Consider the following 230,686-nt stretch of genomic DNA (forward strand, 5'->3'; position numbering starts at 1 on the left):
AATAACAAAGCCCGGGCTTGAGAAAGTCTGGGCTTTGCGCATAAAAAAAGGCTGTGTCAGCGTTTTGACACAACCTCCACATCCAAAAGAAATATCATCTAGTTGTTCACCAATACAACACCTCCCTGTGGAAGGATTTCCAGTTGCACTTTTCCGCTTTCTTTTACTTTCAACGTCACAAGTTGAGGTTCTCCTTTTTTATCATCCTTATACAGAGAAACGGTTTTTCCGGCAAACATATCTAAATCCAGTTTCAACTTTACGATTTCTTTCCCGGCATTCACAGCAGCCAGATACCAGGTGTCACCGTGGCGACGTGCCAAGACCACATATTTTCCCGGATATCCGTCAATGAAACGTGTTTCATCCCACGTGGTAGGAACCGTTTTCATATAGTCCACACAAACAGGGGAAACATCTTTCAGGTTGTTGGGAGCAAGCGCAAAATTCTGTACCGGATTCTGGAATAATACGGTAGTGGCTAATTGAAATATATCAGTAGTACGGCGGGTAGTTCCTCCGTCATTGTTGCGATTCAGCCGTTTGTTCAGGAAACAACCACCGAATTCCATGCAACCCACCGCGTTGCGGATAAACGGATGCAGACAGGCATTGAAAGCCTCTTCATCACAGAAGTGCTGGCCGAAAACCATATTTTCGGAGGCCAGTACAGCCTCGCTGCCTACATAGTTCGGGTACATACGTTCCCATCCGCGAGGGATGGTGCAACCGTGGAAGATTACCATCAGACCGTGGTCGTCAGCATCACTCAAAATATCTTCATACAGGCGCATCGTTTCCTGCTTGTCGCCACCAAAGAAATCAACTTTGATTCCTTTCACTCCAAGACTTTGCAACCATTTCATTTCACGTTTGCGGATAATAGCATTGTCCATGTGATTCACCGGCCCCTGCTCAATATCATTCCAATAGCCGGAAGAGCTATACCATAAGAAGAGTTCAACTCCTTTGCTTCGTGCGTATTCTATCAAAGATTTCATGCGGTCACGGCCGATGTTCGTATCCCACCAGTTATCGATCAAGGCATACTCATACCCCATTGCAGCTGCAAAATCAATATAGCGCACCTGATCGTCATAGTTAATACTACCATCCTGCCAGAGAATCCAGCTCCATGTGCCGCGTCCGAAACGGTAGTCATGCTTCGTTTCATAAAGAGGACGTACGACATCCCAGATAACGGTTGTTTCCACAATCGGTTTCAAGGTTTCGCCAACAGTTATGGTACGCCAGGGAGTAGCACCGGGAAGGGCAAACGCCGGAGCAGAAGTTCCGTTACCGTTATTTTCTGCTGCCATCGGGAAAGCAACCGTATACAGATTACCTTCGCTTACATCGCTCAAACGAGAACCGCAATAACGACTGTCTACACCTGTTTCGCTGACTAATACCCAACCATCGTCACCGATACGGAACAGACAAGGGAACGTGTAGCCATGCCCGTACTGCGAACGGTCACTCATGGGAGCATCTGCCTTATACTCTTCCTCATAACTGGGTTTGGTACGCTTCCAACCTATCATGGCATCGCTTTGCGGACATAAGAAAGTAGTTGTTTGTTGCGGAAAGCGAAAGCCGGTTTCTTCGGCAGTTACCGTTACACTTCCTTTTCCATCCTGACGCGGAAGAGTATAGCGAAAAGCTACATCGTGATTGCTGACACGAAAGACTACATCTATTTTCTGCCCTTTCGAATTCTCAAAATTACAAATCAGTTCGTTTGCCTGATAATGCACTTTGGAGGTTTTAATACGATCCTGATGATAGACAGTGTCAATCGGAGTAACAGCGTGTCCTGTCAGTTTCATTCCTTTTACAAAGTCACCGATATTCGTATTCATACCCAAAGGAGATTTCTCCAACATTGTCTTTCCATTGTAGGTAATCGAATAACTTGGCTTTTCGGCTGGAGAAGCAGATACAACCAATTGCAGTTTTTCATCCGGCCCTTTCACTACCACTTCCTGTGCTATCAGAGAAGTCAGACAGCAACTAGCCAGCAGGGTACTTATTATCTTCTTCATATTATTTATGTCGTTATTATCTTCACTTTTTTCTGTTATTTCTCATTTGCCTTCTTTATGCGGATCACCGTAAAAGAATAGGCAGGTAATTGATAGTCAAACTTTTCTGCTACTTCCATTGTGTCTTCAACAGGTAGCGGGGTATCGGCCGGTTTGCCGGTCAGTACGGTTCTTTTTGCAGAAGACTGTATAGCACCGATTCCGGAAAGGTCGACATTCGTATTCACCTCTACGGGAAGTAAATTGACCAGCTTCACAATCACGTCGCCACTTGCCGAGTCACGGACAATAGAAGCGGCAATGCGTTTCCGCACTTGATCGTCTCTATTATCAAGAGTGATCTTTGACGGCAAATATTCGTTTCCGGCATTCTGTCCGTAGAGTTTCTGAACATAGTAGCCGGTGGTAGGTTTCACTTCCCGGTTATTGAAGTAAATCAAATCCGGATTCCACTGAGTATGTCCTTCTTTAGCGAGAAGAGGGGCATAGGAAGTCATGTGTACAACATCTCCATTACGTTCCAAGGCAGCAAGATAAAGAGCTTCTGTCAGTGCTGTTTCGATATTCGCCTTTCGTCCCGGTATGTGAGTTGCATATTCGCCCAAGTATACTTTTGTCTTTTTCGAACGATCGTATTTGTCGTAGAAATCCTGGTTGTTCAGGAACCATCCCGGAGTCTGGTAATAATGTTCGTCGACCATCGGAATACCCAGTTTGTCCGCCAGCTTCCATCCTTCCACGTAGTCTGTACCCTCATTGAACGGTCCCACTGTACCGACAACAATCGTTTCAGGATATTTTTCTTTGATGGCATTGAAGATCATTGTGAAGCGTTCTTCGAAGATATCAGTGATAAGATCTTCATTTCCGATACCGATGTATTTCAGATTGAAAGGTTTCGGATGCCCGGCTTCGGCACGTACCTTTCCCCATTTGGTCTTCTTAGCGTCACCGTTTGCCCATTCTATCAGATCAAGAATATCCTGAATATAAGCTCCCATTTCGCTCATCGGGATACCACCTTGTTGTCCTCCTCTCAAGTCGCCGTGACAGGCAGAGTTCTGGCAAGGAACACCGGCCGCCAGCACTGGAAGCGGTTCCGCACCAATATCTTCGCAAAACTGGAAATATTCAAAATAACCCAATCCCATGCTTTGATGGTATCCCCAAAGGTTACGCTGTGCTTTTCTTGCTTCCAACGGACCTACTGTATTTTTCCATTGATAAATGTTTTTCAAGCCATCACCATGAGCCACACAGCCACCGGGGAAACGGATGAAACGGGGATGAATATCAGCCAACACTTGAGCCAGATCTTTGCGAAGCCCGTTCTTACGTCCTTTAAATGTATTCTGCGGGAATAGGGAAATCATGTCCAGATTCAATTCACCAACAGATTGAGGGATGATTTCGAGATGAGTGTCCGCAGTAGCTTTAGCAGTTATCACCGCTTTATATGTTTTCCATTGACGGGAAGACACTGTTAGAGAAGTCTCTCCACACACATTTCCTTTTCCATCTACCAGACGAACCTGCAATTTATTTGATTTACCCTGCGGAACCCGGGCGAAGATGGAAAAATCATATTTCTCTCCGGTGTTCAGTGCGATTCCATCAAAACCTGTATTTTCTAATGCAGCTCCCGGTTGTTCTACATTCAGCACGGCATAATGTGGGTTATTGATATGAATAGGGTCGGTAGTATCAATAGTGAAAGTCGTTTTCTCTCCTTTCAGTGCCCAGGAATGAGTGCTGTTCCAGTTCTTATCTCCTTCCCTGTCCGAAGGGTCGTACTCGAAGTCGCGATTTTGGATAAGTTCTGCATAGAGTCCTCCGTCTGCCGAATAATTGATGTCTTCAAAAAAAGCGCCCAGCAATACATCACTAATGGCTTTTGCGCCTTCCGGTTGTACAGTGACCGTTGCTTTTACAGGCTTCAAACCGGCAAAACGTTCTCCATCCTGTACCGGACGTTCTCCATGTAATGAGTTCCGATATTGATTCCAGCCATAATTTTTATCCAATCCATCCACCAAGGTCCAAGCTACCCGGTTGATATTTCCTTTCTGCTCTTCTCCGGCAACAATAGCTTTCACTCTCACTCCGTCAAAATCCGGCGTAGTACGGGGATATTTCTGACTGGTCCAGTTGATTAAATCCTTGGAAGTAGCCTGGCCGTATCCATCATGGTCATTCAGTTTCCAGGTACAAATCCATTCGCCATCGGGCGATTGTTTCAAATAAGGATCGAGCATTTTCTTCTGTGATCCCCAGCGGCTATAATCGCACCGGAGATATCCGTAGTTCCGGCCAATTTCAAACCAGTTTTCTTTATCTGTACTCCAGGCAAAACGGAGTCCGCTGCGTCCGTCGTCTCCGGAAGTTGCAAAAGAAAACAGATAAACCGAATCGGGTGTACTCGTCATTTCTTTGATTGCAGCTAAAGTGAGCTGCTGGAACGACAAAAACAAGACAACTAAAAAGAGGAATAATTTTCTCATGGTATATATTGCATTAAGATTATCAATCGCAAAGTTAAGATTTTCATCATTCTAACAAGCGTGTTTCATATAATAATTGGTAATTATACACTTAAAAATATATAAGAAACAAGTAAACAAGGGTAGAATATACACTTTTCCCCATATCGTATACTGTTTTCCTGGATTACAACTAGTTGAATCCATCTTATCAGAATAACTCAAAAGAAAACAAAAGGATGGGAATACTCACTGGGAAGCGAAGATTACCCGCCTGAAAAACAATTGGTTTAACAAATCAGGGACAGGTATTTTTCTCCTGTCCCACGAGATATTTTAGTTCAGAAACCTTCGGGTTTACCATAGACCTTGAAGAGGCGTTTCAACTCTTTTGGGGTAATCGGTATGACAGTGCCATGGCGCGGATGGAAATCCATACTGATAGCATGGTCAATCACTTTGAAATGTTCCAGATCGGAACTTTCGGTAAACTGGTATTTACCTTTCGTATATACATCATACATCAAAATATACTTATCGGAACCAACCAGCGGGAAAATACCCGAACCTTCTACCGGATCCTTCGTCTGCTGTTTATAGTCATCCGATTCTGTCCATTGGCCGGAGGTTAGAGAGGAGGTAGTGGCCTTTTTAATTCCATTTCCATTCCCTTCCGTTTTGTAGAACAAATGATAGAGTCCATCTTTGTAAATAATGTCGCCGTCAATACATGATTTTTTATTTTCCGGAAGAAACAGTGGCTTCGGTTCTCCTTCTATATCGGTAAAATCTTTGTTGGCATAAGCATAATAAATGATATCGGGACCATTGCCATGTTGCATGGACCAGTAAACCATGTACTTTCCTGCTTCCCTATCATAAATAGTTTGTGGAGCCCACACACGTTTCAGATCCTCCTGATTGGGATATTTTTTCTGGATATTCACGATATTGGAAGTCCAGTGTACAAGGTCTTTTGATTTCAATAATATCATGGCACGGTTAGAACTCCATCCATTGCCGGACACCATATCTGTCACCACCATATAAAATGTCTTCCCATCTTCACAGCGCAAGATATGGGGATCACGTACTCCACCTGTTGAACTAATCACACGGGAATCAAGTACCGGCTGATTTCCATTCAAGGCTTTATAATTATATCCATCGAGGCTAACAGCCATCCGGACGGCTTCTTCACTCATGCGATTGCCGGTGAAGTAAACAAACAGGTAAGCAGATTGCTGGCAATACCCAGTCAACACTCCCACAAATAGGAATGCGAAAAGAATTATATTTTTCTTCATATTCATCATCATTTCAATGCTTTTTCATCCATTGTTTTATTCTTGTTCATTCACTGTTTAGTAGTTGAAATCAGCAGGTTTCACATATACACGATATTCCTTAATCATACCCGGATACCCTTTTTCGGCACGAGGCAGATAGCGGAAACCGGTCACATTTTCCACTTTGCTCAAGTCAATTACCAATTGATGAGGATAAGGAACATTGTCCACTGTCATCCAGAAAGTGGATTCCTGCAAGTCGAATATCTTGTCGGCTGTACGGTTGCCACTACGCGTTTCTTCACTATCGGCATAACGAATCTTCCAATGTTCGCGGGATACCGGTTTACCATCAGCTCCCAGGACATCAAACTCTGCTATCGCTGCGATGTTATCATTTGCTTGTGGAGAAAGTGCTTCCAGACAGAAATAACGTCCTTTCACCGGAGTGGCAAATCGCACTTCCTGCCAGCCGTTACCCGGAGTGAAAGCTCCTTCATGGCCCACTTTCTCACCCGTCAGTTTCAGTTTTTCTCCATCCTTGCGGTGTGTTTCGGGAGCTTTTTCACGAAGCACATCGAGAATTGGTTTCTTCAAACCTTTGATGGAAGCCCGGGTAGGACCTTTCAAATCCAGAACGAGGATTTCATTCTCTCCTTCTTTCAGCCAGCACCCCGGCATAAAGAGAGTCTGCTGCGGACCGATTTCCCAGAAACGCCCCATTGCATGACCGTTCACCCAGACCATACCTTTTCCCCATGTACTCATATCCAGGAAAGTATCTCCTACTTTATCCAGTGTAAAGGTGCTCTTATAATAGGCAGGCATAGTCGGTAATATCTTTGTATCGCTATATTTCTTATCTTTTATAAAGGAATAATCTACCGGGAAGTTATATACAGTCCAGTTTTTCAATTCCTTAGTCTGGTTACCCGAAATAAGTTCCACTTTTTCAGTGATTCCTTTGCGGTCGTGGATGGATTTGTCAAAGTTAACACGTCCCATTGCTTCCACAAGAATATCCAGTTGTATGCCTTTTTTCAGCGCGGGCAGGGTCGTTGTAAATTCTCCCTTACGACGGTCCAAGCGTGCCAGCAGTTTACCGTCGGCATATATCTGCGCCCAGTCGTGCACTTCCGTAATTTTCAAAGTGGTGCCTGCAAGAGTCGTTTCGGGCAATGTGGTACGATACAGAATCGTTCCCCATCCCTGGTTGAATTGTTCCATCGGTTGAATATCCACCGTTTGTTTTGCCTCCGGCAGATTTGAGAAAAGCGGAGCCACTTTATGGAAGTGAAACTCGGGGATTTCAATAACAGGCAGAGCTGCGGGCACTGCGGGCAACGTCTCACCTGCCGGAAGATAGTTTTTCAACAAGTCACGAAGCAAGAAAAACTTATCGGTCGTCCATCCGGGTTCGCTAATCGGAGCATCATAATCGTATGAGCTGCACATGGCGGAATAAGCCGGGTTGTTTGCACCTCCCCAATGTCCGAAAGTCGTTCCTCCGTGAGTCATATACAGACTGAAAGAGATGTTCCGGTCGAGCATATCCTTGATGCCCTGTACCATATCTTTTGCAGGACGTGTCTCATGTTTGCGTCCCCAGTGGTCGAACCATCCGCTCCAGAACTCGCTACACATCAACGGAGTTTCAGGACGAAGTTCTTTGAGTTTTTTAAATTGCTGGTCGATATTGGCACCTGTTCCAAAGTTCACCGTCCAAATCAGGTCATCGAGCGCGTTATTGGTGAAGTTACTGCTCCAGTCACATTGAAACAGAGGTACATCGGTAAAACCGGATTCACGAACCAGGTCGCGCACGGCAGAGACATAAGGTTTGTCGATTCCATAAGAACCGTATTCATTCTCTACCTGTACCATGATGATATTTCCCCCTTTATTCACTTGCAGCGGAGCCAGTTGCTTACCGACCTCTTTCATAAAGATGCCTACCCGTTCCATATAATAGGGATCGAGCGTACGCAAGGCTATATCTTTTTTCTTCAACAGCCACCAGGGAAGTCCCCCCATCTCCCACTCCGCACATACATACGGACCAGGACGGACAATGACATACATACCGTGTTTCTGTGCCGCACGGCAGAAAGCTGCAATATCATTCTGACCGGAAAAATCGAACTTTCCTTCTTCCTGTTCATGGATATTCCAGAAAATATAAATACAAATAGTATTCATGCCTAATGCCTTGCACATCTCAATGCGATGCTCCCAATAAGCTTGCGGGATGCGGGTGTAATGCAACTCGGCAGCCTTCACCACAAACGGTTTTCCATCCAGCAAGAATGTGTTCTTGCCTGCCTCAAACTTCCGTGCAGTAGTTTGCGCCTGTGCAGTACTAAAGAAAATAACTGTAAAAAGTACCAGTAAAGCAATCAATCTGTTTTTCATGGTTTATTCAAAAATAGAATTTTAATAGTATACGGCAAAGGTAGGCGATTCACCTAAAAAGGAGGGCATAATTATCATTCAAAAAGGGTTGGAAATAAAGCAAAATAGCGCCAAATAGCAGATAAAACAACAATGGTCGGAAGATGAGAGGCATTTTACCATGCTCATCTTCCGACCATTTGTCCGGTATGTGATTACAATAAAATCAGTTTTCTTTTGTCAATAGACTTTCCAGTTCTTCCGCATTCAGGCGGAGGTAGAATTGTCCGCGATAGGCTACGGAGATAGCGCCCGTTTCCTCTGAAACAATAATGGCATGTGCGTCCGACTGTTGAGAGATTCCCATCGCTGCGCGATGCCGCAAGCCAAGTTCCTTCGGTATATTCAAATCATGGGAAACAGGAAGGATACATCCCGCCGCCTTGATACGTTTTTTGCTGATTACCATTGCGCCATCGTGCAACGGGCTATTCTTGAAAAAGATATTCTCGATTAAACGCTGATTGATTGCCGCATCAATCAATTCGCCCGTACGAACGACCTCATCTAAAGGAGTATTATGCTCAATGACAATCAATGCGCCAACTTTTTGTTTCCCCATGCTTAAACAAGCCATTACCACGGGCATGATATCATCGTGCTTCAACGATTCTTTCTTCGATCCGCTAAAGAGACGGGCCAATGCACTGACATGCCGATGAGATCCCAAAGTCAAAAGAAAACGGCGTATCTCATCCTGAAAAAGCACAATCAACGCTATTACACCCACATTCATCAATGTGTCGAAAATAGAACCCAACAGTTTCATCTCCAGCACTTGTGTCACCACCAGCCAAATCAGAATAAAAACCAAAATTCCGGTGAATACCTTGATGGAGCCGGAAGCTTTCATCAGTTTGTAGGTATAGTACAAAACAAAAGCTACCAGCAGGATATCGATAAAATCTTTTATACCAAACTCAAAAAACATGCACCCTCCTCTTATTTGTCATATCCACTCTCTATTTTTAATTTCTCTGTGATCCGGACAGCTTCCACCGCCTCACGCACATCATGTACACGCAGGATGTGCGCTCCTTTCATTAACGCAACAGTGTCCAATACGGTTGTCCCGTTTAATGAATCTTGCGGGGTTCCTCCCAATAATTTATAAATCATTGATTTCCGCGAAACTCCCACTAAAACGGGAAGTTCGAATATGTGGAATTCTTCCAGATGCGCCATCAGTTCATAATTATGCTCCAATGTTTTTCCGAATCCGAATCCCGGATCGAGAATGATATCTTTCACTCCCAAGTCGCGAAGTTGCTGCACTTTACGAGCGAAATACAGGAAAACGTCTTTAATCAGGTTATCATAAGACGGTTCTTTCTGCATACTTTGGGGGGTTCCCTTCATATGCATCATAATATAGGGTACTCCCAAGTCGGCTACTGTCTGAAACATCCGGTGATCCATTTCACCGGCAGCTATGTCATTAATAATAGCCACTCCATATTCTTTCACACATTCTTCCGCCACATCAGCCCGGAAAGTATCAACGGAAATAATGGCTTCGGGATGATTACGGTTCAGAATCTCCAAACCGGTGCGCAGTCTTCGCATCTCTTCTTCAGCAGAAATATGTTCGGCATTCGCCCGTGAAGAATAGGCTCCTATATCAATTATTGAAGCACCTTCATCAAGTATCTGCCGGGCCCGGGCAGCAATGTCTTCTTCAGTCTGCATCCGGCTGCCGGAATAAAAAGAATCGGGAGTAACATTTAAAATTCCCATCACCTGCGGAGTAGCAAGATCGAGCAACCGCCCTTTTACATTTATATAAATAGGAGATATAGGTTTCATCATTGACAACATTCCTTTTAGATCGCCTACAAATGTAGATAAAAAAAGCAAGTATTCGTACTAAAAAGAAGAAATAAACGTATATTTGCAAACTATAGAAGAACCCGAAAAATTCATACCATGAGCCGATTAACCCTATTTCGCGTAGGATTTCTTTTCCTCATTTTGTTCTTTACCACTACTGCTAAAGCTCAAAAAGAGGCTGAAACCTTCAATGTTGACTCTACTCTCTATGAATATTATCAACATTGTCAAGAATACTTGTTAGAGCCTGTTGTACTTAATATGTCCGACACTTTATTCCGAATGGCTGGCGAACGGCAGGACGAACGAATGCAGGCAGTAGCCATAGCCACTCAACTGGATTATTATTATTTCCAGGGAACCAATGAAGACAGCGTAATCCACTATACCAACAAAGTAAAAGAATTCGCCAAGGCCACTCATCAGCCTAAATACTATTACTTCGCATGGGCGAACAGATTAATCACCTATTACCTAAAAACAAGCAGAACAAACATAGCACTTTATGAAGTGCAAAACATGTTAAAAGAAGCTCAAGAAGAGGATGATAAGACCGGCCTCTCCCGTTGCTATAACATCATGTCGCAAATCTACACCATCAAAAGATTCGATTCAATGGCGTTCGAGTGGCGATTGAAAGAAATCGAACTGACTGAAAAATACAAGATCGAAAACTACAACATCTCCCAGACCTATGCCCAGATAGCCAACTATTACATCAACCAGAAAAAGCAAAAAGAAGCATTAGCTGCTGTGGAAAAAGCCATTGCGACTGCCAATTCCTCTACGCAACAAATATCTGCCAAGTTGGAATTTGTAAACTACTACAGCAAGTTCGGCGACTTTCAAGCTGCCGAAAAATTACTGAAGGAGTGTCAGGCGGCATTTGAACAGGACAAAAGACTGGAGTCTATCAAAAAGAGACTGTATAATATAGAATGTTTATACTACCAGCAGACCAAACAATATCAGAAAGCGCTGGAAGCCGCAAAGATGCAGGAAAAAGAAGAACGTCGTTTAAGCGAAAGCATACTTAGCAGCATCCATTACCGCACACAGGGAGAAATCTACCAAAAGATGGGAAATATGAACCTGGCGGTCAAATATCTGCAAATGTACATCAACACGGATGACTCTTTGAAAATAGCCAATGAACAAGTGTCCAGCAGCGAATTCGCCACCTTATTAAATGTAGAAAAGCTCAATGCCGAAAAGAAAGAACTCATGCTTCAAGCACAAGAGAAGGAGTTGCATAATAAAACAACCTTGATTATTTCATTGATTATTTTATTAGGTATCTTATTCATATTCCTTTATAGAGAAAATTTCCTGAAACGCAAACTGAAAGTTTCAGAGGCCGAACTTAAAACAAGGAATGAAGAACTTATGGTATCGAGGGAAGAATTGCGTAAAGCCAAAGATATAGCGGAGGCAAGCAGCCGGATGAAAACGACGTTTATCCAAAGCATGACGCACGAAATCCGTACGCCGCTCAACTCTATCGTAGGCTTCTCGCAAGTATTAAGCGACCATTACAGCAATAGTCCGGAAACACAGGAGTTTGTCAATATCATCAAAAGCAACAGTAACGACTTGCTTCGACTGGTGACTGATGTGCTCACGCTGTCCGAACTGGATCAATATGAACAACTGCCCACTGACGCCGAAACAGACCTTCATGCGATCTGTCAACTTGCATCTGAAGTTGCCAAAGATAACACGCAGAAAGATGTGGAGGTTTTATTCGAACCTGAAAGAGAAAGCCTGCTCATACGCAGTAATTCGGAACGTATATCACAAGTATTGAACAACCTGGCACATAATGCCGCTAAATTTACGACTCATGGCAGTATTCGCATCGTTTATTCCGTATTGGAAGCTGAAAAGAAAATTGAAATCAGTGTGACCGATACAGGAACAGGCATCCCGAAAGACCAACAGGAAGCAGTATTTGAACGTTTCTACAAAATGAACTCTTTCACGCAGGGCACCGGGCTCGGACTTCCGATATGCCGGAGTATTGCCGAAAAGTTAGGAGGCAGCCTCCGAATCGACACTTCTTACACAGAAGGATGCCGGATGATCCTGACTCTTCCTTTGATATATGCCTAAACAAAAAACTGCCCGAACTCCCATCAAATCCGAAAGAATAGCCTATCTTTGCAACGTTTTAAATAAAAGATCAGGTTATGAAACTTTCTGCTCTTTACCAGATTTTTCTGGATTGCCAATCAGTAACTACTGATAGCCGGAACTGTCCGGACGGTTCTTTGTTTATCGCCTTGAAAGGTGAGTCGTTCAACGGTAATGCATTTGCCAAATTAGCACTGGACTCCGGATGCGCGTTTGCCATTATCGATGAAATACAGTATGCCGTAGAAGGCGATCAACGATATATACTTGTAGACGACTGCCTGCAAACCATGCAGCAGCTTGCCAACTATCATCGCCGCCAACTCGGAACGCGAGTGATCGGCATTACGGGCACTAATGGGAAGACAACCACCAAAGAGTTAATTTCCAGCGTTCTCTGCCAAGCCCACAATGTACTCTATACTTTAGGTAATCTCAACAACCACATCGGCGTACCGACTACCCTGCTACGGTTAAAACCGGAACATGACCTTGCCGTCATTGAGATGGGCGCCAACCATCCGGGGGAAATCAAGTTTCTTTGCGAAATAGCCGAACCGGATTATGGTATTATCACTAACGTAGGCAAAGCTCATCTGGAGGGATTCGGTTCTTTCGAAGGAGTTATCAAGACCAAAGGAGAGCTTTATGATTTCCTCCGCAAGAAAGATGCCACCACCTTTATCCATCACGATAACCCCTATTTGATGAATATCTCACAGGGATTGAACCTGATTTCTTATGGAACAGAAGATGATCTCTATGTCAACGGCCGGATTACCGGCAATTCGCCTTATCTTGCTTTCGAATGGAAAGCCGGTAAAGACGGTGAACTCCATCAAGTCTGTACACAATTGATCGGAGAATATAATTTCCCCAATGCCCTGGCTGCAATCACTATCGGACGTTTCTTCGGAGTGGAAGCAAAGAAGATCGATAAAGCTCTGGCAGAGTATACGCCACAGAACAACCGTTCCCAACTTAAAAAGACAGAAGATAACACGCTTATCATCGACGCATATAACGCAAACCCAACCAGCATGATGGCTGCCTTGCAAAACTTCCGGAATATGACAGTTCCCCACAAGATGCTCATATTAGGAGATATGCGCGAACTGGGTGCTGATAGCCCGGCCGAACACCAGAAAATCGTTGACTACATCAAAGAAAGTAATTTTGAGAAAGTATGGCTCGTGGGAGAACAGTTTGCCGCAAGTGAACATTCTTTTAAAACTTATGCAAATGTGCAGGAAGTTATAAAGGATTTGCAAGAAGATAAACCCAAAGGATATACTATTCTCATTAAAGGTTCCAATGGAATCAAACTTAGTTCAACGGTAGAATTTCTATAAAGCCGGAATGATAAACGGTGAACGGTAAACGGTGAATAATGGATATGATATAGTCAACCATTATTCACCGTTCACCGTTTATTATTCACCGTTCACCGTTTATCATTCACCGTTGTTGTTCATAGGTTGCCTTTTACTGCTTATTTATTTTCATCCTCGGTCGTACGACATAATAGGCCACTAAACTAGCCAGAACCGCCCCTGTTGTATTGGCCGCAAAATCCAACCAGTCTCCACCCCGGTAAGTAGTACAATATTCCTGCAACAATTCCACACAACCACTAAAAAGTATAGGGCAAAGGAATGCGCCTACCCATGCATGCCATATCGGAGCATTGTCCCTGCGATGTGCACGCAAAAATTCCAGCCACAACATTCCCGACATACCAAAATACATACAAACATGAACCAGTTTGTCGAGGTTGGGAATTTCATCTAAATCCGTCTTAGGCGGTTTAAAGAACGACAGATAAATCACTGTCAGAATGATAAAAAGCGAGATCGGATATTTCTTAATATAAGATAGCATATCTAAATAATATTACAATTTTCGTGCAAATATAAGTATCATTTTCTATATTTGTGCTCTAATACGTATATTTTATAACGATTTGTAAGATAAAACAAGATTTATGGCAAAAAATGATAGAGCAAACTTCGGCAGTAAATTAGGAGTCATACTCGCTTCTGCCGGCTCTGCAGTCGGATTGGGTAATATATGGAGGTTTCCCTATGAAACAGGAAACCATGGAGGCGCTGCTTTTATATTGATCTATTTAGGCTGCATTCTTCTTCTGGGATTGCCTATTATGATTGCCGAGTTCCTGATAGGACGCCGTTCGAGAGCTAACACAGCTAGAGCATATCAGAAATTAGCACCTGGAACACATTGGCGTTGGGTAGGACGCATAGGAGTATTGGCAGGCTTCCTGATACTTAGTTATTATGCTGTAGTAGCAGGATGGACACTCGAATATATTTTTGAAGCTGCTACTAATGGCTTTGCCGGAAAAACCTCCGGAGAGTTCATATCCTCTTTTCAACAATTCTCCAGCAGCCCATGGAGACCGGTTGTATGGTTGGTGGCATTCTTGTTGATTACTCATTTCATCATTGTGAAAGGGGTAGAAAAAGGAATCGAAAAGTCCTCCAAGATCATGATGCCTACCCTGTTTATCATTATCCTCATACTGGTTGTTTGCTCGGTCACTCTGCCGGGAGCCGGTGCAGGTATCGAATTCCTGCTCAAGCCCGACTTTAGCAAAGTGGACGGAAATGTATTTTTGAGTGCCATGGGACAGGCGTTCTTCTCATTGAGTTTGGGAATGGGATGCCTTTGTACGTACGCCTCCTATTTCAGCAAAGAAACCAACCTGACTAAAACAGCTTTCAGCGTAGGAATCATTGATACCTTTGTGGCGATACTAGCCGGATTTATCATCTTCCCGGCAGCTTTTTCCGTAGGCATACAACCTGATTCTGGTCCGAGTCTGATCTTTATCACCCTGCCTAATGTATTCCAACAGGCATTTAGCGGAGTTCCCATACTGGCATATATATTCTCTGTCATGTTCTACGCGTTGTTGGCAATGGCTGCTTTAACTTCTACTATTTCCTTGCACGAAGTAGTAACCGCTTATTTACATGAGGAGTTCAACCTCTCCCGTGGAAAAGCAGCAAGGTTAGTCACCGGCGGTTGTGTCTTCCTCGGAATATTCTGTTCATTATCACTGGGAGTCATGAAAGGATTTACCGTTTTCGGACTGGGCATGTTCGACCTCTTCGACTTTGTAACAGCTAAAATCATGTTACCACTGGGCGGATTGTGCATCTCCCTCTTTACCGGATGGTATCTGGACAAGAAGATTGTATGGTCAGAGATTACCAATGACGGTTCATTAAAGGTACCGGTATACAAACTCATTATCTTTATATTAAAATATATCGCACCAATCGCCATCTCACTGATATTTATCAATGAACTGGGATTAATCAAGCTATAATGTGGAAAGACTTCCTTTATTATACTAAAACAGAACGACAAGGCATTATCGTCCTTGTCGTTCTTATTTTAGGCGTATATGCCGCCCCTAAACTCTTCTCCTTTTTCACACACGCTGAAGATACCGACTGCAGAGAGAACGAGAAGTTCGATAAGGAATACAACGACTTTATTTCCTCCCTCCGGGAAACCCAACCTCACCAAAAGTCCGGTCATTCTTTTCAATCATCCCCTCAAAGGGAAATCAAACTTGCGGTGTTCGATCCGAACATCGCAGACTCTACTACTTTTCTTTCGCTTGGGTTACCATCCTGGATGATAAAGAATATCCTGCACTATCGCTATAAACAAGGTAAATTCCGCCACCCGGAAGATTTCCGAAAGATATATGGACTCACGGAAGAACAATACCAGACTCTTCGTCCTTATATACAAATTACAGAAGATTTCAGTTCGACAAATAAAGACACGGTACGATTGTTAACCACACCAAGCATACAACGGGACACCCTTGTGAAATATCTCCCGGGAACTATCATCAGCCTCAACTCCGCAGATACCACCGAACTGAAGAAGATTCCGGGAATCGGAAGCAGCATTGCCCGGATGATTGTGAATTACCGCGAACGGCTGGGAGGCTTTTTCCGAATAGAGCAGTTACAGGAGATTCATCTAAAGGCAGAGAAACTCCGTTCGTGGTTTTCCATTGACACCCATCAGACACGCCGCATCAATGTAAATAAAGCCGGTATGGAACGAATGATGCATCATCCATACATAAACTACTACCAAGCAAAGGTTATCATAGAATATCGGAAAAAGAAAGGATTCTTAAAAAGTCTGAAGCAATTATCTCTCTATGAGGAGTTCACTCCTATTGATCTTGAACGGCTAGAGCCCTACATTTGTTATAATTAATAAAAAAAAGATGCATTCCTATCACACCAGACAAGAATGCATCACACACAAACAAAACAAACACTCTACTATCATCTTCACAGACTTCCGTAGAGAAGCGACTATAAATATATAGCTAAAAGATAGAACACTTGCAAGGCTCTACCTTTTTGGTATACATTTTTAGAAATTAGGTTCTCTAATTAATCTTTTTTAATCATACCATCCACCATATGAACGGTCCGGTCCGTAATTTTGGCAAGCCCCTCGTCATGCGTCACAATGACAAAAGTCTGCCCCAGCCGGTCTCTCAAATCGAAGAACAGTTGATGTAAATCTTCTTTATTATGTGTATCCAGACTACCGGATGGTTCGTCTGCCAGAATAACTGCCGGATCGTTGATTAAAGCCCTCGCTACCGCTACCCGTTGTTTCTCGCCTCCCGACAATTCATTCGGTTTATGAGAAGCCCTGTCAACCAGTCCCATAAAATCCAGAATCTTCATTGCGCGTTCGTGCGCCTCCTTCGAAGATACCCCGGCGATTAGAGCGGGAATCATCACATTTTCCAAGGCCGTGAACTCCGGCAGTAGTTGGTGAAACTGGAAAACAAAACCAATATTCTTATTACGAAATGCAGATAGTTCTTTCTCTTTCATCCGACTCACCACTGTTCCGTCAATCTGTACCACACCTCCGTCCGGTTCATCTAAAGTGCCCATTATCTGCAATAACGTAGTTTTACCCGCACCGCTCGGGCCTACAATACTAACAATCTCTCCTTTGTTGATTTCCAGATCAATGCCTTTCAACACCTGTAATGAGCCGAAACTCTTCGTAATCCCTTCTAGTTTTATCATAATAGCCTTATAATCGTTTAATGACATATTCAGCCAGATAGCACCCAAACACGGCCGGCATATAACTAACTGTTCCACATGTCGATTTCTTATTCTGTTCATCCTCCGTCAGCAATACCGCTTTCGGATCGGCTTGCTCCGTACTGAATACCACCGGAAGTTTCCGTTTCATTCCCATCTTCTGCAAACGCTTTCGCACAGCCTTACTCAAACCGCAATGATACGTCTCCCAAAGATCGGCAAAACGAACCTGAGTAATGTCACTCTTCGCCCCTGCTCCCATACTGGAAACTATCTTTATACGACGTTTCATCGCTTCATAAATCAGAAAGCATTTCGGACTGATCGTATCAATAGCATCTACTATAAAATCATATTTATCGGCATCCAGCAGTTCCGGTATATTTTCATCCTTCAGGTAAACAGGAAGGACAGTCAGCTCAATCGCCGGATTTATATCTTTATAACGGGCTGCCAACACTTCCGCTTTCGTCCTACCCAGCGTGGAATGCATGGCCGGCAACTGACGATTCATATTAGTAGGCTGCACTGTATCGGCATCTACAATCGTCATCCGCCCGACACCTGCACGGCAAATCATCTCGGCGGCATAAGCACCTACTCCACCCAGTCCCACGACCAATACGTGCGCGTTCCGGATGCGTTCCATCTTTTCCTCCCCTAACAGGAGTTCCGTTCTCTGTTGCCAGTCGTATCTTTCCATTAGTTTTTCTTTAACCATTTATAGAACCATTTGCCGACCTTCTCATAATGTTGAGACTCATTATGTCCACGAGGATCGGAGAATGACACAATTTCCTGCGGTTCGCCAAACTGGTCGGGATACAGGATTATCAAACTATTATTAGAGAAATATTTTCCTAATTGTGCCGGGAGACGTTCAAAAGAGGGATCATAAGAGATAGATCCGCGACGGGCAGAAATAACTACCAATAAATGGTCATAATTCACCTGCCCTGTCAACAGCAAGAGATCCTCCCACTTCTCCAATATGGAGAATTCCGTCGGAGTACCTGCATGTCGCTTTTTCACAAGTTGCTGAACACGCATCAATGTACGCTCATTGGCAAAAAAATGCACCCGACAGCCCAGGATACTTCCCATACGGCAGAAGTGTTCCACCCATTTAGAGAATCCCGATTCATATTCAGCCTTTGGCGGAACGGCAATATTGATTCGACGCAGGGTATTAACAGGCATCAGGAATTTGGCAATCATCACTTCACGATGCGTACCTTTCAACAGACTTTCGGCCAGATGTCCGAAGAAAGAGTCGACAATATTTGCTTTCCGGTGCAGACCGATCACAATATCCGTAGCTTCATACTCCTTGATTGTATGGATAATCCCCGAAGCAATATTCAAGTCATAGCGACTCACCATCGTAACAGGCACATCAGCGGCAGCGGCAATCATAGCCGCCTTCTCCAGATTACGTTTACCCTGCTGCTCTTTCTTCTCCGAACTATTATTGTCATTGATAACGTTCAATGCCACCAATGCATTTTTCTGCTTAGCATCCTTTATTACTAAAGCCAGATTAATCAAATCTTCAATCGTCTCCGGGTTAGCCACCGGAATCAAGATTTGTTCCGTATTTACTTTCTTAGCTTCTTCTTCCGCCTGCACATTTTCATCCAGAGCAAAACGACGTGCCGAACGTTCGGTTACCAAAGAACTGATGACACAAGTGAAAAGTATCATCACTACCGTACCGTTCAATACATCATCATTCAGCAACCGTTCTCCATTCTCCATAATGATTTCATGACCGATCAACACTGCTGCCAGTGTAGCTGCGGCCTGCGCATTACTTAAACCGAATATCATGCTCCGTTCATTCGACTGCATCCGATAGATCTTTTGTGTGATCCAGGCAGCCAGCCATTTACTAAAGGTTGCCACCACTGTCATCACAATAGCCACTTTCAATGCTTCACCTCCGGTAAACAGGCTTCTTACATCAATAATCATTCCGACACCAATCAGAAAATAGGGAATAAACAGTGCATTTCCCACAAATTCCAACCGGTTCATCAAAGGAGATACATGAGGAATCAGGCGATTCAATACCAAGCCCGCCAGGAAAGCTCCTAAGATTCCTTCCATTCCTACAAATTCCATCAATCCTCCTCCGAGGAAAACCATCGCCAGCACAAATACAAACTGCATCACGCTGTCATCGTACTTCCGGAAGAACCAGCGTCCGATACGGGGGAAAAAGAACACAATCAGAAATCCGAGGAAAGCCACTTTTGCCACAAGAAATACCCAGAACCAGCCATCGACAGTTCCCTTAAACATGCCTCCTATGACAGCAAGAATAATCAAAGCAAGGGTGACGGTGACAGCAGTACCACCAATGGTGATATTGACACAGCGCAAACGAGACAGTCCGTAACGACTAATAATAGGATAAGCAATTAAGGTGTGAGAAGCATACATACTTGCCAACAATACCGCCGTGAGAAAACCATATCCCAGCATACTCATACTACTCCATATTCCCAACACCATAGGAATCAGAAAGGTAAGCCAGCCGAACACGAAACTTTTCGTCCGGTTCTTCTTAAAGTCCTCCATATCCATCTCAAGACCGGCAAGGAACATGATATAATAGAGCCCTACTTTGCCGAACAGTTCGAAACTACTGTCTCGGTCGAGTACATGAAAGCCGTGTTCGCCAATCAAGACACCCGCCAGAATCATGCCTATAATATGAGGTATATGGAGACGCCCCAAAATCATCGGAGCAAAAAGAATGATAATTAGTACCAAAAAGAACACCCAGGTCGGATCAGAAATCGGCAGCGTTAAATTGAGATCAAACAGGTTCATAGGCTGTGTTTTTTAGGAATTTTCTGCAAAGGAACAAAAAAGTTTGCAGAATCCAATGAATGTCTAATGGTCATTTCACTCCAATAACCACGTCCAACTATACGGAAGCATGAGTAATCCGCCGAAAAACTGAAATATTTCTCTCAAAATCGATGTTTATATGCTAAATTGTTATAATTTTGCAGCCAAATCTTTTCTATTCGACAGGATAAGAAGAGAAATTCAATATTCACAATTTAACAAAAGAAAAAGATGAAAGTAGCTATTGTTGGCGTAAGCGGAGCCGTAGGACAAGAGTTCCTGCGCGTGCTCGATGAGAGAAACTTCCCGATGGACGAGTTAGTTTTGTTCGGTTCTAAACGTAGTGCCGGAACAACATATACTTTCCGCGGTAAACAGATCGAGGTGAAACTCTTACAACACAACGATGACTTTAAAGGGGTAGACATTGCTTTCACTTCTGCCGGTGCAGGAACATCTAAGGAGTTCGAGAAAACAATTACCAAGTATGGTGCTGTGATGATCGACAACTCCAGCGCTTTCCGTATGGATGCCGATGTGCCTTTGGTGGTGCCTGAAGTAAATGCAGAGGATGCATTGGAACGTCCGCGCGGCGTTATCGCCAACCCGAATTGTACGACTATCCAGATGGTAGTTGCACTGAAAGCCATCGAAAAGCTTTCTCATATAAAAACCGTGCACGTGTCTACCTATCAGGCAGCAAGTGGTGCGGGTGCCGCTGCCATGGACGAATTGTACGAACAATATCGTCAAGTATTGGCAAACGAACCTGTGACTGTAGAGAAGTTTGCCTATCAGTTGGCTTTCAACCTGATTCCGCAGATTGACGTATTTACAGAGAACGGTTATACGAAAGAAGAGATGAAAATGTATAATGAAACACGCAAGATCATGCATTCTGACGTAAAAGTTAGCGCAACTTGCGTACGTGTTCCTGCATTACGTGCTCACTCTGAAAGTATTTGGGTAGAAACTGAACGTCCGATTTCCGTAGAAGAAGCTCGTGAAGCGTTCGCTAACGGTGAAGGTCTGGTGCTGCAGGACAATCCGGCTGAAAAAGAATATCCGATGCCGTTGTTCCTGGCAGGTAAAGATCCGGTATACGTAGGCCGTATCCGCAAAGACCTGACAAACGAAAACGGATTGACTTTCTGGATTGTAGGTGACCAGATTAAGAAAGGGGCTGCCCTGAATGCTGTTCAGATTGCCGAATATTTGATTAAAGTAAAAAATATCTAATATAACAGACTGGATATAATATCCGGACAACTATAGATAAGCCCAATAAATCAGCCGGTTTGCAATGTGATAGTGATCACAATGCAAGCCGGTTTTTTATTCTCCAAGCCGTAATTAGAGAGAAAATACCTATTCGTAGGTAAGAAGTCACTAGTTATAGGTATCAGCATTTACCAAAATAACTATTTATAGTGATTGATAGAAAGTCACTTTTTATCGAATTTTGCGCAAAACTTATCTATGAAATATTGTCTTTTTAATATAGCATTCTGGGGGCTACTATTTTTCAATTTATTTGAGGCCGCAGCTAATTTAAACATCTATACAATCTCGGGACGTGTGACCGAGGCAAAAACGAATTCCCCTTTGCCTGGTGCTTCTATTCTCATTAAAGGTACCTATTTGTGGGCCGTATCCAATCAGAAAGGAGAATTTACGATACAAGGAGTACAGGAGGGAAAATATAATCTGGAGGTTTCTTTTCTTGGTTATGTACCGGCAACAATTCCCGTAAATGTACGCAGCAATATCAATAACCTTCCTATCATACTCAAAGAAAATACACTTGCACTGGATGATGTAGTCGTCACTGCACAAGCACCCAAAAATGAATTAAACACGACGCTCACTATCGGAAATCATGCATTGGAACACCTACAGGTGTCCAACGTGAGCGATATCTCCGCTCTCCTTCCGGGAGGAAAAACTAAAGTGCCGGATCTTACCACCAATAATATCTTCTCATTACGCGACGGAGGGTCAACAGCTGGTAATGCCACATTTGGAACAGCCGTAGAAGTGGATGGGGTTCGTATTGGAAACAATGGTTCGTTTGGCAATATGAGCGGAGTGGATACCCGGAATATCACTGTTGCAGATATTGAATCGGTGGAAGTCATCACCGGAGTGCCTTCGGCAGAATATGGAGACTTGAATAGTGGTATGGTCAAGATTCACACCCGGAAAGGGAAAACACCCTGGAACATATTGCTGTCTATCAATCCTCGCACCGAACAGGTTTCATTTGCTAAAGGATTGGATTTAGGAAACGATAAAGGAGTCATCAACATAAACGGTGAGTGGACCAAGGCTACTCAAAAGTTGGTATCTCCCTATTCTTCTTATACAAGAAGGGGATTCTCTGCCGGATATAGCAACACGTTCCGCAACGTATTAAGATTCGACATCGGTGTTACAGGCAATATCGGAGGAATGAATACCAAAGATGATCCTGATGCCTATTCGGGAGAATACAACAAAGTGAGAGACAACGTATTCCGGGCAAACACTTCACTGGCCTGGCTGCTCAACAAATCGTGGATAACCAACCTCAAGTTCGACGCATCGATATATTACAATGATAATAACTCCCACGCGCATACGTTCTACTCGTATGCATCGGAGCAACCGGCTGTTCATGCCACGGAGGAAGGATATTTTATGGCAAACAAACTGCCATATACTTACTTTGCCGACCAAATCATCGACTCCAAAGAACTGGATTATGCCGCATCGTTAAAATATGAATGGAACAGACGGTTTAAGACTGTAAACAGCAACCTGAAAGCGGGTGTTCAATGGAAAGCAACAGGCAATGTGGGTGAAGGAGAATATTACAAAGACCCGTCATTGGCTCCGAACGGTTATCGTCCCCGTCCTTACACTACTTATCCATATATGCATAATGTTTCGCTTTATGCAGAAGAAAGTCTGTCATTTCCTGTGGGAAATACCATGCTTAGACTGATGGCAGGGGTACGTTGGGAACATTTGTTTATCAAGGGAACGAAATATAAGAACCTGAATACTCTTTCACCACGTTTCAATGCCAGATGGCAGTTGAACGAACATATCGCTATCCGTGGCGGTTGGGGAATTACCGAAAAACTTCCCTCTTTCTATATCTTGTATCCCAAACAGGAATATCGGGACATACAGACCTTCGGCTTTTCCTATAATAAGATTGAATCATCTTATATATATTATAGTCAGCCCTACACGTTATTGCACAATGAAAACCTACGCTGGCAACGGAATCAGAACGCAGAAATCGGTCTGGACGTCAACATTGCCCGTACCCGGATTTCATTAGTCGGTTATTTCAACCGTACCAAGCTGCCGTATAAATACGCAAGTACTTATACTCCGTTCTCCTATGATGTGCTCCAATTGCCGGATGGATTCACTATGCCGACTAACCCGCAAATCAATGTAGATAACCAGACAGGGATGGTTTACATACGCGACAATGCATCCAGTTACTGGACTCCTATGGATGTCAAAGTGACCGACCAGACTTTTGTAAAGTCAACTTCTCCCGACAATGGAATGGACGTGATTCGTCGCGGAGCGGAAATGATTGTTGATTTCCCGGAAATTACTCCGATTCGCACGCAATTCCGGGTAGATGCCGCTTATACTTATACGAAATACATCGACAACTCTTTATCGTATTATTATCAGAATGGATGGTCGCACACCAGTTTTGCCAATCGTTCTTACCAATATGTAGGTATCTACGCCAACGGCGACAACTTATCGACTACTGCCAACGGCAAGCGTACCCACTCGCTGGATGCCAATATCACAGCCATCACCCGTATTCCGAAAGCCAGACTGATTATCTCGTGCCGACTGGAAGCTTCGCTTGTGAAGCGTTCGCAGAACATCTCCGAGTATCAAGGAAAAGAATATGCTTTCAATGTGAGCGAAAGCAGTAATACCCAAACCGGGGGAAGTATCTATGACGGTAACTCTTATACCGCTATCTGGCCGGTAGCATACCTCGACCTGAATAATGAGATGCATCCTTTCACATCAGCGGAAGCCGCGAATCCGGAATTCTCCTACCTGATACGCAAATCGGGCAATGCCTATACATTTGCAGCAGACGGATATGATCCTTATTTTTCTGCCAATATCAATATCACCAAAGAGATTGGAGACTATGTATCTCTTTCTCTCAATGCGATTAATTTCACCAACTCACGGCCTTATGTAAAATCTCATGCAACGGGTGTAAGCGCTCTCTTCACCCCGGATTTCTATTATGGACTTACTTGCCGTATCAAATTCTAACTATATGAAACAATTCATCTACATATTATTACTAACAGTGACTGGCATCTTTGCGGGATGCACAGATATCGATAAAGAGAATCCGTATGACAACCAGTTGCACAGCCTGCAGGTTACTGCCGTATATCCGGACGGATACACGGATCATCTCCGGGAAGGAGTGACCGTAAAGATTGAAGATGTCGACCGTGGAAATTCTTACAAGGCTAAAACCGACAAGAATGGAGTGGCGCAATTCTCTTTGACCAAAGGTATATACCGCGTACAAGTCAGCGACAAAGGCGGAAAGGATATTTTCAACGGATTAGCTGATAATGTCAAACTAACCAGCGGAGACATATCTCTTAATCTCCCGCTCATTCATTCCAAGGCCGGGACGATCATTATTAAAGAGATTTACTGCGGAGGATGCACAAAGTTACCGCTGGAAGGAAATTATCAATCCGACAAGTACATTATCCTGCATAATAACGACTCGGAAGTGCAATATCTGGATAGTTTATGCTTCGGAGCACTCGACCCTTACAATTCACAAGCCACTAATGTATGGGTGACACAGGATGAAGCAACCGGAGCAACTATCTTCAAGGACTTTGCTCCCATCGTTCAGTGTATCTGGCAATTTGGCGGTACCGGTAAAACGTTCCCGCTTCAGCCGGGAGAAGATGCAGTGATTGCCATCAACGGAGCGGTTGACCATGCGGCACAATATCCGCAATCTGTCAACCTGAACAAACCCGGATATTTTGTATGCTATAATAATGTTTATTTTCCGAACACACAGTATCATCCGGCTCCGGGCGACCAGATCACACCGGATCATTACCTGAACGTAGTGTTGAAGACTGGCCAGGCGAACGCCTATTCATTCTCGATATTTTCTCCTGCCGCGGTTATTTTTAAAGCCAAGGATACCACGATACAGGACTTTGTTCTTAAAGAGGGAAGTATCATACAAAAACCGGGAAGTACTACGGATCAGGTGATAGCGGTACCACTCGATTGGGTGATTGATGGCACGGAAGTATATTATGGCGGTTCCTCCAACAATAAAAAGCGTATTTCTCCATCCATCGATGCGGGATATGTCACTCAAAGTGCCACATACAACGGACGCAGTTTATACCGTCATGTGGATGAAGAAGCGACACAGGAAGCGGGTTACGAAGTACTGGTAGATACAAACAACTCTTCTACCGATTTTTATGAACGGGAAAAACAATCTTTGCATGAGTGAGATGAAGAAAATATATATAACAGGTCTTTGGATTCTATGTCTGACATCCGGAGTTTCGGCACAGACTTATGACATCATCGAACGGCGTAACTCCTGGAATGCCGGGGCAAATGTCACAGGTATCATGATGGACAGTATTTCTGCTTCCTATGCCGAACTGTACGGAAAGAATAACCACGGTGATTTCCGCAACTATTACGAAGCAAAAGAAGCATGGAGTGCCGGAGCGGTAGCAAAGTCCATCACTCATCTGAAAGGTTATTCACTGACGGGTTCGTTCTCATTCGATCATACTTCAGGCAAGGATATGAGCGGTTCGATGTTTATCCACCCAGGATTTTATCCCGTAGACCTCCTGGAGTTCACACCCGGACGTAAAGACTTGCAAACTTACGCTTTCATGGGTGGTATTGCAACTGATATTTCACCCAACTGGCGATTAGGAGGAAAGATTGACTTTGCCGCCTCCAACTATTCCAAACGAAAGGACTTGCGGCATACCAATTACCGACTGGATTTGAAAATAGCCCCCAGCATCATGTATCATTCGGGAGATATGGCGATCGGCTTTTCCTATATTCTCGGCAAAAATAGCGAATCAGTAAAAGCAGAAGTCATCGGTACAGCCGAAAACTCTTACAATGCTTTTCTGGATAAAGGACTTATGTATGGAGCTTACGAGGCATGGGACGGGAGTGGAATCCATCTTAGTGAATCGGGTGTCAACGGTTTCCCCATCAAAGAATTGTCGAACGGGGGAGCCTTGCAACTTCAATGGAAAGGATTTTACGGAGATGCTGAATACACGTATTCTTCAGGTTCTGCCGGTGAAAGAGATGCTATCTGGTTTAAATTTCCAACCCACTGGATTACCTCCCATTTGAGTTATCATTTCAAACAGGGAAAGAAAGAGCATTTTCTGCGACTGAACTTGCAATGGTCACATCTGGTCAACAACGAAAATGTGATAACCAAAGAAACTGTGAACGGGATAACGAACACTCACGTACACGGTTCCAATCGTATTTTTGAGCAGGATGTTTTCTCCGTCCATCCCGAATATGAATTGATTAGTCCCCGCACGGAACTTCGCCTGGGAACGAATATATCAACATTCAGACGACTGACCACACAGATGTATCCTTATGTGGTTTCGGAAAAGATGATTTGTAGCCAGACTTATATCTCCAGCGTATTTCATCTAGGGAAACTCGACCTGAAAGCGGCTGCATCCTTTGCCATAGGAAACTTTACCGAGAAAAACAGGACTACGGCAACAGATACGGAACCGGGTGATCCGCCTTATCGGCTGACTGATTATTACAATCTGAAAAATGAATATGCAACCGCCCCACAAGCGACATTTCATCTCGGATTGCGCTATTATTTCAACCATGGAATTTATGCGGAAGTACAGGGTAGTTATACGCACGGTTTCAACCTGCAATATATAGATGGTTCGAACCGTTGGAACGAGACTATCAAATTAGGATATACTTTTTGAAAACAATGAATATATATAAACTAAATTATTAAGCAATGAAAAAGAGTTTGACATTTATCTTCGCAGCAGCGCTTTTGGTATCTTGCCAACAGGAAGAGAACGAAGCTACGACTCCTGCAAACAGTCGCATTACTATCTCTCCTATTATTACACGTGCTACGGAAGTTAACTTTGAGACCGGAGATAAAATCGGTGTTACAATCACCCAAAACGGTGACTTCGTATATGCAGAGAATAAACAGATGACATACAATGACGGAGTATTTGCAGGCGATTTACTCTGGTACCCGGAAGGAAATGACAAATCGCAAATAGTAGCCTATTATCCCTATAAAGAGGGTAATACTCCGGCTTCATTTACTGTTGAAACCGATCAGACTAGTGGATATGGAGCGTCAGATTTTATGGCAGCAAAGAAATCGGATGTACTTCCGACTACCAACGTTATAAGCATGAACTTCAAACACATGTTTACTAAATTAGTGATTAATGTAACAAAGGAAGTAGAAGCTAACATCTCGTCTATCGCATTGAAAGGTTCCATCCCGACTGCAACTCTTGATTTGAGTGCTCTCACAGTGACTGCTGATGCAAACGCCTCCGCAACAAGCATTGTTGCACAAGCCGTTAAAGCGAATGAGACATACCGCGCCATTATCGTTCCCCAAACAGTAGCCTTGACGCTTGAAGTAGCAACATCTGACGGCAAGACCTTGTCACAGAAGCTCACATCTACCACTTTGGCACAAGGAGGACAATACAGTGTGAACATTCGCGTGTTACCTGACGATATAGAAGTCAAACTTAGTGGTGACATTGAAAACTGGACAGATGAGGGTGAAATTGGAGCTGATAATGAGATTCCTTTCGAGGAACATCTCGATCAGAACTATTTCCTGTATGATAATGTAAAATATAAGACTGTAACTCTCTCAAACGGTACGACATGGATGGCTGAACCGCTTATTTATTTACCGAAAGGGTATACTCCTTCAAGTGATCCAACTGCTGATAGCCATGTTTGGTATCCGTATGAAATCACAGCCGACGGTGCAACCGTAGCTACAACAAAAGAAAGTGCCATAAAAGAATTAGGTTATCTATATGATTTCCAGGCTGCACTGGGTGGTAAAGAAATTACTGATAGTAATCTGACCTCCTTTGAAGGAGCACAAGGAATCTGCCCGAAAGGATGGCACATACCGACACGTCTGGAGTACTTTAATCTGGTAGGAAAAACAACGAATGATGCCGACGGCAAGGTACCGGCTGATGGTGATAAAGCTCTTTTTTATGATACAGCTTATGATGGAGCCAAAATATCATCACTGATGGATGCAGGATTCAATTACCAATTCTCCGGTGTTCGTATGGCAACAAGTCTTACAGGCGCCGGCAGCTACCAAAAAACTGCAATAGCAGATGACGCCAAGATTCAAGCTGCGTGGCATGGAAAACCGGCAATGAATTATCTCATGACTTCGACCGCCTACAAACCCATATACAATAGTACCAGCGGCCTACTAACCAATATACAGTTCTTTGGATTAATGAGTACAATCAATGCAACCAAGTATCCGGAAGGCAGATTATCATTATCTTATGTTAGCATTAAAGCCGGTATGCAAGTTCGTTGCATAAGGGATCAAGCCGGCAACTAAAAGACTAATATTTGTTTCATGCCTTGAAACCTTTAGTTTCTCGGTGAGAAACCAACAGTTTCAAGGTTTGAAACTACCAGTTTCACACTGGGAAACTAAAAGTTTCAAGTAAGGCTACTCCCCTCGCCCGTAAGGCGAACTACGATAAGCTATAAACAAACGAAAAACAGATTACAAACTATATAAAAACGAAGCAATAACAATGAAAACAAAAAAGCTAACAATCGCAATTGCCATCGTGGCAATGACTTTTATCGGAACTTCATGTGGTAACAAACAACAGAAAAGCGCATCAGAAGCGACTACAGAACAGTCTGCATCTTCCGCCTTGGAAATTGATTCTCTTCTTGCCAATGCCGAAAGCCTTGCAGGACAAGAAGTGACCATTGAAGGCGTCTGCACACATACCTGCAAACATGGCGCAAAGAAAATCTTCCTGATGGGTAGCGACGATACCCATGTGATCCGTGTAGAAGCGGGCACTTTGGGAGCATTCGATCCTAAATGCGTGAACTCCATCGTTCGTGTTACCGGAACACTGAAAGAACAACGCATTGACGAAGCCTACCTCCAGAACTGGGAAGCGCAACTCAAAGCACAGGCTGCCGAGAAACACGGAACCGGTGAAGCCGGATGCGACTCTGAAAAGAAAGCACGTGGTGAAACAGCCAACAGCCCTGAAGCCCGCATTGCAGATTTCCGTGCAAAAATAGCCGACCGCAAGGCAGAAACAGGAAAAGAGTATTTATCTTTCTATTTCATGGAAGCTGACTCGTATGAAGTGGAGTAGTAACATCCGTAAGTGGAGTCGGCTCATACACCGTGACTTATCATTTTTCTTTTCCGGAATGGTATTGATATATGCCATTTCCGGAATTGTAATGAATCACCGTGACACTATTAATCCGAACTTCTCCATCACACGGAAAGAGTATAAGATAGCAGAAAAGCTACCGGATAAAGCAGGAATGAATAAGGAGAAAGTGCTCACTCTCCTGGAACCATTGGGAGAAAGCGGCAACTATACCAAATATTACTTCCCGAAAACGGACGTAATGAAAGTATTCCTGAAAGGTGGCTCCAACCTTCTAGTAAACGTAAAGACAGGGGAAGCGATATATGAATCCGTCACCCGCCGCCCGCTTATCGGAGCAATGTCCCGTTTACATTACAACCCGGGACAATGGTGGACTTACTTCGCGGATATTTTCGCCATCGCTCTTATTATCATTACTCTCTCCGGCATCATCATGCTGAAAGGGAATAAGGGCATTATCGGCAGAGGAGGGATCGAAGTCATTGTCGGAATCTTGATTCCCATTCTTTTCCTTTTCTTCTTTTGAATAGAATAACAGATAAAATCAAATGGAACATATTATCGAATGTAACAATCTGACGCACTATTACGGCAAACGGTTGATTTACGAAAATCTTAGTTTCACAGTACCCAAAGGACGCATCTTGGGACTGTTGGGAAAGAACGGTACAGGCAAGACCACCACTATCAATATCTTGAGCGGTTATCTGAAACCCCGTTCAGGGGAATGTCGCATCTTCGGACAGGAGATTCAGACAATGGCACCGGCTCTGCGTCGCAATATCGGACTGCTCATCGAAGGTCATGTGCAATATCAATTCATGACCATCACCGAGATAGAGAAATTCTACGCAGCTTTCTACCCCGGTCAATGGAAAAAGGAAGCGTACTATGAACTGATGAATAAGTTGAAAGTCGCTCCCGGACAACGTATCTCGCGTATGTCCTGCGGACAACGTTCACAAGTAGCCCTCGGACTGATTCTCGCACAGAACCCGGAACTTCTCGTGCTGGATGATTTCTCCCTCGGACTCGATCCCGGCTATCGTCGCCTGTTTGTCGACTACCTCCGCGACTATGCCCGTTCAGAAGGAAAAACCGTCTTTCTGACCTCGCATATCATTCAGGACATGGAGCGGCTTGTTGACGACTGCATCATCATGGACTACGGAAAGATACTGATTCAGAAACCAATTGCCGAACTACTAGAAAAAGGACGTCGCTATACCTTCACTATTCCCGAAGGCTACGAACTTCCCGCATCTGATGATTTCTATCATCCTTCTGTCATGCGGAACCAGTTGGAGACTTTCTCTTTCCTTCAACCGGCAGAAACTGAAGCAAAACTGAAATCCATGTCAGTGCCCTACACTAATTTTCATAGTGAACAGGTGAATCTGGAAGATGCATTTATCGGCCTGACAGGCAAATACTAGAATCGTTGATAATTGATAAAAACAATGTACGCTATATTTTATAAAGAATGGATAAAGACACGGTGGTATTTTCTACTTGCCGTGCTCGCCACACTTGGTTTTACAGGCTACTGTATGCTCCGCATCAACCGGGTGGTAGAAATGAAAGGGGCTGCTCATGTGTGGGAAGTGATGCTGCAACGAGATGTCATCTTCATTGATATGTTGCAATATATCCCTCTGATTGCGGGAATTTTGATGGCTATTGTGCAGTTTGTTCCCGAAATGCAGCGCAAATGCCTGAAACTGACTCTCCATCTGCCTTATCCGGAGTTGAAGATGACAGGTAATATGCTACTTTCGGGATTAGTGTTGCTACTTGTCTGCTTCGCTTCCAATTTTCTGTTGATGGAAGTATACCTGAATGGAATACTTGCCCATGAACTGAAGAACCACATATTGCTCACCGCTTTAACGTGGTATCTTGCCGGGATTTCCGGCTATCTGCTTGTGGCCTGGATCTGCCTTGAACCGGCATGGAAACGTCGTATTCTGAATCTCATTATCGCAGTATTATTACTCCGAATCTTCTTTCTGTCGCCCACACCGGAAGCATATAACAAGTTCCTCCCTTATTTAGTGGTTTATACATTGTTGACAGCTTCTTTCTCGTGGCTTTCTATCGTACGATTCAAGGCCGGAAAGCAGGACTAGGAGCAATTAAAAATTAAAGACTAAAAATTAAAAGATTGAGTAATGAGACGTTTCAGTACTATATTATTATATGTAACCATCGCTTTTCTGCTTCTCTGGCAGTTGCCCTGGTGTTACAATTTCTTTGTCGTAAAGCCGGAGAAAACTCCCTTTACCCTGTACAGTTTCGTAATTGGCGATTTCGCACAGATGGGACAGGAAGAGGGAAAAGGAAGCGTGCGTCGCGACCTGGCAGGTAATATTTATTCGGAAGCAGCTTTCGACAGTATCCTGCCTATGTTTTATTTTCGTCAGTTGATGTCCGATGAGCGTTTTCCGGATACCATTAAAGGGATAGCAGTAACTCCTAAAATGGTACAGACGGAGAATTTCAACTTCCGCAGTGTACCTTCGGATATCAATGCGCCTTCCATCGGACTTTATCCTCTGATGGAATCCATGTCAGGACGTGTAGACCTGAAAATGCCGGATGACGTATTCCGCATCACCTCCAAAGGAATCGAGTTTATCGACATGGCCTCCAACAGCGTAAAGGAAGACAAGAGTCTTCAGTTTACCGAAGCTATGACTAAAAAGGAGTTTCGTTTCCCGGCAACAGAGATCGTAGGAAATCCAACGGTGAAAAAGGAGTATGACGAAGGTTATCTTCTATTGGATGCCGACCGCCGTCTGTTTCATCTGAAACAGGTGAAAGGGCGTCCGTATGTTCGTGCCATCACCTTGCCTGAAGGACTGACACTGGAACATCTGTATCTGACAGAGTTCAGAAATAAGAAAACACTTGCGTTCATGACCGATGTCAACAATGCTTTCTATGTACTGCAGAGCCGGACATACGAAGTAGTGAAAACAGGAATTCCTGTATTCAATCCCGAAACGGATGCATTAACCATCATCGGTAATATGTTCGATTGGACGGTACGTGTGACTACTCCGACCTCTGATAATTATTACGCATTGAATGCCGACGATTATTCATTGATTAAAAAATTAGAGAACGCATCGTCTACTCATTCCATGCCCGGTATTACTTTCACATCTTATACTGATAAATATGTAATACCACGTTTCGAATAGTATTCCCATATTGAATGTAACAGTTGTAAGGGACTATCAAAAGTCAATCTATTAAATATGACTTAGGGTAGTCCCTTACAGTTTTCTTCCCATGCGTGTATAGGAAACAAAAAGAATTACAATCTTTTCTTCTGTAAGTATGGGCTTTTTCCGGCAAGAAAGTTTATCTTTGCCGACTCATTCAAATATTCAGACCGCAATTGCTTCTGCATTATACACAAACAAATACGGTAAAACGAAAAAACTCAAATTAAAAACCGTATGAAAGTTTACAAAGCATTTGCTTTCCTAAGTATCTTCATCATATTGTTCTATAATTGTTCGCTCCCTGCTAATGACGAAGAAAAAGGAGATTCAGAGGGAGAGGATACAGTTACCTCCGAACTTCCCTGGGAAGGAGAGATGGACAAATTCACCATCAATTCTAAAGAAGGAATCCATCTGAATGATCCATACGAAGACGCCGGAACAGCTTATGTCACCATTCCTTCCACCTCTGTAAAAAATACCCGTTGGGAATTTGGAGTTCACCTCACCTTTAATCCTTCCGCTAACAATTATGCACGATTTTATCTGACTTCTTCCTCAAACATTCTTTCCGGTAATTTAAACGGTTATTATATTCAGATAGGAGGAGCCAAAGATAATGTAACTCTTTATCGTCAAAACGGAGACCAATCTAAACTACTGGCTTCGGGAAGAGAGTTGATGAAAGGAGACTCTTCACCGAAACTATATATAAAAGTAGAACGTGACAATAATGGTTACTGGACTTTTTGGACACGACGTGAATCCGAGAATGAATACGTAAAAGAAAAACAAATAAAAGATACCGATATACAAACTTCCCGCTACTGCGGTATATACTGCATTTACACCAAAACCCGCTGTAAAGGATTTACATTTCATCACATACAGCTATCTAATAACGTAGAAACGGACACTACACCTGATGAAACACCCGATCATCCCGGAACAGACATTCCAGATAATCCGAACACCCCCGAATTACCGAAAGATGTGAGAGGTATGCTTCTTTTCAATGAAATCATGTATAACAATGCTACTGATGGTGCAGAATATATAGAAATCTACAATCCGACTGAACAGGCTATCATTTTACCGGCACTTTATCTATATAAGATGTATAAAGACGGGGCAATATACAATACTACCATCCTTCAAAATGAAAGTCCTTCTACTCCCCTAACCATTCCTGCCAAAGCATATCTTTGCTTCACGAAATACTTCAACAGAGTTGTTCAGAAACATAAAGTCGGTGGAGAAAATATAATAATTATACCGAACTTCCCGGCACTGAACAATAATGGCGGGTATCTGGCACTTTCAAGTAGTAAAGAGACTGCACCAGGACATACTTTTGACACTTGTTGTTTTAGAGATGAAATGCACACCATTGATAAAATAACCGGCGTTTCGCTTGAAAAGAAATCTCCGGAGTTGTCCTCGCTCAACAAAAACTGGCGTTCCTCCAAACATGCCACCGGAGGCACACCCGGAATAAAAAATATGTAAGAGTATGTATATCTATGATAAATTCCCTACATTTGTAGGCAAAGTAAACAAGTTCCGGATATTCATCCTCAAACGAATTTAAACAGCAGATATGAGTCCAGCCGTTATATCTATTACTACTGTGGCATACTTTATCATCCTGTTCACTATCTCTTATATAGCAGGACGCAAAGCCGACAATGAAGGATTCTTTGTAGGAAACCGTAAATCAGCCTGGTATATCGTTGCCTTTGCCATGATCGGTTCCACCATTTCCGGAGTCACCTTCGTTTCCGTTCCGGGTATGGTACAGGCAAGTCGCTTTTCTTACCTGCAGATGGTGCTGGGATTCATAGTAGGACAAATTATCATTGCATTTGTACTTGTTCCCCTCTTTTATCGCATGAATCTGGTTTCCATTTATGAATATCTGGAGAACAGGTTCGGAAGCTCTTCCTACAAGACGGGAGCCTGGTTCTTTTTTATTTCAAAGATGCTAGGGGCAGCCGTCCGGCTCTTTCTCGTATGCCTGACATTGCAGTTTCTTATCTTCGATCCTTTCCATCTCCCATTCCTGTTGAACGTGATCCTTACGGTATTTATCGTATGGCTTTACACTTTCCGCGGTGGAGTGAAATCATTGATATGGACGGATGTTCTAAAAACATTCTGCCTGGTAGTGTCGGTTGTACTTTGCATCTATTATATTGCTTCCAGCCTGCATCTGAGTTTCAGCGGTCTGGTTAGTACGATTTCAGATAGTGACTTTTCCAAGACATTCTTTTTTGACGATGTCAACGACAAACGATATTTCTTCAAACAATTCCTGGCAGGTGTATTCACCGTTATTGCCATGAACGGGCTCGACCAGGATATGATGCAGCGCAATCTTAGCTGCAAGAACTTCCGGGACTCGCAGAAAAATATGATTACCAGTGGAATCTCACAGTTCTTTGTCATTCTGCTTTTTCTGATGCTAGGAGTACTGTTATATACGTTTACAGCACAGCAAGGCATTGGGAATCCGGAAAAAAGCGACGAGTTGTTTCCGATGATTGCTACCGGAAATTATTTTCCCGGCATAGTCGGAATATTATTCATTATCGGACTGATAGCCTCCGCCTATTCTGCAGCCGGTTCTGCCTTGACGGCACTGACCACTTCCTTTACCGTAGATATTTTACATGCACAGATAAAAGGAGAGGCGGCACTTAGCAAGATACGCAAACAGGTACATATCGGTATGGCAATTGTGATGGGGGCAGTCATTTTTGTATTCAATTTGCTGAACAACACCAGTGTGATTGATGCGATTTACACATTGGCCAGTTATACGTATGGTCCTATCTTAGGGTTGTTCGCTTTCGGCATCTTCACCAAGAAACAAGTTTATGATAAATATATTCCGTTGGTAGCTATCGCTTCTCCTATTCTTTGCTATATCCTGCAACGAAATTCGGAAGCATGGTTCAACGGTTACCAAATTAGTTACGAGCTGCTATTATTTAACGCTGCATTTACTTTCATCGGACTTTGCTTCCTCATTCGAAAGAAATCAACGATGGACAATACGACAGTTCTTTAATATTAAGATGAAGATGAAGAAGAAAATTAATTGCTTCATACCTTTCGGCACTCCGGAAGATACCATGCAGACAGTAAAGGAACTACAAGTGTCAGAGCTAGTAAATAAGATCTATTTATTAGGTTCGGAGCCCGGTAAGAAAGCTCTTCCGGGTTGTGAATATCTCTCTGTTAAAGGGTTCTATTCCACAGACACAATGAAAACAATTGCAGCCAATGCCAATACGGAATATACTCTGTTCTACTTGAAACAAACTCCATTAAAACTGGGACTGTATGCCTTGGAACGCATGGTGCAAATCATAGAGAACGATAAAAAGAATGGAATAGTTTATGCCGACCACTATCAGCTGATTAACGGAGAACTTAAACAAGCACCTGTCATTGACTACCAATTAGGAAGCGTCCGGGATGATTTCGATTTCGGTTCCATGCTTCTATTCAGTTCTTCTGCCTTCACTAAAATAGCAGATGCTTTGCGTGAAGAGTACAAATACGCAGGACTATATGCTATGCGTCTATTCATCTCTTACAAATATTCAATTGTGCACATCAATGAATATCTATACACCGAAATTGAAACAGATACCAGAAAAAGCGGAGAGAAACAATTCGACTATGTAAACCCCAAAAATCGGGAAGTACAAATTGAAATGGAAGCTGCCTGTACCGAATACCTGAAATGTATTGATGCTTATTTCATGCCTACTTCTTCACGGCCTGTAAATCTTCACAGCGAAAACTTTGAATTCGAGGCATCTGTCATCATCCCTGTACGCAATCGTGCTCATACAATCCGCGATGCTGTCAATTCGGCTTTAAACCAACGGACCACTTTCTCTTTTAACATTATTGTTATCGACAATCATTCCACCGATGGAACGACGGAAATTCTCCAAGAACTAAGTAGCGATAAAAGATTGATCCATATCATCCCCCAAGAACATGATTTAGGTATAGGAGGGTGCTGGAACAAGGGTATATGTCACGAAAAATGCGGAAAGTTCGCTATACAGTTAGATAGTGACGATTTATATAAAGATGAATCCACTTTACAAAAAATCGTAGACACCTTTTATAAGGAAAGCTGCGCAATGGTCATAGGTACCTATCTAATGACCGACTTCCAACTGAACGAAATACCCCCCGGTATCATTGACCACAAAGAGTGGACACCGGAAAATGGAAAGAACAACGCTCTACGTATCAATGGTTTGGGTGCTCCACGAGCTTTCTACACTCCTATTCTTCGTAATATCAAATTGCCGAATACCAGCTATGGTGAAGATTACGCCATAGGATTACGAATCTCACGGGAGTATAAGATCGGACGTATCTATGATGTAATATACCTCTGTCGCCGTTGGGAAGGTAACTCTGACGCCGCATTAAGCACAGAAAAAGTCAATCGGAACAACTTCTACAAAGACCGAATCCGCACATGGGAAATTAAGGGCAGAATCCAGATGCATACTATTGATGAAGAGTTTCAGGAACTTGTAGAGGAAATGATAGAAAACCAAAAAGAAAACTGGGAACTTGCGAAAAGGAACTATGAAGCGTTGGAAGAAAATCTGGAAAAGAAAAAAGTCTTGAAACTGAAGGAAGAAGATAGAGAGATGAAAGTTAGAATTTTCCCGAATCCTCAACGCATCCTCTCGACCATGGCAAAAACAGATAGTCGTTCTATCCAGGAAAGGCCTTGTTTCTTATGCGGGAAAAACCGCCCCGCAGAGCAAACATATCTACCATTCGGACATTATGAGGTATGCCTCAACCCCTACCCCATTTTTCAGCGTCACTTGACAATAATCGACAAGGAACACACTCCACAAAGCATGAAAGGACGTTTTGAAGATATGCTTCACTTAGCTGAAAACCTGGACGAGTTCTATATACTCTATAACGGACCGGAGTGCGGTGCTTCCGCCCCTGACCACATGCATTTCCAGGCAGCAGGAAAAGAAGAAGAACTGACTAACCCTTTTGCGCTGAATTTCTTGAAGAGTATATTAGAAAATGAAAACGGCGTAACAACTTATGTAGACAATGTATTCACAACTTGCATAGGTATGACATCAGGTCTGAAAGTTGACTTAATGCAACAATTTGAAAAGGTCTACCAAAATCTTTCCATCATTTATTCGGATAAGGAACCTTTAATCAACATGATAACCTGGTATGGTCTCGATAAAATAAGCCATTTCGGAGGTGACGAAATAGAAGTATGGAATTGCATCATTTTCCTACGCTCAAAACATCGTCCCGATTGCTATTATACCCCAAAAGAAAAAGGGCTATTAATAAGTCCGGCTGTTGCAGAAATGGGTGGCATATTCCCGATTGTCAGAGAAGAAGACATGGATAAATTAAACGCCAAAAAACTCACAGAGATTTACAAGGAGATAAGTTTATCTCCCCAACAATTAAATACTCTATGCGATCAATTATTCAAAAAGAAATAGTAATAAAGTAATATGCGAGTCCCCTTAATAAGTGTTGGTATTCTTTCCGGGAAAGAGATTGAATTTTCTTTCCCTATAAAATTTATCTCTTCCGACGAAACAGAAAGCTCCGGTATGCAAAAGGCTATTTACCGGGATGGGAAGATTCATTGGCAAGGGAAAGAATATAATGAATTATCTTTCACTCCCCAACAAGGTGCACCTGCTTTCTTTGAACTGAAAGATGTGACCATCGGAATCAATTTCCATTGGGAACGCAAAGAAGTCCAGAAATTCAAAGGGGAGTTAAAGATCATCGTCGAAGGGGAACAACTTACTGCTATCAATATTATTTCCATCGAAGAATATCTCATCAGTGTGATTTCATCAGAAATGAGTGCTACTGCTTCTTTAGAACTACTAAAGGCACATGCTGTTATTTCCCGAAGTTGGCTGTTGAATAAGTGGAAGACAGAGAGTAGAAAACAGGAAATGAAGAACGAGAAAACAGGAAAGTCTATACAGAAGGATAGCGCAACCTGTTCTCCATCTTTCGTTTCGGATTCTCAATTTATCAAATGGTATGACCACGAAGCGCACAAAAACTTTGACGTATGCGCAGACGATCACTGCCAACGGTATCAAGGAATCACACGTGCCTCAACACCACAAGCTATCGAAGCAGTCACTGCTACCCGGGGCGAAGTATTGATGTATGCAGGAACGATTTGTGATGCCCGTTTCTCTAAATGTTGCGGCGGGGCTTTTGAAGAGTTCCAGAATTGTTGGGAAAACGTAAAGCACCCCTATCTCATCGGTCAACGGGATTGTAAGATCGAAGACCAACTACCCGATTTGACAATAGAGACGGAGGCTGATAAATGGATTCGTACTTCTCCTGTCGCATTCTGCCACACGCAGGACAAAAAGATCCTAAGCCAGGTTTTAAACAACTATGACCAGGAAACGACAGACTTCTATCGTTGGAAAGTCTGCTACTCCCAACAAGAACTTTCAACCCTGATTCATCAACGTTCGGGGATTGATTTCGGGCAAATTCTGGACTTAATTCCTATAGAACGGGGAACGTCGGGACGCCTTGTCCGATTGAAGATTGTAGGAACCTTGCGGACACTTATTATCGGAAAAGAGCTGGAAATACGTCGTACCCTATCTACTTCCCATCTTTATAGTTCTGCCTTCGTAATAGACAAGGAATATAAAGAAAAGGGACATAAAAAAGATAAAAATCCTTCACGATTCATCCTTATCGGAGCCGGATGGGGACATGGAGTAGGACTTTGTCAGATTGGTGCTGCCGTAATGGGAGAGCAAGGTTATAAGTATGAAGAAATACTGTCTCACTATTACCCCGGCAGTACGCTCGAAAAACAATATCAATGAAAAAAAGAACAATGCCATGACAACACCCACTATAAAAAGAAATCCCTGGAGCTGGATACCAACCCTCTACTTCGCAGAAGGGCTGCCCTATGTAGCGGTAATGACGATTGCTGTTATCATGTACAAGCGTTTGGGATTATCCAATACGGAAATAGCTTTATACACTTCCTGGCTCTATCTTCCCTGGACTATCAAACCTCTATGGAGTCCATTCGTCGATCTGGTGGAAACAAAACGGGCTTGGATTATTGCCATGCAAGGTTTCATCGCCGCCGGATTTGCAGGGATAGCCTTCTTTATCCCAACTGCACATTATGTACAGTTGACTCTTGCTTTTTTCTGGTTGCTAGCCTTCAGCTCCGCTACACATGACATCGCTGCAGATGGTTTCTATATGCTCGGACTCAATAATAAGGAACAATCTTTCTTTGTCGGTATCCGGAATACCTTCTATCGGCTTGCCAACATTTTCGGGCAGGGAATTCTTGTCATGCTGGCAGGATGGTTGGAAACATCACAAAACAATATTCCCTTGGCATGGAGTATTACATTCTACCTTCTTGCAGGATTGTTTCTTGCTCTTACTATCTATCATCGTCTGATTCTCCCCCATCCTGATTCGGACATTAAACGTCCCGGACTCACACCGGGTAAATTGTTGGGAGATTTTCTTCTGACCTTTGTCACCTTCTTCAAGAAAAAGAACCTGGGTCTCATGTTCTTTTTCCTTCTCACTTACCGGTTGGGAGAATCACAGTTAGCCAAAATAGCTTCTCCTTTCCTGCTCGATGCTACCGATAAAGGTGGGCTAGCTTTATCTACCGCAACTGTCGGAATGATCTATGGAACTATAGGCGTCATAGCTTTATTAGTTGGCGGAATCATCAGTGGTTTCCTCGTTTCCCGCGACGGATTCAGAAAATGGATATTACCTATGGCGTTAGCTATCAACCTTCCTGATCTATTATATGTATGGATGGCTGCCGCCACTCCGGATAATCCTATATTTATAGCCATTTGCGTAGCTATCGAACAACTGGGCTATGGTTTCGGCTTTACCGCTTATATGCTATATCTGATTTATATTGCGGAAGGCGAACACAAAACGGCGCACTATGCTATCGGAACCGGGTTTATGGCACTTGGTATGATGCTTCCGGGGATGCCTGCAGGATGGATACAGGAGCATCTCGGATACACCAACTTCTTTATTTGGGTTTGTATTTGTACCCTACCCGGTATCGTCGCCTCATTAATGATCCGCAACCGACTGGAAGATTCTTTCGGAAAGAAACAATAAACTTACTTATTAACTTAACACATTAAAAAGTGACAGTCATGAATACAACAAGTAACAAACGCCTTTTGGCACTCGATGTAATGCGAGGCATTACTATCGCAGGAATGATTCTGGTTAATAATCCGGGCTCTTGGGGACATGCATACGCTCCCCTAAAACATGCCCAATGGAACGGTCTTACCCCCACAGACCTGGTTTTCCCTTTCTTCATGTTTATCATGGGAATCTCCACCTACATCTCACTTAAAAAGTATAACTTTACATTCAGTACTCCGGCTGCCCTGAAAATAATCAAAAGAACCATTGTTATTTTCCTTATCGGAATAGCCCTCAACTGGTTTGCCTTACTGTGTTACACCCACAATCCTCTCCCATTTGAGCAAATTCGCATCTTGGGAGTCATGCAGCGTCTTGCGCTCTGCTATGGTGCTTCAGCACTTATTGCCTTGCTATTGAAACACAAGTATATACCTTATCTGATTGTGGTATTATTAGTAGGTTATTTCATTATTCTCATTACCGGTAATGGTTTTGCCTACAACGAAACGAATATTCTTTCCATCGTCGACCGCAGCATCTTGGGAGACGCTCATATGTATCAAGACAACCACATCGACCCGGAAGGACTTCTTAGCACTATTCCTTCTATCGCACACGTATTGATCGGATTTTGCGTCGGCAAACTACTCATGGAAGTAAAAGATATACATGAAAAATTGGAACGGCTTTTCCTTATCGGTACTATCCTGACTTTTGCAGGTTTCCTATTTAGCTATAGTTGCCCATTCAACAAAAAGATATGGTCGCCCACCTTTGTGCTGGTCACTTGCGGATTAGGCTCCAGCCTATTAGCTTTACTCGTCTGGATTATCGATATCAAAGGATGTAAAAAATGGAGCCGTTTCTTTGAATCTTTCGGAGTGAATCCTCTCTTTATTTATGTAATGGCAGGTGTCATCGCCGTTTTGGTAGGTGCTATCACCGTCACTTATCAGGGAGAAAGTGTCTCCATCCAACAAGTCGTCTACAGATGTGCCCTCCAACCTGTTTTCGGGGATGAAGGAGGTTCTCTTGCCTATGCTATCCTCTTTGTCTTACTTAACTGGTCAATAGGCTATATATTATACAAAAAGAAAATATACATTAAGATATGATACTCATTGCAGATAGTGGTTCTACCAAAACCGACTGGTGCATCGTTTTCAACGACACCCCAATCAAACGAATTGGAACGAAAGGAATCAATCCCTTCTTCCAATCAGAAGAAGAGATTCAACAAGAGCTGACACATTCCCTTTTGCCACAACTACCGGAAGGAACGATCAACTCCGTCTTTTTTTATGGTGCAGGATGCACTCCCGAAAGAGCTCCCGTTCTCCGACGAGCCATTGCCGACAGCCTACCCGTGATCGGAAATATCAAAACCAACTCGGATATGCTTGCCGCTGCCCGCGGACTATGCGGACATGAAGCTGGGATTGCCTGCATCCTCGGCACAGGTTCCAACTCCTGTTTCTACAACGGTGAAGAGATTGTCAACAACATCTCCCCTCTCGGATTCATCCTGGGAGATGAAGGAAGCGGCGCTGTCCTTGGCAAATTACTGGTAGGAGACATCCTGAAGAACCAGCTTCCACCCGCCATCAAAGAAGCTTTCTTAAAACAGTTCGACCTGACGGCTCCCGAAATCATTGACCGGGTGTATCGCCAACCCTTCCCGAATCGTTTTCTGGCAAGTCTCTCCCCCTTTATAGCGCAACATCTGGAAGAGCCGGGGATACGACAATTAGTGCTTGATAGTTTTATTGCTTTCTTCCGAAGAAACGTAATGCAATATGATTACACGCAGTACCCTGTACATTTTATCGGATCAGTGGCTCACTGCTACAGGGAGATATTACAAGAAGCTGCACAAGAGACAGGAATCAGAATCGGAAAGATTCTGCAAAGTCCGATGGAGGGGCTAATTTTATATCATACCGCTTCATCTCAATCCTTGTAATTTGTATTTTTAGTCAATTGCCATTATCAATATGCAGATAACTGAACAACCGTCGCTCTACGACAATCTGGAAAAGAAGTCCGTACGAGAAATATTAGAAGACATTAACCGGGAAGACCAAAAGGTAGCGTTAGCCGTACAAAAAGCCATTCCACAAATCGAACAGCTCGTCAACCAAATTGTACCCCGCATGAAACAGGGTGGACGTATCTTTTACATGGGTGCAGGTACCAGTGGGCGCTTGGGAGTGCTGGACGCTTCCGAAATTCCTCCTACTTTCGGAATGCCCCCAACCTGGATTATCGGATTGATAGCCGGGGGGGATACAGCCCTGCGCAATCCGGTAGAAGGTGCCGAGGACGATATGAGCCGAGGATGGGAAGAACTTACGGAATATCATATCAATCAAAAAGATACAGTGATTGGCATTGCCGCTTCGGGCACTACTCCTTATGTAATCGGTGCCTTACGGGAGGCCCGCAAGCATGGCATCCTGACAGGTTGCATCACCAGCAATCCGAATTCTCCGATGGCGGCAGAAGCAGATGTCGCCATCGAAATGATTGTCGGTCCGGAATATGTCACAGGAAGTTCGAGAATGAAATCAGGCACCGGACAGAAAATGATTCTGAACATGATTAGCACGTCGGTGATGATTCAACTCGGACGGGTAAAAGGAAATAAGATGGTAAACATGCAACTTAGTAATCATAAACTGGTAGAAAGAGGAACCAGGATGATTATGGAGGAACTGGGATTAGATCATGACCATGCACAAAAATTATTGTTGTTACACGGTTCTGTAAAAAAAGCGATTGACGCTTACCGATATTCTCAAGATCATTAAAATCTCTACTTACTCTTGTTTAATCAAGAGTATATTATACGCATCACATACCAATCTTATTAATACGGAATATAACACATTAACCATTATTATTCATCCGACAGTCTCATAGATACAATACAAAAAGATTTTGAAACAAAATCAAAAACATTTATTGAACAAACCGGTTTGTTCACACTTCTTCATTTTATCCCCAAAGAAAAAAACTTCAAGAAATAGTAGATTAGTATCAACAGAATAAATAATTGAAACATACCCAAAGCCCGTTCTTATCAATACCAACTATCTTTGCATCGTGTCACAGTACAGACGAAAAATAAACCATTTCTGGAATTTAAGACACAAAGAAGATAATCTCGCTAAATATAATATTTATGAAGAAGAACATTTGCATCATTTTGAGCCTGTTGTTATATACAATAGGAATGCAGGCAGAAGTAAGACTTCCCGGAATCTTTTCCGACAAGATGGTTTTACAACGTGACACCCCTATCCCATTATGGGGTTTTGCAGATCCTAAAGAAACTGTTGTTATTGAATTCAACGGAAAGCAATACAAAACCCGGGCTTCCCAAACAGGAGAATGGGCGGTCAACCTGCAGAAGCACAAGGCCGGAGGTCCCTACGAATTGAGAGTCAACCAGAAAATAATACAAGATGTATACATCGGCGACGTGTATCTATGCAGCGGACAATCGAATATGGAACTTACCGTAAAGCGCGTCATGGATAAATACAGGGATGAAATCATGTCGTATGAAAACAATCTGATCCGTTATACCAAAACGTCGTACGCTTACAACTTTATCGAGCCTCAACAAGATAGCAATAATGAATGGAAAATCTGTACCCGGGAGAATACGTTGGACTTCGCAGCCCTATGTTATTTCTTTGCAAAAGAAATGCAGGCAGAAAAAGGAGTTGCAATTGGCATTATCAATAGTAGCTGGGGAGGGACAAACATAGCATCATGGTCTACCCGCCAGTCACTCGAGAAATATGCCAGATTCCGGGAAAAGCTCCAGTCCCCACAGTACTTCCATCCTGATTATCCGGATTCTGTGAAGAACGCCCAAAAAGAACAAGTGAATCAATGGCATCGACAGCAATCGGCAAATGACCTTGGGAACAAAGAAAAATGGACAAGTGACGGTTTCGACGCTTCAGATTGGAAAAAAGTGGATGTATTCAACTCCAATTGGGGAGGTAGCTGGAACACTCCTCTCAATGGAGTCCATTACTTCCGCCAGCGAATTAACATACCCGAATCATTAGCCGGACAACAAGCTGTTTTACGCGTGGGAACACTAAAAGACTCGGATGCTACCTATATAAACGGTATCTGTGTAGGAAGAACAAGTTATCAATATCCTCCGCGTATTTACCAAGTCCCGACAGACTTACTCCGTGCCGGTGAAAACGAGATTGTCATCCGCCTTGTCAGCAGTGCCGGACGTCCGGAATTTGTAAAAGGGAAGCCTTACCAATTGGAAATAGCCGGTCAGACAATTCCACTGACCGCTATGTGGCAGCATAAAATAGGCTGTACAATGAAGCGTATTCCTTCCACTATCGGATTCCAAAATGAACCCACCGGACTATATAATAGTATGATTCATCCGCTACGCAACTACGGAATACGAGGCATAATCTGGTATCAGGGAGAGTCGGATACGGGTCCTGAAGGTAGCAAACATTATGAAAGACATCTGATTGATCTTGTAAACGACTGGCGTACCCAATGGAACAATAAAAACCTGCCTTTCGTCATTGTGCAACTTGCGAATTACCAACAAAGAAGCAAAGTGCCTGTAGAAAGTGGCAACGCACAAGTACGTGAAGCACAACGCAAGGCAAGTCTCCAGTTAAAGAATGTCGGACTGGCCACTGCCATTGATTTAGGTGAAAGTAATGATATTCATCCACTCAACAAAAAAGACTTGGCACACCGTTGTGTGCTTCAAATGAACAAACTTTCTTTCGGTGAGAAGAATATCGTAGCGGAAGGGCCTATGGCTGAAGCTGCCGAATTAAAAGAAAACGGTCGGATCGTTATCTCTTTCAGGCAAGGAACAGGCTCTTTAAAGCAAGCTAAATCATTAGAAGGCATTGCCATTGCTGCCAATGATGGAAAATATAAATTTGTAGAGGCCTATACCGAAGGGGATAAAGTAATTGCTTTATGGAACGGAAAAGGAATACCGGCAAGCATCCGCTATGCATGGGAAAACAATCCACCCTCTTCCATCTATAATACAGAAGGACTTCCTGCATCCAGTTTCCAATTACCAATTATCAACAAATAGAATATCCGGTTACTGTGAAACATAAGATCAATGATTAACAACAAATTACTAAATATTGAAACCATGAAAAAGTTATTTCTATTCTTCTACCTCTCTGTTGTGAGTATAGCGGCATTTGCCGCTGAACAATTTGTAATATTCACACCGGCCGGTAATCATTTTCCGTTGGTTGCCAACGGAGTTCCTTGTCCGATATACATAGATTCTTCCGAAGACAAAGGGGTAATGATTGCTGCCGGCAATCTTCAACAAGACATACTGCAGGTATGCGGAAAAAAGCCCGAACTCTTAACAAGCACAAGTTCGAAACGGTGTATCATTGCAGGTACTTATGGCACTCCTTTTATAAAGAAGCTGATGTCAGCAGGCAAAATAGACAAAAAGGAATTGGATGGAAAAAATGAAAAATACATCCTGCAAGTCATCGCCAATCCTTGCGAGGGAATAGATGAAGCGGTAGTTATCATCGGCAGCGACAGACGCGGCACTATTTATGGTATCTACGAGCTTTCTGAACAGATGGGAGTATCTCCCTGGTATTGGTGGGCAGATGTTCCCGTCATGAAACAAGCAAATGTATATATTAAACCCGGACAATACTCGGACGGAGAGCCGGCCGTAACCTATCGCGGTATCTTTCTGAATGATGAAGCACCGTGTCTTACCCGATGGGTAAAACACACATACGGCACCAACTACGGCGACCATCGTTTTTATGCACGGGTGTGTGAACTGATACTACGCCTGAAAGGTAATTTCCTTTGGCCGGCCATGTGGAGCTGGGCTTTCTATGCTGACGACCCGCAGAATAGTAAAACAGCAAGTGAAATGGGAGTCATTATCGGCACGTCCCACCACGAACCGATGGCACGCAACCATCAGGAATGGTCACGCAAGCGCAAAGAATATGGTGCATGGGATTATACAACTAACCAAAAAGTGATCGATCAGTTTTTCCGTGAAGGCATCGAACGGATGCAGGGTACAGAAGATATCGTAACCATCGGTATGCGCGGAGACGGTGACGCAGCCATGAGTAAAAGCACCAATGTGAAACTTCTGGAGAATGTAGTCAAGAATCAGCGCAAGATTATTGAAGAAGTCACCAAACGTCCGGCCAAAGAGACTCCGCAAGTATGGGCGTTGTATAAAGAAGTATTGGATTATTACGATAAAGGTATGCGTGTGCCCGATGATGTTATCATGCTATTGTGTGATGATAATTGGGGCAATGTATGCCGCCTGCCAAATGCCAAAGAACGCAAGCATCCGGGCGGTTGGGGCATGTATTACCATGTAGACTACGTAGGTGCTCCGAGAAACTCTAAATGGCTGAACGTAACCCCTATACAAAATATGTGGGAGCAACTTCAACTCACATACGATTACGGAGTAGAAAAGCTGTGGATATTGAATGTAGGCGATTTAAAGCCAATGGAATATCCGATCACGCTCTTCATGGATATGGCATGGAATCCCAAGCAATTCAACGTCTCCAACTTGCTGGAGCATCCCCGTCGTTTCTGCGCACAGCAGTTTGGCGAAGACCAGGCGGATGAAGCCATGCGAATCTTAAACCTGTACAGCAAATACAACGGCCGCGTGACGGGAGAAATGCTCGACCGGAATACTTATAACCTGGAGACCGGCGAATGGAAACAAGTATCTGATGAATATCTGAAACTGGAAGCGGAAGCTTTGAGACAATACATATCACTGAAACCGGAATATAAAGATGCCTACAAGCAATTAATCCTCTTCCCCGTTCAAGCCATGGCAAACCTGTACGAAATGTATTATGCACAAGCCATGAACCATAAATTGTACAAAGAAAACAATCCGCAAGCTAACGAATGGGCAGATAAAGTGGAACAGGCTTTTGCACGGGATAAAGCGTTGAGTGACGATTATAACAACATTATGTCCGGCGGCAAATGGAAGAATATGATGATTCAGAAACATATCGGTTATACCTCATGGAATGATAACTTCCCCGCTGATACACTGCCTAAAATCTACCGAATCGAAAATCCGGAAAAGGCTGTCGGCGGATACGTATTCACCGGACAAGACGGATATATAGCCATAGAAGCCGAACATTACTACAGCGCTAAAGCAGCGCCTGATACGGAATGGACAGTGATTCCCTATATGGGGCGTACCCTTAGTGGCATGGCTCTGATGCCTTACACACAACCAACTGACGGAGCTTCTATCTCCTACAAGATAAAGTTGCCTAAAGGAATTGACAAGGTGACTGTCCATGTGATAGTCAAATCAACTCTTGCTTTCCACGATCGCAAAGGACATGAGTATAGTATCGGATTTGAAGGAGGAAAGGATCAGACGATCAATTTCAATCATAACTTAAACGAGCTTCCTGAAAATGTATACAGCATATACTATCCGACAGTCGCACGACGCATCGTTGAGAAAAAAGCAAAACTGAATGTACCGAATACATCAGACGGTATGCAAACAATCACTTTCAAACCTCTTGATCCGGGCATCGTGCTGGAAAAGTTAGTCGTAGACTACGGAGGCTATAAGAAATCTTATCTGTTTATGAACGAATCGAAAAGTAAGAGAGAAAGTAGATAAAAAAGCTCAATCCAATCAATGCAGAGATGAGTTAATAACTACATCACTGATTGTATTTACATATAAATTTTGCAGTTCTTATTGTCAGCCGTCATTCCTATTCATTAGATAAATGATTTTCAATCCTTTAGATGCTGACAATAAGCCCTGACAATAGGCTGACAATAACATTTTATAAGTTTTATTGTCAGCCTATTATTTTATGATTTTGCTCTCCCATATCTCCTATCCTTCCAGCTTTACTTACCTTTCAAGAAAAGCCGCCATTAAACATCCGTCATACAACCGGCATACTTATATCATTCAATAACTATTGTTCGATCAGGATACCGGTATACTTAATTCTTCACGGCCGTGGTAGCTTCTTCCCACAGCCGTGACGAGTTCCTACCACGGCCGTGGGAAGATCTTGTCACGGCCGTGGGAAATTAATGATACCGGTACTTTAATGGAACAATACCGGTATCCCAACGCAACTATACCTGCTTCCCTTCTTATACCTCCTTACTTAATCAGCTTGCAAACAAGCTACTTGACAAGAAAGCAAGGCTGATAATAAAAAAAACACCAATCACGATGTATTACCTGAACACAAGATAGATTATACACAGAAACAGCCCTCGCGCGGAGAATAACTCCGTAGCGAGGGCTGTTTTTTTCAACAAATAAATACTTAATCTATTTCATCTGTCAGCACAAACTTGACAATCTTGGTTATACCTACCTTTGATTTAGCTATGTAAATCGCCTGCACCTTATCTATATGTTCAAGTTCACAAACGGCTTTCGTTTTTCCGGCATCTATTCCCCCTATACAAGTACTCTTTTCAACCCCTTCATAAAGTACATAGATTTCCACACGAGAGTCTGTAGCCTCTATCTCTAAAACAATATGATTATAAACGGAAAGATCCACATTTTTTGTATTTTTCCAGCCGTACTGTCCGTAAGCATGGTCATAAGTAATCGTCTGTGTTTCGCTGTCTCCTCTGGAGAAATACCCATACGTCCGAGGGAAAAGTTGAATAGGCTCTTCTTTTGCGTTCGCCGCTATTGCGGCGAACAGACAAAACATAAGTAAGAAACTTTTCATTCGTATTCTCATATTATCCTTTTTATTATAATTCTATTGGCACTAGCGGAACCAAACGCATATTGGCAAGTCCCATTTCAAAGTCTGTAATATTCACACAATTCCATTGAGGATCTGCAGTCTGACCATTTTTATACATGAAATTACCATTAGAGAAAGTAAACAATGACGTATAAGTTATAGCATATTTGCTCAACCAGGCTCCCAGTGTCATTGTTTCCGATTCACCTGCCGTATCCAATATGAAGTCTGTGAATCTATAAGTAAAGGTATGCCATTCTCCATTAAAGTCAAATGGTTTGTCCACTCTCCACGGAGCAATATTAATATTACGGGTTCCATTCAATCCACCTCCGTCTTTATTCACACGCCAGGCCAACATTCCGCTTATCCATGGGGTAGGCATATACATATCGACCTGCATTGCAATATCTTTAATCAGAGTTTCTCTGGTTATCTCAATATCCGTTTTCTCCAATAGCTTTTCCAATTGACTCCTTGTCGAGAATCTCAAGTAAGCCCCATGGTTACTGGTACTTACCGGAACAGAACTACTCTTAAAGTAAATAAAGTAATCGGGATTCACCGGATGAGTATCATTTGCCGGACGGTTATCTGGGCTATACAATGCTGATTTATTATACGCCATAGGACTCCCTGACGGACTACCCAGTTTCAACTCTTCATCCGTGAACTCCTGCAAGAACACTCCCTGTTTGTAGAACATGACAATTCCTTTCACCTCAACATCAGCACCTTCGCTCTCTATACGAATATATCCTGCCTTATCTCCCACACCTTCCGGCACAAGTACATCCATGGAAGTCGCATCCGATGAGGCACTCTGAACGAGACTTTCCTTTTCACCTGTGGAAGAAGGGAAAAAGACTTTCGCCTTATCGTACAGATTGACACCTGTAAGCCGGATCACATTACCGGGTTTAGGCATCGTATATGAAATTTCCGTCACACTAGGGACAAAACCTAAAAGAGTAAATTCCCGGCTAACACCAATTTCATCATACGCATTGACAACAGTCAGTTCTCCGTCGCCCACTGTAAAATCTTCCGTATCTACCGGTACAGTGAAAGTGATACGATTGCTTTCTATCGTTGTCGGCTCTATTTCCTGGTTGTTAAAAGACAGTTTTTGAAAAGTGGCAAAGTATTTTCCTTCAATGACCACCACCGAGTTGCGCCCGGCTTCCGTAATGGCATTACCATTTGCGTCCGTAATTCGGTTGATTTCTACCTGCTTGCCCGCAATAACACAATCCAGCGTGCGATCATCATAAGCCGTCACAAGGCGCATTTTATTCCGGCTGTCCGGATTCTCGACAGCATTCCCGAAAGGCAAAGTTTCCGGAATAGTCACAACCAGGAAGGCATCGTTCTTTTCTTCGGCAGGAATACCGGCCAAATCAACAGAAGTACCATTAATATACAGTTCATTGGCTGTTTTCAGTCCGTTACCCTCAATACGTATCTTACCACCTATCGGCAGTTCTTGCACGGCTTCCCACGTTCTTCCGTCATTTTCTGTCAGCGAAAAACCGGTCACAGTAATTTGCCTGCCAAAGAATTGAAAATCGTTGGCCGTACAAGTAGCGGCTCCCGCTTTATTCACTACCCGGATCAAGTTGACGTTCACCTCTTTAATCTCTCCCTCATCTACAGGAATGTCCGGAATAACAAGCTCTATCGCATTGTCCTCTGCATGAAAAGCAGAAATGAGCCCACCATTGATATAGACGGCAATCGTCTGCGCCATGTTAGTACCCTCAATACGCAAAGGGGTACCAATCCGAATTTTACTTTCTGCTCCAGGAATAATCCATTCTTCAATGTCTTCATCCCAAACACATACTTTTACAATGGTAGGAGGCAGCAAATTATCTACCGTTTCATTGTCATCGCTGCAAGAAAATAATCCCATTATAAAGGTTATTATCAGGCAAGCAATTATTCCCGATTGTATAGATTTAAAAGTTTTCATATCTAATCTGTTTCATGTTTATATTTTATTCTTCCGGAGTCACATAGGGAACCAAACGCAAGTTAGTGATGAACATACGGAAATCCGCTCCCTCTTTCATGGTCAATCCGGCCGACAGGACATCGAAGTTGAGGATAGTGAACAGTGAGTGCACACCGCTCGCACTCCAAGCATCAATCGCCTCGCCCAAGTTGGCATACTTGGTATGTATCTCGAAAGTAAGCGTCTTCCAACTGCCGTTAAATGCGTATGGCTTATTGTTAGTCCACGAAGCCACATTCCATGCACTTTCACCATTACCCTTTCCTCCATTCTTGTTCATGCGCCAGCCTACCACGCCGGTGCTCCAATCATGATTCATATAGATGTCCGCCTGCAAAGCTGCCTTGCGGGCATCCGTTTCTCTGGCCCATTCTCCGTCGCTGTTGTCTATCAGATACTGTAATTGCATTCCTGTATTGAAACGGAAATAACCGAAAGGCGAATTATTATCGCTCACCACCGGAAGAGTGGCCGGAGCAGTTTCGGGTATACTGAAGATATAGGCTCTGGCACCTGCGGGTACTTGCGGCGCATCTGCCGCGTTGATTGAGTAATAGGCGCATTTCTGCGGAGAGATGACACTTCCGGACACACCATAGTTCAAAGCTGTGGTTCCTTCATGATCGTGCACAAACATTGCTTTGTCGTAGAACATATAATTGGGAGTGTAATAGTTCTCACCCAATTCTGCCATCTCCACCCGGAGGGAACCACTCCGTTCGCCCACTCCATCAGGCACCTTGACAGTTATCCGCGTTCCATCTTCGGACACTACCATATCTCCGGTGCCATCGATATAGGGAACCTGCACTTCATTGCCGTCATTGCCTGGAAAGTAAACGGCTGATGCACCATTGAGGTACTTCCCTATAAGGGTGATGTGATCGCCCGGATGGGGCAACGTGTATGACACGTCTGTAATGCCGGGCATCTTGTTCACATCTTTAAAGATGAAACGGTATACTCCTTCACCGTGGAAAGTCACCACCCTGAGGGTATTTTTGACTGATTCATCTTCTATCTCATGTGCCATCGGAACACTGGAGGGTACTTTAAACGTGAGATGGGAGTCACTCATGTAAGTAGAGTTGTATTCCGTCACCTGCAAACCGTTGCAATAAATAGCTTGCAAACCACTAAAGCCACTACCGTCCACCCGAATCCAGGTTCCGGTATAAACAGAGGTTATCTGTCTGGCTTCTTCACCAAGCATATTGCTCCACACACTGTATATGCGGACATCATCGTCGTCGTCAGAACAAGAAAATACGCTAAACAACGAGAACAGCAATAAAGTGCTCAAACACAAATTCGTTAATATCTTATCTGTTATCTTCATAGTAGTCATCTTATTTGTTAAAATCATAAGCAACAGGTGCTGTATTTAATAACGGGTCACGGGTACTTTCCACTTCCGGATAAGAAAATGCCCATACATTATCATCAGAGGTATTCGAATGTACGTAATCTCCTTCCGCCAACGGAGTATGAGTAGCTCGTACCGCCAGTTTGGCTCCGTCGGACTGGCGGGGACTGTCAGAACTGAATGCCGCCTGAAGAGTGTTCTTGTTTATCGTATAATAGTAAGCATACCATCTGTTGCTGTCCCATTCGTCACTGCGCACCTGTTCTCCTTCATCACCTTCGGTCATAATAACCAACTCGTTATTGATAAAGTCGGTCACCCACTTTGTGTCGTAAAGCGAACGGCGTACCAGCGTAGGCCACCAAAGGCCTTCCATAAAGAACTCTACACGAAACTCTCTCAACAAATCATTACGGGTGAGATAGTTGGTGTCATAGTAGGTCAGTTCGCCACTCTCTATCTCCATCTTGTAGCCGCGTTTCCGGACATCGTCGTAATATTTCAAGGCATCCCGGTCGGTCAGCTCATCACTGGTGCCCATGCAAGCCTCCACATACAACAAGTACACTTCTGCAAGGCGCAACATCGGTGTGCAGAAACCGGAGTTCCCGGCAATAGCGATATTATTCGTGTCTTCAGCACTACCCACTACCTGTTTCTTGAAGGCAACTTTTCTGTTCGTTTCTAATCCGGCAGCTTTCTGTCCGCCTTTATATCCGGCAGCCCAACCACCATCCACCAAATGTGTACCGATATAGTCATAGAACTCTCCCGGACAAAGCACATTACCACGCAGACGGGAACGTCCGCCGGAATTAATCAGCATACGCAGGCAGTCGTAAGATACATAAGAGGAGTTATAGGCACTCAAACCGTTCAGCAATTCTGTGTAAGAGCACAAACCGCTTCCGTTGCTGTTACCCATTCCGTAGGAGTCGACACCTTGCAGCGGTTGCAAAGCAAACAATACCTCTTTGCAATTATTGTTCTGTACCCGGAAGATTTCTTCATATTCTTCCATCAATCCATATCTGTTCTGAGCAAGAATCACTTCTCCGGCAGCCTCCTTGGCCAAATCATAAAGAATGTCAGCCAAGTCGTGAGAACCGCTGGCTTCATAATAATCCATAGTAGCCTGTGTACAGTGTCCGCCACGCGCATACGCTGCCAGCGTTACATAATAGCGTGCCAGTAGTCCCAAAGCCGAATAGCGAGTCACACGACCGTCCGCGTCGGCAAGCGGCAACCACTCCGCAGCGTACTCCAAGTCGCGGATACCGTAGCGAATCACATCCTCGAAGCGTGTGGGAGCCATATTGAAAGCTTCCGTATGAGCAATTGGATTCTCCATAATGGGCACATCGTGCCAGTAGGAAGCCAAATAGTAATAAGCCGCCGCCCGCATGAAACGTGCTTCTCCCTCGCAAGCATTCGCTTGTGCTTCACTGAAATGTTGGCGTCCCTGTGGTGCATAATCGTTAATGATGTAGTCTGCCTGCGTAACAACAATGTAAAGTGAATTCCACGCATCGGCAAGTCCGGGTGTATTGGGTTTGTCGGTAAAGAGGCAATAAGGAGCATAACCTGTCTCGTTGTTGTTGTCACCATAGATATTGTTTCCGCGTGCATCTCCCATCGCAAACAGACGGGTACTGTGAAAACCAAACCAAGGTTTCATATAAAGATAAGCTGTTGCCAAACGCAGCTCGTCATAAGTAGTAAAGGATTTGTCCATTTCTTTTTGGTTGGTGGCACTTACTTGCAAGAAGTCATTGCAGGAAGTGAGGCTTGCCATCGCAACCATTCCACAAACCACTGATAATATAATATTCTTTTTCATGGAAGTTTTCTATTTAAAAGGTTAAATCAATACCAAATGTATAAATACGGGGAGAAGGACAACGTCCCGTATCCACTCCGTACATCAGCATACTCTGACCGGAATAAGAATATTGCGCCTGTGTAGAGCCAATCTCCGGATCGTAACCGTCATAGCCTGTGAATGTATATACATTTTTAATATTCGCATAAATGCGCGCATTCTCTATCTTCAGTTTTTTCAACCAATTCTTCGGTAACGTATATCCCAAAGCGATATTCTGTATACGCAAGAAAGAAGCATCCTCCACATAACGGCTACTGATGCGGTCGTTATCATTGGCATCATTAACAGACATACGGCACAAACCGTTAGAGCCGGGCAATATATACATATTCCAGACATCGGTATTATCCGAATTTCCATCAAGGTATCCCAAACGGGCATGGTTGGCAACGGACGCGTGTACATTACCACTCGAATTGGGGTTAGTAATACGACGGGACAAATAGTTCATCGCTTTGTTTCCATACGAACCATATAAGAATATAGTCAAATCGAAATTCTTATAATTAAAGGTATTATTAATGCCATAGGTAAATTTAGGCAACGGACTTCCCAAGAATGTCTGATCTTTTTCGTCAATCACTCCGTCATTATTCAGATCCTCAAAAATATAATCGCCAATATAAATTTGTTTGATAAGGCTACCTTTATCCGTACCCGAGTTAACCACCTGTTCACCTACCCGCAATACTGGAGTAGCAATCTTTACCGTGCTAGTTCCATCACCATTATCTATCAAATAATCGGAAGCGCTATTGATGCGGCCGATTGCCTTATAGCCATAGAACTGGCTGACAGGCTTTCCGACTGCAGTGCGGGTAATCACTTCCGTCTGACCACTATTTTGATAAGTCTTGTCGATAAAGGCATTCTCTGTATTCATACTTGCTACCTTGTTACGGTTCAAACTGAATGTAACATTTGTACGCCACTGAAAATCCCTATTGGATATATTTACCGTGTTCAATGTAAATTCAAAACCTTTATTCTCCATGGAGCCTATATTCGCCCATTGAGCTGTTGCAGCACCATTGCCCGTAGTTCCCATATATCCCGGATAATCTTGTTGCAACAAGAGGTTTCTTGTCTTTTTGATATATGCATCCAGAATAAACTCGACGCGGTTATTAAAAAAGTTCAGGTCGATACCTGCATTCCAGGAACGGGTACTCTCCCATGTCAAATCGGAATTAGCAATATTGGCGGTCTGCAAACTCGTCCCCCAGATAGACTGCACATACGTTCCCATCCGTTGGTAAGCAAATGCACTGACATTGGAATTACCGACTTCACCATAACTCAAACGCAACTTGAAGTTATTAACCACATCTTTCAGCGGACGCCAGAATGACTCTTCGGAAAGACGCCATGCCACAGCTACTGATGGGAATGTCCCCCACTGATTTCCTTTGGCAAAACGGGATGTTCCGTCGCGCCGTACCGTAGCCGTTAACTGGTAACGGTTGTCGTAACTATAAAACAGACGACTGAAATAAGAGAGGTATGTTGTCTTGCTTGCCCTTCCACTATTGGTGGCATACGCAGCATCACCCGCATCCAAGTCTGTCAGCAGATTATCACCATGTGTACGTTTTCCCTGAAGATAATCTGAACTTCTGGAAGTCATCTCATGTCCTAACATCAAACTCGTCTTGTGCTTACGTTTGAACGTCTTCTCCATCGTCACTACATTCTTCCATCCCCAGTAAAGCCCGTAGTTTTTGGAGTGTTCATTAGTAGGATAAGGATTCTTTGAGTATCCCAATTCATATTGGGGAAGGAAATATTGATAATTATCGATATTGCCATCTGCCGTAAAATCAGTACGGTAAGTCAGCCATTTCCATGGATTGATTTTCATGAAAAGATTGGCACGAGCACCTCCCTTTTCATTATTACGCTGTGTTAATGCCGCCAACGCCACCGGATTACTGTAATTGCTTAAATTCTGCTGGTCGTCCTCTTCCGGTCCGGAAAAGTTACCATTCTTATCACGTACGGGAACATCCGGTGCCTGATAAAGTGCATTGGGAATGATAGACCAGCTAGCCATGCCTGTACCTTGCTTGGTATAAGAAACATTCACCGTACCTCCGAAACGAACCTTAGGAGTAACCTGTATCTCTGTTCCCATACGGAAGGTGTAACGCTCAAAATCCGAACCGATGCAAATACCGTCCTGCCCCAAATATCCGCCGGACAGATTATAGCTGACCGTTTTTGTACCGCCACGAATTGACAGGTTATAGTTCTGCAACAGAGCATTGCGGAATATCTCATCCTGCCAGTTAGTACCGTCACCTAAAGTTTCAGGATGACTAAACGCATCTTTCACCCTGCTGGCATTTATAAGAGCATATAGTTCATTATAGTGACGGGCATAGTCACGCAAATTCATCATGTCGATTGTTTTCGGTATTTCCTGATTTCCCACAGAGGCTTGGAAGTTAATTCGAGGCTTGCCTGTTACACCAGCTTTCATCGTAATCAATATGACCCCATTAGCCGCCTGTGCACCATAAATGGCAGTAGCCGAAGCATCTTTCAAGATCTCAATGCTTTCAATATCAGCTGGATTAATACCTGCCATAGCATTACTTGTATTCGAGCCTGTTTCACCGGAGATAATAACTCCGTCTACTACATAAATAGGTTCATTGGTACTGTTTAATGAATTCACACCACGAATCTGAATAGATGTACCTCCACCCGGAACACCGGAATTCTGCGTCATCTGCAATCCTGCCGCACGTCCTTGCAACGCCTGGTCAATGGTAGAAGCCATTGATTCTTCTATGGACTTGGCATTGATGGAAACGACCGATCCTGTCAAGTCCGAACGTTTCATAGAGCCGTATCCTACAGCTACCACCTCGTCCAACATATTCTCATCATTCTCCATCGTGATATCCAGCTTACCGCCTTTCGTCACTTTCCGTTGAATGGTCTTCATTCCGATATATGAGAATACAAGGGTAGAACCTGATGCTATATTTAGTGTATAAATACCATTCACATCAGTAGTAGCACCTTTACTAGTACCTTTCACTTGAATACTAACACCTATCAAAGGTTCTCCGGCATCATCAACCACTTTACCGGTAACAGTAATGTCTCCTTCAGAGACAGCATGTGGAAGAGGAGAAAATGCACCTCCGGTCGCATAAACAGGAGTGACTGCAAAAACCATAATAACCGAACATAATCCGGCTAGCAGCACACATCTTGAAAAATAATTGTTCTTCATATATATTACATTTATAAAATATTGCTTTATAATTTCACACCCATATTTAGCAAATGTCCGACACAAAAGTATGAACTTACATTCTACTACACTATTTGAAATGTAACATCAAGTTACACATACGTTTATTCGCTTTTTAAATACGTTTCAATTTGTTTTGAATTTGAAATAAACAGTGGTAACACTCATTTTTGGTAATACTAATTCGACAAATGGATCAGTGTTTTTCAGCTCCTGATACCAACTTTCTTTTTGAGTATCAGTCTGTATTACTTTCCTTATGGAGGATACCTCCTTACTGCCAATATTCTTCAACCTGACCGTTTTCTCCTCCTGTTCGGAGTAATTGACTAAAACGACAGCTATCTGATATTCATCAGGGTCTTGAAAAGCAACTACCTCCACCTCTTTTAGTTCATAATCCACTCCGATCCGCCGCCAACCCGGCTTGACGTACTTTGTAAAGTGCTTAAGCCCATAGAACTCACTCCTTACCACATAGCCTTTTTCCGTCGTCCAGCGAGAACTACTCCAAGGCCACTCGACAGCGATGCAACCGTCACCCCCCTTTTTTAATTCATCAGCATCTGCATATCCCCATAATAGTGCCCAGTGCAAATAAACAGTGGCATTTGCATAACGGAAGGAGTTTGATATAAAATGTGCAATATTCACAGCATCTTCGGGAACAGCAGGATGATAAGAACAGTTCTCCGTCATCATAATTGATTTGTTGCCAACTTGCCGGGCTATGTTTTGAAATTCAGTTTTAAAAGCATGGGCGGAAGAATAACGGTCGTTATCTTTATAATCGGAAGTCTTACCACCATGATAACAATGGAAAGCAGCAGCATCCAATAGGTCAGGATTCAAGTCTCTGTAATAGTTACTAAAAGTACCATAGCCAATTCCAAGCACTTCCGGGCCGATTAACTTGGGACGGTCAGACACCTCTTTGAATGCTTCATAAGTGGCGTCCAATGCTTTCCCGTAATTCGCTTTTTGGGAGTCGTCGATACCGTAGCCTAAGCGGATTTTGGTTCCTGCACTGTTATCCCCATCCGGCTCATTCATCATGCTCAAGTAATCCGGTGACATATCTGCTTCCTGATAAGCTTTTAATGTCATGCGACACCATTCACCAAATTCTTTATACATGTACTTCCCTTCATTATTTCTTTTAAGTGTCGCTCCCTTTTCTTTCGGCCTATCTATCAAATCGGGTGCTACCAGCCAATTAGACATCATTACAGAGAAATTGCTACGCCCCAGTCTTTGAGTTGCTGCATCCATTATCTCTTTTTGCTGTTTAAGAATATCGGGATTCTCACCCGATATCTTCTTTTCGTACCAGTTTCCTATACGAATCATGGAAATCTCCAAATCTTTGAAAATCAGATCAAACAATTCTTTTTTATTGGGGTGTTGACAATACCAATTCTCATAATTGGCTATCCCGCCGCCAATCCCTTCCACTGTCTGATATTGATCGGAAGAATTTAATTGAATAACCGTTGCATTATCAGCATGATCCCCATCTTGGATCGTACCAGATTCCGTATTTTCCTCTGACGATGAACTCTCTTCCGAGCATCCAGATAAACCGATTACCAATAAAGTAATCCATAAAAGCCTGTTCATACAACTTTGTGTTTTCATGCATTCATTATTAAAATATAGGAAAAGGAGTCAAGAGTAAAATACAAGATTGTACTTTTGCATCTGTCGATTCTTTAGATTGCCCTCAACCAGCACAAAATTACAATCTTGTATTTCAAAACGTTTGGTAAAATGTAACGTAAAGTTAGTTATATGTATAACGCAGTTTTAAATTTGTATCATTCGCCTTTATTTCTGATAGACGCAGCATATTCCGAAGGAGATACTCCATAGAACTTCTTAAAAACAGTCGCAAAATTAGCCTGACTATCAAAGCCTACCGCATCCGCTATTTCTGAAATATTCAGCTTCCCTTCCTGAAGTAGTGCTGCCGCTTTCTTCATCCGTAGATTCCGGATAAAGACAGATGTTGAAACTCCTGTAATATCTTTCATTTTACGATGAAGCTGTACACGACTCAATCCGACTTCCCTGGCAAGCATTTCTACATTGAATTCCGAATCATCCAGAAACTTATTCATCACATTCATAACCCGTTCCATCAATCGTTCATCTCCGGATTTATTTTCAGCAATTTCAATCTTTCCCACCTGATCCCTGACACCAGAGAACTTTCCTTTCAATAACAATCTTGTCTCAATCAGATTCTTGATATGTACTCTCAACTCTTCAACGACAAACGGTTTTCCTAAATATGCATCCGCACCTTTACTTAATCCTTCAATACGGTCTTTATATTCCGCTTTTGAAGTCAACAGGATAAACGGTATATGACTCACATTCGGATTGTTGCGAATCGTTTTCAAAAGTGAGATACCATCCATTTCAGGCATCACGACATCAGAAATTATAAGATCCGGTTGTTGTTTCAGAATGGTTTGCAAACCCTCTTTCCCGTTACGGCAAATGTATACCTTGTATTGCAAGCTCAATTCCGCCTCCAGGAAACGAAGAATCTCGTCGTCGTCATCTACGATCACAATCCTATAATTCGCTTTATGGTTTCTTGTCTTAGCCGTTTCTTCTTCACTTTCTTGAGAAAGCCCCAAGACAGAAGGGACTCTTGAGGTAGTTTTGTTTTCCGCATCCACCCATTCGGATTTCTTCAAATGATCTTTCCCATAAGGAATATGAATAATGAAACGACTTCCTTGTGCATCTTGCCGGTTACAAGCATTGATAGTGCCGTGATGCAATTTAACTATCATCCGGCACAGATTCAGTCCTATACCAAAACCGATACTTCCATTGAAACCATTGGAAGGTGCCTGATAAAAACGTTCGAATATCTTTTCCAGTTTATTGGCGTCAATGCCGGATCCGCTGTCAATCACTTCAATCTCAATAAAATGCTGCAAATCTCCAACAGTAAGTTCATTCACCTTCTCGCGCAGGCTGATTTTTATTTCACCTCCATCCGGCGTATATTTAAAAGCATTCGACAGCAGGTTTACCAATACTTTATCAAAATTATTAGGATCAATCCACGCCGGAAGCTCCTCCTGTTCATAATCAAAACACAAGTTTATGTTCCTTTTCTCCGCCTGATAAGTAAATAAAGAGATTAATTCTTTGATATAATCCACCATGTCCGTTTCAACGCAATGAATATTCAATTGCCCTTTTTCAATTTTACGCATATCAAGCAACTGATTCATCAGATTAATAATACGATTCGCATTCTTCTGCATCAGACGCAGCATCTTCATCGTATCGGCATCATAGTCTCTCTTTAACAAATTCTCCAACGGACTCACAATCAAAGTCATTGGAGAGCGAATCTCATGCGAGAGATTGATAAAAAGTTTGATTCTCTCTTCATTCATTTCTTTCTGGTGCCGGCGACGAACACTCAAATAAATCTGGAATGCAACAGCAAGCAATATCAACGCATAGCAGACATAAGCCAGAGACGAACGCCACCACGGTGCCGCAATATCAATCCGTATCACCTTCACAGGGGTATACTGCCCGTTCTCACAGGCACGTATTTCAAATGTATACTTACCGGAATTTAAATGATTGTATGTAATCTGATTGATTCCCAATTGAGTAGAGGTCCAGTTCTTTTCATACTCTCTGATACGATATTCATAGAAAATATTTCCAGAATTACGATAATCCAATGTGGAAAACTCAAGCGTAAACGTGTTGTCTTCATAAGCCAGGCTGATTTTGTCGGCACGTGTTACAAAAGTGTCCAAAATGGGTTTTCCACCGGATTTACTTTTAGCGGTCACTGCTTCTCCTCCCAAATAAAGATTGGATAATATCACAGTCGACTTCCCTTTTTGCGCAGTGACGCTATCCGGATGAAAAGTCGTTATTCCCTTCACACCTCCCAAATAGATAAGGCCATTCATTGACTGGTAGCTGGCACCAATAGTATACTCATTATCCACCAATCCACGTTCGGAATAATAGGAAGCAATCTTATTCTCTGCGACTTTTATCAGGTTAATGCCTTTCAGGGTACTACACCAGATATTCCCCCTCTCATCTTCTGCCAACCCATATACAAAATTATTAGAAAGTCCGTCTTCTTCATCATAGTAATGAAATTCTTTTGTTCCGGGATGATAGCACATAAGTCCCTTATTCGTTCCCGCCCAAATATTTCCACGTACGTCTTCCAATAATGAGTAAGTGATGAAATTACCCAACGATTGACTCAATACAGGGGTAAATTTTTCCGTTACAGGATCGAAATAATCCACTCCATTACAGTGGCCTATCCACAATCTTTCCCGGGAATCAAGAAGTAGAGTATAAATCCAATTGTTCCTTAACCCACCGGAGGAACTTTGATATTCCGTGACTGTTTGAGTGGGCAGGTGATATCGTATGAATCCGGAACCGAATAAAGAAAGATATAGGTTCCCTTTATCATCACCTGTGATCTTCTTTATATCCTTCAATTTAATTTCCGGTAACATAAAACGTACGTTCCCTTTGGCATCCTGCATATAAAGCCCGGAATAATAGCCTCCAAACCACAAATTACCACTATAATCCTTATAGATGGATGAAACCGTTTTACCTGAAAACAAATGATCGGTTATATTTCCTTCCGAAGTAATTTTAAACACTCCTTCGCCTTCCACACCGCTAACGATATGTCCATCATCATCTTTATACAAGGCAGTTATCACACCAGCCTGCGGATATTCACGGGTAGGAACACTCCAAAAATGGAAAGGTGTAGATTCTTTAGACACCATAACCATTCCTCTATGATAACATCCTATCCATAAGTTTTGGTTATGATCTTCATAAATAGCACGTATTTTAGCATTATTGACATCAATAAAAGGGAGAGTGATCACCTCGGAACGGAGTTCTTTCAAATCGGGTTGAATAACCTTCAGTCCTTTGCCAAAGGTTGCCAAATAACGTGTCCCTTTTTGACTTACGAGTATGGAACGTGCCGGCAGCCACGATTCATTATGTTCTATTTTGGTAAAGCGGTCATTCTCTCTATCATAATAATAAGCAGTAGTACCCGTGGAAAGGAGAAAATTTCCCGAATGGTCCTCGGCCATTCCGGAAATTGTAGAACCGCCATCTAAAACTGCCCGTGTGTATATCTTACTCGTTCGTGTAGAAGGATCATATCGAAGTAAACCGGTACCGTTTACTCCAATCCAGATGCTCCCATGACGGTCTTCATATATGACTCCATAATGAGCATGTTCGGATACATCAGGAATATCTGTCATTTGCTCACCTGTTCCTGTATCTTTCCGAATACGGAATATTCCTCTTCCGGAAGATCCAACCCATATTTCGCCCGAACGCAATTGAGTGATACACATGATATGGAAAGATGAGCTTTCTTCAAACTTAATTGTCCGAAATGCATTTTCTTCCGGAACATAATATTGTAATCCGCCAATACCTCCCACCCATAACGTGCCTTCATTATCGAGCATCAAGGCTTTTACAGAGTTATCGGATAACGAGGTGCTATCCTTGGGATTATTATAATAATGAGTAAATTGTATGCCATTGAATTTATTAAGGCCATAATCTGTCCCGATCCAGATAAACCCATCTTTATCCTGGCAAATGGAAGTAATCAGATCGCAAGTTAATTGTTTGGAATCATAGAACAATGTATTCTCGGCGACCACCTGTACAATTCCCCCAAAAAATACAATCATCAACAGTAATAGTCTTTTCATAGCAAACAGTCCTTTCTTTATGCAAAGAAAGTAATTCTTTTCAAAATCAGACTATTTAATTCGTTTCATTTGTTTTTAAATTTAGTCCCCTTTGCACCAAAAGAAGAATGAAACATATACAAAAACTATTGAAACACAGATTTTTTATCTCTCCGAAAAGATATCCTAACTTTGCCAATAGAAAATAAATCAGCTATTAACCTCTAAAAGAAAATAACATGAAAAAGTATTTAGTAGCAGCATTAGTTGCATGTCTGGGAATCTTAAGTGTCAATGCACAAGTAGACAAGACTATCGAAGTCAGTCAATGCGAAGCCAATAATAAACTGACAGTAGAAGGGCAGACCTTAATTTCCACCGGTTATGGAAACTTGGTATTTCCTGAAAATGATTACACTAATTACACCGGAATAAACTTTGAAGCGACCAACTTCGAAAAATTAGATGAAAATGCCACAAATGCCATCTGTTCATTAAAAATAGAATATACCCAAGATGGTGAAACGGTAAAAGTTTCTATGGGATTTTATACCCAAGGCAAGAAGAAGGTGCAATTCAGTGCTTTTAAAGATGAAAAAGCCGGTAAAATTGCAATTGATCCAAGTTCTATTACCAAAGTTTCCATTGGGATGGGAAAAAACAAAAAAGTAGATATCAATAATATAGTTTTAGTTGCTAAAAAGTAACATAGATCAGTATATCTGCTAGTTGCTTAAATAATAACTGCCGGTGCTTGTAAAAAGAAGCCGGCAGTTATTATTTTATCCTGTGGAACATACACCATATATATTAGTAACATTAATATGGAAAGAAGTTACTTCCAAGGTAGATTTCAGAAACAGTTTTTTGCCTTTTGTATTGGGAAATGAGCTACCTTTGCTACAAATCCATATAATATGAACAGAAACACTTTTTTTGTATTATTCCTATTAATAAGCAACCTTGTTTCAGGACAGGACCTGAAACTGTGGTATAGTCAACCTGCACAAAATTGGTCGGAAGCTCTCCCTATTGGTAACTCCCGTCTTGGAGCCATGGTATATGGCGGAATCGAACGCGAAGAATTACAACTCAACGAAGAAACATTTTGGGCAGGTTCTCCATACAATAATAATAACCCGAATGCCGTACATGTGCTACCGGTTGTACGCAAACTGATTTTTGAAGGGAGAAACAAGGAAGCGCAAAGACTCATTGACGCCAACTTCTTAACCCAGCAACACGGAATGAGCTATCTGACATTAGGTAGTCTTTACCTGGAATTTCCGGAACACCAAAACGGATCCGGCTTTTACCGCGATCTGAATCTGGAGAATGCAACGACAACTACCCGTTATCAAGTGGATGACGTCACTTATACCCGCACCACTTTTGCTTCATTTACTGATAATGTCATTATTATGCATATCAAAGCAAGTAAAGCAAACGCACTGAACTTTACTATTGCATATAACTGTCCTCTAGTACATAAGGTGAATGTTCAGAACGATCAGCTGACCGTCACCTGTCAAGGGAAAGAGCAGGAAGGTTTGAAAGCCGCACTACGGGCAGAATGTCAAATCCAGGTAAAAACGAATGGCACTCTCCGCCCGGCAGGAAATACGCTCCAAATAAATGAAGGAACAGAAGCCACCCTTTATATATCGGCAGCAACCAACTACGTAAACTACCAGGATGTCAGCGCCGATGAATCCCACCGAACCAGCGAATATCTGAAAAGAGCAATGCAAATACCTTACGAAAAAGCTCTCAAAAGCCATATCGCTTATTATAAAAAACAATTTGACCGTGTACGCCTTACATTACCGGCAGGCAAAGCTTCCCAACTGGAGACTCCCAAACGAATTGAAAACTTCGGAAATGGGGAAGACATGGCAATGGCAGCTCTACTTTTCCATTATGGACGTTATCTGCTGATTTCTTCTTCGCAACCGGGTGGGCAACCGGCTAATCTGCAAGGTATATGGAATAACAGTACTCATGCACCCTGGGATAGCAAATACACCATCAATATCAATACAGAAATGAACTATTGGCCGGCAGAAGTCACTAATTTAAGTGAAACACATAGTCCGTTATTCTCTATGTTGAAAGATTTATCCGTCACAGGAGCAGAAACAGCCCGAACCATGTATGATTGTCGGGGATGGGTGGCACATCATAACACTGACTTATGGAGAATCTGTGGTGTAGTCGATTTTGCAGCAGCCGGCATGTGGCCTAGCGGCGGCGCATGGTTAGCTCAACATATCTGGCAACATTACCTCTTTACAGGAAATAAAGAGTTCCTGAAAGAGTATTATCCCATCCTGAAAGGAACAGCGCAGTTCTACATGGATTTCTTGGTAGAACATCCAGTGTATAAATGGTTGGTAGTGTCGCCTTCTGTGTCGCCGGAACACGGTCCCATCACGGCCGGTTGCACAATGGACAATCAGATTGCCTTTGATGCACTGCATAATACCTTATTGGCTTCATACATCGCAGGTGAAGCCCCCTCTTTCCAAGACTCCCTCAAACAAACACTAGAGAAGTTGCCACCTATGCAAATAGGAAAACATAACCAACTACAAGAATGGCTTGAAGATGTTGACAATCCCAAAGACGAGCACCGTCATATTTCACATTTGTACGGGCTATATCCGAGTAATCAAATTTCTCCATACTCAAATCCCGAGTTATTCCAGGCAGCAAGAAACACATTGCTTCAACGCGGTGATAAAGCTACCGGTTGGAGTATCGGCTGGAAAGTCAATTTCTGGGCACGTATGCTGGATGGAAACCATGCCTTCCAAATCATTAAAAATATGATTCAACTATTGCCCAACGAAAACTTGGCTAAAGAATATCCGAACGGGCGTACCTATCCCAATATGCTGGATGCCCATCCGCCTTTCCAGATTGACGGTAATTTCGGTTATACAGCCGGAGTAGCGGAAATGTTGCTCCAAAGTCATGACGGTGCCGTACATTTATTGCCGGCATTGCCTGATGCATGGGAAGAAGGAAGTGTGAAGGGGCTGGTGGCACGTGGAAACTTTACTGTTGATATGGACTGGAAAAACAATGTGTTAAATAAAGCGATCATCCGGTCGAATATAGGCGGTACGCTCCGCATCCGGTCTTATGTTCCCCTGAAAGGGAAAGGCTTAAAACAAGTAAACGGGAAAGAGTGCTCAAATAGATTATTCGCCACCACTCCTATCAAGCAACCTCTTGTAGCCAAAGGAGTAAGTGCGCAGTCTCCCAAACTGCAGAAGGTTTACGAATATGACATCGAAACAAAAGCCGGTAAAAGCTATATTGTAAATACAATGAAAGGAAAACAATAATACATAAGGAGAGGTTAATCTTTTCTCATGTTACATTTTTCACAAACGATGTTACAACATCCGATTGTACTCCCGGAGCCTAATGAAAATATTCATTTTTTATTAGGTTATATTTAGGTTTTTAGTTTTCTTTGTACAACAAACAACGATCTATAACTATGAAAAATGTATTCACTTTTCTATTATTATTGTTTTCTTTGTTATGCAACGGGCAATCTCCTAAGTTATTCACTACTGACAAAGAACTCTCCAGTAGTCTGATTAATCAAATATATCAAGACCGGAACGGTTTCATTTGGATTGCAACAGAAGATGGTCTGAACCGTTATGACGGTGCTAAATTTACCATATACAAACATGAGCCCAATAATGAACATTCGTTAGCCCACAATTTTGTTCGTACTGTTTTTGAGGACAGCAAAGGTCATTTGTTTATCGGTACATATATGGGAATTCAAATGTATGATCCGGCTACAGACAATTTTACCCCACTTGCAATAAGGGAAGACAATGGAGAAATATTTGAAAGCAATATTGTTTCCTTTATCGAAAGGAGAAATGGAGAAATATGGGTATCCGGAAATATGTTGTGCAGGTTGAATATCAAAGATTACCTGTTGACTGTTCAAAAAATTGATATCCCCATGACATCAACAGGATTTATGATTGAAGACAAGAAACAGAATGTCTGGATAGCAAAAGACGAAGAAGGAGTATATCGTCTTGATTCTAATAACCAACTTACTTTATATTTATCTAAAGACAACGGATATGTCAAAAGTATATGTGAAGATTCACGTGGGAATATTTATGTAGGAAGTATGAGAAAAGGACTATTCGTCTATAACAAAAGACAAGACTCCTTTATACCTATTGATTTTAAAGAAAAGAGAGAACTTCCTATCTGTTTCCTCTATTCCGGACCGCAAAATGAATTATATATCGGAACTGATGGTAAAGGTATGAGTGTCTACAATAACCAAACTCATGAAATCTCCGAATACAATTTTGACAACAACTATTTTGATTCAAAAAATTCAAAAATACATTCTATCCTAAAAGACAATTCCGGTAACTTATGGTTGGCTGTTTATCAGAAAGGAGTCATGCAGATACCTGCCCGAACAAACAGTTTCAAGTATATAGGACATAAATCCATGGATAAAAACATGATCGGTTCCAGTTGTATAACCTCATTCTGCAAAGACAACAACGGTATGTTATGGGTTGGAACAGACAATGACGGAATTTATGCCCTGACAGAAAAGTTAGAACCGGCTAAACATTTCTCGCATACTAATCACCCTAATTCTGTGCCTTCAACAGTTATAAAACTATATGAAGATTCCGAGTACAACATTTGGGTCGGCTCCTTTATCAACGGTATGGGAAAATTGAACAAACAGACAGGATCATGCGATTACCAATACAAACTGGTAGATAAGAACAACAACTATATACAACGTGTATATGATTTCGTAGAAGATAAAAACAAGCGTCTTTGGATTGCGACAATGGGATTCGGTTTGTTCTACTATGACCTGAAAACGAAAGAATTTACATCCGTACAATCTCAGACATCTCTAATCAACGAATGGATAGGTTGCCTGCACTATTCCGATGATAATAAACTGTATGTCGGAACTTATGACGGCGTCAACTGTATAGACCTTGACAGTCCTGATTTTCAAAGTCATAAGATACTCTCACAAAATGTTATTTATTCAATCTTTGAAGATGCCGACGGAGTTGTCTGGTTGGGCAGTTCCGAAGGATTATCCGGTTGGAATAAAAAAACGAAAGAACTAACCACTTATACTACTGCAGACGGATTGCCCAGTAATACAATATATGCCATACAAGGAGATGGAAAAGATTTTCTTTGGATAAGCACCAATGCCGGAATTTCCCAATTCCAAAAGAAAAACAACAAATTTATCAATTATTATGTCAGCGACGGATTACAGGGAAATGAGTTCTACAAGAATGCCTCCTTCAAAGATAAACAAGGTATTATCTGGTTTGGCGGAATGAATGGCATCACCTATTTCAATCCGCAAGACATTATCAATCCGGCAAAAACATGGAATATCCGGATTACCGACTTTTTCCTGCATAACAATCCGGTTAGAAAAGGAATGAAATCCGGTATTCACAATATTATCAACTGCCCTGTATTCAACGCAAAAGAGTTTTATCTATCCCATAAAGACAATGTGTTCAGTATCGAGTTTGCCACTCTGGAATTAAATGCCCCCGAACACATCAACTACCTTTATTCTATCAACGATGAAAAATGGATTAGTTTGCCCAAAGGTGTAAACCGTATCTCATTCAGCAATCTGAAACCCGGTACCTATAACTTTAAAATCAGAGCAAAAGACAACACCGTGTATTCAAATATAAAAGAAATTACCATCTTTATATCTCCTGCATGGTATGCTTCATGGTGGGCCAAAGTTATCTACTCCTTATTATTACTGACCATTATATTTATCATTATTCTTCAGATCAGACATCGGTACAGAATGCATCAGGAAATGCTGCAACATATCCATGCCGAACAAATCAATGAAGCAAAATTGCAGTTCTTTATCAACATCTCTCATGAGATACGCACTCCGATGTCTCTAATCATCAGCCCTCTACAGAAACTGATTAAGAATGAGGAGAACAATGAACGCCTGAAAATATATCATATTATCTACAGAAATGCGGAACGTATTCTGAATCTTGTTAATCAACTAATGGATATTCGGAAAATTGATAAAGGGCAAATGTTCCTGATGTTCCGGGAGACCAATATTATTCCTTTTATAGAGGATTTATGTACAACGTTCGGTCAACAGGCAAATACAAAAAATATCCGGCTACAACTTCACAGTACGCTCCGGGAACTGAATGTATGGGTAGACACAGGTAATTTTGATAAGATTATCCTGAATATTCTGTCTAATGCCTTCAAGTTTACTCCTGAAAAAGGAAACATAGATATTACCATCCGTACGGGAGAAGACAATACACTGCCCGATCCCTTGAAACAATATGCCGAAATAATTATCGCGGATACCGGAACAGGCATCGATGAACAGGAAAAAGAACATATCTTCGAACGTTTCTATCAGATCCGTAACAGCCAACAGAATCCGAAAGGCGGAACAGGAATAGGATTACATCTTACTCGTTCATTAGTGGAATTACATCATGGAATTATCTATGTAGAAAATAATAAAGAACAACTGGGTTGCCGTTTTATTATCCGATTACCGTTGGGTAACAAGCATCTACGACCTGAAGAAGTTGACAACAATGAGCAAAAGGTAACAGTAGCCGTACCAACTGTTCCTGTCATCTCTCCCATTATAGAAAATGAGGAAGAAAAGAAAGTCAGGGTAAAAACTAAATATCGCGTATTAATTGTAGAAGACGACGAAGAAATCCGAAATTATATAGCGAAGGAGTTTGGGGACAAATTTCATATCATGGAAAGCCGTAATGGTAAAGAAGCATTAGAGCAAATATTTAAAAAGACTCCGGATTTAGTCATTAGTGACATCATGATGCCCGAAATGGACGGACTTACCTTATGCCGGAAGATCAAGCAGAATGTAAACCTCAACCATATCCCAGTCATTTTGCTTACTGCGAAAACGAGGGAAGAAGACAACCTTGAAGGTCTGAATACAGGAGCCGACGCCTATATCATGAAGCCATTCAATATCGAAATTCTACAAAAGACGGTAGAAAATCTGATTAATACACGGCAGCAGTTACGCAAAGTATTTACAGGCCAGCAAAATCTGGAGAACAAGGTTCAGAAACTGGAAGTGAAATCACCCGATGAGAAATTGATGGAACGTATTATGAAAGTGATCAATGAAAACATCGGTAACCCTAACTTGACAATAGAGACAATCACCACCGAAGTAGGTATCAGCCGCGTACATCTTCACAGGAAACTCAAGGAGCTCACCAACCAGACAACCCGTGACTTTATACGTAATATACGTTTAAAAGAAGCCGCTCGTTTATTGTCCGAAAAACAGCATACCATATCCGAGATAGCCATGTTAACAGGATTCACTGATCCTAATAATTTCTCGACAACATTCAAAGAATTGTATGGAATGCCGCCTTCAATGTATATGAAAGAGCAGTTGAGCAAAAAAGAAGAGTAACCCAACTGCTCTCTAGCATGTTTATCTGTTAAACTTGTACCAATCAAAGTTAAACAGTTTGCAGCCTTTACGTCCTTTGAATACAAAATAAATATCTTGTATTCCTGTGACCGGTTTTACAATATCAGCCTGCAATGTTTTCCAGCATTCCCAACCTCCCGTTGAAGGAATAGTCAGTTCCGCAATTAATGGTCCGCTTATACTGTCTGTACGTACTTCAAGTGTCCCGCCACGAAGGGCACTGGCAACGGTAGCAGTGAACCGTTTGGGGGATTTATTGCCGAAATCCACTTCACGTACCTTTATATAATCTCCATTATGAATTTCAGATATATATATACCGGTTTTCACATTTGGTTCGGACTTCACACCTTCAGAAAAAGCGATTGTTTCAGCTTCCACCCTTTCGTAAGGATTGAGCGTACCTACTGGTGACACCCCTTCCCGGGTAGCATTAATAATCGGGAAAGTGCTGTCAGCGTTATACTTAAATTGCTCCACCGCCGCACTTCGCCCGAAGCCTCCACCACCCGGCAACTTACCCGTATGATAGAAGAAATAAGAATTGCCTTTATAGTCTATCACTCCACAATGGTTAGTAAACGAGCCCGTATCTTGTAAAGGCATGATTTCTCCCATATACTTCCACGGGCCAAGAGGTCCGTCACTCATGGAATAGGCAATATGTTCGGGTACACCTCCGGCAGCATAAAGAAGATAGTATTTTCCTTCCCGTTTATGAAGCCATGGACCTTCTGTATAAGTATCTTTATACTTAACACCTTTGACACGCTTTTCCGGATTGGGTGCACCAAAGCTCTCAACAGTCTGTTCCAGTTTGCCCACTTCACCTTTCAAAGAAATCATATCTTCATTCAATTCTGCATAATAGATATTCGGATTTCCCCAATACAGATAAGCACGACCGTCATCATCTATATATACGGTAGGATCTATATAATCCCAGCTCCCGTCATGAAGGGGTTTACCGATGGCATCCTTAAAAGGACCGACAGGCGTATCACCGACTGCCACACCAATCGCCATGGTATTGGTCAGTTTAGAGTGCAAACAGACATACCAATAAAATTTGCCATTACGCTCGATGCACTGTGCCGCCCAGGCACGGTCGTCCGCCCAAGCAAATGATTCAATAGCAAGAGGAGAACCATGGTCAGTCCAGTTCACCATATCTTTGGTAGAATACACGCGCCATTCCTGCATCCAGAAAAAATCAGCCTTATCTTCATCATGTCCCGTATAGACATACAATGTGCCATCATGCACCATAGGGGCAGGATCTGAAGTATAGCAAGTTTGTACAATCGGATTTTGCGCAGATAAATGATATGGCAATATCCCTAAAAACAGCAATACTGCCGCAGCTTGTTTAAGTTTCATATTCATATTATTTAATGTTTAAACAGGTTTGGAAGAAACTCTTTCAGGCAACGTCTCCAAGTCAACCATTCATGTCCCGTACCTTTTGATTCATAATAATCGACTTTGATTCCCAATTCGCAGAGTGATTCTACCATTTTCTTTGTTCCCATTTGTTCTTCCGTACCACAACCAAGAAAGAAATAATTCACTCTTTTATTGAACCCGTCCGCATCGGAAAATACTCCGTTAAAACAAGTTTTCATATCCAATCCGAAAATTGCTCCGCTAAAACTCCCTATATAAGAGAACTTGTCAAGGTGGGGCAGTGTAGTATTGAAAGTCTGGTGTCCTCCCCACGACAATCCTGCCATTGCACGATGTTCGCGGTCGGTCTTGGTGCGGAACGTACGATCTATCATAGGTATCAAGTCTTTCAGGATAACATCATAAAAAGTTGCGCCATACAGAGCCCGCTCTTCATTTATATCCTTTCCGAGACGCGGCCGGAACGGAGCTTCCACATCTCCGCTATCCATCACTACCAACATCGGCACGCACTTGCCGGATGCAATCAAATTATCCATAATATGATTCATACGTCCTTGTGTACTCCAGCCGGTTTCATCTTCTCCCATACCATGCTGCAAATATAGTACCGGATAACGCTTCTTCGGATAAGTTTCATACTCTGCCGGCGTATATACCATACACCGACGAAACTCTTTTTGTGTTTCCGAATAATACGTACAGGAACGAACTTGCCCGTGAGGTACTTGTTGAGGACGATAATAATTCCCCTCTTCACCTTCAGGGATTTCAATACCACTTGCCACACGGCAACAACCGAAGAACGTGTAGCTGGAAGGATCTGTTACCGACACTCCGTCTGCTATCAGGAAATAATAATGGAATCCTACAGGTAAAGGGTCGGTCGTTGCCGTCCAGAGTCCTCCGGCATCTTTCCACATATCATACTTCTTTCCGCAACAATCCACTTGTAGCTTGCTAGCCTGCGGAGCATAAAAACGAAAATGAGCACGCCCCTCTTTATCCACCCGGGGATAGTCATATCCCGGAATATTAGTGGATGCCGGTTCGGTAGTAATTCCGGAGTTTGGTTCTTTCTCCAACAAAAAGAGTCGTTTCTCGGCATACCGCACTCCCAATTTTCTGTATCCTTCTGCCGTGAAATGCAAATTATCTTCTGCGGCAGGACAGCCCGAAGAAGGAATCACGTACGCAGTCGGAATCGCTTGCGGCAGCGTATTGATTATCTCATTCATGCTTGCACATCTGCCATTCTGGTCGGCATGCACCACTTCTCCCGCCAGTAAGGGAACATCCTTTGCCTGAAGATTCAAATCCCTCAACAGATTCTCATAGACTCTCTTTACTTTTTGAGGCCACTCTTTATCACCGGTATTAGACTCGCCTTGATGCAAGAGGATACCTTTAATCACACCGACTTTCTGTGCTTCTACAGCCAATTCTTTTAGTCTACGGTAAGGATTATTACTATACGCTTTCGCGGTATTTTTCAGCCATTCCGGTTGAGAGGCAATATGCTCTTCGCAATTCTCCTCATCAAACAGTTCAATCCTGCAACCACCTACAGCTACATTGATGACACCTACCTTAATATTATCAGGCAGCCTTTCCACTAACGTACGTCCGAAATAATCGGCCGGTGTTAACCCTGTATGGCAACGTACCAACGGAGGAACAGCCTTATACCACTGTCCTTTGACGCGTCCCAAAGACGGACAATCAACAGCTGCCATCATCAGAAAACGTTCATTGACATTGCACGTATCCTGGGCCTCGATCTTTGCATTCCCTTCCATATTGGATTGTCCCAGACAAAGATAAATATGGAAATTCGGGTCTTGTGCAAAGGCAAATATGCCTGCACATAATAAACAACATAAGACAATAATCTTCTTCATTTGCGTATCTATATCATAAATATTAATTAATGCGTAACCTTGCGATAAGGACTTTCCTGAAGATTCAATCGACTGACTTCATCACTACCACAATCAATTATAATTTTATGCAATACAATAGCAGGGCTTAACGGACGAATAATTAATGCATGTATTCCTTCTTTCAGATTAACATTGGAAAAATCCACCACCGACTCTATCAACCGCGCAGCACCGGCGGGATACATCTTCGTATAACAATTAGCCCAAGTCATCTCTGAATTGTAATTTACTATTTGTTCTTTACCACCATCCAAACTGATAGCATAACTATGCCCTCCTTTTATAAAAGGCAAAGTACTATCCAAGATTAATCTTACACGTATATTTTTCATCTCTGAATTAAGCTTCATGCGATATGTCAATGAAGCTCCTGTTACAGGTTGCGTATAGGGCATCAACGACAAACCAGAAAGAGTACGTCCCAAGTCAGGAATAACTGTCCACTCCGTCTTATTCCCTTGTGTACATTCTGCAAAACGTTCCGCTTCCATTACTACCACCCCGCCTTTCTCCTTATACTCATATCCTCCCGGCTTATATGCAGAGACATCCACTCTTATGATTTCGGGCATTATATTTCCTCCTTTAGGCTCATCCCAGCTTGTATAACCGATGTGCGTCTGATCCATTAAATGATTCCATTTACCATCAGCTATATTGTTATTATAGTCATAGCAAAGTTCCGCATCATACCTGAAACAATACTCCACTCTATCTGCCCATTCATTGGCACGTGGATCGCCCGCAGATGCTAACTTATGATTCATAGCAACCGCATAATACATCTCATAAAGGTTTGCCATGGCCTGAACAGGAAAAAGAATGAGTTCTTTATATGTATCCTTCAATTCTTCCGGTAAAGTCATAAACTGACGATAGGCATGCGCCTCCAAAGCAAGAAATTCATCTGTTACAGCCTTAAATTCTCCACTGGAAAGATTATAAGTTTGGCTATCCAACATTTCTGCAGTTACGCGAGCAGCATATTTACAATACAGATTTAAGATGCGAGCGGCTTCTACTGCATAGTTATCCCCAAACTGTTGTTTACAGAAACTACAAGTATATTCCTGTAAATTATCAGCCGTAAGGTGTCCAGGATTCCATGCCATATTCAAGAAAAAATCAACAGGAAATTCATTCGGTTTCAAGTCACCCACATTTAGAATCCACATTTTATCCACACCATAAGAATAAGTCAAATATAATTGTTCCCACATATGCTGGATCTGTGTCATATTCAGCCATTGATAGGCACGTGGTGCTCCATGTAAATCTACATGATAATACATACCATATCCACCAGGATGCCGTTTATCCTTTAAATCTGGTAAACGACGTACATTCCCCCAATTATCATCACAAAGCAAAATCATGACATCATCAGGTATTTTCATTCCCTTATCATAATATTCCAGCACTTCACTATAAAGTGCCCACAATTGTGGAGTCTTACAAGCAGGTTTACCTGTTACATCTGCTATTATTTTACGCTGTCCTTTTACGATTTCCTCCAATAGATGCGTATCTGTATCGGGTCCCATCGGAGCATCACCGTCACCACGCATAGCGATAGTAATTACTTCTTCCTTTCCATTCATTCGCTTGATACCCTCACGGAAAAAACGTTCTACTCCCTCTTTATTCCTCTGATAGTTCCACTCACCATACAACTTACGATTACGGGCATATTCCTGATGATTACGTGCCATCGGTTCGTGATGGGAAGTCCCGATTATAATCCCCATTTCATCAGCTAAAGGACTATTCATCGGATCATCTGCATAAAATGCTGCACTCCACATGGCCGGCCATAGAAAATTAGCTTTCAAACGGAGGAGAAGTTCGTAGACATGCACATACATCTTACTGTTAAATCCTCCGAACTTTTCAGTTGTCCAACCTCCCATACAAGGCCATTCATCATTAATGAAAATGCCACGGTATTTTACAGCCGGTTCACCATCAGTATAAACACCTTCTTTAATATAAACAGCCTGATGCCTTACCGGCGGAACATCAAGCCACCAGTACCAAGGAGAAATACCTATTTGTTTTGACAATTCATAAATACCATAAATCGTTCCACGCTTATCACTTCCAGCAATCAGCAACACATCTCCCTGTAAACCTTCCAAAGGAGCATGAAGAGTGGTGATTATATATTTTTCATTCTTACCTCTCAATTCTTTACCATCCAGTTTTCCTGTTTTTACTAATTGACGTATAAGTGGGCTTTTGTCAAACGAACCTATGATAATACGCACTTCTTTTCCCGCAATATTCGATAATTCGGGTTTTACAGTAGTCACTTTTTCAAAATCCGTTTGTAAATTACGCACCGCTAACAGCACCCCACGATGTTCTGCATCATCACACCAAATAGAGAACGATCTGTTTTGTGGTGTAACCAAAGGTAACTTGGCATCCGCTGATATAAAAGTGACAAATGGTTCCGCAGCATTCAAAACAGATACACATAAGAATAGAAATATAATTATTATCCGACTCAAAAACATGTTCTTCATTATTTTCTAGTTACATACTGTCCTAAAAACAATTATCCGCAAGATACTACTTGTAAAATGCGGATAATCGAATTTAAGAGAATTCTTATTTTCTTTCGATAACAATGTTGTCGAGATACAAGTCACCGGCACCTGATGAATTGGCTTTCAATTCAAACGTATTTGCCCCTTTTCGTAAGGAAACCGACATTAAGGCTGTATTCCATACAGTATTGTCATTATCAGTTTGTGCAAACTCCGGGGTACCTACTTTGGTATTGTTTATATACATATCTACGGTATTGACTGTAGCCGACGGAGCACGATAGCGAATACGGATTGTATATACACCATCTTCCAGTGCAGTAACAGCATCACGTACGGCAGCTGCAGAACTAGTACCGAAGTTTATATATCCCTGTGCTGTGTAGTTACGTATCGGCTCCGAATCTCCTTTTGTCACTCTCTTAGTCACATTCTTAAAATCAAAGCATTCAGCCTCATACTGATAAGCGCCCTGATAAATTTGTGGAGAAGCGGGAATCTGGATAGATGCTGCAGTAGATACAGTTAAACGATCGGTGGCTTTTCCTGAGCAATTGACCGTCAAATCCAATGGTCCGTTATGAGTGACAGTCAGCGTATATACATCTTCTTTCCAATTCTCGGAAACTTGTGCAGTACCATTGGCTCTGGAAGACACAGAATGAGTTGGTTTGGATGTACATCCATATATCTTGATTACCTCCGTCTTGCTCGAACCACTAGGGTCATAGTTATTCATGTAGAAGGTGAGCTTATTGGCATATTCTTTTATAACACTTACAGTATATTTGGAGTAAGCCAATTCCATCTTGTCACATGTATTGTATTTAAACGGAATTGCAGCATTCCGTATTCCGGCAAGTCCGTTATAAACCACCCAACCATTTTCTATACGTCCTGCATAAAGTTCTCCCGTATACTCTTGCGGGAACCAACGGTTGAATTTTCCAACTTTAGTATTTACATCGCTCCAAGATCCTTCGAAAGTTGATTGGTTGATTTTATACTGGAATGAATTAGCTACATCGTCACACAATTCGAACGCAACAGGAATCGTAGGATAACGGCCCGTTTTCTTAAAGTAACAATGATTATCCCAAAGATTACCATCATCATCGCGAAGGTAAAGCCCTTCATGCAAATTCTTCGGGCTGCTGTATTTAGCATTATCATCACCGGAATAGACATCTTGAAGAATCACCACTTTCGTGCGGTCAATAACTTCTTTCCGGGAAGGAATACGAATTGTTTTATCAATAATCTTACGGAACATATCTATATTGATATTGACAAATTGCGGAAAACATTCCCAATTACGGCTCTGATAACCATCACCTACACTGACTGCATTCGTCTCCTTAAAACATTGCTGCCATATAAGTTCAGGTCCGTCAATAACAGTCTGACCTGTCAGCATCACATGCTCTATAATAGGCAGCGCACCGGCAGCCGGCGGGAAATCCTTATCGCCATTCTGTCCTTTCTCCTCTGTCCAGCCGCATTGGTCGAAACGGATGCCGTACTGACCTGCAAAACCGGAGAGCCACGTGCCTAAACAAATTCCTTCGACATTGAAGAAGCCACTTTGCGTGGTGTATTTTTCACACATAATGAAATTTTCAGAGTACAACTTGGCAGTTTGGGCAAAATCAGAATTACGCTTCACAAGAGCAATAGGATTAATATTAGCCGACCAAGTATTACCACAGAAACTAACTACCAAATATCCTCCATATTTATGAGTAAGTTTCAAAAGTTGATTCCAGTGAGCCACTCGTTGTAACCACGATACAGAGAACTGGTCATCATACCCCCAAAACTGCTCGCAATAATTGAAACCAAGAAAGTTGGGATATTCTCTGAAAAACTCATCATATACCCGAACCTTATCGTCACTTTCAAATTGACTATATAAGCTGACATCCTTAAAATGACTAAAACCGCCGCTTGAAGGCTGCACCATCGCCCACACATTATTTTCAGCACACGTCCTCAACCACGACTTTGCTATCTCATAACCATACTCGCTTACATTATAGATCCCAGTAGCCTCATCATGACTTACAGACAACGAGATGTTAAAAATGGTAAACGGACGAATATCAGCAGGGATAAGATCTATGATTTTCTGAGGATCGGCATAATTCCATGAATCGATATGAACAAACCATGCCGGTTGTTCAGGAGAAATAGGACGGCGTAACGCCCCCGTTACCGGGGGAATTTCGGGATTGTCTCCTTTAAAAAGATTCAGTTCGATGACAGGTGTCCGGTCGGTAAAAGTGAAACTGACAGATTCGTCACCAATAGTACTCACTTGTTTAAACTGACTGGTAAGTTTGCCGCTCACCGCCTTGTCAAGGGTACGAGACTTAGCTCCGTATTTTACAATCCAATAGCCGTCAGTGTTGATATCCACTATCGGTGCAACTGTATTGTTTTCATCCAACACCTTGACTTTTTCATCATTCTCAAACGTTAGCCAGGCATCATCAAGAGTCCAATAATATTCATCATGTTCTACTTTGGCACCTACTTTTGGAGAATAAACTACATCCTCTCCTCCGCCTTCCAATGCTGCTATCTGAGCATACATACTGAAGCTTGTACCATCCGACAACTCAATCGTATAACTCGCACCATTATTCACCGGATTGTATGTCTTTACAGCCAGGTCCTGTTGTTTGGCCTCAATAAGCTTACGTAATGCCTTGACATTAGTATTAATATTCTCGACAGCCGTACCGGGTTTCGGTACGGAAGGAGCGTCAGGATCAATGACATCGTCATCTTTACAGGAACCAAGAATACATGCACAGCATACTATTCCGAGAAAAAGTAGGTATGATAGCTTACTTTTCGTATTTAACAAATTCATCATATTCCAACTAGTTATTATTATCATTAAAATGTCAATCTGACTGAAGTTATACTGTTAGCAGATAACAACACCGTTATACCTTCAGCAGATTCCATCAAACCAGTATCGATCACTTCCATATTTTTTGTTTCGTTCGTTTCAACGGCACTTGCTTTTTTTATTCCTGCTAATGGTATTTCCAGCCATTGAGAAGCACCATTCAGATTCAATAATACGATAGTCACTTCACCGGTCTTTTCATCCAAATAAGCAGTAGCACAGACTTCTTCATTATTTGTAACTACCTTAATACGAGTTGTTTCTGTTGCATATTGAGCATAATGGGCCATAATATAACCATTCTTTGTGATTTCTCCTTCACTCGTCGGACTCCGTTTGTCCGTATCGCCCATCAAACCATAAAAGCGCTTCAAATACCAATATATATAAGCACTGCAATACCCCTCCATACACATGTGAATCTCTTTACCAAGATGATTGAGACTGTATTGCCATTTCAGGAATTCCCATTTCGAAGAATCATCAGAATTCTCACCGTCATTAAAAAGATGTTCTGTCATCCACCATGTCTTTCCTTGAATACGTGAATACACACCACAGATGTAATCGTGGCGGTTCTTAACATATCCGCTACTCAAATCTGTAAACCCTTGATAGAGATGTCCGGCTAGAATATCCGTTTGAGCAAATGCTTCGGCGTTGTTGATAATAAGATCAGTATATTCAGGCTGCATACCACAGGCTTCCGGTGACATCAGTTTCACTCCTGTTTCCCGTATCCTTGCTCCGTATTGTTTTACAAAATCCACTACTTCAGAAGGAGTCCAGTACGTAAATTCCATATCCGGTTCGTTCTGGACAGAAATCGCATAGAGGTTCACCCCTTTTTCCTTCATAAATGTAACATAACGGATAAGATGGTTTGCATACGCTTCATAGTTCTCTTTTTTAAGGTGTTTCATTTCCTTTCCATTCACCGTGATTTTATCTGCAAGCGCATCTGTACAATCCCATGGACATGCAAAGATAATTGCTCCGTTAGCTTGTGCTGCCTTTGCAGCTTCTACATCTGCACTCCAATCTGATTCGTTGGGATAAATCATCAAGCGAAGGATAGAATATCCCAATCCGCCGGCACCATACATTTTGTCTAATTGTGGTGCAGAAATAAGATTGTCACCACACCAGATCTTCGGATTGTACATGCCGCCAAATCCTACAACCGGCTGATACTTCACCATAGGATCAACAGTTAGTGTAACCGACTTGAATGGCGGTTCTTGTTCTACCAACAAATCAACAGTTGTTTCATTAGTTTTATCGAACAAGTGAATGGTTTGCGTACGCTTTTTCATCGTACTGTTTGCCCCACAAGATACACGAACCTTCGTGTACTGTTTTTCCCCACTACTATTCCCACCTGATGTAGGAGTAACGCTTTTTACGATCTCTCCTTCACCGATAGTTATCTCCCAAGAAGTCTTCGCCCATTCCACCACAACATCCGTCTGACTTTCCCCAGTACTCACAGTAATGGATTTTTTAAGAAAGAACGCATACGCGCCCTTTCCTTCATCCATTTCTTTTTTTTCATCTTCCCCTCCCGAACAAGCCCCCAAGAGAATATTCGCAAGAAAGAGACAAAATAATAATGTAATATTCTTCATATATAAATAGTCCTTTTAATCCAGAGGAGAGGATTATTTCAATCCGTCCACTATACCTTCATACATTTCATTACGGTTATAGTCCGATGTCCAAGGACACAGTTTATAACCAGTATTGGTCTCTGTAATACCCGATATAGAGATTCCGTATTGCTTGTCCGCAGGAATAAGTCTTCGATACTCCTGCATGATAAAAGCCATATAAGAAGCAGCGGCAGCTCTATCTTCTTCTGTTAATTTATTAATCGCAATAAAGTTGCCATCCAGTTCTTCAACCATCATGCTAAGATCGGATACCCGTATCAGTTTACCAGTCTTACCTAATTTATCAAACAGATTGGTGATCATCGTTTTATTGCCTTCCTGGAAAACAACATCTTTGGAATAAATTGCATTAAGAAGAATATTGTACCCGTCAATTTTGGTAACGTTGTCTGCTTCCCAAGCATCAACTAAAGATATGAGTTCATCAGCCATATTCCCCATTTCATCATATTGACCAAATGTGTTGCTGACAAAAAGCTCAAGATCTACATTGGCATTCTTCACTGTATCACGGGCAATCTTCACGGCGGTACGTGCATAGTCTACTTCACCCAAATATTCACCCCAGTTAAATGTATTATCATTAACAGTCTTATCCAAAGGATTACCAATTATATTCCAAGCTTTTACACTCTTCGTTTCATTCACACCTGCATACACCATACCACCAATCCATTTTTCCATTTCTTTAGTGAAGATTTCCTTTTTCTCTTCTGGAGTCTTTTCGATATGTTGTGGCTTGGCTTCCCATGTAAAAATCAAATTATCGATGTATGCTGTCCAGTTGCCAGAACTGGAACCGATCGCAAATGTTATTTCATTGAGGTCTTTCATTACATTGGGTATCTCAATTGTAGTAGCTGGAACCGCTTCACCCAAAGCAGTGTAAGTACCTTCCTTCACAAAGGTCACAAATACACCATCACGTTTCCAAGTATCATTCTCTGCGTAACCGTAAGCAGCTGCATTTTGATGAAGATTTAATAACTGACCATTAATTTTCACGTACATTCCATAACCATACATCCCCTTTAAAAGGCGCATATCCATTGACATGCCGGTATAATCTCCAAGGGTCTTGCCTTCAGCTAACTTAACTGTAAATTCCGGGAAGTAATGCGAAGCCTGATCTATGTAAAGTACATGACCAGTCTCTCTTTCTGGATCTTCTACTACAGTAGCTGTACCGCTATTGGGAGCACCAGCTCCAGCAACCATAGGATACACTGTATTCAGATTATCCCCTTCAAAATTGATAACCGTAGTACCTTTTCCGGATACTTCATAGTCCATAGAAATATTATCCAGATAAAATTGTGCACTAGTGGATGCAGAACCTATCGCTAAATCAAATTCTGTCAGACTTCCAAAACTTTCAGGTACTACCAATCCGGGAGCAGTAGCATCTTTCAGATTAATTGTTCCTTCACGTTTCCATTTGTCACCTGCACCACAGAAAGTAGCTCCATTCGTTCCTAAATTAAATTCCTGTCCCTGAATGAAAACTCGCAAACCTGTTCCATAAATTCCGTGATCTTTTACAAAACGCAAATCTATATTCAATCTGACATAGTCACCAAGCTTTCTACCTCCAGGTAAAACTACGTGAAACTTAGGATAAGAATAAGCTGCTTTTACATCATCTGTTCCCACATGCAAAACATGTCCACTTTCACCAGTAGGATCCTCTTCGACTACAGCCGAACTATTGCCAGTCATAGGATAACTTGTACCAATTTCATCATTTTCGAAATTAAACAATTTAGTCGTTCCTTTTTGTACTTCCACCGGAATATCTATCGGCTCGATAAGCTTATTATAATATGCGGCACGCTGTCCTTGGTTTGAACAAAGTACCCCTCCATAAAGAGTCACGCCAGCCTCCGCTGCTACATCGGCAGCCGTTTGCATGCCACCAAAATTGTAAGTACCGTCCTCCTTTAGTGTATTTAGCGGATCATAAGAACCGTTCATATCCACTGCATCAAAATTGGTAAACACTGTACTGAATGCAATTTCTTTCTTTACAAATTCGCTTCCCGGTACATTTACAGCTAACTGAAAAGGTGTGCCACTACGGTCAATATACGACTTCAGCAGGTCAAATTGAGCTAAATATTCGTTGATAGCTGCATTCTGTGGTTTCTCTACTTGAAGCTGGCAATTATATTCGTCTGTACACGACATTATCGACGCAGCGATCAGTGTAAAAGCAATTATCTTGTTATTGATGTATTTCATATACTCTTGATTTTAACGTTCATATCAAAACATCATTTTCTCACTACTTCGAGTGACTTGCCACCATACACATTACGTGTACGTAACACCAAAGTGTCTTTTGTTGCAAGCTGAATGTTATTGTCTGTCAAATTGACTGTATAGTCAAGATAAATGGCATTCCTGTCTTTTCCGCCAAGACTATTTTTCTCACCTTTGCTGACAAACTTGCCACTACCGCTTACCACTACATTCTGCGAACCAGAGTGTACAGTGCACGAACCATCTTCTGCAAATGACAAACGAACAGTATAGCTAATATCCTTACCACTTTCATCCTTGGTTTTCAATGTCAAAAGATTGTCTTTCATACTTTTAGTAGAAATATTCACAACTTCATCATTTTCCACAAACTGTTCATGGCGAATAATATCTTTTGATGTACCTGCTACAGTAGCATGATCAATACCACGACGCAAGTACTCTCCGTGCCAAGGATTCACATACTTCACTGCATACAAGACAAAATTCTGCGGCAATATGCTCCAATCACCGGCATTAGTTAACACCGGATTTTCAACAACTGGCTTCCCTTGCAAAATAGAGTCCGCCCCCTGAACATTAGTCATCAACAAAGGAATGACATAATTCTCACTGATCGATTTTTCATCAGCAAAAAAATCATCCGTCAACTGCACTTCTACTCCCGCCATTATTTGCCCTTTAGGAATCGCAATTCGATCGGAAGCCAACGTGTAATAAGAAGCCGGCATAGGGACAAGAGGCTGATCTGTATCTTTAAAATAAAGATTGTCACACAAGGACTCATCCACTTTAAAGTTTATCACCACATTGTTTCTATTAGTATATCCTCCACCCCAAGCAGCTTTTATTATCATTTTATGCTGATTGTCAAGAGTATTATCCACAAATTCACTCTCACCAAGCTCTATGGTACGAAGTCCGTATTGGTTGGCAAAATATACTGTCTGGTAATCGAAATCAGGAAATTCATTGTCACTACTTTCGCATGACGTCCAAGTAAGGATCAATAAAACCAGTCCGATATATGCTAAGTTCTTTTTCATAACGTACTTTTAATTAAATATAATTCTATAATTATTTCCACCCTCTATTTTGTACAAGGTTGCTGAACTTGAGTATTTCAGAATTTGGAATCGGGCAATAATACATGTAATCTTCATAATTACGTTCTTCGACAACGAATTCATTAAAAGAATGTCCATCTCTGTCCCAGTCGATACCACGTACCGGCTCGTTCAAGTTTTCTTTCCAACGACGTATATCCCAGAAACGGAAACCTTCAAAACAGAGTTCCAGACGACGTTCATTACGGATAAGATTAGCCATTTTGTCTCTATCGCCCGCACATTGTTCCAGATAAGGATCAGAAGTACCGCCTATACCGGCACGCTTACGAATAGCCTTGATTACATCATAAGCCGAATAACCATTTCCATTATCTCCTTTAGGTCCCCACGCTTCATTAGCCGCTTCAGCATAAGCCAAATACATCTCTGTATAACGAATACGTGGAATATAATGCTGCTGATTCGTAACCGATCCGAGCGCACGATTTACATCCATACGCAGTCTTTTCTTCATATAATAACCGGTACGTGTAGATCTCTGCTCTTTCACATCTATACCGTCATCAGTGCCCGATTTGCGCCCTGTATATATAGGTACATCGCCTACTCCAGCTATACTTCCGTTATAGATAATATATTTTGCCAAACGAGGATCACGTCCATTATAAGGATTATTCTTATTATAGTTACTGTTAGCAATGTCCGAGATAGGATACCCATTAGCCATAGGGAACGCATCAACAAGGTTTTGTGACGGATTCATATTGCCACTACCATTCAAAGAAGGCGGAAAGTTATTTGCCTCCTGTGAATTGGCAGCCTCACTATTACTAACATTTTCACGCCAAATAATCTCTTTAGGATTAATGCCTTTTTGCAAGTTCTCTACTACCTCTTTTGAATAATATTCCACTCCTTTATCATCCAATCCGCCCAATCCTCCATTGTAGTTGAGTACAGCGGCAGCCGCATTAGCAGCATCGGCCCATGAAGCAGGATTAGAGGCATCCTGAAAAGCCGGACTAGCAGCCAAAAGAGCTGTACGAACACGATAAGCACGTGCAATCAGACCATTGAATAATTGACGGGACTTCTCTCCCATTACAGTATTATATTTACCTTTATCCTGAGTAATACTCTGAAAATCGGCAGGTACCTCATTCACATCATTATACTCCCAAGGAAGTAATTCTTCGGCTTTTTCCAAGTCACTATATATCTGCTGTACACAATCAGCAAACGAAGCACGAGGTAAATTAAGGTCCGAGTTTATAGTAAGATACTCTGTCAAACGAGGTACACCGAGCAATTCTCCGTTTTCTCCAAATCCAGCATGTGCACGAAGCAAATAGTATAAAAACATACCGCGAAGTCCATAAGCTTCCCCCTTGGTACGACGAGCAAACAATTGTGCTTTCTCTGCATCATCCGACCACCTTACCTTATCCACATTTTCTAGGAAAAGATTGATATACTGGATAGAACTGAACGAATTGGTCCATTGATTGATAGGCGTCCATAACCGGGAAGTCCAACCACCGGTAGCCATCGTGAGAAATGCATTGTTCTTCTGATTAATGACAGCATCATCTGTTGCATATTCACTATTATCATAGTATCCCGGAACGCAACGGTACACATTCACCAGGAAGCCTTGTGCATATTGAGCATCGTCGTACATCTGTTCCACATCCTTGAAGTTCTCAATGGCCGGCTCGAAAAGGTCATCGCAACTATTCAGCATCAAGGCAGCAGCTACCAAAAATATTATTTTCTTTTTCATATTATGTACTATCTTTTTTAGTTAGATTTAGAATGCGGCCTTAAAGCCTAGATAGAAATTCCGGTATTGGGGAGCCCCCAAACTCATCTCCATATACTCACGTTCTTTTGCTATTGTAAGTAAGTTGCTTCCACCACAATACAAGCTAAGTCCACGTATGAAAGTTCCGTTGAAAGTATCTGTAGGAAAATCATAAGTAAGCTGCACATTACTCAAACGGAAAACATTATTCTTGTACATCCAGAAAGTAGAATTACGGAAGTTATTATCACCATTGCTGGTAGAAAGACGAGGATAAGTAGCTGTTTCTTTCGTTTCTTCAGTCCAACGTCCCATAACGATTTCTGAGAACTTGCTCGTACCTCTGTTCCAGTAATAAGAATTATTTTTAAAAGCCACCGCACCGGTTTGTCCCGATCCCATTGCAAAAAGAGTAAAGTTCTTGTATTTCAATGTCAAATTCAAACCAAAAGTAAATGGTGATGTAGACCACCCGCCTGCACCCAGATCAATCTGGTCATCACTATTGATTACACCATCACCATTGATATCCTTATACTTCAGGTCACCGGGACGAACTGTGCCGAATGTCTGCTTGGCATGTTTCTCGATATCAGCCTGATCTTGAAAGAAACCTTCGCAAACATATCCATAAGTTGCATCAAGTGCACGCCCCTGGCGCAACAAATAAGACTCATTCGCCACTTCATCACGAATAGAAGCTTTTGAAGAAAATACCATTCCATTAAACCCGAGAGTCACGTCGAAATCACCTATCTTTTTATTTGCACTTAGTGAAAAATCAAAACCAGTACGTTTGTCTTCATTATAATTGATCCAAGGTAAAAATGAAAGATCTGTACCTAAATCGAAAAACGAAGGATAAATAGTAGAAGCACCTTGAGTTAGAAGTCCACTAGTCTTCTGAGTAAAATAGTTCGCATTAATTCTCAACAGTCTATTGAATAAAGTGGCGTCTATACCTGCACGAACTTCCTCACGAGTGATAAAGTCAAGATTCGGATTGTCACCTCGTTTTGAACCGGTCGTATTACCACCCACCGTTCCGTCATACCATTGAAACCAACCGCCTTTGTCAGAAAAATAGCCCTTATACATATAGTAATCAGAAATATCAAGATCCTGATGCAACTTGGCATAAGAAGCCGTAATCTTCAGATCGTCCACAAAGCCTACACTTTCCATAAACTTCTCTTTACTAAGTCTCCATCCCAAAGTGACCGATGGAGAAAAAGCGTTGCGATTTCCTTCCGGCAACTTGGCTGAATGTACCAAAGCACCACTAAAGTCTGCATAATATTTATGATCGTAATTATAAGAAGCACGCAATCCCAGATTTACGTTGCTGGTACGATGATAATCACTACTCTCATGACCTTCATCAGCCGAACTTTGTGTCTGATATCCCCATCCCAACAAGGTCGCAGATACATTATGGAATGTCTTAAATGTACGGTTATAATCAAACTGTGCACTGAAAGTCATGGTCTGGTCGTAAGTCGATTTACCTACATATTCGTTAGTTGATTTTGTATCATCATTGAATTTGGTAAGTCCGATAATCATATCCTTACCATTCACATTAGACCATTTAGGCTCATAAATAGCATACTTTTCAGCATAAGCTTCTGAATAATAAGAAGTGTAATCTACGCTATAAGCAGTTTTGAAAGATAAGCCCTTTAACAAGCCTCCAAGATCCGCCATCACAGCCACATCAAACATAAATCTACGTGCTTTTTCCTTCGTATATCCAGCAGCAAGCAATTCGGAAAACGGGTTTGTCGTGTCTGCCGAAGTACCTCCTAACAGATACTTACCGTCTATAAGATGATTGCTGTTAGTTATATATTCCTGTATATATGCAACATTAGGATCCATCATATCAATGGGTAATAATGGTGCAAACCAGTTGGGGCGCAATGTAGAAGCCGCTCCCCAAAAGTCACCACGGCCTTGATAACTATTGTCAAAGAGAATAGCAGCATTAGTAGTTGCTTTAAGCCATGAAGCCAGTGCCATATCCACATTACCACGTACATTAAAACTCATATCATAAGCTTTCTTTGACTCACCGTATTTCAACAGGCTATTAGCATAATTCATACCGAAGTTCAAGTAATAATGAGTCTTTTCATTACCTCCATACACTTCACCCGTAACATCAGAATTAGTATAGAACTTTCTTAAATAATCTGAACTATAAAAGTCTATGTCCGGATAACGATAAGGATTAGTACCCATTGCTGTGTTATAAATAGTACCGGCATCATACCTTTCTGCTATACCGTCATTACGACAAGCTTCATTGTACATGGTCATATAACAATCTGCATCCAAGTACTTAGGATAAGCCTTCGGGACATTCACCCCTACATTGGCACGAACATCGATATGCATGGGTGAATCTTTGCCTCGCTTGGTAGTGATAAGAATTACTCCTTTCGCGGCACGGCTACCATAGAGTACCACAGCTGCCGCATCTTTCAGCATAGATATACTTTCCACTTCCGAAGCCTTTACACTTGATGCACTACGAGGCACACCGTCTACCAGTACCAACGGTCCTTGTCCCCAAAGGGATGATCCATTGTAACCACCGACAAAACTTTCAAGGCCCACAAGGCTATTATTGTTAGCAGTCTTCTTTGTCAGCTCTGACGTGTTGACAGTAGAAATGGCATGAGTCAAATCTTCCTGAGCAACTTTGCCGAAAGCCACATTCACTAAGCTGTCCTTGCTTTCCTCCTGTGCCTGCACACCTGTCATGCTAAGCAATGACATGGCAAAAACAGTACAGCCGATATATATAAACTTTCTATTCATATTTCGCGTCATTATTAGTTAATACGTCATGATTACCATCCCGGATTCTGGCCAAAGCCTTCATACAAGTAAACATCTGCTTTGGGTAATGGCAGCCAATAGTGTCTGTCGGTATACTTTCTCTCCACCAGTACCACTTCTTTCAAGTTCATGATTTCATTCTCCTCCGGATGCTCTTTGTTATAGCTTGCGGTAGGGACACGGTCAAACTCAATCTTTGTCTTCAAGGTATAAGGACTCTTATCAAGAAGCATCCAACGACGGAGATCCATAAAGCGAAAGCCCTCAAAAGCAAGTTCTACGGCACGCTCGCGGCGAATCTCACCAAGAAAGTCTGTCGTATTTCCAGTAAATCGATCAAGTACGTGAGCCACACCGGCACGATCACGAATCTCATTGATAGCATCTTCAGCCGTCATATAGAAGCTAGAAGCTTTACTTTGCGGAGAGCCATAACCTACAGCCGTTGCCTCCGAGTACATCAGATAAACATCCGCTAAACGCATCAAACTTAAAACAGCGTAGTGAGCACCTCTGACGTTAGCATTATTCACTATTTTTAGACAGAGCTTACTATTCATATAACCTGTAAAACACCCTTTCTGTGGATCTTTCTCTTCACTGTCCGCTCCATTCGTATACAACTGGCAATATTGTCCGTTTCCAGTTTCTCCACACCATTCACCGTCAAATATGATGTCTTTATAAAAACGCGGATCACGATTTTTCCAAGGATACTTAGGATCATATCCTGATTCTGCATCGGCTTTTGTCATATCTTTGATCGGATAGCCATTAGCCATACCAAAATAATTTACATAATTAGCAGTCGGATAACATTTAATACCAGCATTGATATGAGAACGCGGACGAAAATCCGTATTCATGTTATAGTTCCAACGACCATCATACTGCACTAAATTTTCGCGGAAGATAGCTTCTTTCACCCCGTTAAGTTTACCGCCGGAATTGTATACGACAAACAGGTCGTTATAATTTTCCATATCTGCTAATTCATAGCGTTTAGTATCCTCAACAATCTTCAAAGCTTCGCCAAAAGCTTCAGCTGCACGCTTACAACGTCCCGCATCATACTCTTTGTCACCTCCGGAAGCCCAGTTCATTAGCGGACTACCCGCCCAAAGCAATGTCTTCCCTTTATAGGCCAAGGCCATAATTTTATTAATACGAGTATCATTCAAACCAAGAGTAGCTCTACCAGCAGTTGTTTGATCCCAGTCAACGGGAAGCAAAGGAATAGCATGGTCAAAATCAGCCACACATTTTTCAGCACACTCTTGCCAGGTAAGCCTGGATAATGCAGGAGCAACATCCGGCGGTAATACTTGGTCAACATAAGGCATTCCACCCCACCATTCCATCAACATAAAATGAAACCATCCACGGAAAAAATAAAGTTGTCCTTCAATAAGATTACGTTCTTCTTCTGTAGCACTTACCAAATTACCAAGATTAGCTATACCAATGTTAGCCTTACGGATACCATACCAGCAAAGTTTCCACAGATTACCCTTATCACTGCGTTCCTGTGAATTAGCCTTTCCACCACGTATAGAAGAAGGATAAGAATAATAACAGGTAGTCCATCCCCAGAAATCACCATAGTCAATATTACGGGCAAAGAGGCGAAGCTCCTGTGGCTCCCAATAATCTTCCTCACCAAAATTAAAACTAGTATGATACTCACTGTTTGATACAACAGGTATACAGTTATAGAGTTCCTCGGTAAATCCCTGGAAATTCTTGAAATTCTTATATGGATCATTCTCTTCAATGTCACTATATGGAGATTTGTCCAAATAGTCAGTACAAGAAGTAGCTCCCAACATACCGGCCAAAGTGATGACCGACGTAAGGAATATTTTATTAATATACTTATTCATAGTCTTTACTTAGTATTTATAAAGTAATGTCGATACCAAGATTGAAACGGCGCATTGTCGGATAAGCACCATCAGAAGAACTATATCCGGTATTAGATTCGCGATCATCCGGCATTTTAGTCCACATATAAAGATTATCACCGTTCAGATATATACGGCAGTTTTTGATCCCCATCTTCTTCAACCAGTTTGATTTTTGGAAAGTATAGGACAATTCAACGTTTTTCAAACGCAAATAAGAACCATCGTACCAATATCTAGTGCCTGATGCTGCTTGATCAATAGTGGTCCCCCAACGCGGTGCGGGCAGAGTAGCACTCCCATCGGGAGTCCAATAATCACCTTCAGCATAAGCTACATGAGCAGTGCTACGGAACGTCGGGAAATTGACTTCACGAGTCACATTGTTTACTCCATAGAACTGTGCAAAAATGCTAAATCCCTTCCATTCTGCTCCGATTGAAGCATTGTAAGTATTCTGAGGCATCGTAGAATACTGATAGGGAGCACGGTCATCAGCATCAATTACACCGTCGCCATTAAAATCGACAATGTTATAATCCCCAGGGAGTTTTGCATCATTACCCGTTGTCCAAACCGGACTTCCAATCACGTCATCCCATGTAGCAAGATTACCATGATCAATATAAGAATATACCTGATTAATGGCATGTCCCGCCCCTTTCTGGTAATCAGGTTTCAAAGGTGCATCATCACGGAATTTCACTTTGTTGACAGCATGAGTCATGCTAGTATTGAGCCAAGCACGAATACCATTATTAAAAGTATGGTTCAATCTCAACTCCAACTCATAACCATGACTGCTCACTTTACCGAGATTAGCATAAGGAGCATCAGTTCCAAAATAAGAAGCTATCGCTCTATCGCTTCCCTTCACTAAAATATCAGTACGAGTGTCATTGAATATATCCACCGAACCGGCAACCGCCCCTCCTAAAAAAGCATAATCAATACCTAAATTTCTCTTTTCTACAGTTTCCCATGAGATATTAGGATTCCCCAGTCGACTGATTGTATAGTAAGTATAAGGAGTATTGGCAGGCTTAATATTACCCATTAGTGTGTTACCTCCATAATCCAACTGATTTTTATATAAGAAACGACCATCTGTAAATCTTTGCCAAGGCTGAACCACCGCATCATCTCCCACTCTACCCCAAGAAGCTCGTAACTTCAACATATCGAGAAATTTCAGGTTGTTCTTAACAATTTTTTCCTCGCTAATCATCCATCCTAATGAAAAAGAAGGGAAAAAAGCAAAACGGTAATCAGGACCGAACTTCTCTGAACCATTATAGGCACCATTAGTTTCGAAGAAGTAGCGCATAGCATAATTATAAGTTAAACGAAACACCCAATCTTCACGATAAATAGGGAACACACTGCCCGACGCTTCTTTCAAACGACTGAAAAGAGCAAGAGCAGTCACTTCATGTTTACCGAAATTTCGTGCATAATCCATTTGCATGGAATAATAAAGCTTACGATAAGTAGCACCAGTATTCACGCTACCAGCCTGATGTTCCCAATAGATAGGATTGATAATAGCATCCAAACCGGTACCAAGCTCCGGTTGTTCCAAAATAATTTCTCCAGTATCAGGTCTAACCCACATACGCTGAGAATTATGATACATATCATTGACGCCACGCTTATTCTCAACGAATGTATAGTCCATTGAGAAATTAGCTTTGAATTTCAGCCCTTTGGTAAGCATATGCAAATCTTGCTCAAGGATAAAATCTGAAGTCATCTTTGTAGTCGTACGTTTCTCCGACCCTGCTACAGCCAGTTTGTATACGGAGTTAGGCACATCGGCATCACGAGGTTGATACCATCCCCACATACCGTTAGAATAAATCGGACGCATGGCATCAGGAGCACTTTTATAGGCTGCTGCCCAAAAAGTTGCATCTTGGTCATTATAGTCCCATGGTACGGTACGCTGAGCATTCGATCCAAATAGATTGGTAGAAAACTTTGTAGTTTTAGTCAATTGGAAATCCAAATTACTACGCACATTAATACGATTATAGCCAAAACCATAATCATAGCCACGACGGTTATCATATACTTTAAACAAGTCACCCTCACTTACAAAATCAGCCGCTGCAAAATAACTGACAATTTTTGTACCTCCGGAAACATTGACACTGGTATTGTAAGACATGGCTGTACTATTAAACAGTGCTTTTTCCCAATCAGTATTAGGATAACGATCCCATTCTTCCGCATTGGCAGGATGACGATACTTATCAATAATGGAAGTCGGAGTATAGTCATTCCAGCCATTAGGATTAAGACAAGCCTCGCGTTCAATAGAGTTATTCAACAGATAAAAAGTATCGTATGCATCATACTTCTCCGGTAGTTTGGATGCCACCTTTGCTGTTACATTAGCTTTGATTTGCACACTAGCTTTTCCTTCCTTACCACGTTTGGTAGTTATAAGAATTACACCATTGGCACCCTTCACACCATAAACAGCCGTAGCAGAGGCGTCTTTTAGCACTGAAATATTCTCTACAGACGAGATATCTACCGAACTCATCTCACGTTCAATACCATCCACCAATATTAAAGGTTCACTATTATTCCACGAGCTCTGTGTACGAATGATAATCTGAGGATCTTCTGCACCAGGCATACCAGAAGAAGCAGAAGTAATAACTCCCGGCAAAGACCCTGTCAATGCTGAACCAAGACTAGTTACACCACCGGCACGTTCCAGTGTCTTGCCACTTGTCTGCGTGATAGCACCTACCACTGACGCTTTCTTCTGTTGTCCGTAACCTACAACTACTACTTCTTCCAGTTGTTTGGTATCATCTTCCAACGTCACTTTTATCATCCCTTTGGAAGATACTTTCACTTCCTGTGGTTTCATTCCTACATACGAAACAATAAGGACGGACTTCTCACTGGGCACAGTCAACACAAAATTGCCATCTATATCTGAGATCGTACCTACTGAATTATTACCTTTTAAAGTTACCGAGGCTCCAATGATTGTCTCACCATTACTGTCAAGAACCGTTCCCCTCACCGTTATCCCTTTCTGTGCTGATGCTGTTACAAAACTAAACAACATAAGGAGAAACAGGTAAGGAATTTTTTGAATTTTCTTCGTTACATTTTTCATTACCATTAGTTTAAGATGTTAATTAACTACATTGTTTTCTAATCATCATTCTTTTTTTAATTGCATTAGCTATCATTATAAATATCACTCATAGTTACTAGTATTAGATTTATATAAAAAAAATAATTATTTGCAAGTAGCGTATAATCCAATTGTAGTACCGGTAAATCCACCAGCCGTTGTAGTAGAGAGATAACTGGGATCTACATCTTTACAAAGCAGTTTCCAGCTTTTTTCACCATCAATAGAATAATAGAAATCGTAACCAATTCCTTGAGATACTAATTTCAAATATACTTCATTTGTATCTGCGTCTATTTCATCTGAAGCCAATGTCTGTTCCTTTTCACCGATTTGTTTCAGAGAAATATTTTTATTCTCACCCACTTTATTCAAGCAGAAGAAATATTGATGTGTCTCATCTTTAAACAACAGCATTCCGGCTGTTTCCTTATCGTTAGAAGGATTGAACAACATACGTGTAGCACATTCAAATTTATGATGTTGTAACCGACGACAAACAAATGCCGGAGTTTTCTTTTCCGTAGCGCTAATATCTGCACACTTCAAGGTCAGGTATCCGGGTGTTTCCGACAAAGAATATAGATCGGATGCAGAAGTTCTTAAAGTCATCCATGGCATATCAAGTACAGGAGAATCAAAGTTCGCTACTAACTCGAAATTACCATAAGTAACTGTCGTATCGCGTTTCACACCTTCACGTTTTACAATCATAGGTACTAAATCATCGCCTTGTGTCATGTACGAGAATCCATCTTCACTCCATTTCACCGGCATCATAAATGTTTCACGTCCCAAATTCTCAAACTGATTATTAATAGGGCGACAAGCCAGAAAAACAGCCCACCAATCTCCCTCTTTTGTTTGAATCAAGTCTGCATGACCAGCACAGGTTACCGAATTAGGACGGTCAGAATTCAAATGTCTTTGCGTCAGAATCGGATTGTTTTTCCATGGAAGAAACTTACCCATCGGAGAATCACCACGGAAAATCACTTCCGAGTGCCAGTTTCCCGTTCCACCTTCGGCGGACATCAAGAAGTACTTTCCATTTATTTTATATAAATGAGGGCCTTCTATCCAAATTGGTTTGTCTGCCGGTTGAGCTCCTTTGTTTACAAGAATTTTACGGGGACCGACCGTCTTATCTGTTTTCACATCAAACTCTTGTATACGTATAGTACGGTGTCCGCTATATTCAGGCTTATTATCCGGAGCCTCATCATTATTAACAATATATGCCTTACCATCTTCATCAAAAAAGAAAGAAGGATCAATACCTCCGACCTCCGGCAACATGACGGGTTCCGACCATTCACCAAACGGGTCTTGCGTCTTAACAAAGAAATTTCCGGCTCCTACATTGGTTGTTACCATATAATATGTCTTGTTATACGGATTATAAGAAATAGCCGGAGCAAAAATACCGCCACTCACTTTCTGTCCTTCCATATTCACTAATTGCGAAGCACGGTTCAACACATGCCCTATCTGTTTCCAATTCACCAAGTCTTTGCTGTGAAAAATAGGAACACCGGGGAAATAAGTGAATGTAGATGTTACCAGGAAATAATCACCTTCTCCATTTGTGCAAACACTAGGATCAGAATACCATCCCGGCAAAATAGGATTATAGAAATAGTCTTCATCTGACAGAGGATTGGAAATATAAAAATCATCATTTCCTTTATAAGAAAAATAATCAAAGAGAGCCACAGATTTTCCAATAGCCGGTAATTGTTGTTCTTTCTTTGAGTTACATGACATCATTGTTATCCCCAACATAAATATGGAGAGCCGGACGATTGACATTAATTGTATTACCTGTGTATTCTTCATAATACCTCTTATTTTCTTTATAATCAAATATGAATTACTGATCTTTTTCTGCAAAGATATGCCAGCTTATAAAACTACAAACATAATTATGTTACGGGCTTCTTTTCCTAAATAACATCTTCATTTTCAATGTTACATCTATCTTTCCCCTTGTAGCACGCCCTAATAATTACACTGATTATAAGCACATTACAATCTTATTTTTTTTGAATAAAAGCTATTCAAATTCCCAATAATCCAGATTGAAAAGTTTGTTTCCTTTCTCTCCTTTAAAGCAGAAATAAAGATCATGTACACCCTTTGCATTCTTTATCCGGCATGACATCTGTTTATATATATCCAGTCCTCCTGTCGGTGATATACTGACACTGCCTATTACCGGACCTTCAGTGCTGTCCAGACGAATTTCTATCATTCCGCCTTTTTCAACACAAGCTGCGCTTACACTGAATTTCTTTGCTCCCTTCTTGCCAAAGTCGACACCACGCACACACAGATATTCATTATCATCAATATCGGTTATATACAAACCACCATTCTTATGATTTTCAGCTTTAAGACCATATCCCCAAGCCATCGTTTCAGCTTCCACTCTACGGTAAGGATTAAAGTTTTCAATCTGTTCCAGTTTCGTCTCCTGCCAATAAGGAACTTCCTTAATAGTTCCATCCGGATTATAATGCATTTTTGCAACAGAGACCGAACGGCGTTCCTTATGATCCAAAGTCTCCAAATGAAGCAAATCATAATTTAGGCCAAATACATAAGAGCTACCTTTATAATCGATAATTCCAGGATGATTTCCTCTACTTCGCTCTGTTGGACGCATAATATATCCTTTTGTACTCCATGGTCCGGTAGCTTTGTCGCTCATGGCATAGCCAATCCCTTCCGGACAACAAGTTGAAGCGAAAGCCATGTAATAATGCCCGTTCCGTTTATACACCCACGGACCTTCCTGGTAATGTTCCGGTTTATTTTCCACTTGTACAATTTCCCCCGAATATGAAATCATATCCTCATTCAGTTTCACATAATAAACATTCGGATTGCCCCAATACATATACGCTTGTCCGTCATCATCAATAAATACGGTCGGGTCAATGTCATACCAATGCTCCTTTTGCCAAACCAACGGTTTGTTCAATGGGTCTTTAAAAGGGCCGTAAGGAGAGTCGGAGACCAATACGCCAATACCATTACCATGAATCGGGCAATACATATAAAATTTGCCATTACGTTCGATGACTTGTTCTGCCCAGGCACCGTTATCACGTTTCACCCAATCAAAACTCTTCAGAGAAGCGACAGCTCCATGATCGGTCCAATTGACCATATCGGTGGAAGTATAAAGTAACCAGTCCAACATTTTGAATCCTTCGGCATCATCCTCATCATGAGTTGTATAAAGGAAAACGGTATCATTATATACCATCGGAGCCGGATCAGCGGTATATTTTGTCTGGATAATAGGATTTTGTGCCACTCCTGAAGTAGCGACAGTCATTGCCAACAAAAACGACACGCCTAAAAATTTTAAGTTTCTCATATTCTTTTATTTTAAATGGTTTTAGATTCTACTACTTTACATTTTTATTTTCAGCTGTTTTCCTCTATACTCTATGGTCTTTCCATTGATACTTTCTGTCACATCTATTCCCGACTTTCTATCAACTTTTACCAACTTCAATTTGCGAGATACAGTCATACCGGAATATCCACCTTTCCGGTCAGAGATTGTCAATGTGTTATTTTTATCATTCCAAATTATTTCAAAACTTGAAGAGTCCCCCTTCTCATAATTGTAATTGTCGCCTTCATCTTCATAGACCGTAAATGAAGAATCGGCTCCCGGATAAACCCGTATCTCCCACTCTGCATCTGTTTTTTCCGAGGTATATTGCATAACCGGCCCCATTGGAATGATAGATCCTTGACGCACCAATAGAGGAATTTTATTTATCGTTGCTTCAGCGACAATCCATTGTCCGCCCTTATATTTTTTTCCGGTCCAAAAGTCAATCCAATCGGCTCCATCCGGTAAATACACACGACGCACCTTATCTACATTTTCCAAAGGATGGGAATCTACCGAATAATACATAGGATTGGTGACAGGAGCAACCAATAAAGCTGGTCCGAACATAAATTCATCTTTTAAGTCAGCAACCTGCATATCCTTGGCAAAGTCAAACGCAAGTGTTCTGGTCATTGTATAATTTTCACGGTGAACCTTGCCTGCTAAAGAATAGATATAAGGAAGTAAGCGATACCTTAAATGAATCACTTTAATCAAACTATCATAAAAAGGCTCATCCGGTTTACCAAAACGCCATACTTCACGAGGAGTATCGGAACCATGACTTCGAAACACCGGTAAGAACGCTCCATATTGAAACATACGAGTGTATAATTCCCGATAAGCCATATCAGCCACTCCTTTATCATAGTCGCCTTTCCAGAACCATTGAGGTCCATTTTTTGTAAAAAAGGCCCCAATATCTACTGTCCAATAAGGGCAGCCTGTAGCCATAAAATTTAACCCGGCAGGAATCATTTGAGCAAAAGATTGCCAAGTTGCATAAGTATCACCGTTCCACGTTATTGTAGAATAACGTTGCTGACCTGCGTAACTAGAACGGGTAAGATTTACAACACGCTTATCTTCATTTGTAGAACGTTGGTTCTCATAAATTCCCTTCGCATGATATAATGAATACAACTGGCTTCGCTCTGCCCCCAATACACTATTCAGCAAATTCGTGTTTAACTCCCAACGTTGCCGATGATTATCCGCTCCATAACCATCCTTCATAAAAGTCCAATCAGCATCTAATGGTTCTGAAGCGTCACACCACCATGCATCAAAACCATTACCAAAAAACTCATTATTCGCATAGTTCCAGTATAATTTTCTTGCCAACGGATTAAAAGCATCATAGACAGAGGTGCCGCTTAACAACCATCCCTTTCGTTTAAATTCCTCATGTTGAGGACAGTTCATGGCATTCGGCCATATTGATATCATTAATTTAGCATGTAGAGAATGAATTTCATCTGCCAGTTTTCTTTTGTCAGGATAGAATTTAGGATTCATACTCATATTCCCCCATTGGCCTTCCGGCCAATAGTTCCAGTCCTGTACAATCATATCGATCGGTATTTGCCTTTGGCGATACTCTTTTAAGGTATTAATTAAATCATCGGAACTGACATAGCGTTCTTTAGATTGAATATATCCAAAAAGATAGAGAGGCATCATTGGAGAATTGCCTGTCAATAAACGATAATTAGCAACCACAGCATCCATCGTCTTACCTTTCATAAAGTAATAATCAATCTGTTTAGCTGCTTCAAGTTCTACAAAACTCCCTTCCGAGTTATCCTTAAACATCATGGCACATCCCGCGTCAAACAGTAATCCATAACCGGCTGTTGAATTTAGCACCGGTACCATAGCTTTCAAATTATGCTGGCACAGATAAAGTTCCTTACCACGCAAATTCATATAGTCTTCCATGTGAGCTCCCCACCCATATAAAGCCTCCAACGGTTGCCATTTAAAATTAATCCTATATTTCCAGGTGTGCCCTATGATATCATAACGCAAAACATTTTTTATTTCTTTATCACCATCCGCAGTTTTCTCTATATGTTTTGAATGTTCATCATATATGACTTGCTTCGTCACTCTCTTTTCACTGATTCGAGGTATATTTTGATCTTCCTGCAATAATAATCTCCCCTCTTTATCCAAATAAGTGATAGAAGCAGTACTTAAATCAACTCTGACTATCAAGCTATCCGATTTTAATAAATAACAATCTGGATTTGGGGTATATACCCAACGAACAGGATTATCAACTGTACGTGACAAACAAACATCCGTTCCATTTCCCATAAACGTATTTTCCCCCGTATATTGAACTCTTACCACATCCGGAGTCACAAACTCGACTTTTAATATGCCTTGTTCCAAATCACAAGAAATACCATTTACAAGAACAGTAGCCTGCTTAACCTGTGCAAAAGCAGTGAAAGCATCTGTTAAGATCATAAACAGAATCATTAACCATGTCACAAAAAATCGTTCTAACTGATATTTTTTCTTCATAAATAATATTGTCATAAATCCATTTTTTGTGAAATATAAACGATAGCATCACACAGCGCTATACGCCAATAATCCCAATCGTGCCCTCCTTCCTTTACCCGGAATTCATAAGGGATATTCCGGTCGCGAAAAGCTTTAATCAGATCCACATTAGCTTCATACGTAAAGTCTTTATCTCCACAATCAATAAACCAATGTATCTTTTTCCACTTCAGAATCTCGTCTGCAGTTCCTGACTGTATTGTGTGAATCGGATTATTATCATCAATTAATTGCTGACGCCATGGAGCAGAAGGATCATCTTTCAGAAACTCTAAATACTGACTGCGAAGATAACTGCTCATACCATATACAACATTAAACATCTCCGGATGATATAGACCATACACAATAGATGCTCCGCCACCCATCGAGTATCCGGCAAGTGACCGGAATCTCTTTTCAGACTTTATCCTGTAATGAGTTTCAATATAAGGCACAAATTCGTAAAAGAAAAAGTCCTCATATTTCCAATGGGGAGCATTGAACCAAATCATATTATTCTTATTCGCCTCCGGACATACGATAATCATTTTAGATGACAGTCCTTTGGCAACCAGAGAGTCAGTAACCACCTGTAAATTGCCCCAATGAACCCAATCTGTATTCGAGCAATTTCCACCATGTAATAAGTATAATACCGGATAACTACAGGTATCCGATAAATAATAATCATCCGGCAAATATATCGTATATTCCCGCTCTGTAATACCTTGCAACATTGTGCATGGCATTTTTCTATATTCTACCCGGCTCTTTGCGTGGACTTCCTCCAATATGCAGAAAAAGAATATAAATACAACAATATACTTCATATTACATTTCATAATAAACTACTTAGTAATCAGTATTCCGCCATTGCAAGGAATAGATAGCTGCAGTTCCTGCTTTTTCCCTATTTCTATTTGTTTCACACCACCCTGTAATGCCTTATCATCACTAAACAGTCTCACCTTTTCTCCATTGGAGAACATCGGCAAATTAACTTTAAGTTTCAGTGTTTCCTTCTGCGCATTTACTCCGGCAATATACCATTTGTCTCCATGACGACGGGCAAGAATAACGTATTTGCCAGGATAACCGTCAATGAAACGTACCTCATCCCAAGTCGTTGGAACCTCTTTCATAAAATCAATAGCCCACGACGGAGAATCGGTCAGGTTATTCGGTGCCAGAGCAAAATGCTGTACCGGACTTTGAAATAGAACCGCCGTAGCCAGTGCGTAGACATCTGATGTCACCCGCCGGCTTCCCCGTGGAGCATTATCCGCATTATAATATTTGTTCAATGCACTACCTCCAAAATCCATGCTACCCACAGTATTACGAATAAACGGGTGCAAAGTAGCATTAAAGGCCTCATGATCACAGCTGCCTTGAGAGAAATGAAGATTTTCACTAGCCAATACAGCCTCACTCGATGCGAAGTTAGGATACATACGTTCCCAGCCACGAGGCAAAGTACATCCATGGAAAATAACTAAAAGACCGTACTCGTTTGCATCCGACAAGATATCCTCATACAACTGCATAGTCATTTGCTTGTCACCTCCGAAAAAGTCAACTTTTATTCCACGGATACCAATGCTTTGCATCCATTTCATCTCCTTACGTCTGGCTATCGCATTATCCATAATACCTCTCGGAGTTTGCGGAGCATCATTCCAATACCCATTCGAATTATACCACAAATAAAGAGCTACCCCTTTGTCCTTCCCATATTTAGCCAATTCTTCAATTTTATCACGTCCTATTTGTTTATCCCACAAGGCATCCACCAACACGGACTGGTATCCCATTGCTGCCGAAAAATCAATATACCGGAGTTGCTCTTTATAATTAGTACTTCCATCCATACCGATAATCCAGCTCCATGAACCCCGGCCATACGTATACTCTCCTTTTGCCGAATAAAGCGGTTTTACAACATCAAAAGGAACCGTTGTCTCCACTATTGGAGCCAAAGTCTTGCCCACAGTAATAGTACGCCAAGGCGTCTCGCCCGGTAATGCTATCCCCGGAGAAACCGTACCATTCCCATTTGCTTCACCTTCTTGCGGAAATCCAATGGTATACACTCCTCCTTTGTGTCCCAACAGACGGCTCGCACAATATCCACCATTTACTCCCGTTTCGGAAACAAGCACCCAACCATTATCTCCATTACGGAATAGGCAGGGAAATGTATATCCTTCTCCCCAGCCATTTTTGCCTGCGACATCATCTGCTGTATAAGACGTCTCATAACTTGGAGAAGTACGGGCAAATCCCCCCATCGGTTTACTTTGCGGACAAAGGAAAGTGGTGGTTCCGTCAGGAAACACAAATCCTGTGACTTCTTGCTTAACCACGCAACTTAGTGTCTCACCTTGCGGATACATCCTATATTTAAAAGCAACATCGTTATTACTTATGCGGAATATAACATCATAAATTGTTTTCCCTTGTTGTGTAAACGAAAATACAGCTTCATTTGCCACATAATGTACCTTACTCTTTTTAATAGAAGCCAACTCGTATGTTTCATCTATTTTATTGGTTGAAACATTCTTCTCCAGCGACATCCCCGATGAGAAATCTCCTATATTTGCAATCATCCCCAATGGAGATGGCTTCAAAAAGAGAATATTGTCATAACTAACAGAATAAGAAGGTCTTCCATCCATATCTGAGACTGTTACTACCAACTTTCCATCAGGACTTGTTATCTGTTTATTTTCTGCACTTGCAACACTACTACCCAATAGCATAGCCATTACTATAAAAAACTTCATCATATTTCTATTTTTCAGATTCTTCTCTACTGACATAATCACACATTCTATTACAATCAAAACTTTACAGAAATTGCCTTCCCATTATAATCGACGCTTTTTTGAGTCCCGCCCTGAAGAGTTACAGTAAATTTACGGTTCTTCAACATTCCCTCATACGTACCTTTTCTTGCCCCTATCGTCAATTTACGAGATACATTATTCCAAGAGATTGGAATTTCCGTATAAGCTCCTTTTTCGTAATTGTAATTATCAAATTCATCTTCATATAAAATGAAGTTTCCATTCGCACCCGCATACACCTTCAATTCAAGATGATCCCACGGTTTTTCAGTTGCATACTGAACTTGTGGACCGACAGGAATGATACTACCCGCTTTTACATACAATGGAATAACATCCAGTGTAGTCTCTTTGGTAATTTCCTTTCCGCCTTCATGTTTCTCGTTTGTCCAGAAGTCATACCATAGCGTTCCTGCCGGTAAGTATATGTTAGTAGATTTCGTTTCCATGAAATCCACAGCAACGTCAGTTTTTGTTTTTTTCGCTCCATCTCTGTTCCATCCTTCTTCTTCGGAGACTTTTACCACAGCTTCCGGTGTATATTGTGCATGAGCAATCGGAGCCACAAGGAGCGACTTTCCAAACATATATTCGTCATTGATATCCCACACCTTTCTGTCATCTACAAAATCCATCATCAAAGCGCGCATAAAACTCGATTGGCGATTGCTCACCTCCCAAGAAGTAGAATAAATATAAGGCAACAGAGAGTAACGCAAACCTATCATTTTCTCGATAGCATCATATACAGGCTCACCCTTCTTTCCGAACTTATAGATTTCCCTATAAACATCCGTCCCGTGCGAACGCATCATCGGATTGAACGTTCCAAACTGCAACCAACGCACATAAAGCTCCTGATACAATGGATTTTTTGAAGCACTATCATCATTCCAGCTTTTATTATAGTGTCCTGCAAAAAAGCCACCAATATCACTATTCCAGTGAGGCATACCACACAAAGAAAAGTTTAATCCGGCAGGAATCTGATTTCTAAAACTCTCCCATGTGGAAGCGACATCACCACTCCATACATTTGCACCATAACGTTGTTGCCCCAAAAATCCCGAACGGGTTAAAATAAACACCCGTTTATCCGAAGTCACTTCACGCTGATGGTCGTAAACCCCTCCGACAGTCATCAACGGATAAGCATTGCGCACCTTACGGAACGAGCCCAGATAGGTTTTGGTATCCATATCCTCCGGCTTCCAGTCCAAATGGTCGGGTTCGGTAGAGTCCATCCACCAGGCATCCATTCCCAACTTGAAAATTCCATCATTCAGATATTTCCAATAAATATCACGCGCTTCGGGATTGTAAGCATCATACACTCTTACACCGGAAGGATATTCCATATTGGGGGGCCATGACTCCAATCCCGATTGCGGCCAGGTAGTGAAGTTAAACAACATCCCTTTTTTGTCCAATTCTCTATAAGGTTTAGTCATCGGTCCGAATGACGACCAGATAGATATAGCCATGTGTGCGTTCATCGCATGGACATCCTCAATCATCTTTTGAGGATTATTGAAAGTCGGATTCTGGAAATCCATCGCATTCCACAAATAGTTATGCCCCCAATATTGCCAATCCTGAATAATACCATCCAAGGGAACACCCAATTCACGATATTTACGAACAACGTCTACCACTTCCTCCTGGCTCTTATATCTTTCTTTACTTTGCCAGTAACCATAAGTCCATAAAGGAAACATCGGTGCTTGCCCGGTCAAGCTGCGTACCTGTGCTATTACACCATCGGCATTTTTCCCATACATGAAGTAATAATCCACACAGTCACCTACTTCAGAACGGAAAGATGTTTCAACTTCGTTATCCGTAAAAAGAGTCGGCGAATAGTTATCCCAAAACACACCATATCCTTTAGTAGACTGGAAGAAAGGTGACACATCTTCAACATTTCCCTGTATCAGATTTTTAGTCATGTTCCGCTGAATCATCTTTCCATTTTGCAATTGTCCCAAACCATAAATGGCTTCCTCCTTATCTAATATAAAAGGTTGATAAACCTGATAAGTTTTTGTCCCGGCATCATCGAAATCGATAAACTGCATACCGGATTTCTCTGCCAATAATGATTTGCCATCCTTTGAGAAATAAGAAACAATTCCCGTCCCGGTGTCCACACTGACACTTAGTTCACTGGTATTCAATACAATCTTATTATCTTGTATATCAGCTTTGAAACTCACCTTTTCAGGTTTGGCAATTACAGAAAGACTCTGTTTTTCATAGGCAACACCTTCCGGCGATTTTATTACTCTCGCCACAGCAGGCGCAAAGAATTGTACTTCTATATCCACTGCATTTACAGTGGTTTTGATGCCGGACGATGTTTTCTGATAGTTCTGTGCGAATAAAATATTTGTGCTGAAGCATAAACATATACCCCAAAATAGATGATGTATTTTCATAATTTGGAATGATAAGGTTTCTAATTAATAACCAACAGATGTTGCATACAGTCCGATCATTGCTCCTGTAAAGCCACCAGCCTCATTAGTAGAAAGAATATCGCCGGAAACGGTTCCTCCTAAATTTAGGAAACCCTTGCCATCAATCGAATAATTAAAACGATAATCATCTCCATTGGCTGTTACTTGCAGTGTCACAGGTTTCTCTGTTTCTATCTTCACCTCACCCAGGACACTCGCTTGTCCTTTTTCGGTTCTTTGCAGTATCAGGTAATAGTCTTTCCCCTTTTTAGTGATACCGAAAACATAGTGATATCTTTCATTCTGATAACATGTTATACCGGCAAAATCTTTCTCATTTTTCGGTTTGTACTCCATGGTTGCTGCCGCTGTAAATTGATTATGCTGCTGACGGTAGAACAAGGTAGAAGTAGGTTTCACTTCATTGATATTTGAGGTAAAAGGGATGATCCGCAACCCTTTATCGGTCATATCAACGAAATCTTCACGAGGACCTCTAAGACCGATCCATCTAAGGTCTAATGTCTTATCGGAGAAATCATCCTTAAAGACAAAGTTGCCACTAGGCAAATAACCGTTTTTCCCTGTTTGGTTCTCTACTCCCGAAGGCATCTTCAATGTAGGTTTCATAGGGATAAGCCCATTCTCGAAAACGGGAAATGTTCCGCTCCAGTCCACCGGAAGAATAAAAGTTTCGCGTCCGGTATTCACTCTGTTCTTCTCATTGGGGCGTATTCCTAAAAATACACCATAATATTTTCCGTCGGGTCCCTCCACTAAGTCTGCATGACCAGCCCAGTCTACTTTATTCGCCCGATTTGCAGGAAAATAACGTTGAGTTAAAATAGGATTATTATTTGACGGAAGATAAGGTCCTTTCGGATGATCACTTACAAAAATGACTTCGCTATGCCAGCCTCCGGTTCCTCCTTCCGCACACATTAAATAATAACGTCCATCTTTCTTATAGATATGAGGAGCTTCAATCCATATCGGCTTTTCTTCTATATTGACGCCACCGTTTACAATGATCCGGTCTGTCCCCGGAACCACTTTATCATTTTCCACATCATAATCCCATATTTTTATAACACGGTGTCCCGAGTAACGCTCGTTTGCTTTAGCAGGAGCATCATTATGTACCACGTATGCCTTGCCATTATCATCAAAGAAAAGAGAAGGATCAATGCCTTCAAATTGAAGTTTGATCGGATCACTCCAGCCATTCTCCGGATTCTTTGTCTTTACCACCATATTTCCAAAGCCGCCGGAAAATTGAGTGGTTATCATATAAAACGTATCATTATTGGGATTATATCTTATAGCAGGAGCATATACACCAGCACTAATACCACAATCTTCAACCTTTAATTGTGACGTTCTGTCCAGCACATGACCGATTTGCTTCCAGTTGACCAGATCATTAGAATGGAAAATAGGCACCCCGGGAAACATAGCAAAAGATGAGCACACTAAATAATAATCATTACCTTTCCGCGTTATACTCGGATCGGGATAGCAACCCTGCAAAATAGGATTATAGAACTCACCCGGCTTTAAAGGATTGTTTTGATAAATAGCATCCTCCCCCTGATAAATAAATTGCGTAAAGACAGGAGCATCTTTTGTTATTTTACCCTTGCCACTCACCTCCATATTAAAAAACAGCACAATAAATACGACAAGACCCACAGATTGCCAGCTCGACAAAATCAATTTTAATGTTCTCATATTATCACTTTTTATTTTCTATAATTTTCTGTTCCATAGTAGTGTTTGCAAATGTATCGATTCGGTTTTATCATATATGTACAATCATGATACAGGCATCTATATACAGGTTACATTTATCACAGACATGTAACATGATTCTTTTCTGATGTAACAAAAAGCCCCAAAACAGAAAAATGGTAAGATAAATGACTATATTACCTATTATTTCAACACTTTTATTCCCCATCATTTAAAAGACTGAATATCAAGCATTAGCAAATATTCATTTTCCTTTAAAAGAAAGCCCCCGTTGGTTTAAAAGAAACGGGGGCTTGGTTTAAAAGAAACGACCCGTTCCTTTTAAAGGAACAAGGTCGTTCTTTCTTTATTCATTCAATAAATAAATCCGGATTGTCTATCTGTAAAAATAAACAAAATTCCAAAGCGGTATTACTGTACGTTCATTACAATCGTTTTCAACTTATTTCTATCAGAAGTTCCTCCATACAGTAATTCATAAGTACCTTCCAACGGACACATCGTATTCGACTCTACATCAAACCATTCAAAGTTCTCACCGGTAAGAGGAATAGCTACTGATTCAGTTTTCCCTGCCGGAATATGAACGCGTTTGAAAGCACGCAAGGTATAACGGGGACCTTCCTTATCACCCGGACGTCTCAAATAAACCTGAATCACCTCTTCTCCATCACGTTGCCCGACATTACTTACCGGAATAGTCAATACTACATTTTCACCTTTGGCGATTGTATTCTTGCTCAATTTAGCTTCTCCATAAGTAAAGTCAGTATAACTCAACCCATGACCGAATGGGAAAAGTGGTTGCTGTTGCATATATCGATAGGTACGCCCCTTCATGGAATAGTCTTCAAAGTCCGGCAATTGATTCACATCCTTATAGAAAGTGACCGGCAGGCGTCCACCGGGATTATACTCTCCCCAAAGAGCATCAACGATAGCTGTACCACCCGCCTGTCCCGGATACCATGCCTGCAGAATCGCTTCACAAGTAGTCGTTTCGGGCACTAATCCGATAGCTGAACCGGAATAATTGATAAAGACAACCTTTTTACCAGCCTTCTTCAAAGCTTTCAACAAATCACGTTGAACGCCCGGAAGTTCAATATCCGTACGGTCACCACCCTTAAATCCGGGAACTTCTACCGGCATTTCCTCACCTTCCAGATTTGGAGAAATTCCACCTGCAAAAAGAATCACATCAGCATCCATTACTTTCTTCACTGCAAGGTTCAAATCGATCCCGACCTCTTTGCCCAAATCAAAATCAAGTGTAGCCCTTTCATTCCGTTGTTTGAATAAAATCTCGATATGATACTCTTTTCCAGCTTTCGCCTGTAACGTATAGAGGTTCGTCGGATTCTTAACATATATTTTCCGAGCCACTTGCTCACTATCTATAATAAGAGTCACTTCACCATCCAGTTGGAAACGGAAAGCAACATCACCCGACTGCGAAGGACGAAAGACAGATTCATAACGAGCCGAGAAATTAGTTATTTCCACACCGGGCGCAAATGTAGTAGCCCCTGTTGTCGCAAAATGGAACGGAGTGGAAATCTGATCGGTAGCAACCACTTCCCCTTCACGATCACGATTATTCCAATATTCTGCCAAGAAACCGGGTTTACCATTTATGCTACATTCATCAAACAGGCTTTGGAGTGTCTTTCCATCCACACGGTCACAACCCGGTTCGTATATGATTTGTCCTTCCGGTAGTTTGGCACGGACAGCTTCCAATAAGGTAACCGTATGTGCCGGAATACCGTTATAATTTCCCCACTGCATCACGGAGTCATTGGCATTAGGTCCCATAACAGCTACTTTCAGATGGGTATTCAGAGGCAGGATGTTGTTTTTATTCTGCAAGAGCACCAATGACTCACGAGCCATACGCAAAGCCAATGCCTGATGTTCCTTACTATTCAACACAGAGGTTGGAATTTCCGCCCAGGCCGGTTGTTCGTCCATTTCTCCCAGTTCAAAACGTGCTGTCAACAAACGTTTCAATGAAATATCTATTTCTTTTTCGTCAATCAAACCGGCTTTTACAGCATCCGCCAGTGAAGCATATTCACTTCCACATTCAAGGTCTGTACCTGCCCGCACGGCACCAGCCGAAGCGTGTTCTTTGTCCGGGTGAGTCTCATGCGTTCCCGGTCTATAGAAATCGGAGATCGCTCCACAGTCAGAGACTACAATGCCTTTGTATCCCCATTCATCCCGCAATATTTGCATCAACAGGCGATTGCTGCCACAACAAGGCTCTCCCTCAAAACGATTGTAGGCACACATCACTTCCTTTACATGCGCTTTCTGTACCAAATCTTTAAAAGCAGGCAGATAGGTTTCCCATAAATCCCGGGGATCTATATTCTCCGCATCAAAACTATGCCGGTTCCACTCCGGACCTGAATGAACAGCAAAGTGCTTGGCACATGCGTGCAGCTTATCATACCTGGCATCTTCCGGTCCTTGCAAGCCACGGACTACAGCCATTCCCATTTGTCCTGTCAGATAAGGGTCTTCACCGTATGTTTCCTGACCGCGTCCCCAACGAGGGTCACGGAATATATTGACATTCGGTGTCCAGAATGTTAATCCCTGATAGCGTTTCAGCACGCCACCTTCACCGAAAATACGCGATTTTACGCGAGCCTCATCGGAAGTGGCATTGAACACTTCATATAATAATGAATCATTAAAAGAAGCTCCCATACCGATAGACTGGGGAAAAACAGTAGCCAATCCGGCACGTCCCACACCGTGCAACGCTTCATTCCACCACTCATATTCTTTAATTCCCAGTCGGGGGATAGCAGGTGACGCATTTTGCATTAATGATACTTTTTCTTCCAAAGTCAACCGGGGCAACAAATCCTCCGCCCGTTGTTCTGCCGTTAAAGAAGTGTCCTGGTAAGGCAGCAATTGCTTACATGCCGAAAACGATAACACCAAACAAACACCCATAATCGGTATCCAACCTCTTTTCATAATATTATACTTATTAGTTATGATTAATTTGGAAACAAAAATAGCCTATTTTCCAATAAAACAATGTTTCATTGGTTACAAATACATATTTGTGTGTTACATTGACGCATCACAGAACGAATAATCAAAAGAGTCCACATCCACATAACCGCCCACGGAACGTGTAGCATAGTTAAATATGGCAAACTTACTGCCCATAAACATACGGGTGTAGTCAAATTTCATCTTGACAGGCAGACCGACAGGTATCCATGCTTTCCCATCAAGACTATAAGAAAAACGAGCCTCATCCCGTCCATTGGTAAAGTCACCTTCCACACGCAAGTAGACAAGCTCTTTGTTAAGAGGTATACGGGCTTGTTCGGTCATATCCACACGGCTAATGGCACGCTTCGTTTTCTCAAACACGCTTTTCTGTTCACTCATCACAAGAGACAGTTTATTTCCGTTCTTTTCAATCGTAAGCACACCGCTGTCACCATTAAAAGCCGATAATCCTGCACGGTCACCATCTTTCATCCCCCCCAGAGAGAGACTGACAGTACCCATGCATTTCGGTCCTACCATACGTTGAGTCAACGTATTGGGAGCAACAAACAGGTTATCTACCACACGAGAGGTTTTCAAACGCAGAAATCCGGGACGGTCGGTAAGACTCCATGCCTGATCGACGGGGTTATGATTCCACTGCCAATAGAGGGAAAGTCCGGAAGCGGAAAAATCATCCGAACCGCAGATACCATCCATTGACATATACGATAAAGTGGTATCATTCGGAATGTGCCCATCCTTGTCTCCCAGCATAGGCCAACCATCTTCCGTCCATGTACAAGGCATGAGACACGGCACACGCCCTACGCCACCACGATCCTGAAAAATCAGTCCGTACCATTCACCGTTTTTCCCGTCTACGATGCATCCCTGACCAACACCGCCATGCCCGTCAAACTCCGTTTCAAGAATGACACGCTTTTCGTAAGGTCCGGTAATCTTATCGGCACGATAGCATACTTCACGACGCAGACGGCCGGGAATACTCCAATCCATAGAAATCATCAGCAAATAATATTTCCCATTATGCTTGATGACGGAACTACCTTCCAACAGACCTTGTTCGTCAGCATCCCGTTCAAATATTTGCTGATTGATGCCACCGGGAAGTACATCGGTCAAATCGGGTTTCAACTCCGTAAGCTGTCCTGTACTGTGAAAGAGATACACCCGCCCGTCATCATCAAACAGAAGCGAACCGTCATGGAAATGCGGAGGACGCGAAAGAAGTTTCCAGGGACCGGCCGGATCTATCGCAGTATAGACAAACCCACGTCCGGGCGCGCCATTGGCTGTAAACCATACATAGAATTTACCGTCATGATAGCGGATAGATGATGCCCATTGTCCTTGCCCGTAAGCAGTGCCTTCGAGCAGATCATAACGGGGACCATCGTCAATGCGGGGAAATACGTAGCTGATAGTTTCCCAATGTTTCATGTCCGGCGAACGCATGATAGGCGCTCCCGGCATCAGGTGCATAGTAGTGGAAACCATGTAAAAGTAATCACCTGCGCGACACACCGACATATCGGGCACGTCAGCATAAAGAATAGGATTACGGTATTGTGCTCCGGCTGATAGCGGAAAGAACAATGTAAAAAGAGTACACAGTAAAATTGTGTTGATTTTTGTTTTCAGCATAATCATCGTTTTTTTATTAACTGGCTACATTATCTATTATTTGAAAGCTAATTATTTAAAATGTTTCTTGTTATCTTCCACATCACAAAAATAGAAAATGCAAACAGATATATTGCCCAAAGTATGCTACATGATTTCTTTGTGATGCTACATATCGAATGAAGAATGTTACATCTATATTTACTCATGTTACATCACCCTATCTCCCAAAGAGAGGAGACTGTATTCAGCCTCCTCTCACTTATTACATACCCAAACAACAGGCATCAACAACTATTCTTATTACAAGAACTTATCAGAACTCAACCAGTATACGGAACACTTTTCCCGGATTAGCCGTCCATTCCTGCATAGCTTCCAAAGCTCCTTCCGGTTTGGCAATCTTCGAAATCAGTTCTTCCACCGGACAGTTGCCTTCTTTCATATAATTAATAACCGCACGGAAATCGGCTGGTAACGCATTTCTGGAACCACGGATATCCAGTTCTTTCTGAACGAAATATTTCGTTTGGAAAGCTACTTCGCTTTTGGCATAGCCAATGCAAACGACCCGTCCTGTAAAACCGACTTCATCCACCGCCATCACATAAGTGACCGGACTGCCGACAGCTTCAATCACCACATCGGCACCGAAGCCCTCCGTTATCTGTTGCATCCGTTCGTGTACATTTTCTGTCTTGGAGTTAATCACATGAGAAGCACCTACCCTTTTCGCCAGTTCCAGTTTCTCGTCATCCAAGTCGACAGCAATGACCGTTGCCCCTCTCAAAGCAGCACGTACAATGGCACCGATACCAATCATACCGCAGCCAATAACCATCACATATTCATTATCGATCACCTGCGCACGAGATACCGCATGGAATCCGACGCTCATCGGCTCAATCAACGCACAATCGCGAGGAGAGATATTACCAGCCGGAATAATCTTCGTCCAAGGTAAAACTGCATATTCGCACATCACTCCATTGCGTTGTACCCCTAACGTTTCATTATGCTCACAGGCATTGACACGACCATTACGACAGGAAGCACATTTACCACAATTGGTGTATGGATTCAATGTCACGTTCATCCCTTTTTCAAAGCCGGCCGGAACATCCGGACCGATCTCCTCAATCACCGCTCCTACCTCATGTCCCGGGATTACCGGTAACTTCACCATTGGGTTACGTCCTAAAAAGGTATTCAGGTCAGAGCCACAGAAACCCACATACTTGATTCTTACTAATACTTCACCGGCACCAACGGTCGGCTTTTCCAGTTCAACCACCTTCATTTCGGAGGGATTGACAATTTGAACTGCTTTCATTTGATATGTTTGATAATAAGTTTATTAATCGATTACTTTATAACCTTTCCAGCCGTAATATGCACAGAAGACAAAACAAATCATCGGCACACAATAGGCCATATAATAGATATGCTCATTGGCATGCATGAAATAAGCCGTCAACTGTGGCAGGCAGGCATTGCCGACAATAGCCATTACCAGAAATGCCGAACCGCTCTTTGTCTGACTCCCCAGTCCTTTTAGCGCCAATGAGAACTGCGTAGGGTACATTATAGACATAAAGAAAGAGATAGCCAACATTGCGTATAGCCCGATCATACCTCCCCATATCATCACTACCCCGCACAAAAGAATATTCATCAAGGCGTAAACCAGTAGCATATCCTGTGGACGGAATTTCACCATCAATCCGGTACCGATCCAACGCCCCAAAAGAAATGCGAGCATATACAATCCGAAGAAGGTAGTCGCTGTATCTTCCGGCAATCCGGCATAAGTGCAACAGTAAACCAAGAACAGACTGTTTATCGCCGTCTGTCCGCCGTTATAGAAGAATTGCGCAATCACTCCCCACCGCAAGTGTGAGTGCTTCAATACACCGAAGTCTATCAGTTTTTCTTTCTGGCTGCCCTCTTTCGTTTTACCCGAAGAAGTCATTTTTTCGGAAGAAGCCGTTTCTCCTTCGTCCCCAATCTTCGGCAATTTTGAAAAGACGAAGACAACAGCTATGGCAATCAACAGTATAGCCAATATCAGATAAGGGAGTTTCATGGCATCCGTTTCCAATTGGATATAGGCCTGCCAGCCTCCCGGATAATCAACAGGTAGGGTATCGCGTGTGTAATGAGTTCCGCTAAGGATGAGCTTACTCAAAAACATGGCAGCGATAAAAGCTCCGAGTCCATTGAAAGACTGCGCCAGATTCAATCGGCGGGGAGCTGTTTCGGGTGCTCCTAAAACCGTCACATACGGATTGGCAGCTGTCTCCAGAAAGCACATTCCCGTAGCGATAATAAAGAAGATACAAAGGTAAGCCCAATATTCTTTTAAAATGGCAGCAGGAAAGAAAAGCAGGCCTCCGATTGCTGCTAATACCAGTCCGAAAATAATTCCCGCCTTATAGCTGTAACGTTTCATAAACATCGCTATGGGGATGGGGAAAATAAAATAAGCCAGCCAGTAGGCAGTCTCGGTAAAAGAGGCTTCAAAGGTATTCAGTTCACATGTCTTCATCAATTGCCGGATCATCGTGGGAAGCAGATTGCTGCTTATCGCCCACAGAAAGAAAAGGCAGAAAACTAACGCTAAAGGTATTGTATATGTATTCTTTTTCATGGTATAAATCTAGTTTTACGATAAGGATGTTTTCTCCATCATTCGGACATGTTCTTGATGTAAGGAAGTACGGGGAGATCCGTGAATCCATAGAAGTTCCGGGCATTTTCTCCCAAAAAGAGTCTTTTGTCCTCTTCCGTCAACTCGGAAGACTTCACCACAAAATCGTATGACATCTTGTAAGTGATTGCTGTAATGGTGCGCGGATAGTCCGATCCCCACATCAGTTTCTCCATGCCAACTAAATCCGCCGCTTCCCGAATGGCTTTCACTGCTCCTTTGAAAGGATAAAATTCATCATTGAAAAGCCAGGTGATTCCGCCGGATTCAATCATCACATTGGGATGACGTGCCAGGCGGATTTGTTCTTTCCAGTCCGGACGTGTCACCATTCCGAAGTGCCCGACAGCTATTTTTAGGCGGGGACATTCCTGAATAATCTCTTCCACTTCGGGAACCTGTGTTGCTCCGTCAGCCAAATCGATGGAGAGCATGACATTCCGTTCTTCCATAGAATGAAACATCTGCATCATTTCCTCATTATTCAGCATTACCCGTCCCTCTTTTAACAACAAGCGTTGGGCAGGTATTTTTATAGCCTTAAAACCTTTGGCTATAAGCTCTTTCGCCTGCTCCAGAAATCCAGGTTTGCGGAACTCACACATTCCGCAAACAAAGAAACGGTTGGGATAATGGGAAACGACTTCCGACAAATAATCATTCTGAATACCGTCAATAAACTCTTGGGTAATGACAGCCGCAGCCACTTGCGCATAGTCCATATTCGAAAGAAAAACTTCCGCGCTATTCACTCCGTCTATCATAAAGGGCGGAACCATTTGCCGGATTTCTCCCATAAATTCCGAACGGCCATTTTCCAAAGTCCGGATAGGCAATCCGTCCACAACAGTATCCTGCCGTAACCACAGATGGGCGTGCGCATCAATAATTGTATAGTCCATACGAATGACGCTGTTTTATGAGTTTGCCCAACTTACACGTTTCTGCTCTCCGATAATCTCCTGTACTTCTCGAACGAGTTCCCAGTCAATAGGTTCTTCGATGAAAGCGATGTTCTTTTTCACATTCTCCGGATTAGTTGTACTAAATAAAGTCGTTGCTATACGGGGATTGCTGACGGAGAACTGCATAGCCAGTTTCTCAATCGGATAATTTTTAGCTTTGCAATGCTCCATTGCTTTACGGCAAGCCTCTACCAAGGGTTTGGGAGCCGGATGCCAGGCAGGAACACCACGTTCACTCAACAGTCCCATTGAAAGCGGAGAAGCATTAATCACACCGATTTCTTTGGATTCGAAGTAGTCCAGGAAGTCTGCTAATTTATCATCACACAAGCAATAATGGCAGAAGCTAAGCACAGATTCAATCGTACCGCTTGGTGAATGGTCGATTACCCATTTCAGGTTTTCGAGTTGCAAGTCGGTAATTCCAACGTGTCCTACCACTCCTTTTTCACGCAACTCAACCAAAGCAGGCAGAGTTTCATTAACTACCTGATTCAAATCGGCAAACTCCACATCGTGTACATTTATCAGATCGATAAAATCTATATTCAGACGTTCCATGCTCTCATACACACTTTCTGTCGCACGTTTTGCAGAGTAATCCCACAGGTTCACTCCATCTTTTCCATAACGTCCCACTTTGGTAGAAAGGTAATAACGGTCGCGAGGAAGATCTTTAAGCGCCTTCCCTAAAACAGTTTCCGCTTTATAATGTCCGTAATAAGGAGACACATCTATAAAGTTCATTCCTGCTTCAACAGCAGTAAACACTGCTTGAATTCCTTCTTTTTCTTTCAAATCATGGAAAACTCCTCCCAAAGAAGAAGCTCCAAAACTAAGAGATGATACTTTCATCCCTGTCTTTCCGATTTCATGGTATTGCATACTTTTAGGTTTTAAATCATTTTGTATGCGACAAAAATAGGTCAGTAATAGTTTCAGTGCAGCAGAGAGCGGTCGAAAAACCAACGTAACGGTTTACGTAAAAAATATTGCTTCAGATGCTCTTAATTTTCCGGGAATGTGCTTTCTTTGTAAAAAGAATCTAAGTTGCAGACTTTCAAATGGAAAACCGGAAACATACTTCACTCAAAGATCTCGCCCAAGCATTGGGGGTATCAATTCCTACTGTATCCAGGGCACTAAAAGATAGTCCGGAAATCAGCCGTGAACTTTGTACTAAAGCAAAGGCACTGGCTAAAGAGATGAACTACCGTCCCAATCCTTTTGCCATGAGCCTGCGGAAAAATGCGCCACGTATCATTGGAGTGGTAGTCCCGGATATTGTCACTCATTTCTTTGCATCAATTCTGAATGGAATAGAGAATATGGCTATTGCCAACGGATATTTCGTGATTATCACGACCTCACATGAGTCTTACGAGCACGAAAAAAGAAATATTGAGAATCTGGTCAATATGCGCGTGGAAGGTATCATCGCCTGTCTGTCTCAAGAAACAACCGATTTCTCCCACATCTCCGCCTTGAAAGACATTAATATGCCACTTATCCTGTTCGACCGTGTTTGCCTGACCGACCAATTTTCATCGGTGATAGCAGACGGGGCACAATCCGCACAGATGGCTACACAACATCTCCTGGATAATGGAAGTAAACGGGTAGCTTTTATCGGAGGAGCTAATCATCTGGATATTGTAAAGAGAAGAAAACATGGCTATCTGGAAGCCTTGCGTGAGAATCGTATTCCGATCGAAAAAGAGCTGGTAGTCTGCCGGAAGATTGATTATGAGGAAGGCAAGATTGCCACAGAAACTTTACTGTCACTTCCACAGCCTCCGGATGCTATTCTTGCCATGAATGACACATTGGCTTTCGCAGCAATGGAAGTCGTCAAAAACCATGGCCTCCGGATTCCGAATGATGTGGCAATCATCGGGTATACAGACGAGCAGCATGCTAATTATGTGGAACCGAAATTATCTGCTGTATCACATCAAACTTATAAAATGGGAGAAACTGCCTGCCAACTACTTATCGATCAGATAAAAGGAGATAAGACAATCAAGCAGGTAACGATTCCGACACATTTGCAGATTAGGGAGAGTAGTATAAAAAAAACAAAAATGTAATCTTCTGTAATTTAAGCAAGGAGGAACAAAACAAAAGGAATAATTCCTTATATACTTTTAGAAAAACGATATTGCATAATCTCTAAGAAGGCAACTCGGTTATTATTATGAAAAATATAGGTGTTGCATCGTTTAGACCCAACACCTATATTCATATTTATTATATTGTTATAAGATTATCTCTCTACAATCTTCTCTAACCTAACATTATATACTAATGCAGAATAAGCTTGCAGGTTACCATCATTAGTGCTTGAACCATATCCACTTTGATAAGGAATATACAAAGTCCAAAAATCACCAACTTTCATATACATCAGCGTATAAGACCAACCGGGAATAACACCATTCAATGTAAAATTTGTCGGAGAATCAAACTCTGTTGGCTCTGTTCCTGTATAAGTCTGTTGAACTACATCTCCATTGAAATAAGACATACGATAATGTGCACTTACTGTAGAAGTATATTTAGGAGATTCTGTACCTTCCCCTTTTTTTATCTTCTTTACATATATAGTCTGACTATTCGTCGGATCTGGAAAAGCATGAAGTTTCTCCGGATCATCATCATCCAAAGCTTGATTTTTAGGACTATCATACACACTAGCGATCGAGTCTATAAAAGCCACACTACGTGCCTGCCAATTATCATAACGACTCGTCTCTTCCGTTTCACTGCAAGCAGTGAACGCAAGAGCCAGCAATACTAAGGAGAATAAATAGATCTTTTTACTCATTCGTCAAAGGTTTATTGTAAAGTTTTCAATAGAGAAGTGATGCTTACTCTGTCTGCAATAATGTTATTCAGTTCAGAGATAGCTACACGCTCTTGTTGCATGGTATCGCGATTACGCAATGTCACGCAGTTATCTTCTAATGTCTGATGATCGACTGTTACACAGTACGGAGTACCAATAGCATCCTGACGGCGATAACGCTTACCGATACTATCTTTTTCGTCATATTGGCAGTGGAAGTGGAACTTCAGGCTGTCAATAACCTCACGGGCTTTTTCAGGCAGACCGTCTTTCTTTACCAACGGCATAACCGCCAGTTTCACCGGAGCCAGAGCAGCAGGCAATTTCAGAACTACACGGCTTTCACCATTCTCCAGTTGTTCTTCGCAATAAGATGCGCTCATGATGCTAAGGAACATACGGTCAACACCGATAGAAGTTTCGATTACGTACGGAGTATAAGACTCGTTCAGTTCCGGATCAAAGTATTTAATGCTCTTGCCGGAGAACTTCTCGTGTTGAGACAAGTCGAAGTTAGTACGAGAGTGGATACCTTCCACCTCTTTGAATCCGAACGGCATCAGGAATTCAATATCAGTAGCAGCGTTTGCGTAGTGAGCCAGTTTATCATGATCGTGATAACGATAGCTTGCATCACCGAAGCCAAGCGCCTTATGCCATTTCAAGCGGATTTCTTTCCATTTCTTGAACCAGTCAAGTTCAGTTCCCGGTTTTACAAAGAATTGCATTTCCATCTGTTCGAACTCACGCATACGGAAGATGAACTGACGGGCAACAATCTCGTTACGGAAAGCCTTACCAATCTGTGCAATACCAAAAGGAACTTTCATACGACCTGTCTTCTGTACATTCAGGTAGTTTACGAAAATACCCTGTGCAGTTTCCGGACGAAGGTAAATCTTCATCGCTCCTTCGGAAGTAGAACCCATTTCAGTAGAGAACATCAGATTGAACTGACGAACTTCTGTCCAGTTCTTAGTACCGGAGATCGGGCATACGATTTCTTCATCAATAATGATCTGGCGCAATTCTTCCAAATCACCATCATTCAATGCTTTAGCAAAACGAGTGTGAAGAGCGTCGCGTTTTGCCTGATGCTCCAACACACGTCCGTTAGTAGAACGGAATTGAGCCTCATCAAAAGATTCGCCGAATCTCTTGGCAGCTTTCGCTACTTCTTTATTAATTTTATCGTCATACTTTGCCAGCTGATCTTCGATCAACACGTCAGCACGATAACGTTTTTTAGAGTCTTTATTGTCAATCAAAGGGTCATTGAATGCGTCTACGTGTCCGGAAGCCTTCCAGATAGTAGGGTGCATAAAGATGGCAGAGTCGATACCGACAATGTTCTCGTGCAACAGCACCATGCTGTCCCACCAGTATTTCTTGATGTTATTTTTCAATTCAACGCCCATCTGACCGTAGTCATACACAGCGCCTAGTCCGTCGTAGATATCGCTCGAAGGGAATACGAAACCATACTCTTTGCAATGCGATACAAGCTTCTTAAAAACGTCTTCTTGTGCCATTTTCTTTTCTATATCTATTAATTTGAATTTGCTTTTTTCGTAAAAAGTGCCACAAAGATAGGGATTTATCTCATAAATAAGACAGGGAGGGTATTAATTTATCTTATTTACCCAACAACCACTTCCAAACCGGTATTACCTCAATCGCACATTTTTCCAACTCAATCCGTTCTTCATCGTCATACGTTATTATCAATAACTGCCGACATTCAAATACCTTATTCAATTTTACTAATGCCTGAACTTCCCGTTGGAAAGTCTCATCAGAGAGATTCATGGTATAACAGACCTGTATAGCCACTCCTGTATCAGGCAAATAAAAATCAACCTCTACATTTCTATTATAAAAGAATACAGCATCGTCCGTCCCATAACGCCGCAATAGTGTCACAGCAACCAAATTCTCAAGCAACGAGGTATCAGCATCCAAAAGAAGCAAATTGAGAATGCCATTATCCGCAAAATAATATTTCGGATTAGTTTCACGCTCCACCAATTTATCCGCAATATTTTGTATAGGAATCAGCAAGCAAGCATCTTTGGCATATTCCATGTAGTTAATGACAGTATTCTTCGATATTTTCACTCCGGTTGAAGCTACAATATTAGTTATACGAGTAAACGAAACCGGTTGCTTTATACTTTCGGCCAATTTGCGAAAAAGGATGCGTAAAGCAAAAGTATTTTCGATGGAATGTCTTGCAGCAATATCTCCTAAATATATCTTTTGGTAAACACTTGTCAGATAATCCCGTTTTGCGGCAAGCGATGCCCCTTCCGGAAAACCACCGGAACGAAAATAATCATTGAATATACGCTTTATTTCTGCCCGGCTCTCTGTTGCAAACAAAGAATTCTCTGTAACTTCAACCCCATTAGCATAAAGAAACTCTTTAAAATCATAAGGGTATACATGTACTGTAATGTATCGTCCCCCCAAAGTGGTAGCTACATCCTGACTAAGCATTTTAGCATTGCTTCCTGTCACATAAGCCCTATATTTATTATCAGCCAATCGCCGAACAAACTTGTCCCAACCATCAATATTCTGAATTTCATCCAAGAAAAGCATCGGCCTGTCTGTTGACATCTCGGCATGTACTTCCAGTATAAGATTTAAATCTGCCGCCGTCATTCCAATCAAACGTTCATCTTCAAAGTTCACATATAGCATTTCATTCCAAGTATGCCCATCATGCAAAAGTTCCTGTATCCGTTGATAAAGTAAAAATGATTTTCCTGCTCGCCGGATACCTACAAATACATAATTTCCAAACTCTTCAAACTGAAAGCTACGAGGTATAACTTGATGTTTGACCACCTCATTTCTATTATCTAATAGAACTTCTTTTAGTATTTCTCTTCTAATCATATTTCAAGATATTGTTCTAACCACTGAACAAATATAATCTAATTCTGTTCAATTAACAAGACAATATTGCTTTTTATTCAACTATTCGTCGATTTCCGGCTCTTCTATGTCGTATTCTGTTTGTTCCAGTTCCCGGTCTGCTTTCTTCATATTTTTCGTTAGCATACTTTCGGGCATATAATATTTAAAAGGTATGCGGGTACACTTTGTCTTCTTCAGTTCCCTGCTGAATTTTGAGTTTGCCACAAAATATACGCGTGAAATAGCAACTTTCCCCGGCGTTACCTGTTCGGGCAGCACACATCCCTGACTGGTCAGTGCCGTTTGAAAGGTTCCCAATCCCTCAATGGTCACCGAATGACCGGAGGAAAGCAGGTCTTGAATACTTTCAACCAACTCCGACAGGATTCCTTCTATCTGCCCACGATGAAAGCCTGTTGTCTTTGCCATCCGTACTGCAAGTTCTTTATTTTTCACTCCTCCTCTTCGCTGCATTTTACTAGGTACACCATACCATAACTCTTTCCGTTCTCCGGATGATAAATCCGCTTTCTTTCTCACTACATAAGGGATAGACATAATCTTACGCTCCTTTCTTTTTAAGTTAGTTATCATAATTTGTACGACACCCGGGTGTCATGCATACTGAGACCCGGGTGTCGAACACAACAACACCCGGGTGTCGTACAGCACGAGACCCGGGTGTCATACAAGTTTTTCTTGCTACAAAATTAAGTCTTTATTATAGGAAAACAAAGGAATTCTTCTATATTTGTGCATCCCTACATTATACTAAAGAAAAACATAGAACTATGATTAAGATTCTTCTATTGATAGACTATTCAAGCGAATTTGACAGGAAACTGCTACGGGGACTTGTCCAATACTCCAAAGAAAACGGACCCTGGCTCTTTTACCGACTGCCTTCTTATTATAGCACAATGCATGGCGAACAAGGCATTTTAAGATGGGCGAAAGAATGGAAAGCCGACGCCATTATCGGTCAGTGGAATAATGATACGATCGATTTGCAGAAGGAGCTGAATATTCCGGTAGTACTACAAAACTACCATCACCGGAGCGTCACTTACTCTAATTTAACAGGCGACTATAAAGGAACGGGAAGAATGGCAGCCCAGTTTTTTGCCAAGAGAATGTTTCGCAATTTTGCTTATTTCGGCGTTAAAGGGGTGGTTTGGTCTGACGAACGTTGCGAAGGGTATCGGCAGGAAGTAAAACGTATCGGAGGCGAATTCTTCAGTTTCGAATCGGATAAACAGGAAGACGAGATAAGAATGGAAGTAAGTCAATGGTTGCAGCAACTCCCCAAGCCAGTCGCTCTATTTTGTTGTGATGATGCGCACGCCCTATTCATTTCTGAAACTTGCAAAATGACGAATATTCCTATTCCGGAAGAAATTGCTTTATTAGGCGTGGACAATGACGAACTGATGTGTAATATTTCCGACCCTCCCATTTCATCCATAGAGCTCGAAGTAGAAAGAGGCGGATATTCTATCGGCAGACTTATTCATCAACAAATAAAAAAGGAACACGAAGGTACTTTCAATATTGTTATCAATCCTATCCGCATCGAATTACGGCAATCTACGGAGAAACACAATATCAAAGACCCTTATATTCTGGAAGTAGTGAAGTATATAGAGTCTCATTACGGTTCCGATTTGACCATAGAGTCTCTGCTTGCAAACATTCCGCTATCCCGCAGAAACTTCGAAGTGAAATTCAAAAACGCACTGAATACCTCTATATACCAATATATTCTGAATTGCCGGTGTAATCATCTTGCAGATCTACTGCTCACAACCGACCGTCCATTGGCCGATTTAGCAATGGAAGTAGGCTTTACAGACTATAATAACATTGCCCGGATTTTCAAAAAATTCAAAGGATGTTCACCTATTGAATACCGGCAGAAAAAGACTAGACAAAGATAAAATAAACGCTTTCTGAAGACAGTTTTTCGTTTTGACATTAAGATCATTCATGAGAATGACCTACCTTTGTTTTCATACCTTTCGAAATACATTTTAGATATTAATACTATGCAAAGACATACCATAAGAGGAAAAACGAGAACGATTATCTATCCTATTATTATTTATTGGGGGATCACCTCAATAATGGGGTGCAAAAGATTAGAGATTAACCAGACAAAAAGAAACTGGGAGAAGCTATCCGCCTACTTTACCCCACCACCACTGTATCAGGAGAAATTTGGAACTTACCGCAATCCTCTTTTATTTTACAATGGAGATACAGTCAAAAACGCAGACGACTGGCTAAAACGAAGAAAAGAAATAAAAGACAAATGGTTGAACCTGATCGGTCATTGGCCGGCTATCATCACCAATCAAAAGCTGGAGATTATAAAAACCACAGAACGCGAAGATTTCAAACAACATTTAGTGCGTTTTTATTGGACTCCTCTGGAACAGACTTACGGCTATTTACTGGAACCAAATAAAAAAGGGAAACATCCTGCCGTTATCACAGTATTCTACGAACCGGAAACAGCTATCGGATGGGGAGGAAAAGCTAATAGAGATTTCGCCTACCAATTAACCAAAAGAGGATTCGTTACTCTCTCAATAGGAACTAAACAGACCACCAAAGATAAGACTTACTCTCTCTATTACCCGACTATTAACAACTCCACTATGCAACCTCTTTCAGTACTTGCTTATGCGGGAGCCAATGCATGGGAAGTATTAGCCAGAGTCGAAAGTGTCGACTCTACCCGAATTGGTATCATGGGACACTCTTACGGTGCTAAATGGGCTATGTTTGCTTCTTGTTTATATGAAAAGTTTGCCTGCACCGCCTGGAGTGATCCGGGTATCGTCTTTGATGAAACCAAAGATAATTATATCAATTATTGGGAACCTTGGTACTTGGGGTATTATCCCCCACCCTGGAAAAAGATCTGGAGCAACAACGGCAATAACTCTTCAACAAGTGTCTATGCCAGGCTATGTAAAGAGGGGCATGATTTACATGAACTCCATTCTTTATTGGCTCCTCGCCCATTTCTCGTATCAGGAGGTTATTCTGATAATGTAGACAGATGGATTCCATTAAATCACTCTGTCGCAGTCAACCGGCTTTTGGGTTATCATCATCGAGTGGCAATGACGAACAGGCCCAAACATGATCCTACTCCCGAATCAAACGAAACTATATATAAGTTCTTCGAATGGTTCTTAAAAAGAAAAACGCCAAAAGAAGATTAACAATGCATTATTCTTCGTTTTTTGAAGATAGTTTTTCGTTTTTGCCACCGCGCATGTCTTTGAAACAGAATACTTTTGTATCATTAACTAGTTAACCGGTCTAAAGAGACTATTGTTAGAAATTAAAATTTCAAATCGACGATCTAATATTTAAAAACTTATCATGCAATGAAGAAAATCAGATGGAATCCAAGGTTAGTAACCTCGTTGTTTATTACTCTTTTAATGTGCACTCTCGATTGTCTTGCACAAGAAGTAATAAAAGGGTTTGTGAAAGATGGTAATGATGAACCATTACCTGGCGTATCTGTAGCTGTCAAAGGTGCAACGAATGTCGGTACCATTACAAATGTTGACGGAAAATATAGCATTAATGCCCATAAGAATGACGTATTGGTATTCTCCTATATCGGAATGGTCAGCCAGGAAGTCAAAGTAGGTAATAAGACGAATATCAATATCACTCTTAAAGAAGATGTTTCCTCGCTGGATGAAATCGTAGTGGTAGGCTATGGAACTCAAAAGCGCGGTAGTCTGACCGCCGCCATATCTACTGTCTCCGATAAAGAAATCCTTAAAGCCCCAACCATGGGAATCAGTAATATCATCGGTGCACGTGTTGCCGGTATTTCCGCCGTACAAGCCAGTGGACAACCCGGTGCGGATAATGCCTCCTTGTCCATACGCGGGCAAAGTGGTATTATCTATGTTATTGACGGCATCAGAAGAAGCGCAAGTGACTTCAACGGACTCGATCCGAATGAAATAGAATCTGTGTCTGTATTAAAGGATGCATCAGCCGTAGCCGTTTATGGTCTGGACGCAAATGGAGCATTCATTGTCACAACCAAAAAGGGACAAACAGATAAAGTCACCATTAGCTATACAGGTACTGTGGGTATCAGCCAGAATGCAGAAGAACAAGAATGGCTCGACGGACCGGGATATGCTTATTGGTACAATAAAGCCCGTCTTCTACAAGGTGATACGGAAGTGTTTACTGTCGACATGGTGCGCAAAATGCGCGAGGGTGTCGACGGATGGGGAAATACCAATTGGTACGATAAAGTATATGGAACCGGTGTTCGCCAACATCATAATATTTCAGCATCAGGAGGAAGTGAAAAGATTCGTTTCTTCACATCTATCGGTTATCTGGAGGAAAAAGGAAATATAGATAAGTTCAAATACCGTCGAATGAATCTTCGTTCTAATATCGATGCACAGTTGGCTAAAGGACTTAGTCTGTCATTAGGTGTTTCGGGACGTATAGAAAAACGGGATGCTCCCAAATTTTCTGCCGATCCGGATGATTGGATGAATATTCCCCAACAGGTATGCTACGCTTTGCCATATGTACAGGACACTTATGAATATAATGGGAAAATATACGATGTTTCAACCCCGACTTCCGGTTCTCCGGTAGCTCCTATCGCATCCATATACGATTCAGGATATAACAGGTCCAACCAATCATATATGCAGTCTAATTTCAGTCTGAAATACGACACACCTTGGCTTAAAGGATTAAGTTTAAAATTCCAGGGAGCGTACGACTTAGTTCATGGGATGACTAAACAGTTGACCAAGCCGAATGAAATCATGATTATGGATTTACCTAATGCAGCCACTACCACACTCACCTACCATAAGGACTACAGTGTTTTGAAAGATACACCTATATTATCCGAATCGGCATCACGCGCCCAAGAGTTCACTACGCAAACCAGTATCACGTATGATAACAAATTTGGAGATCACTCGATCGGAGTATTATTACTGGCCGAAACACGGGAACGTAATAGCAACAATCTCGGTGTAACGGGAACCGGATTAGATTTCATTCAGTTGGATGAGTTGAACCAAATCACAGGATTCACCAAAGAGGGGAAAGAGCAACCTGCTATACCTTCGGGTAGCAGCAGCCAGACACGTGTAGCCGGTTTTGTAGGTCGTTTGAACTACAATTACGCTGACAAATATTATTTGGAGGCTTCACTACGCCACGATGGTAGTTATCTGTTTGGTGGTATGAACAAACGTTGGGTCACCCTGCCCGGTCTCTCTCTTGCCTGGAGAATCAATAATGAAAAATGGTTTCATGCTACTTGGGTAGACAATCTGAAATTAAGAGCAGGTATTGGAAAAACTGCAACCAGCGGTATCCAGCCTTTCCAATGGAGAAATACGATGAGCACATCCCCCAATTCTGTAGTAATAGGCGGAGCCAGTCAAACAGCTATCTATCCGTCCGTATTGGGAAATCCCAATTTGACATGGGCGCAATGCCTCAACTATAATATCGGAGTAGATGTAACTTTATGGAATGGATTATTAGGAATGGAACTGGATGCTTTTTATAAATATGAATATGACAAATTATCTTCCGTAACCGGTTCGCACACTCCTTCCATGGGAGGCTATTATTTTTCAACTGCAAACGTTAATAAAGCAGATTATAAGGGTTTTGACGTCACCTTTACACATCAGAACAGAATCGGAAGTTTCAGCTATGGAGCCAAATTAATCTGGTCATACGCATACGGAAGGTGGCTCAAATATGCAGGTGACTCTGAAAACACACCGGAATACAGACGACTGACCGGAAAGCAAATCGGTTCGAAAATGGGATTCATTGCCCAGGGATTGTTCCAGAGTGAAGAAGAGATAGCCAACTCCGCTACCATGCCCGACCGACCGGCTTATCCCGGATATATCAAGTATATGGATAGAAATGGAGACGGTATTATAACCGTCAATCAAGATCAGGGGTATGTAGGTAAAAGTTCAAGACCGACCCACACAGGTTCTTTCAATTTATTTGGTAACTGGAAAGGATTCGATTTTGATATTTTGGCATCATGGGGGCTTGGCAGCGATGTTGCATTAACCGGAGTATATACGGCAACCGGTTCATCCGGAATCCAAAGCGCTACGGCCTTCACGCGTCCTTTCTATCAGAATGGCAATGCACCAGTCTATCTGGTGGCAAACTCTTGGACACCCGAAAATACAAATGCAGAGTTCCCTTGTCTGGAAATCAATCCGAGAAGTTTGAATAACGGGCTGGCCTCCACATTCTGGTATCGTAACGGAAACTATTTGAGAATAAAAACAGCGCAAATAGGATACAATTTCCCTAAAAAATGGTTGAGTCCATTGGGAGTGGAAGCTCTTCGCCTCTATATTGAGGGATACAACCTTCTGACTTTCAGCGCTGTGTCCAAGTACAACATCGACCCGGAATCTCCAGCTGTAAACAATGGATATTATCCGCAACAAAGGACTTATACACTTGGAGCTAAAATCACATTCTAAAATATACGCTATATGAAAAAGTTATCTATTAATATATCACTCTTCTTTGTGTTGCTGACTTTAAGTTCGTGCAACGACTGGCTGGATGAAGTAAAACAAACGACTACCGTTAGTGATGAAATCATCTGGCAAGATGAAACCCAGGTTGACAAATATGTGAATAGTTTCTATCCCCTCCTGCATGATTACGGTCAATTCGGGGAGGCCCAATTCTACGGAAGTTTTACAGAAAGTCTGACTGACGCATTTAAGTATGGTTCATATACGCTGGGACACAGAGCCGGGCATCCTAATCTTTATGTACTTACACCGGATGCTATCTCTCCGGATAACTGTCTATACAGTATCTGGCTACGTTCAACAGCATACAAACAGATCCGAGAAACAAACCAATTTCTATCTCTACAAAGAAAATATTCCGAATTTTCAGCAGACAGAAATAAGCTTTGGGAAGCTCAAGTACGCTTTTTCCGTGCATTTGTATATTTCCAGTTAGCCAAAAGACATGGAGGTGTCATCTTGTATGACGATCTGCCGGTATCAACTAATAAAGCCCGCAGCAGTGCTGAAGAAACCTGGCAATTCATAGCCGATGATCTTGATTTTGCAGCCAATAATTTACCCAAGGAGTGGGATGCGGCAAATAAAGGGCGTATCACCAAAGGAGCAGCCTATGCACTGAAATCGAGAGCAATGTTATATGCCAAACGTTGGCAGGATGCCTATGATGCTGCTAATAATGTAATTGCACTCAAACTATATGGTCTGACGGACAAATATGAAGATGCATGGAAAGGGAATAATAAAGAAGCGATTCTGGAGTTTGATTATGATGCTGCCAACGGGCCTAATCATCTTTTCGACCGGTATTATGTACCACAATGTGATGGTTATGACAATGGTTCAACAGGAACTCCTACCCAGGAAATGGTAGAATGTTATGAAAGCAAAAATGGAGAAAAGATAGACTGGACACCCTGGCATGGCATTACTGATGAGACTCCTCCATACGACCAACTGGAACCTCGCTTCGCCGCAACTATAATCTATAGAGGATGTACCTGGAAAGGGAAAAAGATGGATTGCAGCCTTGACGGAAAGAATGGTGTGTTTATGCCTTACCGGGAACAGGGTACTTCATACGGCAAAACCACAACCGGTTATTTTTTAAGGAAATTGTTAGACGAAACGCTGACAGACGTCAAAAATGGGAAAAGTGCCCAACCGTGGGTTGAAATTCGCTATGCCGAAGTTTTATTGAACAAAGCGGAAGCAGCTTATCGACTCAATAAGATCGGGGAAGCCCAAAGTGCCATGAATGAGGTACGCGCCAGAGTAAAAGTGAATTTACCGGGTAAATCCTCTACAGGCGAGGCTTGGTTCAAAGATTACAGAAATGAAAGAAAGGTTGAACTAGCCTATGAAGGTCATTTATTCTGGGATATGCGTCGTTGGGAATTAGCCCATATTGAATACAACAACTATCGCACACATGGCTTTAAAATCATTGGTGCAACCAATACATACGAATATGTTGATTGCGACGGACAGGACCGCAAGTTTATAAAGAAATTATATGTCCTTCCTGTACCGTCTGAAGAATTGAAGAATAACTCATTGATTGAGCAATATGATGAATGGAAATAACAATAAAACTCTTAGAACAATGAAAAACAAAATTATATCAATCATCCAGGCATTAGTTCTTCTATGGGGAGTAACTAGTTGTCACAGTCCTGAAGAGTTGGGTTCTGACATTCAACGCGAAGGTATCAACAGCATCACTGCATCGTTTCCGAACGATGACAGCAGCGAAAACAGTTTCAAAGGTGAGATAGATTATACCAATCATTCAATCACATTTATTTTCCCATACAATTATCCCAAATTGTCGGATAATGTATTGCCGACCTCTGCACTAAAACGGGTAAGATTGAGTGCCAGCTTAGCGAATAATGTCAGCGTAACTCCACCATTACTTTATATGGATCTTACCCAAGACAACTATATCACAGTGAAAGATCAGACCTCCGGGACTAGTACCGAATTCAAAGTAATAGGTGAAATCCGTAAGAGCAACGAATGTAGCATCACCAAATTCGATATTCCTGCCATAGGGCTATTGGGAGTCATTAATGAAAACGAAAAAACAATTTCATTAGTAACCATAGATAATGTAGGGGAGCAGATAGCTAACATTGATATCTCACATGGAGCAACTTGCAGTCCCAATCCCGAAACAGAAGCACTAGACTATGAACAAGAACAGACCATAGTCGTCACAGCACAGAATGGTATAGATAAAGCAACATATACGGTAAAAAAAGATATTCCGCAAAAAACTGTTGCAGGTATTCGCCAAGGAAGCGGTAAGCTACTATGGTCTAAAAGACTATCTGAAATAAGCGGTATTCTGCTACCGGGTAAAGTGACCGGACTTGCAGTAGTCGACAAATATGTTGTCATCAACGAGCGTGCCAATGATCGTGCCATTTACTTGAATAGCCAAACCGGAGAAATAGCAGGTTCTATGGATATCAGTCAATTTGCCGGTGATAATTCAAACTTCCATGCAACAGCAGACCGGGGAAATAATATTTTATTCTGCAGCTATACTCCATCAGGAGGTACTTTCACTGTATGGAAAGCTAATGGAGTGAATGAGAAACCACAGAAATATATTGAATATAAAACTGGCACTAACGTACGATTCGGCTGGAAGATCTCCATCCAAGGAGATTTGGATGCCAATGCCCTTATCACAACTCCGGTATTCCAAAAAGATAGTAAAGTGCAATTCGCCCGCTGGCGTGTCATAAATGGTACTTTACAATCACAAAGTCCAGAATTTGTCATTATGAGTTCCTCTCTACTGACTTCAAACTGGATTAAATGGGCGGATGTGATTTATGCTGATGACACCGATACTCAAAGTGACTATTTCTTGGCCAGCCATGTCACAGATACTTCTGCCAAACGCTATTTCTACTGGTTTAAAGGAACAGACAACAGCATAAAAGCGGCAAATACGGGTGCTCCGGGTAACACAATTATCAATGCTGTAGACTATGCTGTGTTCAACAAAGTACCTTATGTCATTTACAATCATGTAAATAGTTTCAACTATGCCGTAACTGGTTCTGATGCTGTCCGTATGTATGATCTTAGTAGCGGCTCGTTCGACAACCAAATAGTAGTATGTCCGGACAAGATATATGGAGGTCTCGAGAATTCCGGTCAAAACACCGAAGGAACCGGAGATGTCGTATTTAAAGTTGCCCAAAATGGTTATTATCTATACGTTTATCTCGTATTCTCTAATGGAGGCATCGCCTGCTACCAATATGACTGTATTGATATGTAATACAAACAACCAGTAATCAACCTTATAATATACCACTAAATATGAAATTAAAAAATTTATGGTTAATAGCAGTTGCAATACTCATATACGCTTGCAATGCAGAAGAAACGAGATCGTGGGAAGTTACTTTTGATCCAAACAAGCCCAAAGATCCAAATGAACAAAGCATTATTAATGTGGCGGCAGGCAAATTCTATAAAATGAATGTTGTAGCCAACAGTGCCTATGCTGATAAAGCCCCTCTCGATCCCTGGACATCCGGCACCAAACTGACGGATGAGGAGACCGGTACCCTCTCGACTAAAAACAGAGGAGTCGGTTGGGATGCACAAACTGTAGAAGTAATAATTGATTTGGGATCATTACGCAATATCACAGAAGTATCAGTACATGCTATTTCCGATCCGACATCACAAATTGTGTTCCCTGCTCAAATAGAAGTATCAACCAGCAAGGACAAAAGCCAATGGGAAAAAGCAGCCTCACCAATTACCTATTCCGACAGCAACGGAAAGTCGGACGCTTGGGGAAAAACAGACTTTAGTAATGTAGCATGCAGATATGTGAAAGCGACTCTCAAATCTTCAGCTTCCACCAGTACGATGATGCTCATCGACGAAATCAAGGTAATGGGAGAATTTCATAATGACATGAAGTACGTCCCCGAAAAAGGGTGTTATCATGGAGCATTCCCACCATTATACGGATTCGATCCGGAAGACCGCGAAGGAAGTACTGACCAGTGTGCCGTTGCCTTATTTGAGAAATTGGTGGGAAAGCAACTATCTATGATCTTATGGTATCAAAATATGGAACCGGGACGAAATTTCAGCGAAATGCAAACAGTACGTGAGAAATACTGGGGAAAAGACTATCAGGGCAAATACCGATTCTTCCTTTACGGATGGCTGCCCGTCATTCCCACCCAACAAATGGCAAATGGCGAACTCGACGATTTTCACAAATCATACTTCGCCGAAGTGGCTGCCCAAAAAGTACGTGACATGGGACCTATCTGGTTCAGACCAGCCAACGAAATGAATGGAAGCTGGACTCCGTATTACGGAGATCCCACAAACTATGTCAAGGCTTGGAGACGTATGTATAACATTGCAGAACAGTTGGGTGTCACTGCCTACAATGTCTTCGTATGGTCACCCAACAGTGTAAGCATGCCAGGTACGGAAGCAAACGCAATGAAAAACTATTATCCAGGAGATATGTATGTAGATTGGCTGGGAGTAAGCTGTTATCCACCATCGCTTAGTGCTACTTATCCGGAAGAAAGAAGATATCCGCTCACGCTGATGCAAGGAATCAAGCAGGTATCGGCAGACAAGCCTATCATGATTAGTGAAGGAGGATACTCCAGTACATGCGACCACCAGAGATGGGTAAGAGAATGGTTTAAGCTGAAGGATGAAGAGCCACGTGTTAAGGCCGTCGTATGGGAGAATCACGAAAATGCAGAGAATGGTGACCGCCGTCTGCAAAGTGACCCTCTGGCACTTGAACTGTACAAGGAACTCGTCCAGGATCCGTACTGGCTTGATCTGATTCCGGATGCTGTGTACAGTGAAATTGAAACAAGAAAGAATAATTCAAAATAATCAAAGACAACAAGTATTCTAGTATGAAAAGACTGACTCCATATAGCTGGCTGATTCTGATTATATTCTCCTCCTGTCTGACTGGTAATAAAGTAGCAAGTACTGATAAACAGATAGAAAGTTTATTATCACAAATGACTTTGGAAGAGAAAATTGGAATGTTGCACAGTAACACGATGTTTTCAAGTACCGGTGTTCCAAGGCTTGGCATCCCCGACCTGCACTACTCCGACGGACCTCACGGAGTAAGATTTGAGGGAGTAGCCAATGGGTGGGAATCCGCCCGATGGGATAACGACGCATGTAGCTATCTACCTGCATTAAGCGCCTTAGCATCTACTTGGAACCGTGATCTGGCACAGCTATATGGAGAAGTTCTTGGAGCTGAATGTAAAGCACGCGGTAAGCATGTGAGCCTGGCTCCGGGAGTCAACATTCACCGTTCCTTACTCAATGGACGTAATTGGGAATATTTCAGCGAGGATCCTTTCTTCTCCGGTGAACTGGCTGTTCCATATATACAAGGAGTACAGTCACAGGGAGTAGCCTCTTGTGTGAAGCATTTTGCTCTGAATAGCCAGGCATACAACCAGTACAAAGTGAGTGTAGAAGTAGACGAACGCACCTTACACGAAATTTATCTTCCGGCTTTTGAAGCTGCCATACAACGAGGTGGAGCCATGGCAGCCATGGCGGCATATAACAAGGTTCGAGGGTTGTGGTGTACGGAAAGTCCTTATCTTCTTGATACTTTACTTCGTGATGAACTAGGATTTGACGGATTAGTCGTATCAGACTGGAATGCAGTCCATAACACAGAGCGAACAGCTCTGTGTGGTATGGATGTCGAAATGGGAACAAGCATCAAAGAAAATGGGAAATATGCTTTCAATAAATATTATTTAGCCGATCCTTTATTGAAGAAAGTACGTAATGGAGAGATTCCGGAAGAAGCTGTCAACAAAAAAGTACGTAATATTCTGAAATTGATGATTCGACTTGATTTAATAGGACAAGCTCCTTATGACACCACAGGCATGGCAGCCAAACTTGCAATACCTGCCCATACTAAGGCTGCCAGAGAAATAGCGGAGGAATCATTGGTATTATTGAAGAATTCCAAAGATATGCTACCACTAGACCCTGCACAATACAAGAATGTCGCAGTGATTGGCGCAAATGCGACCGAAGTATTTGCAGCAGGAGGTGGCAGTACAAAACTTAAAGCTAAATATGAAGTTACTCCTTTGGAAGGGCTACAAAATCTTTTAGATGGAAAGGCCCGGATCGAATATGCACCCGGTTATCAATTGAGTAAAAAGGCGTATAAGGTTGGCTATTGGTTCACGAACGAATTTGATAAATCCGATGAAGAGCTATATAAGAAAGCAATCAATACAGCTGCCCAAGCAGAATTGGTAATCTATATAGGTGGAACCTCCCACGAACATGGTTCTGACTGTGAAGGGTATGACAAGCCGAATTTAAAGCTTCCCTACCAACAGGACAGATTATTAAAAGGTATCCTGGAGGTTAATCCCAACACTGTAGTGGTACTAATCTCCGGTGGCCCCGTCGAGATAGGAGAATGGTATAATGATGCTACGGCATTACTGCACGGCAGTTTTCTAGGGATGGAAGGAGGAAATGCACTAGCACGTACATTGTTTGGAGAAGTCAATCCTTCGGGAAAACTGACTACTACCTGGTGTAAGCGTCTGGAAGATATGCCTGATCACGTATTTGGAGAATATCCGGGTATAAACGACACCGTCCGTTTCAAGGAAGGGCTTATGGTCGGCTACCGCTACTTCGATACTTACCGTGTAGTCCCCCTATTTGAATTCGGTTATGGATTATCCTATACCACTTTTACTTATTCAAACATAAAGATGAAACCTGTATGGAAAGACTCAGACACAGAGTTTGCCGTATCATTCACCGTTACTAACACAGGAAAACGATATGGCCAGGAAATTGCACAGTTATATTTGCATCAAAACAAATGTTCTGTAGAACGCCCGTTTAAAGAATTAAAAGGGTTCACTAAGGTTGGCTTAAAACCGGGTGAATCCAAACAAGTCACTATCAAGTTACCGCGCCGCGCCTTACAATACTACGATACCGAAAGCAAACGCTGGAAAGACGAACCGGGTATGTTTACTGTATTAATAGGCGCATCGTCACGGGACATCAAATTACAGAAAGATTTCGAACTGAAAAAATAAAAACACATGGGAAACAATAACCTTATAAGCAGCAAAAAGACATACTACATATCAATTGCAATTCTGGCAGGGATGTTCTTTATCTTCGGATTTGTGTCGTGGGTCAATGCCATACTGATTCCATACTTCCGCATATCCTGTGAACTGACACATTTCGAATCCTATTTTGTCGCCTTTGCATTTTATATCGCCTACTTTGTAATGGCTATCCCCTCGGGAGTACTTCTCAAGAAAGTGGGATTCAAGCGAGGTATTATGTATGGTTTTATGCTTACCGCCTTAGGAGCTTTCTTATTTGTTCCGGCAGCATTAGCCCGTCAGTTCGAGATATTCCTGGCCGGTCTGTTTTCCATCGGTACCGGATTAGCCATATTGCAAACTGCTGCTAATCCTTATGTCACTATTATCGGTCCTATTGATAGTGCCGCCAGACGAATCAGTATTATGGGAATATGCAATAAATTCGCAGGTATCGTCTCACCACTCATATTTGCTGCATTGATATTAAATGTTACCGACAAGGAGCTTTTTGCCACTATAGAATCGGGGACTTTAGACATAGTCACAAAGAACGCTATGCTTGACGAATTAATACAACGCGTCATTGTGCCTTATGCTGTTCTAGGCGTTATTTTACTGTTTACCGGTATCGGTATCCGTTACTCCATTCTGCCTGAAATCAACACAGACGAAGAAAACAGCACGGAAGATACAGGTAGCCACCATCACACCAGAAAAAGTATTTTCGACTTTCCTTACCTTATCTTGGGAGCAGTGGCTATATTTCTTCATGTAGGAACACAAGTTATCGCAATTGATACAATCATTAATTATGCCAATTCGATGGGTATGGACCTGCTCGAAGCTAAAACATTTCCCTCATATACATTGGCCTGTACTATGATTGGTTATCTGCTGGGGATCCTGTTAATACCCAAATATGTTTCACAAAAAAATGCACTTATAGGTTGTACCATCATCGGATTACTCCTTTCATTCGGAGTTGTATTTGCAGATTTTGAAGTAACTCTGTTCGGTCATCATGCCAATGCCTCCATTTTCTTTCTGAACGCATTGGGTTTCCCGAATGCTTTAATCTACGCAGGTATCTGGCCACTTTCCATTCATGGACTAGGGAAATTCACCAAAACCGGTTCCTCTCTTCTTATCATGGGATTATGTGGCAATGCCATTCTGCCTCTGATATATGGTCATCTGGCAGATATGTATAGTCTGCGTTTCGGTTATTGGGTATTGATTCCCTGTTTTTTATATTTGGTTTTCTTTGCAGTTAAAGGTCATAAAATAGACTCCTGGAAATAAATTAAAAACGAAATAATATGGAAAGACTCATCATAACAAATGGAAAACTCATCCTGCCAACAGGCATAGAAATGGGCCAAACATTGATATGCGAAAATGGAAAAATTGAGCAGATTATTCCCAATGGAAGCTATCAACCGCTCGTCGGTGACAAGGTAATAGACGCCCGTCAGAATTATGTTTCACCAGGATTCATCGACATGCATATCCACGGAGGAGGAGGACATGACTTCATGGATGGTACTGTTGAGGCTTTTCTCGGAGTGGCCGAGACACATGCCAAGTATGGTACTACCGCAATGGTTCCCACCACACTCACCAGCACTATTGAGGAGTTAATGACGACGTTTACCGTATATCGGAAAGCCAAAGAAATGAATATCAATGGTTCGCAGTTTATCGGTTTACATTTGGAAGGACCTTACTTTTCACCGAAACAATGTGGTGCGCAAGACCCGAACTTCCTGAAAAAGCCTCAAGCAGAAGAATATAATGCCATTCTGGAAGCCTCAAAAGATATTATCCGTTGGAGCGTAGCTCCTGAGTTGGAGGGTGCTCTAGCACTAGGGCAAACTCTGCAACAACATCATATTCTCCCCTCCATCGCTCATACCGACGCGATTTATGAAGAAGTTGAGAAAGCCTTTACAGCAGGTTATACACATGTGACCCACCTTTATTCGGCCATGTCATCAGTGACCCGCAAAAATGCTTTCCGCTATGCCGGAGTAGTAGAAGCCACCTACTTGATTGAAGATATGACAGTGGAGATTATTGCCGATGGCATACATCTTCCGAAACCCCTGCTCCAATTCGTATACAAGTTCAAAGGAGTTGATAAAACAGCCCTCTGCACTGATGCCATGAGAGGAGCGGGTATGCCGGACGGTGAATCGATATTAGGTAGCCTCAACAACGGTCAGAAAGTCATTATCGAAGACGGAGTGGCCAAAATGCCGGATCGGAAAGCTTTTGCCGGTAGTGTTGCAACAACCGACCGACTGGTTCGAACCATGATATATTTAGCCGGTGTTCCTCTCATTGACGCCGTCCGTATGATGAGCCTGACGCCCGCCCGTATTCTTCATATTGACAAAGAAAAAGGTTCTTTAGAAATCGGTAAGGATGCCGACATAGTCATTTTTGATAATCAAATAAATATAAATAATACAATATTAAAAGGCCATGTTATCTATACTAAATGAAACGAAGACCAAAGTTTTTCAGCAGGAACAATTAACAGTTCGAATTTTCCCGTCCATTCAAGAGATGGGCAGTGCAGCCGCAAAAGAAGTCGGCGACCAAATTTGTCGCTTATTGGAAAGCAAACCGGAAATAAATATGATTTTCGCCGCTGCCCCCTCACAAAATGAGTTTTTGAGTCATCTGATTCATGACAAACGCATCGACTGGACCAGAATAAACGCTTTTCATATGGATGAATACATCGGTATACATCCGGAAGCCCCACAAAGTTTTGGACATTTCCTTAGAATTCGTATCTTTGACAAAGTTCCTTTCAAGAAAGTCAACTATCTGAATGGCCTGGCGGAAAACCTTGAAGAGGAATGTCAGCGATATGCAGACTTGCTGACTAAGCACCCGGTTGACATCGTTTGTCTGGGAATTGGAGAAAATGGGCATATTGCTTTCAATGATCCGGATGTAGCAGACTTTAATGATCCCAAACTTGTGAAAGTAGTTGAGCTGGATCCAATATGTCGCCAACAGCAAGTCAATGAAAAATGCTTCATGACACTAGACTTAGTACCCAAAGAAGCTTTAACACTCACGATACCGGCTTTGCTAAAAGCTGAATGGATGTTTTGCATCGTCCCGTTCAAAAATAAAGCTCAAGCAGTCTATCAGACTGTTTATGGTGAAGTTTCAGAAAAATGTCCGGCCAGCATATTGCGAAGAAAAGAAAATTCTTCGTTATATTTGGATCCGGAAAGTGCAGAAAGAATTAATTTATAAAGGATTATGAAAAACAGAATCTCACTTCTTCTTATACTACTGGCTATCAGCTTCAGTATACACGCACAAAAAGTTATGCGGATCGGAATTATTGGTCTGGACACATCCCATTCCACCGCTTTCACCGAATTGATTAATAGTGGTTCGGATGAGACCTTTTCCAAAGGTTTTAGGGTAGTAGCAGCGTATCCGTACGGTTCAAAGACTATTCAATCCAGTTACGAACGAATCCCCGGATACATTGAAAAGGTCAAAGCAAATGGCGTGGAAATCACCTCATCAATAGCAGATTTACTGGAAAAAGTAGACTGTGTCCTTTTGGAAACCAATGATGGCAGACTACATTTGGAACAAGCCGTCGAGGTATTCAAATCAGGTAAGATATGCTATATTGACAAACCTATCGGAGCTACTTTAGGAGATGCAATCGCTATTTATGAAATGGCAGAAAAATACAATGCACCTGTTTTCTCCTCTTCTGCTCTTAGATTTACTCCTCAAAACCAGAAATTAAGAAATGGAGAATTTGGCAAAATCCTTGGAGCCGATTGTTATTCTCCTCACAAAGTGGAACCAACGCATCCGGATTTCGGTTTCTATGGTATTCATGGAGTAGAAACATTATACACAATTATGGGGACAGGATGCGAATCAGTCAACCGGATGTCTTCAGATAGAGGGGATGTAGTAGTAGGACGATGGAAAGATGGTAGAATCGGAACTTTCAGAGCGATTATAAAAGGACCGCAAATTTATGGTGGAACTGCCTATACTTCAAAAGGAGCAGTAGCCGCAGGAGGTTACCAAGGTTATAAAGCGCTTCTTGAGCAGATTCTTAAATACTTTCAAACAGGAATTTCACCTATATCCAAAGAAGAGACAATCGAAATATTCACTTTTATGAAAGCATCCAATATGAGTAAAGCAGAGAATGGAAGAATTGTCACATTGGAAGAAGCTTATCAAAAAGGTTTGAAAGATGCACGAAAACTAATCAAAACCTATAAAAAGTAAGAGAATGAAATCTATATATAAAGGGACTGCCATTATAGCAATTTTATTTATAGTCGTTTCTTGTTCTTTCTCGAAAAAGCAAGCTGCGAATAGGATGGAGACAAATGATCTACCCCAATTGGAAATAGTAGTACTCGATCCCGGACATTTCCATGCCAGCCTGCTTCAAAAAGAGACATTGACAGATGTCAGTGACACCATCCGGATATATGCCCCCGAAGGAACAGGCGTCAATCAATATCAGGAAAGCATTGATTCCTATAACCAGCGGGCGGAATCTCCTACGACATGGAAAAAACAAGTATATACCGGAGATGATTATCTCCAGAAAATGCTTGCCGATCATAAAGGTAATGTAGTAGTATTGGCTGGAAACAATCAAAAAAAGACGCGCTATATCATGGAGTCTATCAAAGCCGGATATCATGTCCTTGCCGATAAGCCACTGGCTATCAATCCACAGGATTTCAAGTTATTGACAGAAGCCTATCAACTCGCCAAAGAAAAGAATCTTCTTTTATACGATCTGATGACGGAACGATATGATATTCTCAATATCATAGAAAAAGAGCTTTTGCATCAGACGGAATTATTCGGAGATTTACAAAAAGGTTCACCGGACAATCCATCTGTCATAATGGAAAGCGTACATCATTTTTTCAAGACTGTTTCTGGCAAACCATTAACTCGCCCGGCATGGTATTATGATGTAGAGCAACAAGGAGAAGGCATTGCAGATGTTACAACACATCTGATCGACCTCATCAACTGGCAATGTTTTCCTGATGAAACGATTCATTATCAATCAGATGTCACTGTGAATACCGCCAAACACTGGCCAACTCCAATTACATTAACAGAGTTCAGTCAATCGACACAAATCGATTCTTTTCCCACTTATCTTAATCGATACATAAAAAACGATGTATTGGAAGTGATGGCAAACGGAAGCCTCAACTATACCGTTAAAGGGATTTGTATAGGAATGAAAGTCACATGGAATTATACTCCACCCACTAACGGAGGAGATACATTTACTTCCATAAAGAAAGGAAGTAAAGCCACTTTAAAAATCGTTCAGGATGAAAAAAATGGATTTGTAAAAGAGCTATATATACAGAAAGAACCGGACATTGACAATCGGACATTTGAAGCTCAATTACAAAAAACAGTGGAACAGCTTCAAATAACTTATCCGTTCTTATCTGTCAAAAACAAAAAGAATGGAACTTATCTGATTGACATACCACAGGAAAAACGGTTAGGACACGAAGAACATTTCAGCAAAGTGGCAAAGGCTTTCCTACATTATGTAGACAATAAGGATATGCCGGAATGGGAAAATGAAAATACACTAGCTAAATATTACATTACTACTACTGCTGTAGAAATGGCAAAGATAGGAAATAAATAAACAAAACAATAGGTGTTAGAAACAAGATGCAAATATTATAAAAATGAAGCCATGTTTCATGGCTTCATTCCTCATATCATGGGGACCCGATTCGATATCCTGCTCATTCATTCCGATATCGACCGATTGAATACACTTTGGGCAGATATCACCTATGAGCTGGAGCGATTGGATAAAATATTAAATCGTTTTGATCCTCATAGTGAAGTTTCCAAGATTAATAGTCATACTTCTCAAAGCAAGATTCAAATCAGCAAAGAGATGGAATCAATCTTACAGCTTTGCTCATACTATTACGAGAGCACTTCGCACTTATTCGACATTACATTAAAAGACTTCTCCAGAATACAACTTCATGAACATTCATGTATCTCCTTTACATCTCCTGATATTTCACTTGATTTTGGAGGTTTTGCCAAAGGATATGCTTTGAAGAAAATAAGAAGATTCATTGAACAGGAGAATATTAGTGATGCATTTGCTAATTTTGGAAACAGTTCGATCCTGGGTATAGGACATCATCCTTATGGAGATTGTTGGAAAGTCAGTTTTCTGAACCCGTACAATCAGTCTCTTCTAAAAGAATTCGATCTGCAGGATACAGCATTATCCACTTCCGGCAATACGTTACAATATACCGGACACATTATGAATCCGCTTACAGGCATATTTAATGAACAACGAAAAGCAAGTTCTATCCTGTCCCCCGACCCGTTGGAAGCCGAAGTTCTTAGTACGGTCTGGATGATTGCCAATGAACAGGAACAAAAAAAGATTTCAGAAAAGTTCAATAATATACAAGCAACCCTATACAATTTATGATATGAAAGAACATAAAGAAAAAGGAGTAGACTTAGGACTCAGACAATTCATCAAAAGCCTGGGATATGTTGCCGGAGGAACCGCATTATTGGCGACCACTCCTTGGCTGACTTCCTGTACTCCGGAGAAACTACAAGAGATCAAGCATGAGAAAGCACGAATCGCTTTGATTGGTACCGGGTCCAGAGGACAATACCACATCCATAACCTCAAAGAAATACCTCATGCACAAATTGTTGCCGTATGTGATAATTATGCCCCCAATCTTCAACAAGCATTGGAACTTTGTCCGGATGCTAAGTCATATACGGATTACCGCAAACTACTGGAATCGAAAGACATCGATGGAGTCATCATATCCACACCATTAAACTGGCATGCACCTATTGTATTGGATGCATTAGCTGCCGGCAAACATGTCTTTTGCGAGAAAGCAATGGCACGTACCCTTGACGAGTGCAAGGCTATCTATGACACTTACAACCAGTCAGACAAAGTCCTCTACTTTTGTATGCAGCGAATGTATGACGAGAAGTACATCAAGGGAATGCAGATGATCCATTCCGGTCTCATCGGAGATGTGGTAGGTCTTCGCTGTCACTGGTTCCGTAATGCAGACTGGCGTCGTCCGATTCCTTCACCAGAGCTGGAACGCAAGATTAATTGGAGATTATACAAAGAGAGCTCCGGAAGATTAATGACGGAATTAGCATGCCATCAGTTGGAAGTTTGTAACTGGGCAGCCAAAAAAATGCCGGAATCCATTATGGGAATGGGTGACATTGTATACTGGAAAGACGGACGGGAAGTTTATGATAGCGTCAATGTCACTTACAGATACTCGGATGGAGTTAAGATCGCATACGAATCATTGATTTCCAATAAATTCAACGGAATGGAAGACCAGATTCTGGGAAGTAAAGGAACCATGGAAATGGCAAAAGGTATTTATTACCTGGAAGAAGACCATTCTACTTCGGGCATCCGACAGCTGATTGACCAGGTAAAAGACAAGGTTTTTGCCGCCATCCCGACAGCAGGTCCCAGTTGGCGACCGGAAACAAAAATGGAGTACACACCACACTTTATCATTGATGGAGATATTCACGTAAACAGTGGATTGAGTATGATCGGAGCAGACAAAGACGGTTCGGACATTATCCTGTCTTCTTTCTGCCAGTCGTGTATCACCGGAGAGAAAGCACAGAATGTAGTGGAAGAAGCATATTGTTCAACGGTTCTTTGTTTACTTGGAAATCAGGCAATGGATGAACAACGCCATATCCTCTTCCCCGACGAATATAAAATACCCTATATGAAATTCTAAACTATGAAAGATATTATTATCACCTCAAAAAAGTTGAAACAAGAAAGGAATATCTTTCTTCTAAGTTTCCTGCTTGCATTTATCATCAATGTAATTGCAATCATTATCTATTCCCGCCCATGGATTGAAATAATATCCCAAATCGGGTATGTCATCGTGATTAGTTTTTTCATCTATCTCATATTATGGATTCCCCGAGGAATCCTGATATTCTTGAGTCACCTTTTCCGAAGAAAAAAATAAGAGATTTACGTTTTTTGAAGGAGAATTGACGGAAATACTCATTCACATATTCTAATAACAACCTAATTTTGGAGAAAAATAGATACTATGACAACAAGAAGAGATTTTATCAAAAAAACAGTAGCAGGTACAGCTGCACTCTCATTAGGAAGCATACTTCCAGGATTCGGTTCAAGCCGTTATCAAGATATTCTGGGAGCTAACGAAAAAATACGTATCGGAGTCATTGGAGTGAACTCGAGAGGTAAGGCCCTGGCGCAAGGATTTGCCAAACTTCCAGATTGTGAAGTTACTTACATTTGTGATGTAGACTCAAGAGCATTAGAAAAATGTCAGGCTGCTATCCACAAAATTACCGGACGTACTCCCAAAGGAGAAAAAGACATTCGTAAGATGTTAGAGTCGAACGATTTTGAAGCAGTGGTGATTGCTACCCCTGACCATTGGCATGCCAAAGCAGCCATTATGGCTATGCAGGCCGGAAAGCATGTTTATCTGGAAAAACCTACCAGTCATAATCCGGCAGAAAATGAAATGCTGATTCGAGCCGCTTTGAAATATAACCGGATTGTTCAAGTGGGTAACCAACGCCGCTCATTTCCCAATGTAATTAAAGCTATGGAGGAAATAAAATCCGGTTCTATCGGAAAAGTGAGATATGCCAAATCTTGGTATGTCAATAATCGCCCTTCCATTGGAACAGGGAAAGTTGTTCCTGTACCTGATTATCTGGATTGGGATTTATGGCAAGGTCCTGCCCCACGTGTTGCAGATTTCAAAGATAATTTCATCCATTATAACTGGCATTGGTTCTGGAATTGGGGAACAGGTGAAGCGCTCAACAATGGAACCCACTTTGTTGATATACTCCGCTGGGGACTGGGCGTAGATTATCCTACAAAGGTTGATTCTATCGGAGGTCGGTATCGTTTTCAGGACGACTGGCAAACTCCTGACACACAACTTATCACCTTCCAATTTGGTGACGAAGCATCTTTTTCATGGGAAGGACGTAGTTGTAATACGATGCCGGTAGACGGATATGGAGTAGGAACCGCATTTTATGGAGAAACCGGAACTCTCTTCATTGGCGGTGGCAATGAATATAAAATTACAGATATAAAAGGTAAAACGATTAAAGAGGTAAAAAGTGATTTAAAATTTGAGACCGGCAATCTGTTGAATCCATCCGAAAAGCTGGATGCCTTCCACTTCCGAAACTGGTTTGATGCCATTCGCAAAGGAACAAAGTTAAATTCCGGAATTGTAGATGCCTGTATCAGTACCCAGTTGGTACAATTAGGTAATATTGCCCAACGTGTCGGACATTCATTACAGATTGATCCGGGAAGCGGACGAATTCTTAACGATTTGGAAGCCAATAAACTTTGGAGAAGAGAGTACGAAAAAGGTTGGGAAATACGGGTTTAAATCATGTACCCATTTCTCGTTTTTTCATTAGGTTATAATTTTACAGAAAGGCATGTCTTTGATAGGATATGCCTTTCTGTTTTCCTTCCGTAAAGCTGATTTATACCCTTTTAACACACGGAATATTCACCGTTTTTCATCGAAATCTCTTTTATTTTTGTATTTTTGCGTGCGTATGCGTTAAAATTATAGTATATACGAATTTTATGAGTGACGAAATCAACGAGATAACGGAAGAACATTCAGACTACAAACCGGCGGACGCGCGGGACGAAAGCGTAAAACATCAGTTAACAGGCATGTACCAGAATTGGTTTCTGGACTATGCTTCATATGTTATTCTGGAACGTGCCGTACCCCACATCAATGACGGTTTAAAGCCTGTGCAACGTCGTATCCTGCATTCTATGAAACGTCTGGATGACGGGCGGTATAACAAAGTGGCAAATATTGTGGGACACACCATGCAGTTCCACCCGCATGGGGATGCTTCTATCGGGGATGCCTTGGTACAGTTGGGACAGAAAGACCTGTTGATTGACTGTCAGGGTAACTGGGGTAATATCCTCACCGGAGACGGTGCGGCTGCTCCCCGTTATATCGAGGCGCGTTTATCCAAGTTTGCGCTGGATGTTGTCTTCAATCCCAAAACTACCGAATGGAAATTGTCATACGACGGACGAAATAAGGAACCAGTCACTCTTCCTGTGAAATTCCCGTTATTACTGGCGCAGGGAGTGGAAGGTATCGCCGTTGGACTTTCTTCCAAGATATTGCCGCATAACTTCAACGAACTTTGTGATGCTTCCATCAGTTACCTGCGTGGAGAGGAATTCCAACTATATCCCGATTTCCAGACAGGCGGCTCGATTGACGTAGCCAAATACAACGACGGAGAACGTGGCGGAGCAGTGAAAGTACGTGCCAAGATCAACAAGATTGATAACAAAACACTTGCAATCACAGAGATCCCTTATGGGAAAACCACTTCAACAGTGATCGACTCTATCCTAAAAGCTGTTGATAAAGGAAAAATCAAAATTCGCAAGGTAGATGACAACACAGCTGCCAACGTAGAAATATTAGTGCATCTGGCACCAGGTACATCATCGGACAAAACAATCGATGCATTGTACGCATTCACCGATTGCGAAGTAAGTATCTCACCCAACTGCTGCGTGATTGATGACAGCAAACCTCATTTCCTCACTGTCAGCAAAGTCTTGAGAAAGTCGGCAGACAACACGCTGGATTTGCTAAAGCAGGAGCTGGAAATCAAGAAAAACGAAATACTGGAAGCGTTGCACTTTGCTTCGCTCGAAAAGATATTTATCGAAGAACGCATCTATAAGGACAAAGAGTTCGAACAATCCAAAGATATGGACGCTGCTTGTGCTCATATTGACGAACGCCTGACGCCTTATTATCCGAAATTTATCCGCGAAGTAACCAAAGAGGATATTCTCAAACTGATGGAAATCAAAATGGGGCGTATTCTGAAATTCAACTCGGACAAAGCGGATGAACTGATTGCCAAGATGAAAGAAGAAGTGGCCGAGATTGATAATCATCTGGCTCACATCGTAGATTATACCGTCAACTGGTATCAGATGTTGAAAAACAAATACGGCAAGAACTTCCCGCGCCGTACGGAACTGCGTAACTTCGACACCATCGAAGCTGCCAAAGTAGTAGAAGCAAACGAAAAACTTTATATCAACCGCGAAGAAGGATTTATCGGAACAGCCTTGAAAAAAGACGAGTTCGTAGCATGTTGTTCGGATATCGATGATGTCATTATCTTCTTCCGCGACGGTAAGTATATCGTTACTCCTGTTGCCGACAAGAAATTCGTCGGCAAAAACGTTCTTTATGTCAATGTATTCAAGAAGAACGATAAACGTACGATCTACAATGTAGCCTACCGCGACGGAAAAGAAGGAACGACATACGTAAAACGTTTCGCCGTGACCTCTGTAGTTCGCGACCGCGAATATGATGTCACACAGGGAACTCCCGAATCACGGATTACCTATTTCAGCGCCAATCCGAATGGAGAAGCCGAAATCATCAAGGTGACACTGAAACCGAATCCGCGTGTACGTCGTATCATTTTCGAGCATGACTTCAGTGAGGTCAGCATCAAGGGACGTCAGGCACGAGGCGTGATTCTTACCCGCTTGCCGGTACATAAGATATCCCTGAAACAAAAAGGAGGTTCTACGCTCGGTGGACGTAAAGTATGGTTTGACCGTGACATACTCCGCCTCAACTATGACGGACGAGGTGAATATCTGGGTGAATTCCAAAGCGACGACAGCATATTGATTGTTCTGAACAACGGTGATTTCTATACTACCAACTTCGACTTGAGCAACCACTATGAAGATAATGTAAGCATCGTGGAGAAGTTTGATCCTAACAAGATATGGACTGCCGCGCTTTACGATGCCGACCAACAGAATTATCCGTATCTGAAACGTTTCTGTTTTGAGGCCTCCAACCGTAAACAGAACTACTTGGGAGAAAATAAGAACAACCGTCTGATTCTGCTGACCGACGAGTACTATCCTCGTCTGGAAGTCATATTTGGCGGACACGACAATTTCCGTGATCCGTTGAATATCGATGCGGATGAATTCATTGCTGTCAAAGGTTTCAAAGCCAAGGGAAAACGTATTACTACCTATGCAGTGGAGACAATCAATGAGCTTGAACCAACTCGCTTCCCCGAACCCTCACAAGAACAACAGGAAGTTCCTGAAGAGGAGCCGGAAAATCTGGATCCGGACAGCGGCAAGAGCGAAGGCGATATTATTGATGAAATCACCGGGCAGATGAAATTATTCTGATGAAGAAAAAACTAATATACCTGGGGCTGACAGGTTGCATCCTGTTCGCCCTTTGCACAAGATTACAAGCGCAGATCGACAGTCTGCAAGCCCATCGGTATGTAACACGTGCCACCATGTATGGTGTCGGATTTACTAACGTTTTCGACACCTATCTTTCACCGCAGGAATACAAAGGAATCGACTTCCGTGTTTCCCGTGAATTGATTCGGATGACCAAGTTGTTTGATGGAAATGTATCTGTGCAGAACTTCTTTCAGGCAAACATCAGCTATACGCACAACCGGGCCGATAACAATAACACTTTCTCCGGATTAGTCAACTGGAACTATGGATTACATTACCAGTTCCGCCTGACAGATAATTTCAAATTATTAGCCGGAGGATTGATAGATGTCAACGGAGGCTTTGTCTATAATCTCCGGAACACCAACAATCCGGCATCCGCACGGGCATACGTCAATCTGGATGCCTCCGGAATGGCTATTTGGCACCTGAAAATCAAACGGTATCCGATGGTGCTTCGTTATCAGGTCAATCTGCCGGTTATGGGAGTGATGTTCTCTCCCCACTACGGACAATCTTATTACGAAATATTCTCTTTGGGAAATTCGAGTGGAGTAATAAAATTTACCTCCCTGCACAATCAACCTTCGTTGCGACAGATGCTCTCCGTCGACCTGCCGATAGGATATACCAAAATGCGCTTCAGCTACCTGGCTGATTTGCAGCAATCCAACGTTAACAATATCAAGACACATACCTACTCACACGTATTCATGGTAGGATTTGTGAAAGACCTATACCGTATCCGAAATAAGAAAGGAACCGCTCTTCCCTCATCGGTTAGAGCTTACTAAGAGAACAAAATTTAATGTTGAAACTTCAAGTGAGAGATCAATTAATGATGAGAAATAAGATTAGACAAATACTTTGGCTGCTCTGCTGCCTTCCGGTGCTGACTGGTTGCATTGGGGAAGATGACTACGCCAATGATCCCAGAGGTAATTTCGAACAACTATGGAAGATCATTGACGAACAGTATTGTTTCCTGGATACGAAAGGCATTGACTGGGATGCTGTTCATGACGAATATAGCAAACTGATTATTCCGTCGATGTCCAATGATGACCTGTTCGACATCCTAAGCCAAATGCTTTATATCTTGAAAGACGGGCATGTCAATCTATCTTCTGCCAGTCGTATTTCTTATTACGATGCATGGTATCAGGGCTACCCTTGGAATTATAGAGAAGATATTCTTTATAACTATTATCTGGGTAGTGCCAATTCAGGCTATCGCACATCTGCTGGTCTTAAATATAAAATATTTGACAATAACATAGGATACATACGTTATGAAAGTTTCAGTGCCGGAGTTGGAGATGGCAATTTGGATGAGGTCCTTTACTATTTACAAATCTGCAATGGACTAATTATCGATGTCCGTGATAACGGAGGAGGTAATCTAACCAATTCTTCACGCATAGCTGCCCGGTTCACTGATAAACTGGCATTAACAGGATATATCCAACATAAGACAGGTCCGGGACACAATGATTTCTCAGAGATGGAACCCATTTATTTAGAACCCTCCAACAGTATTCGTTGGCAAAAAAAGGTCGTGATACTAACCAATCGTCGATGTTATAGTGCCACAAATGATTTTGTTAACGTAATGCGCAGCTTAAACAATGATAACGAAGATAAAAGAATCATCCAGCTGGGCGATCAGACCGGTGGTGGATCAGGGCTGCCATTTTCATCAGAATTACCCAATGGCTGGAGCGTCCGCTTCTCTGCCAGCCCCCACTTTGATAAGTATGGAAAGTCATTGGAAGATGGAATAAAACCTGATGTATACGTAAACATGGATAAGATTCTGGAAGAAGGGATAGAGCAGGGTGACATAGAATCACAAAAGAAAGATCCACTGATTGAAAAGGCATTCGAAATCTTAAGTGAATAACTTTATTGCCAAATTATTTGCCAAATCAGAAAATCTTCCTATCTTTGCACCGCTAAACAAAAAAGCTACACATGCGGCTGTGGCGTAATTGGTAGCCGCGCCAGACTTAGGATCTGGTGTCGTGAGACGTGTAGGTTCGAGTCCTATCAGCCGCACTAAAAATAAACTAGAAGCCTTCAAGATACTATCTTGGAGGCTTTTTAATTGGTTAGACATGAATAAACATCAACTTTGCTGCATCGGTCACATCACATTAGACAAAGTAGTCACTCCCCAAAACACTGTCTATATGCCGGGAGGAACGGCTTTTTATTGTTCACATGCCATCCGCCATTTTAACGACATCGATTACGCTTTAGTAACAGCAGTTGGTGTCACTGAAATGAACGTCGTGGAGCAACTACGTGAAATGGGTATTCATGTAACCGCCCTGCCAAGCAAATATTCCGTATACTTCGAGAATATCTATGGCGCCAATCCGGACGACCGTACTCAACGTGTATTAGCGAAAGCCGATCCGTTCACTGCCGGTCAGCTGAAAGATATAGATGCGCAAATCTACCATCTCGGCTCTCTGCTGGCAGACGACTTCTCGTTGGAAGTAATCAAAGAACTATCTCAAAAAGGGTTGATTGCAGTAGACTCACAAGGCTATTTACGTGAAGTACGTGACACCCACGTCTATCCGGTGGATTGGATAGATAAGCGGGAGGCTCTGCAATATATCCATTTTCTGAAAGTCAACGAGCACGAGATGGAAGTGCTGACAAGTCTTTCCGATCCGCATGAAGCTGCCCGTCAATTATATGAATGGGGCGTGAAAGAAGTGCTTGTCACCTTGGGAAGCATGGGATCACTTATTTTCGACGGAAAAGACTTCTATCGTATTCCGGCATATAAACCCAAAGAAGTGGTAGATGCAACAGGGTGTGGAGACACTTACACCATCGGGTATCTATACCAACGGGTATCGGGTGCCGGCATCGAAGAAGCAGGACGTTTTGCAGCAGCCATGTCAACTTTAAAAATAGAGAAATCAGGTCCTTTCAATGGCAGCAAAGAAGATGTCATTCAATGTATGACCACTGCGGAACAGATGTTTTAAAACAGGAAATCATAAAACGAACAGCGTATATATAGGATATACCTCCCCCGACGGGTAATCCTCATCCCATTATTCAGGCACGAACAACACCGGTTCGTGCCTGACTTTTTTCAACAGTCACCTCTCTTTTAGTGTTAAAATCAACCATTCCCTCTTTTTTCCAAAATCTTTTTTGAATTTCGTTTGTTTCCTTTGTTACTCTTGCCAAAAGACGGCAGAAAAAAGACTTCAACCTAAATAATAACAAATGGAAAAATTTAATGCAATGAGGACTAGACTTTTACAACATCTTCAGAAAAAAGCCATCAGGTCAAAGAGCATCATGACGCTTGTTTGCCTGCTACTGGCCTCTGCATCAGCCTTTGCACAGACAAAGACGGTGACAGGAACAGTGACGGACGCTGCCAATGAACCATTGATCGGCGCATCGGTACTCGTACAAGGAACTTCCACCGGAACCATCACGGACATGGACGGTAAATATTCAATCTCTGTCACTCCGGAGGACGTACTGGCATTTTCATACGTGGGGATGACTTCGCAAACCATTAAAGTGGGGACACAGAACGTCATCAATGTCACTTTAAAAGAAGATTCACAAGTACTAGCCGAAACAGTCGTTATCGGATACGGTAGTGCAAAGAAAAGAGACTTGACAGGTTCTATCACCAATATCAAAGGAGAAGAGTTAGCCAACAAACCGGCAATGAATCCGCTATCTTCCCTTCAGGGGAAAGTGGCAGGTGTGCAGATTGTAAACTCCGGACGAGCCGGATCGGACCCGGAAATCCGTATTCGCGGAACAAACTCCATCAACGGATATAAACCGCTGTACATTGTCGACGGATTATTCAATGACAACATCAATTTCCTGAATCCGGAGGACATCGAATCCATGGAAATCCTGAAAGACCCGTCATCTCTGGCTATCTTCGGTGTTCGCGGTGCGAATGGTGTTATCATCATTACCACAAAAAAAGCCAAAGAGGGACAGACACTGGTCAATATCAATACTTCTTTCGGTTTCAAGAAAGTGGTAGATAAAGTGAAATTGGTGAATGGTTCACAATTCAAGGAACTATATAACGAACAGCTCGCCAATCAGAAAGATGACCCTTTCGATTATACCGGCTGGGATGCCAATACCGACTGGCAAGACGAAATTTTCCAGACTGCTTTCATTACAAACAATAACATCAGTATTACAGGGGCTTCGCCCAAACATAGTTTCTACCTGGGAGTGGGCTACTCTTACGAACAAGGCAACATCGAGCATGAGAAATTCAGTAAGGTAACCATCAACGCAAGTAATGATTATAAGATTACGGACTTTTTGAAAGTCGGTTTCCAATTCAACGGTGCACGTATGCTTCCTGCTGATTCCAAACAGGTATTGAATGCCCTGCGTGCAACTCCTATCGCTCCGGTGTATAACAACGAATACGGATTATATACGGCTCTGCCCGAATTCCAGAAAGCGCAGATCAACAACCCGATGGTAGACGTCGAATTGAAAGCGAATACTACCAAAGCGGAGAACTACCGGGCATCCGGTAATATTTATGGTGAGGTAGACTTCCTGAAACATTTCACGTTCAAAGCGATGTTCTCCATGGATTATGCGTCGAACAACGGACGGACGTATACACCGATCGTAAAAGTATACGATGCCACTGTCAACGGAGGGATCTCTACTTTGGGAACAGGCAAGACCGAGGTCAGCCAGTTTAAAGAGAATGAAACCAAAGTTCAGAGCGACTACCTGTTGACATACACCAACAGCTTTGATAATGGAAATCATAACCTGACAGCTACCGCCGGTTTTACTACCTATTATAATTCGTTGAGCCGATTGGACGGAGCACGCAAGCAGGGGGTCGGACTGGTTATTCCGGATAATCCGGACAAATGGTTTGTCAGCATCGGCGATGCAGCTACCGCTACCAATGGAAGTACTCAATGGGAACGCAGTACATTATCCGTACTTGCACGCGTGATCTACAACTATAAAGGCAAATACTTGTTCAACGGTTCTTTCCGCCGGGATGGTTCTTCCGCTTTCTCCTATACAGGAAATGAATGGCAGAACTTCTTCTCGCTGGGTGGAGGTTGGTTGATGTCCGAAGAAGAATTTATGAAAGACATCAAATGGCTGGATATGTTGAAAATCAAAGCATCTTACGGTACGTTAGGAAACCAGAACCTGGATAAAGCCTATCCTGCCGAACCCTTATTGACCAATGCTTATTCGGCCGTATTCGGTAAACCGTCCATCATTTATCCCGGATACCAGCTTGCCTATCTTCCTAATCCTAACCTGCGTTGGGAAAAAGTAGAAGCCTGGGAAGCCGGATTTGAAACGAACCTGCTTCGCAACCGCTTGCATTTTGAGGGTGTTTACTACAAGAAGAATACCAAAGATTTGTTAGCCGAAGTTCCCGGAATTTCCGGAACTATCCCCGGTATCGGAAACTTGGGAGAGATTCAGAATAAAGGAGTGGAAATGGCTGTAACCTGGCGCGATCAGATTGGTGATTGGGGATATTCCGTCAGTGCCAACCTGACTACTATCAAGAATGAGGTAAAAAGTCTTGTTCAGGAAGGATATTCCATCATTGCCGGAGATAAGCAGCAAAGTTACACAATGGCAGGTTATCCTATCGGATATTTCTACGGTTACAAAGTGGCAGGCGTTTATCAGTCACAAGCGGATATTGACGCATCACCCAAAAATACACTGGCTACCGTTACCCCCGGTGACCTGAAATTCGCCGATGTGAACGGTGACGGAGAAATCACCCCGGAAGACCGTACCATGATAGGCAACCCGACTCCAAAGGTCACTTACGGTTTTTCTCTCGGAGTAGACTACAAGAATTGGTCGTTAGGCATCGACATGATGGGACAAGGCGGAAACAAGATTTTCCGTACATGGGATAACTACAATTTTGCCCAGTTCAACTACCTGGAACAACGTTTGGACCGCTGGCACGGAGAAGGTACGTCCAACACCCAACCGTTGCTGAACACCAAACATTCTATCAATAACTTGAATTCCGACTATTACATTGAGAACGGTAGTTTCTTCCGTATCCGTAATGTACAGTTAGCGTATACGTTCGACAAGAGCTTAATTGCCAAAATACGTCTGCAAGCTCTGAAAGTCTATGTCAACATACAGAACCTGAAGACATGGAAACATAACACCGGATATACTCCCGAACTTGGAGGAACTGCCACCGCATTCGGAGTAGATAACGGTAGTTATCCTGTACCTGCAGTCTACACCTTCGGCATTAACCTAACATTCTAGTGACAAGGTGCCACTGCCAGTTTTCCATGCGGAACACAACTTTAATCTTTAAAACTATCATTATATGAAACTGAATAAATATATATTTGCAACCCTTATTACTTCAACTACATTATTTCTAGGTAGCTGTAGTGACTTTCTGGATCGTAGTCCGCAAGGACAGTTCACGGAAGATGACAATCCGAACGCTCTGGTCAACGGTAAGATTTATAATGTCTATACGATGATGCGTAACTATAATGTGACAGCCGGCCCTCCTGCTTTTGCCATCCACTGTTTTCGTTCGGAAGATTCGGAAAAAGGAAGTATTGCCAGCGATGGCTCTGATGTAGCCGAAATGTATGATGATTTTGTGTATACACCGACCAACGGCCTACTGGGTGCTTATTGGGGACAGAATTATGCCATCATCTACCAATGTAATGAGATTCTTGATGCCATTGCAGAAAAAGAAACAGCCGGACAAACAGAAACTGAAGACATCATCAATAAGGGAGAGGCCTCTTTCTTCCGTGCTTATTGCTACTTCAATCTGGTAAGAGCTTTCGGCGAAGTTCCTTTGGTGACTTATAAAATCAACGATGCTTCGGAAGCCAATATCCCGAAGACAAGTGCTGATAAAATCTATGAGCAAATCGACAAGGACCTGAAAACAGCAGAAGAGTCATTGCCGGAAACATGGAGCAGCGAATACACCGGACGACTGACTTGGGGAGCTGCCCGTTCCTTACACGCGCGTACTTATATGATGCGCAACGACTGGAACAATATGTACACAGCCTCCACCGACGTCATCAAAAAGGGGCTCTACAACCTAAAGACTCCGTATAATGAGATTTTCACGGATGATGGTGAAAATAACGGAGGTTCCATATTCGAGTTGCAATGTACAGCTACTGCCGCTCTTCCTCAAAGTACCGTTATCGGTAGCCAGTTCTGTGAAGTACAAGGTGTACGCGGAGCAGGTCAATGGGACTTGGGCTGGGGATGGCACATGGCAACAGAATACATAGCGCAAGCCTACGAACAGGGTGATCCACGCAAAAACTCCACCCTACTCTACTTCCGCCACTCGGACAGCGATCCTATCACTCCGGAAAATACCAACGAGCCATACGGTGAATCTCCGGTTTCTCCGGCAATAGGTGCTTACTTCAATAAGAAAGCCTATACCGACCCAGCTTTGCGTAAAGAATATACCAATAAAGGTTATTGGGTAAACATTCGTCTGATCCGCTACGCAGATGTACTGCTGATGGGAGCCGAATCAGCTAATGAAAAAGGTATTCCGGGTGAAGCAATCGACTATTTGGAACAAGTACGCGCACGCGCCAGAGGCACCAATACCAATATATTACCTAAAGTGACGACTACCGATCAGGGAGAATTGCGTGAGGCCATCCGCCACGAACGCCGTGTGGAATTAGGGTTGGAATTCGACCGTTTCTATGACCTCGTTCGTTGGGGCATTGCAAAAGAAGTGTTGCACGCAGCCGGTAAAACCAATTATCAGGACAAAAACGCACTGCTTCCACTGCCGCAGACAGAGATCGACAAGTCTAAGGGAGTGTTAGTACAGAACCCCGACTACCAATAAGAAAGTTCCTCGGTGCCAAACGGTTGTTTCCTCGGTGCCGAAACTACTGTTCCTCGGTGTCGAACAATGTCCTCCTCGGTGCCGAACATTCAACGCATCAGGAGGACTTTATATGAATAGAGATAAAAGTAACTATAATAATATGATATACAAAAAGTTAAGTCTATCCATTCTGTTGTTTGCCGCAGGTTTTCTAACCGCGTCGGCACAAAAGTCGCCACAGGATATGGATCGTTTCATCGACGTATTGATGAATAAAATGACGCTGGAAGAAAAAATCGGACAGTTAAACCTTCCTGTCACCGGAGAGATCACTACGGGACAAGCTAAAAGCAGCGACATCGCCGCAAAAATCAAGAAAGGCGAAGTGGGAGGATTGTTCAATTTGAAAGGAGTAGAGAAAATACGTGAAGTACAGAAACAGGCTGTGGAAGATTCCCGGCTGGGTATTCCGTTATTGTTCGGGATGGACGTTATTCACGGATACGAAACGATGTTCCCTATCCCGCTCGGTTTGTCTTGCACCTGGGACATGACAGCCATTGAAGAGTCTGCCCGCATTGCAGCCGTAGAGGCAAGTGCCGATGGAATCTCATGGACTTTCAGCCCGATGGTGGATATTTCACGCGACCCTCGTTGGGGACGCGTATCCGAAGGTAGTGGCGAAGACCCGTTTCTCGGTGCCATGATTGCCGAAGCGATGGTACGCGGCTATCAGGGGAAAAACATGGAACGGAATGACGAAATCATGGCCTGCGTAAAACACTTTGCGTTATATGGGGCAGGCGAAGCCGGCCGCGACTATAACACCGTAGATATGAGCCGCCAACGAATGTTCAATGATTATATGCTGCCGTATGAAGCAGCCGTTGAAGCGGGTGTAGGTAGCGTGATGGCTTCTTTTAATGAAGTAGACGGCATTCCGGCCACTGCCAATAAATGGCTGATGACGGATATTCTCCGCGGACAGTGGGGATTCAACGGTTTTGTGGTAACTGATTATACCGGCATTTCAGAAATGATCGACCACGGTATCGGTGATCTTCAGACAGTATCCGCCCGTGCCATCAACGCCGGAGTGGATATGGATATGGTAAGCGAGGGTTTTGTAGGGACACTGAAGAAATCCGTTCAGGAAGGAAAAGTCTCTATGGAAACATTGAATACGGCTTGCCGTCGTATTCTGGAAGCCAAATATAAACTGGGATTGTTTGATAATCCTTATAAATATTGCGATCCGAAACGTCCGGCACGCGACATCTTTACCAAAGCCCATCGTGATGCAGCCCGCAGAATTGCAGCAGAAAGTTTCGTTCTTCTGAAGAATGACAGTCCCGACGGTAATCCGAACGGAAATCCGTTGTTGCCTTTCAACCCTAAAGGAAATATTGCAGTAATCGGTCCGTTGGCAAACAGCCGTAGCAATATGCCGGGTACATGGAGCGTAGCAGCTGTGCTCGACCGTTGCCCTTCTTTGGTAGAAGGATTGAAAGAGATGACAGCCGGAAAAGCGAATATCATGTACGCTAAAGGAAGCAACCTGATTAGTGATGCAAGTTACGAAGAACGGGCAACGATGTTCGGCCGTTCCCTGAACCGTGACAACCGCACCGACCAGCAGTTGTTGGACGAAGCATTGAACGTAGCCCGTCGGTCGGATATCATCATCGCAGCGCTAGGCGAATCTTCTGAAATGAGCGGTGAAAGCAGCAGTCGTACAGACTTGAATATTCCCGACGTACAACAGAATCTGTTGAAAGAACTTTTAAAGACAGGCAAACCGGTGGTACTGGTGTTATTCACCGGACGTCCGCTTACGCTGAACTGGGAACAGGAGCATGTGCCTGCCATTCTAAATGTATGGTTCGGAGGTAGTGAAGCCGCTTACGCCATTGGTGACGCCCTCTTCGGTTACGTCAATCCGGGTGGTAAACTGACTATGACTTTCCCGAAGAATGTCGGCCAGATACCTCTTTATTATGCGCATAAAAATACCGGACGCCCATTGAAAGATGGCAAATGGTTCGAGAAATTCCGCAGCAACTATCTCGATGTGGATAATGATCCGCTTTATCCGTTCGGTTACGGCCTTTCTTATACGACGTTCTCTTACAGTGACATCGACTTGAGTCATTCTTCCATGGACATGAACGGTTCGTTGACCGCGGCAGTGGAGGTTACCAATACCGGAACATGGCCCGGCTCGGAAGTGGTACAGCTTTATATCCGCGACGTTGTGGGTAGCAGTACCCGTCCCGTCAAAGAGTTGAAAGGTTTCCAAAAGATATTCCTGGAACCGGGTGAAATGAAGATTGTCCGTTTCAAGATTGCTCCGGAAATGCTTCGATACTATAATTATGACTTGCAACTGGTTGCCGAACCGGGCGACTTTGAAGTGATGATCGGTACGAACAGCCGTGATGTGAAAACCGCGAAGTTCACGTTAAACTAAACTTTTATCACCTTGATTATGAACGATAAATATAAAAGAATAATAGAAATGAGTGCACTTCCGCTCATGTTACTATTTCTATCCGCCGTTGCCCTGACTTTCCAGAGCTGTAAAGGGAAAAGCAAAAGCAACAACCTTTCCGCAGCCACCGACTCGTTATCGGACGACGCCCTGATGGATACCGTCCAGCGACGGACTTTCCTCTATTTCTGGGAAGGTGCCGAGCCGAATAGCGGCTTGGCTCCCGAACGTTATCATGTGGACGGCGTTTATCCAGAAAACGATGCCAACGTAGTCACTTCCGGCGGCAGCGGCTTCGGCATCATGGCTATCCTTGCGGGAATCGACCGCGGTTACGTCACCCGCGAAGAGGGACTGGCACGAATGGAACGCATCGTTTCTTTCCTCGAAAAGGCAGACCGTTTCCATGGAGCCTACCCTCATTGGTGGTATGGTGATACGGGCAAGGTGAAACCATTCGGGCAAAAAGATAATGGGGGCGATCTGGTAGAGACCGCTTTCCTCATCCAAGGGCTGCTGGCCGTACACCAATATTACGTCAACGGAAACGAGAAAGAGAAAGCCCTCGCCCAACGGATCGACCAGATTTGGCGGGATGTCGACTGGAACTGGTATCGGCAAGGCGGGCAAAACGTTCTTTACTGGCATTGGAGTCCGACGTATGGCTGGGAAATGAATTTCCCTGTACACGGTTACAACGAATGTATGATTATGTATATTCTTGCCGCCGCTTCTCCTACACACGGAGTACCTGCGGCTGTCTATCATGACGGTTGGGCACAGAACGGAGCCATCGTTTCTCCGCATAAAGTGGAAGGAATCGAGTTGCACCTCCGCTATCAGGGCACCGAAGCCGGACCGCTTTTCTGGGCTCAATACTCTTTCCTCGGACTTGACCCGGTGGGACTGAAAGATGAATACTGCCCCAGCTACTTCCACGAAATGCGCAACCTGACACTGGTGAACCGTGCTTACTGCATCCGCAACCCTAAACATTACAAAGGTTTCGGACCGGATTGTTGGGGACTGACCGCCAGCTATTCCGTCGATGGATATGCAGCTCATTCGCCCAATGAGCAGGAGGACAAAGGAGTAATCTCCCCTACCGCCGCACTTTCATCCATTGTCTATACACCGGAATATTCCATGCAAGTGATGCGCCATCTATATGGTATGGGAGATAAAGTGTTCGGTCCTTTCGGATTCTACGATGCTTTCAGCGAAACGGACAATTGGTATCCGCAACGTTATCTGGCTATCGACCAGGGTCCTATTGCTGTCATGATCGAAAACTACCGGACCGGATTATTATGGAAACTCTTCATGAGCCATCCCGACGTACAGGCCGGATTAACCAAACTTGGTTTTAACACCAACAAGCAAGACGTGAGACAGAAATAAGAGGGAATCTCGGTGTGCGGAAGTGGTCTACTGACCACCTCCACCACCGGTGTTTCCACCTCCTCCGCCGCCACCTTTCACATCGTCATTGTCGATGCTTCGTGCGGCTTTCTTCACACTGGCTTTCAACTCACCAAGCCGATAGCTAATACTGAAACCGTAATACCGGCTCGGATATTTGCTCGAACTCTTCGAAATAAAGTTAGCTCCTTCTGTGTGGTTATTGTAAGTTCTGTATTTCTCCAGAACATTGCTGCAATAAATATTCAAAGAAAGACGTTCTTCTTTCAGGAAAGAACGGCTCAATCCCAAACTATAATAACTATATCCTGAACCTTTTCCCTGCAAACTGATTCGGGGTGTGCTACCTCCGCCGTTCAGGCTCAAACGTACTTTTCCCGGTAAGGTCTGCTGAATTCCTCCATAAGCAGAAGCATTCCATCCATAATTGTGCAACTCTTGGGCAGGACTCCGCAAATCGCTATAATTGCCACGTCCATTGACGTAAATTCTCGTTTTAGGAGAAGCGTTCCAGTTCAAATAAAAGTTCAATCCTGTTTCCCGGCTCTTTCCGATATTACCGTATGTGCTATACAGTGCACCGTAGGGAGCTTTATGCCCATCTTCAAAGATTTCTCCGTCTTTATCAGTAATCAAACGGCTGATTCTTTCAATTCCATTGTTATTGAAAGAATGACGCAAAGAAAGATTGATGTTGAACTTGGACGTAAAACTGCTGTAAGACAAGTCGAACGAATGACTCTTCTCACTCTTCAGGTTCGGATTTCCCTGATTGATAAACATCGGATTCTGATTATCGAAATAAGGATTCAAATTCCAGATACCCGGACGCCAGATACGCATATTATATCCACCACGCAAATTCTGCGTCTTTCCTAGTTTTATTCCCAAGGAAACGGAAGGAACCAGATCACTAAAATTCGAATCAAAGTTCTCGCCCGGACCCACCAGATACTTCACCTCTTGTATGGTTTGCTCATAACGTAATCCCGGTTTGAAAGTAAATCCCTTGTATTTCAGCGTATATCCGGCATAAGCAGAGAGAATATGATTCAAATGACGGTACTCGCTACTACGATTCTCATTATATGCATAGTTTTCACTTGCTCCCTCGGCTTCATAAAACCGATTATCACTGGAGTTACGTCGGAAAATATATTTGGCACCGGTTTCAATTGTATGCAGCTTTCCAATCGGAGTAGTATAGTCCACCTGGAAAGTCTGCTCCATCGTATTTGTCTTTCCGTCCGAATGGAAATTCTTTAATGACAATTCTTTAATGATATCCAGTTTATTCTCATCAGGCTCGATGTCCAGATAAGTATTATATGAATCATTCGTTTGGGGTTGGGAATTGATTTTATAAGAAAACGTAATCATCCGTTCTTTATTTTTTCGGGAAGTACGTTGATAGTCTATATTTCCGTTGATAGAATACCATGACCCTTTTCCATGATTGTCGGTTCTATAACGGTACGCAAAATCCTGTCGATCAGCTCCGTGCATAATCGTATTTCCGCCACTGTTACTTTTGTCACTGCTACCGTACATTCCGAAAGCCACGGTCAGCAACCTCAACGTATCAATCTCGTAACTGGCTTCCAAATTGCCATACTGGAAATTCCCTTTCGACTTGGAGCTACTTTCCGATTCCAGATATTTTTCATTCTCTTTATCCGGTTCGTAGTTTTCGCGATAACTGTCGGAATAGCTGCGCGGGCTATTATTATAATTGTAGTTATAGTTGGCAGAAACAGTCAGTTTACCTTGTTTCACCATTGCGTAAGTGCCGGCACCTACTCCGTTATTATTAGCATTTCCTCTGAAAGTAGCCGTGTATCCTTCAAATCCGGAACCTACTGTGACGATATTCAGAATACCTCCGATACCTTCCGCATCATATTTAGCTCCCGGTGAAGTTATCACCTCAATATATTTGATCGTGTTTGCCGGCATACTTTTCAGTACTTCCTTCGGATTATTACTCATCATATTATTGGGCTTTCCATTTACATGTATCTTGAAACTGCTACTGCCGTTTACTTGTACATTGTCTTCTCCATCCACCGTTACCAAAGGCACTTTCCGAAGCATCTCCAATATACTGTTCGATTTTGAGTCCGGGTCATCTTCAATATTATATTCAATCTTATCCACATCTACCTTTACCAAAGGTTTTTGTGCAACTACCTCCACTCCTTTCAATACGTTATTGGCCTCTGAAGAAATCATTGTGCCCAAGTCAACCTCCTTCACGGACGGTTTTAGAGTAAATTCCTTTACTATCGGCGCTTTACCAATCGAAGAAATAGTGATGATGTAATTACCCGCAGCGACATTCAGTTTCTCCTGAAATTTACCATTCGCCCCAGTCACCGCCATCTTGACTGCTTTATCCGGAGCATTTTTCTTTGCTATTTTGATGGTAGCATACGGTTCTCCCTCTTGTGTTAAAGAATCAATAAGTACTCCTTTGACTGTATAAGAAGGAGCTGTGGATTTTTGTGCCCACCCCGCCACGGAGGTAGTGAATACGAATAGAATTAGTAGTAACAGTCTGTGTTTCATGACTAGAAATATATTAGTTTATATTTATTAGACGCAAGACATTCAAAAATGCTGCAAATTCGAGAACCAAAAGTAGTTGGTTTATCTACACTTACGAATTTTTCGGAGTTAAGAATATAAAACGAATGGATAAAAAATCTTACTACAGTATATTTCTAGTATTTTTAAACATTTCTGTTTAGGGATATCTTTAAATATATCTATTCAGGGTTTAAAAGGAGATAGAATGGTATTTACCATCGTATCAACCGTATCAGTCGCCTTAAGTGAGCGCAGATTCTTCCAATCCAGCAAGTACTAAAGTTCTCTTCATATTTCGTGAACACTTTCTCACAATCCCGAAGCCGGCTGTTTTGCCTTTTCATAGCTGTTTGTATCTCTTTCATTCGAGCTATTTGCTCCCTTTGATACAAGAGTTCTTTGTCTTGACAGCCAATAATTTCAGCATATAAGTTACAGATATTTGCTTTTTCAATACATAGGTCTTCCAATGTGTCGATATACTCGGCTGTAACTCGATCCTTATTCTGATGCAGGAATCCGATAAGGCTTTCTTCATCAACAGTGGTGATGCCTTTCTCATACGACATCGGGAATCTTTTCATATCCGCCCAAAGCCAGATTACTTCTTTGTTGATTCCATACTTGGCCGCCGCTTCTTCTACGCTAATCCATTTTGGCATAATGCTTTTGTTTTAATGTGTTCCACAATAAAAATGGAGTATTATTTTGTTTATGTGGCACAACGTGCATCCACGTTTTCTGTATTTCGGGCGGACGGGGAATTGTTTAGGTTAGACTTTTAGGGGTAATCATAACCGACCGGACACAAAAAAGACGTGAATGCTGTTGCACCATTATCTCCACTCGAGGTCTTAGCATACCCTATAGAAAGACAATGATAACAACAGACATCCACGCCAATCGTTTATATATAACACATCTCCAACGGATATGTTGATATAAAGCCGTTCGCGTGGAATATCTGTTGAATCATCTCTCCTCTATATGAAATTGCTAAGTTTCGAGTGGGAGAGACAATACATTACATATTCCATTTAGTAATATATATCGCCTTCTACTAGTTTCATCACGCTGATGAGCAGAAAGCGTATGACAAAGATATACATATTTTTTGAAATGTGGTGGAAATATGGAAATAAATGCTGGAAGTTATGTATATTCAACAAGCCGACTCAATTGTAATTCTTGGAGGATTTGGTTTAGGACAGCCATATCCCTAAAATTTGATTCATTCCTGCACTGTTTTGAATAAAATAATGGAGTATTCTAAAAACGTTGTGGTAAATCTGAAAAAGACGATTGAGTTTTTAAGATTCCCCGTTATCTTTTTATTATAAGATATGGGTCAAGGGTGAGGGGTGGTGAGGGTAGATTTATAACCTTTTATTTTATTATTTTCTATACTATCTCCTTTTTTATCTATAAAAAAAAATACGAAAGTTATAAATCTACCCTCACCATCCCTCACCCTTGACCCATTCATTAGCGCAACGTTTAACTCGTTTCTATGCAGTTTTGATTCTTTTCACCACAGAGGACACGGAGGACACAGAGGTGAATTGGGTTTATGACTTACGGTGGTGACCCTAATTTTGATGCGTAATCCTTCCTCTATAAAGTTGAAAAAACATAAAAACATCTGCCACCTGCAACCAAACGCGTGTAATGTGCTAATTGATAAATAGTTGGAACGTGGCAGATACCTGCGGCAGATAGGTTGCAGATAAAGTATCTGCAACACGTTATATAATCAAAGAAAAAGCCTTGATTCCTTGACGCAAAGCTATGGGATAATTGGGGTTACTCTATGGAGAATTTGTGGTATCTCTACGGGGAAACGACAGTATCCTTACGTAGAAACTGTAGTGTCCCGCCTTAGAAACTCTCGTTTCCTACCGTGGAAACTGTAATTTCTAATGCCAGAAACGACAGTTCCCCGCCTGGAAACGGGAAGTTAATGTATACAGTATGTACTGTTTTCTACACTTCATTCAGTTAAAAGCAACTATACTTATACTTTCCTCTTTTTAAAAGCAATGAAGTACCCGGAAATTTATTACCTTTGTGTAATTGATTTATAAAACCGGAGTATATGAGCACTAAAATTTATCCCATTGGCATACAGAATTTCGAAAAGATTCGTAATGACGGCTATTTATATATTGATAAAACGGCATTGATGTATCAAATGGTAAAAACCGGTAGTTACTATTTCTTAAGCCGTCCACGCCGCTTCGGGAAGAGCCTGCTCATCTCTACGATGGAAGCCTATTTTCAAGGAAAAAAGGAACTGTTTGCAGGACTGGCTGTAGAAAGGTTGGAAAAGGATTGGATTAAATATCCGATACTACATCTGGACCTTAATATCGAAAAATATGATACGCCGGAAAGTCTGGATAATATACTCGAAAAATCGTTGACTGCATGGGAAAAGCTCTATGGTGCCGAGCCATCCGAACGCTCATTTTCCCTGCGTTTTGCCGGTATCATAGAACGCGCCTGCAAGCAGGCAGGACAGCGTGTAGTTATTTTGGTAGATGAATATGATAAGCCCATGTTGCAAGCCATCGGCAACGAAAAATTGCAAAAACAATTCCGGGACACTTTAAAACCTTTCTATGGGGCACTCAAAACAATGGATGGCTATATAAAGTTTGCGTTCTTGACCGGCGTTACAAAGTTTGGCAAAGTCAGTGTGTTTAGCGACTTGAATAATTTGGATGACATCTCAATGCGAAAAGATTATGTTGAAATCTGCGGTGTCAGCGATCAGGAGCTTCATGAAAACTTAGATATCGAACTTCATGAGTTTGCAGAGACGCAAGGTTTGTCGTATGACAAGCTCTGTACAAAACTAAAAGAATATTATGATGGCTATCATTTTACACATAATTCTATCGGTATATATAATCCGTTTAGTCTGCTCAACGCTTTCAAATATAAAGAATTCGGCAGTTATTGGTTTGAGACGGGGACACCTACCTATCTGGTTAAGTTACTAAAAAAGCATCATTATGATCTGGAACGGATGGCACACGAAGAAACTGATGCACAAGTACTGAATAGCATCGACTCCGAATCAACCAACCCGATTCCAGTGATTTACCAAAGCGGATACCTCACCATTAAAGGATATGACGAACGTTTTGGCATATACCGTTTAGGTTTCCCCAACCGTGAAGTAGAAGAAGGATTCATTCGCTTTCTGCTTCCTTTTTACGCGAATGTGAATAAGGTGGAATCCCCATTTGAAGTTCAAAAATTCGTCCGTGAAGTAGAAACGGGAGATTATGATTCTTTCTTCCACCGCCTGCAGAGTTTCTTTGCCGATACGACTTACGAAGTAATCCGGGAGCAGGAACTACATTATGAGAACGTACTTTTCATTGTTTTCAAATTGGTTGGTTTCTATACCAAAGTGGAATACCACACCAATAACGGACGTGTAGATCTCATTCTGCAAACAGACAAATTCATTTATATTATGGAATTCAAGCTAAACGGAACAGCAGAAGAGGCTTTGCAGCAGATTAACAACAAACGCTATGCGCTGCCTTTCGAAGCGGATGGACGCAAACTATTCAAGATAGGAATTAACTTCAGTGAGAAAACCCGTAATATCGAGAAATGGGTGGTAGCATCCTGAAGTATACCCTGCCTTGACAAAGAGACTGTTATTATTAACGTGGTGATCTTATTCCAATCCCGGCCACGCTTTTGTTGAATACGTAGCCTCAAGCGCATTTTCTAAATTATCATTCAGACTCGGGAAGAAATCGATTCCTGTCTTTTCTTCCAGTTCGTCTATTGATAATGCATAGTCAACAAGTTTTATTGTTTTTGACGGTTTGCTGTCTGTATGTTCCATCCAAAAGGCAATTGCTTTGAAAGAATCTCCCTTTTTAAACAACAAAGCCATATAATAATATTTAGGAACAGGCTTGCTACGGTCGCCACCTATATATTCTTTGACTTGTTCTTCCTTATCAATCGTTCCGCCTTTTACTACATACAAGGTATCTGAAGCTGTACAGCTACGCCCCCATGACTGTACTTGTCCTTCCAATGCCAACCAAACACCTATATTAAAATTGTTCCGTTGCGGACTCATATTCGTATAATAAAAGGTTTGGTCATTAGCTTCTTGTTGATAAAGTCTGTCGGCAGAAGCACAGAGGTGCCCTCTATCATAACCTTTTTTCCCAAAATCTACTTGAGTACGTTGATATTCCATATCAAGAGAAGGGTCCGGAATAAATTCATCACTACGAGTTGCCTCTTGCAATCTAGTTTGATTGTCAAATCGAAAAGCAATCCAACGGGAATGTTTCTTACTCTTATCGTATTCCATACTGAAAGAGGTTACTTTCTGCCCTTTGAAAGTAGTAGAGTGGGTTATGAATACATCGTTTGCTCCATTGCGGAGAGCAGGAAGTTCTACGATGCCGGTGGCAAAATTATTGGAGTTGTTATTCTCGTCTTTACTGCAAGAATAAAAGCACACCCAAAATACCCCTAACCAAAAATATCTCAAAATATATTTCATTTCCAAATCTTTTTTTATAAATTATAATTTCAGAGAAACAAGTATAGAACTATTCATAATGTTCAATAAGAGTTCGTTCTTCCTTTTCATTATCGTAAAACTATATATTAAATTCCTTATAATTCAAAAACTTTATGAAAGAAAAGGGTGCCTTACAAGACACCCCTTTCATTATGTATATAAAGAATTTCGTCTTTACTTTATACCTTCCAATTTTATATTATCCAAACGGAATCCCATTGTATTTTCACTGTCAGAAACAAATGTTATTTTTTTAGTTCCGGTTGGAATATTTGTAATTGATACAGGATAGAAAACATTTGCTTTCTCAAGAGTTACAGCAGGCACTGCAACTTCTGTTCCATCGCATTTCACCTTAATAACAGTTTGCGATGTATTTCCTTTTCCACATGCCAAATCGTAACTTAAAGTAAGACTTGTATATCCAGTAGAATTAAAGCCGGAAATCTCTATTTCTGTAGATTTGTCCGTACCCGAAAAACTTGAAGGCAACCATAAACATGCATCGGTTGAAGTTTTGGCAGGAACACGGATATCCGCTGTCGCTTTTGTATCCACAATAGTTAATTGGGTATCAAAATGTGTCCAATTTGCTATAGCCGTTTTATTCTCTTTAGCATATCAGCCATTACCCCAAATCCTTCAGCAAAAAGAACTTCTGTCCCTTCTCCCGGTTCTGGATCAGTTTCTCCACTTTCAGCTGCATATAACCTTATATTATAAAGACGGAGCCCAAACTTATTATCTGTTCCATTAGTAGAAAACTTCAACGTAGAATTATCTGTACCTGCTACTGATATTTCAACTTGCATTTCATGGAATATTCCGCTAGCCTTACCATTTCCTACGACTTCCTTACTGGTAGGAGTAACTTCTTTTTCATTCAATGTAAGTTTTAAATTATTAAGATTATCTGTTTCAGTTGTCGCATAAACATTAGAAGCAACTTCATAAGCAACAATAAACTTGGTATGTCCAGCAATATTAATGCCACTAATTACAAATTCTGCAGATTTACTAGCTGGGAACCAAATATTATTCACCTTTTTCGTCTCTGTCGTATTATCAGGAGTTCTATGAGCAATGGCGCGAATATCAGCTGTAGTAGCCGAGTATGAATAGCTATTATCCCAATGAGTAAAACTAGAGATAGCCGTCGTAGCTGTCAATATATTGGCATCTACATCAGAACCATATTTTTCAGTAAAGATCAACTTCCCTTCGGTTGGGTCCGGATCAACAGGTCCACCACCTTCACCTTCTCCAACAATCTTCACATTCTTCACTTCCCATGTACCTACATTAGAAGTAGTACTTATATATTTGAAAGCAAATTGAATATTTTTACCAATATAGCTAGCAAGATCAATATTACCAGAAGAAACAAATTTCCAATCCTGATTAGTTCCATAAGTTGGTATAGTAGCTTGAGTCCAATCAGAAGCAGTACTTTCCTTCACCCATATAGTCAACTCTTTTGCAGGATCACCACAGAATTTATGAGCATGTTCAAATGTCAATGAAGCTTTGGTCGCTTTTGTCAGATTTACAACAGGAGATATCAACCAGCTTTCTGATGCTTCTTTTTCTGTTGCAGAGATATAAGCACTAGCTTTCATATATTTGCTGGCAGTTCCGCCAGTCTCCGGTGTATAAGACTCCCATTTCCAGATTTCGCTTACTTTAGTAGGACGTGTCTTATCTTCAATAGTAAATGTACCTTTATCTGAAGCAAATGATTCTTCAAAGAATGTAACTCCGCCAACCGGAGGCGTAGGCTCATCTCCCCCTTCACCAATAATAGTGCCATCTTCCAATATCGCAGTTGTAACTTCTTTCAATCCCGGTAATCCCCATGTATTTTTCACTAAGGTTCCTTTCAAAGTCACTAAACGAGGAAGAGGAGTTGTTGCATTATCAACCAAATTTAAAGCTGCCTTAACTTCAGAGCAGCCAGCAGTTTTACCACTTAAATTAACCGCTGAACAATTCTTATAATCGCTTTCTCCACGGTCATCTGCAATCAGAAATGCAGTAGCTTTCACACCTGTGGGTTGTGTTCCAAAAACAACATCATTTTCAGAACTTATGGACATATCGGTAGAAGACTTAATACCTGCTACAATATATGCTTGTACCCAAGCTACAGTAGTACCATCGGCCTTAGCCTTTAAATCTGATACAGTATATGGATTATCTTTAGAACCATCACCCGTCAGCCCCGGAACATCACCCTCTCCCAATATATCATAAGGAGCCGGTACATCACTACATGAACTAAATGTGAACACTGCAAGCAGTGTCAAGAATAAAGCATTTAGAATCTTTTTCATAATTGTATATTGTTATTTGAATTATTTATTGCGTTTTACATCACTGCCAGTACGAATAATCAATTGCCAAGCATTGTTATATCGGGTCAGTATACCTGTCACATTTAAAGTACCTTGCGGAAGAATATCTTTTGAGAAGTTAGCATAGATACTGGTATGTGCCACAGCCGCAGACTTAGTACCATCAGCATAGTTGATATTGCGTTCTACAAAAGAAAGATTTGGATTAGCTACATCTTCCTCTGCTGCATAAGTTGTAGTACCATTTGCATCCGGAAAACTTACATTTTTTAATGTAACAAGCAATGGCGCCTGCTTCATATCCACAGCGGTCAATTCTGCAGCCGTAGAGATTTCTAAAGGTCTTAATTCATCATAAAACAACTTCGGTTCATTAATCAAACGTACATGCTGTTTCCATACATATTCGGGCATACGTCCCACTTTGCCTTCATAAATTGAACCGATTTGTGCAAGCTTACGGTAACTACCGATTTGCAATCCCTTACAGTCAATTACGACTTTTTGACCTACCGGACAGAAGGCATATAATCCGGAATTATTAACTCCTACAATAATAGCACCTGTTTCATCACCAACGACAAGCTGTTTGTAGATGTTTCCACTTTCATCATCTCCAATTATTACACCTTCAATACGTGTCTCATCCTCAATAGTAGTATACGTATCAGTACTCGTATCAATGAAATCATTGTATTTCTCTTTCAGCGCAGCTATTGAAATGGTGCGTCCTTCCGGGATTGAATTATTACCATAAGCATTTCCCGTCACCGGATCATCATAGTTCTCACAGGAAGTGAGACCTGCGCCACATAGCAGCAATCCGGTACATAATATAGATAGTAATTTCTTCATAATTGTTTCTTCCTTTCTTATTGTTTTGGATTGATAACTACACATTCTTAAAATCTATAACCAATGTTCAAGAAAGCGTTGAACGGGAATGCGTAGAAATACTTAGAGTTCTTAGAAAACTTGTAAACACGTGCGTCACCGTCTTTGTAATTATCATCACGGTTTTGTTCGAAACCACCTGTACGCAAATCTGTATTGTTCAAGATATTAGTCAAACTCAAATTAAGGCTAATGCTCTTTCCGTTGCGTAAACGAATGTATTTTCCGATGGAAGCATCCAACATAAATCCACCATCCAGTTTCTCCTGACCTGGTACATGGAGAACCGGATTTCCATTAGCATCTACGCCGGCACCATTTTTATCCAATACGCTGCCAAGACGACGATAGCTTGAGAAATCGATATATACACGATCATAATAGTTTCCGGTCAAATTGAAGAACCAACCTTTTACGTTATAATCCAAAGCAAGGCTATAAGCAGAAAGCGGAGTACCATTAGCACGCATACCTTTAGCATAAACACGATCGAGGTTTGACTCATTCTCACTTTCATATGTCAATACAGCATCCGGATTATTGGTGTATTTAGCTTCACTCCAAGTACCGATAGCCGTCAATGAAAGTTCACTTGTCAACTTAAAGGTAGCCGCTGCTTCTATTCCCCAATGTTCCTTTTCAATGCCATTCATAGAAAGATAAGTGAAACGTGCTTCGCTATCATTATAAAAAGCATCCATTTCTACCTGATTCTGGAAGCGAGTGTAATAACCAGTCAAACGTCCCATCACCCATGGAGTGTTGAAGTTATAAGTCAAATCACCACCAATGATACGCTCTGTTTTCAAGTCTCTCACAAAGTCATTCTTAATACGTGGAGCAATAAAAGAGTTATAGGCCAACGGTGCACGTTCTTCATATCCGGCATTCAACGTGAAAGAATGGTTACCATTGATAGCCCAATTCAAACCGGCTTTTATACCTCCTTCAAGGAATTTAGCCGTACCGCTGCTACCAAGTGATTTCAACGGAGCACGTCCGTTTCTCATCAATCCATCGCGGAACATCTGTGTAGATCCTATCTTACCGGAAGCAAAATAGTTTAATGACCCGCCATTGTTACCCTGATAACGCACCCATGCACTCTGCTTATTCACATAGATGTTATAATCATAACCAAATTTATCACCTTCACCAATACGGCGGTTAGGATTATCAAGATCATTTTGCACCATACTGGAACTAGCTCCATGATCGCGCACTGCAAATTTGTCGACGTCAGTATAAAGCTGTCCGCCCAGCAAATCCTTCATTTTTTTATAATGCATACCTTTGGTTGTATTCACGGCAACTCCCGCAATGTAGCTGTTGTGTTCATTCCATTGATGATTGAATACCGAACTAAGGTTGAAAGCCAACTGATCATCATGACGTTCTTCTACATAATAAAGTGTCTCTTTACCTAATGCATTCGCCTGTTTATTGGCAAAATAAAGAGCATCCCAATCTAACTGACGATAAGCTTTATTATTTTTCCAATTATCTGTAACTTCATTAAACTGCTGCAATTCATCGGCAGTAGGAACAGATTCCCATACATCAAAGATTGAGCTAGGCAACTTTTTATAATAATCCGGGCGTGGATCGGCCGCATTACCATTCCAGCCTAGAGCACTTTTCCCATAGTTGGAATATTTGAATCCGGCACTTGTCACTAACTTCTTATTATCATCAATGGTGAAATTCCATGAAGCAATAGCCGATGGTTCGAACTGACGTACAATACGTGCATTTCGTTTTTCTCCATTCTGATATCCCCAGTTCGGATTATAATAATGACTGTTCGCTAAATAATAAGCTTCTTCGGTTGCCGCCATTTGCTGTCCTCTCTCTGTCGGTGTTCCCCAAGTTGCCAAAGAGAGACTATGGCGTTCGTTGAATACTTTCTCCGCACCGAGAAAGTAAGAAAAAGAATTATATTTGATTCCTTCAATATTTCCCTCATTACCCCAGCGATAACCCAATGATCCGGTAAATGCCCAACCATTGTTCATCAGACCTGTAGAATAAGTATACATTCCACGCAAAATGTAGTTGCGGTTACTACCTGACAGTGTTAGTTTTGAGCCGGCCGCATATTGGCTGGCACGTAAATTGATATTGGTGGCACCTCCTATCGCGCCAAAAGTAAAGTTGTTAAATTCAAAAGGACCGATCCCTTCCTTATTACGGGTAGCATCGTTCAATCCTCCTATTAATCCGTAGCTGAAACGTCCTGTTTCTGCATCATTAAACTGTACCCCATTGATATACATGTCACTGTACTGGGAATCATATCCCCTTACACGAAATCTCATTGGGCTAAACAGATAACCTACATTTGACAGATAAACATCATTGTTAGAAGTGACCAATGCAGATGTGCTCTGTGCTGCATCATCATCCTCATTCAATTGTGATTCTGTAAACATGAAAGAAGCATTGTCCTCACGGGCGTTTTGCTTTGCCTTTTGCTGCGCAAAAAGTGCTGGCATTAAGCAAAATAGCACGATCGCTAACCCTAGTCGTTGTTTCATAATTTAATTTATATTAATGTTAATTGGTCTTTCATTTTGCAACATAAAAGAAATATGTTGTTACGCAAAATAACAAAGAATTTTATATATAACAATGTTTTTTGCAAAAAAAGTAACTAGCAAGGGTGGTTTTTCCGTTTTCTTTTTAGATATTTGTCATGCAAATGACAAATTACCCACTTTTAAAATCAATTTTAAAGATGAAAAAAAGCTTAATAACTTTAGGTGTACTCGCTCTTTTCGTCCTCATGGCCTACGGACAAGAAAAGAAATTTGCCCTCTACAGTGTAGCGTTCTACAATATGGAGAATTTGTTTGACACCATTCATGATGAAGGTAAGAATGACTATGAGTATCTTCCTAACGGTACTAATCAGTGGAATACGATGAAGTATAAGGCTAAGCTGAAAAACATGTCGGAAATATTAAGTATGTTAAGTACCGACAAGTTACCAATGGGTCCCGCCATTATCGGCGTTTCTGAAATCGAAAATTACAGAGTATTGGAAGACATACTGAAACAACCTGCCTTAGCGGACAAAGGGTACCAGTATGTTCACTACGAAGGAGAAGACAGACGTGGTGTAGACTGTGCTTTTTTCTATAATCCCAAATTGTTTGAACTGACAAATAGTAAACTCGTACCTTATGTATATATCAATGATACGGTGCATAAAACACGTGGTTTCTTGATTGCCAGCGGTAATATCGCAGGTGAGAAAATGCACTTTATCGTCAATCACTGGCCTTCGAGAGCTGCCGCTTCTCCAGCGCGTGAACGCGCAGGGGAGCAGGTTAGAGCGATCAAAGACTCACTGTTAAGGGAAGACTCCGCAGCCAAAATTGTTATCATGGGGGATATGAACGATGACCCGATGGATAAAAGTATGGCTGTAGCACTTGGAGCTAAGCGGAAACCTGCTGATGTAGGACCTACAGACTTGTACAATCCTTGGTGGGATACTTTGAAAAAAGGATACGGAACTCTGATGTACAAAGGCAAATGGAATTTGTTCGATCAAATCGTATTCACCGGGAATTTGTTGGGCACTGACCGCAGTACACTGAAATTCTATAAACATGAAATCTTCCGCCGTGATTTTATGTTCCAAAAAGAGGGGAAATACAAAGGTTATCCTAAACGGACGCAAGCAGGTGGTGTATGGCTAAACGGATATAGCGATCACTTGCCTACTATTATTTATCTAATCAAAGAAGTGAAATGACAAAAGCATTATTTAGACTATTCATCCTGTTCATAGCCTGTAGCACTGCAATCTCATGTAGTGAACAGGATTCTCCTGAACTTCCGGACAATCCGGGCAATACCAATCAAGGAATTGCCTCTATTGACCAAACGCAAATCAATGCAAATGGAGGCGGATTTATCATCCGTGTAAAAGCTGATGGCACATGGCAGGCTTCAAGCAGTGAGACTTGGTGTACATTGAGTAGAGCATCCGGCAATGGAAATGGCTCTATCAGTGGATATATGAAAGCAAATACCGGAGCTGAACGAAGTGTCATTATTACAATCACTTCCGGAAAAGAAGAAGCCCAATTTACACTCAAACAATTAGCAGGCGATAGTTCGAATCCGGATCCAGACCCGGATCCGGAAAAGCCTTCTGGATATGCAGGGAGGATTGAAATTCCGAAGTTGAAAGGTGGAAGCATGAATCAATTCATAACACATACTACAAACATAGAAGGGAAAGAAATTATAACATATAGTATGGAATATGATTATTCAAAAAAGCATGCACGCTGGGTCGCATTTACTTTTGATAGTAAAACTAAAATATCCAATGTATCTCGTACTGAAGCCTGGATGTACGATAAAAAAATACCCGAAGAATATAGGACTTATGAAAAAGACTATAAAGAATATAGTAGAGGACATTTATGTGCATCATACGATCGTACATACTCACTAGAAGCAAACAAACAAACTTTCTATTATTCAAATATGAGCCCCCAATCAACAGCTTTCAATACTGGATTCTGGACCAAATTCGAACAATCAATAAAAGCTCCAAATGGAAAGAATGATTTTGTACATAAATTAGGAGATAATGATACGTTATACGTTGTTAAAGGAGGGTATATAGATGACGAAGAAATAAAATATACGGGAAATCATGTTGCTGTTCCACGTTTCTATTTTATAGCTCTTCTTTTATACCAAAATGGGCAATACACACAGGGAATGGCGTATTACGTGAATCAATTTGATTATGACTCAAGTTCCACTATCAAGAGTTATGCTATGTCTATAGATAAGCTGGAAGAGAAAACCCACATTGATTTCTTTCATAATCTTCCGCCCGATATTGAGTCAGAAGTGGAAGCTAAATACGATGAAAAAGCATGGTTCCAATAGGAAATATCAAGTTATTACAATCTATAGTATAATATTCATGAATCATCGGGAAGAAGCTTAGGATACACTGTAAATCTTTTCACCTTATCTGCCATCTGCAACAAAAAAATGCCAAAGGCACCAATAGCCAATGTAGCATAGTGTTGCAGATAGCAGATATTTTGCACGTTTTCAACTTTATATCAAACATACTTTAATATGACAAGTAACATTAATAAAGAAAACAAAGTCACTAAAAACATCGTAACTGATTCATGAGGCACACAGCTATACAATTGTTCCATATCCACGTAGTATTCTCTTTTTATAATCAGAGGAACTTAGCAAATAAAAAAACAAACTTTCATTCTTCATCATCCAACAACCACCTCCACACCGGCACAACCCGAATCGTCTTCTCTCCTTCTACGATCATTTCCTCTTCGTCTCTGGTAATAATACACAGATCATCCACTGCCACATTTTCTGCAAGTTTCAGTAAGGCATTCACTTCTCGTTTTCGAGTCTCCGGATCTTTTAAACTATATGATACTTGTATGGCCTTATGCCCTTCATCCAGATAAAAGTCTACTTCTATATTCCGATGATAGAAATATAAATCATCACCATACCGTTTCTTTAATGTAACTGCCACGAGATTTTCCAATAAAGAAGTTTCCGGATCCATTAAAAACAGACTAAGTATTCCATTATCCATAAAATAATATTTTTTATTGGACACTTTATCGGCTAACTTACTAGCGTAGTTTTCTAAAGAAAACATGATCCAGGTATCTTCCAGATAATTCAAATAGTCTATAATAGTATCAGTGGTAATCTTCTTGCCTGTGGAAGATACTAAATTAGCCAGACGAGTGAAAGAAGAAGGCTGCTTCACGCTTTCAGCCAGTTTTCGAATGAGTACCTTTAACGCCATATCATTTCGAATAGAATAACGAGCCACTAAATCACCGAAGAATATCTTATTAAAAAGACTACTCAGCCATTGTCGTTTCTCTTGTCCCTCGGCCACTAACAGTTCAGGTAAACCACCAAAACGAAAGTAAGTATCGAAATGTCGGACTACCTCCGAACGGTTCTTATAAATCCAAAGCTTATCTAATTGAACACCGTTAGATGACAAATACTCACGAAACGAGAAAGGATAGACGTATTGAATCATAAAACGTCCCCCTAGAGTAGTAGCTATATCCTTACTCAACATCTTAGCATTGCTCCCTGTTACATAAACCCTGTACTTCTGATCGGCAAGCCGTCGGACAAATTGTTCCCAATGCGGTACAATCTGTATTTCATCTAAAAAAAATATAGGACGATGAGAATACATCTCTTCATAACATCTCTTTATCATATCAAGATGTTCTGTATCCATACCAGCTATTCGCTCATCCTCAAAATTAAAGAAAAGAATCTCTTCCGGTGAAATACCTGTCTCTATTAAATGATGTATCTGCTGATACATCAAATAAGACTTCCCAACCCGACGTAAACCTACAAAGACATAATTGAAGTTATCAGATAGAGTCACCGCACGTTTCACGAATGACACGCTCTTTACAAACTGCTGATATTCAGCTATCAATCCTTTTATCAGTTCCTTATCCATTTTACATTATCGATTATATTCGACAAATATAGGCTATTTTTATCGAATATAATCGATAAAATCACCTCTATTTTATCGATTATATTCGACAAAACAATAAATTACTAGAATTTGAGCCTATGAAAAAGAACCTATTACTCTATTTTTTAAATATAAAAGAACAGTAACAAAACGAGATTACAAACAATTACCACACCGAATCCTCCCAAAATCCAAGGACGAAGTTTACTTCCCTTCCCTGCAAAGAATAGAGCATAGAACATATTCACCATTATATTGCTAATGATAGCCTGCATACTACAAGCAGTAATTATCAATGCAGCCACACTACCTGTATTTTGCAACAAGTTTAAGATGAAAGGAGTTATATCACTAAAACCGGAAACAAAAGACAAGAGATTTAATCCGCCTGTGCCCGCATACACTAACGTATAGTGAGTTAAGAAAGTGAATATCACAAAGAGTACGGCAAAAATCAAAGCAACTTTAAATTCCAACGGGTTGCTACTATCATCCTCTTCTGTTTCAGCAGACTGGTCTTCCGGTCGTTTTTGCCGGGAATGGATAAACCAGGCAACAATAGCCGCGACTACAGCCATAGTCAACAGATATGGATAAATAGACAGGAAGATTTCTCTACTGAAAATAAGTATCAGTATCATAAATCGCAGAAACATCATGCTGACAGCCAGCAGCATGGCAGCAACATAATCAGTCGCTTCCTGTTCAGAGGCTTTCCGGCTTTTACGGGCAAGTACCGAGATCGTAGCCGTACTGCTGTATAATCCACCAATAATACCGGAAACTAACGTTCCGGATTCATGGAATACATACCTTTTTAATAGATAAGAGAGATAGGAAATGCCGGATACTACTACCGTTGCCAACCAGATAGAATAAGGAGTAAGATTAATATCCGGAATCAGATTCTTATGCGGAAGCATCGGTAATATGATACCGCTGATAGCCAAGAACTTGGCTAACGTAATCATTTCATCATTCTTCATCCGTTGAGCAAACTCTGTAAAAGTATGTTTGAGTTCTGTCAGCAGGAGCACAGTCACAACTACCATAACATAAAACCAGGAAGGTTGGGTAGCTACGATAGGAGCCATACAATAAGTAATCAGGGCAATAATGATGGTAGTTACACCAAAAACATGAAATTGTGATTGCTTTACATAATAGTTTAATCCCAACAGCAATCCCAATACCGCTCCACCTCCCATAAACAGACGCATATCCGTAGGGTCTAAGATATAAAGCAAGTAACCCAGTATACCAATAAAGGTAAAGGTGCGGTCGGTTCCGAAAAGAGTAGTTTCCCCCTCACGCTTCAGACTGATTCGACGTTGCGAAAGTCCGATTAATAAAGAAAACAAGGTTACTAAAACAAAAGTAACCAATTCACGCGGCACATAACTGTACAACTGTTCCATATCCATACACTGCTCTCTTTTTTATATAAGAACAAATATACGGTTTATTTGTTAACGCTCACCACGTTTTATACGGTTTTTTCATTAGCTGTGAGTTATAGTAGCGTATGTCGCCCGTTACCTCCTCACCGATAAAGTCGGGTTTTACAAAAGCCTCATCTTCCGATTCCAACTCTACTTCTGCCACAATAAGTCCTTCATTCTCACCATAAAACTCGTCGACTTCAAATACATGTTTGCCACTACGTACCAAATAACGGGTCTTGTCAATAATCCCCGGTTCGCAAAGCCTCATCAATTCTTCTGCTTCTGATAAGGCCAGCTCCTTTTCCCATTCATAACGACTGGTACCGGAAGCATTAGAAGCTCCCTTTATTGTCAGATAACCTTTTTCATCCCGAATACGAACCCGGACAGTACGCCCGCGAGCACTACTGATATACCCCTGCACAATATGACTCTGCGCAAAAGCCGAAGACTTGAATTCACCGATAACTAAAAATTTACGTTCTATTTCCTGTGCCATGGCACAAAGATAAATTAAAAATTGAAAATTGAGAATTAAAAAATGATAGTTTGATACCTCACATCATGTATCAGAAAACTACAATTCTTAATTCTCAATTTTCAAGTCTCAATTTATTTCAGAATCTCGTCATAAACTCAATCACGATTTTGTCCCGTTCCGATTCTTTTGGAACACCGGAGTTCTTATAGAAATATTTCTCGAAGTTCAGTCGGAGATCGGCAATGAAAGCTTTGGAAAGACTTAATGTGATTCCGCCTGTCACACGATGTCGGGCATAATCATTTATAATCAGAGCTTTTGTCGTTTCATCCATCTTGCCATCACTATGATCGGTCATCATATCATAGCGAGCCAGAAAGGAGATTTTATTGAATACTTTCTTTAATGGTAAATCGTAATTAATAAAACTATTCACTGCATGAACATCTTTAAATGCTTCGTGACCGTACATTTTATATAAATATTCCGCCTCAATATGAAAACGGTCATTCTGATAATAGATACCGGCATCGTACATATTAATCCGCACATTTTCCGGTTTTATCATTTGGGTGCTGAGTGTCAGATTCCAGTTCTTATTAGGTAATAGCTGTGCTTTTATGGAATAATTCAGCGTTTTGTGCCATTCCTTTTGATTGGTCAAACCGGAGCCGTTGAATAATCCTCCTTCAAGGATAAAAGGGAAGCCACCTTTATTCGTATAACCAGCCGTCAAACCGACATCACGCACATTTCCTACTTGTTTAGCTATGAATGAGCGATTTGCAAAATACTGTTGATGTGGTGAACGGTGAGCGTCTATTGTGAAAGGAACGCGCATCTGACCAATCGTAAAATTCAGGTCTTTCACCGGAAAAACACGTGCATACGCATCGAGCATCTTGATAGAGCCTTCATCGGAAAGGTCGATTTCCGCTTTATAAGCAACTATCGGATGCACATTTCCCGAAACACTGAAGCGTGCATTACGTACTTCAAAACGGCTTTCACTTGTTTCTGTCTGGTATTCGTACTTTCCCCGGATTGTTCCGTGAATCTCCGGCAGATAATCCTTAAACTCCATGGTCTGTTTATCCAGCATCTTACCATCCCCTGCATCTTCTTTTGCCTGTCCAAAGGCCATTGTCGCCAGCAAAAGCATGACGACGGTTGTTCTGATTCTACTCATTTCAGTTGTCTGCTACTAAATTCACGGCAAAAGTACAACTGTGAGGATACACGGAGATGACAAATTAACTACGGGAAAATGACAGAAAAGTTACATTTATATTACAGAGAACACAAATGCATTACAAAACAAAGAGTTCGCCACAAATTACGCAGATTAACACAGATCGGATTTGATATTTATCCTATCAATAACCAAACAATCTGGGTTAACCGTATAATTTGTGGCGAACTTATCAGCCGAAAAAGGAAAATGCGATCAGCATAATCAATGCCAAAATAATTAATGAGACGAACACTATTTTGACAACCTTCTGGGCTTGTTCTTCTTCTTTCTTACTAATTGCTACTTTTTTCTTCACCTTACCCATAATAGTTAGCTTTAAAGTTCAACGCTAACAAAGTAAGTACAAATCTATTAACTTTCCAAAAATAATTCTTGCTAATTTTATTTTTTATGATTCTTGTGAAGAAAACTCCATCAAATAAGCTTTGATAAAACCATCTATTTTGCCATCCATCACGCCGTTCACATCCGAGGTTTGATAGTTGGTACGGTGGTCTTTCACACGACGGTCATCAAATACGTAGCTTCGGATTTGAGAACCCCATTCGATTTTCTTCTTACCGGCTTCCACCTTCGCCTGTTCTGCCATACGGTGCTGCAATTCCTTATCATATAAGATAGAACGTAACTGACGCATTGCATTCTCACGATTCTTCGGTTGGTCACGGGTTTCGGTATTCTCGATCAGGATTTCTTCTTCCTCACCGGTATAAGGGTCTTTATACTGATAACGCAAACGGACACCGGACTCCACCTTATTCACATTCTGTCCACCGGCACCACCGCTTCGGAACGTATCCCAAGAGATATTGGCAGGCAAAATATTAACTTCAATACTGTCATCTACCAACGGAGTAACAAACACAGAAGCAAAAGAGGTCATACGTTTACCTTGCGCATTGTACGGAGAAACACGAACCAGGCGGTGCACACCGTTCTCTCCTTTCAAATAACCATAAGCAAAGTCACCTTCGATATTGATAGTACAGGTCTTGATTCCGGCTTCATCCCCTTCCTGAAGGTTGGCAATGGTAGCTTTATAACCATTCGTCTCGGCATAACGCAGATACATACGCATCAACATGGAAGCCCAGTCCTGACTTTCCGTACCACCGGCACCTGAATTGATTTTCAGCACACAATCCATCTGGTCGGCTTCATCACGAAGCATATTTTTGAGTTCGAGTGCCTCTACCGCCTCACTGGCTTTTGCATAAGCAGCATCTACATCTTCCTCAGTCACCAGTTCTTCTTTATAGAAATCAAATGCCAGTTCGAGTTCGTCTGCCAGCGTTTTGAGTTCGTTGTAACCCTCAATCCACTTTTGCAGGTCTTTCACCAGTTTCATTTGAGCTTCGGCTCTCTTCTGGTCATCCCAGAATCCCGGAGCTTGTGTTCTTAATTGCTCTTCTTCGACTTGAATTTTCTTCCCGTCGATGTCAAAGATACCTCCTCAGCGCATCAGTGCGCTCTTTCACGTCTTTAAGTTGTTCAATAGTAATCATTTGATTTACAATTTTATTATTTACAAATTTCAGATATCGGGGACAAAGATAAGCAAAATTCTGCTACCTTTGTTTTTGTTATTAAAATGTTGTCATATTATGAACAAACGATTGAAACTTTCTTGCTTGTCACTCTTCCTGGCATTAGTGATTTGCAGCTGTAGCTCACAAAAGAAGTATAGCTACGAAACAGTGCCCAATGACCCGCTAAAAGCCCGCATTTACACACTGGACAACGGACTAAAGGTTTACCTCACCGTAAACAAGGAAACTCCGCGCATACAAACATTTATCGCAGTAAGAGTGGGCGGGAAGAATGACCCGGCAGAAACGACGGGACTTGCCCATTATTTCGAACATCTCATGTTTAAAGGCACCGACAAGTTTGGCACAAAAGACTACGCGACCGAAAAGCCTCTGCTGGATGCAATCGAACAACAGTTCGAAATTTATCGTAAGACTACGGATGAAGCGGAACGTAAGGCGATCTACCACACCATCGACAGCCTTTCTTACGAAGCTTCCAAGTATGCTATCCCTAATGAATATGACAAATTAATGGCAGCCATCGGATCTACCGGCAGCAATGCTTATACCTGGTATGACCAGACGGTCTATCAGGAAGACATTCCTTCCAACCAGATAGAAAACTGGGCGAAGATTCAGGCAGATCGTTTTGAAAACAATGTAATTCGTGGTTTCCATACTGAATTGGAAGCTGTATATGAAGAGAAAAACATGTCACTCACCCGTGACAACAGCAAAGTACAGGAAGCTATTTTTTCTTCTCTTTTTCCCAAGCATCCTTATGGAACGCAGACTGTGTTAGGTACACAGGAGAACCTAAAGAATCCTTCTATCACGAATATCAAGAACTACTATAAACAATGGTATGTGCCCAACAATATGGCAATCTGTATGTCTGGCGATTTAGACCCGGATGCAACAATTGCATTAATCGATAAATATTTTGGTGGATTGAAACCCAATCCGGAACTCCCGAAACTGGACCTTCCGAAAGAGGCGCCAATCACGCAACCTGTTGTAAAAGAGGTGTTAGGTCCGGATGCCGAAAGCGTTGCATTGGCTTGGAGATTCCCCGGTGTATCCGACAAGGATTTTGAAATCCTGCAAGTCGTTTCGCAAGTATTATACAATGGAAAGGCAGGACTTATCGACCTTGACCTGAACCAGCAACAGAAGGTCTTGAATAGTTACGGTTACCCGATGGGACTGGCAGATTACTCTGCATTGCTGCTAGGAGGACTTCCTAAACAAGGACAAACACTGGAAGAAGTGAAAGACTTGCTACTCAGCGAAATCAAAAAGCTCCGTGCCGGAGAGTTCGACGAGAAAATGCTGGAAGCCAATATCAACAACTTCAAGCTCGGTGAACTACAAAACATGGAAAGCAACGAAGGACGTGCCGATATGTTTGTCAACTCATTTATTAACGGCACAGACTGGAAAAATGAAGTTACTGCCATCGACCGCATGGCCAAACTGACCAAAGAAGACATCGTAGCGTTCGCCAACAAATACCTGAAAGAAGATAATTATGCCGTTATCTACAAAAAGCAAGGAAAAGACCCGAACGAAAAGAAGATGACGAAACCGGAGATTACTCCTATCATAACCAATCGTGATGTAGCCAGCCCGTTCCTTGTGGAGGTACAGGAAAGCGCAGTTAAACCGATTGAACCAGTGTTTCTCGATTATCAAAAGGATATGAGCCAATTAAAGGCAAAATCGGATATTCCGATTCTTTACAAACAGAATGTAGCCAATGACCTGTTCCAATTGATTTATGTCTTTGATATGGGAAACAACCATGACAAAGCTTTGGGAACAGCATTCGATTATCTCGAATATCTCGGTACTTCGGACATGACACCGGAAGAACTGAAAAGTGAATTCTATCGCCTGGCTTGTACTTTCTATGTTTCTCCGGGTAACGAACGCACGTATGTCGTACTTTCCGGACTGAATGAGAATATGCCTGCTGCCGTGCAATTATTCGAAAAGCTACTGGCAGATGCGCAGGTTAATAAGGAAGCCTATACTAATATGACCAGCGATATACTGAAAGCCCGTTCGGACGCCAAACTGAATCAGGGACAGAACTTCTCCCGTTTGATGAGCTTTGCCATGTACGGTCCCAAATCCCCTGCCACCAATCTACTGACGGAGGCGGAACTGACAAATATGAATCCACAGGAACTGGTAGACCGGATTCACAATCAGAACAGCTACAAGCACCGTATTTTATACTACGGCCCAAGCAGCAGCAAAGATTTACTGGCTACCATCAACCAATATCATCAGGTTCCGGCAATCCTGAAGGATATTCCTGCCGGAAACGAGTATGCTTATCTCGAAACTCCCGTTACTAAAGTTCTAGTAGCTCCTTATGACGCCAAGCAAATATACATGGCACAGATATCCAATCTCGATAAGAAGTATGATCCTGCCATTGAACCTATCCGCGCATTATATGATGAATACTTCGGAGGGGGCATGAACTCTATCGTCTTCCAGGAAATGCGTGAAACACGTGGATTGGCTTATTCCGCCTGGGCTAGCATAATGCCGCCGAGCTACTTGAAGTATCCCTATGTACTACGTACACAGATTGCCACGCAAAACGACAAAATGATTGATGCCGTCACTACATTTAATGACATCATCAATAATATGCCGGAATCCGAAGCTGCTTTCAAACTGGCTAAAGACGGATTAACCAACCGTCTGCGCACCGAACGTATCATCAAAGGTGACATTATCTGGAGTTATATCAATGCACAAGATTTAGGGCAAAACGTAGACCCGCGCATCAAGCTCTACAACGACATACAGAATATGTCGCTAAAAGATATTGTCGATTTCCAAAAGCAATGGGTAAAAGGACGTACGTATGTTTATTGCATCCTGGGAGATAAGAAAGATTTGGAGCTGGATAAATTGAAAGCTGTAGGTCCTATTGAAGAATTGACCCAAGAACAGATTTTCGGATACTAAAAAGAAACGAGCCGGCCATAAATAATTAGCAGGTGTCAAAGCCCCCCCTAAACACAAAGTTTACCCCTGTTACAAATTGAACTGTAACAGGGGTAATACTTTTAAAGAGAGCTCCAATACACTCTTTATTGTTTCCGATTTATTATTTACGGTTTATCGTTTCATTTTTAACGATAAACCGCTTATCGCCTATTTCTCACTTTCTTCGTACATCTTCTCTATCTGCTCACTATAATTCTTGGCAACCACCGCCCGTTTCAGTTTCAGTGTATTAGTCAATTCTCCACGTTCCATGCTGAATGGCTCAGGCAGTAAAGTGAAACGTTTGATTTGTTCATAGTGCGCAAATTGTTGCTGAAGTGTATCGATCCGGGCACGGAACAATCCTACAATCTTCGGATGCTGCAACAGTTCCGTCATATCCTTATATTCAATACCCTTTTCTTTGGCATACTCTTTCACAAATCCATATACAGGAACAATCAGAGCCGAGACAAACTTACGTTGATCGGCGATAATGGCAATCTGGTCGATATAACGGTCAATGACCAACTTCGTTTCCAAAGCTTGCGGAGCGACGTATTTGCCGTTTGATGTTTTGAATAAATCTTTAATACGTTCCGTCAGGAAAAGCTGTCCATTTTTAAAGTAACCGGCATCACCTGTATGGAACCAGCCATCCGGCTCAATAGCGGCAGCTGTGGCTTCCGCTTTTTTGTAATAGCCTTTTGTGATCGTCTTACCCCGAAGCAGGATTTCATTGTCTTCACCGATTTTCACTTCAATCCCCGGCAGTACAACACCTACCGAACCGATATCATAGCCAACCGGCAGTGTACAAGATACAGTAGCCGTAGATTCCGTCAGTCCATATCCTACCACCATATTGATTCCTACCGAATGAACGAATTCATTAATCTCATCGGGAACGGCAGCACCGGCAGTCGGGAAAAAGTTACCATTCTCAATACCGATTGTTTTTTTCAGCAAAGAATAGATAGTCTTTTCGTAAAACTTATATTTCAGTTGATTCATCACCGGAGGAGTCTTTCCCAGACGCAGATAATCCAGATTATGGATTCTACCTACCCGGATAGCATCCAGCATCAGTGCCTTCTTCAACCCTGTAGTTTCGTTTATTTTTTCCTGTACCCCTGCATACACCTTCTCCCAAAAACGGGGAACACTGCACATCAGTGTCGGGCGAATTTCCTTAATGGTTGTTTGTATATCTGCCGGACGGAGATTGATACAAATCTGCACTCCTTTATGAATACAGAGATAACACCATGCTTTCTCAAACACGTGTGTTAATGGAAGGAAGTTCATCGATACATCCTTATCCGACATCGTCGTCAAACGGTCATCATGTGTATGAAACTGTTCCAGATAACAAGAATGATGAAGCATAACCCCTTTCGGTTCCCCCGTTGTGCCGGAAGTATAGAGAATATTTGCCAAGTCATCATAAGAAGCCCGCTCCGTACGTTCTTCTACCGTATCATTATGAGGCAATCCCTCTCCCGTCGCCATAAATTCATCAAAATAGATAGATGATACGTCACGAGGGTCTTTTACCACCGAACGGTCAAAGATTATCAGTTGTTGCAAAGAAGAACAGAAACCAAAGATACTGAAAGCGGCATCATACTGGTATTGCTCACCGACAAAAAGAAAACGAATCTGCGCATCATTAATGATATATTGCGCCTGCGCAGGTGAACTCGTTGCATAAAACGGAATGGTAACCGCCCGGTTGGCAAATGCACCAAAGTCTACATAGAACCATTCGGGTTTATTCTGTGAAAATATACCGATATTCTCTTGTTCTTCCACTCCCAATGCCACGAAAGCATTAGCTGCTTGCCGTACTGTTCCGGAGAACTGCTTCCATGAAATAGGAATCCATTGAGCTGTCTCATAGTCACGGTATTTTAAGGCTACCTTGTCGCCATATTTTTCGGCCTGACGATGGACCAGGACAGATAAATGATGATAAGTCATACTCTTTGTATTAGTAAATATGGTACAAAGGTATTAGTTTTATTTGAAACTATTGCTCAAAACGACTATCTTTGTGCAAAGATTAAGATATAGATAAAAGATTTGCACTATGAAATATGATATTCCATATATGACAACAGAGGCTGTAAGCCTGCTTAAATCACTGATTAGTATTCCTTCAATCAGCCGGGAAGAAACCCAAGCTGCGGATTTCCTGCAAAACTATATTGAAATGGCAGGTATGCAGACGGGACGTAAAGGAAATAATGTGTGGTGCTTTAGTCCTATGTTTGATTTGAAGAAGCCTACTATTTTACTTAACTCCCACATAGACACAGTGAAACCTGTTAACGGTTGGCGGAAAGATCCGTTCACTCCACGTGAAGAAAACGGTAAGTTATATGGATTAGGAAGTAACGATGCCGGTGCCAGCGTTGTTTCGTTATTACAGGTGTTCCTGCAACTATGTCGCACTTCGCAGAAGTATAATCTGATTTATCTGGCCTCTTGTGAAGAAGAAGTTTCTGGAAAAGACGGAATTGAGAGCGTATTGCCGGGACTTCCTCCAGTCTCATTTGCCATAGTGGGCGAACCGACAGAGATGCAACCCGCCATTGCCGAAAAGGGATTAATGGTATTGGATGTTACTGCCACAGGTAAGGCGGGACACGCCGCACGTAACGAAGGAGACAATGCTATTTACAAGGTATTGGACGACATTGCCTGGTTCCGTGATTATCGTTTTGAGAAAGAGTCACCCTTGTTGGGTCCCGTAAAGATGAGTGTCACTGTCATCAATGCCGGTACACAACACAATGTGATTCCCGATAAATGTACTTTCATCGTCGATGTCCGGAGTAACGAGCTTTACTCAAATGAAGAATTGTTTGCTGAAATCAAAAAGCATATTTCCTGTGAAGCCCAAGCTCGTTCATTCCGCCTCAATTCTTCACGAATTGACGAAAAGCACCCATTTGTACAGAAAGCTATGAAGTTAGGACGCGTTCCTTTTGGTTCTCCAACATTGTCCGACCAGGCCTTAATGTCCTTCCCATCGGTAAAAATTGGTCCGGGACGTTCGTCACGTTCACACACGGCAGAAGAATATATCATGTTAAAAGAAATAGAAGAAGCGATCGGACTTTATTTAGAGCTATTGGACGGACTTCTGATTTAATAAAAGTCATTGGTGAATTGATAGTGGTTATCCTATTATATAGTTCTCAACTATCAATTCACCCATACAATAAAAACAAAGCAACGATTATTCAAACAACTTCGATAAAGCTTCCTCCAGTTTTTCACCCCTTAAGTTTTTGTCTATAACAATTCCCGTAGGATCTACAAGGAAAGTTCTGGGTATAGCATAGATACCATATATATCAGAAGCATCCACATCCAACAATTGTACCCAATTCATTCCAAGTTCTTCAACAGCAGCCCTCCAAGGTTTCAGTTTTCGATCTGTGGATATGCTAATCACCTCAAATCCCTTAGAAGCATATTTTTCATAAGCAGCTTTCACATTGGGCATTTCATGCCGACAAGGTCCACACCATGAGGCCCAAAAGTCAATCAAGACATATTTTCCTTTACCCACATAATCAGACAAGAGCTTCATGTTGCCAGCATTGTCTTTCACTTTAGCATCCGGGAAACGTTCGCCAATCTTTATCTTGGCATCCATTTCCTGCCGTTTCTTTTGTTCTTCACGCTGTTCCGGAGTCATTTTATTTTTAAGTTCCGCCTTCATTCGGAGCTCTGCTTGGTTCTTCTTTTCCACAATATTTCTCACCAAATTATTTTGTGAAAACATAGGCGAAGCTTCTTTCATCAAAATCTTCATATCATCAAAAGGCATCATCATACCTCCAACGGAGAAAAGATATACACCCACTATACTATTCTTATAATCCTTTATACAATGTGATACTGAATCCATTTGTGCAAGAAATTTCTTCTCTATTTTATCATATCTTGCTCTAAATGCAGTATCATTCACCATCTTATCAGCAAATTCTTCAGATTTCATTCCAGTCATTAACTTATAAATACTATCTGATGTTTTCAACATATTATCCATTATTAGCTGCATACGGTTTAAAGCTATATTCAATGAATCATTTAAAGGCGTTCCCCCTCTCTTATTCGCAGCAATATTTACTGATATTTCTCCTTTTTCGAAAATCAACGGATAGGTTTCTCCATCCATATCCTTGATGATTGCAATATCCGGCATTTGATGTACACCAGAAAAAGAGAACTTACCTTTTTCCACTGTTGTACTGTCCAAAACGACTTCTTTGGCTTTCTCTCCATCTCCCATCAGGCATAAATACAACAATTGATTATTCAATTCCTCATTAGCAATACCTCGGATAGAGAATTTCTCTTGGGCAGAAGAAAATATAGCAATAGCACAAAACGTGCATAAAATCATAATTCGTTTTCTCATACGGAATAAGTTTATATCAAAAAAACAGTTCACACTCATGTTCAATACCTGCTATTATCATTTCAAATTCTAATAATCATTTGAACTAATAATAGATCTTCTTATTTTTCTTATCGGAAACGACCTGATAATCCTTCACCTTTATATTAAAATATGATTTAGACTTTCCATCATCATTAGAAGGTAACTGTTCTTTATCTTTTTTGTGCGGCAACTCAAGAATATCTATTTCTTTCACACTCTTCTTCAGTTTCGGGAATAAAAGACTGATATAAATATATTTATGATTAAATCCTTTGACAGCCAACAGCCTACCCATCGGAGCTCCACCATCATATCCCCGCACATTATACTCATCGCCACTTTTCTTATCGATAATCTTAAATCCCGGACTATAATACAACCATTGCCAATCCCAATAAATAGGTTGTATGAATGTCACTTTAGTATCATTCTTTCTCCTTTCAATCGAATATAAAGAAGGACTTGTAGACCTCCCATTCTCATACGCTTTCTCATACACTTCTTCAGGAACTATAACTAGACTATCGCTTGGAAGCATATAGGCTTGTGCATATAATTCTTTATCACGCTTCTGCTTTTGCTCATATTCTTTCAACCGCTGTTCACCTCTTTTTACTCGTTCACTTTTCTCCGGCATTATCTCTTTGGACATCTCTGTCTGGAGTTGCTCCACTAGCAGCGGCATTGTCTCACGCATAACCATCAATGAAGCCTCTTTATATTTCTTACCTACGGGAGATTCATAAAATGCAGCAACAGCTTTTAATTCTGCCAATGTTAAATGCTTTTCATAAACAGGCATATACATTTCAAACACCTTATTTTCTACTTTCTCTTTCCAATTTTTAGAGAACTCATTCCAATAAGCCTCATCCTTTTTCGGCGCATTTAATTTCATTATAGATGATAATTTCTGGAAAAAGTCATCCGTAGTAGTCGAAGTACCAGAAAAATCCATGATTTTCTTCAACGCTTCTTTGTACTCATCTGTCACATTTGTATTTTGTGCAGAAACTGGTAAAATTAAAGCAAGCAGTGCAATTATACACATCGTTACTTTGGGAAGGAAAATGTTTTTCATAATTATCTGATTTTATTTATGGGATTTATATTGATTCCATGTTTCATCTTGTATTGCTATACAAAGATATACATTAAACCAACATCATTCAATAGTATATTACAATCCATAAGGTTACCATTCACGCTCTCTGTAAGATACAGACAAACGAAATATCCCCTATTCATCTATAATTATAACATTCAAGCACCTATTTTATCAAGGCTACTTTGAACAATTCATTTCATCTTTTGAAACGATATTATTACCTTTTTCATCCAAAACCGCCTCTAATAATTTTATGAAATAGGCACCCGTTACCGGTCTTCCCCATGATGTAACTCTTGTTTTCTGATTCACAACATTATAAGTGTCTGCCATTGGTACACGCCATTTGTTTTCATTCATATAATTGTAAAGCGGAAGAATAAACTCACGAAACATGAGTCGGTCATTTTGCAATGCAGCCGTCCATACAGTCCAATCAGCTTTCGCATAATCAGTTTTACTATGCAACGGACAACCGTAAGTATTCAATTTAGTCCTATAAAAGGCTGTCTCCAATTCTACGACTCTATCCGGAAAGACATGAAGGTCAAGGAGTTTATCCCAAATCAAGTTATACTTTTGCCCCCAGCTATCCGGCTGATCAAAAGCCAAACGATAATGGTCTCCGTCAGAAGCCTGCTTCTCCCATTCCTCGGCCATTCTTTTTGCTGTTGCCAAATATTTTTCAGCATCTTCCTGTTTACCTAGCATTTTTGCCAGAAGAGCATACGATGCAATACCTAGAATTCCTTTGGCAGACAAATTAGCATTATGAGAGTAGCGGCCGGCAAAGCTGTCAGTATCAATCTGTTTATCGGTATCAACCCCGTTCTCCATCAAATAACCCGCCCATTTGGAGAGAGTCTCCCAATGAGCCTTTGCGTAAGATGCATCTTTTTCCGCTTTAGCCATAGCAGCCACCATAATCAGCATATTTCCGGCATGTTCAACCGGTAAATCTCCCCCTTTCGCTTGTCCGTTTACAAACGGATAACCGCCCAAATCATGAGCCGGGAAAGGCTTATTCCATTTACCACTCTCACTATAATAAAAGAAAGGATTCAACATTGCTTTCAGCAGATTGGGATTGTAACAAAGAAATAGCGGTGAAGCAGCATAATAAATATCCAGCGAACCCACCAACGTGGTAAAATAGAGCAACTCATCACTCGAATTCTTAGACATCTGGAAAGACGAAACGGCCTGACGATATGCCGAAGCACACAGTTCTGCGTACTCTTTACCACCGACACGGCAAGCATTCTCCATCAATTGCCTGTCAAAAGCATAGCACCTTGCCATTGTTTCTTTATATACTTTTTCTGCGTCTTCATATAACCCTTCTATCGTTTTATCTCCGTCCTTATTCCAATAAGGCCGTAGATCCTCACCGAAATAAGCCATTGTATACAATCCATCGAAAGCCGCAATCAGATGTTGGGGAAACTCACTATTCATTTCCAGCTTCTGTGCTATCGCCGCATAACGTTTTTCATTCGACCGACGCATTTCTTTCAAATCACCTTCTTTCATAAAATGCGCCCGCATCTCTGCCGCGTCCCCTTGTGCACAAGTAACATTCTCTTTCGCTCCTAAATAGAAATATCCCCAGGCCGGAGCATCCTTCAGCTTATCCACCCATAACTTCTGATTCTCCCGACCGGTCTTCATCATCACCCAACCGTCTTTTTCATACATCTCCGTAGACTGTCCGGCACGAAAGGCTTTATGAGGATCCATTTCAAAATAAATAGCGACATCATGCTCCTTACCGTCCAATGCCTTAGCCTGATAAGAAATATAATTAACCGGACGACTTAACAGTTCCAAATCATCCAATAAATAAGGAGCCGTAAATGTCAGTTTCAATTCCACATCTCCACAATCAAAAATATAATGTGTTTGGGTAGCCTGCACATCCACTGATTTTTGCCCGGCTTCTTTCAGCTCACCATACAACCCGAAATCTGCGAAGGAAGTACCTCCCCAATTCACGCAACGGGCCGCAAACAAGGCTTTTCCATCTTTCATTGTTTCTAAGATAGAATCCGGGATCTGCACTTTCACGTCGTTGCGTGCCTTCGTTCCTGTACGAACAAGCTCCTTTCCATTAATAAGCAGTTGCATACCGTCATTATACGAATAACGCACAAAAAGTTGTCTATTTTTCACTAAGGAAGGATCGAATGAGACTTCCCTTCTAATCCATAGCCTATTGGTATTCCAGGGAGTACCAACACTCGGTCCGCCTTCCGTGCCAAAAGCAGCGCTTCCTTGTGCCCATGTGCTATCATTAAAAGCAGCCATTTCCCAACCCTCTTCCGGTTGTTCTGTTGTATATTTCCCAATCCATTCCTTCTCATTAGAAACGGGAGCTATGCCTTCTACCAATATTCCCGACTCCTCTGCAAATAAGCCGAAATCAATCAATGCACTACCTTTTTTATTCTCACAATGAGCTGCAATAAGGGCTTTTCCTTCCTTCATTGTATTCAAGATAGAATCCGGCAACTCAACTTTTAAATTTGCCGCCGCACGGTCCGCACTTACGACTAGTTTTCCGTTAATATATAATTGAACTATGTCATCATACGAATAACGCAAATAAATCTTCTTGTTCTCAAGCAAATATGGATCAATATCCACGATTTCCCTCCGCACCCATATATCAGTTGAAAGCCACTGCGTTCTCGTTTCACGTCTGTCGCGTGTACCGAATGCACCTTCATTTACCTGCCAATATTGATCATTAAAATCCGGTTGCTCCCAGCCTTCATCCGGTCTAAGAGAGGTATACTTTCCTTCCCAGCTTTCATAATCGTATGCCATTGTTGCAATGGCTTGCATAGGTAGTTCACGTCTACCCATAAAGCGATACATCGTTCCGTCCACCCGCAGGAAACCGACAAAAGGAAGATTTTTCCCATTAGTAAAAATCATATTCTTCTCTGTCAGCTGATCTGTTGTCGACCATAAACGCAGATGTGGGTGGAGCATCAGTAGCGGATAAGCAGGTACACGCAAGTCGTTTTTAATAGTTTCGTCAGAATAAGGAACACTTTTCGAACAGGCTGCCAACAGGATAGCTAACAAATAAAGGATATACTTTCTCATCATTATTTCTTTTATTGTTTTTTCGGTTTCATTCTCGCCTTATAGTTCGATGCAACATCACTGTAATGTATGCTTTCGAAAAGCTGTTTCATATATTTGTCTCTTGCATCGCCCCCTTCCATCAGAAGGATTTTTGCCATTCCATACGGATGCCCCTCTTTCACCATATTTATCCCGATACATTTCTTATAGACTCCTTTATAAGGTTTCAATAACGGAACTTCATATACATATACCGTATCGGCATTGCAATAATTCTCCATATTCTCCTCTGCGATCACTCTCATATAGCGGGCTGTGTCGAACTGTACCGTTTCCTTATTGCGGCTTGTCTTTTTTCTTCTTGAAAGCACAAATTTGCCATTCACCAGATTCGGTCCCATCTCGTCATCCTCTTCCGGTGCTAAGTTCAATGCCGCCATTACTTCACCATAAGCCATATTTTTTGCAATACCATGAGGTCTATTTTTAATAAAGAATGGATATAGAATCAAACAATCTTTATTTTCTGATTCCAACGCTACACGATAGAATGAGCCTATGCTTCTTCCTTCATTCACTCTGAATGGAACCATTTTATCAATGGTCTCAAATCCTGCCGGCATACTCAATTTTATATGAAAGTCTCGTTCACACTCCACCTGATACTCACTAAAAAGCCCCTTCCGCTCTGCGTTCGTAAACGAATAGAATATCCGGGAAGAAGCCTCACGCATTTTATCAGCATCCATTTTCCATTCCTTGTTGTTTCCGTAGTTGACCGACTTGCAGAACTTTGAAAGATATCGCTTTTCTTTTGCCTTTCCCTTTTCTGTAAAGAAGCAACGGAATATCATAGGCGGTCGACCTTCCTTGTAGGCATAGATGCTTGTACAATATGAATACCTTTTATAAACGTTCTTCAATGCAGTGCGGAACACGAACACCGTATCTGCATTCATCGGAGCCTCAGTTCCGGAAAACACCGTCAGTCGTTCTTCAATCAAAGAATCACCGACCTCCATCATAACATAATTTCTCAGAAATTCCGGTTTTCCACATTTTTCCGTCCATGCAATATCAGGGAAAGACGTCACCATCTTCAGTTCGGGATACATGATGAGACAATCCTTATCGACTGACTCAACGGTCAGCCGATAAAATAAAGAATAAGGGTCTTTCTTGCCGAACGCCCACGTCTCGCTCTTCATCAAATCCGTAAAGCCTTTCGGTTTCTTCCACGAGATATCCCAAACTTCGGAAACAAACTTCGAATAATAAGAAAATATTTCATCTTTTCTTACGAAGGAGTTTTTTCTCTTTGCTGAAGCATCAGAGAACATTCCGCCTAGTAATAAGCAGAAAAGAAAAATGACTTTATAATTCTTTTTCATTCCCGTACACCATCAATTCTATATAAATATCTAATATCAGTAATACAACAATAACGCCATTGACCATCGTTTTGATTATCTTTATAAATTACATTATTATTTTCTATTTTCAATATTTCAACAGAATGAGCAACCCCACCTTCCGGTCTACCAATAACCCCTACTACAACAACTGAAGAATCATCAATAAACGAATAGTCATCGTGATAATTAGGAATACTTATAGGCTCCCCAATAAAATAATAATCCATTACTTCATAATAACTGCCACCTGGCACACCATTTTCCCCATACCCATCTTCAATCCACGACGAAACATCATTAAAAGAATCATTTATTCCATAATGTCCTAAAACATCAGCAATCGTATGTGCCACACAATCAGTCGGTTCCTTATCACCTCCAAATTCCTCAATAGTCCTTGTACGAGGTCTTAAGTATACCAACGGAGTAGAAATCAACACTTGGTTCTCATATTCTATTTTAGCAGAAAAGAACTTATATAATTTTTCAGATATATTTATTTCAGCACCAGATTTCTCCTTTAACTGATATAAACCATCTTTTTCTTCAACATTTATTCGCCCTAATGCTTCGAAAAGTATTTTCATCTCACCCTTCGACAGATTCAAATTATCAAGATCACCTTCTATAGACAAATAAGGTAATACTGATTTAACTTCAAAATCGTCTACCTGCTGTTGACATCCAATAAAAATATGGCAGCCTCCTAATATTAATACCACTAATAATATAAATCTCATTACTATATTTTTCATAATACATCTATTATTTCATTTTTCATCATAAGCATATCACATCTAAAATTGTAGGTATATAATCTAATTATATCTTAATGCGCCTATAACATTATCCGACTCTTGAACTCACCTTTTTACATTTTACTATATTTATTGATTTATATATTATCCATCTTTTTTCACCATATATCGTATTTTCCTTATCAACGCCGAATTTACTTTTGCAGGCTTTTCCAAAAGTATCTTTGCCAATTCCGAAGCCTTCTCTGTATTACCTATGCATTTATACAGTTCATACAATTGATAAAGAGGCAAAAAACGACTAGGGCACATATACGAAGCACTCATATAGTATTCTTCAGCTTGTTTATAATCCTTTTTTTCTCTATAGATATCACCCAATAATAATTCAAGATCATAATCTGCCCAATACTTGCGACACTCCAACGCTACCTTCAAAGCCTTCTCGTATTCTTTGGCTTCCGTGAAAACAGCAGCATAATTATACAGGAAATAAGGATTATCTTCGAATCGGTGTTTCAGACTCACATAGTACGGAAGCGCCTCATCATACGAATGACAAAAAGCTAACTCCGAAGCCTCCTGCCAACTGCGTTCCGACTGTGTACGTGCGCCCAGCCTAACCTGTCCCCAAAAGAAGCCCATCACCGCTGCAGAATATATTATATTCCTGCCCCATGTACCTATCTTTATCCGCTTCAAATAATCAGCAGTCAACATGAGAACGGCAAGAAATGTCACCATCCACGTAAAAGGATACGTAAACGGATAGGAAAAGAAAGAGAATACGCCTATTGATAGCAAAATATAAAGAGCTATTTTCTTTTCTTGTGTAGGATTTTGCCTATAACAATACACAAGCGCCCCCACCATACCCAAAAGCAAAGCCAATCCGACAATACCGAAATTAATCAGAACTCCCAAATATTCATTAAAAGGCTGCTTTACATTATCCGCTAACATTGCATAGCGATTTTGCGAACCATATTCTTTGAAATAGTCCGCCTGATAGTCCATATATTTAGCCTCGAAACTTCCGACGCCATGCCCCGTCCAAGGAGCATCTTTCACCATTTCCAAACCACACCGCCAAATCAACAACCTACCATCTGCCGAATCTTTTTTCAACCAATAGGAGCCGATTATTAACAATCCTATTATAGATACCGATAATAAATATCTCCATAATCTCCCATGAACGAATCTTCCACACAAATACATGACACATACCGCAATGACACTTACCATGCCGGATCGCGAATGAGATAAAAATACTGCCAATACCATCACTCCCCCTGCCAGCCATCCAGCATATCGAATATACTTATTTCTATGTATGATCAAAAAAACGACAAAAGGCAATCCGGCACAAAGGCAGGCGGCAAATCCTGCCGGATTATCAAAACTACCGGTCACACGGAAGGTTGCATGAGAAGGAAACAAACCTACGTATTGCAATATTCCATAAACAGCCTGCAACCAACAACTGGAAACAATGATACTCCCCCATATCGTCATATCCGTCACTATGGATTTACGCTGCAATGCCAAAAATGCAGCACACACCAGCATCCATAACAGCACAAACAAAATGCAGCACCATTTAGGCACAATATATGCGTCTGTAAATTGGTGGGAATATACAAACATACTGCCTATACATGCTGCGGCAAACAAAATATGAAAGAGTCTTATCATTTCTATCTTGGTATTAAATCAAGTTCTCATCCTCCAATACCTTTTTCAATCGGTAGTAGAGATCCAGTTTATGTTCCCATTCCTTCGGATTATCAGTGTTGTTCGATGCCGTTCGTGTCGGACAGCAATGTTTTTCCTCCCAAACAGGCGCCGAAGCCTCATCAAATTCTGCCACTTCCACTTCTATCACATCTCCGACTTCCAATAGTCCTCCGTCCCATACCAAATGCATCTCATCGGACACCCGCAATCCACCAACGCTCCAAGACGCACCACTATGCCAAGTAATATTACCAACAAGACCAATTCCATTTTGAGGAATGCCAGCCTTGCTAATTTTATCTTTGCTTTTTACTAAAAGCCCTTTCATATCAATATTCTATATAAGTCCCTTTGCCCCAAGCTCGGCTTTGAGTCGTTCGTATTTTGCCTTCAATTCTTCCCGATCATAGGTCATCTTCACAACAGGAGATACCGCTGACACTTCAACAACCTTTATCCGGACTCTATCTCCCACTTTCAGTTTTTCATCTACCCAAACGATTCTTCTCGAAGTATACAAGCCTCCTACATAAATACTATCACCGAAAGAGCAATTGCTATGCACCATGACAGATACCACGTCAGGTGACGTGACAACCACAGGTGACTGATCATTAATAGCTATTTCATATCCTATCATAATTTTTCCGTTGTTGATGATGAACAATTAGGAACAACCTCAATAAAGCGAGGCCTTTTAGCCTCCAGACTGTCTCTCAAGGCCCTGGCCTTTACCATATGTTCTTGCAACTCGGTTCTATACTCCCGCCAAGCTAAAAGAATATCGCGTTCTGCCTCAGGCATTAAATCGACAACATACAAGAATCGCGATAAAATAGCCTCATCTCCCGCAGTTTGATTAATAGGGTCTATATACATAGCCAACCAAGATCGAATAACATCGGGATATTGGGCATATTTTTCTCCAAAAAGCAAACGACCTTCTGTGGAACGTATATACGCATCTCGAAACAACGCATTTAGACGTGCATCACTTTTCATCGCTTCCTCTTCCCGCTTGGTTCTCATCAAATAGAGCATCTTGTCTACTTGCTTTTTACATTCGATAATGTACGCATTATAATCATTATTAATAGGAGCACCGGAAACATTCCCCTCACTTCCCCAATCAACAATGCGAAGTTGAATATCCCCCGGTTCTATAACGAAAGAGGTATTATAACGAAACTGTCTACCTTTACTGCAAGAGAGAGAAACCAAAAAAGGTTTCCGCTTGAGCGTTCCTTCGTAATGGAATGTATTACCAACTACCAATATGGTATCTTTGAATGCTTGCTTCATACGTTCAGGTTCTTCAACAAGAGCTGAATGTTCATATAGAAACACATACTCACCATCCAAAGAATGATCTGGAAACTCACCGCTGATTGTGTATCTTTCTTGCCCGTAAAATAGCTGGACAACAGAAGCAAATACAATAATTAATAATGTCCGTGTATATTTCATTTTCGCATATATTAAATTTATATCTTTTATCATCTTGTTTCTATCTACCTCAACATATTTGCAATGGACGTAACCAGCACCATCGAAATTATAATTATGCACCCAAAATCTTTCTTTTTATTTATAAGTACATCTACAATTTCCCATAATAAAAGAAAAAACCAAGTTGAAAGATAAACGATATGCAGCGTTACATCCCCTATCGGATATTTCCTGTTTATCATTGATAACAATATATATAAGATACATAGTCCTATATAAATGTTATTCTTAGTCGACAACATCTTTTTAGTTGACGTTTTATCTTCCTGAATCATATTCTTTATTGTCTCACTTGTTCTATCTACTCTTATACAGATGCCATAGTGATTCAATTCAATTTATTATTAGCAACTCTATATAGATTCTCAAACACAGCGATAGACGCATCTTTACTTAATTTCAACTTATCAATAATCCTGAATATTTTAGAACACGCTGCCACATATTCCGCAAACTCTTTCGTTTGTTCCACATCTTCGCCCTCACGCATAGCATTTTTCTTTGTCCGATACTTTTTGTATGAATCAAGAAATACAGCATATTCATCCAATGCTACAATAGAATCAACCAATGTACGTTCTCTATCACTGACGTTAAGATAATCCCATATTCTTGGATCACTCTTCATTTCATCATGATTCTTTGCTAACTTAGCAGAAGAGCCACAACTTGACATGAATATTAATGCCAAGACTAATGTCAAATAAATCTTCTGTCTGTTCATATTATAAAAAATGATTTATCACCGTCTATTGATGAAATTAAACTTATACTTCTTATCTTCTCATATCTATATATAACTTCGTTTTATCCTTTCCTGTCATAAAATCAATATTCACGCAATAACATAAATAACGCCAAAAGAAAAAAGTGAAAAGCATCTGAACATCCCTATCCGTTTCAAAAGCATCCAAACATTGATGATTGTTGGCTCGGAACTTTCCCAAAACGACAGTAAAAGGTAAACTGCCGGTTGCTTCATACGCATTACATATTTCCTTAAATAAAGGAGATGTAGCCTGTGACAGTTCCTTCTGATAATAAGTTTCTCCATTCAGTTGTTTTTTGAATTCATAGCCACAAATAATATGATAAGGATCGTACCGTTTCCAATTCGTATGAAGCGAATCAATCGGATGCTCATTAGTCTCTACAAAATAGTTACCAAACATGTCCGGATAAAGTTTGTCATTAATAGCTTTCAAAGCCTCCTTATCCACATCAATAATATAATGAAATTTATAATGCAGAAGAGCATCCATCATCAACTTTACTGCTTTTCCGTCAGAACTGCCGTAGTTACGTTGCAATGTAGAACGGAAAAAATTAATCATTTCTGTCTCTATAGCAGACACATCGTTTATTGTAGATGCTTTTGTCTGGCAAACAAACAACATTATTCCCAGAAGGAATAAAAAAATACTTCTTTTCATATTCTCCTTATTCACATTTATTGTTTCATTCACTCCTGTATAGAATTTGCAAATAACCATTATTCTTGATCACGGCACCCTAATTCTAAATATAAAAAGACCTAATCAACATCATTGTGTTTGTAAGAGTATCAAATAATACTCTTACAAACGTCAACAACAAACCAATTTACCCCTATTGATTACCAGTCTATCATTTGGGCGCATTACGATTTTATCAAATCATTTACCTTTTATACAATCTTCATATAATTCATCAGCCCGAGCCCACTTTGCATTACGAGCAACTATCGCATCTCCCATACATTGCATATATTCCCAATCATCTTTCAATAGCGCACATTCTCCCATAGCCCTACTAGCTTCTAGCTCTGCTTGTTCATACCTCTCTTGTCTTTCTGCTGCACATTTTTGTATTCGATCATTTTCAGAACTTCTACTCTTCTTAATCACCCGCCTTGAAGTAAGAGTCTGAACCCTAAATAAAGTGTTCAATTCATCATCATTCAATCTTAAGTAATCAGTTTTTTCATGCAAAATTCTCGCTGTTCTCACCACCATGTCCATCTCGCTTTTTAAAGCTTGATAAAGGTCTGAATAACCTATTCCCGCATCTACGTCTTCAACATTATTCAATTTTGCTGTAGACTCTAACATCTCAATTTCTTGTTTGCTCAATTTAGAAAAATATTCATCAGATTTTTTATACAAAGAATTGAGAGCTATCATATATTCCACAAACTCATCAGTCTCCGCTACTGAGTCTACAAGAGACATACGATGACCAGCCATTCCCCTTGTTGTTGCTCCATCTACTTTAATTTCATCCAACTCATCATTAAAACGATGAAAATCAGAAGAACAACTATAACCAATCTGCAAAAATGATACTACCAAAATAGCTCCAAAAACACTTTTAAATAATTTCATAACGATTCAATTTATTTATTATTAGCAACTTCATACATCTTCTCAAACACAGCAATAGATGCATCTTTACTTAACTTTAACTCATATGTGATTCTTTGTATTTTAGAACACGCTGCCACATATTCTGCAAACTCTTTCGTTTGTTCCACATCTTCGCCCTTACGCATAGCATTCTTTTTTGTCAAATATTTCTGGAATGAATCAAGAAATACAGCATATTCATTCAATGCTACAATAGAATCAACTAATGCACGTTCTCTTTTACTGATGTTGAGATAATCCGATATTCTTGAATCACTCTTCATTTCATCATGATTCTTTGCTAATTTAGCAGAAGAGCCACAACTTGACATAAATATCAATGCCAAAACTATTTCCAAATAAATTTTCAGTCTGTTCATATCATAAAAAATTATTTATCACCAATCTATTGATGAAATTAAATTTATACTTCTTATCTTCCTATATATAACTTCGTTTTGTCTTCTCCAGTCATAAAATCAATATTCACGCAATAGCACAAATATTGCCAGAAAATCCAAGTAACAAGAAATTGTACGTCTTGATCTGTTTCAAAAGCATCTAAACAGCCATATTGATTGGAACGTAATTTTCCATACGCAATCGTAATGTGCAAACTTCCGGTAGCAACATATGCCTTATACATATCCTTCAGTAAAGGAGACGTACTTTTCATCAATTCTTTTTGAAGATAAGTTTCTCCATTACTTTCCTATACATCTTTCATATTCTTCTTTTGCTTCTTCTTTAGCTTTTGAAAATTTTTTAGCAGCTTTAAAATAGCAATATGCATGTACAGTAGTTCCTGACTCATAAGCATCATCACAAGCCTCTTTCTCTTTTATTGCTAAATCAGAGGCGGCTTGTATAGCCTTATCTCTTATTTCTGCACATTTCCTAGCATCGTCACCCTCTCCCCTTGTTTTTAGAAGTACAGTTTTATGTATATACGTGCAGTCTAATGAGATAAGCATACTCCTCTCTAACTTATTCAAATGAAAATAAGCTGTATTTTTCAACTGATTTTGGGCGTTTATCATTTGTTCCAATTCATTCCTAATACAACTTTCATCAATAATATCTTCAATATAATCATCATTATTCAAATTTTCTTCTAACTGTATTTTTTCTTTGTCATTTAAAGATGAGTAATAGCTATCAAATTTATCAAAAAACATATGCAGACTCATTAGATAATCTAAATATTCTTCAGACTCAGAAACTGAAATAACAAGATCATTTCTACAATTTTGTTCTGATAAAGCCCGCGTAGAGTTTGCCTCTTCTAAAACCATACCAGAAGAATCTTCTACTACCAAATCATATTCAGAAAAGCTACAACCATGAACCAACAAAACAGAAAAAGCCGCAACAATTAAAGTTAAGAAACACAAATTAGTTCTCTTTTTTCTCATTTCCATACTATTTATACATTAAAATTATTTTACCAGTTTTATTCAATCTGCAACAAAATATTATCTACTAATCATCCGAAGATGTAATCACTTTCACAACTAATATTGTTTTAATGGTACTAGAAAGTTGTGCGTTCTCCATTAATTTAATGAACGACTTGTAACTTTCCACATAGCTATTCCAATCGTTTTGTATGTCTTTATGTTTACTTATTTTCAAAACAAGAGCATTTATTGAGTCTTTCCTATTCTGATACTCACCCAAAGGTTCTTTATCCCATAAATCTGATTCCATTAAAGGCTGAATTTTTTTTATCAATTGCCGGGTAGCCATAGCATATGATTTAAACTCATCCAACTTTGTTATAGAGTCAACCAATATGCTATCCTTATGTGTAAGTTCAGGTTCTATAAAATCGTTAGACTTAGTCATAACAGTCATACAGAATAAATCGTCAGAGATTACAGTGTCCGAACTGCAACTTTGCATAAAATACATAATAAATATTATCATAAACACCACTTTAAATCCAAGAGAGCAACTTCTTCTTTTCATCTTCATATTTTTATATTTAAGTTATTATATTAAAAGTAATATCACCAATCACATACACTATATTTAGGCCTATTCCCAAATTTGCTTTTCTTCATACACCAAAATTCGTTCCTGCCTTCTTCGTACATGATTCTACAGTAACAATATTCTTACTGAAGTTTTTGAAATGTAACAATCAGGACTTTTCTTTTTATCTTCATTTCCACAGAATAATGCTAATATACAACCTCTTCTCATAATCATTCTATAAAACAAATGAACACCTACTACTATCATAATATCCTACATCTCAATCATCCGTATTACTCAACGATTCCTCTTTTCCATCATACTCCATAACGAGATGGTTGTGATAGCCACTCTTCGTTACAAATTCAATATCTGCAATCAAACCATAATGCAAAGAATCATATTGAATACTCAAGATTTCAAAATCGTAGACCACACTATCCTTCTCTATCGTACCAATACACGGAGCTAACATTTTTTTCAACCGAACAAGATCACCACCTGCCAGGTATTCTCCATTTGGTGCCTGTAGATTAAGCTTCCTTTCTTCCGCTGAAATAGTAATTTTCCCTGTTTCATCATTTGTTGCTTGACAGCCAATGAAAGATGCTATTAATACGAATATACCAATAAACCATTGAATAAAATTCTTCATATAAATCGGCTGTAATGTTTTATGTTTTACATTTCTCTTAACCAATCGTTCTCTCATAACAATGTACTTTTAAAATTAATAAATATGTAAAGCAACTTACTACTTCCACACCTGCTTTCCCTCCTCATACACAAATATCCGTTCCTGATTCCCTCGTGTATGATTCTGCAACAGCAGCAACGCTCCTTTAGGAACCCTCCTGTAAACCAGCGAATCCAACATCGCCGTTTGCTGTCCTAATGTCCTCCACCCTCTCTTTGTACAATAAGACAATTCATAGTCATCCAACGACCGAACATAATTATCCCGGTTGGCAGGCGTATAAATTATCTTATCTATCACCTTTGGCGTACCTAAGTCTAGCCCAGTCCAGCCGCCATAAGGTTCCGTATAATCAAAAGACGTTTCAGTATTACCGTCGAATGCATTCGTATATTCGTGCGAGCCATCCTGTTGATAGCAACCGGGAGTACCAATAATTCTACCGCTTAATGGCAACAGTCCACCCGCTTCATAAAACTCTATTTCCGCCACATTACAATGCCCCTTTTCCGGTCCCATATAGCGGACATACCGACAAGGCGTCAATGAACGGGAATACGCCATTGTCCGCAACCGTTCGGGTTGCTTTTCTATCAGGAAAAGCACCTCTTTCTGACGAAAATCCGGATCATTGCTTCCTTCAAAAACACCTCCTATCATACGTTTCTGATACTTCTCATCTTGCCACAAAGGATATTTAGCAAACAGCGTTACATCCTGAACACTATCTGACGGAGCAAAAACATGAAATTCACCGGAAACAGTCATTTCAAAAGGATCAGTCCAGTAACGAAGTCTTCCCCGTTCGTAAGTTGCTATCCGCATGACGGGTTCTATCTGGACATCGTTAAAAGCAAGATGTTCACCATCAAATTCCGCCCATGCCACAGGCTCCCAATCCATGCGGCTACTGCCACAAAGATAAGCTATACGCGAATGGGGCTTTCCCGAATAAAGCATAGATGCAGGAATCTCCAGTTTCTTTTTGTATGTCTTTGCATAATCGGCTGTCACATCAACGATATGCGGATCTCGGAAGAAAGGTACAACAGCCGTATCCAAGCGTTGCATTTCCGCCTGCATAGCACGATTAAGACTGAACGTATTCCGATAAACCTTTATTTTCGAAGCCCCACACATCTTATCCTTACGGACTTCTTTTATCTTATCCGGATACTCTTGAAAATAAAGCGTACCATATTTATCTGTGAACGACACCCACTGGTGCCCATCATTCCCACCTCCATGAAGAGGCATAAAATCTATGGCACAAGGGATTCCCAACGCACGACAAACATAAACGACATAATCGGAAAGTTCACGACAACTGCCCGAAACGCTTTGAGCAATCTCCGGCCCTACATGAGGAAGTCCTTGCGGAACCGTAGTTGTAAAGAAGCGGCTACGTTTACGAAGAGAATCGCACAAACAACGGGCAGCAACAAGCGGATCTTCTATATCAAGAACCGTGGAAGCACGCAACGAATCAAGCAAAGGATTATACTTTCGATAAATGTCCTCACGCCAATAGCTTAATGTTTCATCACCAATCCGATAAGGAAGAATATACTCGCAAAAATCAGCAAAAGATACATTCTTCCCCCAAGGCTGTTCCTGCCAAACTTTAAATGCCCAGTCAATGTTATTACATAAATAAGCAGAATCGACTATCAAAACGTCTTTGCAATATTGCAAAGAATCTAAAGAGAACGGTCCATACATCCTTCTGATAGAATCCACCATTGCTTGTGGATATACCTTTTTACTCCGCGCTTCTTGCAAGAGAGTAAAGAAAGTGAGGTATTGTTCCAGCAGCTTACCTTTATAATAGGTATAAGATGGCATATTCTCTATCAGGAAACAAGCTGCCCTATATTTCAAGCTATCCGATGGATTGGATTGATAACGATGTAAAACCTTCTCAAGTTCAACACGATTTTCTCCAGCCTGTGACAAAGCTGCATCCAACGGAAGTACAATAGCAGTCTCCTCTTTCTTCTCTTGTGAACAAGAATAAAAAAGAGAACCGCCTATAATAACAAAAAGGCAAATAATAGGAATCAGCTTTGTCATTGCTTTCATAATATTATTTTTACACAAAGATACGAGCATAACAAATGCCATTCAAGAGAGCGTTACACTCCTATCCCTGTCATATAGGCATTTATCGGGCATATAGAGCCCTAAAAAAGTCATTTTATATATAAATTGTAACATTGATATATGAGTTATTGTAGTCATCAAACAGCTATTTGAACAAATTATTTCATTTTTTGAACAAAACGTTCCATCTAATTGCTGTAAAATCCCTTTCTTTGTTTTCCCAATTTAAATTATAAACAAGACATGAAAAGCGAGAACAAAAAACAGAGTAGCATATACGTAATTACACTGTTTGGAATATTATTGACCATATTCCTTATTTATAGTTGTAGCACCGATGAATACAACTATACAAATGAGACAGCAACAAAAGTAAACTCAATTGCCCAAACACGCAGCTTGGTCTCTCAAACTTGGAATACAGGAAATGTATTGATAGATTCCGTTGCCAATTCAGACGAGTTTTATGAATTTGAAAGATGTAGTGAACAATTAGCGGACAAGTTTAGTGCTTATACATCCAAACTAAATAATGAAGAATATGACAAACTCATGGAAAGTCTGAATGATGATGAGTATATGGAAGATTTCATCAAAAAAGCGAATCTGGAAGAAGAACTCCGACAAATGGATGAAGCTAAAAAAGGCTTGCTTGAACGTACGGTATTCTTAAGATTGAGTGAAGAGGAACGGTTGTTATTATTCAGGCAATATGCCAAAAGTCGTGGGCTAGCAAAAAGAAAGATATTAAAAACACGCAAAGAAGGAAATGGAAACAGTAAATGTGAAGAATTGAGACAAGCAGCATACGAACAAGCAAAAACGGAGTATGATAATGCCATAGCTACAAACTGTAAGGGCATGGGTCCTCTCTCACCATGTTACTTGAAAGAAACAGCAGTATATAAAGCAAATATAAGAATAGCAAATAAAGATTATGAGAATTGTATAAATAATCAATAACAATGATTCGCTATATTATACTTTATTGCAGTACATGCGCTGTCTGCATTACCATGTGTTATCTAGATCTTTTTATAGATAACATCAATTCTATTCTTCAACTGTTTCTCATCCATTTCTTCGATTTTCTTTCATGGATCATACTAACAATAGGCGCAATCAAATGTATGCCAGAAAAAGCATATTCTAATAAACGAGTATGGTTTTATTGTGCAGCGATGTCAGGAATGCTTGCAGCAATTAAGTCTTTCGTCAAACTAATAGAAATATTAGACACATAAAGATAAGAGAAGAGTTAATTAATCTCCAGTAAAAAAGCCTCCAATTCTTTATCTATAATCCCTAAACGTTTCCGGGCACGTGATCGCATAGTACGATAAGATCCGTCGCTTACACATAGAACTGACAAAATCTCTTCTTTTGTTTTATACATTCGGATCAATACGCATAACACAATATCTCGTGGAGGAAGCTGAAAGTTTTGCGACTTCAACCAACAAAAAAAGTCAGGATCTATCGTTCTACACCCTTCTACCAATGATAGATAGTCTTGGGCAGACAATTGAGCAATAGATTTATTCTCTATCAATTTACGAACTAAAGAAATACCTCTTTGGGTAGATAAAGGAGAAGCTAGCAATTGCTGTAACTTTTGAGATTGAATAATAGATTGTTGCCGTTCATTCTGCAATTTTTGATATAATAAAATCGAATACTTAATTATACCGGCTATCAATATGCCAACAACCACTAAAGTAGGAATTGTATAGGTAGACAATGCCGGTGCCACCTCCTGATGTATTTCTTTTGGCATAACGACATATATCTGATCTGCTGTAATTAAAAGAAAAGCAGCGATACACTGCCAGTCCGTTATTTCGGAAGGTATACCATGTGCCTCCCTCTCACGGAATGTCCACAATAATGCTCCCACAAAGAGTGTCAGCCACATTGAAAGATGTATGGAAGATGAAAACGCATCAACATACATTTCAGGGAAAAATGCCTGAAATATATAAGCAGCCAACAGAATCGCGCAACAAAGCAAGCCTCCCGACAGTAATTGTTTAAAAGAATAAATAGACTGTTTCATCATTCTCTTTATCTTGTGCTCTTGAATCACAAATATAAGAAAAAAGTATCTTTACATCATTAATCGACCTCTATATTTTTACCGAAAAACAAAAAAGCCCTATATTATCATACGAAATGATTACAGCCTTCACCGCTTCCACCTTCTTCCCGAAACCTCTGTCCAGAGCAGGAAAGCGGGTGAAAGCGACCATGCAAAAGCCCTTCTATCACGCTTTCACCACTTTCACCGACACACTTCAAATCGACGCTTACTCAAATCGTTTCCATTTACCGCCGAAGCACATCACGAGACACCCCGTAATAACCCGCTGCAGCCACATAAATCGGCTGCATACGTTTGCCGATATTTCGCAATTTACCTTCTTCCAGCAATCGCCGGAGATGACGATTCGCCGTAGTCCGTGTCATGCAGCATACTTCCTGAAAATCATAACGAAGCATTACATCATGATCGACAAAATATTCCTTCAACCGCATATCTATCTCTACCTCCGACAAGGATTCCGAATGGCGTGCATACTTGCTCCGGCTGACTTTAGCACCTACCAACTCCCCCCGCAAACGGGCATCAGGACGAAAACCGATTGTTTTCAACTCCATTTTCAACCATTTGTTCTTAGTGCTGCGAGTCACTTTTTGTGTACTCCGCAAGATTGGAGCAAAATAGCCAAGTCCTTCAATATGCACCTCACGCCCCTCGCGCAGTTCTTCACCACAAATCTGGGCAAGCATCTCGAACGCATTTTTTACATCACCTACGGAAAGCGAACTGCGTCCGTGAATCATCCGGCACAGTTTATCCGTTCCCACCTTACCATTCAAAAAAATGCGGGGATGCAAACCTTTCTCTTCCGAATCATCGGACTCACCGGGATTCTCATACCAATCGTAAAGTATAGCCATTAGTAGTTAACGTTTTGATAGTGAATATATTTCATGTAAAAACTTTAAGTTTATTATTAAACCACTACCGTGGTTCATTCAAATCACAGTCGTTATCCAATTAGATCACTCTTGTCATTTGATTGGACCACGAAAGTGAATCATCAATAACTCTTCGTCAAAGATACGATAAAAAATAGAGAAAAGGATGATAAGAAGCCGACTTCTTCAGATACGTAGAAATTAATATTTTTTCCGGAGAAATACTTGCAAACCGACCTCATCCTATAGTACATTCGCAGTATCAGCGCTGAACAATAAACCGATTTTAATCACTTTAAAACAGAAAAAATAATGAATGCAATAACATTGATATGGAGACAGGTATTGAAGGAACTAAAATTGTTCCAAATGAAGAAGAACAAAGAAGATGCAGCAGAGAAAACCGAGGAAGAGCAACTGAAAACGCCAGAATCAGAAGGTCATGAAGATATATATACTGCTCCCCTGCCAGACACTGCACCGCCTACTGGAAAAAAGAAAGAGACGGAACAAAAACAACCGGTCCGCCTGACGCAAGAAGTACGTACATTCCTGCAAAAACAGTATGATTTTCGTTACAACCTATTGACGGAAGAAACGGAATATCGTCCTGCCAACAAACGTGCCGTTCCTTTCGAACCTGTAAGTAAGCGGGAACTGAACACTTTCTGCATGGAAGCACACGACCAGGGCATATCCTGCTGGGATAAAGACTTGAGCCGTTACATTTATTCCACTTGTATTCCTGAATACCATCCTTTCCGACTTTACATGGAAGAACTGCCCGGCTGGGATGGGACAGACAGACTGGAAGCTTTGGCGCAGCGTGTCTCTGACAATCAGCTCTGGATAAAAAGCTTCCATACCTGGATGCTGGGACTCACCGCCCAATGGTTAGGCATGACGGGAATACATGCCAACAGCGTAGCCCCCATACTTGTCAGCAGCGAGCAGGGACGACAAAAATCCACATTTTGCAAGGCACTGATGCCGCCGGCACTGTCACGTTATTACATGGACAACCTGAAACTGTCTGCACAAGGAAAACCGGAAAGGTTACTTGCCGAAATGGGACTCCTGAACATGGATGAATTTGACAAATACGGAACGCAGCAAATGCCATTATTGAAGAATCTGATGCAAATGGCAAACCTGAATATCTGCAAAGCTTATCAAAAGAATTTCCGCAACTTGCCGCGCATCGCTTCTTTCATCGGTACAAGCAACCGTTTTGACTTGCTCACCGATCCCACCGGTAGCCGGCGATTCATCTGCATTGAAGCAGAACATCTGATCGACTGCGAAGGTATCATGCACGATCAGATCTATGCCCAACTGAAAGCTGAACTGCTCTCCGGCATCCGCTATTGGTTCACAAAAGAAGAGGAACGGGAACTGCAACGCCACAATGCTGCTTTTTATCATCCGTGTCCGGCAGAGGAAGTCTTTCATGCCTGCTTCCGGATAGCTAAAGATGATGAAGAGGGAAGCGAACGGCTCTCGGCTTCGGACATATTCAGGAGACTGAAGATGTATAACCCCGCTGCCATGCGTGGAAGTAATCCGGCTACGTTCGCGCAAGTTTTGCTTGCGGCAGGGGTCACCCGCAAACATACCAAATATGGGAACGTGTATTTGGTGAAACCGATGAAAGCGGCATAAAGCTCCAAACAGAGGGAGGGTTCACCCGTAAGAAGCTGGGGAAAAACTGTTTACAAAGGGGTGAAAGAGGTGAAAAGAGAAAGAGGATATTAAGAGGGAAATAAGCTATAAACAATAAGATTTTGAATAGATAATCAAGTTTTTCCTGATTTTCTATTCAAAATCTTATTGTTTCCGGATATTTATCCTACTATCCATTTACTGCCCGGTATAAACGAGATTATCTTAGTTGTTACAAAACAACAGATAAACGTAACCACTGCGATACATGGTATAGCGGCAACAGTGGGAAGCGCCAATGTATCTTTGAACACAGTCACCCACAGTCCGAGCCAGAATATGTGCATAAGGTACATACCATAACTAAGTTTCGATGTTTCCGTCACTAGCGTCGGAGCTTTCGGACGTTTGATACATGTAAACATAAGGAATGTACCCGTTGTGAGAAGCACACAGTTAATAGTACAGAAAGCCCATCCTATTTCTATTACAGGGGTGGAATGGAGTTCGCCGGGTATAGCCTGAACATAGAATGAATAAATAGTCCATACAGCACCGATCACCATTAAAATAGTTCCTATAATAAAACGTTTGGAACGGTTCCATGTAAGGTGTACACGAATGTAGTGTGCCAGAACGAGATAGCCCAGATAACCGGAGAAGTACCACAACATGTGGTATTCATTCCAGAAACATTGTCCCCACACTTCACCGCACCAACGGTTGAGATAGGGCATACAGGTTGACAACACGAACAGCCCTATAAAGAAACGTTCTTCTTTAGCCGTGGCTTTTCTCAACCAGGGGGATATAATTGGGATAAACAAATAAAGGCTTATCAGAGGATACATAAACCACAAGTGTCCGGCTAGCGTCGGGAAATTCAGGAATATCCGCGACAAGTCCTTCATAGATGTTTCTCCGTCTATCTGTCCCCACAACATAGGTAGAGTGCTGTACAGTATCATGAATATGAAAAACGGTGGAAGGATGCGAAGACAGCGCTGGCGATAGAATTGCCACATAGACTGCTCTTCCTTCATCGGTGCAAGCAGGAAGGCAGAGACTATCATGAACAGGGGTACTGCCATACGTGAAAAACCGTCGTACACTGATACCCATAACCGGTCTACTTCATTTGCCAAAAAAGACTGCGGCCCTGCCATATCAGTGGCTCCGGGAGCACAGTAGAAGTTTTCACTGGCATGAACAAGGATGACGAGAAAGCATGCAAACACACGGATGTAATCTAAAAAAACAATACGTTTCATTTATTCTAAGTTTTCTAGTTATTAATTTATTCTTTTGTGTTCGGGAACGCAGAGATTCTCAACCGTGCCGCACCCATGGGGATCAATGTTATTTCTTCTTTATCACCTTTCACCGCATCTTCTTCCGGCAATACGCCACACAGTCCTGTTTCGTCTATCTTCCATTCAGGTACCGGACGACCGATAGCTTTTACTTCTAAAGGTACACTGGCTACTGTGAAAGGATAGTTGTCAGTCGGCCAGGATTTACGGATTACCTTGAAATTCTTCAAAGGTTCTTTCTTATCCAATACCAATGAATAATTCCAGGGGCTATCCGGATAGATTTCAGTAGTAGGCCATTTTTTCGAATCAGCACCTTTCTGCCATTTTGAATCACCGATAGCTGTCTCCCGACTGTCTTTCTCTACATATTTCTCTGCAATCTTAAGAGACAAAGTCAAAGGTCCGTAATCTACGCTTATGCTGTTTTTATTAACCTGCCAGGTACGCATAGACAAAGACATCGGAAGAGTCAATTCCACACGATCACCATTCGCCCACTCACGATTGATGCAAAGATATTTTCCCGCTACAGGAGCTGCACTTACCTTCTTGCCATTCACCCGCACTTCCGCCTTTTGAGTCCATGAAGGAATACGGAGATAGAACGGAAAAGCGACCTTTTCACCGGTAGAAACAGTAAAGGCAATAGCTTCTTCAAAAGGATAATTTGTCTCTTCGTGAAGAGTGATTTCCTTGCCGTCACCCACTTTCACTGTAGCTTTGCAAGCTGCATAAATAGCTATTGCCACTCCGTTGTCGGGAGTTGCCAATACCAGATGTTCGGTGAAGTAAGGCCAGCCTTGTGCATGGTTGTGTTGGCAGCAACGACTACTGAAAGGATTCATCGAAAGGAACGGGCCACGATTGTCAATGCCCGGATGATGATTCTTCGAATCACTGATGGCATGGTTCGGACAAGTGATATAACGCAATGCCTTGAAATCGGGCATCACGGCAGCCGGATAAGAGTTGAACGCTACTTCCTCACAGTGTTCCGCCCACATGGGATCTCCTGTCATGCAAAGCATGATTTCATCGGAAGCCATTTGTTCTACCAAGCCGCAGGTTTCCACTCCCTGTCGAGGATCAATATATCCCAGACGGGCATTTTCGTCCGCACCGAACATACCTCCGGGAACCTGACCAAAAGTACGCCGAATCAGATGATGGACATTATAAGAGGCTTTCAGCATCGCTGAATCTCCGGTCTGCATATAATAAGTGGCAGGTTCACGGAAACATTGGGCGATATTTACATTGTGCCAGTTAGGTAAGGAGGTGGATTTCGTCCAGTCGGCTGTGTTACGGTGAATCTTCTCGGCTAATTCGAGTAGGAAAGCATCCCCGGTATGGTTGTAAAGCCAGTAGATACTGATGATGTTATCACCGCCACGGCTTTTCTCCCAATAATCTTCCAGAAGCTGGTCGTCGGGAACGGTCATCTGCCACTTGAAGTAATTCGTCATCAGGTCAATGACACGCTGATCCTGAGAATACTCATAATAAGATTGTAGACACCAGAGCATAATCATCTGTGCCCAAAGTTCGCGTTTCCCGTTACGTTCATTGACCGGACCGAAATAGCCATCCGGCTGGCAACTGGCAAATACACCTTCAATCCAATATTTGGTTTCTTCAATCATCTTCGGATCATTCAGGATATATGCTAGATTGCCATACCCTTTGAGCCAGTAAGGAACTTCCTCCCAACCGTGATCGCCACCGGTTGTCAACCAGGCATTATTATCCTTTTCCAGCCAGGCGCTGATCTCCCCCAAATGTCCGGTCAGACCGTCGCGCTGCAATTCGAGATACTTCTTCACCCAGCCTTCGGGCTGAATACTGCCTACCGGCAACTTTATAAAATTCAACGGTCGAAGCGGAGCGCGATACCCGATGTAATTGGTATTGACGGACTGTATGTCCGGTCGGTCCACTACTGTCACCGTACCACTGGAGGAAGCAGACGCACAAGCTGTAACCACCACTCCAAGCACTATCGATGCAAAAAGTCCTTTAGTTTTATTTTTTTTCATTTCGTCTATTCTACTACTTCCGGAAATCATCCTAATTTCCCTATGAACCCAATTGAGCACTAACAAATTACATTAAAATAAAGAACGGATAATCTCTAATCAGACAACCCGTTCTTCAATGGCATGAACTGCCTTTATAACCTATTTATCAACAGAGAATTTGAAGATACATTGGCTTGTATACTTTTCGCCCGGGCGAAGTACAGCCGACGGCCATTCCGCTTTGTTCGGAGTATCCGGATATTTCTGTGTTTCGAGACATACGGAAGCACGTTGGTTGTAAGTAATGCCTTTCTTTCCTGTCAGTGAACCATCGAGGAAATTACCTGCATATACCTGAATACCCGGTTCATTAGTATAAACGTCGAGTACGATACCAGTCTTCGGTGATTTCAAAGAAGCGCATTTACGGGTTACGTCGCCTTTCGTGTTCAATACCCAGTTGTGATCGTAACCATTGCCATTTTTCAGCTGTACGAAATCATAGTCGTTGATACGTTCGCCTACCGGAGTCGGGGTGCGGAAATCCATCGGAGTTCCTTCTACCGGAACGATCTCGCCAGTTGTCATGAAGGTACTGTCCACCGGAGTATAATAGTCCGCATCCACCATCAACAAATGACCGGAGTTGTTGCCGGCATCGCCTTCAAGATTAAAATAAGAGTGGTTGGTCATATTTACAATCGTCGGTTTGTCTGTTTCCGCTTCGTATTGAATATCGATGGCATTATCGTCCGTCAGTTTCATCAACACTTTACAAGTGATGTTTCCCGGAAAACCTTCTTCACCGTCTTCTGCACGGTAAGTCAACTGCAATTCCTGCGGATTCAGCAATTCGGCATCAAACACCCGGTATTGGAATCCTTGCGGTCCGCCGTGCAGACAATGACCGTAGTTATTGCGGGGAAGCTGATATTCTACACTATCCAAAGTGAACTGTCCCTGATTGATACGATTGGCATAACGTCCGATAGTGGCACCGAAATCCGAAGGCTTGCTGATATAGTCCTGAATAGAATCGAAACCGAGAACAACGTCACGCATCTGTCCGTCTTTGTCGGGAACCATCACTGAAACAATACGTCCACCGAAGTTCGTGATACAAACTTCCATGTTGTTCTTGTTACGCAAAGTGAACAAATCAGTCTTCTTTCCATCTACTTCTGTCTGGAATTTACTCTGCAATAAACCGGAATCTGTAGCCTTTTCAGCTTTCGGAGTACAAGCTGCCATTAAAAGGGCGGCAACTGCCCATACACATAACTTTTTCATGATACAATTGGTTTTTAACTATTAGTTTTCAGCTATTCATATTTAGATGCAGACGACGCGGATAACACGTTTTTTCTGATTTTGCACCAGAAAAAGAACCGCATCATCCGCGTTATCCGCGTTCAATTTACTATGTCAGCATATTACTGTATACTATTCAATAAATCTACCTTTCCTTCATTAACCAACTTCAAAATCAACTCACCGAAAAGAGTATTCTGCCAGGCAAACCATGCACGGGTAAAATTCTTCGGATTATCCTTATGGAAAGATTCGTGCATAAAACCGGTACCGGCATCGGTGTCCATCAACATCTTGATACAGGTTTTGATTTCGGCATCATTCTGACTTGTGAAGGCTTTCATCATAATACTCATCGGCCACACCATATCATAACCGATATGCGGTCCGCCGATTCCTTCGCCTGCCTTGCCTTTAAAGAAGTAAGGATTGTCCTCACTCCATACAAAACGGCGGGTATTCTGATAAATCGGATCGTTTACATTCACATCACCCAAATAAGGCATCGCAAGCAAACTCGGCACATTGGCATCGTCCATCAGATGATGATTTCCAAAACCATCTACCTCGAAGGCATAGATTTTACCATATTTAGGATGATTATACACCGCATATTTCTTCAATGCTGTTTCCACTTCCTGCGCCAGGTTCTTACATTCTTTGGACAAAGCTGTCTTCTTGTTTACCTTCTCCAAAATCTCGGCTGCCTTACGCAAAGAAGATACGGCAAAGAAATTGGAAGGAACCAGGAATTGAAGCGTAGTAGCATCGTCCGAAGGACGGAAACTGGAAACAATCAAACCGACTGGTTTCACCGGTGCTCCCAGACCGTCATTGCTCACAGTATCCAGTGCACGTTCCGTCTTACGTTGGAATTTATAAGGACCTACTCCGTCTTTGCGTTGTTGCTCTTTGAATGTTTTCAGTACATTAGTGATTGCCTGAATCCATTCTTCGTTAAATATGCTCGCATCTCCGGTAGTCTTCCAGTAATGATAGGCCAAGCGCAACGGATAACACAAAGAGTCTATTTCCCATTTACGTTCGTGCAACTCCGGTTTCATGTCCGTAAGGTCACTCATCCAATGACCGTCAGGAATAGCGCCGTCATTAAAAGCATTCGCGTACGGATCGATATTGATACATTTGAACTGGCGGAGAATAACACCTGCCAGCATTTCTTTCAGTTCGGGATCCGAATTAGCTAATTGCACGTAAGGCCATACCTGTGCACCGGAGTCACGCAGCCACATGGCGTGAATATCGCCCGTATATACGAACGTATCCGGTTTGCCATCGCTTCCTTTACGGAAATGTACGGTTGTATCCAGTGTATTCGGGAAACAGTTGGTAAACATCCATGCCAACTTCGCATTCTTCAAAAGTTTCTGTACACGGAGAATCTCCTTCTCTACCGCATTGGAACGGAACAAACGATTGGATATTTCCGGGCGGTTATCTTTCTGAATAGCATCCGCCAGACATACATGCATTTCCGTCATACGGTTGGAGGCTTGCAGCTCCCCGCCACAGAGAAGCATACCTGCCAGCATACCTGCGCTGATATATTTGATCTGTTTCTTCATGATTACTTCTTCTTTTTAAATTCGTTAGAGAAAGAATAAGGGAAATCGGTCTCTTTGGTACCACGTTGCTGATTGGGTTTCGCATCCATCTTGAAAGAAATGCTAGCGCCATTCAACAAATCCTGATGAGTCAGATAGTTTTTGGTATATTCTTTACCGTTCAATTTCATCGACGAAATGTAACGTTTATCGTCTCCGTTATTCGGAGCAGAGATAGTCACCGTCTTTCCGTTTTCCAGATGCAACTTCATCTCCTTGAAGTAGGGAGTACCCAAAACATATTCATCCGTACCCGGACATACCGGATAGAATCCCATTGCCGAGAATACATACCAGGCAGAAGTCTGGCCGTTGTCCTCATCACCGCAATAACCGTCGGGAGCAGGGGTATAAAGTTTGTCCATCACTTCACGAATCCAATGTTGCGCTTTCCAGGGTTGGCCGGAATAGTTGTACATATAAAGCATGTGCTGAATCGGCTGGTTGCCATGTGCATAGTTACCCATATTCATAATCTGCATTTCACGGATTTCATGAATAACGGCTCCATAATAACTTTCATCAAAAATCGGAGGCAGGATAAATACAGAATCCATCATCTGGTTGAATCCGTCTTTACCTCCCATCAGGTCAATCAGACCTTGAGGATCATGGAATACCGACCAGGTATAATGCCAACTATTACCTTCCGTAAAGGCATCCCCCCACTTCAACGGATTGAACGGAGACTGGAACGTACCGTCTTCATTCTTGCCACGCATCAACTTATGTTTAGGGTCATAGAGATTCTTATAATTCATTGCACGCTTTGCAAAGATTTCAATCTCTTTTTTCGGTTTCTTCAAGGCTTTGCCCAATTGATAGATACACCAGTCATCGTATGCATATTCCAGTGTACGGGCTGCATTCTCGTTAATACCTACATTATAAGGCACATATCCCAATTTATTATAATACTCATGTCCTAATCGTCCGGTAGAACGAACATTCGGATGCACTGCGTTCGCTCCATGTTTCACGGCTTCCCACAATGTCTCGATATCGTATCCTTTCAATCCTTTCAGGTAAGCATCGGCAACTACGGAAGCAGAGTTGTTTCCAACCATACAACCTCTGTGTCCCGGACTTGCCCATTCCGGCAGGAATCCGCTTTCTTTATAAGTGTTCACCAATCCTTCCTGCATCTTCGTATTCATGGATGGATACATCAGGTTAAGGAATGGGAAAAGACAACGGAACGTATCCCAGAAACCGGTATCGGTAAACATATAGCCCGGAAGCACTTCGCCATTATAAGGACTGTAGTGCATCACGTCTCCTTTGGCATCTATCTCGTAGAAACTTCTGGGAAATAATACTGAACGATACAGACAAGAGTAGAAGGTACGCAAATGATCGATATCATCGTCTTTCACTTCAATACGTCCTAAAACATCGTTCCATACCTTGCGGCCTTTCGCTGCAATCTGTTCAACATTGTCCGTACCCAGCTCTTTCAAGTTCAGTTCCGCCTGTTCAGGGCTGATAAAAGAGGAAGCTACACGCACATTTACCTGTTCGCCCTTGCGGGTTTTGAAACCGATCAGTGCACCGGCATGATTGTCTGTCGCTTCCAGTTTGTTGGTGTCAATCACACCACTGGCTACGGCAGCCGTATAAGTAAACGGTTTGTCGAATACTAGTACAAAATAGTTCTTAAAGTTGGCAGGAACACCACCGCTGTTTTTAGTGGTATAACCGATAATCTTGTTCTCCGAAGGGATTACTTTCACAAACGAACCTTTATCAAAGGCGTCTACCACTACATAAGAGTGGTCGTTTTCGGGGAAAGTGAAACGGAAAGCAGCCGCTCTCTCTGTCGGAGCAATTTCGGTCACTACATCATGATCGGCAAGATATACTTTATAATAATAAGGAGTAGCCGTTTCAGCTTTATGAGAGAACCAACTGGCACGCTCATCCTGATTAAATACTGCCTTACCGGTTACCGGCATGATGGCAAATTGACCGTAATCATTGATCCAGGGACTTGGCTGATGGGTTTGTTTGAATCCTCTGATCTTGTCAGCGTCATACGTATAGGCCCATCCATCACCCATTTTACCAGTCTGCGGAACCCAAAAGTTCATTCCCCAAGGCAGCGCAATGGCAGGGTAAGTATTTCCGGTAGATAATGCGTGCTTTGACTGCGTACCAACCAGCGGACTAACATAGTCCACCGGTCCGGTAATTGTTTTTGCAGTCATAGCCCATGCACTAAGTAACGTAAAAGCGAATAGAGCTAGTTTCTTCATGGTATTTTTGTTTTATTTAATCAGTTTTCCTTCAAGCATTTTGATATAATATCCACCTACAACGGAACGTGCCTGGAAGCCTCTTTGATTCGGTTCGTCTGTAAATACCCAGTCGGACATCGGAACACGGTTAGGTGTAACGTTCATAAACAGATATACGGGTTCGATAAATTTCTCAAAGGTAGCTTTGTCATTTGCCAATGTAGCTGTCCACATGATCCAGTCGGTCTTTGTGTATGTTTCACGGTTATCCAACGGAAGACCATATTTATTTTGCTTCGAAAGATAGTAAGCTATTTCCGTTTCTGCAACATTTTTAGGGAAGATTTGCAGATTCAACAGTTTATCCCACACCAAGTTATACTTCTGGCTCCATGTTCCCGGTTTGTCAAATGTAAGACGATAGTGGTCACCATCATCAGCCATTTTCACCCATTCGGCAGCCATTTCTTTCGCTTTCTGTGTGTACTTTTCAGCCACGTCTTTTTTGCCCAGCATATCTGCCAGATAACCGTATGAAGCAACACCCATGATTGCTTTGATAGAAAGGTTGGCATTGTGTGCAAAGTGACCTGCAAAGTCATCGGTACAAAGTTGGTTGGCCGGATCAAGTCCGTTCTCTACCAGATAGTCTGTCCACGTAGTCAGGGTTTCCCAGTGTTTCTGTGCGTAATCTGCATTACCTTCTACCTTTGCAATGGCAGCAGCCAATACTACCATATTACCCGATTCTTCTACCGGCATATCACCGCCATAAGTCTGGCCGTTAGCCAATGGATAAGTACCGACATCATGTGCAGCAAATGGTTTCGCCCATTTTCCGCTTTCGCTATAATAGAAGATATGGTTCATGGTAGCCTTCACCAATTCCGGATTGTAGTATAAAAGCAACGGAGCTCCCGGATAAGTCAGGTCGACTGTTCCGATGGAACCATTACTGAAGTTCTCCTTAGAAAGGAATACCAAGTCGCCGTTCGGAGCCTGTACCAATTTGTGTGCAGCCAATGCCTGACGATAAGCCAATGCACAAAGTTCGGCATATTTACGTCCACCGGCAGCAGTAGCTTCTTCCATCAGCTTCTTGTCGAAAGCAGCGCTGTTCTTCATTTGTGTCTTGTATTCTTTCTCCGCTTTCTGGAATTGGGAAACAATCGTTTCATTGCCCTCACGGTTCCAGTAAGGACGCAGGTTATCACCAAAGTATTGGATAGAATAAATATCATCATATCCGATCAACAGGTGGCCATCAGCTTTTTGTGTTTCGCCCAATGAACGTACCAAAGCCAGTTTATCATAACCGTTTGTGGTAGGAGCTTCCAGTTTATTGGCTACGAAATTCTTGCGCAGCTCTCTGCCGTCACCGATTGCATAAGTACTGTTTTCCTTTTCAGTTGCCAGATAGAAATGTCCCCAGTCGATACGAACATCATCACCCTTTTTCTTCAGAATATCCTGATTGCGGCTTCCGGTACGAAGGAATAACAAATCGCCGTCAGTAAAGCTGTCGGCAACAGATTCCTGGTGAGGTTGGTCGATTGCCCATTGCGGAGATGCTTCGAAATACAGTTCAACCTGATGTTTCTTTCCGTCATTGGAGGCTACTTCATAAGAGATATAGTTGACAGGACGTGACAACAAGTCCAGATTATCCATGAACATAGGAGCGGTAAATGTCAGTTTCAAATCTACCGGACCACAAGTAAATGTATAATAAGTCTGCATGGGTTGTACATCTACAGAAGTTTGTTGCGCTGTTTGATGGAAAGAACGGTAACCGTCCAGTTCTACCAGCAATCCGAAATCCAACAGTCCGTTTCCTACCCGGTTATGACAATAACCTGCAATCAGATTTTCACCCGGTTTCAAAGAAGCTACTACTTCTTCCGACAGTTTCACCCGTTCGTTCTTTTTACAAGCATTGCCTGTATCCACTACCTTGATGCCGTTGATATAAATAATAGCATCATCGTCATGAGAGAATTCAAGATATACATTCTTTCCTGTCAAGTCTTCCTGAATATCAGCTACCCGGCGTACCCAGATAAATTCTTCACCCCATTGAGTCTTTGCTGTATGTTCATTCTCCATGGTTCCGAAGGCAGCTTCGCCTTCTTTCCAGGCTTTATCATTGAATCCGGCATTCTGCCATCCGTCAGCAGGCTGTTGAGTGGTATACTTTCCTGTCCAGCTACCTTGTTCGGATGTCTTTACCAAAGGACGTAGTTCCAGTTCTTCCGTTCCCATGAAACGGTAGGTTTGTCCGTCTACTTTTGCAACACCAAGTAAAGAAAAATCCTTGCCTGTCCAATGTTTTACAGGACTGTCGTATAGATTGTCCGTAGTAGACCATGCACTAGTATAAGGATCAATTGTCACCAGCGGATATGCCGGAGCACGTAATTCATTCTTCTCGTGCTGTTCTACCTGGGTCTCACAGCTACAAAATACAGAAGCTGTTCCCAGTAACAGCATCATCAGTTGTTGTTTCATAATTTAAATCACCTGTTTATTTAATCTATTTTACGCAAATTCCGTCGTTTTCTATTTATTTCTTAGCCGGAAACAAAAGCATCAATGCCGGTATACCGGAAGCAGAATAACTGTCGATTTCCGCACCTTCCGGCAACTTTTTATAGTATTCGCCTCCACATACGTTCCGTGTCTTATCTCTGTTTGCCCAACCTGTTTTGATGGTACGTTTCAGGAACGGGAGATATTGGGTTTGTCCGCAATCATACACCAACCATGCCATATATTCCGCAAAGATGGCAGTATAGATACCCTGTTCAATACCACCTTCGAAAGGTAGCACTTTATGTTCTGCAGACATATCTTTCACTGTATAGTCTGCTGCCAGAATAGCATTGTCCAGATAACGTTTCTCTCCGGTCGCCTTATAAAGCAGTATGGACGCTCCGATAAAGGTTGCCTGGTTGTATACATGTGCTTTCCATGCGGGATTGCCATTTCCATGACGGCTATCGGCAATCTTTCCTGTTGCTTTATCCAAGAGATTTTCCACTCCCCATTCATAGATTTCTTTACCTTTGGCAAGATATTGAGCTTTCGTCTGATAATCCGGCCGTTTGTCGGTCGATTCTTTTCTATTTTCAGGCACGTTATTGTAGAGGGTTAATGCTGCAACAACTGTCGGAAAGTTGATACATGCCATCTTTCCATCACCGAATTTATTCGGTTTCGGATTTTGAATGGGTTGCCATTGCCAAAACATACCTCCGTTTTCTTTGTCATACGAGCCGGTATCACCGACTTTTTCCGAGCCATACCATACCCGTTTGAAACTAGCTTCCGAGAGTTTCAGATATTCATCCACTCCAAAAAGTTCGTAGCCGCGTGCTAGGCTGATAGTCCACCACATGATGTCATCGTAGATGAACCAGCCGGTATTTTCATTGTTATCATCAAAATCGAACTGGCAATATTGCGCTTTGTTCCCTGCGAATATTTTCTCGCAGAGTGTTTTATAATAACTTGTCTTCTTTCTGTCTTTCTGTGCCTTTGCCAGTTTATAGGCATTCATTGCCATATCCCAATAAATAGGCTGACACCAGATAGCCGCTGCTCCATTGCCACGGTCAACAGCACTTGGATAGGACGAATTTGTCTTGTAAATATATTTATTGGAGTCTAGTAGTGTATTATTAAATCCTTCATAAGCTGCCCATACATCTTCGTTCGTATACACATGCTTCTTCTGGTTTGCTTTTCCTAAATTACCGACTGCCCATGTGGTAGTTGATACTCCCAATAGTAGTGTCAGAGCCAAAAGAATTTTGCTTTTCATGATAGTTTATAAGTTTATAGTATTTTTCCTGTTACAAAGATTGCAGAAATAGCTGAAAAAAAACGATAATATTTATTCAATAAAGAACAAATACAGACCAAAACACTTTTCTACAATAAAAATAAAGGATTAATAAAGGGTTATTGGAGAATAATTTCCCCTCACTCTGTCCTTATGACAGAGATAAGGGGAATATTTAATCTACCTATTGAAAACTCATTCCGGTAAACAATTATTTGTTATCTGTAATATCTGTGGATTCAATCCATTGCCAGTTATCACCAACCAATGTTGCCGTATGGCCTTTCAAACCTGTTATTGTGCTGGTAGCACTTTGAGTAGGCTGATCACCTTTCACTTCAAAATCCCAGGCTTCTACCAAATTCGGATTATCGGCACTTACACCTTCTTCATTACCCATATAAGAAGCATATACCTGATTTTCTGTCCGATTTGTTTTCCAGATACGTATCTTCTTTATGTAACCGGAGAACCATTCGTTACGATTTCCATTTTTGTCCATCATACAGAATCCCGTCATGCGAATCTGATTGGCTATGGATTGTTCATTGATATACGTTCTCCAAGACTCACCCACACGAATAGGATCTCCTTGCCTCGTACCGTCAATCATGGAATAACACTTCACATCTGTCGGAGTATCAAATCCCGGCAATCCCTTATCCCTGAACAGGAATGCATAATGCGTCCAACGATCTTTGGTCCAGTTGTCCGACTTTTTCCATCCCGGTTCCCATTCTTGTGGATTTGTATGATTATTATCTTGCCAGTGAGCAACCATTGTTCTCAACAATCCCTTCGTACGATCCTGGGCACGCCATCCGCTCCAATAAGGATCGTTTGTCATGGTAGAAAGGAAAGTACAGTTGTCTTCTCCCTGTTTATTGCAATATTCTTTGATATTCACCCAAAGTTCAATCGTAAATGCCTGATTGTCATCCTCTCCAAACTTCACATAATCCTCACTATAACCAAAGTCTATATAGGAACCGGCATTTCCATCTACAAACAGATTCCAGGTAATCTGACTGTTATCCGGCCATGCAGAATCTTCGACTTCTTCTACTTTCTTATCGGCAGCAGCAATAGCCTCATCATAAATCTCCTGCGTCATATCTGTGATGGAACCGGATTTGATTCTTTCAGCCAGACTTTCCAAGTCTTTAGCTGCACTCTCCAAAACCGACTTATTTTCTACCGGATATTGTCCCTGATGATTTCCCCACTTCGTTTCATCATTAACGATTGCAAGTATTTCATCTGCCTTAGCCAGTAAATTATTGATATATTGCTGTGCTTCCGGAGACAGATTATAATATTTTGAATTTTTAAACTCGTCAATCGCTTGATTTACCTTTGCTACAGCAGCTTCCAAAGTTGTTTCATCCAATTCCTCACCAGCTTCTACCCGTGTTATCAGTGCATCCAACTCGGTAATAGCAGCATTTAATATATCCTTTCCGGTTTCAGGATATGTTCCGGGAGCAGTTCCGTAGGTTGAATTCTTCAATAAATAGTTCAATGACGCACGACTTTCCTGTAAGATACTTAATTGTGTATCTGTTATATACTCGTCTTCAATATCGTCACAAGCGGTAAATATCCCTGCCAGACTAGAAATCAGGAGGAAAGAGAGGAGCATTGCTCCCTCTCTCCATTTATTAGTTAAACATTTCATGTTTTTCATCGTTTTTACATTATTATTCAACAATACGTTGCCACTCGTAAGTACCGATAATCTTAGCAGTATGACGACCTGTCAGGTCTATTACTTCATTACCCGAACCGGAAGGTTTGGTCATGAAATCCCATGCTGCCGCCAAATCTGCTTCTTTACCCGTCACTTCAGCCGTTCCGTTATAAGAATTCTGAACATATTCGTTATCCTTTGCGCTCTTCCAGATACGGATTTTCTTCATATAACCGGCAAAGCCTTCTTCAAACAGATTATCACTGGTACGCATATAACGTCCGAAAGCAGTCATCGGGGCATTATAGTTGGCATAGTTGCTTGAATTATAGAATCTGCTACCCACGCTTCCTTCGGTTGTTTTCACTTCTCCGTTCACATATAATTTCGCACGAAGCTCCGGACTGCCCGGCAAGCCTTTATCACTGTACACAAACAAGAAATGTTGCCATTCTCCATCTTCCGGTGCCTTTAGTGACGGTTCACAGATATTTCCTCCTGTTTCGCCCCAAGTTGCACGATAAATACCACCGTCTGCATTACGCCAGTACATCATCCAGCCATTACGCCATCCGTCACCGCCCATGTAAGTTGACAGGAACACATTCTGGTCTTTTCCACCACCTTTGGTTACTTTCACCCAAAACTCAACAGTAAAGGCTTGATTTCCTTCGGTTCCGAAATTGACATATTCTTCGCTACGTCCGAAATCGATATAAGAACCACCATCACCACGTCCGTCCACAAACAGTTCAGCCGGTGTTGTTTCAGCATCTTCTGTACGGATCGTACTCTTGAACTGTTCTATAGACGCCTTGGCTTCTGCCACATAGCGTTGTTTCTCACTTTCCGACGGAGAGGGTTGCTGATATTTGATTAAAAGTACCGCACGATTGGCATCATCTATCGCATCTGTCAGAATTGCCCGGCTTTCGGTGGGGTACTGTCCTTTCTTATCTCCGTAGTCTGAATTTTGCTGCAAATCGGTCATTTCAGCAATCAATGCATCCAGTTGGTCGATATAGGTATCTTCTATTTCAGGAGCCGCAGTATACTCGTCATGCGTTTCTTCAGAACAAGCCGCCAATTGAAGTGTCAGTACCATGCATAACACATAATACCACATTTTCCAATTTGAATATTTCGTATTCATTATTCTTCTTTTTTATGGGTTACAATTATTTATCTGCCGGAAACAACAACATCAATGCCGGTATTCCGGATGCACTATAGCTGTCAATAGTAGCACCTTCTATCTGTGCCTTATGATATTCGCCACCACACAAATTACGTGTCTGGTCGCGATTAGCCCAGCCGTAATTAATGTTACGTTTCAAGAACGGTACGTACTGGGTCTGGCCACAATCATTTACCAGCATGGCCATGTATTCCGCAAAGATAGCGGTATAAATACCCTGTTCCACGCCACTCTCGAACGGCAGTAAATCGTACGTTTCGGACATGGTATTCATTGTATAGTCAGCTCCTAAAATTGCATTGTCCAAATATGTTTTCTCACCGGTAGCTTTATAAAGCAATAATGAAGCTCCGATAAAAGTGGCCTGATTGTATACATGGTCCGACCATGCCGGATTGCCTTCACCATGCTTGCTGTCGGCAACCTCTCCGGTATTGCTGTCTACCAGATTCTTCACAGCCCATTCATAGATTTCTTTTCCTTTTGCCAGATAAGCTTCCTTCGTTTCATAATGCGGACGGGTAAAATCACCGTACTTATTACTCCAGCTTTCCGGATTCGGATCAGCCACACGATCGGTAGGAACGTTATTGTAAAGGGTCAATGCAGCTACCACAGTCGGGAAATTAATACAAGCCATCTTACCATCACCGGCAGCATTTTCATTCGGATTGCCGATAGGCTGCCATTGCCAGAACATACCTCCACCCAAATTCTTTTCAGGATCTGCATAAGAACCCGTATCACCTACGCGGGGAGAACCGTACCATACACGTGCAAAACTTGCTTCTGCCAGACTGCGATACTCTTCCACTTTAAATAATTCGTAAGCACGTGCCAAAGTAATGGTCCACCACTGTATATCATCATAGATAAACCAGCCGGTATTCTCATTATTATTGTCGAAATCAAAGTTTACATAATGTGCTTTATTTCCGGCAAACAAATCATCACACAACTGCTTGTATTTGTTTTCTCTTTCCGTATCCCCTTCCGCTTTTGCACGTTTATATGCGTTCATGGCCATATCCCAATAGATCGGTTGGCACCAGATAGCGGCAGCTCCGTTATTACGGTCGGTAGCAGCAGTATAAGCGGTACTTGTTTTATAAATATTCTTATCGGGATCCAGCAAGTTATCATTAAATGCTTCATAGGCAGTCCAGGTATCCGCATTGGTATACTCCGGTACAATCTCGTAATCCGGGGTATATGGCTTTGCCTGTTTATCCTCATTGCAAGAGGACATACAAAGGGCACCGGACATGAGACAAACTGCAGAGAAAATATATTGTTTCATCATAATTTCTATTTTATAATCAGTATTTAGAATCCTGTATTCTGAACCAAGTTTTTATCAATATCAATTTCGCCCTGTGGTATGGGGAAGAAGTACTGACGGTCAAAAATACGCTTCACAATCTCCGTACGTTTGAAGAATTCATTTCCGTCATAATTGACATTCATACCGTGAATTGCTTTGTTGAAATACTCATTTACCAATCCCCAGCGACGTACATCAAAATAACGGCAGTTTTCGAAACTCAACTCAATGCGTTTCTCCTTACGAATCAGCTCCATGACTTCTTCCGTTGTAGTCGGTTTAGGCAAATTGACTGTTTCACCGTATCCCGGAATACCCGCACGCTTACGGATCATGTTCATATACGTCCAGATGTCTTCATGAGTCGGGCTGACATGCGCAAGCGCTTCGATATAGTCAAAATAAATATTAGTCAGACGCAAGAGCACACAAACCAAGTTCTGGTTACGATCGCCGGAATCCATTCCTTTACGCACCAAATAGCCTGTACTTGTATAGTCATTGCTACCTTGTTCTTTACCACAACTTCCGCTATAAGTGAAATCTACTATATAATCGCCTTCTGTTCCATCAAACCATTTTGAATTACTAAAGGTTATGTCTACATAAAAACGAGGTTCACGATTAACATACATCATTCTGGTTCCTGCCGGTGCATATAAGGTACCGTCTGTTCCTTTGTATTCTGTTGTAGAAACTCCCTCTTCTACATAATCGGATTTTTCGTTGATAATCGGAGTGACTCCGTCAGCACTATAACCGGAAATAGGAGATTCTCCGTTTGACATGAAATAGGCATCTACCATTTCTTGGGTTGCTCCCAACAAACTACCACCTCTATAGTTGGTCGTATTACCGGATCTATTCGGCATACGGTCGTACTGCATGGTTCCGGCAGCATTATCCAAACGATAGAAAATCATTTCTTTATTGTTACCCATTTCAGAAAACAGGGTTCTTACTGCACGGCGATAAGATTCCGTCGGGCTGAAGCCTTCCGAGTCCGGACCGGAAACAGAAACACCGTCCTTATTGGTATACATCAAATGATAACGACTTCCGTAATTAGAGAAGAAAGTGTTACATTCATTAATCACTTTCTGCCAATTGGCACGTTTGGTAGCTTCGTCCGGTTTGTTAGGGAACAGTTTTGTTCCGTCCGTATTAGCCAAGTCTGAATAGTAATTGCACTCTCCATTAAACAACCAGCTGGCACGATAAGTCAATGCCTCGATGATAAACGCCTGTGTAATCGCCTTATCAATACGGCCATATCCGGACACTTTGTCGGTAGAAGCATCATCCAGTAAACCATCGTTTTGCGCACCTTTCAGTTCTGATACGATAAAATCGAAACACTCGTCTACCGTATTACGCGGGAGTTGCAACTCATCGCTCGGAGTATCCATCGGGAAGTCCTTTTCAAGCAAAGGAACCGGACCATAAGTACGTACTAAATAAAAATAGTAGATCGCCCGCAAAGCTCTTGCTTCCGCTTTCCATTGATTTCTTTCTGTAACAGTCAGCGGTGCCTGATCTACATTTTCTGTAAATACTGCCGCTTCATGAATACCTGAAAACCAGCTCTTCCAGCGATACAATACCATCGTTCCTTCGGTAGCATCGATTGAATTGTTATTTATCAATTTCCCTTTATTGTCATTTGTCCACTCTGCTTCGTCGCTGGAGCCTGTCCAGGGACCGGGAGTACGGTACAGACTTGTTTCGTGCACCTGACGTTGGTTAAATTCATCCGGTAAGAATGTGTATACGTTCGAAAGATACCGCAAGGCTCCATCTCTGGTTGTGAAAATCTCCTTGAGTGATAAACGGTCATCAGGCACCTGGTCAAAATAGTCATTACAAGATGTCGTCAAGAGACACGCCAGCAAACTAACGATTATATAATTATATTTTTTCATTATCTTTTTGTTTAGAATGTGAAATTAATACCAACTGAATAAGAAGTCGTATTCGGATAAGAAGCACCATTATCGGTATTTAACTCCGGATCCCACAATTTGAAACGACTCAAAGTGAACAGGTTAGTTCCCATTACATATACAGCCGCATTCTTCAGATGAACTTTATTCACCCAGGGTTTAGGCAGATTATAAGAGACCTGCAATGTCTTCAAACGCAGGAAGTTCATATTACGTACCCACCAGGTACTTTTCTGGAAGTTATTAATATTACTGGTTGTTTCACTTCCATAAGACAAACGCGGATAAAAGGCATTCTGGTCCGGATTTTCCTCTGTCCAACGGTCGCCAATGTTAGAGTAAAGGTTACCACTACCACCACCGCCATTAAACGGATTAACACTGCTACCGTTCAAAACACGTTCGGCTCCTGCTACGCCCTGGAACATCATACCCACAGACAAGTCTTTCCAACCTACTGTAAATCCGAAACCATAGACAGTTGTCGGCACATCCCCACGAGAAATGTAAGTCTGGTCGTATGCGTCTATCTGACCGTCATTGTTTAAATCCTTGTATTTGATATCTCCGGCTTTCACTGTTCCAAACTGTGATGCAAACGGTTTGGGAGTAATGGCTTTATTGGCATCCGACAAAGATTCCCAGCGTGCCATATCATCTATTTCAGTTTGAGTGAACAGCCCCTCGGCAACATATCCTTTCACTCCATTGATGTTGTGCCCATATTGGTTCATCCATTCGTATTTCTGTTCCGGCAATTCTCCCTGAATCCATTTATCCTTATTAAAGGTGACATTACCACGAAGCGCAATTACCCAGTCTTTATTGATACGCTTGTTATACTCGATCGTTCCGTCAAATCCCTTATTTTCTATGATACCGATGTTTCCGTAAGGAGCAGATGTGTTGTATCCCAAGAATGAAGGTATAGAATGTTC

148 protein-coding genes, 1 tRNA gene and 1 pseudogene (1 of these 150 cut by a window edge) are annotated in these 230,686 nt (G+C 41.7%); 60 read left to right on the top strand and 90 right to left on the bottom strand.

From position 1 onward, the window contains the following. Window positions 1–98: 98 nt before the first annotated feature. From AB5217_RS04195 to folP, 6 genes are all read right to left on the bottom strand, one after another. A complete protein-coding gene (locus tag AB5217_RS04195; RefSeq protein ID WP_008776462.1) occupies window positions 99–2,045 on the bottom strand; it encodes a glycoside hydrolase family 97 protein in 1,947 nt (648 codons plus the stop codon). Between the two features lie 35 nt (window positions 2,046–2,080). After that, window positions 2,081–4,546 carry an alpha-L-arabinofuranosidase C-terminal domain-containing protein gene (locus AB5217_RS04200; protein ID WP_032842921.1) on the bottom strand — a complete coding sequence of 822 codons (2,466 nt, stop codon included), beginning with the start codon at window positions 4,544–4,546 and terminating at the stop codon, window positions 2,081–2,083. A gap of 320 nt (window positions 4,547–4,866) precedes the next feature. Continuing rightward, window positions 4,867–5,844, bottom strand: coding sequence for a glycoside hydrolase family 43 protein (locus tag AB5217_RS04205; protein ID WP_032842920.1), 978 nt, complete (start codon window positions 5,842–5,844; stop codon window positions 4,867–4,869). Window positions 5,845–5,889: 45 nt separating this feature from the next. Continuing rightward, entirely contained in the window at window positions 5,890–8,226 is a 2,337-nt protein-coding gene (locus AB5217_RS04210) for a beta-galactosidase (RefSeq protein ID WP_128131319.1), read from the bottom strand. Window positions 8,227–8,431: 205 nt separating this feature from the next. Beyond that, complete coding sequence (cdaA, locus tag AB5217_RS04215) at window positions 8,432–9,196, bottom strand: diadenylate cyclase CdaA (protein ID WP_004309664.1); 765 nt, start codon at window positions 9,194–9,196, stop codon at window positions 8,432–8,434. A gap of 11 nt (window positions 9,197–9,207) precedes the next feature. After that, complete coding sequence (folP, locus tag AB5217_RS04220) at window positions 9,208–10,074, bottom strand: dihydropteroate synthase (protein ID WP_185968688.1); 867 nt, start codon at window positions 10,072–10,074, stop codon at window positions 9,208–9,210. A gap of 117 nt (window positions 10,075–10,191) precedes the next feature. Between folP and AB5217_RS04225 the strand changes: the two genes are divergently transcribed. Further along, window positions 10,192–12,207, top strand: coding sequence for a sensor histidine kinase (locus tag AB5217_RS04225; protein ID WP_032842918.1), 2,016 nt, complete (start codon window positions 10,192–10,194; stop codon window positions 12,205–12,207). 77 nt (window positions 12,208–12,284) lie between these two features. Next, on the top strand, window positions 12,285–13,580 hold the full coding sequence (locus AB5217_RS04230) for a UDP-N-acetylmuramoyl-tripeptide--D-alanyl-D-alanine ligase (RefSeq protein ID WP_195647065.1): 1,296 nt from the start codon (window positions 12,285–12,287) through the stop codon (window positions 13,578–13,580). Between the two features lie 133 nt (window positions 13,581–13,713). Here AB5217_RS04230 and AB5217_RS04235 read toward each other — a convergent pair whose 3' ends face one another. Beyond that, window positions 13,714–14,109: a VanZ family protein gene (locus tag AB5217_RS04235; protein ID WP_004324558.1), complete on the bottom strand. Its 396-nt coding sequence runs from the start codon at window positions 14,107–14,109 to the stop codon at window positions 13,714–13,716. A gap of 103 nt (window positions 14,110–14,212) precedes the next feature. On the opposite strand from AB5217_RS04235, the gene AB5217_RS04240 reads away from it, so the two are divergent. Continuing rightward, window positions 14,213–15,583: a sodium-dependent transporter gene (locus tag AB5217_RS04240; RefSeq protein ID WP_004324557.1), complete on the top strand. Its 1,371-nt coding sequence runs from the start codon at window positions 14,213–14,215 to the stop codon at window positions 15,581–15,583. After that, window positions 15,583–16,500 (top strand): helix-hairpin-helix domain-containing protein, encoded by a 918-nt coding sequence (locus AB5217_RS04245; RefSeq protein ID WP_195647064.1) that lies wholly within the window; start codon window positions 15,583–15,585, stop codon window positions 16,498–16,500. Before AB5217_RS04240 ends, AB5217_RS04245 begins: the two co-directional genes overlap by 1 nt. A gap of 182 nt (window positions 16,501–16,682) precedes the next feature. On the opposite strand, the gene AB5217_RS04250 is transcribed toward AB5217_RS04245, so the two are convergent. Genes AB5217_RS04250 through AB5217_RS04260 form a run of 3 tightly spaced genes read right to left on the bottom strand, consistent with a single transcriptional unit; the run spans window position 16,683 to window position 20,198 of the window. After that, on the bottom strand, window positions 16,683–17,339 hold the full coding sequence (locus tag AB5217_RS04250) for an ABC transporter ATP-binding protein (RefSeq protein ID WP_195647063.1): 657 nt from the start codon (window positions 17,337–17,339) through the stop codon (window positions 16,683–16,685). 7 nt (window positions 17,340–17,346) lie between these two features. After that, entirely contained in the window at window positions 17,347–18,081 is a 735-nt protein-coding gene (locus tag AB5217_RS04255) for a ThiF family adenylyltransferase (protein WP_032842925.1), read from the bottom strand. After that, window positions 18,063–20,198 (bottom strand): cation:proton antiporter, encoded by a 2,136-nt coding sequence (locus AB5217_RS04260; protein WP_195647062.1) that lies wholly within the window; start codon window positions 20,196–20,198, stop codon window positions 18,063–18,065. Before AB5217_RS04260 ends, AB5217_RS04255 begins: the two co-directional genes overlap by 19 nt. Before the next feature lie 252 nt (window positions 20,199–20,450). On the opposite strand from AB5217_RS04260, the gene AB5217_RS04265 reads away from it, so the two are divergent. From AB5217_RS04265 to AB5217_RS04360, 20 genes are all read left to right on the top strand, one after another. Beyond that, a complete protein-coding gene (locus AB5217_RS04265) occupies window positions 20,451–21,458 on the top strand; it encodes an aspartate-semialdehyde dehydrogenase (RefSeq protein ID WP_004299708.1) in 1,008 nt (335 codons plus the stop codon). A gap of 240 nt (window positions 21,459–21,698) precedes the next feature. Beyond that, window positions 21,699–24,536 (top strand): TonB-dependent receptor, encoded by a 2,838-nt coding sequence (locus AB5217_RS04270; protein WP_032842915.1) that lies wholly within the window; start codon window positions 21,699–21,701, stop codon window positions 24,534–24,536. Window positions 24,537–24,540: 4 nt separating this feature from the next. Continuing rightward, on the top strand, window positions 24,541–25,773 hold the full coding sequence (locus AB5217_RS04275; RefSeq protein ID WP_042994036.1) for a DUF4876 domain-containing protein: 1,233 nt from the start codon (window positions 24,541–24,543) through the stop codon (window positions 25,771–25,773). Next, window positions 25,766–27,277, top strand: a complete 1,512-nt coding sequence (locus AB5217_RS04280) for a DUF6850 family outer membrane beta-barrel protein (protein ID WP_032842914.1) — start codon at window positions 25,766–25,768, stop codon at window positions 27,275–27,277. The genes AB5217_RS04275 and AB5217_RS04280 overlap by 8 nt, the downstream gene beginning before the upstream one ends. 35 nt (window positions 27,278–27,312) lie before the next feature. Continuing rightward, a complete protein-coding gene (locus AB5217_RS04285) occupies window positions 27,313–28,938 on the top strand; it encodes a fimbrillin family protein (protein WP_004324550.1) in 1,626 nt (541 codons plus the stop codon). Window positions 28,939–29,140: 202 nt separating this feature from the next. Beyond that, the gene (locus AB5217_RS04290) at window positions 29,141–29,728 is read left to right on the top strand and encodes a hypothetical protein (RefSeq protein WP_004324549.1); all 588 of its coding nucleotides are present in this window, start codon (window positions 29,141–29,143) and stop codon (window positions 29,726–29,728) included. Then, window positions 29,715–30,281 carry a PepSY-associated TM helix domain-containing protein gene (locus tag AB5217_RS04295; protein WP_211480748.1) on the top strand — a complete coding sequence of 189 codons (567 nt, stop codon included), beginning with the start codon at window positions 29,715–29,717 and terminating at the stop codon, window positions 30,279–30,281. The genes AB5217_RS04290 and AB5217_RS04295 overlap by 14 nt, the downstream gene beginning before the upstream one ends. A 22-nt stretch (window positions 30,282–30,303) precedes the next feature. Beyond that, window positions 30,304–31,191 (top strand): ABC transporter ATP-binding protein, encoded by an 888-nt coding sequence (locus AB5217_RS04300; protein WP_004324548.1) that lies wholly within the window; start codon window positions 30,304–30,306, stop codon window positions 31,189–31,191. A gap of 24 nt (window positions 31,192–31,215) precedes the next feature. Beyond that, window positions 31,216–31,884 (top strand): hypothetical protein, encoded by a 669-nt coding sequence (locus AB5217_RS04305; protein ID WP_004305102.1) that lies wholly within the window; start codon window positions 31,216–31,218, stop codon window positions 31,882–31,884. A 42-nt stretch (window positions 31,885–31,926) separates the two neighbouring features. Next, a complete protein-coding gene (locus AB5217_RS04310; RefSeq protein WP_008776471.1) occupies window positions 31,927–32,961 on the top strand; it encodes a DUF4857 domain-containing protein in 1,035 nt (344 codons plus the stop codon). 261 nt (window positions 32,962–33,222) lie between these two features. Beyond that, the gene (locus AB5217_RS04315; RefSeq protein WP_008776472.1) at window positions 33,223–34,497 is read left to right on the top strand and encodes a hypothetical protein; all 1,275 of its coding nucleotides are present in this window, start codon (window positions 33,223–33,225) and stop codon (window positions 34,495–34,497) included. Window positions 34,498–34,588: 91 nt separating this feature from the next. After that, a complete protein-coding gene (locus AB5217_RS04320; protein ID WP_008776473.1) occupies window positions 34,589–36,061 on the top strand; it encodes a sodium:solute symporter in 1,473 nt (490 codons plus the stop codon). 13 nt (window positions 36,062–36,074) lie between these two features. Next, window positions 36,075–38,525, top strand: coding sequence for a DUF4922 domain-containing protein (locus AB5217_RS04325; RefSeq protein WP_211480749.1), 2,451 nt, complete (start codon window positions 36,075–36,077; stop codon window positions 38,523–38,525). A gap of 12 nt (window positions 38,526–38,537) precedes the next feature. Continuing rightward, window positions 38,538–39,908, top strand: coding sequence for a SpoIID/LytB domain-containing protein (locus tag AB5217_RS04330; protein WP_211480750.1), 1,371 nt, complete (start codon window positions 38,538–38,540; stop codon window positions 39,906–39,908). Window positions 39,909–39,924: 16 nt separating this feature from the next. Then, window positions 39,925–41,208 (top strand): MFS transporter, encoded by a 1,284-nt coding sequence (locus AB5217_RS04335; RefSeq protein WP_032854584.1) that lies wholly within the window; start codon window positions 39,925–39,927, stop codon window positions 41,206–41,208. A 38-nt stretch (window positions 41,209–41,246) separates the two neighbouring features. After that, the gene (locus AB5217_RS04340; protein ID WP_032842909.1) at window positions 41,247–42,362 is read left to right on the top strand and encodes an acyltransferase family protein; all 1,116 of its coding nucleotides are present in this window, start codon (window positions 41,247–41,249) and stop codon (window positions 42,360–42,362) included. After that, the gene (locus AB5217_RS04345; RefSeq protein WP_004299691.1) at window positions 42,359–43,210 is read left to right on the top strand and encodes an ATPase; all 852 of its coding nucleotides are present in this window, start codon (window positions 42,359–42,361) and stop codon (window positions 43,208–43,210) included. Before AB5217_RS04340 ends, AB5217_RS04345 begins: the two co-directional genes overlap by 4 nt. A 31-nt stretch (window positions 43,211–43,241) precedes the next feature. After that, complete coding sequence (gene murQ / locus AB5217_RS04350; RefSeq protein WP_050486432.1) at window positions 43,242–44,057, top strand: N-acetylmuramic acid 6-phosphate etherase; 816 nt, start codon at window positions 43,242–43,244, stop codon at window positions 44,055–44,057. A 374-nt stretch (window positions 44,058–44,431) separates the two neighbouring features. Continuing rightward, on the top strand, window positions 44,432–46,363 hold the full coding sequence (locus tag AB5217_RS04355) for a sialate O-acetylesterase (RefSeq protein ID WP_032854583.1): 1,932 nt from the start codon (window positions 44,432–44,434) through the stop codon (window positions 46,361–46,363). Between the two features lie 63 nt (window positions 46,364–46,426). After that, entirely contained in the window at window positions 46,427–48,964 is a 2,538-nt protein-coding gene (locus tag AB5217_RS04360) for a glycosyl hydrolase 115 family protein (protein ID WP_032846764.1), read from the top strand. Between the two features lie 673 nt (window positions 48,965–49,637). Here the strand turns inward: AB5217_RS04360 and AB5217_RS04365 are convergent. From AB5217_RS04365 to AB5217_RS04395, 7 genes are all read right to left on the bottom strand, one after another. Then, a complete protein-coding gene (locus AB5217_RS04365) occupies window positions 49,638–50,069 on the bottom strand; it encodes a hypothetical protein (RefSeq protein ID WP_230595652.1) in 432 nt (143 codons plus the stop codon). A gap of 13 nt (window positions 50,070–50,082) precedes the next feature. Continuing rightward, window positions 50,083–52,053 carry a glycan-binding surface protein gene (locus AB5217_RS04370; protein WP_230595650.1) on the bottom strand — a complete coding sequence of 657 codons (1,971 nt, stop codon included), beginning with the start codon at window positions 52,051–52,053 and terminating at the stop codon, window positions 50,083–50,085. 25 nt (window positions 52,054–52,078) lie between these two features. Next, window positions 52,079–53,434, bottom strand: coding sequence for a glycan-binding surface protein (locus AB5217_RS04375; RefSeq protein WP_368112722.1), 1,356 nt, complete (start codon window positions 53,432–53,434; stop codon window positions 52,079–52,081). Between the two features lie 10 nt (window positions 53,435–53,444). Beyond that, complete coding sequence (locus tag AB5217_RS04380) at window positions 53,445–55,301, bottom strand: RagB/SusD family nutrient uptake outer membrane protein (protein WP_004299682.1); 1,857 nt, start codon at window positions 55,299–55,301, stop codon at window positions 53,445–53,447. Between the two features lie 13 nt (window positions 55,302–55,314). Continuing rightward, a complete protein-coding gene (locus AB5217_RS04385; protein WP_032846752.1) occupies window positions 55,315–58,593 on the bottom strand; it encodes a SusC/RagA family TonB-linked outer membrane protein in 3,279 nt (1,092 codons plus the stop codon). Window positions 58,594–58,740: 147 nt separating this feature from the next. After that, window positions 58,741–60,252 carry a glycoside hydrolase family 30 beta sandwich domain-containing protein gene (locus tag AB5217_RS04390; protein ID WP_032846751.1) on the bottom strand — a complete coding sequence of 504 codons (1,512 nt, stop codon included), beginning with the start codon at window positions 60,250–60,252 and terminating at the stop codon, window positions 58,741–58,743. Window positions 60,253–60,431: 179 nt separating this feature from the next. Then, window positions 60,432–64,397: a two-component regulator propeller domain-containing protein gene (locus AB5217_RS04395; RefSeq protein ID WP_032846750.1), complete on the bottom strand. Its 3,966-nt coding sequence runs from the start codon at window positions 64,395–64,397 to the stop codon at window positions 60,432–60,434. A gap of 218 nt (window positions 64,398–64,615) precedes the next feature. Here AB5217_RS04395 and AB5217_RS04400 point away from each other — a divergent pair, with 218 nt between their 5' ends. From AB5217_RS04400 to AB5217_RS04410, 3 genes are all read left to right on the top strand, one after another. Then, a complete protein-coding gene (locus AB5217_RS04400) occupies window positions 64,616–65,083 on the top strand; it encodes a hypothetical protein (RefSeq protein ID WP_032846749.1) in 468 nt (155 codons plus the stop codon). 210 nt (window positions 65,084–65,293) lie between these two features. Then, window positions 65,294–67,729, top strand: coding sequence for a glycosyl hydrolase family 95 catalytic domain-containing protein (locus tag AB5217_RS04405; protein WP_032846747.1), 2,436 nt, complete (start codon window positions 65,294–65,296; stop codon window positions 67,727–67,729). Between the two features lie 158 nt (window positions 67,730–67,887). Beyond that, entirely contained in the window at window positions 67,888–71,907 is a 4,020-nt protein-coding gene (locus AB5217_RS04410; RefSeq protein WP_070782501.1) for a two-component regulator propeller domain-containing protein, read from the top strand. Window positions 71,908–71,928: 21 nt separating this feature from the next. Here AB5217_RS04410 and AB5217_RS04415 read toward each other — a convergent pair whose 3' ends face one another. The 24 genes from AB5217_RS04415 to AB5217_RS04530 form a co-directional block, all read right to left on the bottom strand. After that, window positions 71,929–73,314: a glycoside hydrolase family 43 protein gene (locus AB5217_RS04415; protein ID WP_070782500.1), complete on the bottom strand. Its 1,386-nt coding sequence runs from the start codon at window positions 73,312–73,314 to the stop codon at window positions 71,929–71,931. A gap of 5 nt (window positions 73,315–73,319) precedes the next feature. After that, a complete protein-coding gene (locus AB5217_RS04420) occupies window positions 73,320–75,236 on the bottom strand; it encodes a sialate O-acetylesterase (RefSeq protein ID WP_070782499.1) in 1,917 nt (638 codons plus the stop codon). 26 nt (window positions 75,237–75,262) lie between these two features. Then, entirely contained in the window at window positions 75,263–77,806 is a 2,544-nt protein-coding gene (locus AB5217_RS04425; protein WP_070782498.1) for a glycosyl hydrolase 115 family protein, read from the bottom strand. An 85-nt stretch (window positions 77,807–77,891) separates the two neighbouring features. After that, the gene (locus tag AB5217_RS04430; RefSeq protein ID WP_070782497.1) at window positions 77,892–80,711 is read right to left on the bottom strand and encodes a glycoside hydrolase family 98 domain-containing protein; all 2,820 of its coding nucleotides are present in this window, start codon (window positions 80,709–80,711) and stop codon (window positions 77,892–77,894) included. A gap of 23 nt (window positions 80,712–80,734) precedes the next feature. Continuing rightward, on the bottom strand, window positions 80,735–82,378 hold the full coding sequence (locus tag AB5217_RS04435; RefSeq protein ID WP_070782496.1) for a glycosyl hydrolase: 1,644 nt from the start codon (window positions 82,376–82,378) through the stop codon (window positions 80,735–80,737). Between the two features lie 33 nt (window positions 82,379–82,411). After that, window positions 82,412–84,664, bottom strand: coding sequence for an endo-1,4-beta-xylanase (locus AB5217_RS04440; RefSeq protein ID WP_070782495.1), 2,253 nt, complete (start codon window positions 84,662–84,664; stop codon window positions 82,412–82,414). 32 nt (window positions 84,665–84,696) lie between these two features. Further along, window positions 84,697–85,731 (bottom strand): DUF5627 domain-containing protein, encoded by a 1,035-nt coding sequence (locus AB5217_RS04445; protein ID WP_070782494.1) that lies wholly within the window; start codon window positions 85,729–85,731, stop codon window positions 84,697–84,699. Window positions 85,732–85,762: 31 nt separating this feature from the next. Continuing rightward, window positions 85,763–87,538, bottom strand: a complete 1,776-nt coding sequence (locus tag AB5217_RS04450; protein WP_070782493.1) for a RagB/SusD family nutrient uptake outer membrane protein — start codon at window positions 87,536–87,538, stop codon at window positions 85,763–85,765. Between the two features lie 27 nt (window positions 87,539–87,565). Beyond that, window positions 87,566–90,385, bottom strand: coding sequence for a SusC/RagA family TonB-linked outer membrane protein (locus AB5217_RS04455; protein WP_070782492.1), 2,820 nt, complete (start codon window positions 90,383–90,385; stop codon window positions 87,566–87,568). A gap of 32 nt (window positions 90,386–90,417) precedes the next feature. Beyond that, window positions 90,418–92,289 (bottom strand): RagB/SusD family nutrient uptake outer membrane protein, encoded by a 1,872-nt coding sequence (locus tag AB5217_RS04460; RefSeq protein ID WP_004299665.1) that lies wholly within the window; start codon window positions 92,287–92,289, stop codon window positions 90,418–90,420. Between the two features lie 16 nt (window positions 92,290–92,305). Continuing rightward, window positions 92,306–95,458 (bottom strand): SusC/RagA family TonB-linked outer membrane protein, encoded by a 3,153-nt coding sequence (locus AB5217_RS04465; protein WP_004316139.1) that lies wholly within the window; start codon window positions 95,456–95,458, stop codon window positions 92,306–92,308. Between the two features lie 120 nt (window positions 95,459–95,578). Continuing rightward, window positions 95,579–97,312: a glycoside hydrolase family 43 protein gene (locus AB5217_RS04470; protein ID WP_070782491.1), complete on the bottom strand. Its 1,734-nt coding sequence runs from the start codon at window positions 97,310–97,312 to the stop codon at window positions 95,579–95,581. A 217-nt stretch (window positions 97,313–97,529) separates the two neighbouring features. Beyond that, window positions 97,530–98,861, bottom strand: a complete 1,332-nt coding sequence (locus AB5217_RS04475; protein WP_032847279.1) for a glycoside hydrolase family 43 protein — start codon at window positions 98,859–98,861, stop codon at window positions 97,530–97,532. 36 nt (window positions 98,862–98,897) lie between these two features. Beyond that, window positions 98,898–101,369 carry a TIM-barrel domain-containing protein gene (locus AB5217_RS04480; RefSeq protein ID WP_032847297.1) on the bottom strand — a complete coding sequence of 824 codons (2,472 nt, stop codon included), beginning with the start codon at window positions 101,367–101,369 and terminating at the stop codon, window positions 98,898–98,900. A gap of 68 nt (window positions 101,370–101,437) precedes the next feature. Beyond that, window positions 101,438–102,187 (bottom strand): alpha/beta hydrolase, encoded by a 750-nt coding sequence (locus AB5217_RS04485; protein WP_050486430.1) that lies wholly within the window; start codon window positions 102,185–102,187, stop codon window positions 101,438–101,440. A gap of 111 nt (window positions 102,188–102,298) precedes the next feature. Then, a complete protein-coding gene (locus tag AB5217_RS04490) occupies window positions 102,299–104,275 on the bottom strand; it encodes a glycoside hydrolase family 97 protein (RefSeq protein ID WP_032847276.1) in 1,977 nt (658 codons plus the stop codon). A gap of 20 nt (window positions 104,276–104,295) precedes the next feature. Further along, the gene (locus tag AB5217_RS04495) at window positions 104,296–106,740 is read right to left on the bottom strand and encodes a TIM-barrel domain-containing protein (RefSeq protein WP_368112723.1); all 2,445 of its coding nucleotides are present in this window, start codon (window positions 106,738–106,740) and stop codon (window positions 104,296–104,298) included. A gap of 24 nt (window positions 106,741–106,764) precedes the next feature. Further along, window positions 106,765–108,492, bottom strand: coding sequence for a glycoside hydrolase family 43 protein (locus AB5217_RS04500; protein WP_368112724.1), 1,728 nt, complete (start codon window positions 108,490–108,492; stop codon window positions 106,765–106,767). 432 nt (window positions 108,493–108,924) lie between these two features. After that, a complete protein-coding gene (xyl3A, locus tag AB5217_RS04505) occupies window positions 108,925–111,510 on the bottom strand; it encodes a xylan 1,4-beta-xylosidase (RefSeq protein ID WP_368112725.1) in 2,586 nt (861 codons plus the stop codon). Window positions 111,511–111,606: 96 nt separating this feature from the next. After that, complete coding sequence (locus tag AB5217_RS04510) at window positions 111,607–113,205, bottom strand: glycoside hydrolase 43 family protein (RefSeq protein ID WP_368112726.1); 1,599 nt, start codon at window positions 113,203–113,205, stop codon at window positions 111,607–111,609. A gap of 295 nt (window positions 113,206–113,500) precedes the next feature. After that, window positions 113,501–114,517, bottom strand: a complete 1,017-nt coding sequence (locus tag AB5217_RS04515; protein ID WP_368112727.1) for a zinc-binding alcohol dehydrogenase family protein — start codon at window positions 114,515–114,517, stop codon at window positions 113,501–113,503. A gap of 24 nt (window positions 114,518–114,541) precedes the next feature. Next, window positions 114,542–115,834 carry an L-fucose:H+ symporter permease gene (gene fucP / locus AB5217_RS04520; RefSeq protein WP_368112728.1) on the bottom strand — a complete coding sequence of 431 codons (1,293 nt, stop codon included), beginning with the start codon at window positions 115,832–115,834 and terminating at the stop codon, window positions 114,542–114,544. Window positions 115,835–115,872: 38 nt separating this feature from the next. After that, on the bottom strand, window positions 115,873–116,796 hold the full coding sequence (locus AB5217_RS04525; RefSeq protein ID WP_004314064.1) for an amidohydrolase family protein: 924 nt from the start codon (window positions 116,794–116,796) through the stop codon (window positions 115,873–115,875). A 15-nt stretch (window positions 116,797–116,811) separates the two neighbouring features. Next, window positions 116,812–117,744, bottom strand: coding sequence for an aldo/keto reductase (locus AB5217_RS04530; protein ID WP_004309617.1), 933 nt, complete (start codon window positions 117,742–117,744; stop codon window positions 116,812–116,814). A 179-nt stretch (window positions 117,745–117,923) separates the two neighbouring features. Between AB5217_RS04530 and AB5217_RS04535 the strand changes: the two genes are divergently transcribed. Further along, on the top strand, window positions 117,924–118,949 hold the full coding sequence (locus AB5217_RS04535; RefSeq protein WP_004322259.1) for a LacI family DNA-binding transcriptional regulator: 1,026 nt from the start codon (window positions 117,924–117,926) through the stop codon (window positions 118,947–118,949). 176 nt (window positions 118,950–119,125) lie between these two features. Here AB5217_RS04535 and AB5217_RS04540 read toward each other — a convergent pair whose 3' ends face one another. From AB5217_RS04540 to AB5217_RS04555, 4 genes are all read right to left on the bottom strand, one after another. Further along, a complete protein-coding gene (locus tag AB5217_RS04540; RefSeq protein WP_004322260.1) occupies window positions 119,126–119,686 on the bottom strand; it encodes an FKBP-type peptidyl-prolyl cis-trans isomerase in 561 nt (186 codons plus the stop codon). A gap of 11 nt (window positions 119,687–119,697) precedes the next feature. Beyond that, window positions 119,698–121,239 carry a glycine--tRNA ligase gene (locus tag AB5217_RS04545; RefSeq protein ID WP_004322261.1) on the bottom strand — a complete coding sequence of 514 codons (1,542 nt, stop codon included), beginning with the start codon at window positions 121,237–121,239 and terminating at the stop codon, window positions 119,698–119,700. Between the two features lie 103 nt (window positions 121,240–121,342). Next, window positions 121,343–122,611 (bottom strand): ATP-binding protein, encoded by a 1,269-nt coding sequence (locus tag AB5217_RS04550; RefSeq protein WP_004322262.1) that lies wholly within the window; start codon window positions 122,609–122,611, stop codon window positions 121,343–121,345. A gap of 81 nt (window positions 122,612–122,692) precedes the next feature. After that, window positions 122,693–123,190, bottom strand: coding sequence for an HU family DNA-binding protein (locus tag AB5217_RS04555; protein ID WP_004305143.1), 498 nt, complete (start codon window positions 123,188–123,190; stop codon window positions 122,693–122,695). 233 nt (window positions 123,191–123,423) lie between these two features. Here AB5217_RS04555 and AB5217_RS04560 point away from each other — a divergent pair, with 233 nt between their 5' ends. The 25 genes from AB5217_RS04560 (at window position 123,424) to AB5217_RS04680 (ending at window position 160,646) form a co-directional block, all read left to right on the top strand. Then, window positions 123,424–124,569 carry a xylose operon transcription regulator XylR gene (locus tag AB5217_RS04560; protein ID WP_008998007.1) on the top strand — a complete coding sequence of 382 codons (1,146 nt, stop codon included), beginning with the start codon at window positions 123,424–123,426 and terminating at the stop codon, window positions 124,567–124,569. Between the two features lie 108 nt (window positions 124,570–124,677). After that, window positions 124,678–125,865, top strand: coding sequence for an alpha/beta hydrolase family protein (locus AB5217_RS04565; protein ID WP_032847263.1), 1,188 nt, complete (start codon window positions 124,678–124,680; stop codon window positions 125,863–125,865). Window positions 125,866–126,033: 168 nt separating this feature from the next. Beyond that, complete coding sequence (locus tag AB5217_RS04570) at window positions 126,034–129,183, top strand: SusC/RagA family TonB-linked outer membrane protein (RefSeq protein ID WP_032847262.1); 3,150 nt, start codon at window positions 126,034–126,036, stop codon at window positions 129,181–129,183. Window positions 129,184–129,195: 12 nt separating this feature from the next. Beyond that, window positions 129,196–130,830 carry a RagB/SusD family nutrient uptake outer membrane protein gene (locus AB5217_RS04575; protein ID WP_149951193.1) on the top strand — a complete coding sequence of 545 codons (1,635 nt, stop codon included), beginning with the start codon at window positions 129,196–129,198 and terminating at the stop codon, window positions 130,828–130,830. 19 nt (window positions 130,831–130,849) lie between these two features. Next, complete coding sequence (locus tag AB5217_RS04580) at window positions 130,850–132,547, top strand: DUF5018 domain-containing protein (RefSeq protein WP_032847291.1); 1,698 nt, start codon at window positions 130,850–130,852, stop codon at window positions 132,545–132,547. A 41-nt stretch (window positions 132,548–132,588) separates the two neighbouring features. Continuing rightward, complete coding sequence (locus AB5217_RS04585) at window positions 132,589–134,157, top strand: glycoside hydrolase family 26 protein (protein ID WP_070782490.1); 1,569 nt, start codon at window positions 132,589–132,591, stop codon at window positions 134,155–134,157. A 23-nt stretch (window positions 134,158–134,180) separates the two neighbouring features. Then, the gene (locus AB5217_RS04590) at window positions 134,181–136,385 is read left to right on the top strand and encodes a beta-glucosidase family protein (RefSeq protein ID WP_032847257.1); all 2,205 of its coding nucleotides are present in this window, start codon (window positions 134,181–134,183) and stop codon (window positions 136,383–136,385) included. Window positions 136,386–136,391: 6 nt separating this feature from the next. Continuing rightward, window positions 136,392–137,708 carry a sugar MFS transporter gene (locus tag AB5217_RS04595; protein WP_004299605.1) on the top strand — a complete coding sequence of 439 codons (1,317 nt, stop codon included), beginning with the start codon at window positions 136,392–136,394 and terminating at the stop codon, window positions 137,706–137,708. 17 nt (window positions 137,709–137,725) lie between these two features. Beyond that, entirely contained in the window at window positions 137,726–138,913 is a 1,188-nt protein-coding gene (gene nagA / locus AB5217_RS04600) for an N-acetylglucosamine-6-phosphate deacetylase (RefSeq protein WP_004299603.1), read from the top strand. After that, window positions 138,894–139,685 (top strand): glucosamine-6-phosphate deaminase, encoded by a 792-nt coding sequence (locus tag AB5217_RS04605; RefSeq protein WP_004299601.1) that lies wholly within the window; start codon window positions 138,894–138,896, stop codon window positions 139,683–139,685. Before nagA ends, AB5217_RS04605 begins: the two co-directional genes overlap by 20 nt. Before the next feature lie 6 nt (window positions 139,686–139,691). Continuing rightward, entirely contained in the window at window positions 139,692–140,699 is a 1,008-nt protein-coding gene (locus tag AB5217_RS04610) for a Gfo/Idh/MocA family protein (RefSeq protein ID WP_004299599.1), read from the top strand. A 4-nt stretch (window positions 140,700–140,703) separates the two neighbouring features. After that, window positions 140,704–142,113, top strand: coding sequence for a putative oxidoreductase C-terminal domain-containing protein (locus AB5217_RS04615; protein ID WP_004299597.1), 1,410 nt, complete (start codon window positions 140,704–140,706; stop codon window positions 142,111–142,113). A 51-nt stretch (window positions 142,114–142,164) separates the two neighbouring features. After that, window positions 142,165–142,935 carry an FAD:protein FMN transferase gene (locus AB5217_RS04620; protein WP_004299594.1) on the top strand — a complete coding sequence of 257 codons (771 nt, stop codon included), beginning with the start codon at window positions 142,165–142,167 and terminating at the stop codon, window positions 142,933–142,935. A 1-nt stretch (window position 142,936) separates the two neighbouring features. Then, the gene (locus tag AB5217_RS04625) at window positions 142,937–144,262 is read left to right on the top strand and encodes a Gfo/Idh/MocA family protein (protein ID WP_368112842.1); all 1,326 of its coding nucleotides are present in this window, start codon (window positions 142,937–142,939) and stop codon (window positions 144,260–144,262) included. A gap of 3 nt (window positions 144,263–144,265) precedes the next feature. Continuing rightward, window positions 144,266–144,505 (top strand): hypothetical protein, encoded by a 240-nt coding sequence (locus tag AB5217_RS04630; RefSeq protein ID WP_004299591.1) that lies wholly within the window; start codon window positions 144,266–144,268, stop codon window positions 144,503–144,505. Between the two features lie 87 nt (window positions 144,506–144,592). Beyond that, window positions 144,593–145,936 carry a Gfo/Idh/MocA family oxidoreductase gene (locus AB5217_RS04635; protein WP_032847255.1) on the top strand — a complete coding sequence of 448 codons (1,344 nt, stop codon included), beginning with the start codon at window positions 144,593–144,595 and terminating at the stop codon, window positions 145,934–145,936. A 206-nt stretch (window positions 145,937–146,142) separates the two neighbouring features. Beyond that, window positions 146,143–148,788 (top strand): DNA gyrase/topoisomerase IV subunit A, encoded by a 2,646-nt coding sequence (locus AB5217_RS04640; RefSeq protein WP_004299586.1) that lies wholly within the window; start codon window positions 146,143–146,145, stop codon window positions 148,786–148,788. Then, entirely contained in the window at window positions 148,788–149,648 is an 861-nt protein-coding gene (locus AB5217_RS04645; protein ID WP_004299583.1) for a DUF3316 domain-containing protein, read from the top strand. Before AB5217_RS04640 ends, AB5217_RS04645 begins: the two co-directional genes overlap by 1 nt. A gap of 14 nt (window positions 149,649–149,662) precedes the next feature. After that, a complete protein-coding gene (locus AB5217_RS04650) occupies window positions 149,663–150,757 on the top strand; it encodes a S41 family peptidase (RefSeq protein WP_004299581.1) in 1,095 nt (364 codons plus the stop codon). A gap of 73 nt (window positions 150,758–150,830) precedes the next feature. Next, a tRNA-Leu gene (locus AB5217_RS04655) sits at window positions 150,831–150,912 on the top strand. Window positions 150,913–150,971: 59 nt separating this feature from the next. Beyond that, window positions 150,972–151,862, top strand: a complete 891-nt coding sequence (locus AB5217_RS04660; protein ID WP_004322288.1) for a carbohydrate kinase family protein — start codon at window positions 150,972–150,974, stop codon at window positions 151,860–151,862. A gap of 247 nt (window positions 151,863–152,109) precedes the next feature. After that, window positions 152,110–155,175, top strand: a complete 3,066-nt coding sequence (locus tag AB5217_RS04665) for a SusC/RagA family TonB-linked outer membrane protein (protein ID WP_004322290.1) — start codon at window positions 152,110–152,112, stop codon at window positions 155,173–155,175. A 64-nt stretch (window positions 155,176–155,239) separates the two neighbouring features. After that, entirely contained in the window at window positions 155,240–156,772 is a 1,533-nt protein-coding gene (locus AB5217_RS04670; RefSeq protein ID WP_032847251.1) for a RagB/SusD family nutrient uptake outer membrane protein, read from the top strand. A 142-nt stretch (window positions 156,773–156,914) separates the two neighbouring features. Next, on the top strand, window positions 156,915–159,224 hold the full coding sequence (gene bglX, locus AB5217_RS04675; protein WP_008019975.1) for a beta-glucosidase BglX: 2,310 nt from the start codon (window positions 156,915–156,917) through the stop codon (window positions 159,222–159,224). A gap of 18 nt (window positions 159,225–159,242) precedes the next feature. After that, the gene (locus AB5217_RS04680) at window positions 159,243–160,646 is read left to right on the top strand and encodes a glucoamylase family protein (protein WP_115483816.1); all 1,404 of its coding nucleotides are present in this window, start codon (window positions 159,243–159,245) and stop codon (window positions 160,644–160,646) included. Between the two features lie 27 nt (window positions 160,647–160,673). On the opposite strand, the gene AB5217_RS04685 is transcribed toward AB5217_RS04680, so the two are convergent. Further along, window positions 160,674–163,235: an outer membrane beta-barrel family protein gene (locus tag AB5217_RS04685; protein ID WP_032847246.1), complete on the bottom strand. Its 2,562-nt coding sequence runs from the start codon at window positions 163,233–163,235 to the stop codon at window positions 160,674–160,676. Between the two features lie 233 nt (window positions 163,236–163,468). Next, window positions 163,469–163,918 carry a hypothetical protein gene (locus tag AB5217_RS04690; RefSeq protein WP_032847244.1) on the bottom strand — a complete coding sequence of 150 codons (450 nt, stop codon included), beginning with the start codon at window positions 163,916–163,918 and terminating at the stop codon, window positions 163,469–163,471. A 1,433-nt stretch (window positions 163,919–165,351) separates the two neighbouring features. Between AB5217_RS04690 and AB5217_RS04695 the strand changes: the two genes are divergently transcribed. After that, a complete protein-coding gene (locus AB5217_RS04695) occupies window positions 165,352–166,905 on the top strand; it encodes an ATP-binding protein (protein ID WP_032847242.1) in 1,554 nt (517 codons plus the stop codon). Between the two features lie 48 nt (window positions 166,906–166,953). On the opposite strand, the gene AB5217_RS04700 is transcribed toward AB5217_RS04695, so the two are convergent. The 5 genes from AB5217_RS04700 to AB5217_RS04720 form a co-directional block, all read right to left on the bottom strand. Then, on the bottom strand, window positions 166,954–167,805 hold the full coding sequence (locus AB5217_RS04700) for a DNA/RNA non-specific endonuclease (protein ID WP_368112843.1): 852 nt from the start codon (window positions 167,803–167,805) through the stop codon (window positions 166,954–166,956). Between the two features lie 195 nt (window positions 167,806–168,000). Next, window positions 168,001–168,384 carry a hypothetical protein gene (locus tag AB5217_RS04705; protein ID WP_368112844.1) on the bottom strand — a complete coding sequence of 128 codons (384 nt, stop codon included), beginning with the start codon at window positions 168,382–168,384 and terminating at the stop codon, window positions 168,001–168,003. A gap of 35 nt (window positions 168,385–168,419) precedes the next feature. After that, window positions 168,420–170,159 (bottom strand): choice-of-anchor J domain-containing protein, encoded by a 1,740-nt coding sequence (locus AB5217_RS04710; RefSeq protein ID WP_368112845.1) that lies wholly within the window; start codon window positions 170,157–170,159, stop codon window positions 168,420–168,422. Between the two features lie 21 nt (window positions 170,160–170,180). After that, window positions 170,181–171,035: a DUF5689 domain-containing protein gene (locus tag AB5217_RS04715; RefSeq protein ID WP_032842892.1), complete on the bottom strand. Its 855-nt coding sequence runs from the start codon at window positions 171,033–171,035 to the stop codon at window positions 170,181–170,183. 47 nt (window positions 171,036–171,082) lie between these two features. Next, on the bottom strand, window positions 171,083–173,611 hold the full coding sequence (locus AB5217_RS04720) for a TonB-dependent receptor (RefSeq protein ID WP_008024272.1): 2,529 nt from the start codon (window positions 173,609–173,611) through the stop codon (window positions 171,083–171,085). A 200-nt stretch (window positions 173,612–173,811) separates the two neighbouring features. Here AB5217_RS04720 and AB5217_RS04725 point away from each other — a divergent pair, with 200 nt between their 5' ends. Together AB5217_RS04725 and AB5217_RS04730 are read left to right on the top strand one after the other, a co-directional pair. Continuing rightward, window positions 173,812–174,837, top strand: a complete 1,026-nt coding sequence (locus AB5217_RS04725; protein ID WP_032842890.1) for an endonuclease — start codon at window positions 173,812–173,814, stop codon at window positions 174,835–174,837. Beyond that, entirely contained in the window at window positions 174,834–175,994 is a 1,161-nt protein-coding gene (locus AB5217_RS04730) for a DNA/RNA non-specific endonuclease (RefSeq protein ID WP_032842889.1), read from the top strand. The genes AB5217_RS04725 and AB5217_RS04730 overlap by 4 nt, the downstream gene beginning before the upstream one ends. A 343-nt stretch (window positions 175,995–176,337) precedes the next feature. Here AB5217_RS04730 and AB5217_RS04735 read toward each other — a convergent pair whose 3' ends face one another. The 6 genes from AB5217_RS04735 to prfB form a co-directional block, all read right to left on the bottom strand. Beyond that, complete coding sequence (locus tag AB5217_RS04735; RefSeq protein ID WP_032842888.1) at window positions 176,338–177,600, bottom strand: ATP-binding protein; 1,263 nt, start codon at window positions 177,598–177,600, stop codon at window positions 176,338–176,340. Window positions 177,601–177,746: 146 nt separating this feature from the next. Continuing rightward, a complete protein-coding gene (locus AB5217_RS04740; RefSeq protein WP_032842903.1) occupies window positions 177,747–179,039 on the bottom strand; it encodes an MgtC/SapB family protein in 1,293 nt (430 codons plus the stop codon). A 58-nt stretch (window positions 179,040–179,097) separates the two neighbouring features. After that, complete coding sequence (locus AB5217_RS04745) at window positions 179,098–179,565, bottom strand: CYTH domain-containing protein (protein WP_004305204.1); 468 nt, start codon at window positions 179,563–179,565, stop codon at window positions 179,098–179,100. A 118-nt stretch (window positions 179,566–179,683) separates the two neighbouring features. Beyond that, window positions 179,684–180,736: a porin gene (locus tag AB5217_RS04750; RefSeq protein WP_032842887.1), complete on the bottom strand. Its 1,053-nt coding sequence runs from the start codon at window positions 180,734–180,736 to the stop codon at window positions 179,684–179,686. A gap of 235 nt (window positions 180,737–180,971) precedes the next feature. After that, on the bottom strand, window positions 180,972–181,106 hold the full coding sequence (locus AB5217_RS04755; protein ID WP_004299554.1) for a hypothetical protein: 135 nt from the start codon (window positions 181,104–181,106) through the stop codon (window positions 180,972–180,974). A gap of 84 nt (window positions 181,107–181,190) precedes the next feature. Next, window positions 181,191–182,307 (bottom strand): peptide chain release factor 2 gene (prfB, locus tag AB5217_RS04760; protein ID WP_143256892.1). Its coding sequence is split into 2 segments (ribosomal slippage): window positions 181,191–182,243 and window positions 182,245–182,307, totalling 1,116 coding nucleotides; the frame shifts between segments, so codons are not numbered across the junction. Window positions 182,308–182,406: 99 nt separating this feature from the next. On the opposite strand from prfB, the gene AB5217_RS04765 reads away from it, so the two are divergent. Continuing rightward, window positions 182,407–185,325: a M16 family metallopeptidase gene (locus AB5217_RS04765; protein ID WP_032842886.1), complete on the top strand. Its 2,919-nt coding sequence runs from the start codon at window positions 182,407–182,409 to the stop codon at window positions 185,323–185,325. 189 nt (window positions 185,326–185,514) lie between these two features. On the opposite strand, the gene AB5217_RS04770 is transcribed toward AB5217_RS04765, so the two are convergent. Beyond that, window positions 185,515–187,329 (bottom strand): AMP-dependent synthetase/ligase, encoded by a 1,815-nt coding sequence (locus AB5217_RS04770; protein WP_004305211.1) that lies wholly within the window; start codon window positions 187,327–187,329, stop codon window positions 185,515–185,517. A 109-nt stretch (window positions 187,330–187,438) separates the two neighbouring features. Between AB5217_RS04770 and AB5217_RS04775 the strand changes: the two genes are divergently transcribed. Continuing rightward, window positions 187,439–188,506, top strand: coding sequence for a M20 family metallo-hydrolase (locus AB5217_RS04775; protein WP_004299550.1), 1,068 nt, complete (start codon window positions 187,439–187,441; stop codon window positions 188,504–188,506). Between the two features lie 87 nt (window positions 188,507–188,593). On the opposite strand, the gene AB5217_RS04780 is transcribed toward AB5217_RS04775, so the two are convergent. The 17 genes from AB5217_RS04780 to AB5217_RS04860 all read right to left on the bottom strand — a co-directional run bounded on the left by AB5217_RS04780 (window position 188,594) and on the right by AB5217_RS04860 (window position 206,577). Beyond that, entirely contained in the window at window positions 188,594–189,784 is a 1,191-nt protein-coding gene (locus tag AB5217_RS04780) for a TlpA disulfide reductase family protein (RefSeq protein WP_229115783.1), read from the bottom strand. An 85-nt stretch (window positions 189,785–189,869) separates the two neighbouring features. Continuing rightward, window positions 189,870–190,889 (bottom strand): DUF2059 domain-containing protein, encoded by a 1,020-nt coding sequence (locus tag AB5217_RS04785; protein ID WP_032842884.1) that lies wholly within the window; start codon window positions 190,887–190,889, stop codon window positions 189,870–189,872. A 204-nt stretch (window positions 190,890–191,093) separates the two neighbouring features. After that, on the bottom strand, window positions 191,094–194,030 hold the full coding sequence (locus AB5217_RS04790) for a glutaminase family protein (RefSeq protein WP_050486429.1): 2,937 nt from the start codon (window positions 194,028–194,030) through the stop codon (window positions 191,094–191,096). 11 nt (window positions 194,031–194,041) lie between these two features. After that, window positions 194,042–195,403: a hypothetical protein gene (locus AB5217_RS04795; RefSeq protein WP_032854574.1), complete on the bottom strand. Its 1,362-nt coding sequence runs from the start codon at window positions 195,401–195,403 to the stop codon at window positions 194,042–194,044. Next, the gene (locus tag AB5217_RS04800) at window positions 195,400–196,182 is read right to left on the bottom strand and encodes a hypothetical protein (RefSeq protein WP_032844877.1); all 783 of its coding nucleotides are present in this window, start codon (window positions 196,180–196,182) and stop codon (window positions 195,400–195,402) included. Before AB5217_RS04800 ends, AB5217_RS04795 begins: the two co-directional genes overlap by 4 nt. Window positions 196,183–196,329: 147 nt before the next feature. Beyond that, entirely contained in the window at window positions 196,330–197,883 is a 1,554-nt protein-coding gene (locus tag AB5217_RS04805) for an O-antigen ligase family protein (protein WP_032844874.1), read from the bottom strand. Between the two features lie 13 nt (window positions 197,884–197,896). Further along, window positions 197,897–198,253, bottom strand: a complete 357-nt coding sequence (locus AB5217_RS04810; protein WP_032844873.1) for a hypothetical protein — start codon at window positions 198,251–198,253, stop codon at window positions 197,897–197,899. Between the two features lie 9 nt (window positions 198,254–198,262). Beyond that, complete coding sequence (locus AB5217_RS04815) at window positions 198,263–198,565, bottom strand: hypothetical protein (RefSeq protein WP_032844872.1); 303 nt, start codon at window positions 198,563–198,565, stop codon at window positions 198,263–198,265. Further along, window positions 198,562–199,425 (bottom strand): DUF4369 domain-containing protein, encoded by an 864-nt coding sequence (locus AB5217_RS04820; RefSeq protein WP_050486427.1) that lies wholly within the window; start codon window positions 199,423–199,425, stop codon window positions 198,562–198,564. The genes AB5217_RS04815 and AB5217_RS04820 overlap by 4 nt, the downstream gene beginning before the upstream one ends. Window positions 199,426–199,762: 337 nt before the next feature. After that, the gene (locus AB5217_RS04825; RefSeq protein WP_032844871.1) at window positions 199,763–200,158 is read right to left on the bottom strand and encodes a hypothetical protein; all 396 of its coding nucleotides are present in this window, start codon (window positions 200,156–200,158) and stop codon (window positions 199,763–199,765) included. 52 nt (window positions 200,159–200,210) lie between these two features. Further along, complete coding sequence (locus AB5217_RS04830; protein WP_139147506.1) at window positions 200,211–200,867, bottom strand: hypothetical protein; 657 nt, start codon at window positions 200,865–200,867, stop codon at window positions 200,211–200,213. Window positions 200,868–201,089: 222 nt separating this feature from the next. After that, complete coding sequence (locus AB5217_RS04835) at window positions 201,090–201,797, bottom strand: hypothetical protein (RefSeq protein WP_032844870.1); 708 nt, start codon at window positions 201,795–201,797, stop codon at window positions 201,090–201,092. Window positions 201,798–201,808: 11 nt separating this feature from the next. Then, on the bottom strand, window positions 201,809–202,198 hold the full coding sequence (locus AB5217_RS04840) for a hypothetical protein (protein ID WP_032844868.1): 390 nt from the start codon (window positions 202,196–202,198) through the stop codon (window positions 201,809–201,811). Window positions 202,199–202,522: 324 nt separating this feature from the next. After that, a complete protein-coding gene (locus tag AB5217_RS04845) occupies window positions 202,523–203,239 on the bottom strand; it encodes a hypothetical protein (protein WP_032854572.1) in 717 nt (238 codons plus the stop codon). A 61-nt stretch (window positions 203,240–203,300) separates the two neighbouring features. Then, entirely contained in the window at window positions 203,301–203,789 is a 489-nt protein-coding gene (locus AB5217_RS04850) for a hypothetical protein (RefSeq protein ID WP_139147505.1), read from the bottom strand. Window positions 203,790–204,078: 289 nt separating this feature from the next. Continuing rightward, window positions 204,079–204,510 carry a hypothetical protein gene (locus tag AB5217_RS04855; protein ID WP_032845358.1) on the bottom strand — a complete coding sequence of 144 codons (432 nt, stop codon included), beginning with the start codon at window positions 204,508–204,510 and terminating at the stop codon, window positions 204,079–204,081. 42 nt (window positions 204,511–204,552) lie between these two features. Further along, window positions 204,553–206,577 carry a discoidin domain-containing protein gene (locus AB5217_RS04860; protein ID WP_032854570.1) on the bottom strand — a complete coding sequence of 675 codons (2,025 nt, stop codon included), beginning with the start codon at window positions 206,575–206,577 and terminating at the stop codon, window positions 204,553–204,555. Window positions 206,578–206,841: 264 nt separating this feature from the next. Here AB5217_RS04860 and AB5217_RS04865 point away from each other — a divergent pair, with 264 nt between their 5' ends. Further along, complete coding sequence (locus AB5217_RS04865; protein ID WP_032845360.1) at window positions 206,842–207,561, top strand: hypothetical protein; 720 nt, start codon at window positions 206,842–206,844, stop codon at window positions 207,559–207,561. A 295-nt stretch (window positions 207,562–207,856) separates the two neighbouring features. On the opposite strand, the gene AB5217_RS04870 is transcribed toward AB5217_RS04865, so the two are convergent. Further along, window positions 207,857–208,657, bottom strand: a complete 801-nt coding sequence (locus AB5217_RS04870) for a hypothetical protein (protein WP_229115782.1) — start codon at window positions 208,655–208,657, stop codon at window positions 207,857–207,859. A 266-nt stretch (window positions 208,658–208,923) separates the two neighbouring features. Next, entirely contained in the window at window positions 208,924–209,559 is a 636-nt protein-coding gene (locus tag AB5217_RS04875) for an HU family DNA-binding protein (RefSeq protein WP_032845362.1), read from the bottom strand. Window positions 209,560–209,892: 333 nt separating this feature from the next. Here AB5217_RS04875 and AB5217_RS04880 point away from each other — a divergent pair, with 333 nt between their 5' ends. Continuing rightward, window positions 209,893–211,242 (top strand): VapE domain-containing protein, encoded by a 1,350-nt coding sequence (locus AB5217_RS04880; protein ID WP_032845363.1) that lies wholly within the window; start codon window positions 209,893–209,895, stop codon window positions 211,240–211,242. 182 nt (window positions 211,243–211,424) lie between these two features. Here the strand turns inward: AB5217_RS04880 and AB5217_RS04885 are convergent, their stop codons facing one another. From AB5217_RS04885 to AB5217_RS04940, 12 genes and pseudogenes are all read right to left on the bottom strand, one after another. Beyond that, the gene (locus AB5217_RS04885) at window positions 211,425–212,513 is read right to left on the bottom strand and encodes an acyltransferase (protein ID WP_032845364.1); all 1,089 of its coding nucleotides are present in this window, start codon (window positions 212,511–212,513) and stop codon (window positions 211,425–211,427) included. 26 nt (window positions 212,514–212,539) lie between these two features. Continuing rightward, window positions 212,540–214,594: a beta-L-arabinofuranosidase domain-containing protein gene (locus AB5217_RS04890; RefSeq protein WP_032845365.1), complete on the bottom strand. Its 2,055-nt coding sequence runs from the start codon at window positions 214,592–214,594 to the stop codon at window positions 212,540–212,542. A gap of 141 nt (window positions 214,595–214,735) precedes the next feature. Next, a complete protein-coding gene (locus AB5217_RS04895) occupies window positions 214,736–215,866 on the bottom strand; it encodes an aldose epimerase family protein (protein ID WP_015532192.1) in 1,131 nt (376 codons plus the stop codon). A gap of 143 nt (window positions 215,867–216,009) precedes the next feature. Beyond that, a pseudogene (locus AB5217_RS04900) lies at window positions 216,010–217,371 on the bottom strand (glycoside hydrolase family 125 protein); the annotation flags it as partial. A 104-nt stretch (window positions 217,372–217,475) separates the two neighbouring features. Next, window positions 217,476–219,767 carry a GH92 family glycosyl hydrolase gene (locus tag AB5217_RS04905; protein ID WP_195647056.1) on the bottom strand — a complete coding sequence of 764 codons (2,292 nt, stop codon included), beginning with the start codon at window positions 219,765–219,767 and terminating at the stop codon, window positions 217,476–217,478. A gap of 12 nt (window positions 219,768–219,779) precedes the next feature. Beyond that, window positions 219,780–222,257, bottom strand: a complete 2,478-nt coding sequence (locus AB5217_RS04910; RefSeq protein ID WP_195647055.1) for a glutaminase domain-containing protein — start codon at window positions 222,255–222,257, stop codon at window positions 219,780–219,782. Window positions 222,258–222,312: 55 nt separating this feature from the next. Then, the gene (locus AB5217_RS04915; protein WP_042994022.1) at window positions 222,313–223,572 is read right to left on the bottom strand and encodes a glycoside hydrolase family 76 protein; all 1,260 of its coding nucleotides are present in this window, start codon (window positions 223,570–223,572) and stop codon (window positions 222,313–222,315) included. A gap of 232 nt (window positions 223,573–223,804) precedes the next feature. After that, entirely contained in the window at window positions 223,805–225,271 is a 1,467-nt protein-coding gene (locus tag AB5217_RS04920) for a DUF4972 domain-containing protein (protein WP_195647054.1), read from the bottom strand. Between the two features lie 22 nt (window positions 225,272–225,293). Continuing rightward, window positions 225,294–226,436, bottom strand: coding sequence for a DUF4972 domain-containing protein (locus tag AB5217_RS04925; protein ID WP_004322386.1), 1,143 nt, complete (start codon window positions 226,434–226,436; stop codon window positions 225,294–225,296). A 25-nt stretch (window positions 226,437–226,461) separates the two neighbouring features. Further along, complete coding sequence (locus AB5217_RS04930; protein ID WP_032845089.1) at window positions 226,462–227,784, bottom strand: glycoside hydrolase family 76 protein; 1,323 nt, start codon at window positions 227,782–227,784, stop codon at window positions 226,462–226,464. A gap of 23 nt (window positions 227,785–227,807) precedes the next feature. Further along, the gene (locus AB5217_RS04935) at window positions 227,808–229,727 is read right to left on the bottom strand and encodes a RagB/SusD family nutrient uptake outer membrane protein (RefSeq protein ID WP_032845088.1); all 1,920 of its coding nucleotides are present in this window, start codon (window positions 229,725–229,727) and stop codon (window positions 227,808–227,810) included. Between the two features lie 11 nt (window positions 229,728–229,738). Then, window positions 229,739–230,686: the final stretch of a TonB-dependent receptor gene (locus AB5217_RS04940; RefSeq protein ID WP_032845090.1), read on the bottom strand. It continues 2,484 nt past the right edge of the window; only the last 948 of its 3,432 coding nucleotides appear in the window; the start codon falls outside the window, past its right edge; it ends in the stop codon at window positions 229,739–229,741.

Origin of the sequence: Bacteroides sp. MSSM.1001136sp1_RTP21357st2_D2_RTP21359_211015 (assembly GCF_040913205.1) — a bacterium.
Taxonomy (GTDB): domain Bacteria; phylum Bacteroidota; class Bacteroidia; order Bacteroidales; family Bacteroidaceae; genus Bacteroides; species Bacteroides ovatus.

Coding starts and splice junctions, on each gene's coding strand:
- AB5217_RS04195 (WP_008776462.1), bottom strand. CDS start 2,045: ATGAAGAAGATAATAAGTACCCTGCTGGCTAGTTGCTGTCTGACTTCT.
- AB5217_RS04200 (WP_032842921.1), bottom strand. CDS start 4,546: ATGAGAAAATTATTCCTCTTTTTAGTTGTCTTGTTTTTGTCGTTCCAG.
- AB5217_RS04205 (WP_032842920.1), bottom strand. CDS start 5,844: ATGATGATGAATATGAAGAAAAATATAATTCTTTTCGCATTCCTATTT.
- AB5217_RS04210 (WP_128131319.1), bottom strand. CDS start 8,226: ATGAAAAACAGATTGATTGCTTTACTGGTACTTTTTACAGTTATTTTC.
- cdaA (WP_004309664.1), bottom strand. CDS start 9,196: ATGTTTTTTGAGTTTGGTATAAAAGATTTTATCGATATCCTGCTGGTA.
- folP (WP_185968688.1), bottom strand. CDS start 10,074: ATGATGAAACCTATATCTCCTATTTATATAAATGTAAAAGGGCGGTTG.
- AB5217_RS04225 (WP_032842918.1), top strand. CDS start 10,192: ATGAGCCGATTAACCCTATTTCGCGTAGGATTTCTTTTCCTCATTTTG.
- AB5217_RS04230 (WP_195647065.1), top strand. CDS start 12,285: ATGAAACTTTCTGCTCTTTACCAGATTTTTCTGGATTGCCAATCAGTA.
- AB5217_RS04235 (WP_004324558.1), bottom strand. CDS start 14,109: ATGCTATCTTATATTAAGAAATATCCGATCTCGCTTTTTATCATTCTG.
- AB5217_RS04240 (WP_004324557.1), top strand. CDS start 14,213: ATGGCAAAAAATGATAGAGCAAACTTCGGCAGTAAATTAGGAGTCATA.
- AB5217_RS04245 (WP_195647064.1), top strand. CDS start 15,583: ATGTGGAAAGACTTCCTTTATTATACTAAAACAGAACGACAAGGCATT.
- AB5217_RS04250 (WP_195647063.1), bottom strand. CDS start 17,339: ATGATAAAACTAGAAGGGATTACGAAGAGTTTCGGCTCATTACAGGTG.
- AB5217_RS04255 (WP_032842925.1), bottom strand. CDS start 18,081: ATGGTTAAAGAAAAACTAATGGAAAGATACGACTGGCAACAGAGAACG.
- AB5217_RS04260 (WP_195647062.1), bottom strand. CDS start 20,198: ATGAACCTGTTTGATCTCAATTTAACGCTGCCGATTTCTGATCCGACC.
- AB5217_RS04265 (WP_004299708.1), top strand. CDS start 20,451: ATGAAAGTAGCTATTGTTGGCGTAAGCGGAGCCGTAGGACAAGAGTTC.
- AB5217_RS04270 (WP_032842915.1), top strand. CDS start 21,699: ATGAAATATTGTCTTTTTAATATAGCATTCTGGGGGCTACTATTTTTC.
- AB5217_RS04275 (WP_042994036.1), top strand. CDS start 24,541: ATGAAACAATTCATCTACATATTATTACTAACAGTGACTGGCATCTTT.
- AB5217_RS04280 (WP_032842914.1), top strand. CDS start 25,766: ATGAGTGAGATGAAGAAAATATATATAACAGGTCTTTGGATTCTATGT.
- AB5217_RS04285 (WP_004324550.1), top strand. CDS start 27,313: ATGAAAAAGAGTTTGACATTTATCTTCGCAGCAGCGCTTTTGGTATCT.
- AB5217_RS04290 (WP_004324549.1), top strand. CDS start 29,141: ATGAAAACAAAAAAGCTAACAATCGCAATTGCCATCGTGGCAATGACT.
- AB5217_RS04295 (WP_211480748.1), top strand. CDS start 29,715: ATGAAGTGGAGTAGTAACATCCGTAAGTGGAGTCGGCTCATACACCGT.
- AB5217_RS04300 (WP_004324548.1), top strand. CDS start 30,304: ATGGAACATATTATCGAATGTAACAATCTGACGCACTATTACGGCAAA.
- AB5217_RS04305 (WP_004305102.1), top strand. CDS start 31,216: ATGTACGCTATATTTTATAAAGAATGGATAAAGACACGGTGGTATTTT.
- AB5217_RS04310 (WP_008776471.1), top strand. CDS start 31,927: ATGAGACGTTTCAGTACTATATTATTATATGTAACCATCGCTTTTCTG.
- AB5217_RS04315 (WP_008776472.1), top strand. CDS start 33,223: ATGAAAGTTTACAAAGCATTTGCTTTCCTAAGTATCTTCATCATATTG.
- AB5217_RS04320 (WP_008776473.1), top strand. CDS start 34,589: ATGAGTCCAGCCGTTATATCTATTACTACTGTGGCATACTTTATCATC.
- AB5217_RS04325 (WP_211480749.1), top strand. CDS start 36,075: ATGAAGAAGAAAATTAATTGCTTCATACCTTTCGGCACTCCGGAAGAT.
- AB5217_RS04330 (WP_211480750.1), top strand. CDS start 38,538: ATGCGAGTCCCCTTAATAAGTGTTGGTATTCTTTCCGGGAAAGAGATT.
- AB5217_RS04335 (WP_032854584.1), top strand. CDS start 39,925: ATGACAACACCCACTATAAAAAGAAATCCCTGGAGCTGGATACCAACC.
- AB5217_RS04340 (WP_032842909.1), top strand. CDS start 41,247: ATGAATACAACAAGTAACAAACGCCTTTTGGCACTCGATGTAATGCGA.
- AB5217_RS04345 (WP_004299691.1), top strand. CDS start 42,359: ATGATACTCATTGCAGATAGTGGTTCTACCAAAACCGACTGGTGCATC.
- murQ (WP_050486432.1), top strand. CDS start 43,242: ATGCAGATAACTGAACAACCGTCGCTCTACGACAATCTGGAAAAGAAG.
- AB5217_RS04355 (WP_032854583.1), top strand. CDS start 44,432: ATGAAGAAGAACATTTGCATCATTTTGAGCCTGTTGTTATATACAATA.
- AB5217_RS04360 (WP_032846764.1), top strand. CDS start 46,427: ATGAAAAAGTTATTTCTATTCTTCTACCTCTCTGTTGTGAGTATAGCG.
- AB5217_RS04365 (WP_230595652.1), bottom strand. CDS start 50,069: ATGAGAATACGAATGAAAAGTTTCTTACTTATGTTTTGTCTGTTCGCC.
- AB5217_RS04370 (WP_230595650.1), bottom strand. CDS start 52,053: ATGAAAACTTTTAAATCTATACAATCGGGAATAATTGCTTGCCTGATA.
- AB5217_RS04375 (WP_368112722.1), bottom strand. CDS start 53,434: ATGAAGATAACAGATAAGATATTAACGAATTTGTGTTTGAGCACTTTA.
- AB5217_RS04380 (WP_004299682.1), bottom strand. CDS start 55,301: ATGAAAAAGAATATTATATTATCAGTGGTTTGTGGAATGGTTGCGATG.
- AB5217_RS04385 (WP_032846752.1), bottom strand. CDS start 58,593: ATGAAGAACAATTATTTTTCAAGATGTGTGCTGCTAGCCGGATTATGT.
- AB5217_RS04390 (WP_032846751.1), bottom strand. CDS start 60,252: ATGAAAACACAAAGTTGTATGAACAGGCTTTTATGGATTACTTTATTG.
- AB5217_RS04395 (WP_032846750.1), bottom strand. CDS start 64,397: ATGAAAAGACTATTACTGTTGATGATTGTATTTTTTGGGGGAATTGTA.
- AB5217_RS04400 (WP_032846749.1), top strand. CDS start 64,616: ATGAAAAAGTATTTAGTAGCAGCATTAGTTGCATGTCTGGGAATCTTA.
- AB5217_RS04405 (WP_032846747.1), top strand. CDS start 65,294: ATGAACAGAAACACTTTTTTTGTATTATTCCTATTAATAAGCAACCTT.
- AB5217_RS04410 (WP_070782501.1), top strand. CDS start 67,888: ATGAAAAATGTATTCACTTTTCTATTATTATTGTTTTCTTTGTTATGC.
- AB5217_RS04415 (WP_070782500.1), bottom strand. CDS start 73,314: ATGAATATGAAACTTAAACAAGCTGCGGCAGTATTGCTGTTTTTAGGG.
- AB5217_RS04420 (WP_070782499.1), bottom strand. CDS start 75,236: ATGAAGAAGATTATTGTCTTATGTTGTTTATTATGTGCAGGCATATTT.
- AB5217_RS04425 (WP_070782498.1), bottom strand. CDS start 77,806: ATGAAGAACATGTTTTTGAGTCGGATAATAATTATATTTCTATTCTTA.
- AB5217_RS04430 (WP_070782497.1), bottom strand. CDS start 80,711: ATGATGAATTTGTTAAATACGAAAAGTAAGCTATCATACCTACTTTTT.
- AB5217_RS04435 (WP_070782496.1), bottom strand. CDS start 82,378: ATGAAGAATATTACATTATTATTTTGTCTCTTTCTTGCGAATATTCTC.
- AB5217_RS04440 (WP_070782495.1), bottom strand. CDS start 84,664: ATGAAATACATCAATAACAAGATAATTGCTTTTACACTGATCGCTGCG.
- AB5217_RS04445 (WP_070782494.1), bottom strand. CDS start 85,731: ATGAAAAAGAACTTAGCATATATCGGACTGGTTTTATTGATCCTTACT.
- AB5217_RS04450 (WP_070782493.1), bottom strand. CDS start 87,538: ATGAAAAAGAAAATAATATTTTTGGTAGCTGCTGCCTTGATGCTGAAT.
- AB5217_RS04455 (WP_070782492.1), bottom strand. CDS start 90,385: ATGAATAGAAAGTTTATATATATCGGCTGTACTGTTTTTGCCATGTCA.
- AB5217_RS04460 (WP_004299665.1), bottom strand. CDS start 92,289: ATGAATAAGTATATTAATAAAATATTCCTTACGTCGGTCATCACTTTG.
- AB5217_RS04465 (WP_004316139.1), bottom strand. CDS start 95,458: ATGGTAATGAAAAATGTAACGAAGAAAATTCAAAAAATTCCTTACCTG.
- AB5217_RS04470 (WP_070782491.1), bottom strand. CDS start 97,312: ATGAAGAATACACAGGTAATACAATTAATGTCAATCGTCCGGCTCTCC.
- AB5217_RS04475 (WP_032847279.1), bottom strand. CDS start 98,861: ATGAGAAACTTAAAATTTTTAGGCGTGTCGTTTTTGTTGGCAATGACT.
- AB5217_RS04480 (WP_032847297.1), bottom strand. CDS start 101,369: ATGATCTTAACAGATGCTTTCACTGCTTTTGCACAGGTTAAGCAGGCT.
- AB5217_RS04485 (WP_050486430.1), bottom strand. CDS start 102,187: ATGTTGCAAGGTATTACAGAGCGGGAATATACGATATATTTGCCGGAT.
- AB5217_RS04490 (WP_032847276.1), bottom strand. CDS start 104,275: ATGTCAGTAGAGAAGAATCTGAAAAATAGAAATATGATGAAGTTTTTT.
- AB5217_RS04495 (WP_368112723.1), bottom strand. CDS start 106,740: ATGAAAATACATCATCTATTTTGGGGTATATGTTTATGCTTCAGCACA.
- AB5217_RS04500 (WP_368112724.1), bottom strand. CDS start 108,492: ATGAGAACATTAAAATTGATTTTGTCGAGCTGGCAATCTGTGGGTCTT.
- xyl3A (WP_368112725.1), bottom strand. CDS start 111,510: ATGAAAAGAGGTTGGATACCGATTATGGGTGTTTGTTTGGTGTTATCG.
- AB5217_RS04510 (WP_368112726.1), bottom strand. CDS start 113,205: ATGCTGAAAACAAAAATCAACACAATTTTACTGTGTACTCTTTTTACA.
- AB5217_RS04515 (WP_368112727.1), bottom strand. CDS start 114,517: ATGAAAGCAGTTCAAATTGTCAATCCCTCCGAAATGAAGGTGGTTGAA.
- fucP (WP_368112728.1), bottom strand. CDS start 115,834: ATGAAAAAGAATACATATACAATACCTTTAGCGTTAGTTTTCTGCCTT.
- AB5217_RS04525 (WP_004314064.1), bottom strand. CDS start 116,796: ATGGACTATACAATTATTGATGCGCACGCCCATCTGTGGTTACGGCAG.
- AB5217_RS04530 (WP_004309617.1), bottom strand. CDS start 117,744: ATGCAATACCATGAAATCGGAAAGACAGGGATGAAAGTATCATCTCTT.
- AB5217_RS04535 (WP_004322259.1), top strand. CDS start 117,924: ATGGAAAACCGGAAACATACTTCACTCAAAGATCTCGCCCAAGCATTG.
- AB5217_RS04540 (WP_004322260.1), bottom strand. CDS start 119,686: ATGAGTAAAAAGATCTATTTATTCTCCTTAGTATTGCTGGCTCTTGCG.
- AB5217_RS04545 (WP_004322261.1), bottom strand. CDS start 121,239: ATGGCACAAGAAGACGTTTTTAAGAAGCTTGTATCGCATTGCAAAGAG.
- AB5217_RS04550 (WP_004322262.1), bottom strand. CDS start 122,611: ATGATTAGAAGAGAAATACTAAAAGAAGTTCTATTAGATAATAGAAAT.
- AB5217_RS04555 (WP_004305143.1), bottom strand. CDS start 123,190: ATGTCTATCCCTTATGTAGTGAGAAAGAAAGCGGATTTATCATCCGGA.
- AB5217_RS04560 (WP_008998007.1), top strand. CDS start 123,424: ATGATTAAGATTCTTCTATTGATAGACTATTCAAGCGAATTTGACAGG.
- AB5217_RS04565 (WP_032847263.1), top strand. CDS start 124,678: ATGCAAAGACATACCATAAGAGGAAAAACGAGAACGATTATCTATCCT.
- AB5217_RS04570 (WP_032847262.1), top strand. CDS start 126,034: ATGAAGAAAATCAGATGGAATCCAAGGTTAGTAACCTCGTTGTTTATT.
- AB5217_RS04575 (WP_149951193.1), top strand. CDS start 129,196: ATGAAAAAGTTATCTATTAATATATCACTCTTCTTTGTGTTGCTGACT.
- AB5217_RS04580 (WP_032847291.1), top strand. CDS start 130,850: ATGAAAAACAAAATTATATCAATCATCCAGGCATTAGTTCTTCTATGG.
- AB5217_RS04585 (WP_070782490.1), top strand. CDS start 132,589: ATGAAATTAAAAAATTTATGGTTAATAGCAGTTGCAATACTCATATAC.
- AB5217_RS04590 (WP_032847257.1), top strand. CDS start 134,181: ATGAAAAGACTGACTCCATATAGCTGGCTGATTCTGATTATATTCTCC.
- AB5217_RS04595 (WP_004299605.1), top strand. CDS start 136,392: ATGGGAAACAATAACCTTATAAGCAGCAAAAAGACATACTACATATCA.
- nagA (WP_004299603.1), top strand. CDS start 137,726: ATGGAAAGACTCATCATAACAAATGGAAAACTCATCCTGCCAACAGGC.
- AB5217_RS04605 (WP_004299601.1), top strand. CDS start 138,894: ATGTTATCTATACTAAATGAAACGAAGACCAAAGTTTTTCAGCAGGAA.
- AB5217_RS04610 (WP_004299599.1), top strand. CDS start 139,692: ATGAAAAACAGAATCTCACTTCTTCTTATACTACTGGCTATCAGCTTC.
- AB5217_RS04615 (WP_004299597.1), top strand. CDS start 140,704: ATGAAATCTATATATAAAGGGACTGCCATTATAGCAATTTTATTTATA.
- AB5217_RS04620 (WP_004299594.1), top strand. CDS start 142,165: ATGTTTCATGGCTTCATTCCTCATATCATGGGGACCCGATTCGATATC.
- AB5217_RS04625 (WP_368112842.1), top strand. CDS start 142,937: ATGAAAGAACATAAAGAAAAAGGAGTAGACTTAGGACTCAGACAATTC.
- AB5217_RS04630 (WP_004299591.1), top strand. CDS start 144,266: ATGAAAGATATTATTATCACCTCAAAAAAGTTGAAACAAGAAAGGAAT.
- AB5217_RS04635 (WP_032847255.1), top strand. CDS start 144,593: ATGACAACAAGAAGAGATTTTATCAAAAAAACAGTAGCAGGTACAGCT.
- AB5217_RS04640 (WP_004299586.1), top strand. CDS start 146,143: ATGAGTGACGAAATCAACGAGATAACGGAAGAACATTCAGACTACAAA.
- AB5217_RS04645 (WP_004299583.1), top strand. CDS start 148,788: ATGAAGAAAAAACTAATATACCTGGGGCTGACAGGTTGCATCCTGTTC.
- AB5217_RS04650 (WP_004299581.1), top strand. CDS start 149,663: ATGTTGAAACTTCAAGTGAGAGATCAATTAATGATGAGAAATAAGATT.
- AB5217_RS04660 (WP_004322288.1), top strand. CDS start 150,972: ATGAATAAACATCAACTTTGCTGCATCGGTCACATCACATTAGACAAA.
- AB5217_RS04665 (WP_004322290.1), top strand. CDS start 152,110: ATGGAAAAATTTAATGCAATGAGGACTAGACTTTTACAACATCTTCAG.
- AB5217_RS04670 (WP_032847251.1), top strand. CDS start 155,240: ATGAAACTGAATAAATATATATTTGCAACCCTTATTACTTCAACTACA.
- bglX (WP_008019975.1), top strand. CDS start 156,915: ATGATATACAAAAAGTTAAGTCTATCCATTCTGTTGTTTGCCGCAGGT.
- AB5217_RS04680 (WP_115483816.1), top strand. CDS start 159,243: ATGAACGATAAATATAAAAGAATAATAGAAATGAGTGCACTTCCGCTC.
- AB5217_RS04685 (WP_032847246.1), bottom strand. CDS start 163,235: ATGAAACACAGACTGTTACTACTAATTCTATTCGTATTCACTACCTCC.
- AB5217_RS04690 (WP_032847244.1), bottom strand. CDS start 163,918: ATGCCAAAATGGATTAGCGTAGAAGAAGCGGCGGCCAAGTATGGAATC.
- AB5217_RS04695 (WP_032847242.1), top strand. CDS start 165,352: ATGAGCACTAAAATTTATCCCATTGGCATACAGAATTTCGAAAAGATT.
- AB5217_RS04700 (WP_368112843.1), bottom strand. CDS start 167,805: ATGAAATATATTTTGAGATATTTTTGGTTAGGGGTATTTTGGGTGTGC.
- AB5217_RS04710 (WP_368112845.1), bottom strand. CDS start 170,159: ATGAAAAAGATTCTAAATGCTTTATTCTTGACACTGCTTGCAGTGTTC.
- AB5217_RS04715 (WP_032842892.1), bottom strand. CDS start 171,035: ATGAAGAAATTACTATCTATATTATGTACCGGATTGCTGCTATGTGGC.
- AB5217_RS04720 (WP_008024272.1), bottom strand. CDS start 173,611: ATGAAACAACGACTAGGGTTAGCGATCGTGCTATTTTGCTTAATGCCA.
- AB5217_RS04725 (WP_032842890.1), top strand. CDS start 173,812: ATGAAAAAAAGCTTAATAACTTTAGGTGTACTCGCTCTTTTCGTCCTC.
- AB5217_RS04730 (WP_032842889.1), top strand. CDS start 174,834: ATGACAAAAGCATTATTTAGACTATTCATCCTGTTCATAGCCTGTAGC.
- AB5217_RS04735 (WP_032842888.1), bottom strand. CDS start 177,600: ATGGATAAGGAACTGATAAAAGGATTGATAGCTGAATATCAGCAGTTT.
- AB5217_RS04740 (WP_032842903.1), bottom strand. CDS start 179,039: ATGGAACAGTTGTACAGTTATGTGCCGCGTGAATTGGTTACTTTTGTT.
- AB5217_RS04745 (WP_004305204.1), bottom strand. CDS start 179,565: ATGGCACAGGAAATAGAACGTAAATTTTTAGTTATCGGTGAATTCAAG.
- AB5217_RS04750 (WP_032842887.1), bottom strand. CDS start 180,736: ATGAGTAGAATCAGAACAACCGTCGTCATGCTTTTGCTGGCGACAATG.
- AB5217_RS04755 (WP_004299554.1), bottom strand. CDS start 181,106: ATGGGTAAGGTGAAGAAAAAAGTAGCAATTAGTAAGAAAGAAGAAGAA.
- AB5217_RS04765 (WP_032842886.1), top strand. CDS start 182,407: ATGAACAAACGATTGAAACTTTCTTGCTTGTCACTCTTCCTGGCATTA.
- AB5217_RS04770 (WP_004305211.1), bottom strand. CDS start 187,329: ATGACTTATCATCATTTATCTGTCCTGGTCCATCGTCAGGCCGAAAAA.
- AB5217_RS04775 (WP_004299550.1), top strand. CDS start 187,439: ATGAAATATGATATTCCATATATGACAACAGAGGCTGTAAGCCTGCTT.
- AB5217_RS04780 (WP_229115783.1), bottom strand. CDS start 189,784: ATGAGAAAACGAATTATGATTTTATGCACGTTTTGTGCTATTGCTATA.
- AB5217_RS04785 (WP_032842884.1), bottom strand. CDS start 190,889: ATGAAAAACATTTTCCTTCCCAAAGTAACGATGTGTATAATTGCACTG.
- AB5217_RS04790 (WP_050486429.1), bottom strand. CDS start 194,030: ATGAGAAAGTATATCCTTTATTTGTTAGCTATCCTGTTGGCAGCCTGT.
- AB5217_RS04795 (WP_032854574.1), bottom strand. CDS start 195,403: ATGAAAAAGAATTATAAAGTCATTTTTCTTTTCTGCTTATTACTAGGC.
- AB5217_RS04800 (WP_032844877.1), bottom strand. CDS start 196,182: ATGAAAAATATAGTAATGAGATTTATATTATTAGTGGTATTAATATTA.
- AB5217_RS04805 (WP_032844874.1), bottom strand. CDS start 197,883: ATGATAAGACTCTTTCATATTTTGTTTGCCGCAGCATGTATAGGCAGT.
- AB5217_RS04810 (WP_032844873.1), bottom strand. CDS start 198,253: ATGAAAGGGCTTTTAGTAAAAAGCAAAGATAAAATTAGCAAGGCTGGC.
- AB5217_RS04815 (WP_032844872.1), bottom strand. CDS start 198,565: ATGATAGGATATGAAATAGCTATTAATGATCAGTCACCTGTGGTTGTC.
- AB5217_RS04820 (WP_050486427.1), bottom strand. CDS start 199,425: ATGATAAAAGATATAAATTTAATATATGCGAAAATGAAATATACACGG.
- AB5217_RS04825 (WP_032844871.1), bottom strand. CDS start 200,158: ATGAACAGACAGAAGATTTATTTGACATTAGTCTTGGCATTAATATTC.
- AB5217_RS04830 (WP_139147506.1), bottom strand. CDS start 200,867: ATGAAAAGAAGTATTTTTTTATTCCTTCTGGGAATAATGTTGTTTGTT.
- AB5217_RS04835 (WP_032844870.1), bottom strand. CDS start 201,797: ATGAAATTATTTAAAAGTGTTTTTGGAGCTATTTTGGTAGTATCATTT.
- AB5217_RS04840 (WP_032844868.1), bottom strand. CDS start 202,198: ATGAACAGACTGAAAATTTATTTGGAAATAGTTTTGGCATTGATATTT.
- AB5217_RS04845 (WP_032854572.1), bottom strand. CDS start 203,239: ATGGAAATGAGAAAAAAGAGAACTAATTTGTGTTTCTTAACTTTAATT.
- AB5217_RS04850 (WP_139147505.1), bottom strand. CDS start 203,789: ATGAAAAGAAGAAGTTGCTCTCTTGGATTTAAAGTGGTGTTTATGATA.
- AB5217_RS04855 (WP_032845358.1), bottom strand. CDS start 204,510: ATGAGAGAACGATTGGTTAAGAGAAATGTAAAACATAAAACATTACAG.
- AB5217_RS04860 (WP_032854570.1), bottom strand. CDS start 206,577: ATGAAAGCAATGACAAAGCTGATTCCTATTATTTGCCTTTTTGTTATT.
- AB5217_RS04865 (WP_032845360.1), top strand. CDS start 206,842: ATGAAAAGCGAGAACAAAAAACAGAGTAGCATATACGTAATTACACTG.
- AB5217_RS04870 (WP_229115782.1), bottom strand. CDS start 208,657: ATGATGAAACAGTCTATTTATTCTTTTAAACAATTACTGTCGGGAGGC.
- AB5217_RS04875 (WP_032845362.1), bottom strand. CDS start 209,559: ATGGCTATACTTTACGATTGGTATGAGAATCCCGGTGAGTCCGATGAT.
- AB5217_RS04880 (WP_032845363.1), top strand. CDS start 209,893: ATGAATGCAATAACATTGATATGGAGACAGGTATTGAAGGAACTAAAA.
- AB5217_RS04885 (WP_032845364.1), bottom strand. CDS start 212,513: ATGAAACGTATTGTTTTTTTAGATTACATCCGTGTGTTTGCATGCTTT.
- AB5217_RS04890 (WP_032845365.1), bottom strand. CDS start 214,594: ATGAAAAAAAATAAAACTAAAGGACTTTTTGCATCGATAGTGCTTGGA.
- AB5217_RS04895 (WP_015532192.1), bottom strand. CDS start 215,866: ATGAAAAAGTTATGTGTATGGGCAGTTGCCGCCCTTTTAATGGCAGCT.
- AB5217_RS04905 (WP_195647056.1), bottom strand. CDS start 219,767: ATGAAGAAACTAGCTCTATTCGCTTTTACGTTACTTAGTGCATGGGCT.
- AB5217_RS04910 (WP_195647055.1), bottom strand. CDS start 222,257: ATGAAACAACAACTGATGATGCTGTTACTGGGAACAGCTTCTGTATTT.
- AB5217_RS04915 (WP_042994022.1), bottom strand. CDS start 223,572: ATGAAAAGCAAAATTCTTTTGGCTCTGACACTACTATTGGGAGTATCA.
- AB5217_RS04920 (WP_195647054.1), bottom strand. CDS start 225,271: ATGAAATGTTTAACTAATAAATGGAGAGAGGGAGCAATGCTCCTCTCT.
- AB5217_RS04925 (WP_004322386.1), bottom strand. CDS start 226,436: ATGAATACGAAATATTCAAATTGGAAAATGTGGTATTATGTGTTATGC.
- AB5217_RS04930 (WP_032845089.1), bottom strand. CDS start 227,784: ATGATGAAACAATATATTTTCTCTGCAGTTTGTCTCATGTCCGGTGCC.
- AB5217_RS04935 (WP_032845088.1), bottom strand. CDS start 229,727: ATGAAAAAATATAATTATATAATCGTTAGTTTGCTGGCGTGTCTCTTG.